Origin of the sequence: Micromonospora sp. GCM10011542 (genome assembly GCF_042650685.1) — a bacterium.
Lineage (GTDB): Bacteria > Actinomycetota > Actinomycetes > Mycobacteriales > Micromonosporaceae > Micromonospora.
The window spans coordinates 226,136-441,509 of record NZ_JBHSBO010000040.1 but is presented as its reverse complement, the minus strand read 5'-3'; the positions used below and the strand labels follow the sequence as shown (position 1 = coordinate 441,509).

180 protein-coding genes and 8 pseudogenes (1 of these 188 only partly in view) are annotated in these 215,374 nt (G+C 70.8%); 92 read left to right on the top strand and 96 right to left on the bottom strand.

Annotated elements, in window-relative coordinates; genetic code table 11:
* Both ACFOW4_RS15450 and ACFOW4_RS15445 read left to right on the top strand, forming a co-directional pair.
* Nucleotides 1–964 (top strand): hypothetical protein (locus tag ACFOW4_RS15450; RefSeq protein ID WP_377528156.1); only part of this gene is annotated, 964 nt, incomplete at its 5' end.
* Between the two features lie 21 nt (nt 965–985).
* Nucleotides 986–1,063, top strand: a pseudogene (locus ACFOW4_RS15445) (hypothetical protein); the annotation flags it as partial.
* A 209-nt stretch (nt 1,064–1,272) separates the two neighbouring features.
* Here the strand turns inward: ACFOW4_RS15445 and ACFOW4_RS15440 are convergent.
* Nucleotides 1,273–2,403 (bottom strand): AI-2E family transporter, encoded by a 1,131-nt coding sequence (locus ACFOW4_RS15440; protein WP_377528154.1) that lies wholly within the window; start codon nt 2,401–2,403, stop codon nt 1,273–1,275.
* Between the two features lie 60 nt (nt 2,404–2,463).
* Between ACFOW4_RS15440 and ACFOW4_RS15435 the strand changes: the two genes are divergently transcribed.
* A complete protein-coding gene (locus ACFOW4_RS15435) occupies nt 2,464–3,381 on the top strand; it encodes a helix-turn-helix domain-containing protein (protein WP_377528152.1) in 918 nt (305 codons plus the stop codon).
* On the top strand, nt 3,335–3,736 hold the full coding sequence (locus tag ACFOW4_RS15430) for a VOC family protein (protein WP_377528150.1): 402 nt from the start codon (nt 3,335–3,337) through the stop codon (nt 3,734–3,736). The genes ACFOW4_RS15435 and ACFOW4_RS15430 overlap by 47 nt, the downstream gene beginning before the upstream one ends.
* A gap of 85 nt (nt 3,737–3,821) precedes the next feature.
* Here the strand turns inward: ACFOW4_RS15430 and ACFOW4_RS15425 are convergent, their stop codons facing one another.
* The 4 genes from ACFOW4_RS15425 to ACFOW4_RS15410 are packed head-to-tail and all read right to left on the bottom strand — an operon-like array spanning nt 3,822 to nt 5,261.
* Nucleotides 3,822–3,977, bottom strand: coding sequence for a hypothetical protein (locus ACFOW4_RS15425; protein WP_377528148.1), 156 nt, complete (start codon nt 3,975–3,977; stop codon nt 3,822–3,824).
* A gap of 26 nt (nt 3,978–4,003) precedes the next feature.
* Complete coding sequence (locus ACFOW4_RS15420; protein WP_158851754.1) at nt 4,004–4,210, bottom strand: helix-turn-helix transcriptional regulator; 207 nt, start codon at nt 4,208–4,210, stop codon at nt 4,004–4,006.
* Nucleotides 4,210–4,689 (bottom strand): DUF2975 domain-containing protein, encoded by a 480-nt coding sequence (locus ACFOW4_RS15415; RefSeq protein ID WP_377528145.1) that lies wholly within the window; start codon nt 4,687–4,689, stop codon nt 4,210–4,212. Before ACFOW4_RS15415 ends, ACFOW4_RS15420 begins: the two co-directional genes overlap by 1 nt.
* Nucleotides 4,690–4,721: 32 nt before the next feature.
* The gene (locus tag ACFOW4_RS15410; protein WP_377528144.1) at nt 4,722–5,261 is read right to left on the bottom strand and encodes a hypothetical protein; all 540 of its coding nucleotides are present in this window, start codon (nt 5,259–5,261) and stop codon (nt 4,722–4,724) included.
* Between the two features lie 117 nt (nt 5,262–5,378).
* Between ACFOW4_RS15410 and ACFOW4_RS15405 the strand changes: the two genes are divergently transcribed.
* On the top strand, nt 5,379–6,167 hold the full coding sequence (locus ACFOW4_RS15405; RefSeq protein WP_377528142.1) for an enoyl-CoA hydratase/isomerase family protein: 789 nt from the start codon (nt 5,379–5,381) through the stop codon (nt 6,165–6,167).
* Here the strand turns inward: ACFOW4_RS15405 and ACFOW4_RS15400 are convergent.
* Together ACFOW4_RS15400 and ACFOW4_RS15395 are read right to left on the bottom strand one after the other, a co-directional pair.
* Complete coding sequence (locus ACFOW4_RS15400; RefSeq protein WP_377528140.1) at nt 6,154–6,549, bottom strand: hypothetical protein; 396 nt, start codon at nt 6,547–6,549, stop codon at nt 6,154–6,156. The genes ACFOW4_RS15405 and ACFOW4_RS15400 overlap by 14 nt on opposite strands.
* A 90-nt stretch (nt 6,550–6,639) precedes the next feature.
* Nucleotides 6,640–7,035, bottom strand: a complete 396-nt coding sequence (locus ACFOW4_RS15395; protein WP_377528138.1) for a DUF6069 family protein — start codon at nt 7,033–7,035, stop codon at nt 6,640–6,642.
* A 129-nt stretch (nt 7,036–7,164) separates the two neighbouring features.
* Between ACFOW4_RS15395 and ACFOW4_RS15390 the strand changes: the two genes are divergently transcribed.
* The 5 genes from ACFOW4_RS15390 to ACFOW4_RS15370 all read left to right on the top strand — a co-directional run bounded on the left by ACFOW4_RS15390 (nt 7,165) and on the right by ACFOW4_RS15370 (nt 13,130).
* Nucleotides 7,165–8,325: a sensor histidine kinase gene (locus ACFOW4_RS15390; RefSeq protein ID WP_377528136.1), complete on the top strand. Its 1,161-nt coding sequence runs from the start codon at nt 7,165–7,167 to the stop codon at nt 8,323–8,325.
* Nucleotides 8,313–8,975 (top strand): response regulator, encoded by a 663-nt coding sequence (locus ACFOW4_RS15385; protein ID WP_377528134.1) that lies wholly within the window; start codon nt 8,313–8,315, stop codon nt 8,973–8,975. The genes ACFOW4_RS15390 and ACFOW4_RS15385 overlap by 13 nt, the downstream gene beginning before the upstream one ends.
* A 14-nt stretch (nt 8,976–8,989) precedes the next feature.
* Nucleotides 8,990–9,874 (top strand): alpha/beta hydrolase, encoded by an 885-nt coding sequence (locus tag ACFOW4_RS15380; protein ID WP_377528132.1) that lies wholly within the window; start codon nt 8,990–8,992, stop codon nt 9,872–9,874.
* A gap of 114 nt (nt 9,875–9,988) precedes the next feature.
* Nucleotides 9,989–11,683, top strand: coding sequence for an ATP-binding cassette domain-containing protein (locus ACFOW4_RS15375; RefSeq protein WP_377528130.1), 1,695 nt, complete (start codon nt 9,989–9,991; stop codon nt 11,681–11,683).
* Entirely contained in the window at nt 11,673–13,130 is a 1,458-nt protein-coding gene (locus ACFOW4_RS15370; RefSeq protein ID WP_377528128.1) for an aminotransferase class V-fold PLP-dependent enzyme, read from the top strand. Before ACFOW4_RS15375 ends, ACFOW4_RS15370 begins: the two co-directional genes overlap by 11 nt.
* Before the next feature lie 52 nt (nt 13,131–13,182).
* Here ACFOW4_RS15370 and ACFOW4_RS15365 read toward each other — a convergent pair whose 3' ends face one another.
* A complete protein-coding gene (locus ACFOW4_RS15365) occupies nt 13,183–13,575 on the bottom strand; it encodes a hypothetical protein (protein ID WP_377528126.1) in 393 nt (130 codons plus the stop codon).
* A gap of 235 nt (nt 13,576–13,810) precedes the next feature.
* Here ACFOW4_RS15365 and lanKC point away from each other — a divergent pair, with 235 nt between their 5' ends.
* The 5 genes from lanKC (at nt 13,811) to ACFOW4_RS15340 (ending at nt 20,293) form a co-directional block, all read left to right on the top strand.
* Nucleotides 13,811–16,378, top strand: coding sequence for a class III lanthionine synthetase LanKC (gene lanKC / locus ACFOW4_RS15360; protein WP_377528124.1), 2,568 nt, complete (start codon nt 13,811–13,813; stop codon nt 16,376–16,378).
* Nucleotides 16,379–16,450: 72 nt separating this feature from the next.
* The gene (locus tag ACFOW4_RS15355) at nt 16,451–16,570 is read left to right on the top strand and encodes a SapB/AmfS family lanthipeptide (protein ID WP_088647629.1); all 120 of its coding nucleotides are present in this window, start codon (nt 16,451–16,453) and stop codon (nt 16,568–16,570) included.
* Nucleotides 16,571–16,645: 75 nt separating this feature from the next.
* Nucleotides 16,646–16,765, top strand: coding sequence for a SapB/AmfS family lanthipeptide (locus ACFOW4_RS15350; RefSeq protein ID WP_377528122.1), 120 nt, complete (start codon nt 16,646–16,648; stop codon nt 16,763–16,765).
* Between the two features lie 64 nt (nt 16,766–16,829).
* Nucleotides 16,830–18,497, top strand: a complete 1,668-nt coding sequence (locus ACFOW4_RS15345; protein ID WP_377528120.1) for an ABC transporter ATP-binding protein — start codon at nt 16,830–16,832, stop codon at nt 18,495–18,497.
* Complete coding sequence (locus ACFOW4_RS15340; RefSeq protein ID WP_377528118.1) at nt 18,494–20,293, top strand: ATP-binding cassette domain-containing protein; 1,800 nt, start codon at nt 18,494–18,496, stop codon at nt 20,291–20,293. Before ACFOW4_RS15345 ends, ACFOW4_RS15340 begins: the two co-directional genes overlap by 4 nt.
* Here ACFOW4_RS15340 and ACFOW4_RS15335 read toward each other — a convergent pair.
* The 3 genes from ACFOW4_RS15335 to ACFOW4_RS15325 form a co-directional block, all read right to left on the bottom strand.
* Nucleotides 20,223–20,828, bottom strand: a complete 606-nt coding sequence (locus ACFOW4_RS15335; protein WP_377528116.1) for a response regulator transcription factor — start codon at nt 20,826–20,828, stop codon at nt 20,223–20,225. The genes ACFOW4_RS15340 and ACFOW4_RS15335 overlap by 71 nt on opposite strands.
* 131 nt (nt 20,829–20,959) lie before the next feature.
* On the bottom strand, nt 20,960–21,640 hold the full coding sequence (locus ACFOW4_RS15330) for a LuxR C-terminal-related transcriptional regulator (RefSeq protein WP_377528114.1): 681 nt from the start codon (nt 21,638–21,640) through the stop codon (nt 20,960–20,962).
* Between the two features lie 147 nt (nt 21,641–21,787).
* Nucleotides 21,788–22,297, bottom strand: coding sequence for a GNAT family N-acetyltransferase (locus tag ACFOW4_RS15325; protein ID WP_377528112.1), 510 nt, complete (start codon nt 22,295–22,297; stop codon nt 21,788–21,790).
* Nucleotides 22,298–22,356: 59 nt separating this feature from the next.
* Here ACFOW4_RS15325 and ACFOW4_RS15320 point away from each other — a divergent pair, with 59 nt between their 5' ends.
* Genes ACFOW4_RS15320 through ACFOW4_RS15310 form a run of 3 tightly spaced genes read left to right on the top strand, consistent with a single transcriptional unit; the run spans nt 22,357 to nt 24,285 of the window.
* Nucleotides 22,357–23,040: a helix-turn-helix domain-containing protein gene (locus tag ACFOW4_RS15320; RefSeq protein WP_377528110.1), complete on the top strand. Its 684-nt coding sequence runs from the start codon at nt 22,357–22,359 to the stop codon at nt 23,038–23,040.
* A 56-nt stretch (nt 23,041–23,096) separates the two neighbouring features.
* Nucleotides 23,097–23,837 (top strand): aquaporin, encoded by a 741-nt coding sequence (locus ACFOW4_RS15315; protein WP_377528108.1) that lies wholly within the window; start codon nt 23,097–23,099, stop codon nt 23,835–23,837.
* A gap of 19 nt (nt 23,838–23,856) precedes the next feature.
* On the top strand, nt 23,857–24,285 hold the full coding sequence (locus tag ACFOW4_RS15310) for an arsenate reductase ArsC (protein ID WP_377528106.1): 429 nt from the start codon (nt 23,857–23,859) through the stop codon (nt 24,283–24,285).
* Here ACFOW4_RS15310 and ACFOW4_RS15305 read toward each other — a convergent pair.
* Nucleotides 24,264–25,163 (bottom strand): hypothetical protein, encoded by a 900-nt coding sequence (locus tag ACFOW4_RS15305; RefSeq protein WP_377528104.1) that lies wholly within the window; start codon nt 25,161–25,163, stop codon nt 24,264–24,266. The two genes, ACFOW4_RS15310 and ACFOW4_RS15305, sit on opposite strands and share 22 nt — an antisense overlap.
* A 339-nt stretch (nt 25,164–25,502) precedes the next feature.
* Between ACFOW4_RS15305 and ACFOW4_RS15300 the strand changes: the two genes are divergently transcribed.
* Complete coding sequence (locus ACFOW4_RS15300; protein ID WP_377528102.1) at nt 25,503–26,405, top strand: acetyltransferase; 903 nt, start codon at nt 25,503–25,505, stop codon at nt 26,403–26,405.
* Nucleotides 26,406–26,488: 83 nt separating this feature from the next.
* Nucleotides 26,489–27,466: an aldo/keto reductase gene (locus ACFOW4_RS15295; protein ID WP_377528100.1), complete on the top strand. Its 978-nt coding sequence runs from the start codon at nt 26,489–26,491 to the stop codon at nt 27,464–27,466.
* On the opposite strand, the gene ACFOW4_RS15290 is transcribed toward ACFOW4_RS15295, so the two are convergent.
* Complete coding sequence (locus ACFOW4_RS15290) at nt 27,405–28,187, bottom strand: YqjF family protein (protein WP_377528098.1); 783 nt, start codon at nt 28,185–28,187, stop codon at nt 27,405–27,407. The two genes, ACFOW4_RS15295 and ACFOW4_RS15290, sit on opposite strands and share 62 nt — an antisense overlap.
* Nucleotides 28,188–28,346: 159 nt before the next feature.
* Between ACFOW4_RS15290 and ACFOW4_RS15285 the strand changes: the two genes are divergently transcribed.
* Together ACFOW4_RS15285 and ACFOW4_RS15280 are read left to right on the top strand one after the other, a co-directional pair.
* The gene (locus ACFOW4_RS15285; protein WP_377528096.1) at nt 28,347–28,946 is read left to right on the top strand and encodes a redoxin domain-containing protein; all 600 of its coding nucleotides are present in this window, start codon (nt 28,347–28,349) and stop codon (nt 28,944–28,946) included.
* Nucleotides 28,947–28,948: 2 nt separating this feature from the next.
* A complete protein-coding gene (locus ACFOW4_RS15280; protein ID WP_377528094.1) occupies nt 28,949–29,854 on the top strand; it encodes a cytochrome c biogenesis CcdA family protein in 906 nt (301 codons plus the stop codon).
* Between the two features lie 15 nt (nt 29,855–29,869).
* On the opposite strand, the gene ACFOW4_RS15275 is transcribed toward ACFOW4_RS15280, so the two are convergent.
* From ACFOW4_RS15275 to ACFOW4_RS15265, 3 genes are read right to left on the bottom strand one after another with little or no spacing between them, the layout of a single operon-like run.
* A complete protein-coding gene (locus ACFOW4_RS15275; protein WP_377528092.1) occupies nt 29,870–30,835 on the bottom strand; it encodes an NAD(P)-dependent alcohol dehydrogenase in 966 nt (321 codons plus the stop codon).
* Entirely contained in the window at nt 30,832–31,056 is a 225-nt protein-coding gene (locus tag ACFOW4_RS15270) for a helix-turn-helix transcriptional regulator (RefSeq protein ID WP_377528090.1), read from the bottom strand. The genes ACFOW4_RS15275 and ACFOW4_RS15270 overlap by 4 nt, the downstream gene beginning before the upstream one ends.
* Nucleotides 31,050–31,478, bottom strand: coding sequence for a hypothetical protein (locus ACFOW4_RS15265; protein ID WP_377528088.1), 429 nt, complete (start codon nt 31,476–31,478; stop codon nt 31,050–31,052). Before ACFOW4_RS15265 ends, ACFOW4_RS15270 begins: the two co-directional genes overlap by 7 nt.
* Before the next feature lie 340 nt (nt 31,479–31,818).
* On the opposite strand from ACFOW4_RS15265, the gene ACFOW4_RS15260 reads away from it, so the two are divergent.
* Nucleotides 31,819–33,165, top strand: a complete 1,347-nt coding sequence (locus ACFOW4_RS15260; RefSeq protein ID WP_377528086.1) for an SWIM zinc finger family protein — start codon at nt 31,819–31,821, stop codon at nt 33,163–33,165.
* A complete protein-coding gene (locus tag ACFOW4_RS15255; protein WP_377528084.1) occupies nt 33,158–35,851 on the top strand; it encodes a DUF6493 family protein in 2,694 nt (897 codons plus the stop codon). Before ACFOW4_RS15260 ends, ACFOW4_RS15255 begins: the two co-directional genes overlap by 8 nt.
* A 197-nt stretch (nt 35,852–36,048) precedes the next feature.
* Here ACFOW4_RS15255 and ACFOW4_RS15250 read toward each other — a convergent pair.
* The 3 genes and pseudogenes from ACFOW4_RS15250 to ACFOW4_RS15240 form a co-directional block, all read right to left on the bottom strand.
* Nucleotides 36,049–36,900: pseudogene (locus ACFOW4_RS15250) on the bottom strand (aminoglycoside phosphotransferase family protein).
* Nucleotides 36,901–37,008: 108 nt separating this feature from the next.
* Nucleotides 37,009–38,208, bottom strand: a complete 1,200-nt coding sequence (locus ACFOW4_RS15245) for an MFS transporter (RefSeq protein ID WP_377528082.1) — start codon at nt 38,206–38,208, stop codon at nt 37,009–37,011.
* Nucleotides 38,209–38,241: 33 nt separating this feature from the next.
* The gene (locus tag ACFOW4_RS15240) at nt 38,242–39,030 is read right to left on the bottom strand and encodes an SDR family oxidoreductase (protein ID WP_377528080.1); all 789 of its coding nucleotides are present in this window, start codon (nt 39,028–39,030) and stop codon (nt 38,242–38,244) included.
* A 56-nt stretch (nt 39,031–39,086) separates the two neighbouring features.
* On the opposite strand from ACFOW4_RS15240, the gene ACFOW4_RS15235 reads away from it, so the two are divergent.
* Complete coding sequence (locus ACFOW4_RS15235) at nt 39,087–40,076, top strand: MarR family transcriptional regulator (RefSeq protein ID WP_377528078.1); 990 nt, start codon at nt 39,087–39,089, stop codon at nt 40,074–40,076.
* A 395-nt stretch (nt 40,077–40,471) separates the two neighbouring features.
* On the opposite strand, the gene ACFOW4_RS15230 is transcribed toward ACFOW4_RS15235, so the two are convergent.
* Entirely contained in the window at nt 40,472–41,539 is a 1,068-nt protein-coding gene (locus tag ACFOW4_RS15230; protein WP_377528076.1) for an NAD(P)/FAD-dependent oxidoreductase, read from the bottom strand.
* 110 nt (nt 41,540–41,649) lie between these two features.
* Nucleotides 41,650–42,285 (bottom strand): TetR/AcrR family transcriptional regulator, encoded by a 636-nt coding sequence (locus ACFOW4_RS15225; protein ID WP_377528074.1) that lies wholly within the window; start codon nt 42,283–42,285, stop codon nt 41,650–41,652.
* Nucleotides 42,286–42,433: 148 nt separating this feature from the next.
* Here ACFOW4_RS15225 and ACFOW4_RS15220 point away from each other — a divergent pair, with 148 nt between their 5' ends.
* Nucleotides 42,434–43,171, top strand: a complete 738-nt coding sequence (locus ACFOW4_RS15220) for an SDR family oxidoreductase (RefSeq protein WP_377528072.1) — start codon at nt 42,434–42,436, stop codon at nt 43,169–43,171.
* Nucleotides 43,172–43,255: 84 nt separating this feature from the next.
* Here ACFOW4_RS15220 and ACFOW4_RS15215 read toward each other — a convergent pair whose 3' ends face one another.
* Together ACFOW4_RS15215 and ACFOW4_RS15210 are read right to left on the bottom strand one after the other, a co-directional pair.
* Nucleotides 43,256–43,654, bottom strand: a complete 399-nt coding sequence (locus ACFOW4_RS15215; RefSeq protein WP_377528070.1) for a hypothetical protein — start codon at nt 43,652–43,654, stop codon at nt 43,256–43,258.
* A gap of 149 nt (nt 43,655–43,803) precedes the next feature.
* Nucleotides 43,804–44,511 (bottom strand): SDR family NAD(P)-dependent oxidoreductase, encoded by a 708-nt coding sequence (locus tag ACFOW4_RS15210; RefSeq protein WP_377528069.1) that lies wholly within the window; start codon nt 44,509–44,511, stop codon nt 43,804–43,806.
* A gap of 102 nt (nt 44,512–44,613) precedes the next feature.
* On the opposite strand from ACFOW4_RS15210, the gene ACFOW4_RS15205 reads away from it, so the two are divergent.
* A complete protein-coding gene (locus ACFOW4_RS15205) occupies nt 44,614–45,453 on the top strand; it encodes a helix-turn-helix transcriptional regulator (RefSeq protein WP_377528067.1) in 840 nt (279 codons plus the stop codon).
* A 34-nt stretch (nt 45,454–45,487) separates the two neighbouring features.
* Here ACFOW4_RS15205 and ACFOW4_RS15200 read toward each other — a convergent pair whose 3' ends face one another.
* The 10 genes from ACFOW4_RS15200 to ACFOW4_RS15155 form a co-directional block, all read right to left on the bottom strand.
* Nucleotides 45,488–45,952 (bottom strand): MaoC family dehydratase, encoded by a 465-nt coding sequence (locus ACFOW4_RS15200; protein ID WP_377528065.1) that lies wholly within the window; start codon nt 45,950–45,952, stop codon nt 45,488–45,490.
* A 15-nt stretch (nt 45,953–45,967) separates the two neighbouring features.
* Complete coding sequence (locus tag ACFOW4_RS15195; protein WP_377528063.1) at nt 45,968–47,116, bottom strand: acyl-CoA dehydrogenase family protein; 1,149 nt, start codon at nt 47,114–47,116, stop codon at nt 45,968–45,970.
* Between the two features lie 59 nt (nt 47,117–47,175).
* Complete coding sequence (locus ACFOW4_RS15190; RefSeq protein WP_377528061.1) at nt 47,176–49,962, bottom strand: LuxR C-terminal-related transcriptional regulator; 2,787 nt, start codon at nt 49,960–49,962, stop codon at nt 47,176–47,178.
* A gap of 48 nt (nt 49,963–50,010) precedes the next feature.
* Nucleotides 50,011–50,622 carry a TetR/AcrR family transcriptional regulator gene (locus tag ACFOW4_RS15185; RefSeq protein WP_377528059.1) on the bottom strand — a complete coding sequence of 204 codons (612 nt, stop codon included), beginning with the start codon at nt 50,620–50,622 and terminating at the stop codon, nt 50,011–50,013.
* A 416-nt stretch (nt 50,623–51,038) separates the two neighbouring features.
* Nucleotides 51,039–52,325, bottom strand: a complete 1,287-nt coding sequence (locus ACFOW4_RS15180; protein ID WP_377528057.1) for an ABC transporter substrate-binding protein — start codon at nt 52,323–52,325, stop codon at nt 51,039–51,041.
* Nucleotides 52,326–52,395: 70 nt separating this feature from the next.
* Complete coding sequence (locus ACFOW4_RS15175; RefSeq protein ID WP_377528055.1) at nt 52,396–53,508, bottom strand: branched-chain amino acid ABC transporter permease; 1,113 nt, start codon at nt 53,506–53,508, stop codon at nt 52,396–52,398.
* On the bottom strand, nt 53,505–54,383 hold the full coding sequence (locus ACFOW4_RS15170; protein WP_377528053.1) for a branched-chain amino acid ABC transporter permease: 879 nt from the start codon (nt 54,381–54,383) through the stop codon (nt 53,505–53,507). The genes ACFOW4_RS15175 and ACFOW4_RS15170 overlap by 4 nt, the downstream gene beginning before the upstream one ends.
* 27 nt (nt 54,384–54,410) lie before the next feature.
* On the bottom strand, nt 54,411–55,133 hold the full coding sequence (locus ACFOW4_RS15165; protein WP_377528051.1) for an ABC transporter ATP-binding protein: 723 nt from the start codon (nt 55,131–55,133) through the stop codon (nt 54,411–54,413).
* Nucleotides 55,130–55,915, bottom strand: coding sequence for an ABC transporter ATP-binding protein (locus ACFOW4_RS15160; protein ID WP_377528049.1), 786 nt, complete (start codon nt 55,913–55,915; stop codon nt 55,130–55,132). Before ACFOW4_RS15160 ends, ACFOW4_RS15165 begins: the two co-directional genes overlap by 4 nt.
* A 138-nt stretch (nt 55,916–56,053) precedes the next feature.
* Nucleotides 56,054–56,953 carry an alpha/beta hydrolase family protein gene (locus ACFOW4_RS15155; protein WP_377528047.1) on the bottom strand — a complete coding sequence of 300 codons (900 nt, stop codon included), beginning with the start codon at nt 56,951–56,953 and terminating at the stop codon, nt 56,054–56,056.
* A gap of 166 nt (nt 56,954–57,119) precedes the next feature.
* Between ACFOW4_RS15155 and ACFOW4_RS15150 the strand changes: the two genes are divergently transcribed.
* The 8 genes from ACFOW4_RS15150 to ACFOW4_RS15115 all read left to right on the top strand — a co-directional run bounded on the left by ACFOW4_RS15150 (nt 57,120) and on the right by ACFOW4_RS15115 (nt 65,173).
* Nucleotides 57,120–57,512 (top strand): hypothetical protein, encoded by a 393-nt coding sequence (locus ACFOW4_RS15150; RefSeq protein ID WP_377528045.1) that lies wholly within the window; start codon nt 57,120–57,122, stop codon nt 57,510–57,512.
* 1 nt (nt 57,513) lies between these two features.
* Nucleotides 57,514–59,946, top strand: a complete 2,433-nt coding sequence (locus ACFOW4_RS15145; RefSeq protein WP_377528043.1) for a DUF4132 domain-containing protein — start codon at nt 57,514–57,516, stop codon at nt 59,944–59,946.
* A gap of 117 nt (nt 59,947–60,063) precedes the next feature.
* The gene (locus ACFOW4_RS15140) at nt 60,064–60,993 is read left to right on the top strand and encodes a hypothetical protein (RefSeq protein ID WP_377528041.1); all 930 of its coding nucleotides are present in this window, start codon (nt 60,064–60,066) and stop codon (nt 60,991–60,993) included.
* Complete coding sequence (locus tag ACFOW4_RS15135) at nt 60,990–61,445, top strand: ABA4-like family protein (RefSeq protein ID WP_377528039.1); 456 nt, start codon at nt 60,990–60,992, stop codon at nt 61,443–61,445. The genes ACFOW4_RS15140 and ACFOW4_RS15135 overlap by 4 nt, the downstream gene beginning before the upstream one ends.
* A gap of 4 nt (nt 61,446–61,449) precedes the next feature.
* Nucleotides 61,450–62,706, top strand: coding sequence for a sensor histidine kinase (locus tag ACFOW4_RS15130; RefSeq protein ID WP_377528037.1), 1,257 nt, complete (start codon nt 61,450–61,452; stop codon nt 62,704–62,706).
* Nucleotides 62,703–63,329: a response regulator gene (locus ACFOW4_RS15125; protein WP_377528035.1), complete on the top strand. Its 627-nt coding sequence runs from the start codon at nt 62,703–62,705 to the stop codon at nt 63,327–63,329. The genes ACFOW4_RS15130 and ACFOW4_RS15125 overlap by 4 nt, the downstream gene beginning before the upstream one ends.
* Nucleotides 63,330–63,380: 51 nt before the next feature.
* The gene (locus tag ACFOW4_RS15120) at nt 63,381–64,616 is read left to right on the top strand and encodes an MFS transporter (RefSeq protein WP_377528033.1); all 1,236 of its coding nucleotides are present in this window, start codon (nt 63,381–63,383) and stop codon (nt 64,614–64,616) included.
* A 95-nt stretch (nt 64,617–64,711) separates the two neighbouring features.
* A complete protein-coding gene (locus ACFOW4_RS15115; protein WP_377528031.1) occupies nt 64,712–65,173 on the top strand; it encodes a DUF5709 domain-containing protein in 462 nt (153 codons plus the stop codon).
* 93 nt (nt 65,174–65,266) lie between these two features.
* Here ACFOW4_RS15115 and ACFOW4_RS15110 read toward each other — a convergent pair whose 3' ends face one another.
* Nucleotides 65,267–66,844: a DHA2 family efflux MFS transporter permease subunit gene (locus ACFOW4_RS15110; RefSeq protein ID WP_377528029.1), complete on the bottom strand. Its 1,578-nt coding sequence runs from the start codon at nt 66,842–66,844 to the stop codon at nt 65,267–65,269.
* Between the two features lie 416 nt (nt 66,845–67,260).
* Between ACFOW4_RS15110 and ACFOW4_RS15105 the strand changes: the two genes are divergently transcribed.
* From ACFOW4_RS15105 to ACFOW4_RS15090, 4 genes are all read left to right on the top strand, one after another.
* Nucleotides 67,261–69,702, top strand: a complete 2,442-nt coding sequence (locus ACFOW4_RS15105; protein WP_377528027.1) for a PEP/pyruvate-binding domain-containing protein — start codon at nt 67,261–67,263, stop codon at nt 69,700–69,702.
* The gene (locus ACFOW4_RS15100) at nt 69,699–70,340 is read left to right on the top strand and encodes a hypothetical protein (protein ID WP_377528025.1); all 642 of its coding nucleotides are present in this window, start codon (nt 69,699–69,701) and stop codon (nt 70,338–70,340) included. The genes ACFOW4_RS15105 and ACFOW4_RS15100 overlap by 4 nt, the downstream gene beginning before the upstream one ends.
* Before the next feature lie 13 nt (nt 70,341–70,353).
* Entirely contained in the window at nt 70,354–70,941 is a 588-nt protein-coding gene (locus ACFOW4_RS15095) for a TetR/AcrR family transcriptional regulator (protein WP_377528023.1), read from the top strand.
* Between the two features lie 141 nt (nt 70,942–71,082).
* A complete protein-coding gene (locus ACFOW4_RS15090) occupies nt 71,083–72,105 on the top strand; it encodes a DUF4331 family protein (RefSeq protein ID WP_377528021.1) in 1,023 nt (340 codons plus the stop codon).
* A 25-nt stretch (nt 72,106–72,130) separates the two neighbouring features.
* On the opposite strand, the gene ACFOW4_RS15085 is transcribed toward ACFOW4_RS15090, so the two are convergent.
* The 4 genes from ACFOW4_RS15085 to ACFOW4_RS15070 all read right to left on the bottom strand — a co-directional run bounded on the left by ACFOW4_RS15085 (nt 72,131) and on the right by ACFOW4_RS15070 (nt 76,966).
* A complete protein-coding gene (locus ACFOW4_RS15085) occupies nt 72,131–74,233 on the bottom strand; it encodes a heavy metal translocating P-type ATPase (RefSeq protein WP_377528188.1) in 2,103 nt (700 codons plus the stop codon).
* A gap of 261 nt (nt 74,234–74,494) precedes the next feature.
* Nucleotides 74,495–74,944 carry a hypothetical protein gene (locus tag ACFOW4_RS15080; protein WP_377528019.1) on the bottom strand — a complete coding sequence of 150 codons (450 nt, stop codon included), beginning with the start codon at nt 74,942–74,944 and terminating at the stop codon, nt 74,495–74,497.
* Between the two features lie 79 nt (nt 74,945–75,023).
* The gene (locus ACFOW4_RS15075) at nt 75,024–76,214 is read right to left on the bottom strand and encodes a D-alanyl-D-alanine carboxypeptidase family protein (RefSeq protein WP_377528186.1); all 1,191 of its coding nucleotides are present in this window, start codon (nt 76,212–76,214) and stop codon (nt 75,024–75,026) included.
* A gap of 98 nt (nt 76,215–76,312) precedes the next feature.
* Nucleotides 76,313–76,966 carry a TetR/AcrR family transcriptional regulator gene (locus ACFOW4_RS15070; protein ID WP_377528017.1) on the bottom strand — a complete coding sequence of 218 codons (654 nt, stop codon included), beginning with the start codon at nt 76,964–76,966 and terminating at the stop codon, nt 76,313–76,315.
* 87 nt (nt 76,967–77,053) lie between these two features.
* Here ACFOW4_RS15070 and ACFOW4_RS15065 point away from each other — a divergent pair, with 87 nt between their 5' ends.
* The gene (locus tag ACFOW4_RS15065) at nt 77,054–77,659 is read left to right on the top strand and encodes a hemerythrin domain-containing protein (protein ID WP_377528015.1); all 606 of its coding nucleotides are present in this window, start codon (nt 77,054–77,056) and stop codon (nt 77,657–77,659) included.
* 91 nt (nt 77,660–77,750) lie between these two features.
* On the opposite strand, the gene ACFOW4_RS15060 is transcribed toward ACFOW4_RS15065, so the two are convergent.
* The gene (locus tag ACFOW4_RS15060; RefSeq protein ID WP_377528013.1) at nt 77,751–78,770 is read right to left on the bottom strand and encodes an alpha/beta hydrolase; all 1,020 of its coding nucleotides are present in this window, start codon (nt 78,768–78,770) and stop codon (nt 77,751–77,753) included.
* A gap of 101 nt (nt 78,771–78,871) precedes the next feature.
* On the opposite strand from ACFOW4_RS15060, the gene ACFOW4_RS15055 reads away from it, so the two are divergent.
* Nucleotides 78,872–79,396, top strand: coding sequence for a GNAT family N-acetyltransferase (locus tag ACFOW4_RS15055; RefSeq protein ID WP_377528011.1), 525 nt, complete (start codon nt 78,872–78,874; stop codon nt 79,394–79,396).
* Between the two features lie 127 nt (nt 79,397–79,523).
* Nucleotides 79,524–79,958: a hypothetical protein gene (locus ACFOW4_RS15050; RefSeq protein ID WP_377528009.1), complete on the top strand. Its 435-nt coding sequence runs from the start codon at nt 79,524–79,526 to the stop codon at nt 79,956–79,958.
* Nucleotides 79,959–80,013: 55 nt separating this feature from the next.
* On the opposite strand, the gene ACFOW4_RS15045 is transcribed toward ACFOW4_RS15050, so the two are convergent.
* The 4 genes and pseudogenes from ACFOW4_RS15045 to ACFOW4_RS15030 all read right to left on the bottom strand — a co-directional run.
* Nucleotides 80,014–84,063, bottom strand: coding sequence for a ThuA domain-containing protein (locus tag ACFOW4_RS15045; protein ID WP_377528007.1), 4,050 nt, complete (start codon nt 84,061–84,063; stop codon nt 80,014–80,016).
* Nucleotides 84,064–84,310: 247 nt separating this feature from the next.
* Nucleotides 84,311–85,477: a multicopper oxidase domain-containing protein gene (locus ACFOW4_RS15040; protein WP_377528005.1), complete on the bottom strand. Its 1,167-nt coding sequence runs from the start codon at nt 85,475–85,477 to the stop codon at nt 84,311–84,313.
* Nucleotides 85,474–86,439: a sugar phosphate isomerase/epimerase family protein gene (locus ACFOW4_RS15035; RefSeq protein WP_377528003.1), complete on the bottom strand. Its 966-nt coding sequence runs from the start codon at nt 86,437–86,439 to the stop codon at nt 85,474–85,476. The genes ACFOW4_RS15040 and ACFOW4_RS15035 overlap by 4 nt, the downstream gene beginning before the upstream one ends.
* A 117-nt stretch (nt 86,440–86,556) precedes the next feature.
* Nucleotides 86,557–89,025, bottom strand: a pseudogene (locus tag ACFOW4_RS15030) (OmpL47-type beta-barrel domain-containing protein); the annotation flags it as partial.
* 722 nt (nt 89,026–89,747) lie between these two features.
* Between ACFOW4_RS15030 and ACFOW4_RS15025 the strand changes: the two are divergent.
* The gene (locus tag ACFOW4_RS15025; protein ID WP_377528184.1) at nt 89,748–90,575 is read left to right on the top strand and encodes a DUF72 domain-containing protein; all 828 of its coding nucleotides are present in this window, start codon (nt 89,748–89,750) and stop codon (nt 90,573–90,575) included.
* A gap of 15 nt (nt 90,576–90,590) precedes the next feature.
* Here ACFOW4_RS15025 and ACFOW4_RS15020 read toward each other — a convergent pair whose 3' ends face one another.
* The 3 genes from ACFOW4_RS15020 to ACFOW4_RS15010 form a co-directional block, all read right to left on the bottom strand.
* Nucleotides 90,591–91,523, bottom strand: a complete 933-nt coding sequence (locus ACFOW4_RS15020; protein WP_377528001.1) for a diacylglycerol/lipid kinase family protein — start codon at nt 91,521–91,523, stop codon at nt 90,591–90,593.
* A 90-nt stretch (nt 91,524–91,613) separates the two neighbouring features.
* Complete coding sequence (locus ACFOW4_RS15015; protein WP_377527999.1) at nt 91,614–92,891, bottom strand: SGNH/GDSL hydrolase family protein; 1,278 nt, start codon at nt 92,889–92,891, stop codon at nt 91,614–91,616.
* Between the two features lie 238 nt (nt 92,892–93,129).
* Nucleotides 93,130–93,924 (bottom strand): serine protease, encoded by a 795-nt coding sequence (locus tag ACFOW4_RS15010; RefSeq protein ID WP_377527997.1) that lies wholly within the window; start codon nt 93,922–93,924, stop codon nt 93,130–93,132.
* Between the two features lie 296 nt (nt 93,925–94,220).
* Between ACFOW4_RS15010 and ACFOW4_RS15005 the strand changes: the two genes are divergently transcribed.
* Nucleotides 94,221–95,399 (top strand): RNA ligase RtcB family protein, encoded by a 1,179-nt coding sequence (locus ACFOW4_RS15005; protein WP_377527995.1) that lies wholly within the window; start codon nt 94,221–94,223, stop codon nt 95,397–95,399.
* Nucleotides 95,396–96,019, top strand: a complete 624-nt coding sequence (prfH, locus tag ACFOW4_RS15000) for a peptide chain release factor H (RefSeq protein ID WP_377527993.1) — start codon at nt 95,396–95,398, stop codon at nt 96,017–96,019. The genes ACFOW4_RS15005 and prfH overlap by 4 nt, the downstream gene beginning before the upstream one ends.
* Nucleotides 96,020–96,053: 34 nt before the next feature.
* Here prfH and ACFOW4_RS14995 read toward each other — a convergent pair whose 3' ends face one another.
* Nucleotides 96,054–96,989, bottom strand: coding sequence for a rhomboid family intramembrane serine protease (locus tag ACFOW4_RS14995; RefSeq protein ID WP_377527992.1), 936 nt, complete (start codon nt 96,987–96,989; stop codon nt 96,054–96,056).
* Nucleotides 96,990–97,152: 163 nt separating this feature from the next.
* Here ACFOW4_RS14995 and sthA point away from each other — a divergent pair, with 163 nt between their 5' ends.
* Nucleotides 97,153–98,556: a Si-specific NAD(P)(+) transhydrogenase gene (gene sthA / locus ACFOW4_RS14990; RefSeq protein ID WP_377527990.1), complete on the top strand. Its 1,404-nt coding sequence runs from the start codon at nt 97,153–97,155 to the stop codon at nt 98,554–98,556.
* A gap of 200 nt (nt 98,557–98,756) precedes the next feature.
* Here the strand turns inward: sthA and ACFOW4_RS14985 are convergent, their stop codons facing one another.
* Both ACFOW4_RS14985 and ACFOW4_RS14980 read right to left on the bottom strand, forming a co-directional pair.
* A complete protein-coding gene (locus tag ACFOW4_RS14985; protein ID WP_377527988.1) occupies nt 98,757–102,059 on the bottom strand; it encodes a glycosyltransferase in 3,303 nt (1,100 codons plus the stop codon).
* Complete coding sequence (locus ACFOW4_RS14980) at nt 102,056–102,649, bottom strand: hypothetical protein (protein ID WP_377527986.1); 594 nt, start codon at nt 102,647–102,649, stop codon at nt 102,056–102,058. Before ACFOW4_RS14980 ends, ACFOW4_RS14985 begins: the two co-directional genes overlap by 4 nt.
* Before the next feature lie 268 nt (nt 102,650–102,917).
* On the opposite strand from ACFOW4_RS14980, the gene ACFOW4_RS14975 reads away from it, so the two are divergent.
* The 7 genes from ACFOW4_RS14975 to ACFOW4_RS14945 all read left to right on the top strand — a co-directional run bounded on the left by ACFOW4_RS14975 (nt 102,918) and on the right by ACFOW4_RS14945 (nt 110,046).
* Nucleotides 102,918–103,394 carry a heme-degrading domain-containing protein gene (locus ACFOW4_RS14975; protein ID WP_377527984.1) on the top strand — a complete coding sequence of 159 codons (477 nt, stop codon included), beginning with the start codon at nt 102,918–102,920 and terminating at the stop codon, nt 103,392–103,394.
* Nucleotides 103,395–103,532: 138 nt separating this feature from the next.
* Nucleotides 103,533–103,655, top strand: coding sequence for a ribosomal protein bL36 (locus ACFOW4_RS14970; RefSeq protein ID WP_377527982.1), 123 nt, complete (start codon nt 103,533–103,535; stop codon nt 103,653–103,655).
* A gap of 83 nt (nt 103,656–103,738) precedes the next feature.
* Nucleotides 103,739–104,179 carry a phage holin family protein gene (locus ACFOW4_RS14965; RefSeq protein WP_377527980.1) on the top strand — a complete coding sequence of 147 codons (441 nt, stop codon included), beginning with the start codon at nt 103,739–103,741 and terminating at the stop codon, nt 104,177–104,179.
* A 13-nt stretch (nt 104,180–104,192) separates the two neighbouring features.
* Complete coding sequence (locus ACFOW4_RS14960) at nt 104,193–105,080, top strand: redoxin domain-containing protein (RefSeq protein ID WP_377527978.1); 888 nt, start codon at nt 104,193–104,195, stop codon at nt 105,078–105,080.
* Nucleotides 105,081–105,177: 97 nt separating this feature from the next.
* On the top strand, nt 105,178–106,521 hold the full coding sequence (locus ACFOW4_RS14955) for a glycoside hydrolase family 18 protein (protein ID WP_377527976.1): 1,344 nt from the start codon (nt 105,178–105,180) through the stop codon (nt 106,519–106,521).
* Between the two features lie 59 nt (nt 106,522–106,580).
* Entirely contained in the window at nt 106,581–107,135 is a 555-nt protein-coding gene (locus ACFOW4_RS14950; RefSeq protein ID WP_377527974.1) for a DUF5872 domain-containing protein, read from the top strand.
* A 103-nt stretch (nt 107,136–107,238) separates the two neighbouring features.
* Nucleotides 107,239–110,046, top strand: coding sequence for a M14 family zinc carboxypeptidase (locus ACFOW4_RS14945; RefSeq protein WP_377527972.1), 2,808 nt, complete (start codon nt 107,239–107,241; stop codon nt 110,044–110,046).
* A 68-nt stretch (nt 110,047–110,114) separates the two neighbouring features.
* Here the strand turns inward: ACFOW4_RS14945 and ACFOW4_RS14940 are convergent, their stop codons facing one another.
* A complete protein-coding gene (locus ACFOW4_RS14940) occupies nt 110,115–111,644 on the bottom strand; it encodes an MFS transporter (protein WP_377527970.1) in 1,530 nt (509 codons plus the stop codon).
* A 32-nt stretch (nt 111,645–111,676) separates the two neighbouring features.
* Nucleotides 111,677–111,913 (bottom strand): annotated as a pseudogene (locus tag ACFOW4_RS14935) (YybH family protein); the annotation flags it as partial.
* Between ACFOW4_RS14935 and ACFOW4_RS14930 the strand changes: the two are divergent.
* Complete coding sequence (locus ACFOW4_RS14930) at nt 111,913–112,563, top strand: LysR substrate-binding domain-containing protein (RefSeq protein WP_377528182.1); 651 nt, start codon at nt 111,913–111,915, stop codon at nt 112,561–112,563. The pseudogene ACFOW4_RS14935 and the gene ACFOW4_RS14930 sit on opposite strands and share 1 nt — an antisense overlap.
* On the opposite strand, the gene ACFOW4_RS14925 is transcribed toward ACFOW4_RS14930, so the two are convergent.
* The gene (locus ACFOW4_RS14925) at nt 112,539–113,450 is read right to left on the bottom strand and encodes an AraC family transcriptional regulator (RefSeq protein WP_377527968.1); all 912 of its coding nucleotides are present in this window, start codon (nt 113,448–113,450) and stop codon (nt 112,539–112,541) included. The two genes, ACFOW4_RS14930 and ACFOW4_RS14925, sit on opposite strands and share 25 nt — an antisense overlap.
* 86 nt (nt 113,451–113,536) lie before the next feature.
* Between ACFOW4_RS14925 and ACFOW4_RS14920 the strand changes: the two genes are divergently transcribed.
* Entirely contained in the window at nt 113,537–114,505 is a 969-nt protein-coding gene (locus ACFOW4_RS14920; RefSeq protein WP_377527966.1) for an SDR family NAD(P)-dependent oxidoreductase, read from the top strand.
* A gap of 349 nt (nt 114,506–114,854) precedes the next feature.
* On the opposite strand, the gene ACFOW4_RS14915 is transcribed toward ACFOW4_RS14920, so the two are convergent.
* Nucleotides 114,855–115,541 (bottom strand): nitroreductase family protein, encoded by a 687-nt coding sequence (locus tag ACFOW4_RS14915; protein ID WP_377527964.1) that lies wholly within the window; start codon nt 115,539–115,541, stop codon nt 114,855–114,857.
* Complete coding sequence (locus tag ACFOW4_RS14910; RefSeq protein WP_377527962.1) at nt 115,538–115,873, bottom strand: ArsR/SmtB family transcription factor; 336 nt, start codon at nt 115,871–115,873, stop codon at nt 115,538–115,540. Before ACFOW4_RS14910 ends, ACFOW4_RS14915 begins: the two co-directional genes overlap by 4 nt.
* A 71-nt stretch (nt 115,874–115,944) precedes the next feature.
* Between ACFOW4_RS14910 and ACFOW4_RS14905 the strand changes: the two genes are divergently transcribed.
* On the top strand, nt 115,945–116,607 hold the full coding sequence (locus ACFOW4_RS14905) for a ThuA domain-containing protein (protein ID WP_377527960.1): 663 nt from the start codon (nt 115,945–115,947) through the stop codon (nt 116,605–116,607).
* Nucleotides 116,608–116,627: 20 nt separating this feature from the next.
* On the opposite strand, the gene ACFOW4_RS14900 is transcribed toward ACFOW4_RS14905, so the two are convergent.
* A complete protein-coding gene (locus ACFOW4_RS14900; RefSeq protein ID WP_377527958.1) occupies nt 116,628–117,374 on the bottom strand; it encodes a TetR/AcrR family transcriptional regulator C-terminal domain-containing protein in 747 nt (248 codons plus the stop codon).
* A 69-nt stretch (nt 117,375–117,443) separates the two neighbouring features.
* Here ACFOW4_RS14900 and ACFOW4_RS14895 point away from each other — a divergent pair, with 69 nt between their 5' ends.
* Both ACFOW4_RS14895 and ACFOW4_RS14890 read left to right on the top strand, forming a co-directional pair.
* On the top strand, nt 117,444–118,157 hold the full coding sequence (locus tag ACFOW4_RS14895) for a DUF4386 domain-containing protein (RefSeq protein ID WP_377527956.1): 714 nt from the start codon (nt 117,444–117,446) through the stop codon (nt 118,155–118,157).
* 186 nt (nt 118,158–118,343) lie between these two features.
* Complete coding sequence (locus tag ACFOW4_RS14890) at nt 118,344–118,766, top strand: nuclear transport factor 2 family protein (RefSeq protein WP_377527954.1); 423 nt, start codon at nt 118,344–118,346, stop codon at nt 118,764–118,766.
* A 23-nt stretch (nt 118,767–118,789) separates the two neighbouring features.
* On the opposite strand, the gene ACFOW4_RS14885 is transcribed toward ACFOW4_RS14890, so the two are convergent.
* Together ACFOW4_RS14885 and ACFOW4_RS14880 are read right to left on the bottom strand one after the other, a co-directional pair.
* On the bottom strand, nt 118,790–119,146 hold the full coding sequence (locus ACFOW4_RS14885) for a hypothetical protein (protein ID WP_377527952.1): 357 nt from the start codon (nt 119,144–119,146) through the stop codon (nt 118,790–118,792).
* Nucleotides 119,146–119,295 (bottom strand): hypothetical protein, encoded by a 150-nt coding sequence (locus tag ACFOW4_RS14880; RefSeq protein ID WP_377527950.1) that lies wholly within the window; start codon nt 119,293–119,295, stop codon nt 119,146–119,148. Before ACFOW4_RS14880 ends, ACFOW4_RS14885 begins: the two co-directional genes overlap by 1 nt.
* A gap of 184 nt (nt 119,296–119,479) precedes the next feature.
* Here ACFOW4_RS14880 and ACFOW4_RS14875 point away from each other — a divergent pair, with 184 nt between their 5' ends.
* Entirely contained in the window at nt 119,480–121,363 is a 1,884-nt protein-coding gene (locus ACFOW4_RS14875; protein ID WP_377527948.1) for a Xaa-Pro dipeptidyl-peptidase, read from the top strand.
* Between the two features lie 75 nt (nt 121,364–121,438).
* On the opposite strand, the gene ACFOW4_RS14870 is transcribed toward ACFOW4_RS14875, so the two are convergent.
* The 4 genes from ACFOW4_RS14870 to ACFOW4_RS14855 all read right to left on the bottom strand — a co-directional run bounded on the left by ACFOW4_RS14870 (nt 121,439) and on the right by ACFOW4_RS14855 (nt 125,432).
* The gene (locus ACFOW4_RS14870; protein WP_377527946.1) at nt 121,439–122,440 is read right to left on the bottom strand and encodes a DUF5937 family protein; all 1,002 of its coding nucleotides are present in this window, start codon (nt 122,438–122,440) and stop codon (nt 121,439–121,441) included.
* A complete protein-coding gene (locus ACFOW4_RS14865; RefSeq protein WP_377527944.1) occupies nt 122,440–122,964 on the bottom strand; it encodes a hypothetical protein in 525 nt (174 codons plus the stop codon). The genes ACFOW4_RS14870 and ACFOW4_RS14865 overlap by 1 nt, the downstream gene beginning before the upstream one ends.
* A gap of 127 nt (nt 122,965–123,091) precedes the next feature.
* Entirely contained in the window at nt 123,092–123,838 is a 747-nt protein-coding gene (locus ACFOW4_RS14860; protein ID WP_377527942.1) for a hypothetical protein, read from the bottom strand.
* A gap of 61 nt (nt 123,839–123,899) precedes the next feature.
* A complete protein-coding gene (locus tag ACFOW4_RS14855) occupies nt 123,900–125,432 on the bottom strand; it encodes an amino acid permease (RefSeq protein WP_377527940.1) in 1,533 nt (510 codons plus the stop codon).
* Nucleotides 125,433–125,736: 304 nt separating this feature from the next.
* Here ACFOW4_RS14855 and ACFOW4_RS14850 point away from each other — a divergent pair, with 304 nt between their 5' ends.
* Nucleotides 125,737–126,882, top strand: a complete 1,146-nt coding sequence (locus ACFOW4_RS14850) for a hypothetical protein (RefSeq protein ID WP_377527938.1) — start codon at nt 125,737–125,739, stop codon at nt 126,880–126,882.
* A 342-nt stretch (nt 126,883–127,224) separates the two neighbouring features.
* Here ACFOW4_RS14850 and ACFOW4_RS14845 read toward each other — a convergent pair whose 3' ends face one another.
* The 4 genes from ACFOW4_RS14845 to ACFOW4_RS14830 form a co-directional block, all read right to left on the bottom strand.
* A complete protein-coding gene (locus ACFOW4_RS14845; RefSeq protein WP_377527936.1) occupies nt 127,225–128,283 on the bottom strand; it encodes an IS110 family transposase in 1,059 nt (352 codons plus the stop codon).
* Between the two features lie 250 nt (nt 128,284–128,533).
* Nucleotides 128,534–131,122 carry a M14 family zinc carboxypeptidase gene (locus ACFOW4_RS14840; RefSeq protein ID WP_377527934.1) on the bottom strand — a complete coding sequence of 863 codons (2,589 nt, stop codon included), beginning with the start codon at nt 131,120–131,122 and terminating at the stop codon, nt 128,534–128,536.
* 189 nt (nt 131,123–131,311) lie between these two features.
* The gene (locus ACFOW4_RS14835; protein WP_377527932.1) at nt 131,312–132,949 is read right to left on the bottom strand and encodes an amidase; all 1,638 of its coding nucleotides are present in this window, start codon (nt 132,947–132,949) and stop codon (nt 131,312–131,314) included.
* A complete protein-coding gene (locus ACFOW4_RS14830; RefSeq protein WP_377527930.1) occupies nt 132,946–133,248 on the bottom strand; it encodes a hypothetical protein in 303 nt (100 codons plus the stop codon). The genes ACFOW4_RS14835 and ACFOW4_RS14830 overlap by 4 nt, the downstream gene beginning before the upstream one ends.
* Nucleotides 133,249–133,377: 129 nt before the next feature.
* Here ACFOW4_RS14830 and ACFOW4_RS14825 point away from each other — a divergent pair, with 129 nt between their 5' ends.
* Genes ACFOW4_RS14825 through ACFOW4_RS14815 form a run of 3 tightly spaced genes read left to right on the top strand, consistent with a single transcriptional unit; the run spans nt 133,378 to nt 135,362 of the window.
* Nucleotides 133,378–133,770 (top strand): hypothetical protein, encoded by a 393-nt coding sequence (locus tag ACFOW4_RS14825; RefSeq protein WP_377527928.1) that lies wholly within the window; start codon nt 133,378–133,380, stop codon nt 133,768–133,770.
* Nucleotides 133,767–134,285, top strand: coding sequence for a hypothetical protein (locus ACFOW4_RS14820; RefSeq protein WP_377527927.1), 519 nt, complete (start codon nt 133,767–133,769; stop codon nt 134,283–134,285). Before ACFOW4_RS14825 ends, ACFOW4_RS14820 begins: the two co-directional genes overlap by 4 nt.
* Before the next feature lie 60 nt (nt 134,286–134,345).
* Nucleotides 134,346–135,362, top strand: coding sequence for a LysR family transcriptional regulator (locus tag ACFOW4_RS14815; protein ID WP_377527925.1), 1,017 nt, complete (start codon nt 134,346–134,348; stop codon nt 135,360–135,362).
* A 47-nt stretch (nt 135,363–135,409) separates the two neighbouring features.
* Here ACFOW4_RS14815 and ACFOW4_RS14810 read toward each other — a convergent pair.
* The 7 genes and pseudogenes from ACFOW4_RS14810 to ACFOW4_RS14780 form a co-directional block, all read right to left on the bottom strand.
* A pseudogene (locus ACFOW4_RS14810) lies at nt 135,410–136,000 on the bottom strand (serine hydrolase); the annotation flags it as partial.
* A 38-nt stretch (nt 136,001–136,038) separates the two neighbouring features.
* Complete coding sequence (locus ACFOW4_RS14805; protein WP_377527924.1) at nt 136,039–137,658, bottom strand: amidohydrolase family protein; 1,620 nt, start codon at nt 137,656–137,658, stop codon at nt 136,039–136,041.
* Nucleotides 137,658–138,422 carry an amino acid ABC transporter ATP-binding protein gene (locus tag ACFOW4_RS14800; protein ID WP_377527922.1) on the bottom strand — a complete coding sequence of 255 codons (765 nt, stop codon included), beginning with the start codon at nt 138,420–138,422 and terminating at the stop codon, nt 137,658–137,660. Before ACFOW4_RS14800 ends, ACFOW4_RS14805 begins: the two co-directional genes overlap by 1 nt.
* A complete protein-coding gene (locus ACFOW4_RS14795) occupies nt 138,419–139,387 on the bottom strand; it encodes an amino acid ABC transporter permease (RefSeq protein WP_377527921.1) in 969 nt (322 codons plus the stop codon). Before ACFOW4_RS14795 ends, ACFOW4_RS14800 begins: the two co-directional genes overlap by 4 nt.
* The gene (locus tag ACFOW4_RS14790; protein WP_377527919.1) at nt 139,384–140,271 is read right to left on the bottom strand and encodes an ABC transporter substrate-binding protein; all 888 of its coding nucleotides are present in this window, start codon (nt 140,269–140,271) and stop codon (nt 139,384–139,386) included. The genes ACFOW4_RS14795 and ACFOW4_RS14790 overlap by 4 nt, the downstream gene beginning before the upstream one ends.
* Before the next feature lie 104 nt (nt 140,272–140,375).
* Entirely contained in the window at nt 140,376–143,288 is a 2,913-nt protein-coding gene (locus ACFOW4_RS14785) for a beta-L-arabinofuranosidase domain-containing protein (RefSeq protein ID WP_377527918.1), read from the bottom strand.
* 199 nt (nt 143,289–143,487) lie between these two features.
* Complete coding sequence (locus ACFOW4_RS14780) at nt 143,488–145,986, bottom strand: LamG-like jellyroll fold domain-containing protein (RefSeq protein ID WP_377527916.1); 2,499 nt, start codon at nt 145,984–145,986, stop codon at nt 143,488–143,490.
* 486 nt (nt 145,987–146,472) lie between these two features.
* Between ACFOW4_RS14780 and ACFOW4_RS14775 the strand changes: the two genes are divergently transcribed.
* The 3 genes from ACFOW4_RS14775 to ACFOW4_RS14765 all read left to right on the top strand — a co-directional run bounded on the left by ACFOW4_RS14775 (nt 146,473) and on the right by ACFOW4_RS14765 (nt 151,641).
* A complete protein-coding gene (locus ACFOW4_RS14775) occupies nt 146,473–149,013 on the top strand; it encodes an alpha-L-arabinofuranosidase C-terminal domain-containing protein (RefSeq protein ID WP_377527915.1) in 2,541 nt (846 codons plus the stop codon).
* 12 nt (nt 149,014–149,025) lie between these two features.
* Entirely contained in the window at nt 149,026–150,495 is a 1,470-nt protein-coding gene (locus tag ACFOW4_RS14770) for a family 43 glycosylhydrolase (protein WP_377527913.1), read from the top strand.
* Nucleotides 150,496–150,651: 156 nt separating this feature from the next.
* A complete protein-coding gene (locus tag ACFOW4_RS14765) occupies nt 150,652–151,641 on the top strand; it encodes a LacI family DNA-binding transcriptional regulator (protein WP_377527912.1) in 990 nt (329 codons plus the stop codon).
* 56 nt (nt 151,642–151,697) lie between these two features.
* Here ACFOW4_RS14765 and ACFOW4_RS14760 read toward each other — a convergent pair whose 3' ends face one another.
* Nucleotides 151,698–152,888 carry a cytochrome P450 gene (locus ACFOW4_RS14760; RefSeq protein ID WP_377527910.1) on the bottom strand — a complete coding sequence of 397 codons (1,191 nt, stop codon included), beginning with the start codon at nt 152,886–152,888 and terminating at the stop codon, nt 151,698–151,700.
* A 317-nt stretch (nt 152,889–153,205) separates the two neighbouring features.
* Between ACFOW4_RS14760 and ACFOW4_RS14755 the strand changes: the two genes are divergently transcribed.
* From ACFOW4_RS14755 to ACFOW4_RS14715, 9 genes are all read left to right on the top strand, one after another.
* The gene (locus ACFOW4_RS14755) at nt 153,206–156,304 is read left to right on the top strand and encodes a beta-L-arabinofuranosidase domain-containing protein (RefSeq protein ID WP_377527909.1); all 3,099 of its coding nucleotides are present in this window, start codon (nt 153,206–153,208) and stop codon (nt 156,302–156,304) included.
* Nucleotides 156,305–156,693: 389 nt separating this feature from the next.
* On the top strand, nt 156,694–158,391 hold the full coding sequence (araB, locus tag ACFOW4_RS14750; protein ID WP_377527907.1) for a ribulokinase: 1,698 nt from the start codon (nt 156,694–156,696) through the stop codon (nt 158,389–158,391).
* On the top strand, nt 158,388–159,086 hold the full coding sequence (locus ACFOW4_RS14745; RefSeq protein WP_377527906.1) for an L-ribulose-5-phosphate 4-epimerase: 699 nt from the start codon (nt 158,388–158,390) through the stop codon (nt 159,084–159,086). The genes araB and ACFOW4_RS14745 overlap by 4 nt, the downstream gene beginning before the upstream one ends.
* Before the next feature lie 149 nt (nt 159,087–159,235).
* Nucleotides 159,236–160,252: an ABC transporter substrate-binding protein gene (locus tag ACFOW4_RS14740; protein WP_377527905.1), complete on the top strand. Its 1,017-nt coding sequence runs from the start codon at nt 159,236–159,238 to the stop codon at nt 160,250–160,252.
* Between the two features lie 190 nt (nt 160,253–160,442).
* Nucleotides 160,443–161,987: a sugar ABC transporter ATP-binding protein gene (locus ACFOW4_RS14735; RefSeq protein ID WP_377527903.1), complete on the top strand. Its 1,545-nt coding sequence runs from the start codon at nt 160,443–160,445 to the stop codon at nt 161,985–161,987.
* Entirely contained in the window at nt 161,984–163,054 is a 1,071-nt protein-coding gene (locus ACFOW4_RS14730) for an ABC transporter permease (protein WP_377527902.1), read from the top strand. Before ACFOW4_RS14735 ends, ACFOW4_RS14730 begins: the two co-directional genes overlap by 4 nt.
* Nucleotides 163,051–164,046, top strand: coding sequence for a galactofuranose ABC transporter, permease protein YjfF (gene yjfF / locus ACFOW4_RS14725; RefSeq protein WP_377527900.1), 996 nt, complete (start codon nt 163,051–163,053; stop codon nt 164,044–164,046). The genes ACFOW4_RS14730 and yjfF overlap by 4 nt, the downstream gene beginning before the upstream one ends.
* A gap of 31 nt (nt 164,047–164,077) precedes the next feature.
* The gene (gene araA, locus ACFOW4_RS14720; protein ID WP_377527899.1) at nt 164,078–165,583 is read left to right on the top strand and encodes an L-arabinose isomerase; all 1,506 of its coding nucleotides are present in this window, start codon (nt 164,078–164,080) and stop codon (nt 165,581–165,583) included.
* Nucleotides 165,584–165,714: 131 nt separating this feature from the next.
* Nucleotides 165,715–166,740 (top strand): LacI family DNA-binding transcriptional regulator, encoded by a 1,026-nt coding sequence (locus ACFOW4_RS14715; protein ID WP_377527897.1) that lies wholly within the window; start codon nt 165,715–165,717, stop codon nt 166,738–166,740.
* A gap of 90 nt (nt 166,741–166,830) precedes the next feature.
* Here ACFOW4_RS14715 and mmsB read toward each other — a convergent pair whose 3' ends face one another.
* The 7 genes from mmsB to ACFOW4_RS14680 all read right to left on the bottom strand — a co-directional run bounded on the left by mmsB (nt 166,831) and on the right by ACFOW4_RS14680 (nt 176,536).
* Nucleotides 166,831–168,081, bottom strand: coding sequence for a multiple monosaccharide ABC transporter permease (gene mmsB / locus ACFOW4_RS14710; RefSeq protein WP_377527896.1), 1,251 nt, complete (start codon nt 168,079–168,081; stop codon nt 166,831–166,833).
* Complete coding sequence (mmsA, locus tag ACFOW4_RS14705; RefSeq protein WP_377528180.1) at nt 168,078–169,616, bottom strand: multiple monosaccharide ABC transporter ATP-binding protein; 1,539 nt, start codon at nt 169,614–169,616, stop codon at nt 168,078–168,080. Before mmsA ends, mmsB begins: the two co-directional genes overlap by 4 nt.
* A 79-nt stretch (nt 169,617–169,695) precedes the next feature.
* The gene (chvE, locus tag ACFOW4_RS14700) at nt 169,696–170,838 is read right to left on the bottom strand and encodes a multiple monosaccharide ABC transporter substrate-binding protein (RefSeq protein WP_377527894.1); all 1,143 of its coding nucleotides are present in this window, start codon (nt 170,836–170,838) and stop codon (nt 169,696–169,698) included.
* Nucleotides 170,839–171,179: 341 nt separating this feature from the next.
* The gene (gene nhaA, locus ACFOW4_RS14695; RefSeq protein WP_377527893.1) at nt 171,180–173,114 is read right to left on the bottom strand and encodes a Na+/H+ antiporter NhaA; all 1,935 of its coding nucleotides are present in this window, start codon (nt 173,112–173,114) and stop codon (nt 171,180–171,182) included.
* A 421-nt stretch (nt 173,115–173,535) separates the two neighbouring features.
* Complete coding sequence (locus ACFOW4_RS14690) at nt 173,536–173,970, bottom strand: PRC-barrel domain-containing protein (protein ID WP_377527891.1); 435 nt, start codon at nt 173,968–173,970, stop codon at nt 173,536–173,538.
* A gap of 47 nt (nt 173,971–174,017) precedes the next feature.
* Nucleotides 174,018–175,952, bottom strand: coding sequence for a beta-propeller domain-containing protein (locus ACFOW4_RS14685; protein WP_377527890.1), 1,935 nt, complete (start codon nt 175,950–175,952; stop codon nt 174,018–174,020).
* A 137-nt stretch (nt 175,953–176,089) separates the two neighbouring features.
* Nucleotides 176,090–176,536, bottom strand: a complete 447-nt coding sequence (locus ACFOW4_RS14680; RefSeq protein ID WP_377527889.1) for a VOC family protein — start codon at nt 176,534–176,536, stop codon at nt 176,090–176,092.
* A gap of 113 nt (nt 176,537–176,649) precedes the next feature.
* Here ACFOW4_RS14680 and ACFOW4_RS14675 point away from each other — a divergent pair, with 113 nt between their 5' ends.
* Nucleotides 176,650–177,084, top strand: coding sequence for a TIGR03668 family PPOX class F420-dependent oxidoreductase (locus ACFOW4_RS14675; RefSeq protein WP_377527887.1), 435 nt, complete (start codon nt 176,650–176,652; stop codon nt 177,082–177,084).
* Nucleotides 177,085–177,364: 280 nt separating this feature from the next.
* Here the strand turns inward: ACFOW4_RS14675 and ACFOW4_RS14670 are convergent.
* The 6 genes and pseudogenes from ACFOW4_RS14670 to ACFOW4_RS14645 all read right to left on the bottom strand — a co-directional run.
* Nucleotides 177,365–177,957: pseudogene (locus ACFOW4_RS14670) on the bottom strand (TIGR03619 family F420-dependent LLM class oxidoreductase); the annotation flags it as partial.
* Between the two features lie 94 nt (nt 177,958–178,051).
* Nucleotides 178,052–178,444 carry a DUF2267 domain-containing protein gene (locus tag ACFOW4_RS14665; protein ID WP_377527886.1) on the bottom strand — a complete coding sequence of 131 codons (393 nt, stop codon included), beginning with the start codon at nt 178,442–178,444 and terminating at the stop codon, nt 178,052–178,054.
* Nucleotides 178,445–178,526: 82 nt separating this feature from the next.
* Entirely contained in the window at nt 178,527–178,946 is a 420-nt protein-coding gene (locus tag ACFOW4_RS14660) for a DUF2267 domain-containing protein (protein WP_377527885.1), read from the bottom strand.
* 126 nt (nt 178,947–179,072) lie between these two features.
* Nucleotides 179,073–179,306 (bottom strand): hypothetical protein, encoded by a 234-nt coding sequence (locus ACFOW4_RS14655; RefSeq protein ID WP_377528178.1) that lies wholly within the window; start codon nt 179,304–179,306, stop codon nt 179,073–179,075.
* Nucleotides 179,291–179,587 carry a transposase gene (locus ACFOW4_RS14650; protein ID WP_377527883.1) on the bottom strand — a complete coding sequence of 99 codons (297 nt, stop codon included), beginning with the start codon at nt 179,585–179,587 and terminating at the stop codon, nt 179,291–179,293. The genes ACFOW4_RS14655 and ACFOW4_RS14650 overlap by 16 nt, the downstream gene beginning before the upstream one ends.
* Before the next feature lie 558 nt (nt 179,588–180,145).
* Nucleotides 180,146–180,354 (bottom strand): annotated as a pseudogene (locus tag ACFOW4_RS14645) (hypothetical protein); the annotation flags it as partial.
* 811 nt (nt 180,355–181,165) lie between these two features.
* Between ACFOW4_RS14645 and speD the strand changes: the two are divergent.
* From speD to ACFOW4_RS14630, 3 genes are read left to right on the top strand one after another with little or no spacing between them, the layout of a single operon-like run.
* On the top strand, nt 181,166–181,642 hold the full coding sequence (speD, locus tag ACFOW4_RS14640; RefSeq protein ID WP_377527882.1) for an S-adenosylmethionine decarboxylase: 477 nt from the start codon (nt 181,166–181,168) through the stop codon (nt 181,640–181,642).
* A 7-nt stretch (nt 181,643–181,649) separates the two neighbouring features.
* On the top strand, nt 181,650–182,372 hold the full coding sequence (locus ACFOW4_RS14635; RefSeq protein ID WP_377527880.1) for a bis-aminopropyl spermidine synthase family protein: 723 nt from the start codon (nt 181,650–181,652) through the stop codon (nt 182,370–182,372).
* 9 nt (nt 182,373–182,381) lie between these two features.
* Nucleotides 182,382–183,032 (top strand): hypothetical protein, encoded by a 651-nt coding sequence (locus ACFOW4_RS14630; protein WP_377527879.1) that lies wholly within the window; start codon nt 182,382–182,384, stop codon nt 183,030–183,032.
* Here the strand turns inward: ACFOW4_RS14630 and ACFOW4_RS14625 are convergent.
* The 4 genes and pseudogenes from ACFOW4_RS14625 to ACFOW4_RS14610 all read right to left on the bottom strand — a co-directional run bounded on the left by ACFOW4_RS14625 (nt 183,019) and on the right by ACFOW4_RS14610 (nt 185,650).
* Complete coding sequence (locus ACFOW4_RS14625) at nt 183,019–183,981, bottom strand: GNAT family N-acetyltransferase (protein WP_377527877.1); 963 nt, start codon at nt 183,979–183,981, stop codon at nt 183,019–183,021. The two genes, ACFOW4_RS14630 and ACFOW4_RS14625, sit on opposite strands and share 14 nt — an antisense overlap.
* A gap of 333 nt (nt 183,982–184,314) precedes the next feature.
* Nucleotides 184,315–184,576 (bottom strand): annotated as a pseudogene (locus tag ACFOW4_RS14620) (IS630 family transposase); the annotation flags it as partial.
* A 529-nt stretch (nt 184,577–185,105) separates the two neighbouring features.
* The gene (locus ACFOW4_RS14615; protein WP_377527876.1) at nt 185,106–185,357 is read right to left on the bottom strand and encodes a hypothetical protein; all 252 of its coding nucleotides are present in this window, start codon (nt 185,355–185,357) and stop codon (nt 185,106–185,108) included.
* Nucleotides 185,354–185,650: a DivIVA domain-containing protein gene (locus ACFOW4_RS14610; protein ID WP_377527874.1), complete on the bottom strand. Its 297-nt coding sequence runs from the start codon at nt 185,648–185,650 to the stop codon at nt 185,354–185,356. Before ACFOW4_RS14610 ends, ACFOW4_RS14615 begins: the two co-directional genes overlap by 4 nt.
* A 320-nt stretch (nt 185,651–185,970) precedes the next feature.
* On the opposite strand from ACFOW4_RS14610, the gene ACFOW4_RS14605 reads away from it, so the two are divergent.
* Both ACFOW4_RS14605 and ACFOW4_RS14600 read left to right on the top strand, forming a co-directional pair.
* Entirely contained in the window at nt 185,971–186,861 is an 891-nt protein-coding gene (locus ACFOW4_RS14605) for a helix-turn-helix domain-containing protein (protein WP_377527873.1), read from the top strand.
* Complete coding sequence (locus tag ACFOW4_RS14600; RefSeq protein ID WP_377527871.1) at nt 186,854–187,087, top strand: DUF397 domain-containing protein; 234 nt, start codon at nt 186,854–186,856, stop codon at nt 187,085–187,087. Before ACFOW4_RS14605 ends, ACFOW4_RS14600 begins: the two co-directional genes overlap by 8 nt.
* Before the next feature lies 1 nt (nt 187,088).
* Here the strand turns inward: ACFOW4_RS14600 and ACFOW4_RS14595 are convergent, their stop codons facing one another.
* From ACFOW4_RS14595 to ACFOW4_RS14585, 3 genes are read right to left on the bottom strand one after another with little or no spacing between them, the layout of a single operon-like run.
* Nucleotides 187,089–188,354, bottom strand: a complete 1,266-nt coding sequence (locus ACFOW4_RS14595) for a protein kinase (RefSeq protein ID WP_377527870.1) — start codon at nt 188,352–188,354, stop codon at nt 187,089–187,091.
* Between the two features lie 50 nt (nt 188,355–188,404).
* Nucleotides 188,405–190,588: a UvrD-helicase domain-containing protein gene (locus ACFOW4_RS14590; RefSeq protein ID WP_377527869.1), complete on the bottom strand. Its 2,184-nt coding sequence runs from the start codon at nt 190,586–190,588 to the stop codon at nt 188,405–188,407.
* Entirely contained in the window at nt 190,585–197,013 is a 6,429-nt protein-coding gene (locus ACFOW4_RS14585; protein ID WP_377527867.1) for a DEAD/DEAH box helicase, read from the bottom strand. The genes ACFOW4_RS14590 and ACFOW4_RS14585 overlap by 4 nt, the downstream gene beginning before the upstream one ends.
* A gap of 189 nt (nt 197,014–197,202) precedes the next feature.
* Between ACFOW4_RS14585 and ACFOW4_RS14580 the strand changes: the two genes are divergently transcribed.
* The 3 genes from ACFOW4_RS14580 to ACFOW4_RS14570 all read left to right on the top strand — a co-directional run bounded on the left by ACFOW4_RS14580 (nt 197,203) and on the right by ACFOW4_RS14570 (nt 200,863).
* Nucleotides 197,203–199,734, top strand: coding sequence for a DUF262 domain-containing protein (locus ACFOW4_RS14580; RefSeq protein WP_377527866.1), 2,532 nt, complete (start codon nt 197,203–197,205; stop codon nt 199,732–199,734).
* Between the two features lie 82 nt (nt 199,735–199,816).
* Entirely contained in the window at nt 199,817–200,548 is a 732-nt protein-coding gene (locus ACFOW4_RS14575) for a hypothetical protein (protein ID WP_377527864.1), read from the top strand.
* A 114-nt stretch (nt 200,549–200,662) separates the two neighbouring features.
* A complete protein-coding gene (locus ACFOW4_RS14570) occupies nt 200,663–200,863 on the top strand; it encodes a hypothetical protein (protein ID WP_377527863.1) in 201 nt (66 codons plus the stop codon).
* A gap of 122 nt (nt 200,864–200,985) precedes the next feature.
* On the opposite strand, the gene ACFOW4_RS14565 is transcribed toward ACFOW4_RS14570, so the two are convergent.
* A complete protein-coding gene (locus tag ACFOW4_RS14565; protein WP_377527861.1) occupies nt 200,986–201,369 on the bottom strand; it encodes a hypothetical protein in 384 nt (127 codons plus the stop codon).
* Between the two features lie 131 nt (nt 201,370–201,500).
* Between ACFOW4_RS14565 and ACFOW4_RS14560 the strand changes: the two genes are divergently transcribed.
* From ACFOW4_RS14560 to ACFOW4_RS14525, 8 genes are all read left to right on the top strand, one after another.
* Nucleotides 201,501–201,773 (top strand): hypothetical protein, encoded by a 273-nt coding sequence (locus ACFOW4_RS14560; protein WP_377527860.1) that lies wholly within the window; start codon nt 201,501–201,503, stop codon nt 201,771–201,773.
* Nucleotides 201,774–201,818: 45 nt separating this feature from the next.
* Nucleotides 201,819–202,820: a DUF6879 family protein gene (locus tag ACFOW4_RS14555; RefSeq protein WP_377528176.1), complete on the top strand. Its 1,002-nt coding sequence runs from the start codon at nt 201,819–201,821 to the stop codon at nt 202,818–202,820.
* Nucleotides 202,742–204,298 (top strand): tetratricopeptide repeat protein, encoded by a 1,557-nt coding sequence (locus tag ACFOW4_RS14550; RefSeq protein WP_377527859.1) that lies wholly within the window; start codon nt 202,742–202,744, stop codon nt 204,296–204,298. Before ACFOW4_RS14555 ends, ACFOW4_RS14550 begins: the two co-directional genes overlap by 79 nt.
* A gap of 170 nt (nt 204,299–204,468) precedes the next feature.
* Nucleotides 204,469–204,825 (top strand): hypothetical protein, encoded by a 357-nt coding sequence (locus ACFOW4_RS14545; RefSeq protein WP_377527857.1) that lies wholly within the window; start codon nt 204,469–204,471, stop codon nt 204,823–204,825.
* The gene (locus ACFOW4_RS14540; protein WP_377527856.1) at nt 204,822–205,814 is read left to right on the top strand and encodes a hypothetical protein; all 993 of its coding nucleotides are present in this window, start codon (nt 204,822–204,824) and stop codon (nt 205,812–205,814) included. Before ACFOW4_RS14545 ends, ACFOW4_RS14540 begins: the two co-directional genes overlap by 4 nt.
* 152 nt (nt 205,815–205,966) lie before the next feature.
* Complete coding sequence (locus ACFOW4_RS14535; RefSeq protein ID WP_377527854.1) at nt 205,967–206,275, top strand: hypothetical protein; 309 nt, start codon at nt 205,967–205,969, stop codon at nt 206,273–206,275.
* 216 nt (nt 206,276–206,491) lie between these two features.
* Nucleotides 206,492–207,373 (top strand): helix-turn-helix domain-containing protein, encoded by an 882-nt coding sequence (locus ACFOW4_RS14530; protein ID WP_377527853.1) that lies wholly within the window; start codon nt 206,492–206,494, stop codon nt 207,371–207,373.
* Nucleotides 207,366–207,563 (top strand): DUF397 domain-containing protein, encoded by a 198-nt coding sequence (locus tag ACFOW4_RS14525; RefSeq protein ID WP_377527852.1) that lies wholly within the window; start codon nt 207,366–207,368, stop codon nt 207,561–207,563. Before ACFOW4_RS14530 ends, ACFOW4_RS14525 begins: the two co-directional genes overlap by 8 nt.
* Nucleotides 207,564–207,988: 425 nt before the next feature.
* Here the strand turns inward: ACFOW4_RS14525 and ACFOW4_RS14520 are convergent, their stop codons facing one another.
* Nucleotides 207,989–212,881 (bottom strand): class I SAM-dependent DNA methyltransferase, encoded by a 4,893-nt coding sequence (locus ACFOW4_RS14520; protein WP_377527850.1) that lies wholly within the window; start codon nt 212,879–212,881, stop codon nt 207,989–207,991.
* Nucleotides 212,878–215,374 carry the 3' portion of a helicase-related protein gene (locus tag ACFOW4_RS14515; protein WP_377527849.1) on the bottom strand. The gene runs 305 nt beyond the window's last position, so only the last 2,497 of its 2,802 coding nucleotides appear in the window; its start codon lies off the right edge, out of view — the gene reads right to left on this strand; its stop codon occupies nt 212,878–212,880. Before ACFOW4_RS14515 ends, ACFOW4_RS14520 begins: the two co-directional genes overlap by 4 nt.

The window sequence follows — 215,374 nt, the reverse complement described above, 5'->3', positions numbered from 1 at the left end:
TGCCGGAAGCAACGACCGCGCAGACTCCAGCGCGGACGGCCCGCAGGAGGCCCCCGACGAGGACCGGGAGGACACCGACCGGCCGGAGGGTCCGGACAGTTCGGCGGCGGATGGTCCCGAGGTTCGGAACTCGCCTGTCGACGGGCCACAGGAGGCTCCGGACGAAGACGACACCGACACCGAAGCTGAGGACGCTGCCGCTGAATCCGAGGATTTCGAGCGGGAACTGGAGCTGAAGCCGGACGACCCGCGATACGACGGCGGGCCCTGGGAGCAGGGAAGCACTTCGGAGATCTCCGATGGTGCCGTCGGCAGCCCAGAGGCCAGCCGGCCGGAACCGGAGCCGGCGGACGCCGACGCGCACAGTGCCGACGCGGGCCCGGCGTCCGCCTTGGAGAGTCCGGCCCCGCACGACAGGGTCGGTTCGCAGGCTCCGGACGCCCTAGCCGCTGGGGAAGACGTGCGGTCCCCGACTTCGGACCTGCCGGACACCGAGCGCTCGGACGCCGACCGGCCGGAAATGTCACCTGGGTCCGCGGAGCGGGAGGATCGCGAGCAGGAGCGAGCCGCCGACTTGAACGGCACTCACGAAGATCCTGGTGCGGAGCGAGTCGAACGGCAGCAGGCCGAGGAGCAGTCCGAGGAGCCTGTTCCGCCGCGGGCCGAGCAGGAACGGATCGATCAGGAGCAGGCCGGGGAGCAGAAGCATCAGTCTGGCGAATCGGAACGGACCGAGGGCCAGAGCACCGACGAACAGGACGGACGGATTAGCGAGGCCGAGGAGGATGCCAGGGATGAGGTGAGGGCGAAGATCGCCCAGCAGACTCTGGAGACAATCGGCGTCGAGGGGACTGCCGCGGAGGCCTTATCCGAGGCTTACAAGAACCGAAATCTCATTCTGACCTCGCCGTGGGTCGCCTTGGCGTACGCAAAGGATGCCTGGAAGAACATCAAGGACCGATAATCCGGCCAGCTGAAGTGTCCGGTGGGCACCGACAGCGGCGTCTGGGCCGTGACCTGTTTCGTGGTGCGCAAGGGGTACCGGGGTCGTGGCCTCACCTATCCCCTGGCCCGGGCCGCCGCCCGCTTCGCGCGGGAGCGCGGGGCGCGGGCGGTCGAGGCGTACCCGATGATCGCCGATCCGGTCGAGCCGATCACCTGGGGTGAGGCCCACGTGGGGGTCCGTCAGGTCTTTGAGGACGCCGGGTTCGTGGAGGTCAGCCACCCCACGTGCGGCGGGTGGTCATGCGGATCGACTTTGCCGGCGACCCGTCAGCCTGACGCCGGCCGGGGGCGCTGCTCGTGCCCGTCCGAGGCGGGGATCGGCTTCTCCTCCTCGCCCACCGTCGGTTCCTGCTTCAGCCGGCCGCGTCGGGTGTCCCAGACGTCACGAACCAGGATCTGCACGATGCCGGCGATCGGGATGGCCAGCAGCGCGCCGAGGATGCCGGCCAACTCGACGGCGATGAGGATCGCGATGAGCACGGTCAGCGGGTTGAGCTTCACCGTGCGGGCGAAGATCACCGGCTGGAGCAGGTGGTTCTCCACCTGCTGGTAGACGACGAAGAAGACGATCACCACGATCCCGGCGGTGAGGGAGTGGATGAACGCGGCCAGCGACGCGACGACCGCTCCCAGGGTCGCGCCCACCAGCGGGATCAGGTCGGCGATGCCCACGAACAGTGCGATCAGGCCGGCGTACGGGACGCCGAGCAGGGCCAGCACCCCGTAGGTGAGGGCGCCGCAGATCACGCTGATCAGCAGGTTGCCGGTGATGTACCCGGTGACGGTCCTCGCGCAGTCGCGCCCCACCCGCCGGATGTGCTCGGCGCGGCGGTCGTCGACGAGCGCCAGCGCTCCATCGACGATCTTCGGGGCTTCCAGGACCATCAGGTACGAGAGCACGAAGATCGTCACGACGCCGGCGACGGTGGTGGCCGCCGTCCGCAGCAGAACCAGGCTCTGCCCGCCCAGCCCCGAGGCGTACTCGCGGATGCGGTCGGAGTTGTTCTGCGCGTACTTGAGCAGGTTGAACCGTTCGATGAGGTGGCCGACCGGACCGCGCCCGGCCCGGGCGTCCTCGATGATCTTCGGGAAGTCGTTGGCCACCTGCCCGCCCTCGCGGACCAGGGGGATGACGAAGAGGGCGACCAGGCCGGCCAGCAGACCGAACACCACGATGAAGACCAGCAGGGTCGCGAGCCACCGCCTACACCAGGTGACGTGCTGTTGGGTCCAGCTCACCGCCGGATGCAGGGCCACCGCGAAGAACACCGAGATCACGATCCAGGTCAGCACCTGACGCGTCTCGTACGCCAGGAACAGGAGCAGGAAGGTGGCCAGCACCAGCCCGATGACCACGAGGGTCCGACGCGCGACCGCCCCGGTATCCATACCGCTCATTCTGCCGCCTCTACCCGTGCCGTCCGGGCGAAAACCGGAGGCTCGGTTAGCGTGGTGGGCGTGGGCGCGGACGAGCAGACGCGGCACTGGGAGTTCGTGGCGGCACCGCCGCACAGCGCTCCCGGTGTGTCGTCGATGGTGGGCTATCGGGCGCTCGACGTCCCGGACGCCGTGCACCGAGGCCTGCCGTCGGCCCTGCTCACGTTCATCGTCAGCCTGGACGAGGGGGTCGAGGGCGCGACGAGTGTCGCGGAACTGGCCACGGCCCGTCCGGTCCCGGTGCTGCTCGGCGGGCTGCACCTGGAAGCCAGTCAGGTGCGGCAGCGGCGCGGGCAGGCCGGCGTGCAACTCGCCGTCCACCCGCTGGCCGCCCGGGCGCTGTTCGGGGTGCCCAGCGCCGAACTGAGCGTCACCGACTTCGACGCGACGACGGTGCTCGGCCGGCGGGCGGTCGACCTGCGCGACCGGGCGTGCGAGGCCCGCGGTTGGCGGGAGGCCTTCGCCCTGGTCGCCGGCGCCCTCGCGGACGCCCACCGGAGCCAACGCGACCCGACGGTACGCCCCGAGCTGGCGTACGCCTGGCACCTGCTGGAACGCGCCCGGGGGCGCGTCGGAGTGGGGACGGTCGCCGACCGGGTGGGGCTCAGCGCGCGTCACCTGACCACCCTGTTCCGGCGCGAGGTCGGTCACTCGCCGAAGACGGTGGCCAACCTGATGCGCTTCCAGCACGCCGTGACCCGGATCGGCGACTCGGTGCGCCGACACGGCCGGGTGGACCTGGCCGGCGTCGCGGCGGCGACCGGGTACTACGACCAGGCACACATGACGCGGGAGTTCGTCCGCTTCGCCGGCGTACCGCCGCGGCGGTGGCTCACCGAGGAGTTCCGAAATCTCCAAGACGGTGGCCACGCCGACTGGGCAGAGTGCGGGCATGACAACCACCAACCCGGCCTTGTGGCTGACCCTCCAGGCGAATGACGCCCCTGCCCTGATCGACTACTACGTGGAGACCTTCGGCTTCGTGGTGAGCGCCCGGCACGGCGACGGCGACACCGTCGACCACGCCCAGCTCAACTGGCCCGACGGCATCGGCGGCATCATGCTGGGCAGCCACCGGCCCGGCAACGCCTGGTCCCGGCAGCCGGGCACGGCGGGCGGCTACGTCGTCACCGCCGACCCGGACGCCCTGTACGAGCGCGTCCTCAAGCGCGACGCCGACGTGGTCCGTCCACTGTCCACGACGGACTACGGAGCGCGCGAGTTCATCGTCCGCGACCCGGAGGGCAACCTCTGGTCCTTCGGCGACTACCCCGGCGAGCCGGCACGGGCCTGAGGGGCGTCATGTCCGGTCGCCGGAGCGTGACCCGACTGGTCAGTTGGACGGCATCGCGTCGAGAACACTGGCCGCGCCGCGGTGGCTACCTGCTGCGTCGGGCGGCGCGGACGCCGTAGACCACCGCGGCGACGACGAGCACCACACCCAGAAGCTGCAGGCCCGGCGAGTCGTCGGCCCCCCCGTAGACGACACCGGCGACGCCGAGCGCGATGACCAGAAGTGCGACGAGGTACGTCATGGAATGTCCCTTCCATCCGGGGCGGTTCATTCGTCAACCCACTCGAGCAGGTCACCGGGCTGGCACTCGAGCACCCGGCACATGGCTTCCAGCGTGCTGAACCGGACGGCCTTGGCGCGGCCGTTCTTCAGCACCGCGACGTTCGCCGGGGTGAGCCCGATCCGTTCGGCGAACTCGCCGACACTCATCTTGCGCTTGGCCAACTCGACGTCGATGCGCACGACGATGGGCATCAGATCACCGCTTCCATGTCGCTGCGCAGCGTGGTGGCCTGCCGCAGCAGCGCGCGCATCACCACCATCAACAGCCCCAGTACGGTGACACCGGTCAGCATCAGGAACAGCAGCAGCGGCAGCCCGGGGTCGCCGGCGTTGAAGCCCACGTAGAGGAACACACCCACGAGCACGACCCAGGCGGCGCCGATGGCCCACACGATCGCGTCCACCCAGGGCAGGGAGGCCGTGCTGAAGATGCGGTCGTTCTTGACCAGGGTGAGCAGCTTCCAGGTCGACACAATCACCACCTGGACGCACAGCACCCAGAACACCGTCACGATGGTGGCCGGCCACCTGAGGTAGGCGAAGTCCGGGGACTCCTGCGCCATGTGCCGGAACTGCCCGGGCAGCGAGAAGGTCTGGAACATGACCAGGATCGCGAACAGCAGGACGAGAAAGACTCGGAGGGCGGCAACCGCCCGACGTTCTGTGAGCATGGTATCGACCTTCGCTCGTTACCTATCGAAAGTCAATAGGCGAGCCCTTCGCGTCGTCGACGTGCGTCGCGCAGGGCGACCGCGATGGCGGCGTACAGCGCGATGCCGGAGCCCACCCCGGCGACCACGCCGACCGCCGCCGCGGACCCGCCCAGCGCGTAGATCACGAAGCCGGCCAGCCCGAGCACGGTCATCGCCGCGCCCAGCCCGTGGAAGAGCGGCATGCGCCAGATCCAGGCGAGACCGAAGAAGTGCACACCGACCACCACAGCCACCCAGGCCACCGACACGGCCGAGCGGTGCAGCACGCCGTTGATCACGGCGAGCCCGCCGAAGAGCGCGACCGCCTCCAGGGCGACGATCGACCAGTAGCCGCGGTGGGTGAAGCCGGAGACCGGTGCCCGCGCCTCCGGCGGCGCCGTGCGAGCCGCCCGGACCAGCGCCACGACGAGCAGACCCGCGACGAGCAGACCCACCACGCGGACGACGAGGGGCCACGGGTCGGGCAGACCGCCGCTGTTGACCAGGATGAAGACCGTGCCGAAGCTGAGCGCGATCATCGAACCGATCACGAATCCGGGTGGTCCCTGTCTGTCTCGTGGCGCCATCATGGGCCGATCCTATTGGTGATCATCGGTCTCCGTGATCCGCCGCCGCCCGTCCGACGTCAGCCCGGCTAGGCTGCGCCGGTGACCGGACCATCGCCCCTGACCCGCCTGGAGGTCGAGCCCTCGGGGCTGGCCGTGCTGACCATCGACGCGGGGCCGCTCAACCTCTACACCCTCGCCCTGCACGAGCAGATCGACCGGTCCCTGGACGCGCTGCCGCGCGACACCCGCGCCCTGCTGCTCCGCTTCGACGGTCGGGTGGTCAGCGCCGGCGTGGACGTCGCCCTGTTCGACGCGCAGCAGTCGCCGGAGCAGGCGAAGGTGCTCTTCGACCGGATGCTGGCGCTACCGGAGCGGATCGCGGCGTACGAGTTCCCCACCGTCTTCGCCGCGCACGCGCTCTGCCTGACCTGGGCGTTCGAGGTAGCGGTGGCCTGCGACATCATCCTGGCGGCGCAGCGGGCGAGCTTCGGCCTGGTGGAGAAGGTGGTCGGGTTGACCCCGACCATGGGCGGCACGCAGCGGCTGGCCGCCCGCGCCGGGGTGGGCCGGGCCAAGGAGTTCGTGCTGACCGGCGAGCGCTACCCGGCCTCCACTCTGGAGCGGTGGAACGTGGTGAACCGCGTCCTGCCCGACGACGGCTTCGACGAGGCGGCGCGGGCCTTCACGGCGCAACTCGCCGCCGGCCCGACCCGCGCCCACGCCGCCACGAAGCGGGTGCTCGACCACTTCGCCGCCGGCGGCGTACCGGAGGCCGACCGGCACGTCACCACGATCGCCGCCGAGCTGTACCGCACCGAGGACCTGCGCAACGCGGTGCGGTCCTTCCTCGCCGACGGGCCGGGCCGGGCCACCTTCACCGGCCGTTGACCGCGCTCCTCACCCGCCGCCGAGGGCTGGCCCTCCGGTGCTCTCCCGGATCCTGAGTTCGAACGGCAGGTGCAGGTCGGCGGGGGCGCGAGGTGCTGGACGGGGTCACCGGCAGACCCATCAGGGCGGCTGCCTCCTCGTTGCCGCCGAGGGCGAACACCGCCTGCCCGTACCGGGTGCGTTGTAGCAGCACCGCTCCGGCGACGCAGAGCAGCACCGCGACGTACACCGGCCAGCCGAAGCCGAACAGGGTGCCCCGACCCACGTCGAGCAGGACGGAGTCGCGGGGCACCAGGTACGTCCGCGCGCCCTCGTCGGTCACCGCGAGCAGCTGGCCGCGGGCGCCGAGCAAGCTGGCCAGCGTGACGATGAACGGGGCCATATCTCTGGTACCGGGACCTGGTACGCGATTTCCGCGCCCGGGCCGCTGTTGCGGCCGGTGCCGCAGCGGGTCGGATCGGCCTGTGAGGCGTCACCGGTCCCGCCTAGCGGGTCGTCGGGGCAGTCCGAGGATGAGCACCGCGCCGACGCTGAGGTGCAGCAGCACGAGCGACACCTTGGCGCCGGCGCCTACGCCGCTGAGCGGCCCGAGCAGCAGCGACAGCAGCAGGACCGCGACCGCGATCGAGGTCCACCAGACGCGGGCCCGGGCGGTGGCGCGTTCGAGCACGGCGAGCAGGGCCCACCCGGCCAGCGCCGCGACCGCGGCGGCCACCACGACCGCGGTCACCGTGATCTGCCGGGTGGACGTCGAGGTACGGGCCGCGACGTCGATGCCGATCGCCGAGTGCAGGATCGCGAACTCCGCTGCCGCCACGAGGATCGCACCGGCCGCCACCGCGGCTCGGTGCGGGAGAAGGTTCGTCATGGCAGGAGTCTGCGGACGGGCGGGGGTCGGCGCGTCGGTCCGGACGCCGCGCCGGGTACGTCCGACGGCGGGGCCGGCCCCTACCAAAGGAGGTGGTCTGGCCCGTCGCGGGCCCAGTAGCCTGCGCGGGTGGACGCGGCAACCTGGGCTGGCGGCCCACTGCGGGTGCGGCGGTGGGCCCCGGTGGGCCTGTCGACCGTGGCGCTCGGCGTGCTCGTCGCCGTCGCGCTGTGGACGACGATCCGCTCCGGGCCGGCCGCGCTGGCCGGCGTCGACGCCGCGCTGGCGGTGGCCGCTCTCTCCCTCGTCCCGCTCGTCATCCGCCGTCCGCAGACCGGTGGCGTGCTGGCCGGTCTGCTGGTGGCACTGTCGTCGGTGGTCACCCCGGTGGCGAGCTTCGCGGTGCTGTTCACCGCGCGGCACCGACCGTTCCGGCAGGCCGCGACGGTGACCGTCGTCGGCGTCGCGGGCGAGGCGGTGCAGGGCGCCTGGCGGTCCACGCCCGGCCTGCCCTACGGGTGGCGGCTCGCGCTGATGACCGCCGCGTACGCGGCCCTGCTGGGTTGGGGCACCTGGGCACGAGCCCGGCACGCCCTGCTGGCGGCACTGCGGGACCGGGCGCAGCGGGCCGAGCGGGAGCAGGAACGCCGGGTCGTCGAGGCCCGGGCCGCCGAGCGCAACCGCATCGCCCGGGAGATGCACGACGTGCTGGCCCACCGGCTGTCCCTGCTCGCCACGGCCGCCGGCGCACTGGAGTACCGGCCGGACGCCCCGCCCGAGCGGCTCAGCGCCGCCGCCGGGGTGATCCGCTCCAGCGCGCACCACGCCCTCGACGAGCTGCGCGAGGTGATCACCCTGCTGCGCAGCGACGACACCGACGCGCTGGCCGACGATCCGCTCGGCCAGACCCTCGCCGACCTGCCCCGCCTGGTCGAGGAGGCCTGGGCCGCCGGGCAGCGCGTCGAGGTCGACGGCCCGCTCGACCCGTCGGTCGCGGTCCCACCGGCGCTGGGCCGCACCGCGTACCGGGTGGTGCAGGAGGCGTTGACCAACGCCCGCAAGCACGCGGCGGGCCAGCCGGTCGTGCTCACCCTCGGCGGCGCTCCCGGGGCCGAGCTGACCATCGCGGTGAGCAACCCGACCGCGCCGGACGCCGGTGCCGCCGCGACCGCCGGCAGTGGCCTGATCGGTCTGGCCGAACGGGCCGCCCTCGCCGGCGGGCACGTCGAGCACCACGTCGGCGCCGACGGCCGGTTCTGGCTGACCGCGCGGCTGCCGTGGCCGGCGTGACCGGCCCGATCCGGGTCGTCATCGTCGACGACGACCCGCTGGTCCGGGGCATGCTGACGATGATGCTCGACGGCGCCGACGGGATCGTCGTCGTGGGCGAGGCCGCCGACGGCGGCGCGGCGATCGCCGCGGTGGACCGGCACATGCCCGACGTGGTGCTGATGGACATCCGGATGCCCGGCGTCAACGGCATCACCGCCACCGAACGGCTGCGCCGCCGGCCCCGGCCACCCGAGATCATCGTGCTCACCACGTTCGACACCGACGAGCACGTGCTGCGGGCCCTGCGGGCCGGCGCCAGCGGCTTCCTGCTCAAGGACACCCCGCCGGAGCGGATCAGCCAGGCCGTCCGGGCCGTCGCGGCCGGCAACCCGATGCTGTCGCCGGGCGTCACGCGCCGCCTCATGCAGCGGGTCGCGTCCGGCGCCGAGTCGTACGAGCGGGCGCACACCCGGCTGGGCCTGCTCACGCCCCGGGAACGCGACGTCGTGCGGGCCATCGCGCAGGGACGCTCCAACGCCGAGATCGCCACCGAGCTGCTGATGAGCGTCACCACCGTGAAGGCCCACGTCTCGCACATCCTGACCAAGCTGGACCTCGACAACCGTACTCAGATCGCCCTGCTCGCCCACGACGGGCGGTTGCTCTGACCTATCCTCGGTCGGTGCCCGAGGACCGGATCGCCGATGAGCAGTTGGCCGAGCTGGTGCGCGCCGCGCGCGCCCAGCCACCGCGAGGCGTGACGGACGTCGCGACGATGCGGCAGGCGGCACGTGACCGGGCCGCCGCCCGCACCCCCGGGCCGGCGATGACCACCGTCGACCAGACGATCTCCGGCGTGCCGGTGCGGATCTACCAGCCGGGCGCCCGACCGGTCATCGTCCACCTGCACGGCGGCGGCTTCGTGCTGGGTGATCTCGACACCCACGACGCGCAGGTGCGGCGGCTGGCCGCGGCCACCGCGGCCAGCGTCGTCGCGGTGGACTACCGCCTGGCCCCGGAGCACCCGTGGCCGGCGGCGGTGGACGACGCGACCAGCGTGGTCAGGCAGGTCGCCGACGGTGGGGTGCCCGTCGCGGTGGCCGGTGACTCCGCGGGCGGCCTGATCGCCATCCTCACCGCGCTGCGCCTGCGCGCCGAGGTACCCCTGCTGGCGCAGTTGCTGATCTGCCCCAACGTCGATCCCGGGCTCGGCATGCCGAGCGTCGCCGAGGAGGGGCAGGGCTGGCTGCTCGACGCCGATCAGGTGCGCCGCTGGATCGCCATGTGGCTGCCCGACCCAGCCGTCCGGACCTCGGCGGCCGTCAGCCCGCTCCGCGCGGACCTGCGCGGTCTACCGCCGGCGGTCGTGGTGACGGCCGAACACGACCCGCTGCGGGACGAGGGCGACGCGTACGCGGCCCGACTGGCGGACGCCGGCGTACCGGTCGTCCACCGGTGCGAGCCCGGGCTGGTGCACGACTTCCCGACCCTGCGCGACGCGTCACCGGGCGCCGCGGCGGCGGAGGACCGGTTCCTCGCCGACGTGGCGAGGCTGCTGCGCGACTAGGGTCGGTGCCGACGTCCCCGGTCAGCCGTGGCGGGTCCGCGCCTGGCCGGTGTCGTATGGACGGTGCACGATGGTCGGGCGGACCAGCCATCGACCGGATCGGGCACCTGCGACATGACAACCGAGCAGACCACCTCTCCCCCACACGCCGGCGTCGGCATCGTGGCCGACGGTCTGGTCCAGACCGTCCGGGACGGCCGTCGGATCCTGGACGACATCTCGCTGGCCGTCGAGCCCGGTGAGGTGGTCGCCATCATCGGCGCCAGCGGCGCCGGCAAGACCACCCTGCTGGAGACCCTGGCCGGGGTACGGCGACCCGCGGCGGGCACGGTGCGCAACGACCGCACCGGCGGCGGCGTCCTCCCGGCGGGCGCGATCGGCTTCGTGCCGCAGGACGACATCATCCACCGCGAGCTGCCCCTGGCCCGGACGCTGCGGTACGCGGCCCGGCTGCGCCTGGCGTCGGGCACACCAGCGGCCGAGGTGACCCGGCGGGTCGGCGAGGTGCTGACCGAGCTGCGGCTGAGCGACCGGGCCGCCGTGCCGGTCGGCCGGCTCAGCGGCGGTGAACGCAAGCGCGCCAGCATCGCGGTGGAGCTGCTCACCCGGCCGGGTGTGTTCTTCCTGGACGAACCCACCTCCGGGCTGGACCCGGCGATCGCGGTGGAGCTGCTGCGGGCGCTGCGGATCCTCGCCGACGCGGGCACGACGGTGGTGCTCACCACGCACCAGATCACCGACGTGGACCTCTGCGACCGGGTGGTCGTGCTGACCCGGCAGGGCCGGCTGGCGTTCACCGGCACGCCGGCCGGCGCCCGCGAGTTCTTCGGCCTGCCGTCACTGGCCGAGGTGCACCTGCGCCTCGACGGGGAGGACGATCCGGCAGCCTGGCCGGACCGCTTCGCCGCGTACCGGGACGCCGACCCGCCGGCCGGCGTACCCGAGCCGGGGGGCGTCGCGCCGGAGCGCCGCCCCGTCGGTCGGCTGCGCCAGTGGGGCGTGCTCACCGCCCGGAACGCGGAGATCATCGCCCGCAACCGGCTGACCCTGGCCATCCTGCTCGGCTCGCCGCTGCTGGTGCTCGGCATGTTCGCGATGCTGTTCCGCCCGGGAGCGTTCGACCCAACCCGTCCGAGCCCCAACGTGACGGTGATGATCCTGTTCTGGATCGCCTTCGGTGGCTTCTTCTTCGGGCTCACCTACGGCCTGTTGCAGATCTGCACCGAGCTGCCGATCCTGCGCCGCGAGCGGCTGGCCGGTGTGCGCGTCCTGCTGTACCTGCTGGCGAAGGTCGCGGTGCTGCTGCCGCTGCTGGCCCTGGTGGACCTGGCGCTGCTCGGCGTGCTGCGCAGCATCGACCGGCTGCCGCCGGTCGGCGGCGCGGACTTCGCCGCCCTGTACGCCACACTGCTGCTGTCCTCGGTGGCCGCGCTCGCCCTCGGCCTGCTCTGCTCGGCGGCCGTCTCCGACCCGGCCCAGGCGACGCTTCTGCTGCCGATGCTCTGTTTCCCGCAGGTGCTCTTCGTGGGCGCGATCCTGCCGGTGCCGGCCATGGCCGCCGGCGGGCAGTGGCTCAGCTACGCGATGTCCAACCGCTGGGCGTTCGAGGCCCTGGGCCACACCGCCGGCGTGCAGCGGCTCTGGCGCGACGGCGGCTCCCCGCTGGGTCCGCCGCTGCTCGCCGCGTACGGCGACAGCTTCACCCGGCCGGTCTGGGTGAACTGGCTGATCCTCGGCGGTTTCGTGCTGCTCTTCCTCGGCGCGACCTGGGTGGTGCTGGTACGCGGGCAGGCCCGCCGTGCGGCGTGAGGCCGAGCGGACCGGGTCCCCGGCGGCGCTGCCCGGGTACGCCGCCACCGCCCGGATCGACGAGCTGCGGGCCACCCAGTACCGGCACCTCGACCGGCAGGGTCAGGTCTACCTCGACTACGCCGGAGCCGGGGTGGCCGCCGAGGCGCAGGTGAGCGCCCACCACGACCGACTGCTAGCCGGCCTCTACAGCAACCCGCACTCGGAGAACCCCACCTCGGTGGCGGCCGGTGCGCTGGTCGAGTCGGCCCGGCGCGCGGTGCTTGCCTTCTTCCGCGCCGACCCGACCGAGTACGCCGTCGTATTCACCCCGAACGCCAGCGGCGCCTGCCGGCTGGTCGGCGAGGCGTACGCCTTCGGCCGGGGATCCCCGTTCGTGCTGACCTGGGACAACCACAACTCGGTCAACGGCATCCGGGAGTACGCCCGCTCCGCCGGCGCGCCGGTGCACTACGTGCCGCTGACCGGGCCGGACCTGCGCGCGGCCGAGTCCGACGTGGTCACGGCGCTGACATCGGCCGGGAGTGGGCGGTGGCGCCGGGCGAGGGGCCGGGGGCTGTTCGCGTACCCGGCGCAGAGCAACTTCTCCGGCGTGCAGCACCCGCTGAGCTGGGTGGAGCTGGCCCACCGGCGCGGGTACGACGTGCTGCTCGACGCCGCCGCGTTCGCACCGACCAACCGGCTGGACCTGGGCGCGGTGCGGCCGGACTTCGTCTGCCTGAGCTGGTACAAGTTGTTCGGCTACCCCACCGGCGTGGGCGCGCTGCTGGCCCGTCGCGACGCGCTGGCCCGGTTGCGCCGGCCCTGGTTCGCCGGTGGCACGATCCGGGCGGTCAGTGTGCAGGGCGACTGGCACCGGCCGATGGACGACGAGTCGGCGTTCGAGGACGGCACCCTCAACTTCCTCAGCATCCCGGACGTCGAGTTCGGACTGCGCTGGCTCGACTCCATCGGCGTCGACCTCGTGCACACCCGGGTCGGTGTGCTCACCTCGTGGCTGCTGGACCGGCTCACTGGGCTGCGGCACCGCAGCGGCGTGCCGCTCGTCCAGGTGTACGGGCCGGCGACGGGCGAGGCCCGGGGCGGCACGATCACGTTCAACTTCCGCCACCCGGACGGCTCGCTGGTCGACGAGCGGCTGGTCGCGCTGGAGTCCGCAGCGGCCGGTATCTCGCTGCGTACCGGCTGCTTCTGCAACCCGGGCGCGGGCGAGGGCGCGTTCGGGATCAGCCGCAGCTCGCTGCGCCGCACGCTGCCCGCGCGCCTGCACACCATCGACGAGTACCTCGACGCGCTGCGGCTGCCGACCGGCGGGGCGGTACGCGTCTCGTTCGGCCTGGTCTCAAACGCGGGTGACGCGGAACGCTTCGTCGCCTTCGCCGAGTCGACCTACCTGGACCGGGATGCGGCAGCTGAGACGGCGTTGGCACCCCGGCTGCGCTGCTGAACGCACTCGCACCTGCTCGCATGAGCCGCCGCCGCCCACCGCCACCGGCGGCTCACGCGAGCCGTCGCCAGTCGGGGCCGGTGGGCCGACCGGTCGAGGTGAGGGCGGCGAGCATGACGTCCTCGACCTGCTGGGGCGTCAGTTGCTCTCTGTCGTCCGCGCCCGGCACGTAGGCACCCCAGGAGCGTCCCTCGTTGTCGGCCAGCACCACCCCCACCCCGTCGCGGTGATCACTGACTGCGGCGATGACACCCCACGGGCGGCGGATGTGCACCTGTTGCCGCAGATCCGGGTCGAGTTCGCGCAGCCACCGTCGGACGGTCTCCCGATCGTCGAGCGGCGCCGTCTCGGAGGTGACCCGGAACAGACCAGGGGTGCTCAACAGCTCCGCGACGTCCTGGTGCGCCGACTCCGGTCGGCCGGTCAGCTTCTGTAGCCAGCCCATCTCGCCTCCCCGGCTGATGCGGACGACACCATCGCAGCTCAGGGTGCCCCGCCCCGGGACCCCGCCAAACCTCGTATGCCACGCAGGTCAGCGGGTGTTCGGCGGCTCAAACTCCGCTGATGTCACGAATTGCCGGTGTGATTGTCACCGTGGCGTCATGACTCATCACACTATGAACACGGATCCTCCGCTCGCAGGATTGACGCCAACCAACCAGGTGGCGGAGGCGAGCAGGATGGATGATCGGTACGACTCGTACTGCGCGGTCGACCCGCTCTTCTACGACTCCCTGTCGACGGCGTCGACGGCGATCCGGTACGCGGCCGACCGACCGCTGCCGGACGGTTGGGAGTGCGAGGTCAAGGACGACTGGCTGGTGTACGGGCCGATCGGCGGCCGCCTCCCCCAGCAGGGCTGGAAGATCCACATCTCGGCCCGGCTCGACAACGCCGAGCGGGTACTCGCCCGGGTGCTGGACTACTGCCAGCCCCGCGGCATCCCGGTCAAGCACCTGCGCGGTCCGCGGCTGCTGCTCATGCGCAACAGCAAGTACGCGCGCCGCGGCAGCAGTGGCAAGTTCATCACCGTCTACCCGCGAGATGACGCGGAGCTGGAACTGACCGCCAAGGAGCTGGCCGATCTGCTCGACGGCGAGCCGGGGCCGTACGTCCTCAGCGACCTGCGCTACGGCGCCGGCCCGGTCTATCTGCGCTACGGCGGCTTCGCCGCCCGGTACTGCCTCTCCCCCGACGGCCAGGTCGTCCCGGCGATCGAGGACCAGCACGGCCGGCTCGTGCCGGACCGGCGGGACCCGGTGTTCCACGTGCCGGAGTGGGTGGCCCTGCCGGACTTCCTCGCCCCGCACCTGGCGGCCCGCAACGCCACCACCACCGGCGACCTGCCGTACCGGATCGAAAAGGTGATCCACTTCTCCAACGGCGGTGGGCTGTACGAGGCCCGGGACACCCGCACGGACCAGCGCGTGGTGTTGAAGGAGGCCCGCCCGCACGCCGGCCTGGACTCCACCGGCACCGACGCGGTGACCCGGCTGCACCGCGAGTCGGAGATGCTGACCCGGCTGGCGGACGTGCCGCACCTGGTGCGGGTGCACGACCGGTTCACCCTCGGCGAGCACGAGTTCCTGGCACTGTCCTACGTCGACGCCCAGCCGCTCAACCGGCTGGTCGTCGAGCGGCACCCGCTGGTGCACCCCGACGCCGACCGGGCCGAGTACACCCGCTGGGCGCTCGACGTGCAGCGGCAGGTCGCCGAGGCGGTCGCGGCGATCCACGCCCACGGCGTGGTCTACGGCGACCTGCACATGTTCAACATCCTGGTGGCCGACGACGGGACCGTCACCCTGGTCGACTTCGAGGTGGCCGCCCCGGTCGACGGGGCGACCCGGCCCGCCCTGCGCAACCAGGCGTTCGCCGCCCCGCGCGACCGCACCGGCACCGACGTCGACCGGTACGCGCTGGCCTGCCTGCGGATCGCGCTGTTCCTCCCGCTGACGGCCATGCTGCGCCTGGCCCCGGGCAAGGCGGCGCACCTGGCCGAGGTGGTGGCGGAGCACTTCCCGGTGCCCCGGGATCTGCTGGACGAGGCGGTCGCCGTTATCGACGGGCCCGCCGGGTCGGCGCGGACCGCTGACCGGCCCGGCTCGGACTGCACCCGGATCGACCCGGACGACTGGCCGGGGCTGCGCGACCGACTCGCCGGCGCGATCGTGGCCAGCGCCACCCCGCACCGCGACGACCGGCTCTTTCCCGGCGACATCCAGCAGTTCAGCGGCCCCGACGGCGGCCTCAACGTCGCCCACGGCGCGGCCGGGGTGCTCTGGGCGCTGCACGCCACCGGCGCGGCGGTCACCCCCGAGCACGAGCAGTGGCTGGTCGACCGGGTTCGGGAACCGGCCTCCGGCACCCGGCTCGGTTTCTACGACGGGCTGCACGGCATCGCGTACGTGCTGGACCGGCTGGGCCGACGCGACGAGGCGCTGCGGCTGCTCGACACCTGCCTCGCCGAGCCGTGGCAGTCCCTCGGCTCCGATTTGGTCAGCGGGCTGTCCGGGATCGCGCTGAACCTCGCCCACTTCGCCGACGCCACCGGGGACCGCCGCTATTCCGACGCCGCCCGCGAGGCGGCCGGCCTGGTCACCGCCCGGCTCGGCGAGGTGGAGTCGGTCCCGGAGATCAGCGGGGGCCGGCACCCGTGGGCGGGGCTGACCCGTGGCGGCGCCGGCGTCGCCCTGATGCTGCTGCGGATGTACGAGCGCGACGGCGACCCGGCGCTGCTCGACCACGCCGGCACCGCGCTGCGGCAGGACCTGCGCCGGTGCGTGCTGCGGGAGGAGGACCACCTGGAGGTCAACGAGGGGTGGCGGACGATGCCGTACCTCGCGCACGGCAGCGTGGGCATCGGGCTGGTGCTCGACCAGTACCTGGCGCACCGGCCCGACGAGGAACTGCACGACAGATCCCGGGCCATCCGCCGCTGCGCCGACTTCCCGTTCTACGCACAGTCCGGGCTGTTCGCCGGGCGCGCCGGGATCGTCGCCTACCTTGCCGAGCGGGGCGAGCTGGACGCGGCCCGCCACCAGGGCCGGCTGCTGAGCTGGCACGCGCTGCCCTACCGGGGGCTGCCCGCCTTCCCGGGCGAGCAGTTGCTGCGTCTGTCGATGGACCTCGCCACCGGAACGGCTGGGGTGCTGGTCGCCCTGGCGGCGAGCCGTCCGGAGCGCACCGTACGACTGCCGTTCCTCGCGCCGCTGACCGACGCGGCGCCCGCACCGGCCGGCGGTTGACCGGCCCACCAGCTCCCCGGGGGTCACTCCGGGGCCGACCAACCATCCGAGACACGGAGGAGGTGAATTCGAATGGCTCTGCTGGACCTCCAGGGAATGGAGCTGCCGGCCGCTGAGCGGACCGGCGGCGGCAGCCGCGCCAGCCTGCTGCTCTGCGGTGACAGCTCGCTGAGCGTCACCACCTGCAACTGAGCGCGACGGTCACCACTGCGGTGACCGCGGCCCACCGAACCAGGAACGAATCGACGACAGGAAAGAGGTAAGGACATGGCTCTTCTCGACCTGCAGGGGATGGAACTGCCCACCGCCGAGCGGACCGGCGGCGGCAGCCGCGCCAGCCTGCTGCTCTGCGGCGACAGCTCGCTGAGCGTCACCACCTGTAACTGACGCGAGTTCGCCTGGTCCCGGGCCGGTTTCCGCCGGCCCGGGGCCGCGCTCATGGGAGGCGTGGATGACGTCAGCGGACCGGCTCCTGGTACGGGCCGTGCGCGCCGCCGGGTGGTGGACGCCGGCGCTGCTGGTCGTCACGCTGCTCGGGGTGGCCGCCGAGCTGGCGTTGCCCGCCGTCCTCGGCCGCGCCGTCGACGCCGCCGTCGGCGCCGCACCGGCGTCCTCACCGTACGGTTGGCTTCCCGTCGTCGTCGGGCTCGTCGCGGTCATCGTGGTCACCGACGCGCTGCGCGACTACGGCACGGGCACCGCCGCGGCCCGCTCCACCGCCGCACTGCGACACCTGCTGGTGCGGCACATCTTCGCCCTGGATCCCCGGCGCGCGGCCCGGCATCCGGTCGGTGACCTGGTGGGCCGGTTGGTCGGGCAGGTCGCCGACGCGGGGCAGGCCGCTCCGACGGCCGTGCTGGCCGTCACCGCCACCGTGCCGCCGCTGGGCAGTCTGGTGGCGCTCACCCTGATCGACCCGTGGCTCGGTCTGACCTTCGTCGTGGGGCTGGTGGTGCTGGGCGTCCTGCTGCGGACCTTCGTCGCCGACGCCTCGGCGGCCGTCGCCGGCTACCAGCAGTCCCAGGGGAATCTCGCCGGGCGCCTGGTCGAGGCTCTGGCCGGGGCGCGGACTATCGCCGCCGCCGGCACGGCGGAGAAGGAGGTCGCCCGGATCCTGGAGCCGGTCGGGGCGCTGCGCCAGCACGGTGCGCGTACCTGGGCGGTGCTGGCCCGGGCGGCGGCCCGCGGCGCCGTGGTCAGCCCGCTGCTCCAGGTCGCCGTGGTCGCGGTCGGCGGGTTGGCGCTCGCCGCCGGCCGGCTCAGCCCCGGCGAACTGCTGGCCGCCGTGCAGTACGCGGCCCTCGGCGCGGGGCTGGGCGCCGTGGTGAGCACGCTCAACAAGCTGGTCCGGGCGCGGGCCGGCTGTCGGCGTGCCGTGGACGTGCTGGGCGAGCCGGTCCGCCGCTTCGGCACCCGGGTCCTGCCTCCCGGGCGGGGTGACCTGCGGCTGTGTGGGGTCACCGTCCGTGCCGACGACGGGCGGGTTCTGCTCGACCGGGTCGACCTGCACGTACCGGGCGGGGCGCTGGTCGCCGTGGTGGGCCCGTCCGGCTCTGGAAAGTCCCTGCTGGCGGCCGTCGCGGGCCGGCTGCGCGACCCGGACGAGGGCCAGGTACGCCTGGACGGCGTGCCGCTGCCGGAGCTCAGCCACACGGCGCTGCACACGGCGGTGGGCTACGGGTTCGAGCGGCCGGTGCTGGTCGGTGAGACCGTCCGCGAGGCCGTCGGGTACGGGATGGACCCGGTGCCGGTGGCCCGGGCGGCGGCCATCCACGACTTCGTTGAGCGGCTGCCCGCCCGCTACGACACGCCGCTGGCCGACGTGGCGATGTCGGGTGGGGAACGGCAACGCCTCGGGCTGGCCCGGGCGATGCGTGCCGACCGGCTGCTGATCCTCGACGACGCGCTGTCCAGCCTGGACACCGTCACCGCCTACCGGGTCGGCCGGGCGCTGACCGCGGCGGCGGACCGGCGTACCCGGCTGGTGGTGGGCTACCGGGTACCGACCGCCGCCGCCGCGGACCTGGTGGTGTGGCTCGACGGCGGGCGGGTGCGGGCCGTCGGCCCGCACCTGCTGCTCTGGGCCGACCCGGCCTACCGGGCGGTGTTCCGGTCGTGACCACGGTCGGCGCGGTGGTCCGGGCGGCGCTGCGCGGCCGGCGGGGGGCGCTGTGGCGGCTGGCCGGCTGGTCGGTGGCCGAGTCGCTGCCGGCGGCCGGCGCGGGCCTGCTGACCGCGTGGGCCGTCGACGACGGTTTCCTGGCCGGCCGGCCGCTGGTCGGCCTGCTCTGGCTGACGCTGCTGGCCGCCGCCGTGCTGGTGGGAGCGGTCGGCACCGCCCGCGCCTACGCGCTGCTCGGTGACGTGGTCGAGCCGTTCCGCGACGAGTTGCTGCACCGGGTGGTCGCCGCGGCGGTGGGACAGGCGACGGCCGCCGGAGGTCGCGGCGACGACGCCGTGGTGGCCCGGTTGACCCACCAGGTGGAGTTGGTCCGCGACACCTGGGCGGGGCTGCTCATGGTGGTCCGGGGCTTCGTGTTCGCTGCGGGCGCCGCGCTGCTCGGTCTGGTCTCGCTGGCCCCGCCGGTCGCCCTGGTGGTGGCCGTGCCGGTGCTCGCCGGGCTGGGCCTGTTCGTCCTGGCGCTTCCGGCGATGGTCGCGCGGCAGCGGCAGTACGTGCTCGCCGACGAACGACTGGGCCGGGTGGCGGTCACCGCCGTGTCCGGGCACCGCGACGTGGTCGCCAGCGGCGCCCGGGACCGGACGGCCGGCTGGGTGGGCGCGCACGTCGACACCCAGGCGCGGGTGGAACGCCGACTGGCCACCATGGCCGCCACGCGGGCGTTGACGCTGGCCGTCGGCGGCTGGCTGCCGGTGCTGGCGGTGTTGCTGTGCGCCCGCTGGCTGGTCGACCAGGGCGTCGGCCCGGGAGCGGTGTTGGGCGCGCTGATCTACGTGGTGCGCGGGGTGCAGCCCGCCCTGCACACCCTGGTGCAGGGGGTGGCCGCCGGTGGCCTCCGCTTCGCCGTCACCCTCGACCGGCTGCTGCGTACCAGTGCGGACTTCGACGCCACGCCGCCGCGTCCGGCCGCCCCGGTGAGCGCGCCGCGTCCAGCCGCCGCGGCGCCGGCGCTGCGCCTGCGCGGGGTCAGCTTCCGGTACGGGCCCCGCGCCGCACCGGTGCTCGACGGGTTCGACCTGGACGTGCCCGACGGGGACCACCTCGCGATCGTCGGCGCCAGCGGGATCGGCAAGTCCACCCTGGCCAACCTGGTCGCCGGGATCCTGCGCCCGCAGGCCGGGCAGGTACGCCTCGCGGGCCTGCCGGTGGCCGGTGCCAGCCCGGCCGAGCTGGCCCGTCGGCGGGTGCTGATCCCGCAGGAGGCGTACGTCTTCACGGCGTCGGTACGCGACAACCTGACGTACCTGCGCCCGGACGTGCCGCAGGCGGTCCTGGATCGGGCGGTGGCGCGGCTGGACCTCACCGGCCTGGTGGGCCGGCTCGGCGGCTACGACGCGATCCTGCGCCCGGCGGACCTCTCCGCCGGCGAGCGGCAACAGGTCGCCCTGCTGCGGGCCTGGTTGTCGCCGGCCCGGTTGGTGATCCTCGACGAGGCGACCTGCCACCTCGACCCGCCGACCGAGGCGCGTCTGGAGCTGGCCTTCGCCGAGCGGCCGGGCACCCTGGTGGTGATCGCGCACCGGGTCAGTTCCGCGTTGCGCGCGCGCCGGGTGCTGCTGCTGGACGGCGCCACGGCCACGGTAGACGATCACGACGGACTGCTGGCCCGATCCGCCACCTACCGCGAGCTTGTCGGATATTGGACAGACGGCCCAGATCAGGTCAGATCCAGCCCGACTCCCGGGCAATTCGGACAGCGTCCAGACGGGTACGCGCACCGGTCTTGGCCATGATGCGTGACAGGTGGTTGCGTACCGTCCCCGCCGAGAGGGCCAGCTTCCGCGCGATCTCCCGCACCGGGTGACCCTCGGCGACGATGTCCAGGACCTCCCGCTCGCGTGGGGTCAGCGGGTTGTCGTCGCCGGCGAGCGCGGCGACCACCAGATCGGGATCGAGGACCAGCCCTCCGGCCGCGAGGTCACGGACGCCGTCGGCGATCCGCTGGGGCGCCACGTCGCGGCTGAGCAGGCCGAGGCACCGGCCGTGTTCGGCGATGAGCGGGCGCACCCGGGCCGCCCGACGTGGCTCGACCAGCATGAGCAGGCGGCCCCCGTCGGGCTGCGCGGACGCCAGTGCGGCGGTCATCTGGCACAGGTCGTCGAACGGCACGATCCGCACGTCGAGCACGGCGACGTCCGGGCGTTCGGCCCGGAGGGCGGCGCAGAAGCCGTGCGGGCTGTCCGTCTCGCCCACCACGTCGATGCCCGCCTCCGCGGCGAGATAGTGGGCGAGTGCACCCCGGACCAACTCGCCCTGCAGAGCGAGCACCGTTCGCACCATGCCGATCCCCCCATCGTGGACCCCCGTCCGCTGACAATGCGTACGCGCGGAAATACACGCAGTTAGGGATCCTAGGACAGTGCGTCGGTTGGCAACACCCCCGACACATGCCGGCGGCGTCAGATCCAGCCGGCGTCCTGGGCGCGGCGGACCGCCTCCCACCGATTCCGCGCGCCGGTCTTGCGCAACAGTGTCGACATGTGGTTACGCACCGTTCCCGGGGCCAGGAAGAGCGCGGCGGCGATCTCCTTGGACCGCAGCCCCCGGGCCGCCGCCGCGGCGACCTCCCGTTCGCGTTCGGTCAGCGGGTTGACCGACGCCTCGATGGCGGCCAACGCGGTGAGCGGGTCGATTCTGCGCTGTCCCCGCGCGACCGCCCGCAACTCGCTGAGCAGGTCGGCGGGGGGCACGTCCTTGGCGATGACACCGCGCACCCGGGCGCCGAGCGCCCGGCGCAGCATCCGCGGGGTACGCCGGCCGGTCAGCAGGACGACGACGCAGTGCGGCACCACCCTGTGCAGGCGCCCGGTCAGCGCCGGCAGATCGTCGAGCACATCGAGATCGGCCAGGACCAGATCGACCGCGCGGTCACCGGCCAGGCCCGGTACGTCCCCGGCGGGGTCGGTCTCGGCCACCACCTCGAAGTCCGGCGCCGCGTCGAGCACCGACACGAGGACGCCGCGCAACAGGCCCGGTTCGCCGACGACGGCGACCCGCACCGCGGAGCGGCCCTCCGCGTCCGGCGGCGCCTCCGACCGACCCGGTTCCCGACCGGAAAGCGAGAGCGCACTGGTTGCCATGGCCCTCCTCGGGCGGACGCGACCGGGCTGCCGGACGGCCGCTGGCGCACACCCCCCGCGCCACGGCGTCCCGCCCGTGTGGACATCTGACCTGGGCGATCCTCGACCAGGATATGGCCTGCGCGGCCGACCCGCCCCTCGGCAGGGTCAGTCGATGACGGCGCTGCGGCGCTCCAGCAGGAGCACGTCCCGCCACCGACCGTGGTGGCGGCCGACGCGTTCGCGGGTGCCGATGACCCGGAAGCCGGCCCGCCGGTGCAGGGCCAGGCTGGCGGTGTTCTCCGGGAAGACGCCGGACTGGATCGTCCAGATCCCGGCCGCCTCGGTCGAGGCGATCAGCGCGTCCAGCAGCAGTCGCGCGACACCACGACCCCGGGCGGCGGGGTCGACGTAGACGGAGTGCTCCACCACGCCGGCGTACACCGCGCGGGCAGAGGTCGGTGACACGGCGACCCAGCCGAGGACGGTCCCGCCCCCGTCGACGGCGACGAAGCGGTGGTCGGCCAGCCTGGCGGCGTGAAACACCGGCCAGGTCGGCGCGATGGTCTCGAAGCTGGCGTCGCCCGCGTCGAGACCGGCCTGGTAGATGGCCAGCACCGCCTCGGCGTCGGAGGCCGTCATGGGTCGAACGCTGACATCGGACCGCACGCACTCCATCCTGACCTGTACCGGCGCCGCTTTGACAGGGCGGGTGCTACTCAGCAAGAATTGAGTCAATGAGCGCTGACCTTTCCCTGGTCGGGCGTGCGCGGATCCACGCCGCGCTCGGCGAGCCGGCACGCCTGGCGATCGTGGACGCGCTCAGCCTGGGCGACGCCTCCCCCGGCGAGATCGCCCGCACCCTCGACCTGCCGAGCAACCTGGTCGCCCACCACGTCAGGGTCCTCGCCGACGCGGGCCTCGTCGACCGTGCCCGCTCCGAGGGCGACCGGCGCCGCACCTACCTGCGGCTGCGGCCGGGAGCCCTGGCCACCCTGACCCGGCCCCCGCTGTCCGGCGTGGGCCGGGTGGTCTTCGTGTGCACCCACAACTCCGCCCGCTCCCAACTCGCCGCCGCCCTCTGGTCCGACCGCACACACACCGTCGCCGCCTCCGCCGGCACGACGCCGGCTCCCCGGGTGCACCCCCGCGCGGTGGCGGTGGCCGACCGCCACGGCCTGCGCCTGGACCCGACCGGCACCGCGCACGTCTCCGACGTGGTGCGCGCGGACGACCTGCTGATCGCCGTCTGCGACAACGCGCACGAACAGCTCACCGGGCCGGTCCGTCCCCGGCTGCACTGGTCGGTCCCCGACCCGGCCCGGGTCGACACCGACGACGCGTTCGAGGCCGCCTTCGCCGACCTGGCCGACCGCGTCGAACGGGTCGCCCCCGCCATCCGGCCCTCCACCACCCGATGAACCGCAGACCCGGCCAGCCCGTGGCCCGGCGTCACGCACCTGGGAGAGCACAGACCATGACGACCGCACCCTGGCGACGCCTGCTGGCCGAGTTCACCGGCACCGCCCTGCTGGTCGCCGTCGTCGTCGGCTCCGGCGTCATGGCGGCCACCCTCTCCCCCGACGACGTCGGCCTGCAGTTGCTGGAGAACTCGATCGCCACCGCGCTCGGCCTGGGCGCGCTCATTCTCATCTTCGGCCCGGTCTCGGGTGCCCACTTCAACCCCGTGGTGTCGGCCGCCGACTGGTTCCTCGGCCGCCGCGCCGGCACCGGCCTCACCGCCCGGGACCTCGCCGGCTACACGGTCGCCCAGATCCTCGGCGCGATCGGCGGGTCCATCCTGGCCAACCTCATGTTCGACCTGGCCGCCGTCGACCTGTCCGACAAGGACCGTTCGGCCGGGCACCTCTGGCTCGGCGAGGTGGTCGCCACCACCGGGCTGATACTGCTCGTCTTCGCGCTGGCCCGCTCCGGCCGCGCCCCGGTCGCGCCCGCCGCCGTCGGGGCGTACATCGGGGCCGCGTACTGGTTCACCTCGTCGACCTCGTTCGCCAACCCGGCGGTGACCATCGGGCGAGCGTTCACCGACACGTTCGCCGGCATCGCTCCCGCCTCGGTGCCCGGCTTCGTCCTCGCCCAACTCGTCGGCCTCGCCGTCGGCGTCGGCCTGCTGCTGGCCCTCTATCCCGACGCCGGCCAGGCCGCCGACCGGGTCGTCGTCCCCACCGACGACGCCGCGCTCGACCACCACGCATGAACCGCCAGAGAGGCCTCTGATGTCCGACAAGCCCAGCGTCCTGTTCGTCTGCGTACACAACGCCGGTCGCTCCCAGATGGCCGCCGGCTGGCTGCGCCACCTTGCCGGCGACACCGTCGAGGTACGCTCCGCCGGCTCCGCGCCCGCCGAGACCGTCAACCCGGCCGCGGTCGAGGCGATGCGGGAGGTCGGCATCGACCTCACCGACCAGACCCCGAAACTCCTCGAGTACGCCACCGCCGAATCCTCCGACGTCATCGTCACTATGGGCTGCGGCGACGCCTGCCCGGTCTTCCCCGGCAAGCGCTACGAGGACTGGAAGCTCGACGACCCGGCGGGCAGGGGCGTGGAAGCCGTACGACCGATCCGCGACGAGATCCGCGCGCGGGTCGAGACGCTGCTCGCCGAGCTGCGCCCGAGCACGGATCAGGAGCAGTCGAAGCGGTAGTCGAACGGCCGGTCGGGGCAGGACGCGCAGACGAACAGGTAGATGCCTCCGGCGTCGCCGAGCATCAGTCCAGCCGGGTTCTGGATCGCCCGCCACGGATGGTCGTCCGCGCTGTCGAAGCCCCAACCGGCCATCGCCGGCCTCTCCTCGAGCGGGATCCACCGCCGCTCGTCGCCACGGCTGAACTCGCACGTGGCCACGGTGAGCAGATGCTCCATCGGGGCACCGCACGTACACACCGGCCAGTCCGGCGACTGGGTCCAGCCGGGATAACCGCCGACCTTGATCCCCGAGGCGACGGCCAGATCGGTCTCGTACTCCCAGCCCGTGTCCGCCTCAAGCTGCTGCATGGTCCGCCGGATCTGGGACCGCACCTCGTCCGGCAGATCGTGGGTGGGGTACTCGGTCACCGGCTCCGGGTCGACGACGCACGGGTCCGGTACGTACTCCGGGTCCGCGTCCTGATGCGGGGCGGGCATCGTGGTCAGCAGGGCGCCGATGTCGGCGCGTCGACGCCACCGCAGCTCGGGTCGGGGTGCGCTCCACGGGTCGTGGTCGAACGGGCACCACAGCACCTGGAGCACGTCCGTGCCCTCGGGAAACGGAATGCCGGAAATGTCGTCGGCGAACAGCTGCGCGACCGGCACGAGCGGCACCTCAGCCGGGTCCGGAGCGTCGTCGAAGTGGTCGTAGGCACCGTCGCCGACGCAGATCGGCCACGGTTCGTCGGCCGGCCACAGCAGCGGCCCGCCCACGGAACTCTGCTCGGCCGTCGGCGAGCCCCGCCGCGGATGCAGGCGGATCGTGGTCCGCGCGAACGGAATCACCTGCGGGAAGATTCGCGGCATGTCAACCGGGCCGGGCGGCGTGGTGTGCACGGCCCGGAGCCTAGAGCCCCCCACCGTCACCCTGGACCGTCGCCCGCCGCAACAGCGCGTCGATCTCCGCGCGCAGCACCGGCCACTCCTCAGGGAGGGCGTAGGTCATCACGAAGGACGACCCGCTCCGCCCGCAGGCGCCGCCGACGGTCTGCGCATGGCCCGCTCAGCCCACCAGCGGTCACCGGCGTTGCGGTGGGCCAGCGCATGACGTAGGTTTTCGTGCACGCCGTCGAGCTGGAAGGAGGTCAGAACAATGTCCGATGTTCTGCGCCCCCTCCGCGCACCGGCGTCCACGCGGAGCTGATCCGGGGCGCACGCTTGCCGGAGGTTCAGCCCATGACCGACCTGGTCATCCGTCCGCTCGTCGCGGGCGAGGAAAATCTTTTCGACTCGATGCCCGACCCGCTGCCCCAACTGCGCCAGGTCGGCTACGCCGACGGGGTCGCCGGCGGCGGCTACCGTCCCGAGACCACCTGGGTCGCGCTGCGCGCCGGCCGGGTCGTCGGCCGGGCCGCCTGGCTCCGTCCGCCGGGCGCCGTCGGCGCCCCCTGGTTGGAACGCTTCGACCTGGCCGCCGAGCCGGAGGTGGGCGCCGCCCTGCTGCACGCCGCCTTCGAGGCGCTCGGCGGTCCCGGGTTGTACTACGCCGCGCTGCCGGCGCACTGGCGCCGCCGACCGGAGGTGCGGGCGGTGGTCGAGGCCCCGATGGCAGCCGCTCGGCTCGCCGGGCTGGTGGAACGCGGCGAGCGCGTCCGGTGCTCCTGGACGGGCACACCCCTGCCGGCGTTCTCCGGGCGGTACACGTTCCGCCCGGCCGCCGACGCTGCGGAGATCAACGCCCTGGTGGCGCGGGTGGCCGAGCCGGACGTGCTGACCGGTGTGGAGATCGCACGGGCGGTCGCCGGGGTGGACCTGGCGACCGACCCGCTGGCCTGGTTGACCGGCCCGGCCGAGAACTGGCGAGTCGCCCTGCACGACGGTGAGCCGGTCGGCCTGGCCGGCACGGCCGGCGACGCCTGCTACCCGCTGCTCGCGTACCTCGGCCTGCTCGACGAGGCCGTACGGGCCGAACTGCTGGCCGAGGCGGTCCGGGTGCTGGCCGACGGCGGCGCCCGGGAGGTCATCGCCGACGTGGACGCGCGCCGAGTGGCGGTGCTGGCGGAGCTGGAACGGACCGGGTTCCGGCAGCTGCGCACCCGGGTCGTCTTCGCCCCCGCCACCGGTACGCCCGTCGGGTAGCCGACTGCCGTGGGAGGCCCTGCCGGGAGGGGCGACGGTAGGGTCTCCCACGGCACCGAGGGGTGAGCCGTAGCGTGGGCGGCATGCGAACCACGACGCTGAGCAGCACGGGCCCCGAGGTCGGCGTGATCGGCCTGGGCTGCATGGGCATGAGCCACGGCTACGACATCACGGCCCCCCGGGACGACGACACGTCGATCTCCGTCATCCGGCAGTCGCTGGACCTGGGCGCGACGTTGATCGACACCTCGGACGTGTACGGGCCGTACACCAACGAGGAGCTGGTCGGCCGGGCGCTGGCCGGCGGGCACCGCGACCGGGCGGTGCTGGCGACCAAGGTCGGCCTGGTGGTCACCTCCCCGACCGGCGGTCCCGGCAACTCGCCGACCATCGCCAACAACGCCCGGCCGGAGCACATCCGCGCCGCGATCGACGACAGCCTGCGCCGGCTCGGCACCGACCACGTCGACCTCTACCAGTTGCACCGCGTCGACCCGGAGGTGCCGATCGAGGAGTCCTGGGGTGCGATGGCCGAGCTCGTGGCGGCCGGCAAGGTCCGGCAGCTCGGCCTGTCCGAGGTGAGCGTCGAGCAGATCCAGCGGGCCCAGGCGGTGCACCCGGTGGCCTCGGTGCAGTCCGAGTTGTCCCTGTGGACCCGTGACCCGCTGGCCGAGGTGCTGCCGTACTGCGCCGAGCAGGGCATCGCCTTCCTGCCGTTCTCCCCGCTGGGCCGCGGTTTCCTCGCCGGCCGGTTCAGCTCCTTCGACGACCTGCCCACCGATGACTTCCGTCGTGGTCTGCCCCGCTTCCAGCAGGACGCGCTGCGCGCCAACCTGGCCATCGTCGGCCGGGTACGCGAGATCGCCGACCGGGCCGGCGTCACCCCCGCGCAGGTCGCGCTGGCCTGGGTGGTCGCCCAGGGCCGGTACGTCATCCCCATCCCCGGCACCAAGACGCCCCGGTACCTGCTGGACAACGTCGCCGCCGGCGACATCCAGCTCAGCGCCGCGGACCTGGCCGACCTCGACGCCCTGCCGGCGCCCACGGGCGGTCGCTACTGACCGGCGGGCCGAACACGACCGGGACGCCGGGCGAGTACAGCACGCTCGCCGGCGCCCCGATCGGCGCCGGCAACCCGGCGGCGGCGACCAGTTCGTCGTCCAGGTGCAGCAGGTCGGCCCGGTGCAGCGGCCAGCGGGGGTGCCAGTTCGGCAGGTGCAGGGTGCGCCCGTACGCCCGGGTGTGCAGCCCCCACCGGGCGGTGACGAAGTGCTCCAGCGGCGTCGGCTCGGCGATCGGCGCACCCACCCGGACCACCATCCGGCTCGCCGTACCCGCCGGGCCGGGCCACCGGCGCCGGCACCGGTAGGTGAGGCGGTCACCGTCGCGCTCCATCCGCATCGTCGACCAGAGGTACGGCAGGCGCAGGGTCGCCCGGGCGACCAGCACCGCGACCAGCCGGGACGCGTCCAGCGAGCGGAACACCACGGCCCGCCGGCCGGTGGCGTCGACCGAGTAGAGCCGGACGTTGGTCTCCCAGAAGCTGCCGAAGTACGGCACCCCCGGCCCGCGGCCGAGGCCGAGCCCGACCATCCGGAACCCGATCAGGCCGACGTAGCTGACCCCGTCCAGGGTGTCCGGGCTGGTGCCGGTGGGCAGCAGCGGAGCGACGAGCTCCGGCGCGACCGGCCAGTGCAGGAAGGTGAGATCCCGCCAGCGCTGCCGCAGGACCGCTCGCGGGAACGCCTGCTCCGGCGCCGCGTCGACCGCCTCGATGTCCACGTCTTCATCCTGCCCCGGTCGGGGTGGGCGGCGCCCGGTCGGTGGCCAGGGAGCGGACCGTCGCGCGACGGGCCTGTAGCGGTGGCTGAGGCCCTGTCGGCTCCGCGCCGTAACAGGGTGGTAAGGACACGGACCCGGTGGCGCGCATAGCATCCGGTCATGTCCGATGCCCGTGCCACCACCGCCCGGATGACCGTCCTGCTCACCACGGCCGTCCTCGCGCTCACCGCGTGCGGCGGCGCCGAACAGCCGCCCGCCGCCTCCAGCGACGCGACCGCCGCGTCGACCGGATCGGCGCGGCCCAGCACCACGACCGCTGCGAGCCCCGAGGCGACCGGCGCGACGGCCACGGCGCTGCCGGAGACGATCTCGTTCAGCGCGCGGACGATCGACGGCGCGACCTTCGCGGGCAGCAGCCTCGCGGGTAAGCCGGCGGTGCTGTGGTTCTGGGCGGCCTGGTGCAGCCGATGCCGGGGGGTGGCCGACGAGGTGGCCGCCGTGCAGCGGGACAACGCCGGCCGGGTCAACCTGGTCGGTGTGGCCGGGCTCGGAAGTGGCGACGCGGCGATGCGGCGCTTTGCCCGCGACACCGGCATCGAGGGCTTCCCGAACCTGGCCGACGACGACGGTCAGGTGTGGCGCCGGTTCAAGGTCACTGCCCAGGAGCAGTACGTCCTGCTCGACTCCGCCGGCGCCGTCGTGTACTCCGGTCCGCTGCCGCAGGCCGAGCTGCGCAAGCGCATCGCCGGGCTGAAATGAGCGTGCCTGACGCACCGTACGGGCTGGCGCTGGGCGCCGGCCTGCTGGCCGCGGTGAACCCGTGCGGCTTCGCGCTGCTGCCCGCGTACCTGTCCATGCTGATCCTGGGTGACGACCCGGCAACCGACCGGGCGCCCTTCGCCCCGGTCGGCCGGGCGCTCGCGCTCACTGGCGCGATGACCGTCGGCTTCGTGGCGGTGTTCGGCACGTTCGGGCTGCTCGCCGCGCCGGCGGCGGACGCGGTGGCCCAGCGACTGCCGTGGGTGTCGATCCTGATCGGGCTCGCCCTGGTGGCTGCCGGCGGTTGGCTGCTGGCCGGGCGGCAACTGCCCGCCTTCACCCCGAAGATGGCCACCGGGCCGGCGGTCCGGCGGCGGTTCACGTCGATGGTGCTCTTCGGTGCGGCGTACGCCGTCGCCTCGCTCGGCTGCACCATCGGTCCCTTCCTGGCCGTCGTGGTCGCCGGCTTCCGAGCTGGGTCCGCCGTCTCCGGCGTCGGGCTGTTCCTGGCGTACGCGCTCGGCATGGGCCTGGCGGTCGGTGCGGCCGCGCTCGCCGTGGCGCTGGCCCGGGAGTCCCTGGTCCGCCGCACCCGCCGGGCCGCGCCGCTGCTCGGCCGCGTCGCCGGCCTGCTCCTGGTGCTGACCGGCGGATACGTGGCCTGGTACGGCTGGTACGAGGTCCGACTCTTCAGCGGCGGTGGGGGTGCGGACGACCCGGTCATCGACGCGGCGGGCGCCGTGCAGAGCGCGGTCAGCGGCTGGCTGGCCGACGTCGGGCCGTGGCGGATCGCCGCGGCGGTCGCCGCGCTGCTGATCCTGGCCGCCGCCGGACTGCTGCGCCGCCGTCGGGCACCCGGCGGACCCGCCCGGCCGCAGCGCACTCCCGAGCCCGACCGGTCATCGTGACGCCGCGCCGCCCGGTCACATGGTGAGCACCACCTTGCCGGTCGCGTGCCCGCCCGCGACGTGGCGGATCGCGTCGGACGCCTCGGCCAGGGCGAAGGTGCGGTCGAGCACCGGCCGCACCCGCCCGGCCTCGATCAGCTCGGCCAGCACCGCCAGGTTGGCGCTGCTCTCCTTCGACACCAACGGCACCAGCCGCGGGCCGACGAACGGCGAGAGCGCCAGCGCCCGCAGTTGCCGGTCGAAGCCCTGCAGCCACCTGCCGTCGCTCGCCTCCCCGCCGACCAGCACCAGCGTTCCGGTTGGGGTGAGTACCCGGCGCAGCCGGGACAGCGGGCGGTTGCCGGCGGTGTCGATCACCAGGTCGTACCGCTGGTCGGGCAGGTCGTCGCGGGTGTAGTCGACGACCTCGCCCGCGCCGAGCGAGCGGACCAGGTCGAGCTTGGCCGGGCCGCAGACACCGGTCACCCGCCCGCCGGCGGCGACGGCGAGTTGGACGGCGTACGAGCCGACGCCACCGCCCGCGCCGATCACGAGGACCCGCTGGCCGGCGCGGAGCCGGCCGGCGTCGCGGACGGCGGCGAGCGCGGTCTGCCCGGAGACGGGGACGGCCGCGGCCTGGACGAAGTCGAGGTTGGCGGGCTTGCGGGCCAGCCGGTCGGCGGGCGCGAGGGCGTACTCGGCGAAGCTGCCCGCGCCGGTGCCGTAGACCTCGTCACCGGGTGCGAAGGCGGTGACACCGGTTCCGACGGCGGTGACCACACCGGACAGGTCGAGGCCGGGAACGCGGTGGCGGGGGCGGCGCAGGCCGTAGCCCAGGCGCACCGCGTACGGCAGGCCGGTCATCAGGTGCCAGACGCCGGGGTCGACGCCGGCGGCGTGGACCCGGACGAGCACCTGCCCGGGGCCGGCGGTGGGCACGTCGACCTCGGCGAGACGGAGCACCTCCGCCGGGCCGTACCGGTCCTGCACGATCGCCTTCACGACTCCTCCTGGGGGTACTGGAACACCTCGGTGAGCGGGACGCCGAAGACGGCGGCGATCTGGAAGGCCATCTCCAGCGAGGGCGAGTAGCGGCCCTGCTCGATGGCGATGACGGTCTGCCGGGTGACGCCGACCCGGCGGGCCAGCTCGGCCTGGGTCATCTCGTCGCGGGCGAAGCGCAGTGCCCGGATCGAGTTGGTGATCCGGGTCGGCCTCACCACGACTGGAAGCCCCGCCGGTAGGCGACGACCTTCGCGGCCGAGCCGACCACCGCCGAGAGCACGAAGCAGAGGTACACGACGTTGGCGATCCAGAACTGGTCCCACCGGGCCAGCGCCATCGCCAGCGCGGCGACCCCGCCGACCACGACGAACGACTGGCCGATGTGGTCGCCGAGGCGGTGGATCTCCCGATCACGCTGGTCCTTCTCGTTCGCACCCTGGGGCGACACGATCGAGACCACGATGTGCAGCGCGATCGCCGCGACGATCGCCGCGCCGATGGTCGCCAGCAGCGGGCCCGCGTAGGAGACCTCCGCGAGCCGGTCCCCGTCCGCGCGCCCGAGCACCACCGTGACGTACGCGGCATAGCCCGCGACCGCCACCAGAGCCATGATCCAGGCGCGCTTCTCCTCGAAGGCCATCCGACCCCTCCTTTCAGAGTCAAGAATTCTTGACATCAACCAGTGTCAAGCACAGGCAACATAATGTCAAGAATTTTTTACCTATCGACCGGCTCCGGCCCGGCGGATCAAGCTCCCCCCACCCGCACCGGGCTCGACGACCGACGCCGCTGGATCGGTCACGTGGGACTGGAAGCCGAGGAAATGTCGTACGGGTCCCGTTAGCTGCCGAGCATGTCTCCGCCGTGGGTGGGGTCACCGCCAATCTGTTGTGGATGGACGCCGAGGACAGCGCGGCTCACGGGGCGCGTGGCACCATTCCGTGGCACCCGCGCAGCAGGATCTGAGGAAGGACCAGGCATTGAGTGCGAGCGCGTCCCTGGTGGACACGAGGATCTACCGGCAGGCGTCGCGTGTGGTCGGCGACACCGTGGCCCTTGCGACGTCGGCTCCGGACCGGGTTGACGAACAGGCCTTCTTCGCCGGTTTCGTGCGTACGCCTCGGGTGGTGGCCGGCGGGCTCCTGGCGCTGGCCGACATCGCGGCCGCCGACTTCCGGCCGGTGCGTAGTCCGGGAGGCCGCGATCCGGTGGTCACCGGCGACGGCGAACGGTTACGGCTCGAGGCGCTGTCGGCCTGCGGCGGCGTGTACGGGCGCCTGGACCTGGCCGCCGGCGAACTGGACGGCGCGCCGGTGGGTCAGGGGGTGACCAATGTGGACATCAACCCCGAGTTGTACTCCGCGCTGACCCGCGTCGGGGCCGGGGATCCGTTGCGCCTGGCGGTCGGCGAGGACGAACTCGCCGTGTCGACGCTCGACGGGCGCATCGTCGAGAAGCGGGTGCCCCTGCCGGATCGGTGGCTACGCGGGCTGGCCGAGGTGTCGGCGCACGCGCTGCCGATGGACCCGCGGTTGGAGCTTCGTCCGGGACGCGCAGTCGCGCTGCTGGCCGAGGTGTCGGCGCGCACCGGCCGGCGGACGCGGTGGTTGATGCCGGCCGCGACCGGGTGGCGCTCCACGAGCCGACCGGATCGCGGCGCGATCTGCGTGGCGGACGGATACCGACTGTCGGTGCTACGTCCGCTGCTTCCCCTCGCGCGCACCGTCACCCTCTACGCGCCGCCCGTCAGCGGCGCGCCGGCCCAGGTGAGCGGCTGGGTGCTCGACTTCGGCACGGCCCGGTTCACGCTGCTGCTGTCGACCGCCGTGAACCACGGCTTCGCCGGGGACGGTCAACTGCTGGCGGACCTCGGAGCCGGGTCCGCCGACACCGACGCCGATGCGTTGAGCGCGCTGCTGGTCACCGAGCCGGTCGTCGACCGGTCGTCGGTCGCCGAGCGGATGGGCTGGGACGGTACGCGGGCCACATCCGCCCTCGCCGCGCTCGCTACGGCGGGCCAGGTGGGCTACGACATCGCGGCGGCGTCGTCGTTCCACCGTCCGCTGCCCTACCGGGCCGATCTCGTGGCCGCGCTGCATCCACGGCTGGCGGCGGCGCGGGCGCTGGGGGCGGCGGGCGGGGTGGTGCCGACCGCCGCAGGCGTGGAAATCACCTCCGGCGGTTCGACCTATCTCGTGCATCGACGCGGCGCCGGGTACGCCTGCACCTGCGCCTGGTGGGCGGAGCATCAGGGCTTGCGCGGGCCGTGCAAGCACGTTGTGGCAGCGATGTTCAGCGAGGAGAACGGGGTGACGCGCGGTGAGTGACGTATGGCGCGAGGTGTGCGCGCGGATCGACGAGGCCGACTTCGACGGGCTCGCGGAGAAGCTCGCGGGTCTGGACGCCGGCGGGCGGGCCGCCCTGCTGCCGGCGCTGGAGGCGCACACGCCGACCCATGCCGAGCCGAAGCCGGTCGTGCTCCCCCCGCCCGAGCCCGAGCCGGAGCCGGAGCTGCCCACGTCGGGCACCTTCGGTTTCATGTTCATGGCCGCTCCTGGGGAGGAGATTCCCCGCGACCTCGCCGGGATCCGGGCGCTCATGGCCCGCCAGCGGTCCCAGAAGCAGGAAGGCCAGCGCGGCTTCGAGAAGCGGCGACTGGAGCGGCGGGCCATGCAAGAGGCCAGAGAGCTGAACGAGCGCCGCCACGCGGTCCTCGCCATGGCCGTGCTTGCGTGCACTCCCACCATCGCTGATGCGGTGAAGCGGTTGTACCGACCGTGGTCCGCGGGCCCGTCGCTACGGGTGTCACCCGAGATGGTGCCCGGCCTGATCGGGGCGCGCGGCGCCGATTGGGCTGCCAGCCTGTCCCGGCACCTGCTGCGCCGGTCCGGCTCGCGTATCCGGGGGGCCGCCCACTGGCCGTTCATCGAGGCACTCATGCGGGCCGTGGATGCCGGGCCACCGGACACGCCCGCGGCCGTGGCGCAGTACGTGGCGATGTGGCGCGGCAACTCCTCCCTGGCCGCTCTCCTGGCCGCCGACCCTTGGCTCGACCACGTGGTGCCGTACCTCTTCGACGACGACCGGGTGGCCGCCGCCTTCGTGACCGGCGTCGCCGGCCGGGTCTGGCCGCCTGCCCTGCTCGAGCTGGCCGCCAGCGGCCGGATCGACCGACGGACGCTCCTCGCGGGGTGCCTGCGTCGGTTGCGGGCCGGCGGGCGGAAGGGGCTGCTCCAGCCGTACCTCGACCTGCTCAGGCAACTGGCACCGACCCTCGACGAGTTGGCCGGGCACCGGCAGGAGCTGATCGGCCTGCTGACCGCACCGATGTCGACGGTCGCGAACTTCGCGTACACCGCGCTGCGCGATCTGCACCGGGCGTCCGCGCTGCATCCGGCCATCCTCCTGGAGATCACCCAGAGCATGCTGTCCCGCCCGGAGAAGACGCTGGTGAGGGCACATCTGACGTGGCTACGGACGCTTCCGCCCGAGCAGATGCTGGACGGGCTGGTGGTCGGACTGTTCCATCCGGTGCCCGAACTCGCTGAACGCACCCTCGACCTGATCGAGAGAGGGCTGCCGGCGCTGTCGGAGGACTCCCGGAAGCGGCTGCGGGACGAGCTGCCGGCGCTTGACGGCGCGGTCGCGCACCGGCTGGCCGGGCTGCTCGGCGCCGCGCCACCCGCTCCCGTTGCCGTTCCCGCGCGCGTCGCGGAGCCGCCGGCGGAGATGCCACCGCCGCTGGATCTCGGCGCGCTTGCCGGCGAGTTGACGATCGTGTTCCGCAAGGGCAACGACGACCCCGTCCGGCACGAGCTGCTGCTCGACGGGCTGGTCCGGGCGGCGCGGGGCGACCGCGTCGCTGCCGATCGGGTGCTGAAGCCGATGATCCCGCAGTGGTCCGGACCGTGGCCGGCCGTGGTCGCCGCCGCCACCGGCAGCTACGTGTCGGATGAGACGCCGTACCGGGTGGCGGAGTCGCATCCGGTGACGCGCTTCCTGGAACGCCGGGTCACCGAACTCGCCGCACGGCTACTCAAGGAGCCGCCACCGGCGCTGCTGGCCACGCCGGCCACCGTCGCCGGGCACGTCGATCCCGCCCGAGTGCTGGACCTGCTGCGGAAGGCCGAACACGACCGCTGGGAGCCGGGCCACGCCGACCTGACACAGGCCATCCTGCGGCTGCCGCGCGAGGTAGACGAGGTCGTCCAGGCCGGCGCGAGGCGTCTGGCCTCCCCCGCCGGGCGCCGGTTCGCCGCGGCGCTGGCCACCCGGGTCGAGCCGCGCACCAGGGTGGAGGAGGTCGGCCACCAGCCACACCGGTTCGGCCGGCGAATCACGCTGGTGGACGCGGCCGGCCTGCCGGCCGAACTCGCCGACCCGCTCGGCGCGATCCAACGGATCAACTACATCCAATGGACCGCGGACATGGCGCTGTGGCCGATGATCGCGCCGTCGCACCGGGAGGTCATGGCCGCGCACCTCCAGCCGTTCGTGGCCGCGACGGTGGAGCGGGGCAACATCACCACTGGGTTCCTCACCGGTCTCGCGATCGCGGACGGCCCGCCCGGCCCGGCGATGTGGTCGACCATGGCGTACGCGCTCGCCAACCATCGGCAACCCGTACGACTGGCGGCCGGGGATGCGCTCATCGCCCTCGCCGCCCGGCCGGACTGGGACAGCGCCGGCATCGGGGCGGACATCGGTGCCCTCGCCGCCGCCGGTCGGATCGTGCTGCAGCGGGTCGTCCAGCCGCTGACCGAGGTGCTCAGGGCCGGCGCCCGCGAGGCGGTCTGGCAGGTGACGTCGGCGGCACTGCCCGTGCTGCTGCCCGCCGGAGCCCGGCCGGGCCTGGCCGACCTGGTCACCCTCGCTGCCGACGCCGCACCCGGCGACCGCCCGGTCGACCTGCCGGACCTGGCCGCGCTCGCCACCGATCCCCGGCGAAACCGCCTCACCGAGGCCGCCCGCCGGCTCGCTGCCCGCACCGCCAGCGCCAGATCCGTGCCGTGAGATCCGGGCCAGGCGTAGTTTCCAGCCCGTGTCCGACAGATACGACAAACTGGCAGTCCGCTTCCAAGCCGTCCTGACCATCACCATCATCACCGAGTGGCTCTGAGCGGCTTACGAAACACGCCTAGTTGCGGCTATCCGGCGCGGGCCGACGCGGCGGTATTGCTGGGCGCGACGACTCGTTCGGGCGTGCCAGCTCAGGCTGATGGTGGGTCGGCAATGATGCGCGCGAGAGTGCGTCGGCCCATCCGACTCATGGCGGCGTTGGTCTGGTGGTAGTACCAAACCACCCCCATTGCCTGCTGGAAGGCCCACGCTCTGCCGCGCTCCCATTCGAGATCGTCGCAGCCGAGTTGCTGCCGGAATGCCTGACGTGGCTCGCGTTCCAGCAGGTGCCAGGCACTCACGAGGTCAAGGGCAGGGTCGGTAGGCCCCAGTCCGCCCACGTCGAGAACCCCGGCCAGCCGCCCGTCGGAGACGAGGACGTTTCCCGGAATGAGATCACCATGGTTCATCCTGTCCGGGGCCTCGCCCCGCGGCAGTTCCCTCATGACCTCCCAGATCCGGCGGAGCAGCGGGACGTCCAGCAGCGTCTCGCTGTGTCCGAAGCAGGTTTCCATCTACCCGTCGTGCGCTGGTAGCTCGCCACCGCGACCCTGGCCTGTAAACGTGCGTCCCCGTGTGTCGATGGCTCGCACGCCACTGACGAATTCGGCGAGATCGTGCGCGAACGCGACCGAGTCGCGTGGGTCCTTATCGGTGGCTACGACACCGGGTACCCACGTCTGTACCGACCATGGAAGCGGGTAGCCGGCGCCGGGTTCACCGATGGCGACCGGCTCGGGGGTGGGGAATCGCGTACGACCCATCAGTTCTCGGGCCGCTTCCGCTTCGCGTTCCAGCCAGCCCTGCGCCGCGTCGACCTTACGCGGCTGAAGGGGGAACCGGGCCGTGAACCGCTCCCCGATACGGAAGATGGCATTGACCGTTCCCTGCGAAGCGACGCGCCTGAGAGGCAGGCTCCGCCACTCGGGGAACTGCGCGTCCACCAGCTCGCGCACCGCGGTGAGTGAGACTGTGAGCTGGCCATCGTGCATCGGCACATCCGGCGATAGGGGTGGGTGGTGGGTAGAGGCTGGCACGACAATCATCCTTAGTCAGGTGTTCTGGGCGGCGGCTGTGGCTCGAGGGTGGCCGGTGGCAGGGCTTGACGCCAGGTGGCGGGCAAGAGCGATCGCGGCGAGGAGCGCCAGGAGCGCGCAGACCCCCAGCCACCCGAAGTGGGCGTAGGCGCGGGCTCCGAGCCAGGAGCCGAGGCTGCCGCCGAGGTAGGCGCAGGTCATGTAGGCGGTGTTGAGTCTGCTCCGGGCTTCGGGCCGCAGGGCGTAGATGCGTACCTGGTTGGCGACCATGCCGGACTGCATCCCGACGTCGAGCAGCAATGTGCCGAGCGCCAGTGCCGCGAGGCCCCTCGCCCCGCCGAGACTGGCGAACGCGAGGACGGCGGCCGAGGCGATGATCCCGAGCAAGCAGGCCAGATTCACCGCGTCGCTGCCCCGACGGTCCACCTGCCGTCCGGCGACCGGGGTGCACAGCATTGTCGCCGCGTTGACCAGTGCGAGCGTTCCGACCGCCGGTGCGCCCAAGTCGTATGTGGGGCCGGTTAGCAGCAGTGCGACGGCGGTCCAGACCGCGGAGAAACCGGCGAAGACCGTCGCCTGGTAGAAGCAGGAGCGGCGCAGGTCGGCCTCGGTGCGCAGCAGGCGCAGCGACTCGGCCAGCAGCGCCGGGTACCGGTGTCCGGACGACGGCCGTGTCGTCGGCAGTACGCGGGCCATGACCACGGCGATGAGCAGCACGGCTACTGCGGCCGTCAGGTAGGGGGCCCGCCATCCGAGCCAGTCGCCGATGGTGCCTGCGACGGTGCGGGACAGCAGCATGCCAGCGATGGAGCCGCTCAGCAGGGTGCCGCTGACGACGCCGCGCTGGTCGTCGGCGACGAGGCCGGCTGCCATGGGGCCGATGATCGGCGCGACCACGGTCGTGACCCCGACGAGGGCACTCGCCGCGACGAGCGGCGGCAGCGCGGGTGCGGCGCTTGCGGCGAGCAGCCCCAGCCCGGTGAGGCCGAGCAGGGTGACGATCAGCGGGCGGTGCGGGAGCCGATCGCCGAGCGGCACCAGCAGGAAGATCCCGGCGGCATAGCCGAACTGCACCGCGGTCACCATCACGGCGGCCGAGTCTCCGCTGACATGCAGGCTGGCGGCGACCAGCGGGCTGATCGTCTGGGGGAAGTAGATGTTCCCGACGGCGACCCCGCAGGTGAGGGCGAGGAGCACCAGCAGCCTGCGACTCACGACCCAACCGCCGGTCCGAAAGCGTTGATCACGTCAGTCCACCGGCCCGCCGGCGACGTAGATGACCTGGCCGGAGACGTACCCGGCTTCGGGGCTGACCAGGTACGACGCGGTGTGCGCGATGTCCTCGGGCTGGCCGACCCGGCGCACCGGGATGGTCTGCGCCACGATTCGCTGGTGCTCCTCGAAGCTGCGGCCCCGCCGCTGGGCCCCGACCCTGGTCATGTCGCTGACCACGAAGCCCGGCCCGATGGCATTCGCGGTCACGCCGTGCTGCCCGAGCCGCAGCGCGAGCGATTTGGTGAAGCCGATCAGACCGGCCTTCGCGGCGGCGTAGTCGACGCGGCCGGAATCGCCGAGCGCGGAGATGCTCGACATGTTGACGATCCGTCCCCAGCCGGCCGCCATCATGTAAGGGGTCACGGCCCGGGTCAGGAAGAACGCCCCACGCAGGCTGACACCAACGACCGCGTCCCACTGCTGCGTGCTGGTCTCCTCGACGCCGGCGTTGGGGCCGCCGATGCCAGCGTTGTTGATCAGCACCGTCGGCGATCCCAACTCGGCGGCGATCCGAGCGACAACGGCGGTCACGGCCGACTCGTCGTTGACGTCGGCGGCGAACGCCGCCGCTGTTCCGCCGTCGCGGGTGATGGCATCCGCGGTGCCGGCGCAGTCTTCCTCGACCAGGTCGACCACGGCGACCGCGAGGCCATCACGCGCCAAACGCCTGGCCACCCCGGCGCCGATGCCGCGTGCCGCGCCCGTGACGATCGCCGTGCGCTGCCGATTGGCCTGGTCTGTCATGTTGATCTGGTGTGTCATGCCTGGAAGTCCACGGCACGGGTCGGTGGTCACCAAACGATGTAGCTTATGACTTAATGATCAGCTTCCTGCTCAGCGTCGAGGACCTCGCGGATACCCGCTTCGCGATCTCACCGATCTACCAGACCGTGCTCAGCCTGCGGGTATTGCGCGAGCCCGGCTTGTACGCGCTGCACCTGCCGTGGCGCAGGTCGGTTCTCGGCAGACTCGATGCGCCCGGTGCCGACCTGCTGATGTCCCTGGTCGGGCCAGACCGCGCCGTTGCGGATTTCCTGACGCCCCGGCCGACGGAGTTCGCCGTGACCTTCGAAGAAGAGTTGGCCGCAGTACGCCGGACGCCTCCGGATGTCGTTCGCCGCGACGTGTTGGCCGTGTACGTACGTGGCCGGCTTCCGGACATCTTGCAGGAGATCACCGCGGACGACGATGCTCCTGCCCTCGCACTCCGCGATGCCATCTGCGACCACCTGCAGCGTTACTGGGAGATCGCGATCAAGCCGACCTGGCCGCAGATGCGACTCGTCCTGGAAGCAGACATGACCTACCGCGCCCGACAACTGGCCGTTGGGGGCGCGCGCCTGCTCTTCGCCGACATGCACCCGAATCTGCGCTGGCAGGACGGCGTCCTGCACATCGACAAGATGATCGGCAGGCACCACGTCGCGGCAGCCGGCCGAGGACTGCTGCTGGTGCCGTCCGTGTTCTCCTACAAGCCCGCCCCGCCAGTCAGCCCGCAGGAACCGCCAGTGCTGGCATACCCCTGCCGTGGAGTAGCAACGCTCTGGGCGCCGACACCGACCGCCGACGCGACCGCCGTCACATCGCTCCTCGGCGCGCCCAGAGCGCGACTGCTCCACCTCCTTGCCGAACCGCTACCGACCGTGGAGATCGCCCGCCGGCTCACAGTCACACCCAGCGCCGTGTCACAGCATCTACAGGTCCTCCACGCGACAGGCCTGATCACTCGCGCCCGCGACGGACGGCACGTGCTGTACCGGCGCAGCCCTCTTGGCGACCAGGTGGTCGGCCAGTCGGCGGAGCAGTGATCCCAGTGGACCAAGGCGCTGCCTTCGGTGATCATGCCCACCAGTCACGTCAGACCACTCGCCTACGTACCACGGAAACCGCTACAACAGGCCCCTGAGCTGCGGGAGCCCGGTTCGGGTTCTGCCACTTTGAGTCCACCGTGCCGCGGCTGCAGGGCAACTGCCGGAGCCGACCGGAAAGGGAGCGCGCTCGGGAAGCTGATCATCCGGCAGACTGCCGCACGGGAGCTCTACGAACTCATCGCGCGAACCCCGAACCCCAAAGCCGAGCCTGCCATCGGCTGCTTGACATCCATAGGGGCATCAAACTCGCCGTCCGCCACCACGCCACCGTGCACATCGCCACGACCAACGAATTGGCTCCGACCCCGACTTATGAAACAGGGCCCAGTCCCTCAGTCTGTGGCGTCGTCGCGGAAGCGAGCAGGCCGCACGCCGCGCAGCTGGGCCACCTCCACGCCGTCGACGACCTCGGCGGCGACACACCGGCCAACGGTCGGCGCCAACGTCACCCCCGAGTGCGTCACCGCCACGTAGGCCCCGTCGACGCCGGGCAGCGGCCCGATGATCGGTAGGCCGTCGGCAGGCATCGGGCGTACGCCGAGGCGTACGTCGAGCAGACGCGCGTCCTCCGCGCCCGCGAAGGTGGCGGCGAGGCGGCGCAGCGTCTCCCGGCCGGTGCCGGTCAGGTCCTCCTGGCCAATCTCACCGGTGTAGCCGACGGCGGCCAGCAGGTGGCCCGGGGTGGTCTCCCGCACCTCGATCTGTGGGCTGGCCACCAGTGTCCGGACCAACCCCGGTGCGGCGGTGAAGCGCAGCAGCAGCGCCGGGGAGGCCGCGACGGGCAGGTCGAATCCCAGCGGCCCGCAGAGCATCGGCGTGTCCACCCCGGCGGCCACCACGACGGTGCGAGCGGTGATGAAGCCACTCGACGTCTCGACCCCCACGACCCGGCCGTCTCGCACCCGCAACGCGGTGACGGCGGTCCCGACCGCCAGTTGGGCACCATGGGCACGCGCCGCGCGGACCAGTGCCTCGGTGACCGCGACCGGGTCGACCGCCCCGTCGCTCTCCTTGTACAGGGCTCTGACCGGTGGAACCAGCAGGTTCGGCTCCAACCGGCGTACGTGCGCCGCGTCGACCAGGTGCTCGTCCTGCCCGAGGCACCGACTGTCGGTCGGCCCCTCCTCGTCCCAGGTCAGCGAGCCGGTCCACCGCACCCGCACGCCCGGCACGTCGCGCTCCAGCCGCCGGTAGTCGGCCAACACGCTGCGGCGAAGCGGCGTGCTGCCGTCCGGTGCGTCCACGCCGCTCGGGCCGCCGATCCAGGCGAACGAGTCGCCGGTGACGCCGGAGGCGGGGACGGACCTGTCCACCAGGGCGACCGCCGCTCCGGCCCGGGCCACCTCGTACGCGATCGCGGCACCGACGATCCCGGCACCCACCACCACGACGTCGACCACCCGCGCCCCTCCCTGCCGAGCCCCGGTCGGCTCGGCTCGAGCGTGCCGCACGCCCGCTCACGAGAGCAACGCAGTTGGCAGCGGCGGTACGCACGCCTGCACCGCCCGAATCAATCCCTGACGGGCGGTGGCAACAGTCCGTGCAGTACCAGGGCCGACAACGCGTCGGCCGTGCGGTTACGGTCGGCCGACGCGGTCGGTGCGGCGGCGGGGTCGAGCCGGTCGGCGACCGGGTTCTGCGTCAGGGCCAGCGCCGGGCCGACGATCGCGAAGTAGAGGACGTGCGGGGCTACGGGCGGGATGCGCCCCGCCTCGACGAGAGCCGTGACCGTCGGTGTGATGCTGTCCCAGAACGGCTGGATGAAGCGCTGGTGCAGGTAGTCCAGGCGGTCGGAGTCGCGAGTGGACTCGTCGGCGATCAGTCGGCTCAGTTGCGAGGCGTTCGCCGCCATGCGGTAGAGCTGGCCGACCGCGCTTCTCAGCCGTTCGTCGTCGTCGCGGTACCGGCCCAGCAGCGCTTCGCGCTCGGCTTGGATGTCGGAGAGCGCGAAGTCCACCACTGCGCGCCAGAAGCTCGCCTTCGACCCGTACCGGTCATTGATGAAGTTGTGGCTGACGCCGAGCCGGCGTGCCAGCTCCCGCACGGTGGTCGTGTCGTAGCCGAGCTCCGCGAACGTGTCGAGTCCCCGGCGGAGGACCTCGTGCTCGTCAAGCTGGACGGGGGCGTTCTTCCGTCGGGTCTTCATCCGACTCCTTCCGACCGGTTCGTGCCCCCGGATCCGGGCATACGTGGTGCGACAGATCACTTCTGACGCTTGTCAGATGTAGCGTAGCCTGGCGCTTGTCAGAACCTACTCCGGAGAGATCCCGAGTGCAGGACGAGAGGTCGTTCAAATGGCACTGCAAGGTAAGGTCGCGCTGGTAACGGGAGCATCGCAGGGCATCGGCAGGAAGATCGCCGAACGCCTCGCCGGCGACGGAGCCAGCGTGGTCGTCAACTACTACCCGTCGTCACGTCAGGACGCCGAGGACGTCGTACGCGGCATCCAGGCGGCTGGCGGCATCGCGATCGCCGCGCCGGCCGACATCGCCGACGCCGCGCAGCTACGCGGGCTGTTCGACGTCGCCGAGAAGGAATTCGGCCACCTCGACATCGTGGTGCTCAACGCCGCCAACACGGCCCACGGCACGATCGTCGACACGACAGACGATCAGTTCGACGCCATCTTCGCCACGAACGTGCGCGCGGGGTTCATCGCGCTGCGCGAGGCCGCGATCCGGCTCCCCGAAGGCGGACGGATCGTCGCCATCTCGGCCGGGCTGACCCTGATGCCGCGTCCAGGAACCGGCATCTACGCGGCGAGCAAGGCCGCCGTCGACCACCTGGTCCGGGTGCTGGCCAACGAGGTGGGTGCCCGCGGCATCACGGTCAACAGCGTGCGGCCCGGGGCGGTCCTGACCCCGGCGCTGCTCAGCGCCGGACAGGCCGTCATCGACGCTGAGGTCGCGAAGACACCGCTCGGCCGGGTCGGTGAGCCGGAGGATATCGCCGACATCGTCCGCTTCCTGGTCTCCGAGCAGGCCCGCTGGATCACCGGCCAGACGATCGGAGCCGGCGGGGGCATGTTCTGACCCGCTGCCCAGGGCGGGTCGGTGGTGGTGGCCCCGACCGACCCGCGAGGCGAGGTGGGTATCGGGCGTTGTCCGGCTGGCGCGCTAGCGGGCCTGGACCGCCGGCGCCGGGTGGCGCTTCATCTCCTCCATGAAGGGAAACGCGGCGGTGAGGTCGGCGAGCGTCACCCCGGTGCGCCAGGCCGCGGCCACCCGCGCCACCTGGACGAGGTCCGTGGTGTCACCACGGGCCTGCGCCTCACCGGAGACCCGCACGTCGATCATGAAGTACCGGGCCTGGGCGCCCAGCCCAACGCAGACGACGCCGTGCTCGGAACTCGCCTCGGCGCAGGTGAATCGGCTACGCCCCTGCTCGGGCGCGGTCACCTGACCGATGTCGAGCCCCTGCCGGGCGGCGGTCTCGACGAGCGCGGGAGCCAGACCCCCCCGCTCGACCAGGTCCGGGTAGAGGCGCACACCCAGCGCCGCGGACACGTCGCTCATGACTGACTCCCACTTCCTCGTGACAGAGACCAGCAGCGCGCGCAGGTTACGGGAATGTTTCCAGCGAGCCAGGTCATCCTGTCCCCCCTGGACGCCTCAGGGCAATAGGAACAGTCGATTCGACCTCCATCGGAGTACGGGCGCTCCTCCTACCAGGGCAGCCGACCCTCGGCGTCGAAGTAGCCGCCGGTCGGGCCGTCCGGGCCCACCTGCGCCATGCGGACGATGATCTCGGCGCCCTGCTCGACGGTCTGGACGCCCGTGCGCAGGTTGAGGTCCGTGGCCGTGAAGCCGGGCTCGACCGCGTTGATGCGCATGTTCGGGAAGGCCTTCGCAAACTGCACGGTCACCATGTTGACGGCGGCCTTCGACGCCGGGTAGGCGACGCCCGGGTACATGTAGGTCGGGGTTCCCGGATCGGTGACCCGGGACATCGAGGCCAGGCCACTGCTGAGGTTCACGATGACCGGGGCCGCGGAGCGCTGGAGCAGCGGCAGGAACGCGTGGGTCACCCGCACCACGCCGAAGACGTTCGTCTCGAACGTCTCCCGCATCATGTCGGCGGTCACCTCCGCCGGACCGTACACACCGCCGTCCGGCTTCCGCTCCTCGACGCCGGCGTTGTTGATCAGCACATCCAGCCCCCCGTCGGCCTCGATGGTCTTCGCCGCGGCCGCGACCGACGCGTCGTCGGTGACGTCGATGAGGATCATCCGCGCGCTCAACTCCTCGGCGGCGCGCCGTCCGCGATCGGCGTCGCGACTGCCGATGTACACGGTGTGACCTGCTGCGATGAGTCGGCGGGCCGTCTCGAAACCGAGCCCCTTGTTGGCTCCGGTGATCAATGTTGTCGTCATGAATCCAGGCTATGAACCGTCGGTACGCGTAGGCATCGTTCCTGTTTTCCTGGGACTGCCGATACCAGCCATGTTCGCGTCGGGCGGGGCAGACTGGTGGGCATGGCGACGACGGAATTCGGACACACGGTGCGTCGCTGGCGCGAGCAGCTCGCGCCGGACACCGTCGGGTTGCCCGCCGGCGGACGCCGGCGCGCGATCGGGTTACGCCGCGAGGAGCTGGCCCTGCTGGCCGGGATCTCCGTCGACTACCTCACCCGCCTGGAGCAGGGCCGCGCGTCCAACCCGTCGACGCAGGTGGTCGAAGCCCTGACCCGGGCACTGCGACTGCCGGCAGTCGAGCGCGCACACCTGTTCCGGCTGGCCGGGCTGGCGCCACCGGGTCCGGAAGCGGTGCCCGCGTACATCAGCCCGAGCGTGCAGCGGCTGCTGGACCGGCTGAGCGGGACGGCGGTGGCGGTCTACGACGCGTCGTGGACGCTGCTGGTGGCCAATCCGTCGTACGGGGCGTTGATGGGCGACCCGTCGGAGTGGCGGGGCCACCAGCGCAACGGCGTCTGGCGACACTTTCTCGGGCCGGGCGGCCGGGTGCGGCACACGCCGGAGTCGCGGCGCGGGTTCGAGGCGGCACTCGTCGCCGACCTCCGCGTGGCCGCCGGCCGCTACCCGGCCGACCAGCGGCTGCGGCGGCTGATCGCCGACCTGCGCGCGAACAGTGGCCGGTTCGCCGAGCTGTGGGAGTCCGGCGCCGTCGGCCGGCACGAGGCGGCGCGGAAGACCGTCGACCACCCGCAGGTCGGCCCGCTGACGCTGGACTGCGACGTGCTCACCGTCGCGGGCAGCGATCTCCGCATCATGATCTACACGGCGGAGCCCGGTACCGAGGACGCCGACCGCCTCGCGCTGCTCACCGTGCTCGGCACCCAGGTCCTCGCCGGCTGACGAACCCCGGGCCGCGTCGCGGTTGCCGTGATGGTCAGCGGCCCGTACCCCGGTAGAGCCGGCTGACCGTCTCGGCGACACAGACAGGCTTGCCGCCCCGGTCGCTCTCCACGGTCACCGCCGCGACCATCTGCACCCCGCCGTCGATCGGGGACACCTCGGCGATGGTGGCGGTGGCCCGCACCGCGGCGCCGACCCGGACCGGGGCGGGGAACCGCACCCGGTTCAGCCCGTAGTTGACGCCCATCGCCACCCCGTCCACCCGGTAAAGACCGCCGGCCAGCGCCGGCACCATCGACAGGGTCAGGTAGCCGTGCGCGATGGTGCCCCCGAACGGTCCGGCCGCGGCCCGTTCCGGGTCGACATGGATCCACTGGTGGTCGTCCGTGGCGTCGGCGAAGAGATCGACCCGGCTCTGCTCGATGCGCAGCCAGGGGCCGGGGCCGATGGACGCGCCGACCGCGGCGGCGAGCTCGTCTATCGAGGTGAAGACTCTCATGCGGGGTGTCCTCTGCTAGAAGGCGTTGACGCCGGTGAGCGCGCGTCCGATGAGGAGTTGCTGGATCTGGCTGGTGCCCTCGTAGAGGGTGGCGACCCGGGCGTCGCGCAGGTACTTGCCGACCGGGTACTCGTCGATGTAGCCGTAGCCGCCGAAGACCTGGACGGCGTTGTTCGCCGCGCGGACGGCGGCCTCGCTGGCGAAGAGCTTGGCCATCGACGCCTCGGTGGCGAACGACTCACCGCGGTCGATCAGGTCGGCCACCTGCCACACCAGCAGCCGGGCCGCGGCGGTGTCCACCGCGATGCCGGCGAGCAACTGCTGGACGAGCTGGTGGCCGGCGATCGGCTTGCCGAACTGGGTCCGCTGCCCGGCGTAGCCGACGGCGGCGTCCAGGCAGCCCTGGGCGATGCCGACGCAACCCGCGGCGACCGACATCCGGCCCTTGGCCAGGGTGCCGAGCGCCAGGCGGAACCCCCCGCCCTCCGGGCCGAGGCGTGCCGTGTCCGGCACCCGTACGTCGTCGAAGCGCAGCTCTCCGGTGGCCTGCCCGCGCAGGCCGAGCTTGCCGTGGATCTCCCGCCGGACCAGCCCGGGGCTGCCGGTCGGTACCAGGAACGCGGTGACGCCCCGGTGCCCGGGGCCGCCGGTGCGGGCGAAGACCAGCGCGACGTCGGCGGTGGTGCCATTCGTGATGAACGTCTTGGTGCCGGTGAGCAGCCAGTCCGTGCCGTCGCGGATCGCACGGGTGGTCAGCGCGGCGGCGTCGGAGCCGCTGTCCGGCTCGGTGAGCGCGAAGCAGCCGAGGGCGGCGCCGGAGCAGAGCCGAGGCAGCCACTCGGCGCAGTGTGCGGCCGACCCGTGCGCGGCAATCGACTTCGCGACCAGGCCGAGCGAGACCGAGACGATGCCGCGGACGGCCGAGTCTCCCCGGCCGAGTTCCTCCAGCACCAGGCAGTACGCGAGGTGATCGCCGCCGGATCCGCCGTCGGACTCGGGGATGGTCAGCCCGAGGAAGCCCAGGTCGCCGAGCGCGCCGACGATGGCCGGGTCGACCGACTCGCGCCGGTCCCAGGCCGCCGCGTGGGGTACAAGCTCCCGGTCGACGAACTCGGCAGCCAGCTGGCGGACCGCCGTCTGCTCGGCGGAGAGGGTGAACTCCATGACGCCCTAAACTAGCGGTGATAGTTTTCGTCGTCCAGAGCGGACGGACCGATCGGCGGTCACCGGTCGGACGCCAGCCCGGCGTGCCGCTCGGCGGCGAACGCGCGGGCCAGCTCGGTACGGGACCGGATGCCGAGCCGGTGGAAGACGTTGCGCAGGTGGTGGTCGACCGTCCGGGTGGAGAGGAACATCCGGGCAGCGATCTCCCGATTGGTGGCGCCCTCCGCGACCAGCTCGGCGACCCGCAGTTGCTGGCCGGTGAGCAGCCGCACCGCCGGCAGGTCCGGCGGACCGACCGACTCGCCCGCGGCGCGCAGCTCCGCCGTAGCCTGCTCGGCCCAGCACCTCGCCCCGAGCAGGGTGAACGTCTCGCGGGCCCGGTGCAGGTGCCCACGGGCGTCGCGCGGGTGCCGGCTACGGCGCAGCTCCTGACCGAAGAGCAGCTCGGTACGTGCCCGCTCGAACGTGCCGGCCTCCGTCGGGTGCAGCCGCAACGCGGCCAGAAATCCGCGTTCGGCCTCGGCGCTGCCCCGCGGCGCCAGCAGCGCGTGACACCGGGCGGAGAGGGCCCGCCGGGACGGGCTCGACGTGCTGCTGGCCCACCGGTCGAACACGGCGAGCGCGGCGAGCGCCGCCGGCCGGTGCGGCAGGTGGGCGGCCGCCTCCACCAGGTACGGGGTGGCCATGACCTGCACGAGGACCTGTCCCCGGCCGGTGCGGGGCCGGGCCAGCGACGCCAGCCGGGCCGCCGCTTCGGGGTGCCGGCCCTCGACCAGGTCGAGCACGGCGAGGGCCCACCCGGCGAGCGCGTGCGGCCGGCTGCCCGGCGTCGCTTGCTCGCCGATCTCCCGGATCCGGCGCAGGCTGGTGTCCCGGTCGGCCCGAATGGCGGCGAGCACGGCGAGCATGCCCAGGTGGACGTGGGCGCAGTTGACCTGGCCGGTGTCCCGGGCGACCCGCAGCCCGGCGCGGGAGGTCTCCGCGGCGGCCTCGTGCCGGCCCAACCAGTACTCGGCGACCGCCCGCAGCTCCAGCGCCCGCGACAGCATGGACAGCTCACCCCGGGCCCGGGCCAACGCGACGGCACGCTCGGCGAGCCGGTGCGCCGCGCCGTCCACTGCCACCAGCAGGCCGGCGGCGGTCGCGCAGGTGAGCGCCGTCGGGGTCAGCGCCGGCCCGGTCAACCGGCCACCCAGCACGACGGCCCGGCGCAGGGCGGGACCGGCTCGCTCGTGGTCGCCCCGCAGGGTCGCCGCCACCCCGGCCACCAGGGCGGTCATCAGCTCGGTGGCGGGCGGGTCCGTGGAACGCCGCAGTTCCCGCGCCCGCCGCGCCACCTCGGCGTACCGGTACTGGTCCCCGGAGAAGCAGACCGCCTCGCCGGCCCGCACCAGCGCGGTCAGGGCGAGCGTGCGATCGGTGCCGGCCAGCGCTTCGCCGGCGGCCAGCAGAGTGGTCGAGGCACCCTCGGCGGCACCGCACCGCAGCTCCAGCTCACCGCGCAGCAGGTCGGCGTGCCCGGTCACGGTCGGGTCGGCGGGTACGGCGCGGAGGCGGTCCAGCAGCAGCCGGGCCTGGTCCGGCTGTCCCGCCGCCCAGGCGTACCGGGCGGCGGTCAGCAGGCGGGCGGCGGCGCGGCCCGGCTGGTCGGTGAGTTCGGCGGCCCGACGCAGCGCCGCCGAGGCGGCGGCCCAGCCGCCCTCCCCATCGACCGCCGCCTGTTCCAGCTCGGCGGCCAGGGCCGGGTCGGTGCCCGCCGCCGCGGCGGCGAGGTGCATCGCGCGGCCGAGCCGGTGCCCGGTGCCGTCGAGCACACCGGCGAGCAGCCGGTGCGCCGTGCGGCGCTCCGCCAGCGGTGCGCTGGCCGCGACCATCGCGCGAGCCAACGGCTGCGGGAACGTGACGCCGCCCGGCTCGACGCGGACCAGGCCGGCGACCTCGGCCGGGGCGAGCGCCTCGATCGAGGTGCCGGCGGCCCGCGCCGCCCGGCTCAGGGTCGCGGGCTCCCCGGCCTCGTCGAGCGCGGCGAGCAGCAGCACCCGTCGGGTGTCCCCCGGCAACCGGTCCAGGCGAGCCCGGTACGCGCGGCTGAGCGCACCGTCGGCCGGTGGCGCGGCGGGCAGCGCCTCCTCCCCCCGCGACTGCCCGGGGCTGAGCGCCTCGGCCAGATCCACCAGGGCCTGCGGGTTGCCGCCGGCGGCCACGGCGAGTGCCGCCGCGACCGGCTCGGCCGGCCGCTCGGGCAGCCGGTCGGTGAGCACGGCGCGGCTCGCCCGGTCGTCCAACGGTTGGAGCCGGTACGCGGGGATCCCGTCGACCGTGCTGGTAACGCCCGCGGTGAGCAGGACGGCGATCGGCAGGTGCCGCAGTCGTCGGGCCACGAAGGCCAGCGCCTCGGCGGTGGGGCGGTCACCCCGGTCGACGTCGTCCATGGTGCACAGCAGCGGACGGTCCCGGGCCGCGGCGGCGAGCAGCCCGAGCACGGCCATCGACAGCGCCAGCCTGCGGTCGGCGGGGCAGCCCTCTCCGTCGAGGGCGCGCCGCAGCAGGCGCAGTTGCCGGTCCGGGAGGGCGGCCGCCCGGTCGAGCACCGGGTCGAGCAGGCGCTGCATCCCCGCGTACGGCAGCGCGGCCTCCTCGGCCAGCCCGGTGCCGGCGAGGGTGGTGCAGCCCTGGGCGTACCGGTGGGCGTAGCCGAGCAGCGCCGTCCGGCCCGATCCGGGCTCCCCCTGCAGGAGCAGCGCGCCCCCACCGCCGGCCACGCCGTCGAGCAGGTCGCGGATCGCCCGGCACTCGTCGTCCCGGCCGTGCAGCACGGTTATTTGCACTCCCGATGCAGCAACCATGCATTCAGTGTCACCTATCGGTAACCAGTTGGAAAGAGTCGCGGGACGTTAGCGGGCCGTGACCTCGGCGAGCAGGGCGCCCACCGTCCGGGTCATCACCCCTCGGGCCGAGTCCACGCCCAGCCCAAGGCCGTCGCGCAGCATCGACCAGGCCGGCCACATGCTGGCCGCGATCAACGCGTTGAGCAGCTGCTCCCGCCCCCGACCGGCCTGCGCCAGCTCGGCTGCGAAGAGTTGCTCGACCTCACCGCGAACCCGGTCGATGTGCTTGAGCCGGTTGCGGTGCAGTTGGTCGGAGACCGGCTCGCGCATCTGCGCGGCCCGCGCAGACGGCGCGACGAGCTGGAGCAGCCGGGCCCGCTGCCGGCAGTACGCGTCGACCCGCTTGGCCAGCGGCAGCGCGGGCGAGATCGGCCGGTAGGCGGCGTCCTGCTGGCGGAGCACCTCCGCGCCACTGGCCTCGAAGAGCGTCTCCATGTCCCGGAAATTGGTCCAGAGCGTCCGCAGCGAGATGCCGGCGCGCTCGGCGATGCGTTCCCCGGTCGGCCGCAGGTCACCCTCGGAGATGAGCGCGAGGTGCGCCTCGACGATGGCCGCCCGGGTGCGCTCGGCGCGGGCGGTCCGCCCGTCGACCCGGTCCGCTGAATCCACCCCGTTCATCGGCCTCCGCCCCTTCATCGCCACGACGCCCCCCGGCGCGCCGACGAGTCTAGACAGGTCGTTCGGGCGGCCCGACCCGTCCACACGCCCTCGGCCACCGGCCGCCGGCAGGGGCGACCCACCCGCGCACCGTCGGGCGCCGGCCGATGGGCGCTGGTCCGACCGATCCCCCGCTCGACACCGGCGACGACGGCGGGTCCATCCGCAGGCCGACCTGAATTTGCATCCACGATGCAAATATTAGGAGCAGCGATCGATTCCGGTCAACGTCGATGATGATCCACTCGGTTCGAGCGGATCGGGGGCCATCACCCCGACCGACTCGATCGAGCGGAACAGCGCGCAGGTTCGACCGGGCGCGGTCGCGGCGGTATGCCAGGCGACCACGCCCGGTCGGCGACCGGATGCGGCGGCGGTCAGGAGACGGTCGGCACCCCGTTGGCCGGCGGCGGCGCCGGCACGGCCGGGTACTCGTTGACCGGGCCACCCTCCTCGTCGGTCTCGTACGTCGGCCCGAAGTAGCTCTGCACTCCCCCGCTCACCCGGCTCAACCGCTGCCCGCCGTAACCTGAGTGGTCGTCGGCGGAGAAGCGCAGCGGCGCCAGCCCGGGGCCCTGGAAGCCGCCCTTCTCCACGGCCTTGAGCACCGACTCCCGGGTGAGGTCCTTGCCGGCGGCGAGGAGCGTCTGCACGAAGAGGTAGCCGACCGACATGCCGTAGACGACGTTGCCGTCGAACGGCGCGTCCCCGTTGTGCGACTTGTTGATCCTCGTGAAGAGCTGGATCCACGGGTTCGCCGTGTCGTTCTGCATCGGCAGGTAGTTGGTGCCGATCATGCCCTCCAGCAACGGCGCGGCGGTGCCGAGCTGCTTGGCCAGGGTCGGGTGGTCGGCACCGACGTTGGTGACCAGCCACTGTGGCTTGAAGCCCAGCCGGGCGGCGGTGCCGATGGAGAGCGCCGTGAAGCCGGGCACGGTGGCGAGGACGACGACCTGGCAGCCGCCTGCCTTGAACGCGCCGATCTGCGGGGCCACGTTGGTGTTGCTGGTGACGTAGGTCTGCTTGACCGCCACCGCGGTGGCACCGAGCACCCGCTCCACGCCGGCCAGGCTGTCCCGGCCGAAGTCGTCGTCCTGGCCCAGGAAGCAGAGCTTGCGGCCGGACAGGCTCGTCTTCACGTAGTTCGCCAGGATCTTGCCCTCGACGGTGTAGTCGGGGTTGAAGCCGAACGTGCCGGGATACTTCTGCGGCTGGTCCCAGCTCCGGCTGCCGGAGGCGACGAAGAGGTCGGGCACGCGGTTGCTCTTGAGGAAGTCGAGCACGCCGGTGTGCGTCGGTGTGCCGAGCCCGTTGAGGATGGCGAAGACCTTGTCCTGCAGGACGAGCTGCCGGACCACCTGCTGGGTGTTGGCCGGGTTGTAGCCGTCGTCCATGATCTTGTAGGTGATCTTCCGGCCATGCACGCCGCCGTTGGCGTTGACGTAGTCGAAGTACGCCTTCGTCGCCGGGGCGATCTTGGAGTAGCCGGCGGAGGCCGGCCCGGTGAGCGGCATGTGGGTACCGACCACGATCTCGGTGTCGGTGACGCCGGGCACCGATGCGCGCCCGGGACCGGACCCCTCGTCGCCGCCGCAACCGGCGGCGGAGATCAGCAGGGCCATCGTGCTGGCGATCACGAGACCGCGTCGTGCCATACGGTGCATGAAATCGGCCTTTCCTCGCTCGGATGTGGTGGTGAGGTGGGGCGCCCGGCCGGGGCCGGACCAGGACAGCTCAGGACCGTCGGCTCCTCCATCGGGTCAGCAGGGCCCGGCCGAGACGGGACAGCAGACCCTGCACGCCGCCGGGCGCGGCGATCATGACGACGATCAGGGTGATCCCGAAGATCGCCAGCGGGAGGTTGCCCTCCAGCCGCTGCGCCACGGCCGGCGAGAGGGTGACCAGTTCGGTCACGGAGTGGGTGAGGTCGGGCAGGGCCACCAGCAGAATGGCCCCCCACACCGCCCCGGCGAGCCGACCGAGGCCACCGATGACCACGGCCATCAGCAGGAAGAGCGACAGGGTCAGCGAGAACGCCCCGGGCGAGACGCTCTGCGCGAGCACCGCGAGCAGGGCGCCGCCGAGCCCGGCGGTGGCCGCGCTGACCACGAAGGCGAGGACCTGGGTACGGGCCACGTGGATGCCGGCGAGCCGCGCGGCCACCTCGTCGTCGCGCACGGCACGGAAGGTACGCCCGTACCGGCTGCGGACCAGGTTGGCCAGGAGCAGCAGGGCGAGCAGGGTGGCCGCGCCGGTGAGCCAGAGCTGCCAGCGCTCGTAGGGGAAGTACGGGCCGAGCGCCAGCGGTGGCGGCTCGACCGGCACGGACAGCCCCTGCTCGCCGTTGAAGACCCCGTCGAAGGTGACGGTCAGCGCCGGCACCACGACGGCGACGGCGAGGGTCACCCCGGCCAGGTACGGGCCGCGCAGCCTCGCCGCGGCCACGCCGATCACTGCGCCGAGGGCGACCGTGGTGAGGATCGCCACGCCGAGTGAGATCGGCAGCAGCCACTGACCGGTCATCCCCCGGTCGGCGAACGCGCTCTGGCAGAAGGCGACGGTGTACGCGCCGGTCGCCATCAACGCGCCGTGCCCGAGCGAGAGCTGGCCGTTGAGGCCGGTGAGGACGGTCAGCCCGGCGGTCGCGCACAGGTACGCCGCCACGGTGGCGAGCTGGAAGTTGCGGAACGGCTCGACGGTGTAGCTCGCTCCCACCAGCAGCAGCCCGGCGATGACCACGACGGCGAGATGACGCAGCAGGGTGGAGCCGCCCCGCCGCTCGGCCGGGCGGTCGTCGACGGCGGCCGGCCGGCGCTCCGGCGGCGCCGCCGCGCGGGTGGCGCTCACACCCGCCTCGCCGCGACCGGGGCGAACAGCCCGCCGGGGCGTACCAGCAGCACGGCCAGCAGCAGGACCAGCACCGCGAGCGGGGTGAGGTCGCTGCCGGCGTAGCCGCTGACGTAGGAGAGCAGCAGTCCCACCACCAACCCGCCGACCACCGCCCCTGGTGGGCTGTCCAACCCGCCGACCACGGCCGCGGTGAACGCCGAGACGAAGACCAGGTCCATCGCGTGCGGGTGCAGGCCCAGCTCGGTGGGGATGACCAGCATGGCGGCCAACGCGCCGACGCCGGACGCGAGCGCCCAGCCGAGGGTCAGCATCCCGCCGACGTTGACCCCGAGCAGGCGCGACACCTCCGGGGCGAAGGCCGCCGCGCGCATCCGCAGGCCGACCGCGGTCCGGGCGAAGATCCACGCGAGCCCGCAGACCACCACCGCGACCGTCGCGACGACGAACAGGTCGTACGGCGAGAGGACGGCGACCCCGCCCACGGTGAGGGCGGACCGGCTGAACGGCGCCTCGGCGGGCCGGAACTCGTTGCCGTACACCATGCCCAGCACGGCCTGGATGAGCAGCACCAGCCCGAGCGCGACGATCACCGGGTTGAGCGGCGACGCGTGGTCGACGAAGCGCATCACGGCGCGGTCCACCAGCGCGCCGAGGAGCAGCCCGACGGCGAGCGCGGCCAGGAAGCCCAGCCAGTAGGAGCCGGTCGCGGCCGACACCCCGTAGGCGAGGTACGCGGCGGCGACGGCCATCGCGCCCTGGGCGAAGTTGACCACCCGCGCGGCCCGCCAGATGAGCACCAGGGCCAGGGCGAACGCGGCGTAGACCGCGCCGCGGGACAGGCCGTCGACGGTGAGGAAGACGAAGCGGTCCAACAGTGCTCCCTCCGGGGGACGAGCAGGTCAGAAACCGAGGTACGCGTGCCGCAGTTCGACGTCGTCACGCAGCCGGGCGGCCGGGGCGGCGGTGACCACCCGCCCGAGGGACATCACCACGCCCTGGTCGGCGACGGAGAGGGCGCTGCGCACGTTCTGCTCGACCAGCAGCACGGTCAGGCCGGTACCGTCGCGCAGCCGGCGCAGCAGGGCCATGATCTGGGCGACCACCCGCGGCGCCAGGCCGAGCGACGGCTCGTCGAGCAGCAGCAGGCGGGGCCGGCCGACCAGCGCCCGGCCCAGCGCGAGCATCTGCCGCTCGCCGCCGGAGAGCTGGTGGCCGAGGTTGCGGCGGCGCCGGGCCAGCGGCTCGAAGAGCTGATAGACCTCGTCCAGGGCGCGCCCGGCGTCGGCCCGGTCCCGTCGCCACAGCCCGCCGAGCCGGAGGTTCTCGTCGACGGTCAGCTCGCCGATCACCCCCCGCCCCTCCGGGACGTGCGCCATGCCACGCCGGACGAGCTGCTCCACCGGTGTGCCGCCCAGGTCCTCCCCGGCGAGCAGGATCCGGCCGGACACCGGACGGAGCATGCCGGAGAGCGCACGCAGCAGGGTGGTCTTGCCGGCGCCGTTCGCCCCCACCACCGCCGCGATGGTGCCGGTGGGGATGGAGAGGTCGACCGCGTGCAGCACGGGCGCGGCCCCGTAGCCCGCCACCAGCCCACGCACCACGAGCAGGTCGTCCGCGCTCACGGGGCTGCCTCCTCGACGGCGGCTCCCAGGTAGGCGTCGGTGACCGCGGGGTCGTCGCGGATCTCGTCCGGCGTGCCGGCGGCGATCACCCGGCCGAAGTCGAGCACCACGAGCTCGTCGCAGACGGCCATCACCAGGTCCATGTGGTGCTCGACCAGCAGCACCGCGCAGGGGTCCGGGTCGCGGCGGGGCAACTGCCGGATCAGCTCCGCGAGCTCGGCGATGTCCTCGGCTCCCAGGCCGCCGGCGGGTTCGTCGAGCAGCAGCAGCCGGGGCCGGGCGGCCAGCGCGCGGGCCAGGGCGACCCGCTGGCGTACGGCGAAGGGCAGCGTGCCCGGCGCGGCGTCGGCGTGCCCGGCGATCCCCAGGTCGTCGAGGATGTCCAGGGCGTGCCGGCGCAGCCGCCGCTCGTCCCGGTCGCTGCGTGGCAGCCCGAGCAGCGCAGGAACGAAGCCGGCCCGCGCGGTGTGCGAGGCGCCGGTCATCACGTTCTCCAGCACGGTGAGCCCGGCGAACAGCCCGGTCCCCTGCAGGGTCCGGGCGATGCCGAGCCGGGTCAGTCGGTGCGGCCGTGGTCGCAGGTCGCGGCCGTCGAGGGTGAGCGAACCGGTCTGCGGCGTGACGAAGCCGCAGATCACGTTGAACAGCGTGGTCTTGCCGGCGCCGTTGGGCCCGATGACGCCCACCACCCGGTGGGGCGGCACGCGCAGCGAGACGTCGTCGAGGGCGGTGAGGCCTCCGAAGCGCACTCCGATGTGGTGCAGTGCAAGCCCGTCCTCCATCACCCATCCCTCGCTCGTGGCGGGTGTTATTTACACCCGCAGTGTACTTTTCTCGATCACCGCGTCAAGACCTTCGATGCCTCACGCCCGCAGGCGAACGGGGCGGCCGCCACCGGCGGCCGCCCCCCGGTTCGCAGGTCAGGAACTGGGACAGGTGTTGCGGTACTCCTCGATCGACAGACCGCTCGGCCCCGGGCAGAGGAACTGCTCGTAGCGGGTGTCGTTGTCGACGAACCGCTTGAGCCAGGCCACCATCTGCCGGGCGGTCGGCGTGTTCACCGACTGCGGGAAGAAGTGGCTGGCGCCGTTGAGTTCCAGGTACGCCTTCTCCGAGCTGGCCGGGATGCTGCTGTAGAAGGGTTCCGAGTGCGACGAGACCGGCGCGACGGTGTCGCTCTCGCCACCGATGATCAGCGTCGGCACCTGGACGCCGGACCAGGTCTTGTCCAGGTTCCACGGCGCGAGCGGCACGGCCGCCTGGAGGGACGGGCGGGAGACGGCGGCTTCCAGGGTGCCGCCACCACCCATCGAGTGGCCGGCCACCGCGAGCCGGGTTCCGTCGATCCGGCCGCGCACCGAGCTGCGCTGGACCAGGTAGTCGAGCGCGGCGAGCAGCTGCCGACCCCGGCTGTCCGGCTGGTCGTACCGGCTGTTGGTCTCGATGCCGATCACCACGAACCCGTGCGAGGCGATCCGCGGGCCGAGCCAGCTGAGGCTGGACCAGGAGGCGGTGTAGCCGGGTGAGATGGCGATGGCGCCGAAGGTGCCCTCGCTGGTGCTGGTCGGGTAGTAGATGACTCCGCCGCCGAAGCCGGTGACACTCAGCGAGGAGACGCCCTGGGAGGCGGTGGCGAACGGACCGCGGCTGGCCTCCAGGATCGCGACGGTCGGGGCGGGACCGCGCTCGTACGGGTTCTCCGCGGCGTGCGCGGCGCCGGTGGGGCCGGCCAGGACGCCGCCGGCGACCAGGGTGGCGGCCAGCGCCAGCCGGACGCGGGCGGCCACGGAACGGGGACGGGTGGTGGTTGGTGGGGACACGTCGGGCACTCCCTAGGGTCGAGCGGTATCGACGTTCGTCAGTTTTCGACGTTTCCGCCGGCCTGCGCATCGGTGAAATCACCAGTCCCGCCGACTCCCGCTCCGGGCCGATCCGTCAGACGGGCGTGCCATGATGCCGCTCCCCTCGACGAAGGAGCTTGGCGACATGGCCACGGTGATGGTTCGGGACGAGACAGCGACCGGGCGGGCCATCGCCCAGTGGCCCCTGGCGGGCCTGCCGGAGCGCATCTCGGCACGGGAACTGGTGCGGCTGCGGGTACGCGAGGAGGTCGCGCGCTTCAACGCCGAGCAGGCCGAGCACTTCCGGGGCCTGGTGCAGCCGACCGGCACCGAGGCGACGCTGAACGGCTACCGGGTCACCCGCGGCCGGCGGCTGGACTGGGAGCGCCAGGCCGAGGCCGCGTGCGACGCCTTCGCCCGCAACGGTTTCGTGCTGCTGGTCGGGGACCGCCAGATCGAGGACCTGGACGAGGAGATCGATCTGCGCAGCGATGCGGACATCGCGTTCGTCCGGCTCGTCGCGCTGGTGGGTGGCTGACATGGGTGACTGGGTGGATCTGCTTCCCGGTCTGACCGAGGCGGAGAGCCGGCAGGTGGAGGACGGCCTGCCGGAGGCCGACGCGCGGGTCCGGGCCGTGCTCCGCATGGCACCTGGGTACTACTGGTCCGCCTCGGTGACCACCGGGCGGGAGTGGACGGTCGTCGGTTCCTGGCCGGTGGAGGACCGGCGCCGCGGCGCGCTGGCCATGCACCGGGAAGCGGCGACCCGTTCGATCCCCACCGCGTTGAACGACGTGGTGCGGAGCCTGGCGGAGGGAGAGCTTCCGTGGACCCGGGCCGACCTCGTGTGGTGTCTGGAGGTGGCCGGGCGCGGATGCGAGTACACCGACGGCGCTCACCTCGAGCTGCCGGCCGTGATCGCCGCGCGCCTGGCCCCCGCCGAGCTGCACGACCTGGTACCGGCCCTCACCGCCCTGCTCAGCGAGCTGACCGATGACGCCTTCCTGGCCGCGACGGCTCGACGACGCGCCGTCACGCTGATCGGGCAGGCGGTGGACCGCGCCACCGGTCGCCGCTTCCCGTCCTGGTTGCTGCACGACGGAGACGGGTTCGGGCCGCTGGTCCGCACCGAACTGGGTGCGCTCCTCGCCGGCCCGGGTGCACCGGAGTTGCTGACGTTCTGCGCCTCACTGGACAAGCCGGCAGCACCGGCGAAGTGGCTGCGTGGCCTCGACGAACGCCTCCTGGCCACCCCGGGCGGCGCCGAGGTCGTACGCGGGGTCCTGGAGGCGTTCGTCGCCCACCGGCAATCCGTGCACGACGACTCGGACCGCCTCCTGCGCGGGCTGGTGTGGGCACTGTCGCGGCAGCCCGACGACGGGGCCACCGATCTGCTGGCCCGGGTCACCGCGGCCGCGGCGGCGGCGCCACGACGTGCCGCCGGGTACCCCCACGCCCAGCGGACGGCGGTCGCCGCCGTGCAGTTGCTGGCGGCACGGGGAGGTGACGTGCCGGTCCAGGCCCTGGCGAGGCTGGCAGTCACGGTGCGCAACAAGGCGGTGCAGAGCCGGGTCCGGGCCGCGCTGATCCGGCTCGGGGCACTGCGCGGGTGGTCGCTCGCCGAGGTGCTGGAACTCGCCGTCGACGACCACGGGCTCGACCGCGACGGGCGGCTGCGCACACGGGTCGGGCCGTACGACGCGACAGTCGAGGTGGTGGGCGAGAAGGCGCGGCTGACCTTCGCCCGCGACGGTGCCCCGCTCAAGGGCGTGCCGGCCCTCGTTCGGCAGGCGCACGACGACGAGCTCAGACAGCTGCGTGATCTGGTCAAGCGTGTCGGCGCGACCCTGGTCTCCGAGCGCCAGCGGGTGGAGGGGCTGTTGTCCGAGGAGCGCACCTGGGCGTACCCGGACTGGGTCTCCCGATTCCTGGACCACCCGGTCACCGGCACCTACGGGCGGCGGCTGGTGTGGGAGACCAGCGCCGACGGGCGCCGCTGGACGACGGGTCTGCCACGGCACGACAGCGACGGGTGGACGATCGCCGGCCTCGACGGCGGCACCATCACCGGTAACCGGGTCCGGTTGTGGCACCCCGTCCGGGCCGGCGTGGACGAGGTGCTCGCGTGGCGGACGCACGTGCTCGCCACGGGCCTCGCGCAACCGTTCAAACAGGCGTTCCGGGAGGTCTACCTGCTCACACCGGCCGAGGAGGAGACGCGGACCTACTCCAACCGGTTCGCCGCGCACATCCTGCGCTACCGGCAGGCGAACGCGCTGATGCGCGTACGGGGCTGGCAGGCCGGCTACCTCGGCACCTGGGACGGCGGATACGACAGCGAGGCCACCAAGCTGCTCGGCGGCGGCGACTGGCGGGCGTCCTTCCACCACCAGCTGGTCGAGACCGAGGACGGTCGGGACCACGAGGTGCGGTACTGCTCGACCGACCAGGTGCGCTTCGCCCGACGCGACGGCGCCACCTGGCAGCCCACCCCGGTCGTCGACGTGCCACCGCTGGTGTTCACCGAGGCGATGCGCGACGTGGACCTCTTCGTCGGCGTCACGTCGATCGCCACCGACCCGCAGTGGGCCGATCGCGGCGAGGACCGGTTCCACGCCTACTGGCACCGCACGGCCATCGGTGCGCTGACCCCCTCGGCGGAGGTACGCCGGGACGCGCTGGCCCGGCTGCTGCCACGGATGAGGATCGCCGACCGGGTGGAACTCTCGGACCGGTTCCTGCGCGTGCGCGGCACCATCGGCAGCTACCGGATCCACCTCGGCTCCGCCAACGTGATGACGGAGCCCGACGACGCCTACCTGTGCATCGTCCCCGCGCGCGACCACGCCGGTCGGATCCACCTGCCGTTCGAGGACGACCCGGTGCTGTCCCTGATCCTGTCCAAGGCGGTCATGCTCGCCGCCGACGACACGATCACCGACGACACGGTGCTGCGCCAGCTCGCCCGCTGAGCGGGCGTCGGCAGTCGTTCCTCCTCCCTGGGGAGGAGGAACGACTCCGACCGCCGGTCGGAACCGGGGCCGGCGGTCGGGCGCGGGCAGCGGATACGCTCGCCAGCATCTACAGGCATGACTACCGCACTGCGCCGGGCGGCACACTGGCACCGCCCACTGATGCTCTTCGTATCCGCGATGGCGGTGCTCGCCGTCATCTCCGCGGTCGGCGTCCTCGTCGACCCGCGCGTCCTCACCGGCGCGCCGATCTGGCTGAAGCCGTTCAAGTTCTCGGTGTCCTTCGTGCTGTACGGGATCACCCTCGCCTGGATGCTCTCCCTGCTGCCCCGGCGGAGCCGGACCGCCGAGTGGGCGGGCACGGTCATCGTCGCGACGTCGCTGATCGAGATGGTGGTGATCGTCGGGCAGGTCCTGCGCGGCACGACCAGTCACTTCAACGGCACCACCCCGCTGGACAGCGCCCTGTTCACGGTGATGGGCGCGTCGATCGCCGTGCTGTTCGTCGCACACTTCGTCATCGGGATCGTGGTGTTGCGGCGCCGGATCGCCGACCGCGCCGCCGCGTACGCGGTGGGGCTGGGAATCGGCCTTTCCCTGCTCGGCATGCTGGCGGCGGTGCCGATGGTGCTGCCCGCCCAGGAGCCGGGGATCGAGGGCATCAGTGGGGCGCACAGCGTGGGCGTGGCGGACGGCGGGCCCGGGCTGCCGCTGTTCGGCTGGAGCACCACCGGCGGCGACCTGCGGATCGGGCACTTCGTGGGCCTGCACGCCCTGCAGGCGTTGCCGATGCTCGCGATCCTGCTGAGCCGGTTCCTCGGCACGCGGCTGGACGAGCGCACCCGCGTACGGCTGCTGGTGATCGCGGGCGCGGCCTACGGCGTACTCACGATGCTGTTGACCTGGCAGGCCCTGCGCGGACAGCCGCTGCTGCGGCCGGACGCGCTGACGCTGGCCGCCGTGGCGGCGCTGGTGCTGGCGACCGTGACCGCCGTCGGCGTGGTCGTGGCGCGCCGTCGCGGCGCGGAACTGGCTTTGGCGGCATGACCGCGACGCTGTTCTCCCTGACCTTCGCGGTGGCGGCGCCGTTCTGGGCGCTGATGATCCTGCTACCGCGCTGGTCCTGGACCAGGCGGATCATCTCCTCGCCGCTGATCGTGCTGCCGGTCGTGGTCAGCTACGCGCTGCTGGTGGTCCCGGCGTTCGGGGAGGTGCTGCCGGCGGTCCTGTCGCCGACCCTGGGCGGCGTACGCGACCTGCTCGGCACGTCCGACGGCGCGGCGGCGGCCTGGGCGCACATGATCGCGTTCGACCTGTTCGTCGGCCGGTGGGCCTGGCTCGACAGCCGGGAGCGGGGCGTACCGGCACTGGTCATGGCTCCGGTGCTGGTGCTGACGATCCTGCTCGGACCGCTCGGCCTGGCCGCCTACCTCGGGGTCCGGGCCGGTTGGCGCCCGGCGGCGGCCGGTCCTGCTCGCCAGCCGCAGCGCCTAGGCTGATCCGGTGGGGTGGCTGGGACGACTCTTCGACGGGCGGGACAGGCTCGCGCGGATGCTGCTGCTCGACCTCAGCGGCCTCGGCTACCTGCTCTTCGGCACCCAGGCCGGGCGCGCGCCGACGACCACGCAGTGGCTCCTCGCGGTGGTCGCGTTCGCCGTCGCGCTGGTGCTCCACCGCCGGCCGTTGGTCAACTTCGCGGTGCAGGTGACACTGCTGGCGGTCGCGATCCAGATCATCGACGACACGACGATCAACCAGGTGGGTGCCGGCTGGGCGCTGCTCGAGGTGGCCATGTGGGCGCCGCAGCCACGCCTCATCTGGCTGGCCGCCGCGCTGCTGGGCACGGTTTCGCTGACCGACTCGATCGGCGATCCGTGGCGCCGGGTCCTCTCCGGCGTCTTCGGGCTGACCGTGCAGGTCGGCGTGCCGCTCCTGCTGGGTCTGGTCATCCGGACCACCCGGGAACTCGGCCGGCAGGCCGAGCAGCGGGCGCTGGCCGAGCAGCGCCGGCGCGAGTCGGAGAGCCGGGCCGCGCGCGCCGACGAGCGCAGCGCCATCGCCCGCGAACTGCACGACGTGGTCGCGCACCACGTGGCGTCGATGGTGCTGCGGGTCGGCGTGGCACGGCACGTGCTCCCGAACCTGGACCCGCGGGTCGGCGAAGTGTTCGACGACGTGCACGGCACCGGAACGGCGGCCCTGGCCGACCTGCGCCACCTGGTCGCGGTCCTGCGCGACCCCGACGGGGTACGCGCCGACGCGGCGCTGACCGCGATCGAGCCCTCGGCGCTGCCGGCGGCACTCGCCGCGGCGGTCGACCGAGCCCGTCAGGCCGGTGTCACGGTGGAGGCCGACATCGACCCGGCGGTCGGCACGCTCGATGCGGTACGGGGGCTGGCGGTGCTGCGGCTGACCCAGGAGGCGCTGACCAACGTGGCGAAGCACGCGGGCGCGTCGGCACTGGCCCGCCTCGCGGTCTCCGTGGTCGACGGGGTCGTCCACTGGGAGGTCTCGGACAACGGGCGCGGTCAGGTTCCGGCCGCCATGCCGCCCGGGGGTGGCCACGGCATCACCGGCATGCGGGAACGCGTCGAGGTCCTCGGCGGTCACCTGGAGGCCGGCCCGACCGACACGGGTTGGCGGGTCCGTACCGTCCTTCCGGCCTCCCCGCCGACGGCCTCCCCCGCCGCGCCCGCCGTCCGGCCCGCACCCCACGACCACGCGGCCCCCGCCGCACCACACCCGACGGAGGTGGCGTGATCCGCGTCCTGCTGGTCGACGACCAGCACCTCATCCGCGCGGGCCTGCGCATGCTCTGCGACGCCCAGCCCGACATCGAGGTCGTCGGCGAGGCCGACAACGGCCGCGATGCGATCTCCCTCGCCGCGCGGCTCGTTCCCGACGTCGTGGTCATGGACCTGCGCATGCCGGGCGTCGACGGGATCACGGCGACCAGCCGGATCCTCGCCGACCGCCCCGCCACCCGCGTCCTGGTGCTGACCACGTTCGGCGACGACGACCACCTCTACCCGGCTCTGACCGCCGGCGCCTGCGGGTTCCTGCTCAAGGACGCGCCCCCCGCCGACCTGCTGGACGGCGTCCGCCGGGCCGCGGCGGGCGACAGCCCGTTCAGCCAGGAGGTGCTCCAGCGCCTGGTGAAGCGCGCGGTGCACGCCCGAGCCGAGACGCCACGGCCGGCCCAGGGCCTGACCGCACGCGAACAGGACGTGCTCAACCTGGTCGCCGAGGGCCTGTCCAACACCGAGATCGCCGACCGGCTGCACATCGGCGTCACCACGGTGAAGACCCACATCACCAGCCTGATGACCAAGACCAACAGCCCCAACCGGGTACGACTGGCCCTGTTCGCCCACGGCACCTGAGCGCTGGGCTGCGCGGTCCCCTCGACTATGGTGACGGCCGGGGGGTGGGAGATGGCGCCGGAGGTGTCCCCGCGCAGGGCCGGCGGGGCGCTCGTCGTGCTGTCGCTGGCCGCGTTCGCGTTCATCACGACCGAGCTGTTGCCGATCGGCCTGCTCACCCACATCGCACCCGAACTCGACCGGTCCCGCTCACAGGTGGGCCTCCTGGTCAGCGGGTACGCCATCGTGGTGCTGCTGACGTCCGTACCGCTGACCCGGCTGACCCACCGGATCCCCCGCCGCCACCTGCTCGGCGTCACCCTGGTCCTCTTCGCCGGCGCGAACGCCGTCGCCGCGCTCGCCCCGACATACGCGGTGCTGGCCGGCGCCCGCGTCGTGACCGCTCTCACCCAGGCCATGTTCTGGTCCGTCGCCTCGGCGACCGTGACCGGCCCCTTCCCGGTCGCCGTGCGCGGCCGGGTGGTCGCGGTGTTCTCGACCGGGGCGGCGCTCGCCCCGGTGCTCGGCGTTCCGCTGGGCACCTGGCTCGGGCAGCAGGCGGGCTGGCGTACGGCGTTCGCGGTGCTGGCCGGTGTCGGTCTGGCGATCGCGGTGGCGGTGGTCGTCCTCATACCGTCCTACCCGCCGGCCGCCGGGGGCGCCGCGCGGGGCACCGCACCCGACGCGCGGCGCTTCGCGGCGCTACTGGTCGCGACCGGCCTCACCGTCGCCGGCTTCCTGACCCTGCAGACCTACGTCACGCCGTTCCTGCTCGACGTGAGCGGCTTCGACGACGCCGCGCTGGCGCCGCTGCTGTTCGTCTCCGGCGCGGCCGGCATCGTCGGCACGATCACCGTGGCCCGCACCCTGGACGCCCGCCCGGTCGTCTCGCTGCTGGCGCCGCTGAGTGTCGGCGCGGCCTCGCTGCTCGGCCTGTACGCGCTCGGCACGCTCGGGCCCGCCACGGTCGTCCTCCTCGCGTGCGTGGGACTCGCCTATGCGGCCTTCGCCACCGCCGTGCAGAGTCGGATGCTGCAACTGGCTCCCGGCAGCACCGACATCGCCTCGGCCGGCGTCAGCACCGCCTTCAACGCCGGCATCGCCGCCGGTTCGCTGCTCGGCGGCGTGCTCCTGCCCGGCCCCGGGCCACGGCTGCTCGCGCTGATCGGCGGGCTGCTGACCCTGGCCGCGCTCGCGGTCCTCGCCGTCGACGCCCGCCGGCGCGCGGCCCCGCCGGTCGCCGCGATGCCGGGGGCACGCCCGGTGTCGGGCCTCGACGGCGAGGAGCGGGCTGCGAGGGCCCGGTGACCGACCGCACGCAGCCGCGGACCTCGTTTTAGATCCACATCACGCCTCCTAGGATGGCCCCGATCGCTGCACCGTCCGACGAAGGGGAGACCGCCGTGAGCCAGACCGAGAGGTTGGATTCGGCCGAGGAGTGGAACGTGGCCGAGGACGATGGAGTCCTGGACGCCTCGGACACCCTCGACGACGACCGCGTGGGTGACCCGCTCGACACCGGCATCATCGCCGAGGACCACTGGTCCGGCGCCAACCGGTTCGGCACGACGCCGGCCGAGGAGCGGGCGGGCGAGTCGTTGGAGCAGTTGCTCGCCGAGGAGGAACCGGACATCGACCCGTACGCCGAGAGTGTCGACGACGAGGACGAGCTGACCCGGCGGGGCTACGAGCGCGAGGCGCGCGCGGGCCGCCTGGTGGCCGACGACGAGGGCCTCGGCGAGGACCGGGAGGCCGAATCGGTGGCCTGGGATGTCGGGATCGACGCCGGCGCCGCCAGCGCCGAGGAAGCCGCGGTGCACCTCGTCGACGACCCGGACGGGCCCGGGGACGGTCCGCTGCGCTGACGCCCGCTTCGAGGGCTGGGCCGGACCTGTCCGGCCGGGCCACGCCGCCGCGCCCAGCACCACGGGTGGGCGCTGAGCGCGGCGGCGGGTGGCTCAGTGGATGATGACCGGCGCCTTCGCCTGGTCGGCCTGGTCGTCGAGCCGCTGGGCCGGCTGACGCCGACGCGGCAGCAGGGCGGCCGGGATGAACGTGGCCAGGACCAGCGCGAACGCGACCCAGAACGTGGTGGCGAACGAGTTGGCGGCGAAGGCGAGCCCCCGCTCGATGAGCGACGGGTCGGGAACCTGCTGGGCCAGCTGCGGCTGCTGCTGGGCGGCGATGGCCAGGCCGGCCTCGGTGACCGGCTCGCCGCTCGGGTCGGTGAGGCCGGGAATCGGCCGGGAGCCGTTCAGCTCGTTGGTGAGGATGACCGACATCACCGCGGCGCCGATCGACCCGCCGATCTGCTGGAGGATGTTGACCAGGGTGGAGCCGCGCGCCACCTCCTGGGCCTGCAACGTCCGCAGAGCCGAGGTCATGATCGGCATCATCGTGCCGCCCATGCCCAGGCCCATCACGAACAACGACCCGCACAGCAGCAGGTACGAGGTCTGCGAGTCGACCTGGGTGAAGCTGAAGAACCCCAGGACGATGAGCGCCAGCGCGAACGGGACCGTACGCCCGATCGGCACCCGGTCGGCCAGCGTGCCGGCGATCGGCATCGTGATCATCGCGCCGATGCCCTGCGGCGCCATCAGCAGGCCGGCGGTCAGCGTCGACTCACCGCGCACCTGCAGGAAGTAGCTCGGGAACAGCAGGCCGGCGCCCATGAACGCGATGATGAACACGAACAGCGTCACCGAGGCGATGGTCAGGTTGCGGTTGGCGAACAGCCGCAGGTCGAGCAGCGGGTGGCGGGGCTTGAAGGAGTAGAGCACGAACGCCACCACCAGCGTGGCGCCGACCAGCATGGGCGCCCACACCTCGGTGTCGGCGAACGTGCCCGCCTCCGGCAGCGAGGAGACGCCGTAGAGGAAGAGCGCGAGCCCCGGCGAGAGCATGAGCATGCCGAGGAAGTCGAACGACTCCGACGGCTCGGGCGCGTCCTTCGGCAGCGCCATCTGCGCGTAGATCAGCGCGACGACACCGATCGGCAGGTTGATCAGGAAGATCCAGTGCCAGCTCGCGGTGTCGATCAGCCAACCACCGAGGATCGGCCCGCCGATCGGCCCGAGGAGCATGGGGATGCCGAGGACGGCCATCAGTCGGCCGATCCGGTGCGGCCCGGCCGCCCGGGTCATGATGGTCATGCCGAGCGGCATGAGCATGCCACCGCCGAGGCCCTGCAGGACGCGGTAGCCGATCAGCTCGCCGATCGAGTCGGCGGTGGCGCAGAGCCCGGACCCGATCGTGAACAGGGCCAGCGCCACCATGTAGAGGCGCTTGGTGCCGAACCGGTCGGCGGCCCACCCGCTGAGCGGGATCACCGTGGCCAGCGCCAGGGTGTAGCCGGTCATCGTCCACGCGACGCGCGCGTAGGAGGCGTCGAACTCGCTCTGGAACTTGGGCAGCGCCACGCTGACCACCGTCACGTCGAGGATCGACATGATCGCACCGAGGACGACGACGCCCGCCACCTTGAGAACCGCGGCGTCGAGCCGGTCCGGTGTCGTGGCAGATTGCTGGGTCACAAACTCTCCTGAAATCGTTGAGCCGGCGAAGGAGGCGGTGGCGGCGGTGCCGCGCCCTCCGGACGCGGGACGCGACGCATGGTGGCGACGACGCGCGCAGGCAGACTAACCGGAGGCTCCGACGCTTCGCCGCCGGTTTAGGGGCCACCGGCGAGGCGGGGCCGATCGGCCGTACGACGGGAACCGGACGTCGGAACGTCGATCGCCCGACACCGGCCGGCCGGCTGCCCTCGTTCGTCCTCCCCGGCACCGCCTGCTCGATCGCCTGACACCGCTGGTCACGGTGCCGGAGGCCCGGGACCGGCCAGCGACCGAGCCCCCGGGCAGCGGTCGCCCGCTTATGACATTGCAGTTGCATTGCCAAACCCGGTACAGTGGGATGCAATGCAGCCGTATTGCAAAAGGGGAGGCGCAGCATGCACGTGATCGCGTTGTCGGAGCTGACCGCCGACATGGTCGACCTGGTGGGCGGTAAGGCGGCCGGGCTGGGTGAGCTGATCCGGCGGGGCGAGCGGGTGCCCGAGGGGTTCTGCGTCACCACCGAGGCGTACCGGCTCGGCGTCCTGCCGCACGCCGAGATCGTCGACGCGTACCAGCGGCTCGGTGCGGGGCCGGTGGCGGTGCGCTCCAGCGCGACCGCCGAGGACCTGCCGGACGCGAGCTTCGCCGGACAGCAGGACAGCGTCCTCGACGTCACCGGTGCCGCCGAGCTGCTCGCCGCGATCGAGAAGTGCTGGGCCTCGCTGCACAGCGCCCGCGCGGTCGCGTACCGCGACGCACACCAGATCGACCACGAGACGGTACGGATGGCCGTCGTCGTGCAACGGATGATCGCCCCCCGGGCGGCCGGGGTGTTGTTCACCGCGAACCCGCTCACCGGCAGCCGGGCCGAGATGCTGGTCGACGCCGCGCCGGGCCTCGGCACGACGGTGGTGGACGGCGCGGCGGCCGTGGACCACTACGTCCTCGGCGACGCGGCGCCGGAGAGCGCCGGTTGCCTGACGCCGGCACAACTGGCCCAGCTACGGGCCACGGGTGAGCGGCTCCAGGACCACTTCGGCTGCCCGCAGGACGTGGAATGGGCGATCGACGCGGACGGCGTGCTGTGGTTGCTGCAGTCGCGCCCCATCACCACCCTGTTCCCCCTGCCGCCGGACACCGGGAAGCCCCTCCCCCGCATCTACCTGGAGTTCGGCCACGTCCAGGGCATGCTGCGGCCGGTCACCCCGATGGGCATGTCCACGCTGCGCACACAGGTCGCCGCGATGCTGGCGGCGCTCGGCATCCGCGCCGAGATCGTCGACATCGGCGGGCGCCTCTACGGTGACCTGACCGACCTGGCGCGGAACAGAGCCACCCGCAAGCGCCTGGTCAAGCTCCTGGCGGTCGACTTCGGCCCCCGGGCGCAGGCGGTGATGCGGCACATCCTCGCCGATCCGCGGTTCGCTCCGACGAAGGGCAGCACCGGGCGCGGGGCCGCCGCGGGGGCCGAGTCCCTGCGGACCGCCGCACGCGCGGTGGTGGGCATCCTGCGCGCGCTGGCGCGTCCCGACGCGGCCCGGACGCGGATGTTCGAGGCGATCGAGCAGCTCAGGCGCCGGTCGGTCGCCCCAGCCGACCTGGGCACGGCCGCCGAGCGGCTGAGCTTCGTACGGGCGCAGGACTCGGAAGACAGCGCCGACGACATCATCTGGCCCATCGTGGCCGGCATGCTCGCCGCCGCGCTGCCGGCCCAACTGCTCAAGGGCGTCGCCGACCCGCACGAGATCCACACCGTGCTGGGCGGGATGCCGCACAACGTCACCATCGAGATGGACCTGGCGCTCTGGCGGCTCGCCCAGGGCGCGGCGGACCACCGCCCATTGCTGCTCGAGACCCCACCCGACGAGTTGGCCGCGCGGTATCTGCGGGGCACGCTGCCCGACCTCGGGCTGGCGGAGTTCCTGAGCGACTACGGCCACCGTGGCGTCGCCGAGGTCGACCTCGGTGTGCCGCGCTGGGACGAGGATCCGGCACCGATCTTCGCGGTGATCGCCAACTACCTGCGGGTCACCGATCCCGAGCAGGCGCCCGACCGGCGCTTCCACCGGGCCGCGGCGGCGGCCGAAGCCGCGCTCGGGGAGCTGGTGGCGCGGGCCCGCCGTCGACGGCCGGTGCGCGGCAGGCTCGCCGGGTTCCTGCTGCGCCGGGCCCGGTCCCTCGCCGGTCTGCGCGAGGCGGGTAAGTTCGCCGGCCTCTACCCGCTGCGGGAGACGCGCCGGCAACTGTTGTTCATCGGCGCCGACCTGACCGGCGCCGGGCTGCTGGAGCAGCCCGACGACATCATGTTCCTGACCCTCGACGAGGTGCACGATGCCGTGCACCGCAGCGTCGACCACCGCGAGACGGTCGCCGCCCGCCGGGCGGTGCACCGCCGGGAGCTGCGCCGCGCGACCGTACCGGTGGCACTGCTGTCCGACGGCACCGACGTCGAGACCGTACTGCCGGTGGCGCCGGCCGGCGACGGCACGCTCACCGGCGTGGGTGCGTCGGCGGGCCGGGTGACCGGCCCCGCCCGGGTCGTCCACGACCCGGCCACGGCCCACATCGAGCCGGGCGAGATCCTCGTCGCCGCGACCACCGACCCCGGGTGGACTCCGCTGTTCCTCACCGCCGCCGCGCTGGTCACCGAGACCGGTGCGGTCATGGCCCACGGCCCCACCGTGGCCCGCGAGTACGGCATCCCCGCTGTCATCTGTGTGCCCGACGCGACCCGCAGGATCTGCACCGGGCAGCTCGTCACCGTCGACGGCGCCGCCGGAACCGTCACCGTGTCACCCCCGGCCGCCGCCGACCCGACCGCCGGGGGGCGACCATGACCGACACGAAGACCCCGACCGCGGCGAAGGCCCGCCCGCTGCTGCGCCGGGCCGCCGCGACCGAGAGCGCGATGTGGCGCAGCCTGTACGTGTGGGCGCGGCGCCGGCCCCTGCCGTTGGCCCCGGGCGACGACCCGTTCAGCTACCTCGGCGTGGTCAAGCCGATCCTCGGCATCTTCATCGGCCTGTCGGCCGTCGAGATCCCGATCTTCGACCTCATCGTCACCAACGTGGTGCCGTGGCGGCCGGCCCGCTGGATCGTGCTCGTCCTCGGCATCTGGGGTTTGCTGTGGATGGTCGGCCTCCTCGCGAGCATGAAGGTGCACCCGCACGTCGTGGGTGACACGGGCATCCGGGTGCGGCTGAGCGCGGGCATCGACCTTCGGGTGCCCTGGCAGGACATCGAGGCGATATCCAAGCGGCATCGTTCGCTGCCCTCCAGCAGGTCCGTGCAGATCGAGGAGGAGGGCGAGCGTCGGGTGCTGCACGTCGTGGTGGGCAGCCAGACGAGCGTCGACGTCCGGCTGCGCCGGCCGACGATCTTCGACCTGCCGCAGGGCCCGACCGAGCCGATCGACGAGCTGCGACTGTACGCCGACGACCCGGACGGCTTCCTCCGCAGCGCTCGCGGCGCGTGAAACGATCGACGCCGTGCCCAAGAAGGTCGATCACCAGGAGCGACGCGAGCTCATCGCCGACGCGTTGATGCGGGTTGCCGCGGCTCAGGGCCTGGAAGCCGTCAGCCTCCGCCATGTCGCCGCCGCCGCCGGCGTCTCGGCCGGGATGGTGCAGCACTACTTCCGCACCAAGGACGAGATGATGGCGTTCGCGCTCAGCGTGGTGCGGGAACGCAGCCAGATCCGGGTCACCGACGCGATGGCTCGGCTGGGCGACGCTCCACCTCCACGGCTGCTGCTGCGCACGATGATCGCGGCGCTGCTGCCGCTCGACCAGCGGTCCCGCGACGACGGGCGGGTGGCGCTGGCGTTCCTCGCCTACACCGCCGTACGACCGGAGGCCGCCGCCGGTCTGCACGAGGAGACCGCGCAGCTCACCCGATTCATCGCCAGTGTCCTTCCGGTTCGCGACGCCGACGCCGCCGCGGCCGGGCTGTTGGCGCTCATGGAGGGGTTGGGCGTCTACCTGCTCGGCGGGCAGTACACCGCCGAGCAGGCCCTGAGCGCGCTGGACGCCCACCTCGACCTGCTCTTCAGCTCGACGGCCGCATCTTCTGGTTGACCCGGGTGCGGCGGCGGGATCCGCCGCCGCACCCCACCTGACGTCAAAGGCCGGGGGAATTCAGCCGATGACGCGAGCAGCCGGCCCGCGACCGCTATGTTCTGAAAAGTCCATAACGTCCGCACGACCGGAAGTGAGCAGATGTCGCATCATCTCGACACCCCACTCGCCGCACAGAGCGGCCAGCTCTTCACCGACGATCTGTTCGTCTTCGACGGCGAACGCGGAACCGTGTTCGTCATGGACGTCAACAGCTCGGTGACGAAGGCCGACATCAAGCGCGGCTTCCACGCCGAGGCACGGTACGAGTTCAAGATTCACTTCAACGGCGCGGATCTCGAGGAGTTGACCTACCGGGTGGCTTTCGGGGAGCCGGACGGCGCCGGAAAGCAGACGCTGACCCTGCACGCGCTCACCGGCGCGGACGCGCGCGACGACGGCGCGACCGGCACACTTCTCGCCCAGGGACAGACCGGCGAGGTGGTGAGCGGCGACAACCTGCGGATCTGGGCCGGCCGGATCACCGACCCGTTCTACATCGACCTCGACCAGCTGGCGATCGTGAACGCCGCCGTCATGAACGGCGCGAAGGTGGACCGGTCGGCGTGGCGGCCCGAGAACGCGAAGAACAGCTTCGCCGGCACGACGGTCGAGTCGATCGTCCTGGAGATCGCCAAGGACGAGCCGCTGCTGCCCGACGGCACGGAGATCGGTGTCTGGTGCGGCACCAAACTGGCGACCGACGCCGGGGGCTGGCGGCCGATCAACCGCGCCGGCCACCCCATGATGTGGCCGATCTTCTGGCCCACCGACACCGACTTCACCAACCCGGCCAACGTCCGGCACCCCAGTAACGACCTGAAGGAGGACGGCCAGGAGATCGCCTCGGCGGTCGCCGGGGTCGTGGCGGCGAACGGCACCGCACCCGATCCGCAGGCGTACGGCTGGAGCGTGGCCCGGCAGGTCTATCCCGACGTGCTGTCGTACCGGATCGGGACACCGGCGAACTACGGCTTCGCGGTCCGCAACGGGCGCACCATGTTCGACAACGCGCCGGAGGTGATGTTCGCCCTGGTGCTGAACACCGCCATGACCTCGGGCCTCACCCCGGACGTTACCAAGGACGCCCGCTCCAGCACCTTCCCGTACGTCGTGCCGGCCTGACCGCTGCCGCCACCGACCCGCACCATCAGTCGTTCGCGGGCCGCAGTCGCACGCGTCGCAGGAGCTGGGCGTTGAGCGCGACCACGATGGTGGAGGCCGACATGAGCACCGCTGCGACCGCCGGGCTGAGCGCCACCCCGGCCCAGGCGAGCACGCCGGCGGCGAGCGGCAGGGCGACCACGTTGTAGCCGGCGGCCCAGGCCAGGTTCTGGATCATCTTGCGGTAGGAGGCGCGGGACAGCCGGATCACACCGGTGACCCCGCGCGGGTCGGAGGAGGCGAGCACGACCCCGGCGGACTCGATGGCGACGTCGGTGCCGGCGCCGATGGCGATGCCGACGTCGGCGCGGGCCAGGGCGGGAGCGTCGTTCACGCCGTCGCCGACCATCGCCACCCGCAGGCCCCTGCGTTGCAGCTCACCGACCGCCTCGTCCTTGTCGGCGGGCAGGACCTCGGCGAACACCTCGTCCTCGCCGGGTCGGAACCCGAGATCGGCGGCGACCGCCTCGGCCACCGGCCGCGCGTCACCGGTGATCATCACGATCTTGCGGATGCCCTGCTGGCGCAGCTCGGCGATGGCCTGCCGAGCCTCGGGGCGGACCTGGTCCTCCAGGGCCAGGGCGCCGAGGACCGTGGCCTGGTCGCCGCGCAGGCGCAGCAGGTGCAGCACGGCCGCGCCACGGCGCGACCACTGCTCCTGCCGGCCGGCCAGGTCGGTCGGAGCGTCCACGTGCCACTCGCGCAGCAGCGCCGGCCCCCCGACGGCGTACTCGACGCCGTCGATGTCGGCCCGGACCCCTCGGCCGGTCAGGGAGCGGAAGCCGGTGGCGCGGCGGGCGGCGCCGTGCTGGGCCGCGGTGGCGACGATGGCGCGGGCCAGCGGGTGTTCGCTGTCGGCCTCGACCGCCGCCGCCAGGGCGAGGACCTCGTCATCGCTGACGCCACCGCTGCCGGCGACGCCGGCGACGACGTGCTCACCGCGGGTCAGGGTGCCGGTCTTGTCGAACAGCACCGCGTCGACGGTGCGCATCCGCTCCAACGCGAGGCGGTCCTTGACCAGGATGCCGCCCTTGGCGGCGACCGCGGTGGACAGCGCGATCACCAGCGGGATGGCCAGGCCGAGCGCATGGGGGCAGGCGATCACCAGCACGGTGACGGTGCGTACCACCGCCTCGTCGAGGTTGCCGATCAGCGTCCAGGTCAGCACCGTCGCCACGGCGGTGGCGGTGGCGATGTAGAACAGCCAGGCCGCGAACCGGTCGGCGAGGACCTGCGCCCGACCGCTGGAGCGCTGGGCCTGCGCGACCAGGCGTTGGATGCCGGCCAGTGCGGTGTCCTCGCCGACGGCCTCGATCCGGACCCGGATCGCCGCGTCGGTGGCGACCGTGCCGGCCACCACCCGGTCACCGGTCGAGCGGGACACCGGCCGCGACTCACCGGTGATCATCGACTCGTCCATCTCGGCGCCGCCGTCGCCGATCCGCCCGTCGGCGGGCACCCGACCGCCCGGGCGCACGAGGACCAGGTCGCCGACGCGCAGGTCGGCCACCGCCACCCGCTGCGGCCGGCCGTCCGGGTCGAGCCGCTCGGCGTCGTCGGGCAGCAGCGCCGCGAGCGCCGACAACGCGCCCTGCGCCTGCCCGATGGCCTTCATCTCCTGCCAGTGCCCGAGGAGCATGATGGTGACCAGGGCGGCCAGTTCCCACCAGAAGTCGAGGTCGAACGCGCCCACCGCGGTGGCCAGCGACGCCACGTAGGCGACCGTGATGGCCATCGCGATGAGCAGCATCATCCCCGGGGCCCGGTCGCGGATCTCGCGCAGCGCGCCCTGCAGGAACGGCCAGCCGCCGTAGGCGAACACCACCGTGCCCAGCACCGGGCCCACCCAGTCGATGCCAGGGAAGTCGAGCCGGTAGCCGAACCAGTCCATCACCATGTGACTGGTCGCGACGATCGGCACGGTCAACGCCAGGCTCAGCCAGAACTTGCGGCGGAACATCTCCGGGTCGTGCCCGGCGTGCTTGTCATGCCCCCCGTGCGGGTCGTGCCCGGCGTGCTGACCGTGGCCGGCCCGGCCGTCGTCGCGCGACTGCTGGTCCGCGGGGGCGCCGGTGTGCACCCCGGCCATCTGATGGTGCTGGTGTTCGTGCGACATCGTCATCGCCTCCTCACCGTCAACATACCCCCGGGGGGTATATCCCGTCCAGGCTCGTCGATGTCCCGTGGATCACTCGGAACGCCGATCCGCGCCGGCGGGCGGAATGCTCGCGGCCGCCGGCTCAGGGCGCGCGCAGGATCAGCGGCGGCCGACCGCTGCCACCGCCAACGCTAGCTATCACCGTGCGTCTCGTCCGCCGAACCCCGATCTGCCGGGCGGCGCCCCACACGGTCACTGGCAGGGGTGCCACTCCCCGCTCTCCTTGACCAGGGTGAAGGTGTTGGTGAACGTCGCGCCGGTCTCCTGGACCATCCGAACGGTGACCGTCGCGCTCACCCTGCCGTTGGTGTTGGAGACGTAAACCCCGTCGATCTTGTAGCTCGTCATCTTCAACTGCGCCGACTGGATCCGGGTGAACTCCTCCTGCGAGGTGGCGTTGCGCACCCTGCCACACAGTTGGCCGTAGGCGCCCTGGTAGTCGCCGGCGAGCACGTCGTCGAGGTACGCCGCGGTCGCGTCGCGGGCCGGCCCGGCATTGTTGGTGTAGGTGCGATAGAGCCAGAACCCGCCGCAGGCACCACCCAGACAGCACACCGCCAGCACCGCGGCGACGACGATCAGGACCGTGCGGGTTGTCCGGTGGGGCTTGGGCGCGGGCACCAGCATCGGCTCGTACGTCATGGCCGCGATGGTAGGCCCGGCCGACCACAACACTTCCCACCGTGGAACGAGAACCGGCACCCGCGGTGCGCCACCTCGTTCAGCGATGGGCCTTCAGGCGGCTCCAGGTGCTCGGCGGCGCCAGCGCACCGCTGCGCAGCGCCGTCTCGACCGGAGGGCGGTCGCCGGCGACCGCGGTGAGCCGACCGTGTTCGGCGCCCGCCGCGAGTCGCGCTGGCACGGGCGGGATGTCGGCGGTGAGCCGGACGACCATCCCCGGCCACCCGATCACGTCGAGTTGGCCGTCGGCGCTGATCGTCGTACCGGTGCCGATCGGACCGCGCACCGCCGCCACGGCCTGCCCGGCCCGTACGACCGTTTGCACGTCGAGCGCGGCGGTGGCCGCCCGGACCAGCGAGCGACTCGCCTTGAACACCGCCGTCAACTGCTCGGGGGTGTGCGCCCCGGGCTGGCCGAGCACCGCGCCGACGATGGTGAGCCGCACCGAGCCGACCCGCACCACCGCGGCCCAGACCAGGCAGCCGCCGGCCTCGTCCGTGGAGCCGGTCTTGACCCCGACGACGCCGTCCTTGCCGACCAGCGTGTTGTAGTTCTTCACCGTTCCGGCCACCGGAAGCGTCGCCTCCCGCTGTGCCACGATCTCCGCGAACGCGGGCAACGCCATCGCCTTGCGCGCCAGGATCACCTGGTCGACCGCCGTGCTGACGGTGTCCGGATCGAGGCCGGACGGATCGGTGTAGCGGGTCTTCGACATGCCCAGCGCGGCGGCCGTGGCGTTCATCTTCGCGACGAACGCGTCGACGCTGCCCGCGTCCCAGGCGGCGAGAATCCTCGCCATGTTGTTCGCCGACGGCAGCAACACGGCCTGCAACGCCTGTCGCTCGGTGAAGACCGCGCCGGCGGTGACGCGCACCAGAGACTCACCGCGCGCCTGTTCCTGCGGGTACGCGGCAGCCTGTCGGGCGCTGACGGTCAGCGTCGGGCCTTGCTCACCGACCTTGAGGGGGTGGTCGGTCAACACCACGTACGCGGTCATCACCTTCGTGACGCTCGCGATCGGCACCGCGGCGGTGCCGCCGGAGGTGCCCAGGGTGCCCAACCCGTCGACCGTGACGGCCGCCTGGCCGGATCGGGGCCACGGCAGCGCCGGCGGTTCACCGGGGATGGTCATGGAGGCGGGCAGCACGGGCGCGACGGTCGGCAGCGGCAGCGGGTGCCGCAGGGGCGCCACGACGAGCAGCACGGCGCCGAGCAGCAGGACCGCCACCATCGCGCTCACCAGCGACCGCAGACGGCGGGGCCGCCGTCTGGCCGGCGCCGGCTGGCCGCTCCCGGTCGTCATCGCGTTGCTGGACCGATACACCTGACTCATTGGCCCCCCATCGTTGGCGTACGTGATTCGCCGCTCTCCGGGAGCAGCGCGGCGGTGGCGGAGGCGGTGAGCCAGTCCCGGGCCCGCTCCAGCGTCCAGCCCCGGTCCCGTACGAGCGCGGTCCACGCTGTCTCGCCCAGATAGAACCAGAGCAGGTCGAGTGCGTCCTCGCGGCTCAGGCCCGGACGCAGCGCCCCGAGCGCGGCGAGCCGGTCGGCCACGACACCCAGGGACTGCTGGTAGGCGAGCACGATCCGGTCGTAGACCGCCGCGGCGGCCGGCTCGGACCGGCTCTGCGGAAACAGGTCGGAGATGACGTCCCAGTGCCGTTCGTGGGTCAGCCGCACCCCCTCACCCAGCAGGGACATGATCTCGACGGCGTCCTCGCGCGTCGTGACGGCGGCCAGCGTCTCGCCGACGGCCGGGTCGTGCACCACCGGCTCGAGCAACGCCGCCAGGATGTCCGCCTTCCCCCCGGTGCTGGTGTAGACGGTCGGTACGGCGACACCGGCGCACCGGGCGATCTGCGGCACGGTGGTCGCCGCGTACCCGTTGCTCATGAAGAGCGCGCGACCCGCCGCGAGGATCGCGGACCTGGTCGCCGCCGCCGCGTCAGCCCGGCGCGGCGAGTGATACCTGCTGGCTCCCACGAGGCGGAATGCTATCGAGCGTGTGATCCGTTGCACCAACGGCGCTCATATTGGCTATAGGTCCCTATAGCCAATAGGGTTTTCCCCATGTCAGAAACCAAGGCCGTCGTGGAGACCCGGGTCGTCCACGACGTGCACCGGATGGCCACCACCCTGCTCGCCGACGCCGCCGGGCGTGCCTCGGCGGACCTCTCCGCCGTGGACGAGCTACGGACCTTCCTGGTCAAGAACCTTCATCACCACCACGAGACCGAGGACCACATCCTGTGGCCGCTCATCGAGCAGGCCGCGCCGGGCGTCTCCACGCCACTGGCCGAGCTCAGCGAGGAGCACGAGACGCTCGATCGCGTGCTCGACGAGCTCGAGGCGGCGCCCCTCGACGGTGCCGAGCTGGCGACGGCGGCCCAGGCCCTCCGGGACATCGTCCACCGCCACCTCGAGCACGAGGAGCCGATCCTGTTCCCGGCCCTGCGCGCGCACGTCACCGAGCAGGCCTGGGACGAGTTCTCCGCACAGGTCATGGCGACCGCCCCGCCCGAGGCCGCGCACCTCGCGATCGGCTTCTTCGACCGGGTCGCCACCCCCGCCGAGGTGGAGATGCTCCTGGCCGGGCTGCCCGAGCCGGTGCGGGGCCTCGTCCCGATGATGCGCAAGCAGGCCGAGGAGGCCTTCGCGGCGCTCGGCGCCGCCTGACCGACGGACGAGAACAGGGGTGGGGCTCAGCTCCGCCCCGCCGCCGGGGCCGCCGGCCCGGGGAGCGCGGCATGCCCCGCCACCACCGACCTCACCGCGTACCCGGTAGGAATGGGGCGGGAGGTCCGGAGAGTGCCTCCACGTCCCCTTCGTAGAGTGCGACGTATCGCCGGTGGAACTCGGATCCGCCGCCGCCCAGCGAGGCGGTGGCGAGGATGTCGTGGCGGACGCCCGACGACTCCGGCAGTGTCCAGGAACCCAGGGGGATCCCGTTCGCCGCGGCGATCCGCCGGGGCAGGGCCATCGCCTGCGTGCGGTCCACCACCCCGTCGAGCGGGCTGATCGCGACCGCCGCCGTGCGCAGGCCGGTGCGGCGCGGTGGGTCCGGGAGGTTACGCACGATCCTCAGGTACTGGCTGACCGCGGCGAACGAGTAGCCGCGAGAGTTGATCCGGTCCGGGAGGACGCCGCGTCCGTACAGCGCGATGAGCGGCCTGACGGCGAACGCCGGCGCCTGACTCGGGTCCGGGCCGAAGAATGGTGACAGCAGGAGCAGGCGCCGCACCACGTCGCCACGGAACTGGGCCAGCCAGGTGGCCAGCACCGCTCCGCCGGAGATCCCGACGACCCCCACCTCGTCTCCCAGCCCCGCCGCGACGTTCACCGCCTCGGCGGCGTACGCGGTCAACTCACCGGCCTCGACCCCGTGGTGGGCCCGCCGGTCGACCATGCCGTGACGGGGCGCCCGCGGGATCCAGACGTTGTAGCCGCGGCTGAAGAACTCCCGGGCCAGCCGGTCGTACTGGTCCGGGCCGAGGGTGTAGCCGTGCAACAGCAGGACGACCCGGCCGGTACGGGTGCCGTGGCTCAGCAGGCGACTCCGGCATTCCGGCCGTACCTGTGGATCCGCCGCCTCGGCGGCGATGACGGCTTCGGCGGCCCGGGTGGCGGCGGTGAAGTCCAGTGATCGGGCCGGCGCGTCGCGCAACGCACGGTGGCGCAACGGCCACAGGAGGAGCACGGCGGCGGCCGTCCCGAGCAGCGTCAGCAGGCCGACGAGAACGACGAGGCAGTAACCGAGGACAGAGTGGGGCGCACCGAACAGTTCCACGGGTCATTGCAACGGCCGGGCTCGTGATCTATTCACCGGGCGGGCGCACATGTCCGCTGTGTCACACCACCGGCGGTGGCCCGGACGGCTATCGTCGCCGGGTGCCGGAACTCGTCGCGCCCACCACCGGTCTGCACGCCGCCTGGCTCGAGGCACATCGCGAATGGGGTCCCGGCCCGCACGAGGACGGTTTCGGGCTGCGGCCAGCCGACGAGGTGGACACCCCGGCCGGGTTCGCGGCCTGGGTGGCCCGGCTGGCCGACGAGTCGGATCCGGCACAGCCGCTGGACGCGGGTCTGGTGCGCTGCACGTACCGGTGGATCGTGGAGGGCGACCGGGTGGTCGGTGGAATCGCCCTGCGACACGAACTGGACGACTTCCTCCTGCGCGTCGCCGGTCACATCGGCTACGGCATCCGGCCCTCCGCGCGCGGACGCGGACTGGCCACCTGGGCACTGGGCCGCATGCTCGGGGAGGCGAAAGGCGTCGGCCTGGACCGGGTGCTGATCACCTGCGCGGTCGACAACGTCGCCTCGGCGAAGACCATCGAGCACCACGGCGGCGTCCTCGAGGACGTCCGGGACACCGAACTCGGTCTGGTCCGGCGGTACTGGGTGCAGGTCTAGCCCCGTTCGCCGTTTGCCGGGCGGAGGCGGGGGAAGACCCGGCCGACCGGGCCGGGCGGGCCCGTACCCGCCATGCCCGTGGCCCGGCGATGCTGACGATGCCGGGCAGACCCGAGGAGGAGCGAGGATGACCGCAGGCAGGAATGCCGTCCCGGCGGGCAGCCGACCGCCCGGGGCCCGCAAGTCCACCGGGGCGAAGAAGGCTCCGATGCCCCGGAAGGCGGCGGCGAAGAAGGTCGCCGCCGCCACGAAGCGGGCCACCGGCGCGAGTGTGGCCAAGAGTCCCGGCGAGAAACCCACGGCGACCACGGCCCGCGTCGCGCGGAAGAAGGACACCTCCGCCACCACGGCCACGCCCACCCGCAGGCCGACGGCGAAGGCGGTCGCCGCGAAGAACGCCCCGCCGAAGAAGGCACCCGCGACGAAGGCCGCGGCGAAGAAGGCACCCGCGAAGAAGACCACGCCGAGCCGGGCCCGAGTCACGTCCGGCACCAAGGTGCCGGGCAAGAAGGCGACCACCATGGAGTCGTTCGACAACCGACGTACGGCGCGCAAGGCCTGAACAGACGGCAGTGCCGGGTACGGAGGGTCTCCCCCGTACCCGGCACCGCCTCCGCCTACAGCTCGCGGACCCTGACGTCGCGGATCTCGATCAGGTCGTTGGTGCCGTGGTTCTGCAACCCGATGAACCCGCTGAGGAACTGTCGCAGGTCCGTGGGCGGGTCACCGGCCCGGGACGACGCCTTGCCCGGGGTGTTGTCGAACTCGTTGATCACCACACCGTTCCGGGTGATCGTGTAGTGCTGGCCGACCACCCGGATCTCGTAGTCGTTCCAGGTGCCCTTCGGGGTCACCCCGGCCTGGTCGAGCCCGACCGGGTCGAAGTTGTAGATCGACCCGGTCTTCTGCGGCTCACCGGTGGGCCCGTCGTAGATCTGGATTTCGTGACCGCAGTAGATCGCGACCCAGGCCTGCGAGCTCTGCGCCGACCCGACCGTCCCGCAACTGCCCGCGGGCCGCTCGGCCAGCGGCGTCCGCGGGTCCGGGAACCGGACGAAGGCGCCACTGTTGGCGAAGGTGCCCTCGGGCGAGACGTCCCGGAACTTCATCCGCAGGGAGAAGTCCGCGAACTCGTCCTTGGCGTACCAGAGCATGCCCAGCCCACCGGAGCTGCGCAGTGACCCGTCCGGCCGCAGCGCGAACGATCCGCCCGGTGCCTGCCGCCAGTCGGCGAGCGCAGCCGCCGTCCCGTCGAAGATGGGCTGGTAGCCGCCGACCTTGCCGATCGCCGACTGCGCCGCCGCCCTGCTCAGCGTCTGCGCCTCGCGGTTGTCGACGACGCCGTCGGCCCGCAGGTCGTTGACCACGTCGCTGACGTGGCTGACGAACTGGCCGTGGTTGGACCACATGCGCTCGTCGTCGATCAGGTCGTTGATGGTGCAGCCACCGCCGGCCTGGCGGTTGGCCACGCCGGTGTCGGTGTCGAGCATCCGCACCGTCTTGCGGCCGTCGGGCGCAGCGCACCCGACGACGACCTGGACGGTGCCGGTGGCGACCTCACCGTTGGCGTAGGTGACCTTCACCGTGGCCTGGTAGGTGCCGTAGTCGGCGTAGGTGTGGGTGGGATTCGCCTCGTGTGACGGCGCGCTGCCGTCACCGAAGTTCCACTCCCACTTCACGCCGCCGGTCCGGGCGCTGGAGAAGGCGATCGTCTTCGGGTTGCTCTGCGCCACCGCCCGCGCCGTGGCGTCGTTCGGGTTCGGCGTCGCCGGGCCGCCCTGGTAGGCGATCCGGATCAGCTTCTGGTTGGGGTGCAGGCTGAAGAAGCCGCCGGCGTAGTCGAGCATGTACAGGGCGCCGTCGGGGCCGAACTTGGCGTCCATCCAGGACTGGAGCTGGGTGCCGCCGCTGCCCGAGCGGATGATGCTGCGCAGGTCCTCGGCGAAGGCCGGTGGTCCGTGGCTGTCGACCTTGGTCGGGTCGACGGTGACCGCGATCCGGTTGTTGGCGTTCGACTGGTCACCGATGAACCACTTGTTGTCCCAGTACGCCGGCCAGGCCACGCCGCTGGCGGTGTCGACGTTCTCCCGCTGGTAGGTCGGGCCGTCCATGATGGCCTGCCCGCCGCCCTTGAGGTACGGCTCGGTGAACTTCTCGTCACCGGGCTTGTACGTCGGCAGGCCGCTGCCGTCGTTGCGCTTCGGGAAGACCGGGCCACCGCCCTGCGGCGAGTACCAGATCATGTTGTCCCGCACCGGCGGGAGGTTGACCAGACCGGTGTTGCGCGGCGAGGTGTTCTTCAGGTTGTCGCAGTCGTACCAGCCGGTCAGCACGGTCGCGTCGGTGTTGCTGCGGTCGCGGTAGGGCTGCCGGTTGCCCATGCAGTACGGCCAGCCCTGGTTGCCGGCGGACTTGATGATCGTCGCCGTCTCGTACTTGGCCGGGCCGAGCTCCGGGTCCGGGCCACCGGCGTCCGGCCCGACCCACGCGGCGGTGAGCCAGTCGTTGACCGGGTCCCAGGCGATTCGCGCGATGTTGCGCACGCCCATCACGTAGATCTCCGGGCGGGTCTTGCCGCCGCCCTCCTCCTTGCCGGTGAACAGGTTGCCGGTGGGCACGGTGTACGTGCCGTCGGGCTCCGGGTGGATGCGCAGGATCTTGCCGTTCAGGTCGTTGGTGTTACCGGCGGTACGCCGGGCGTCCTGGAACGAGGTGCCCTTGTAGTCCTGCGTCCAGTTGTTGCCGGCGTAGCCGTTCGAGCCGCCGGAGGAGTTGCTGTCACCGGAACCGATGTAGAGGTTGCCGGATTCGTCGAAGGTCATCCCGCCGCCCGCGTGGCAGCAGCTGTGGATCTGCGTGTCCCAGTGCAGCAGGTCCTTGCGGGTGCCCTGGTCGAGGGACTGCTTCGCCGCGTCGTAGGTGAACCGGGAGACGGTCCGTTGGCCGATCCGCCGGTCCCGGTCGATCGACTCGTGCGGCATCCAGTAGACGTAGACCCAGCCGTTCTGGGCGAACTTCGGGTCCAGCGTGATGCCGACCAGACCCTCCTCGTTCTTGACCAGCTCGCTGCCGCTGCCCCGGTTGCCCATCACCGGAAGGGTGGTGAGCAGCTTGGCCTGCTTGGTCTTCGGGTCCCACTGGTGGATCGTGCCGCAGCCGAGGCCGACCTTGGGGTCGTCCCAGCTGGCGATCGGCCCGGACGGGCAGGCCGCCTTGCCGATGTAGAACACCTTGCCGTCCGGTGCGACGGTCAGGCCGTGCGGCTCGCCGATCTGGTCGAGCTGCCCCGGCTGGTTGGTGGTGGTGAGCCGCTCGATGCGGTAGTTGGACGCGATGGTCGCCTGGCAGTCGCCGCGCACCATGCCGGTGGTCCACTGGATGGCGCCGACCAGGTGGCTCTGGAACTTCGTGTCGCTGGTCCAGCTCGCCTCGGTGCGGCCCATCCCGGTGTAGAAGGACCGGCCACCGTCGTAGTCCTGGCACCAGGAGATCGGGTGGAACGAGCCGTTGCCGCTCAGCCCGGGGTTGTAGGTGCCCTCCTCGACCTGGGCGAGGGTGTGCACCCGGCCGGTCGGGCTCGGGTCCCAGTTGATCCACTGGTCGGAGCGGGTCGCGGTCAGCGGCTGCCCCTTGTTCGCCGGGTGCTGGCGGTCGGTGAAGTCCACCACGGCCTGCTGCACGGTGGTGTCCGGCGCCGGACCCGCGTCCGGGCCGATCAGCCACAGCTCGGCGAGCTGGATCAGCGGCTCACCGCCGTTGGCCGTGATGTTCAGCCGGTAGTGCTGGTACGCCGTGGTGTTGGTGAAGCTGTACTGCTTGGTCTGGAACCGCTGCGGGAAGCTCTCCCCGCTGCGGGTGTCCAGGTCGGTCCAGGTGGTGCCGTCCGAGGAGCCCTGCAGGGTCCAGTTCTTCGGGTCCCGACCGGGGAAGTCGTTGGCCGAGGTCAGCGCGTAGCGGCTCACCACGACCGGCTTGGACAGCTTCGCCGCGAGCCAGCCGGTGGGGTTGAAGGTGAGCCACTTGGTGCCGGTCGACCCGTCGATCGCCTTCGCTGCGGTCTCGTTCGGCGCGTTCTCGGCGCTCGCCGTGGCGGAGACGGGCTTCTCGGCGTTCGGCAGGCTGGCGGCCGGCCGGGTGCCGATGAGGCCGGTGAACCAGGCCGAACTGGGCTGCGCGCGGGCGGCGTCGTGCACGCCGACGAATCCACCGCCACCCTTGACGTACGCCTGGAACGCCGCCTCCTGGGCGTCGTTGAGCGTCACCCCGTTGGCGGAGAGGAACACCACGCCCCGGTAGCGGGCCAGGTTGCCGAAGGTGAAGACACCCGGGTCGCTGGAGTCGTCGACGGAGAACCCGTGCTCCGCTCCGAGGCCCCGGATCGCGGTGACGGCCCGGTTGACCGGGTCGTCCTGCTGGGCCACCGGACCGTGGAACACCAGGACCTTGACCGCCGCGGCGGCCTCGGCGGCGGCGGCCCGGACCGGGGTCGGGCTCGCGGCCTGAGCGGGCAGGCCCAGCACGCCGAGGGCCAGCGCGGCGCTCGACGCGAGGGCACCGGCGCGGCGCAGGCCCCGCCGTCGGGCCGGTGGTGGTGCGGTGGCCGTCGAGTCGGACCTCTGCCGTCGTCCGACCCAGCGGGATAACCGGAAATGGCGTCCTTGAGCCATCTCGACTCCTCTTCAGGTGGGGATGTGGCGGACATGTGCTGCCGAGCGTCGTGCCGGGATCGACCGGACACCGGTGCGTGGGATCACCGGCGGCGCCCGGGCGGGCTGGGGTGGGTGCGGGACGTTGCGGTGGACTGGTGGATGGCTGGGGAACCCGCCGTGGGTGCGGGGTCCCGCCGGTGGCTGCTGGTCCGCCGACTGACCAACAGCCACCGGCCGGAGTGACCGGCGCGGTGGGCGCCGGGGCTCAGTTGTGCTGGTGCTGGCCGGTGGTGGCACCGGCGCCGGCGGCGGTCGCCGGGTGGGAGTGGTCGTGGCCCGGAGGCATCGCCCCGGACTCGTCCAGGACGTGCAGCATCGTCGACATGCCGCCGTCGGAGTGGAACTGCATGTGGCAGTGCAGCATCCAGTGCCCGGGGCCGACGGAGTCGCCCGCCGCCACCTGGAACCCGAACGAGTCGCCCGGCCCGAGCGGCTTGTTGTCGATGATCGGGACGCCGTCGGCGAACGGTTCCCCGTTGCTCACCGTGCCGGTCCGGGTGTCCGCCCAGGAGTGCCCGTGCAGGTGGAAGGTGTGCATGTCGTTGCCGATGCCGACGACGATGAACTCCACCTTTTCCCCCTTGCGGGCGACCAGGCAGGTCGGGCCGGGCTGCGGGTTCTGCGCGTCGCAGGTGTCGGTGGCCGCGCCGCGGCGCAGGTTGATGCTCTGCCGGTCACCGAAGACGACGGTGTAGGTGCGGTCGGGCTTCGGGTCGCCGGGGCGGCGTACCACCAGACCGCCGAAGAGTCCCGCGCCGAGGCCCTGGGTGCCGTGCGGGCCGCCCACCACGTGGTCGTGGTACCACCAGTAGCCGGCCGTGCCCGGCGAACCGGTCTTCTTGTTCCGGGGTTGGGCGTACCAGGTGTAGGTGCGCGACTCGCCGGGCGGGACGAAGGAGCCGCTCTGCACGGTGCCGTCGGAGAGCTGGGTGTACTTGACCCCGTGCACGTGCAGCGACACGCCCAGCGGATGCGCCGGGTTGGTGCGCAGCTGCTCCAACGTCGCGGCGGGCACCAGGTTGTGCAGGGTGATGGCGACGCACTCCCCCTCCATCATCTCCATGGTGGGCCCCGGGTAGGAGGCGGTCTGCGGGCTGGTGCCGTAGCCGAGTCGGATCTGGGTGCCGTCCTTCGGCAGCTCCACCGCGTAGAGCTGCATGGTGCGGTCCGGCTTGACGCAGCCCTCCGGTCGCTCGGCGAAGATCGCCCCGGACCGCGCGATCGCCAGGCCCCCGGCGCCGACCAGGGTCAGCAGCACGGTCGCCGCCACCACCAGCAGACGGGTGCTCGACCTGCGGCGGCGAGGCTCGCCCGAGGTCTCCATCCCGTCCTCGGGCGGCGGGGCGTCCTCGGTGAGTCGCCAGGCCGTCACCGCTCACCCCGCAGGTCGACCATCCGCTGGTAGCTGCGCTCGGCGGCGCCCAGCGAGCCGGGCGGGTTCGGCTGCGCGTTCGGCCCGCTGTCCTGCTCCCACAGGTACGTGAACCGTCCGCCCCCGTCGAGCTCGGTGAAGAAGTCCGCGAACGGGATCACCCCGGCGCCGAACTCCACGTCCAGGTACGAGTTGCCCTGCTGCGGGTCCGGCAGCGGGACGCCGTCCTTGACGTGGAACAGCGGGTAGCGGTGCGGATGGGCGTTGACGTAGTCCACGGGACGGAAGCCCGGGTACTTCCGTGCCCCGCCGTACGCCCACAGGATGTCCATCTCCAGGAACACGTACCGGGGGTCGGTCAGCTCCAGGAACAGGTCGTAGAGCCGCACGTCGGGCCGGTCGGTCGCGAAGCTGAACTCGATGGTGTGGTTGTGCTGGTAGAGCTTGATCCCGCGGGCCGCGGCGGCGGCGCCCCACGCGTTGAACTCCGCCGCGGCGGCCTGGTAGCCGGCGATGGTGCGGTTGCCGGTCGGCGCGGACGCCGTACCGACCGCGGTCATGCCCAGCGTCTCGGCGGCATCCAGCTCCCACTCCAGGTTGGTGCGGAAGTCGCCCAGCCCCCGGTGGCTGCCGGCCGCCTTGAGCCCGTTGTCGTCGAGCAGCTGCCGGATCTGCGCCGGGGTGATCGGGCCGACGTTGCCCTGGGTGTAGCCGGCGAACTCCACCTCGCGGTAGCCGATCCGGGACAGTTCCTCGAAGACCGCCGCGAAGCCGAGCTGGGCGATCTTGTCGCGGACGCTGTAGAGCTGGATGCCCAGGTGTCCCTGCGGGATCAGGCGGCCGTTCGACTCGCCGGCCGCGACGGCCGGCAGCGCGCCGGCGAGGCTCGCCGCGCCGACCGCGACGGTGGATCCGGCGAGGCCGCGCAGCAGCGCACGGCGGTCGATCCTGTTCTTGGCCATGGTGGTGTGGTCCTCTCGGTCGATCGGTCAGCAGCAGGTGGTGGAGGCGGACGGCGTCCCGTCCGGGCAGCACGACGTCGGTGCCGCGCTCGGCACGGTGCGGGAGGCCGCCGTGGCGCCGGCCTTGTCGGTGGGCTTGCCGACGCCGGAGCGACCGGCGGCGCTGACCAGGCGGCCGTGCTCCTTGTGGTCGATCACACCGAGGTGGTGCAGGTGCTCGGCGACATCGGTGACGTGCTTGACGAACTGGCCGTGGTTCGGCCAGGCCCGCTCGTCCTGGATGGCGTCGTTGATCGTGCAGGCGTCCGCGACCACCCGGTTGGGTACGCCGCTGTCCACCGTGCCGAGCCAGACCGTCGGCCGGGTGTCCGGCACCGGGCACGCGGCGGGCCCGCTGGCGACCACGGTGAAGGTCACCGACGCGGCGGCCGAGGTGTTGCCGGCCTTGTCGGTGGCGCGGTAGCTGAGCGTGTGCGCGCCCGGCCGGTCGACGGTGACCGGGGCCGAGTATCGGGCGTACGTGCCGCCGTCGAGGGCGTACTCGATCCGGTCGACGCCCGAGCCCGCGTCGGCCGCGGCGAGGGTGACGGTGGCGCTGCCACGGTAGGCGCCGGAGTCGTCCTGCTGGCCGGAGAGCGTGGCGGTGGCGGTGGGCGGGGTGGTGTCCGCAGCCGGCGGGTCGACCACCGTGAACGACACCGACTGCGCGGCGGAGGTGTTGCCCGCCTTGTCGGTGGCCCGGTAGCTGAGCGTGTGGGCGCCGACCTGGTTCACGGTGACCGGGGCCGGGTAGCCGGCGTACGGCTGCCCGTCGAGGGAGTACTCGATCCGGTCCACGCCGCTGCCCGCGTCGGTGGCCGAGATGGTGACCGTCGCGGATCCGACGTACGCCCCGGCGTCGTTGCGCTGGCCGGTCACCGCGGCGGTCGCGGTGGGGGGCGTGGTGTCCTGGGCCGGCGGCTCCACCACGGTGAAGGACACCGACTGCGCGGCGGAGGTGTTGCCCGCCTTGTCGGTGGCCCGGTAGCTCACCGTGTGCTGGCCCGGCTGGTTGACGCTCACCGGCGCCGAGTACGCGGCGTAGGCGCCGCCGTCCAGGGCGTACTCGATCCGGTCGACGCCCGACTCCGTGTCGGTGGCCGACAGGGTCACCGTCGCCGAGCCCACGTACGCGCCGGCGTCGTTGCGCTGGCCGGTCACGCCGGCCGAGGCGATGGGCGCCGTGGTGTCCGGTGTGGGCGTCCGCACCACGGTGAAGGACACCGACTGAGCGGCCGAGGTGTTGCCCGCCTTGTCGGTGGCCCGGTAGCTGACCGTGTGCTGGCCCGGCTGGCTCACCGTGACCGGCGCCGAGTAGCCGGCGTACGGCTGCCCGTCGAGGGAGTACTCGATTCGGTCCACGCCCGACTCCGTGTCGGTGGCCGACAGGGTCAGCGTGGCCGCACCCAGGTACGCCCCGCTGCCGTCGCGGTCGCCGGTGAGCGCGGCCGAGGCGGTGGGTGCGGTGGTGTCCGGTTTCGGGGGCTCGACCACCGTGAACGACGCCGACTGCGCGGCCGAGGTGTTCCCCGCCTTGTCGGTGGCCCGGTAGCTGACCGTGTGCTGGCCCGGCTGGCTCACCGTGACCGGCGCCGCGTAGGTCGCGTACGCGCCGCCGTCGAGGGAGTACTCGACCCGGGCGACACCGGACTCGGTGTCGGCGGCGGTGAGGGTGACGGTGGCGGTGCCGACGTACGCGCCGGTGCCGTCGCGCTGGCCGGTGACGGCGGCCGTCACGGCGGGCGGGGTGGTGTCGGGCTTCGGGGGCTCGACCACCGTGAACGACACCGACTGCGGGGTCGAGGTGTTGCCCGCCTGGTCGGTGGCGCGGTAGGTCAGCGTGTGCGAGCCGGGCTGGTTCACGGTCACCGGCGCCGAGTAGGTGCCGTAGGTCCCGCCGTCCAGGGAGTACTCGACGCGGCCCACGCCGGTCCCGCTGTCGGTCGCCGACAGCGTCACCGTGGCCGCGCCGAGGTAGGCGCCGGCGCCGTCGCGCTCGCCGGTGACCGCTGCCGTCACGGTCGGCGGGGTGGTGTCCGAGTTGCCACCGGTGACGACCAGCAGCCCGGTCATTCCGCCGTGGCCGGGGATCGCGCAGAAGTAGCGGTAGGTGCCCGGGGAGAGGACGACGTCGACCGTCCACCGGCCGCCGTTGGCGTCCGTCGGGTCGGCCAGGATGTTCACGTCGACGTCGCTGTTGTACGCCGGGTTGCCGGTGTCGAAGGTCAGGGTGTGCTGCATGCCGGTGGTGTTTCCGGTCGCGGCGCTGTTCTCGAAGACGAGCGTCGTCGGCCCGGCGACCGCGGTGGTCGGGGCGGAGCGGTACGCGAGGAAGTTGTCACCGGCGGTCCAGGTGAGCACCTGGGCCTGGAGCTGGCGCGACGGCGCGGCGGCGGCGGTCGACGGTTGCTGCTCGACCGGGCGCGCGCTCGCCGGTGCCGCCACCAGCCCGGCGGTCACCCACACCAGGGCGGCCGTGGCGACGGCCGCGATCGATCTCCGGAGCCGACCGGCCGGAAGCCGGCCGGGAGGTGCGTATCCGTTCATTCAGTGCCTCTCTCCCACGTTCAAGGCGCGCATCGGCAGGACAGGCGTCCCGTCGATGCCAAATCACCTCATGTCGCGACATGTCGCCCGAGCGACGGACCGCGTGGCTCCTCCTGGCCGCACGGGATCCCCGGCCGGGGCGGATGCCACGGCCGTCCGGTGTGAATGGACTCCGTCCTGGTCGCGGGCGAGCCGGATCGCACGCGTCGTCGGACGGCGTTCAGCGTGGAGCTGATGGGGTGAGGGTTACGCCTCGGAGCTGGGGAGGCGTCATCGGACGGAGGGACGGGCTTCGGTCGAACCCACAGCAGTTGCGGGCCACGGATCGCGGGACGTACCGCGGACCCGGGGTGCCATCCCTGGTCGGGTCGGTGGCCGCCGGACGTGTTGCGCCGCCTGGAGCCATCGATCGAGGTGAACCGTGGGGGCGGTCAACCTCGTTGGAACGTATTGATGAGTACGGACACTACTAAGTTGGTTCAGGCCTGTCCAGAGCTTTCGTCGCCCCCAGCGCTACTTTTCTCCGAATCGACGAAAGTCCGTAGCGTCGTCGGCGACGAGAGCGTTACACCAGGTCAGACATCCATGTCGAGCGATACGACGACCGGCTCCGACACCACCGGCGCGGCGCGGGCTGGGTACCGTAGCGCCGGCGCGGGCCCCCTCGCGCCGGAACTGTCGGACGGTGGGAGGGTCGGATGCGCCTGCACGTGGGCTGCGCCATGTGGACGCACCGGTCCTGGCAGGGGCGCTTCCTGGCGCACCCGCTACCGGCCCACGAGCGGCTGCGCGCCTACGCCGGCTGGTGCACCGCGGTCGAGGGAAACACCACCTTCTACGCCACCCCCGCGCGGGAGACGGTGGCGTCGTGGGCGCGGCAGACCGACCCCGACTTCCGGTTCGTGCTCAAGCTGCCGAAGGTCGTCACCCACGAACGGCGGCTCACCGACGCCGACGAGGAACTCCGGGTCTTTCTGGACGCGGTCGAACCCCTCGGCCCACGAGCCCACGCCCTCTGGATCCAGCTGCCGGGCTCGTTCGGCCCCGCCGACGTACCCACTCTGGCGCGGTTCCTCCGCGGGTTGCCCACCGAGCACCGGTACGCCGTGGAGGTCCGCCACCCGGCGTTCTTCGACGATCCCCGGGCGGTGCGGACGCTGGAGGACACGCTGGGCGCGGTCGGCGCCGAGTGGGTCCCCTTCGACACCACCGCGTTTTTCCGGACCCCGCCGACCAGCGACGCGGAACGCGAGGCATGGACGAAGAAGCCGCGTACGCCGCTGCGCAGCCGCGCGCTGACCGACCGGCCGATCGTCCGGTACCTGGGCCGCGACGACCCCGCACGGACGGTCGAGGGCTGGCAGCCCTGGCTCGACGTCATGACCGGTTGGCTGCGCGAGGGCCGCTCACCGACCATGTTCCTGCACACCCCGGACAACGCCGACGCGCCCGAGCTGGCCCGCCGGTTCCACGACGAGGTACGGGCACGCCTGCCCGAGGTCGAGCCGTTGCCCGAGCCGGCGCCGGTCGGGCCGTCGACGCTCTTCTGACCGTGTCGGCGCGGGTCAGGCGGAGGGCTCGGGGCAGCAGACGGTGAGTGCCCCGGGCACCGAGCGCACCTTGAGCTTCCGGACCGCGGCACGCGCCCCGCCGTCGAGCTCGTACGTCCGCGGGGCGGCGAAGCGGACCGTGACCCGGCGGCCCCGGGTGATCCGGACGAACGGCGAATCCGTCGACCGGCCGGCCGCCATCCGGCCGAGGGTCCGGGCCCAGTCGATCGCCCCGCTCGCGGTCGACACGCCCACCTCCAGGTAGCCGTCGTCGGGTCGGGCGTCGTCGAAGGCGGGGATGCCGCCGGTGATCGTGCCGACGTTGCCGAAGAGCACGCAGCTCGCCTCGCCGTCGAACCAGGTGGTGCCGTCCACCCGGATCCGGGTGTCCACCAGCTCGCCCCGGACGTGCCGCAGCCCCGTCCAGACGTACGCCAGCCGGCCGAGCCGGCCCTTGAGGTCCCGGTCCGCCTCACGGATCAGGTCACCGTCGAACCCGGCCCCCGCCATCACCGCGAAGTGCTCGCCGTTGAGCCGGCCCAGGTCCAGCCGGCGTCGCCGGCCGTGCAGACCGATCCGCACCGCCTCCGCCAAGTCCTCCGGGATGCCGAGGTTGGCGGCGAAGAGGTTCGCGGTGCCGGCGGGCAGGATGGCCATCGGCGTCTCCGAGCCGGCCAGGGTGTCCGCGCAGCGCTGCACCATGCCGTCCCCACCCCACACGAAGACCAGCTCGGCGCCCTTCTTCAGCGCCTTACGGACCTTCTTCGGCGCCTTGCGGCTCTTCGGCACCTCGTACCAGAGCAGGTCGTCGACGCCGGCGCCGACGAGCGTCGCCCGCAGTTCGTCGAGGCCGCCACCGAGGCTCTTGCGGCGGTGGGCGACCACCGCGACCGTGCCCACCCGGGCGGCGGTCACGGGCGTGGTGGGTGCGACGGTACTCGTGCTCATGGCCGCCGGTGTTACCCAGCCGGCCGCTCCGGTACGCCTCGCGGGTCGTGGGCGACCGACGTCGGCCGCCCACGACCCGGGGACGTCAGGTCAGCGGATGGTCGCGGCGACGGCAGCCGCGGCCCTCGCCGCTCCGGCGTCGTTGAGGTGCAGGTGGTCGCCGTGGTCGTAGGCCGGGTTCAGGGCGTCCGGATCGGTCGGGTCGGCGAGGACCCGGTCGAGGTCGACCACGGCGTCGTACTCGCCGCCGGTGCGGATCCAGTGGTTCAGCTCGTCCCGGACCGCCTCCTTCTCCGGGCTGTCGTACCCCTGCGCGTTCTTGATCGGCGGCAGGGTCGCGCCGATCACGGTGATCCCACGAACCCGCGCCGCGCGGATCAGCGCACGGTGGCCGGCGATCAGGTCGGTGGCGGTCACGACCGGAGAGGCTCCGCAGCCGAAGTCGGGGTAGCCGCCCGCGCCGATGTCGTTGACACCGAGCAGGACGACCGCCGCCCGCACGCCGGGCTGTCCGAGCACGTCCCGGTGGAACCGACCGACCCCGCGCTCGCCGTAACAGGGCGAGTCGGCGAGCAGCTTGTTGCCGCTAATCCCGGCGTTCACCACCGCGAGCGGACGACGGGTGGCCACCAGCCGTTCGGCCAACTCGTCGGGGTACCGGTTGTCGGCGCCCGGGGTCGAGCCGTAGCCGTCGGTCTGCGAGTCGCCGAAGGTGACCACCGTGCCCCGGGTGTGCGGGGAGCCGGCGACGTCCACGCCGGCAAGGTGGTACCAGGACTGGCTGGTCTCGCCGGCGAAGGCCGCACCGCGGTGGTCGAAGCGGCGGTCACCGTGGGCCCGGTAGGTGGTGGTGAGACCACTCTGGTGGAACGTCGCCGGGCCGCTGGCCCCCGCGAAGTACAGGGTGACGGTCAGCGCGTCGAGGGCTCGGACGGGCAGGGGCAACGGGTCGGACGTCGTCTCCGTTCCGGGCGGCAGCGTGGTCGACAGCCGGCGGTCGAAGGTGAGCGCCCGCAGGCTGCCCGGCCGCACCGCGGCGCCAGCGTCGGAGCGACCGATGGTGGCGCCGGTCAGCCGCAGCGGTTGCGTGCCGTACCGGTTCGACAGCCGGATCCGGAGCACGGAACCGGCGCCGCTGACCCGCACCACCTGCCGTACCGACTGGTTGGTGAAGCCGTCCATGGACCAGTTCGGGCCATCCCAGGCGTTCCCTGGCACCGGATCGTGGTGAGCCACGGCCCACGCCGACGACCAGCCGCCTGTCGTGGCGGGGTGCACGGGCCGGGCGGCCGTCGCCGCGCTGGCCGGAATGCTCGGCACCAGCACGGCGAGGGCGACGAGAGGTGCGAGGAGACGACGTGCCGACATGGCCGGGGTCCTTTCGTCGAGGGGACCGGCTGTTCCGCTGACGGGTGCCGGATGACCGGCAGTTCCCCGGCAGTCGGTCCGGTGTCACCCACTCTGCGGTCCAGGCCTTCCGGTTTTCTTACGGTCACCTGACGCCGTCGTCGGCCGGGACGCCGCTCCTCTGTCGCGTCGGCCGGCGGGTCGGTCGAGGACGGGGTGATCGGGCGGCCCGGCCGGGCCGCCCGATCGGGCGTCACGGTCAGCCGCCGAGGCTTGCGGCGGCCGAGGCGATCGCCGAGGCGAAGTAGCTCACCTGGGTGTAGACGCCCGGGTAGTTGGGCCGGGCGCATCCGTTGCCCCAACTGACGATGCCGACCTGGACCCAGGCGTTGCTCGCGTCGCGGCGGAACATCGGGCCGCCGGAGTCACCCTGGCAGGTGTCCACACCGCCGCTGGCGTAGCCGGCGCAGATCTCCTCCGCGGCGATGATCTTGCCACCGTAGTTGGAGTTGCAGGTGGAGTCGCTGACGAACGGGACGGTCGCCTTGAGCAGGTACCGCTGCTGTGCGCCGCCCTCGCGCGCGGCGCCCCAGCCGGCGACGGTGAAGGTGCCGTTGTCGTACGCGGTCGTGTTGGCGACGCTCAGCGTGCTCAGCCCGGTGACGGGGGTGGCCAGCCGGATCAGCGCCCAGTCCTTGCCGTTGCCGTTGTAGCCGGGGGCCCGGTAGACGTAGTTCGACCGGACGGTGATCCGGCTGGGCGACTGGAGGTCGACCACGCCGAGCGTCGCGGTGATGCTGGTGTTTGTGCCGGTGCGTCCCACGCAGTGCGCCGCGGTGAGCACCAGCCGGGGGCTGTACAGGGCACCACCGCAGCCCATGGAGAGCCGCACCATGAAGGGAAATTCACCCTCCGCGGCACGGGTGCCACCCACGACGTACGGCGTGGCCGGATCGTCGGCCGCGGCGGCCGGCGCCGCGAGAGTGAGGCTGCCCGCGGTCATCGCGGCCAACGTGGCGGCCAACAGGCCGGTGAGGGTGCGCCAGCGAACCATGCGTTCCTCCGCATCAGAACGGCACGCCTCGTGAGCGCACCTGATTCATGGATGCGGCCATCATATTGATGCGGATAGATTAATGGGTCATCTCCTCCAGGTCGTATCCCGGCGCTATGGCCATCCCTGTTCGCGGCGACCGTACGGCCGAAACTCGCTTGCCGCGCACCGTGGGCTCCGGGAAGGTGGTGCGCATGACGTTCTGACGGCAGCACCTTCGATGCCCCACGACCGCACGCCGCCCACGCGTGCCGCCCTGCCGTCCGTCAATCCCGTTCAGCGAGAAGAGAGCCCCCTTGTCTCCGCAACACTCCGGTCCGGAGGCGGTGCTGCCGCACACCCCGGCCACCGTCACCGTGTTCGCCTCCCCCGCCAGCTGGATCGAGTCCGACGCCGTCGCGCAGTGCCACCAGGTGGCCGCTCTCGACGGCATGATCCACGTCGCCGGCATGCCGGACCTGCACCCCGGCAAGGGTGCCCCCATCGGCGCCGCCATGGCCTCGACCGTGCTGTACCCCTTCCTGGTCGGCTCCGACATCGGTTGCGGCATCGCCGTCTTTCCCATCGCGCTCAAGCGGGCCGTGCCGGAGAAGCTCGCCGCCCGGTTCCCCGACCTCGACCGCGCGCTGGACCGCGAGCGCGACGCCGACGACCGGGCCTGGTCCGTCCTGGACGGCGACATCCCCGCCGGCCACACCGACGGCTTGGGGACGGTCGGCCGGGGCAACCACTTCGTCGAGCTGGCCCGGGTGGAGACCGTCGTCGAGCCGGACCGGGCGGGCCGTCTCGGGCTCGCCGCCGGCGACCTCGTCCTCGTCGTCCACAGCGGCTCACGTGGGCTGGGCGAGCGGATCCTGCGGGCGCACACCGAGGTGCACGGCGCGGGCCCAGCCCCCGATCCGGCCGCCTACCTGGCGATGCACGACGCCGCCGTACGGTGGGGATCGCTCAACCGGCGGCTGATGGCCGCGCGGGTCGCGCACGCCCTGGGCGCCGAGCCCACCGAGCCGATCGTCGACCAGTGCCACAACCTGGTCGAGGTCCGCGACGGGGTCTACCTGCACCGCAAGGGGGCGGCGCCGGGTGACGGCCGCGACGTGCTGATCGCCGGCACCCGAGGCACCCCTTCCTACCTGGTCGCCGCGCACGCCGGGCCGGACGCGAACCATTCCGTGGCGCACGGCGCGGGTCGCAAGATGTCGCGCGCCGACGCGCTGCGCCGGGGCCGGGCCAAGCACACCGTCGCGGAGCTGCGGCGCACGCCGGTGGGGTCGCTGGTGGTCTGCGGCGACCGGCAGCTCCTCTTCGAGGAGGCGCCCACGGCCTACAAGCGCATCGAGCAGGTGATCGCCGACCTCGTCGACCACGACCTGGCCACGCCGGTGGCCACCACGGTCCCGCTGGTCACCTACAAGACGCCCGACGTCGGGTCCCCGCCGCAGCGGGAGCAGCGCCGTAGGCGAGGCCGGCCGTGACCGCCCACCTGCTGCTGTCGGCCGGGCGGGGCCCGCAGGAGTGCGCCTGGGCGCTGGCCCGGCTCCTGCACCGCCTGGAAGCCGACGCCGCCCGTCAGGGTCTGACGGTCCACCGGATCCAGACCGTTCCGGGTGACCGACCCGGCACGTACCGATCGGTCCTGGTCCGGATCGCCGGCGCCGACGCCGGGCCGTTCGCCGACTCGTGGACCGGAACCCTCTGTTGGCAGGCGCCCAGCCCGTACCGGGCCACCGCCCGCAGGAACTGGTACGTCCTCGCCCACCCGTGCCAGCTCGACACCCACCGCACGCCCTTTCGGGAAGCGGACGTCGACGTCGTCGCCTGCCGTACCGGCGGGCCGGGAGGCCAGCATCGGAACAAGGCCAGCACGGCGGTACGGGCGACCCACCGCCCCTCCGGGATCGTCGTCGTGGTCGACACCGAGCGTCAGCTCAGCCTCAACCGTCGTATCGCCCTGCGGCTGCTCCGAGAGCGCCTCGCGCAGGGCGACGAGGCGGCACGGCGTGCGGACACCACCGCCCGCTGGCGCGTCCACGACGAACTCGTCCGCGGCAACCCCACCCGCACGGAACGTCCGGCAAGCCCGTCGGTCCACTGACCGGGCCCGCCGGCGGGCGGGGCCCCAGGGTCGCTCAGGCCGCCGCGCCCAGGTGCAGCGCCCTCAGCACGACCAGCGCCACGAGCACGGCCGCGAGCCCCACCGCCACGGCCGCCTGCACGCCGCCGCGGTGCCGCTGCGGGGCGTACGCCATTCCCACCGCTGCCACACCGCCGGCCAGCAGCCCGCCGAGGTGGCCCTGCCACGCCGTGAACCCGGCGGAGAGGACCATCCAGACGGTCAACCAGATGATCATCCGGTTCCGGTCGAGCGGTTCGTAGCGCAGACGACGGCTGACCACGTAGTAGCAGGCCGCCAGACCGTAGATCGCCCCCGACGCGCCGACCGCGCTGCCGTGCGGAGAGATCAGGAAGAACAGCACCGAGCCGCCGAGCGCCGCGAGCAGGTAGACGGCGAGGAAGCGCAGCACGCCCAGCCGCTCCTCCAGGATCCGCCCGAGCAGCCAGAGCCAGTACATGTTGAACAGGATGTGCGTGATCCCGAAGATGCCCTGGGTCGGTTCGAGGTGCAGGAAGGTCGAGGTGAGGAGCCGGTACCACTCGCCGTGGGCAATTCCGACGAGCTGGTAGCCGTCGTAGCTGCCGCCGTCGTCCACGAAGTACCGGCCGCTGTCGTCGACCAGCCCGGTGCCCAGGTTGGCAAAGCGGTCGACGACCGACGGCCAGACCAACTCGGCCAGGTAGACCAGGACGTTGAGCCCGATCAGAGCGTACGTGGCCACCGGCCGACCCATCGATCGCCCGCCGAAGACCGTGCGGGACTGCCGCACCGTGCGGTTCTCCGAGCGGATGCACTCGGGGCAGCGGAAGCCGACGGGCGCCTCCCGCATGCAGTCGGGGCAGATGAAGCGCTCACACCGGTTGCACCGCACGTACGTCTCGCGACGGGGGTGCCGGAAGCAGGTCGCATTCGCCTCGGACGGCGGCTGCTCGGTGTCCAACGTGTCCATTCAGTCCGGTCCTGGAGTCGATGCGTGGGCTGGCCGACGGCAGCGGCCGGACGGATCGCCCCGGCCGCGTTCGCCGCGCCATGGTAGCGGTCCGGCGAGATCGGCGAGGTCCACCGGGCAGCGCACCTGGCGCGGCCGGCGACATCTTGCGACGCTGACGCTTGTGTATGACTACGACCTGTTGGTGCTGGGCTCCGGGCCCAGTGGTCAGAAGGCCGCGATCGCCGCCGCCAAGCTCGGCAGGCGGGTCGGCATCGTGGACCGCCGCGACATGATCGGTGGGGTGTGCATCAACACCGGCACCGTTCCCTCCAAGACGCTGCGTGAGGCCGTGCTCTACCTGACCGGCCTGAACCAGCGGGATCTGTACGGCAGCAGCTACCGGGTCAAGGAGGAGATCACGGTCAGCGACCTGGCCGCCCGGACCCAGCACGTGATCAGCCGGCAGACCGACGTCATCCGCAACCAGTTGGCCCGCAACCGGGTCGCGATGATCACGGGCACCGGACGGTTCGCCGACGCGCACTCGGTCTGGGTCGACGGCGGCTCCGGGCGCGAGTCCAAGGTCACCTTCGACCGGATCATCATCGCCGCCGGTACGCGCCCGGCCCGCCCGGAGAGCGTCGACTTCGACGACCGGACGATCGTGGACTCGGACGGCGTCATCAACCTGCAGGCGGTGCCCCGCAGCATGGTCGTGGTGGGTGCGGGTGTGATCGGCATGGAGTACGCCTCCATGTTCGCCGCGCTGGGCACCAAGGTGACGGTGGTCGAACGCCGCGACCGGATGCTCGAGTTCTGCGACGAGGAGGTCGTCGAGTCGCTCAAGTACCACCTGCGCGACCTGTCCGTGGCGTTCCGCTTCGGCGAGGAGGTCGCCGCGGTGGAGAAGCACCAGACGGCGGCGCTGTGCATCCTGAAGAGCGGAAAGAAGATCGTCGCGGACACGGTGATGTACTCGGCCGGCCGTCAGGGCCAGACCGACGATCTGGCGCTGGAGGCGGCCGGGCTGGCGGCGGACCGGCGCGGCCGGATCGCGGTCGACGCGAACTACCGCACCGCGGTGGACAACATCTACGCCGTCGGTGACGTGATCGGCTTCCCGGCGCTGGCGTCCACGTCGATGGAGCAGGGCCGGCTGGCCGCGCAGCACGCCTGCGGTGAGCCGGTACGCGCGATGCACGGGTTGCAGCCGATCGGCATCTACACGATCCCGGAGATCAGCTTCGTCGGGAAGACCGAGGAGGAACTGACCGACAGCTCGACGCCGTTCGAGGTGGGCGTCGCGCGCTACCGCGAGCTGGCCCGCGGCCAGATCGTGGGCGACTCGTACGGCATGTTGAAGCTGCTCGTCTCGCCGGACGACGGTCGACTGCTCGGCGTGCACGTGTTCGGCACCGGTGCCACCGAGATCGTGCACATCGGGCAGGCGGTGATGGGCTGCGGCGGCACGGTCGACTACCTGGTCGACACGGTGTTCAACTACCCGACGCTGGCCGAGGCGTACAAGGTGGCCGCCCTGGACGCGTCCAACAAGATTCGCAACATCACCCGGATCGACGGTTGATCGATCGAGGTGGCCGGCACGGGCCCGTAGGAGGTGAGGCCCGTGCCGGCCGCGGTGACCACCCAAATCACCGTCCGCCACTGGTACGGCTCGGACCGGGGTCTCCGGCCGGCCGCGCCGGTGTCGTTTCGCTCCGGGCGACGTCCGCGTCGTGATGGAGGGCGCCCGGGAAGACTCTGGGGTCGCGAGCCGCGACGACGTCAGCGCACGGCCGCCGCCTCATCCTGCCGCTCGTCCGCGCCGATCGGCCCGCCGGCCCGCGTCTGGTCGCGACCGGCCGTGCGCGCCGGGCGGGATCGGGGCACAAGGTGAGGTGCCCGGCCGGCGCTGAGGTCCTCGATCCACCCGAGGGCCAGCACCATCGCACTGAGGATCACCAGGGCCATGACCAGGTATCCGAGCTGGCCCAGCCGCCAGAACCCGGTCAGATCGCCGACGGCGTAGCAGACCGCGATGGCGGCGTTGTGCCACAGATAGATGGTCAGGGCGCGACTGTTCAACGTCGTGACCAGCCAGTCGAGTGACCGGATCCGGGCCAGCCACGTCATCGACGGGGCCATCCGCAGCAGCAGCAGGACGAACCCGAGTGACCAGAACGCCTGCGCAACCGGGATGTCGTTGAGGTCCAGCCCCGCCTCCGGGTGGGTGGCGACCCAACCGAGGGCGATCGCCAGGCACACGGCGGCGAGGGCGAGCAGGGACGGAAGCGGAAATCGACGCAGCCGGCCGTCACGGTGCGCGAAGCCCACCAGCCAGCAGGCGCTGAACGTGGCCAGGTCGGTCACCACCGATTCCACCGGCTCGCTCAGCAACGGTGCGGTGGTCTGCAACAGGACCACGCCGGCCAGCGGGGCGAGCACGGACCACACCGGCCAGCGCCGGTACAGCGCCAGCATCGCGGGTGAGAGCAGCACGAGCCACAGGTACGCCACGAGATACCACAGCACGCCCGTGACGTCCGCCGCCCACTCGCTGCCCGGTGGCTGCACCAGCGGCACCAGCCAGTTCAGCAGCATCTGCCAGGCGGGGCGACCCTGCCAGCCGTGCCAGACCATCAGGGGCAGGAGCACGAGGCCCAGGGCCCACAGCGCCGGGAGCAGGCGTCGGACCCGGCTGCCGACCGCGCGCCCGGGTGCGCGGTCGAGTGAGCTGGCCATCAGGGAGCCGCCGAGGGCGAACATCACGCCTATGGCGGGGAAGGCGAAGCTCAGCCACGCCGCACCGAACAAGTGGTAGGCGACGACGCGGCCCAGCGCCAGCGCCCGCAGCGTGTCGAACCAGCGGTCGCGCCCACCGTGCCCGCCCGCGGGGACGCCAGCGGTGCGGGGCTCGGCGACGCGCTCGTCGTGCGCCACGTCGCCGGCCCGCTTCAGTTTCCGCCAGCCCAGCCGGGTGCCGGTCAGTGCGGTCACCACGGACCGGGCGAGGACCAGGTACATCAGCTGGCGGTAGGCGAACTGCTGGATCGGCAGGGCCACCAGCGGGCGCAGTGGTTCCCGGTCCAGCCGGAAGGCCACCGCGGCGGTCACCGTCTGCACGGCGAGCATCACGACCCATGCCAGCGCGGTCGCCTTCGTGTCCAGGAAGAAGAGGCCATAGATCGCCAGCAGATCCAGCACCGGGCCGAGCAGGGGCAGCAGCACGCCGAAGAGGGCGAGCATGGGCAGGCCGAAGCGACCGAACCGGCCCGAGGCGCCGCGGTCGAACACCGCGCCCCGGTGCTTCCACATCGCCTGCATGGTGCCGTAGCTCCACCGGTAGCGCTGCCGCCACAGGTCACGGACCGAGGCGGGCGCCTCGGTCCAGGCGCGGGCGCGGTCCTGGTACACCACGCGCCAGCCGGCGCGGAGCACCGCCATCGTGACGTCGGTGTCCTCGGCCAGGGTGTCACCGCTCATCCCGCCCGCCTCGACCAGGGCGCGGCGCCGGAAGGCGCCGATGGCGCCCGGAACGGTGGGGATGCAGCCCAGCCTCTCGTAGAACCGGCGGTCCAGGTTGAAGCCGATGACGTACTCGATGTGCTGCCACTGGCCGAGCAGCCGCCGCCGGTTGGCGACCTTCACGTTGCCGGCCACCGCGCCGATCCGCGGGTCGGTGAACGGCTCGACCAACCGCCGGATGGCGTCGGGTTCGAAGACGGTGTCCCCGTCGACGGTCACGATGAGGTCGTGCGAGGCGTACAGGAGGCCGGTGTTGAGTGCGCTCGCCTTGCCGCCGTTGGGTTTGCGGATGACTCGGACGCCGTCGAGGCCCAGCGAGTCGACGAGGTCGGCCGTGCCGTCGGTCGAACCGTCGTCGACCACGATCACCTCGATGTCCCGGTGGTCGTTGGCCACCAGCGAACGGACCGTGGCGACGATGCCGGCCCGTTCGTTGTACGCGGGCACGACCACCGACACCGGTGCGCTCGTCACTCCCCAGGGCCAGCGGTGTACCCGCCTGCGTCGAGCCAGCCGGCTGGCGAGCAACAGCAGCAGCAGCGTCCGGGCCATGACGAGGATGCCGACCACCACGAAGAGCAGGAAGAGGCCGCGCATGATCAGATCCGCCAGTTGGATCGACCACGCCACGGGTGCCGCCCGCCAACGTTCCGCGGTGGAGGCGCGGACGTTGCCGACGATGGCGGCCGAGCCCGGCCGCGCCCGGTTGATCCCGCCGCTGACCGTGGTGAAGGTGTAGCCGCGAGCCTGCATCAGTGGGATGTACCGGTCCAGCGCCGCGATGGTCTGCGACCGGTCCCCGCCGGCGTCGTGCAGCAGCACCACGGCTCCCGCGTCCTCCGCCGGGGTCATGTTGCGCACGATCGCGTCCACGCCGGGTCGGGCCCAGTCGTCGCTGCCGAGATCGTTCACCACGGTCAGGTAGCCGCGCCGGGCGGCCTGCCGGATCACCGGCCAGTTCCCGTCGTCGATGGCGCCCGGCACCGACGAGTAGGGAAGGCGGAGAAGGCTCGTCCGGACGCCGGCCGCGTCCACGATCGCCATCTGGGTCTGCGCGTACTCCATCCGTTGCCGCCACGCCGGCAGCATGCTCACGTCCGGGTGGGTGAAGGTGTGCACACCGATCTCGTGTCCTTCCGCGGCGATTCCTCGGGCCAGGTCCCGGTGGCGGGCCACCTGTGAACCGATCACGAAGAACGTGGCCGGCGCCCGGTGCCGGCGCAGGACGTCGAGCACCCTGGGCGTCCAGACCGGGTCCGGCCCGTCGTCGAAGGTGAGGGCGATGGTTTTCGGGGGCAGCCGGTAGGACCGGGGTTGGTCGCCCCGGACGTCGAGCACCGGCCCACCGTCGACCACGGCGGTCGGCACGGTGCGCTGGTCCTCGGCCTCGCGTACGTGGTCGGGACTGAACCGGGAGTTCGCGTACGCCTCGACCAGCAGCACACAGACGACCACCACCGCGAGGGAGGCGCCGACGAGTCGACCGGTCCGCGGGCCAAGGCTGCCCGACGGGCGGTCACGGGTGTGGTTCTCGGCGGGACGGTGGCGGTTCCGCAGGATCATCCGGCCGCTCCCGGTGTGGGATCGGCGGTGGCCGGTGGCGTCACGGTCGGCGAGGCGGTGGGCGGCGGGGTCGGGATCTCGGGCACCTCGGCCGGCGGCACCGGTCGGGGCGGCAAGACCGGCGGCGACCAGTCGCCCGGAGGAACCTTGGGCGAAGGGCTGGGCGCTGGAGCGAGCGGGCGGATCGTCGGCGTGACCGTCTTCCGTGGCTGGGTCGTCGCCTTCGGCTCGGGAACCGCCGGCTCACGTACCGGGACCACCGGGTCCTCCGGATCCGGGACCTCCTGCCGCGCTGGACCGTCGAGGGGGGACGGTGCCGGGGTGGGCCGGTCGCCGGCCTCGCGGGGGGCGCCTCCGGCGGAGAGCGGACCGGGCTGAGCCGGCGTTGAAGGGCCCGGAAGCAGGGCGCTCGCGGCCAGGGGCAGGTAGCTCAGCGAGGCCGCCGCGACCAGTACGCCCGCGCGTTGAATTCGGCGGCGTCGGGTGCCGGTGACGTCGACGAACACCGGCTGGGCGGGGCGGGGCGGGGCGGTTGCCAGTGGTAGCTGCGGACGGCCGGGCACGCGATCGGGGGGCAGGTGAACAGGCACCGGTCGAGGTTATGAGCAAGTTTGTTGGCAAATGTCTTGATCTGCGAGTCAGGAGGTGCACAGTTCTTCCACCATTCGCATATCCGGATTCGATGTCCGGTACGGCACAGAAGTGATGGACGTGCCGCCAGCGCCCGAACGGGACGAAGAGGCAGAAGTGTCCTGAGGACGGGAGAGGCCGGCAGGCCCAGATCGCACCTCGGACGAGTCAGAAACCGTCGGGTTTGCGAGAATCAACGGCACACACACGACCGACGAGAAGGTGCGTATGCCATCTGCACAGGACCCGTGGCCGACGCTGGACGAGCTGCTGCGGGAGGAGGGCGAGCTGGAGCTTGCCGGCCTGTCGGAGTCGGACGCGTACGAGTTGGGGATGCGGGCCGTCGCCGCCGCGCGGGAGCAGCGCCTGCCGATCGCGGTGGGCGTGTGGCGGGCCGGGCGCCAGTTGTTCCACTGCGGCCTGCCGGGCTCGACGCAGGACAACGACGCGTGGCTGCGGCGTAAGGGGCGAGTGGTGATGCGGTTCGAACACTCGTCGCTGTACATGGCACGGCTCTGCCAGGACAAGCAGGTGACGCTGACCCAGCGGTACGCCCTGCCAGCCTCGCGGTACGCCGCCGCCGGCGGCGCGGTGCCACTGCGCGTGCGCGGCACCGGGGTGGTGGGGTGGTTCGGCGTCTCCGGGCTGCCGCAGCTGGAGGACCACCGGTTCGTCGTCGATGTGCTGCGCACGATGCCGCGGTAGTCACGCGCTCCGGAGCGGCCGGCGTGCAGCGGGCCCACGGTTGGGGGCGGTCCCCCCGGGTAACCGTGGCGGGGCGCGCGGAGGAGGTGGGTCGCGCGTCGCCGGATCCGTGTCCCTCCTACCGATGGGTGGCTGCTCATGAAGGTCAGGAACTCGCTGCGAGGGTTGAAGCAGAAGGTGAACTCCATCGTGGTGCGCCGTAGGGGAAAGACCTACGTGATCAACAAGTCCGACCCGCGGCAGAAGGCCCGCCAGGGCTGACGCGCGCCCGACGCCTCCCGGCTGGCAGGTATGCCCGCGGCCCTGCCGGGTAGGCGGGCCCGGACGACGAGCAGGGAGGCCCGATGAGCGACGCCGCCGCGAACCAGCCCGCAGGCCGACCGCCCCGGCCGGCGGACCGCCTGGCCGAGGACGTCGCGGACGTGGTCCGCGAGGAGGTGCGGGCGGTACGCGCCCAACTGGCCGATGCCGCCCGCCCGGCCGGCATCGGCTTCGTACTGCTCGCCGCGGCCGGTGGGTGCCTGGTGCTCAGCGCCGGCGCGGCGTCGACCACCGTGTTGCGCATGCTGGAGTCGTTCCTGCCCCGGCGGCTCGCCTCGGCCGGTCTCACCGCCGGCTACCTGGCGGCGGCCGTCTTCATGGGTGCGTCGGGCCTGGAACGGTTGCGCGCGGCGGGGGGCAGTTCGGCTCGACTCGCCGACGACGTCCGCGACGCCGTGTCGGCGACCGCCGCGCGGGTGGTTCCCGCTGGCTCCGCCGCCGCCCGGGACGCGCTGGAGCGGTGAGGGCGACGAAGGGATGACCGTGCGGATCCCTCAGTTCACCGTCGAACGGTGGGTCAACTCGCCGCCGCTGACCCCCGACGCGTTGCGCGGTCGGGTGGTCCTGGTCGACATCTGGGAGTACACCTGCATCAACTGGATCCGCACGTCGCCGTACGTCAAGGCCTGGCACCGCGACTACGCGGACCTGGGGCTGACCGTCATCGGTGTGCACGCGCCCGAGTTCGAGTTCGGCAAGCGGGCCGAGAACATCGACCGGGGCATCCGCGACCACCAGCTCACCTACCCGATCGCGCTCGACAACGACTTCACGTTCTGGAGAGCCCTCGGCAACATCGCGTGGCCGGCGCGGTATCTCTTCGACGCGGACGGGAGACTCGTCGAGCGGTGGATCGGTGAGGGCGACTACGACCGTACGGAGGCGGAGATCCGGCGGCTTCTTGTGGCCGGAACGGCCGGGGCGGACCTGCCGCCGGCCACGCCCGAGGCGGCGAAGTTCGTGGCCACCCCTCAGCCCTCCTACGCCGACGTGACGGAGGAGACCTACCTCGGCGCCGACCGGGGCATTCCGGGCTCGTTCCAGGTGACCGGCGACTGGCACAGCGGCGGCGACTACGTCGAACTTCTCAGCGGCCCCGGCGAGATCGCTCTTCCCTTCAACGCCGGCGAGGTGAATCTCGTCGTGCACCCCGGGCCGTCCGGGGACGCCGCGCTGACGGTGCGACTGGACGGGCGACCGGTCGGCGACGAGCGCGGCGCGGACGTGGGCCCGGACGCGGTGGCGCGCATCGACGGGGCCGGGATGATCCGGCTCGTCGCCGGCGCGTCCCGCGACGATCACCTGCTCACCCTGACCGCCGATCAGCCCGGCTTTCGCGCGTACGCCTTCACCTTCGGCCCCTGAGAACCCGTCCGCTCTTGACCCGAGCGGATGTCCGGCTTAACTTCATCGATCAGGAAGGTGTCTTTACTGATTCTTTCGAGCTGCCGTGGGAGTGCCGATGCGACCAAGCCGTCACCGCCGCCTGACCACCCTGGTCGCACTGCTGACCGTGTTGGTCACCGCCACCCCGCCGGCCGCCGCCAGCGCGGACGACACCCGGACCCAGCGTGCCGGCTACCACCGGGTCGGTTACTTCACCCAGTGGGGCATCTACGGCCGGGGCTTCACGGTCAAGAAGCTCGACACCTCCGGGGCGGCGAGCCGCCTCACCCACGTCAACTACGCCTTCGGCAACGTCAGCGAGGACGGGCGCTGCTATGTCGACGGTGGGCCGGGTGAGGGTGACGCCTGGGCCGACTACCAGCGCCCGGTCCCGGCCGAGGAGAGCGTCGACGGCGTCGCCGACGCCCCGGGCTCGGCGCTCAACGGCAACTTCGGCCAGCTCGCGAAGCTCAAGGCCAAGCACCCCGACCTGAAGGTGCTGATCTCGCTGGGCGGCTGGAGCTGGTCGACGTACTTCTCCAACGCCGCCCGCACCGACGCCTCCCGCAAGGCGTTCGTCGCCTCCTGCATCGACCTCTACCTCAAGGGCAACCTGCCGGGCGGCAACGGCGGCGCGGGCGGCCCGGGTGCCGCCGCGGGCGTCTTCGACGGCATCGACCTGGACTGGGAGTGGCCGAACTGGGCGGGCGAGCCGGGCAACGTCGTCCGCCCGGAGGACCGGGAGAACTTCACCAAGCTGCTCGCGGAGTTCCGCCGGCAACTCGACGCGTACGGCCGGACGACGCGCCAGCACTACGCGCTGACCGCCTTCCTGCCGGCCAACCCGGCCGCCATGGACGCCGGCTACGAGGGCCGCCGGATCTTCCGGTACCTGGACTTCGCCACCGTGCAGGGGTACGACTTCCACGGCGGCTGGGACCCGGTCACCAACCAGCAGTCGGCTCTGCGCGTCCCGGCGGGCGCACCGGACAACCCGGACTTCTCCGTCGAGGTGGCCATCGACGGCTGGCTCACCCGCGGCGCCCCGCGCGACAAGCTCGTCCTCGGCATCCCGTACTACGGCCGGGGCTGGACCGGCGTCACCGGCGGAGGTAACGGGCTCTTCCAGCCGGCCGCCGGGCCCGCGCCGGCCACCTTCGAGCCTGGGTACGAGGACTACAGGCAGCTCAAGACCCTGACCGACAAGGGCTTCACCGTGCACCGCGACCTGCGGGCCGGGCACGCCTGGTTGTTCGACGGCACGACGTTCTGGACGTACGACGATCCGGCGGTCGTGCTGCAGAAGACGCTCTACATCCGTCGCGCCGGTCTGGCCGGGGCCATGGTCTGGTCGCTGGACGGCGACGACGACAATGCCACGTTGACCAAAACGATCGACCTCGGACTGACGACCTGGTAGCCGTACCCGCGGGCCACCGGGGCAGGCATATGCCCCGGTGGCCCGGGTACCTCCCGGGCATGGCGCGCTACACGAAGCCCGAGCTGCGCGAACAGCTCAAGAAGGAGATCCAGGCCTCCGACAAGGGCGGCCGGCCGGGGCAGTGGTCGGCGCGCAAGTCGCAGCTGCTCACCCAGCAGTACAAGAAGCGCGGCGGTGGCTTCGAGGGCCCGAAGGACGAGCGGCAGAAGTCCCTGCAACGGTGGGGCAGCGAGGAATGGCAGAGCAGGGAGGGCGACACCCGGGCACGCCACGACGGCGAGACCGAGCGGTACCTGCCGAAGCGGGCCTGGGACCAGCTCTCCCCGGAGGAGCAGCGCGCGACGGACGCGAAGAAGCGGCGGGAGTCCCGCTCCGGCCGGCAGTTCGTAGCCAACACCCGACCGGCCAAACGGGCGCGCCGCAACGTCACGTCCGGCGGCGCCGCGGTGACGGAGATGACGGTCGCCGAGGCCAGCAAGGTCGTGCGCGACCTCGACAATCGGCAGCTCAAGGCGGCGCTGAAACGCGAGCGCGAGGGCCGGGCCCGCAAGACGCTCCTCCAGCGCCTGGAGTCGGAACTCAACCGGCGCTGAGCCGCGCCGGCACAGTCAGGAAAGTCGATGAAGCCTTGACCGCGATGTCGGCGGTTCATAGGCTCCGGCCACTGCGTGCTTTTCCCGAGAAGGGAAACATGACATGGCCCGATCGACGCATCCGTTCTCCACGACTCCCCCGAGGCGGTTGGCGAGCGCCGCCACGATCGCACTGCTGCTCGGCATGACCCCACTGCTCGGCGGCACGCCGGCCGCCGCCGCCCCGCATCCCTCCCCCTGCACCGACGACCCGGGCGCCCACCTGAGCACGGTGCCCAGCCCGGAGGCCGTACTGGGCTTCCCGCTCGGCGTCGGCCAGGAGCGCGTCGTCACCAACGAGGAGGTCCGGACCTACCTGGGCGCGGTCGACGGCGCCTCCGACCGGGTCGTCACCGGCGTCCTGGCGACCAGCGTGCTCGGCCAGCCGCTGCCGTACGCGGTGGTGTCCAACGAACGCAACGTCCGCCCGGCAGCGCTGCGCAGGATCGCCGACGACGTCCGGGACCTGCGGGACCCGCGCCGCACCAGCGGCAGGGAGGCCGCCCGGACCGCGAAGGACAGCCCGGCCATCGTCTGGGTCACCGCCAACGTGCACGGCGGGGAGAAGAGCGGCACCGACGCCGCGCTGAAGACGCTGTACGAGTTGGCGGCGGGCCTGTCCTGCGCGGTGGCGGAACGCAACGACAATCTGGTCACCATCATCGTCCCGACCCAGAACCCGGACGGCCGCGACGCCAACCGGAGGCAGAACGAGTTCGGCTTCGACATGAACCGGGACTGGTTCGCCCGCACCCAGCAGGAGACTGACGGCAAGCTGGAGCTCATGCGGCGGTACCCGCCGCAGGTCTTCATCGACGCCCACGAGATGGGTGGCCGGCAGTACTTCTTCCCGCCCAACGCCGACCCGATCCACCACGAGATCGCCGGCGAGGCGGTGGACTGGATCAACCGGATCGGCGACGCCAACAAGGCCGGGTTCGGCTACAACGGCGCCTGCGGCGGCGAGGTCACCACCGAGTGCTACTTCAACTACTCCACCTACGACCTCTTCTTCATGGGCTACGGCGACACGGTGCCGACCGCCGGCTTCGGCGCGGCCGGCATGACCTTCGAGAAGGGCAGCTCGTCGGCGGTGGCCGACCGGGTCCAGCAGCAGTTCAACACCCAGTGGTCCACCCTCGGCTGGGCCGCCGCCAACAAACGCGAGGTGCTGCGCGACTACTTCGACATCTGGACCGACGCGCTCGCCCAGGGCAGGGCCGGCATGCTGGAGCCGAACGAGGTGGTCCAACCCACCAACGAGGTCCAGTTCCCGGTGCCGGACATCCGGATCCGCTCGTACTTCCTGCTGCCCGACCGGCAGCTCGCCGACGTACGCCAGTTGGTCGAGCGGCTGCGCCGGATGGACGTCGAGGTGTACGAGGTGCGGCAGCCCACCCGGCTGCCGACCGCCCACGTCTTCGGTGGGCGCACGGCCCGCGACGTCACGGTGCCGAAGGGCGCCTACTGGATCCCGATGGACCAGCCGCAGAAGCACTGGATCCAGGCGATCATGGGCGAGGACCCGTACACCCCGTTCCCCTACTTCTACGACGTGTCGTCCTGGAGCAACCCGTTGCTGATGGGCGTGTCGACGGTCTACACCGGAGACGACGTCCGGCCGCGGGCGGAGCTGGTTCGCAGGATCTCCGGCGGTCACAGCGGGCTGGCGTGGCCCTGGGGCTCGTACGCGTACCCGTTGGACTCGGCGGCCGCCGCGGAGTTCACCTTCACCCTGCTCGCCCGGGGCGTACCGCTCGTGCGTGACCTGGACACCGGCGCGGTCGCCCTGCCGGCGACCAGGCTGACCCGGGAGGTCGACGACCTGGCCGAGCGGTTCGGGGTGACCCTGACCGCGGGCGGCCGGGCCGCCGGCACCCGGCTGCGACTGCCCGACGTGGGGCTGTTCCAGGGCACCGGCATCTCCACCACGTCCGGCTCGCACGGCGAGGCCCGCTACGTGCTCGGCAAGCGGTGGGGGCTGAACCTGACGCCGGTCACCACAGCCGACATCAACGACAACACCGAGGCGTTCACCGGACGCACGGTGCTGCTGGTGCCGGACGGCAGCAGCCCGACCGGCGGTCTGACCGCCGCCGGGCAGGCCAACCTGCGCACCTGGATCGCCCAGGGCCACACCTACGTGGGGCTGCGCAACGAGGGCACGCGAGTGGCCCGCGCCGCCGGGCTCACGTCCACCACCGAGAAGCCGAAGCCGACCGGCTACCAGGTCATCGGCTCGCACCTGCGGGTCGACGTCGACCAGGACAGCCCGGTCGCGCTGGGGCGGCCGGCGGAGGACTTCCAGTTCAACAACAGCGACCCGATCCTGAACCCGAGCAGCACCGGTACGAACGTGCTCACCTACCCGGCCGGTGACACCTTCTGGGCCAACGGCTACACCGTCGGCGTCGACACCCTGAAGGGGACGGCGGCGTTGGTGGAGGAGCCGACCGACGCCGGGCGGGCGGTGCTGTTCGCGTTCAACCCGCTCTTCCGGGCGTACAACGAGAACGGCCTGCACCTGGTGGCCAACGCGTTGCTCCACCCCGGCGGGCCAACCGTGGCGGACCCCCGACGCTCGACGGGAATCAACCCGGCGCGCGCGAGCGCCGCCGCGGCGCCCGTGCCGACGGAACTGGGCGGTGAGTGGCGGCCGATCAGCATCGAGGTGGCGGTGGCCGACCTGCCGCGTACCCGGGCGGTCGTCGAGCGGTTCACTGCCGACGCGCGGGTGTCCGTGGCGGGCGGCTCGGCCTACCTGGTGATCCCCAACCCGGACGGTCGCCAGGCCGACGAGCATCCGTTCCTGGGCGACCTGGTCCGCGCCCTGCGGGACACCCGGGTGCCGCTGCGGTCCGTGGTGGGCTGAGGCAGCCGGTGTAAGGAGGGGCTCCTTGTTAACGCCTGGCGTTAACAAGGAGCCCCTCCTTACACCGGTCAGCGACCGGCTCCCTCGGCGACGGCCGGGCGCTCGGCCGGGGCGGCAGCACGTCGCCGGGCCGGTCGCATGAGGACGGCCACGACCAGGCCGGCGAGGACGCCGACGGCTCCGGCCACGGCGAAGGTCGCCTGGACGCCGCTCACCCCCGCGGCGTGTGCCGCGTTGTCGAGCAGTTGCCGCCCGGCCGTCGGGGTGGCACGCAACAGGGCGGGCGTCTGCCCGCCGGCGATGGCGTGCGCGACCTGCGCCGCGTCCGGGATGCCACGTGCGGCCAGGCTGCTCTGCGCCCGGGCGGTGAAGACGCTGCCCAGTGCGGCGATGCCGAAGGCGAAACCGAGTTGGCGGGTCGTGTTGACCGCTCCGGCGGCCATGCCTCCGCGCTCGGGGGGCACCAGCGACATCGACACCAAGCCGAGGATGGGCGTCGCCAGACCGACGCCGACGCCGATCAGGGCCAGCCCCGGCAGCAGCGCCGGCCAACCGGCCGAGCCGTGCACGAGCGCCGCCGTGAGCAGGCTGCCGAGGCCGACGAGGAGCAGCCCGGCGCCGATCACCAGGTCGGGACGGCGGCCGTGCAGCACCCGCCCCAGCGCCGCCGAGACGCCGAACGCGGTGACGGACATCGGCAGGCCGGTGAGCCCCGCCGCGAGCGGACTCATCCCCAGCACGGACTGCAACCAGATCGAGGTGTAGGTGAACGTGGTGAAGGCGGCGAACGTCAGCAGCAGCCCGGCGAGCAGCACCGCGACGAACGAGCGGTTACGCAGGAGGGCGAGGTCGAGCATGGCGTGCCGGGTGCGCGCCTCGATCGCCACGAACCCGGCCAGCAGGACCGCCGCCAGGACGAGCAGCCACCAGACGGCGGCGCTGGACCAGCCGTCCTCGTTCGCGCGGATGAGCGCGTACGTCGTGCAGGCCGCCGCGGCGGTGAAGCTCGCCATGCCGGCGACGTCGATCCTGCCCCGGACGCGCGCCTGCGCGTCGGTGAGCGTGGTGACGCACAGCAGGATGGCGACGGCGCTGACCGGCAGGTTGACGAGGAAGATCCAGCGCCAGGACGCGCCCTCGGTGAGCAGCCCGCCGAGGATCGGCCCGACCGCCGCGGAGGCGCCGGCCACCGCGCCCCAGATGCCGTACGCGCTCCCCCGGTCCCGTCCGGTGTAGGCGCTGTTGAGCAGGGCGAAGGTGGTGGCGAACATCGCCGCCGCGCCCACACCCTGAGCCGCTCGCGCGGCGATCAGCACGCCGGCGTTCGGTGCGAGGCCACACATCAGCGACGAGGCGGCGAAGAGGGCGAGGCCGACGACGTAGGCACGGCGGTGCCCCACCCGGTCGGCGATCGAGCCGGCGCCGAGCACCAGCGCGCCCAGCGCGAGGGCGTAGGCGTCGATGACCCACTGCAACGCCCGGAAGGAGGCGCCCAGGTCGTCGACCAGGTCGGGCAGGGCGACGGTCACGATCGTCACGTCGACGAGGAGCATGAACGTACCCAGGCAGACCGTCAGCAGCGGCAGCCACTTGCGCATTCTGATACCTGTCTTCTTCCGTTGCGGGTGCGTCAGCGGGTCGGCGGGGTGAACTCGGGCTGGTCCAGCAGACGCAACCAGCTTCCGTCCGGCTGGCGTCGGACAACCTGTGCGCGGGCGCCGGATCCGTCGCTCGGCGGAGTGGAGGTGAGCGCGATGTCGCCGCTGATCAAGGTCGGCAGCGGTTGTTCCGGCTCGATGCGGGGGCGGTGGGCCAGCACCCTGCTCCACATGGCGTGGATCGCCTCCCGACCCACCGTCTGGCTGCCTGATCCGCGGGCGGCTCACCGTCGGAATGGTCGTCGGCTGCACCGTCACGCCCCTGTTCGACGCCCTCGCCGCGTTCCACCGGTCTCATCCCGGGGTGGAGATCTCGCTGCTGGAGGACAACTCCGACCGTCTGATCGAGGGGGTGGGCGACGGCACGATCGACCTGGCCCTGGTGGGGACCGCCAGCGCCGCCCCCCAGGGTCTGGACACGCTGACGATCATCAGCGAGCGGTTGGTGGTGGCGGTCCCCGCCGGCCACCCGCTGGCCGAGCGGGAGCGGCTACGCCTGCGCGATCTGGCCGCGTACCCGATCGTGTGCATGCCGCCGGGCACCGGCCTGCGCACGGTGTTCGACCAGGCCTGCGCGGCACAGCAGCTCCAGCCCGTGATCGCGTTGCAGGCCACCGCCGCGGACGCCATCGCCGACCTCGCCGCCCGTGGGCTGGCCGTCGGGATTCTGAGCGCCTCGATGGCCGCGCGCTACCGCGACCGGCTCATCGCCCGCACCGTCGAGGACCTGGCAGCACCCGCGCTGCTCGCCCTGATCTGCAAGAACCCGCGGAGCCCGGCGGTCCGCGAGCTGCTGGTCCACAGCCGGCAGGCGTTCACCGCTCCAGACGGCCGTCAGGCGGCAGCCCGGTTGCGGTAGGCGCGGGGGGAGAGCCCGGTGGTGCGTTTGAAGGCGACGCTGAACGCGCTTTCCGAGCCGTACCCGACAACGCGGGCGATGGTGGCCACGGTGTCGCTGCCCCGCCGGATCCGGTCGGCGGCCAGCTCGATGCGCCATTCGGTGAGGTACTCCAGCGGCCCCTTGCCGACCACGTCCTTGAACCGGGCCGCGAACGTCGACCGGGAGACGGCGGCGGCCCGGGCCAGTTCGGCCACCGTCCACGGGTACGCCGGACGGGCGTGCATGGCGCGCAGGGCGGCGGCGACCGTCGGGTCGGTCAGCCCGGCCAGCCAGCCCGAGATGCGGCCCGGGTCGTGGGCGAGGTGCAGCCGCAGGATCCGGATCAGCATGACCACGGCGAGGTGCTCGGCGACGAGGGTGGCCGCCATCGGCTGACGTCGCAGCTCGGCGTCGATCTCGGCGACCGCCCAGCGCACGGTGGCCGCCTCCGGCGTCGCGGCGGGGACGTGCAGGACCGGTGGCAGGTTGTCGAGCAGCAGCTCGCGGGCCCGCCCGGTGAAGGAGAATGCTCCGCCGATGAGGTACACCTCGTCGCCCTCGCCGGCGCGGGCGATCCCGTCGACGGCCGCGGCGAAGAGGGGGTGCGCCGGTTCGGTCGGCAGGTCCAGGTCGCTGGCGAGAGTGAACGCCAACGGCCGGGTCAGCAGGAAGCAGTCGCCATCGGCGAGGTGGATAGGATCGGTGACGCCGTCCACCCGCAGCCAGCACCGGCCCCGGCTGACCACGTTGAACTTGACCCCGGCCGGAGGGGGAAACCGGACCGCCCACCGTCCGCCCGCGGCCATCCCGGACGACAGGCGACCGGTCGCCGCGAGCAACGACAGCACGTCCTCCAACGGGTCCATCCGAACCCTCCTCCTGGACGTACGCTAAAGAGTGACGGATCCTAGAGTATAGGCAGTCCAGGTCGGTCGCTCGTAGCGTTGGCGTCATGACAAGCACTGCTCGCCTGAGCACCCGGTTCACCGCCCGGGCCACCGCCGCCGAGGTCCTCGACGGCGTCGACCTCACCGGCCGACGGATGATCGTCACCGGCGGCGCCTCCGGCATCGGCCTGGAAGCGACGCGGGCCCTCGCACGCGCCGGCGCGGAGGTCACCGTGGCCACCCGCGACCCCGGTCGGGCCGACGGCCTGGTCGCGGAGTTCGCCGGATCGGGTCCCGGCACCGTCCGGGCCGCCGCGCTCGACCTGGCCGACCTCACCTCGGTCGACGCCTTCGTCGCCGGCTGGGAAGGCCCGCTGCACGCGCTGGTGGCCAACGCCGGGATCATGGCGATCTCCGACCGGCAGCTCACCCGAGAGGGCTGGGAACTCCAGCTCGCCACCAACTACCTGGGCCACTTCGCCCTCGCCCTGGGCCTGCACGACAACCTCCGGGCCGCCGGCTCAGCCCGGGTGGTGGTCGTCAGCTCCGGCGCCCAGTTGCGCGCCGGCGTCGACCTCGACGACCCGCAGTTCGACAGGCGTCCGTACGACCCGTGGACCGCCTACAGCCAGTCCAAGACCGCGGGCGCGCTGCTCGCCGTCGGCATCGCCCGAAGCTGGGCCGCCGACGGGATCACCGCCAACGCGCTCAGCCCGGGGATCATCAACACCAACCTGCAACGCCACCTCTCCGACGAGGCGCTGCGCGGCTTCGGAGTGCTGGACGAGGCGGGCAACCGCATCGACCTGCCGAACTACAAGACCCCGGAGCAGGGCGCGAGCACCACCGTGCTGCTGGCCGCCTCGCCGCTGCTCGAGGGCGTCACCGGCCGGTACTTCGACGAGGACAACCAGGAGGCCGAGGTGGTGCCGGGCGGTCCCGAGCCCATGGCCGGGGTGGCCGAGCATGCGATCGACCCGATCGCCGCCGAGCGGCTCTGGGCGTACGCCGAAGGGGTTCTCGCCTCCCGCTGACCAGCCGACGGTCGGCGATCGCGCAGGTGGTCTCGGACCACCTGCGCGATCGCCGTCGTCCGGCGTGCCGGTGCGCCGCGTCCAGCGGTGCGGCGCACGGAGCCGGGTGCCCGGAGGCGCGGGACGGGTCAGAAGCCGAGAAGTAACAACACGCCGGCCGCGACCAGGCCGATCTCGACGAGAGTGACGAACAGCCGATCGCGAAAATGACCGCCGCCCCGTCCAACGCCCGGACTCCGCCCCCGCCGGGATAGATCTTCGTCACGTCGGAAAGCCTGATCGAGGCGAGCTTTCCGGAACCACGGCGACCCATGATCTCTGCGGTGGGGGAAACCCTGCCGACGGCTCCCTACCAGCGGTTCCAGTGGGCGAATGCCTCGGCCTCGGCGCGGGGACCGGGCTTGAAGTCGGTGCCCAGGGTGTAGGCAACAGGTGTGAGCGCCACCTGTACGACAGTGTCGAACGGGACGCCGAGGAGGTCGGCCATCTCCCGCTCGTAGCTGAGATGGCTGGTGGTCCAGGCGGTGCCGAGCCCGCGTTCGCGTGCGGCCAACATGAAGCTCCAGAACGCCGGTATGACCGAGCCCCAGGCACCGGCCTGCCCACGAACACTGTCGAGTTCGGCGCGTGACTCGACGCGCAGGCACGGGATGAGCAGCAGCGGCACTTCATGCAGGTGTTCGGCGAGGTGTTGCAAGCTGCCCGCGATGCGGCCCCACTCGTTCGAGGCGAAGCTCATCCGGCTGAAGGCCGGGCCGGCGGTCCCGGACCCGGGCGGCGGAGCCATCAGGCCGCGCCGCCACAGCTGCGCGACGGCCGCCCTCATCCGCGGCTCTTCGACGAAAATGAAGTCCCAGCGCTGCCTGTTGCGGCCGCTCGGCGCCTGCGCGGCGATACGGAGGCAATCCTCGATCACCTCGCGTGGCACCGGGCGCCGAAGGTCCAGGCGCTTCCGCACCGCGCGGGTGGTGGTCAGCACCTCGTCGGCGGAGAGCCCGAGCGTGCCCGACTGATCCTGCTGTCCGAAGTCGGTCATGCCAGCGCCTCCAGGCTCTGCGGGATGCCGAGGTTGGCGGTGACCGCGGGAAGCAGCCCGGGGAACCGGTCATTGATCTCGTCGGCCCGCAGTTCGTGACGGCGGAAACTCCCGTTCGGCGTCACGCGGAGGATGCCGGCCTCACGTAGGACCTTCAAATGGTGCGACAGCGTCGACATGCTCACCTCGGACAGCGCCTCGAACTTCCCGCACACCACCCCGCCGGACTGTGTCAGCTGTCGCACGACGCTCAACCGCACCGGATCGGCGAGCGCGCCGAGCAGCGTGGCCAGGTCAACCGACGCCAGGTCGGGATGATGCAGGGCTCTCATGGCGGCGATGCTAGCCTTCATTTCGTGATTTCGCCAATCATCGAAATCTTGGCCCCGAACGGAGCAGCATGATGCGCGTCGACACCGTCATCCTCAGCGGGGAAGGCCCGCACGCCGACCCCTGGCACCCACTGGCCGCGACCAGCGCGAAGATCGCCGAACTGCTCGGCGGCCCGGGTTCCGTGACGACCGTAGCCTCCATCGACCAGCTCGGGACGGCCCTCGCCGACGCCGACCTGCTGGTCGTCAACGCCAGCGCCAACCGCACGACGTCGATCCCCCAGGACGACGCCTTCGCACGCACCCTCGACGCCTTCCTCGGCCGCGGCGGCAGCCTACTGGCCACCCACAGCGCCACGATCGCCTTCCCGGGCCTGCCGACCTGGCGATCCACGCTCGGCGCCACCTGGCACCACGACCGGACGTTCCACCCGCCGATCGGCCAGACCCTCGTCCGGCGCACCGCTGTGGACCACCCGATCACCCGGGGGCTCGGCGACTTCGAGGTCTACGACGAGCGCTACACCAACCTGGATCTGGTCGATGGCAGTGGCATCCAGCCCCTCTACGTGCACGAGGAGGGCGGCGAGACCCACCCGCTCGTCTGGGCACGCACCGTCGGGAGCAGCCGGATCGTCTACGACGCTCTCGGTCACGACGTCAGGTCCTACGAGTCCCCGGGACACGTCGAGCTGTTCGGGCGCATCGTGTCGTGGCTGCGGCATCGGGCCTGACGCCGGAGTCCAAGAAGGCGCTAACCGGCGGCAGGTGTTCCGCGCTCAGCGTTGGCGGAGCTCCAGTTCCGCTGGTGAAGGCGCTCAAAACCGTCCAGGAGGACGTCCAGGGCGAACTCGAACTCGAACTGGTCGTCACAGCCTCGTCCGACCGCCGACGTCTCATCGTGGGACGCGGCCGTGGCGATCTCGACGATGTGCGGGTACTGCGTGGCCACCTGGCGGAACATGGCCGCCCGCTCGTCCGGGTCTGCCGGTGGTGGCGGCGTGGGGAAGACCTCCTGGGTCAACCCCCACATCCGGCTGCCGAGTGCGTGCATCACGTGGTGGGTGAGGTCGACCGAGAGGCCGCCGGCCCGGAACATGCCGATGAGCGAGTTCATGTAGTCCAGCACGACCGGTGTGGCCTGCGTACGCGTCTCGATCACGTGGGAGGCCCAGCGGTGGCGCAACAGCGCCTGGCGGGCCGACAGGATCCGCTGCCGCACCGCGTCCTTCCAGCCGGCGTCGACCGTCGGAGGGTCGATCTCACCGACGATCACCTCGACCATGCCGTCGAGGAGTTCCTCCTTGTTGGCGACGTGCTTGTAGAGCGCCATGGGCACGACGCCGAGGGCCTGCGCCAGGTTGCGCATGCTCAGGTGCTCGATGCCGGCATCGTCGGCGAGCGCTACCGCGGCCCGCAGCACCCGGTCCCGGTTCAGCGGCGCACGGCGGGAGCTCTCGTCGCGCCCGCTGGTGGTGACGCCGACGTCGCCGCTTGACATGTGTACAACGTACACCTACGGTTTGAGGCCTTAGAGGTGTACGCCGTACACCTCTGTTCGGAGGCTCGCATGACTTCAGCCCGCAGGACCGCCATGGTCGCCGGCGTCCTCTTCCTCGTCACCCACGTCACCTCGGTGGTGGCCCTCGCCCTCTACAAGTCGGCCCTCCACGACACCTCCCGGATCTCCGGCTCCGACACGCCGCTGCTCGTCGGCGCCTTCCTGGAGGTGCTGCTGGTGCTCGCCATCATCGGGACCGGCGTCGCGCTCTTCCCCGTCGTCAAGCGGCAGAACGAAGGCCTCGCGCTCGGCTACGTGGGGCTGCGCACCCTCGAGGCCGGCGTCATCGCCGCCGGCATCGTCCCGCTCCTGGTCATCGTGACGCTGCGGCAGAACCCGACCGAGGCGGCCAGCGCCGACGCCGGCGTCGTGGGTAGCGCCCTGGTCGCGTTCCACGACTGGACGTTCCTGATCGGACCGAGCTTCGTCTGCGGGACGAACACGGTGCTGCTCGCGTACCTGCTGTACGCCTCCGGCCTCGTACCACGGTTCATCGCCGCGCTGGGGCTGGTCGGCGGCCCGCTGGTCTTCGCCTCCGGCGCCGCGCAGATGTTCGGCCTCTACGAGCAGATCTCGCTCTGGGCGGCCCTCTGCGCCATACCGGTGTTCACGTGGGAGATCTGCCTCGCCGTCCACCTGGTCGTGCGGGGTTTCCGGTCTCCGGCGGCGGCAGCGCTCGACCCCGCGCCAGTCGGCGCCGAAGCCCCTCCCGTAGCCGCCTAGCCGGCCGCGATCTCCGTGCCGGTCGTGGGCCAGCGGTCCACGACCGGTCGGTACAGAAGTTTGGTCATCGCCTCCTGACCTGCTACGTTCAGTTTTGTACCAAACGGTACAGCCGTGCCGAGGGGCGGCGGGATGGTCAGCTGGGACCCCGGCCCCTCAGCTCGTCGGAAGCAATCGGAGGTAGTCATGTCGCGCGACATCGCGCAGGAGGAGTCGGTCCGGGAGACGGTCCAGACCTTCTTCCAGTTGCTCGGCACCGGCGACGCGGACCGGGTCGCCGACGTGTTCGCCGAAGAGATTGACTGGTACGTCCCCGGTGACGAGAGCCTGCCGTGGGTGGGGCGCCGGACACGTCGCGAGCAGGTCCCCGGGTACTTCAACCTCCTGTGGCCCGCCCTGGTCGCCGGCGAGAGCGTCGTCGAGTTCCACAAGCTCCTCGTCGACGGCGCCGACGCGGTCTGGCTCGGCCGTTTCACCCATACGGTGCAGGCCAACAAGCGCACCTTCACCACCCCGGTGGCCTTCCACTTCACCATCGAGAACGGCAAGATCGTGCGCCTGCACCTGTACGAGGACACCCACGCCGTCTCGCAGGCCGTCGCTGCCTGACCAGCCCGGCTCAGCCCGTCGGGTCAGATCTCGAACCCGACGTGCATGAGCGCCTGGGCCCGGTCGATGGCCTCGATCTCGGTGATCCCGGCGGTGTTGGCGTACAGCTGCGCCAGCGCGGTGATCAGGGCCGCCGCCCCCAGGTTCAGCGCGTGGTACTGCTCGATGAACGCGGCGATCAGCTGCTCGGAACTGCGGGTCCGGACATGGCCGACCGGGACGGGAGCCCGGTCGGCCTCGTCGCACAGGTGGCCGTGCACCATCGACCACATGTCGCTGCGTTCGCCGGTGGCCGCACCCGTGATGATCTGCCGGGCGATGTCGGCGAGCTGGTTGCCGGCCGCCATCACCCGCGCGTCCTCGGGGTCGATGCTCGGCACTACCGACCCGCCTCGGCGTGGACGTCGAGCCGGCACCACGCGGCATTCCGGCCCGAGGTCGTCGGCTCGCCGACGAGGTCGAGGTGATGGTCGTGCGGCGGGGGCACCGCGACGCGGGTCGTCACGTCGGTGCGCAGGAGGTGGGTCATGCTGATGTCAACGAGTCTCCCGCGCCGTAGGTCCTGTTCCCGGGGTTCCACCCCGGGAGCATCCTGGCGGCCGCGCGGCTGGTGATCGACGGGAACGCCGACCGGCCCTAGCATGTGGTCAATGGATCTACGAGATCCGTCCCTGGTCGACTCCGGCCATCAGCCCGACCGAAGGGAGACGCGCATGCGTCGACCCACCCATCTGGCACTACTCAGCGTCGGCGTGTCCGGCGCACTGGTCCTCACTGCAACCCCGACACCAGCCGCGGCCGAGCCCGCGACCACCGCGTCACCGGGCATCGTGGTCAGTGACGGCATGACCCAACCGGTGTTCTCGCTCGCCGACGCGATCGAGGAGCGGGTGTACGTACAGACCCCGGTGGACACCGACCACGACGGCCGCCCCGACCGGGTGGCGATCGACATCTCCCGGCCCCGGGAAACCGCCACGCAGGGCTTCAAGGTGCCGGTCATCTTCGAGCACAGCCCGTACCGCAAGGGCACCTGGGGCGACGTGCCGTACCCGAGCGTGCTGGTCGACGAGCTGCCGCAGAACGGCGCGACCAGCCGCTCCGGCCTGCGCGCGACTGACGCCGAGGCCCAGCGTGCGCTGGCGAAGGCCAACCTGCCCGGCTCGCTGGACGACTACTACGTGCCGCGGGGGTACGCGGTGGTGCTGGGCCAGAGTGTCGGCACCGGCGACTCGGACGGCTGCCCGACCAGCGGCGACCAGGCCGAGACGCTCGGCACGAAGGCGGTCATCGACTGGCTGAACGGGCGCGCGCCTGGCTACGACGCGAGCGGCGCACCGGTCACCGCCGGCTGGACCACCGGCGCGGTCGGCATGACCGGCGCCTCCTACAACGGAACCCTGCCCAACCAGGTGGCCACCACCGGCGTCGAGGGCCTGAAGACCATCGTGCCGGTCGCCGCGATCAGCAGCTGGTACGACTACTACCGGGCCAACGGTCTGGTCGTGGCTCCCGGGACGTACCAGGGCGAGGACACCGACATCCTGGCCCAGTTCACCGCCGGGCAGGCGCGCGCCGAGGGCCAGTGCGCCGACGAGATCGCCAAGATCACCGCCGAGCAGGACCGGGTCACCGGCGACTACTCGACGTTCTGGCGGGACCGCGACTACCTCGACGCGCGGAACGTCGAGGCGAGCGTCTTCGTCGTCCACGGCCTCAACGACTGGAACGTGAAGACCGAGCACTTCGCCGGCTGGTGGGACGAGCTCGCCAAGCGCGACGTACCCCGCAAGATCTGGTTGCACCAGGGCGGGCACGGCGGCCCGGGCAGCGCCGCGTCGGTGACCCTGCCCGACGGTCGCACGTGGACCTACAAGCAGACCGAGAACCGCTGGTTCGACTTCTGGCTGTGGAACGTGCCCAACGGGATCATGGACGAGCCGACCGCGGTGCTCCAGCGCGAGGACCGGGTCTACACCACGTACGCCAACTGGCCCGACCCGGCCGCCCGTGAGGTCGGGGTGCATCTGGCCGCGACCGACGCCACCAACCCCGGCACCCTCACCTCCGGTAAGGCGCCGAAGGGCAAGGTCGAGCAGAGCTTCGTGGACGAGGGACGGACCATCCACCCGGACGCCCTGGTCGCCAACCCGGACACGGCCAGCCCGAACCGGCTCGCCTACCGCTCCCCCACGCTGACCCAGGACGTCCGCATCTCCGGCCGTCCGGAGATGCGCCTGCGGATGGCGATCGACAACAAGCCGGACGCGAACCTGACCGCGTACCTGGTCGACTACGGCCCGGCCGGCTCGACGGCCGCGCCGAAGGTGGTGACCCGGGGCTGGATGGACCCGCAGAACCGCAAGGACGCGTCCCGCACCCAGCCGGTGAAGCAGGGCAAGCTGTACGACTACCGGTGGACCCTGGAGCCGAAGGACTACATCTTCCCGGCGGGCCACCGCATCGGCGTGGTCGTGTTCTCCAGCGACCAGGAGTACACGCTGCTGCCGCTGGGCGGCACCGAGTTGCGCGTCGCGCCCAACGACAGCGAGCTTCGCCTGCCGGTGGTCGGCGGACGGGCCGTACTCGGGTTCTGATCGAGGTGGGGGCAGCCCGACAGGTCGGGCTGCCCCCGCGAACCGGCGGGACTGGCACGATGCACGTTGGTGGATCTAGGCCGGGCCGGGCTCGGCGACCTCATCGCCGTACCCGGAGGCCGCGACGATGGTGGCCGCCGCCGAGGTGCGTTGGTAGAGCACCCGCCGCCCATGACGCCAGCAGGTGACCAGGCCACTACGGCGCAGGATCGCCAGGTGGGAGCTCACGGTCGGTGCGCTCAGGTGAAGCGAGCGAGCCAGGTCCGTCGTCGAACGCGGCAGCCTCAGGCTGACCAGGATCTCGGCGCGGCTCCTGCCGAGCAGCGCGGCGAGCGGGTCCTCCTCGTCGGCACCGACGCTGTCCTGCCACAGGTCGCCGATGCCACGCGCACCGTAGGTGAGACTCGGCTGGCCGGCCAGGCCCAGCTCGACCCAGAGGTGCGGCCACACGAACACGCAGGGCACCAGCGTCAGACCGCCACCATCGACGTCGCCCTCGGTGAGGCTCGCGACCCGGATGGCGTGTTCGGTCATCTTGATCGAGGGATGCAGATCGAGCATCAGCTCCGCGATGCCTCCCCTGGCGAGCCTTCTGGTTCGGTAGGCGACGTCGGCGTCCAGGACCGCGCGCAACTGGGGCCAGTAGGGCGCGATGGCGACGTGCCAGTACTGCTCGAGCGCGTCGGCGACCATCCGTGGAGCGTCCGCGCCCCGGTCGACGAGCCGACGCGCGGCAGGCGACATGCCCACCGCGCGCCACGCTTGCGCCAGCTCGTTGACGAAGTGCTCCAGCGGCCAGTCGGCGACGAGTTGGAGCTGTTGCTCGATGGTCGTCGCCGTGTCGGTCGCCCCCACGAACAGGAACTCCGCGATATGCCCGCCGGGCGGGACGACCGCCCGGAGCAATTCGCCGTCCACCCGGGGCAGGTCCGACCGAACCCGCTCGTACCAGCCGCGGTGCAGTGGATGGACGTTGCCCGAATTGACGATGTAGAGGCTTTTCGCGGTCTCCGCCAGCGGCGAATACGCGAACCGCATCCGCGCCAGTACGGCAGAGCTGAGCCGTAGCTGGATCATCAGGTCAGAGTCTGGCACATGTTTTCGATCGTGCCATTCTGCACGGTGAACTCCCGCGATCCGTCCGGGTGAACGGTGTAGAGGACGGACCCGGACAGGAGGTACACGCCGGCCGGGTACGAGGGGTTGCCGCTACGGATTACGGCGAGCCCATTGCCGTTGAACTGCCAGTCGCTGCCGCCGCCCTCATGGAAGGTGGCGCGCAACGTTCCGGAGGCGTTGCGCTGGACCGACTCCCCGCTGCCGACGTTCGTGAAGAGGACCCCCAGCGCACCCTGGAACTCCTGCACCCGGGGCGTTCCATCGGGGAACGTGGCGACGACGCGGGTGAGCTCGTGGTCGTACGCGATGTCGCCGTTGAGTTCGAACGAGCAACTCACTCCGGCGGCGAGGTTGAACGGCGGCGTCTGGTACGGCACCCACCCCGAGCTCCCACCGGGGTCGGCCCCGGCGGCCGTCGTTTGAGTGGCCGCCACCACCAGTGCCGCGCTCAGCGCGGCCAGTGCCTTGACGAACGTACGCATCGCTGCTCCTAGGTCCAGGGGTGATCCTCACGGGCGGCCCCATGATGTGCAGGGTCACGGCGTGGCGACCACGATTAGACCTACGTCGAATGGACGCGCGGCGCGACGCTCGACGGATCTCGTTGCGCTACGCCCACTCGCCCTCGAACAGCGGCGTGACCGGGCGCTCCCGCCGCCCGATCCGCAGATCCCCGAGCATGGTGCTGCGCTCCGCCCGGTCGACCTCGGCGTCCAGGTCGATCTGCAACTCCTCGGAGGCGTCGTGCGCCGCGCCGATGAGGACGAGTTCGGTGCCGGCATGGTCGAGGAAGCTTGGCGGGTCGAGCGGGGCGAAGCGACGGCCGTGGAACGTGTCCTGCAACGCGGCGGGCAGCGTGACCTTCTGCGATCCCCGCAGGCCGACCCCGGGCGGCGACGGTGCCCGCGGATTCTTCACCGTGACGATGTAGCTCGCCTCCGACTCGATGCTGAGATCGTGCTGCGCCGGGCCGGGACGCAGGGGAAGTTCGAGTTGGTACGCGAGGTGGGTGTGGTCGTCGTGCCGGGCGATCACGTACGCGCCCTCCGCCGCCGGCCGCGACGGCGGCTGCTCCCGCCGGTCGCGGGTCTTCGTCCGGTACGTGCGCGCCCGCAGCGCCTCGTGCAACTGCTCGGGCCGCTCCACCACCTCGTCGACGAACGCCCAGAACCGGTCGTGCTCGTCGATATCGGGCAGGCGCTTGCGCCCGACCACAAGAAGCCGCAGGTGTCGCCCCTGCCACGGGTGCATCACCACCAGCAGCCGCTGCACCTCGTCCAGGGAGTCGACGTGCTCCTCCTCCACCCTGGGTCGGTAGAGGAAGTAGATGTCGCCGTCCTCGAGCAGTTCGGCCATCCGCGCCGGGTACCCGAAACGGCCAGCGGCCAACGCGAGAGCAAGCCTCGGGCCTGGACGATCAGCCGGGCGGGGGCGACGAGGACCCGAAACCGGTGTCGAGGTCCGGCTGGCCCGGCATCGGCGGGCGGTCCTGCCCGTCATGGGCGAGGCGACTGCGACGACGGCCGTAGAGGAAGTAGACGACGAATCCCAGCGCCATCCAGGCGAAGAACCGCAGCCAGGTCTCGACGGTGAGGAACAGCATCAGCACGACGCAGGCGACGATCGCGAGAACCGGAATCACCGGTCCCCAGGGAACGCGGAAACCGCGAGGCAGGTCCGGCCGGGTACGGCGCAACAGGATGACCGCCGCCGCGACGAGGACGAACGCGAACAGGGTGCCGATGTTGACCAGAGCCGCGAGCTCCGCCAGCGGAATGAACCCGGCGAGCACGGCCACCACCACGCCCACGATGATGGTGATCCGGTGCGGGGTGCCGAAGCGCGGATGCACCCGCCCCAACCAGCGCGGCAGCAACCCGTCACGACTCATCGCGAACGCGACCCGGCTCTGCCCCAGCATCAGGATCATCACCACTGTGGTCAGCCCGGCGAGAGCGCCGACAGTGATCAGGTCGGCGATGAACGGCTGCCCGACGGCCTGGAACGCCGCGGCCAGCGGTGCCTCCGTGTCCAGCTCGGCGTAGTTCTGCATCCCCACCACCACCAGCGAGACCGCGACGTAGAGCGTGGTGCAGACAGCCAGCGAACCGAGGATCCCGCGCGGCACGTCGCGGCGCGGCACCCGGGTCTCCTCGGCCGCGGTGGCCACGATGTCGAAGCCGATGAACGCGAAGAACACCAGCGCACCCGCTGCGAAGATGCCGCTGATCCCGAAGTTGGCGGGGGCCTGCCCGAAGACGGCCTCCAGCAGGGTCGCGTCGGCGCCGGATCCGCCCGACGCCGGCTCGGCCGGTGGGACGAACGGCGTGTAGTTGTCGCGCTTGACGAAGAACAGCCCGGCCACGATCACGAAGAGGACCACCGCCACCTTGATGGTGACCACCACGGCGTTCAGCCGCGACGAGATCTTGATGCCGGCGACCAGGACCGCGGTGAGGATCAACACGATCAACGCGGCGGGCAGGTTGAACGCGCCGCCCTCGCCCCCGGTGATGGCGGGCGGCAGCGTCACCCCTAGCGTATCGAGGAGCAGCGCGAAGTACTGCGACCAGCCCACGGCCACCACCGCGGCGGCGAGGACGAACTCCAGGATGAGGTCCCAGCCGATGATCCACGCGATCAGCTCGCCGAGCGCCGCGTACGAGTAGGTGTAGGCGCTGCCGGCGACCGGCACGGTGGATGCGAACTCCGCGTAGCACAGCGCCGCCAGCGCGCACGCGACACCGGCCACGACGAAGGACAGCGCGACCGCCGGCCCGGCAGTCTGGTTCGCGGCCACCCCGGTCAGCACGAAGATGCCCGTACCGATGATGACCCCGATGCCGAACACGGTGAGATCCAGGCCGGAGAGATCCTTGCGAAGCCGGTGCTCCGGCTGCTCCGTGTCGCGTATCGACTGCTCGACCGACTTTCTGCGCAAGAGGTTCACAACGCAGCCACCTCACCATGTCCCCGACCTGATGTTGCCCTGGCTCACGAATGACCCGAATCAGGACGAACAAACCTGGCGCGTCGCGTCTTCCTGTACAGGGCCGGGCGGGAAGAACCCGGTGACACGGCTCGACCCGGCACACTGCGGCAAGGCGACGCTGGCGTCCCTGAGCGTTCGGATCATGCTCGGAGAGAGTTTGCCTAGTGCCGTTTGACACTGGCGTTGCAAAAATGGCACAACCTGCATGGCCACCCGGCGAGACGTGAAGCAGCATGTAGGCAGGCTTGATGGGGTGGTTCACGTGGTCAGCACCGGTAAAAACATTCGGAATTTTCGCCGGTTCCCAGCAGAAGCCCAGCGATCGGCGGATGCGGCAGCCGAGGAGCGTGATCAGCGGCTCCGGGCGATCACCAAAAAGCGCAGCAGCAAAGCTGCCAAACTGTCGGCCAATGCAGACCATCGGCTGCGGCGCCTGCTAGGTGACGACAACTGGGCGGACCTGAGGAACCTGATGCGGCAGGAACGGCTGACTCTTCGTGACCTGCTTCAGCCACCCCAAGGGTTGACGTCGAGCTACGGCAAACTGAACAAAGCCAGGAAACAGCGGGCCGAGGCATTCCTGCGGAGCCGAGACATCAGGCGCGACGCGATCGCCGAGATAGCGAAGGACTACCACGATGGGCTAGCCGAGGTCTTCATGACCCACGACAAGATCAGCCCCGGCTTCCATCTCTCGAACAACCTCGACAAATGGTTGCGCCTGTCTCCATTCCACGATCGTGCGCTGCCCTGGGGCATCTTCGAACCCGACGACAGCCAGGGCCCGCACAGGTGGGAAGTCTTCCGGCCGCCGTTCTTCGGGTTCAACTTCGGCTTCCTCCCGGTGCACAACGACAACTTCGTCGTTGATCGGATCCACACCCTGAACCCGTCGGTCGGAGACGTGGGAATCTCCATCACGATGGACAACAGCGACGCCGGCAGCTTCGACTACGCCTCCGGAGACGCATTCAGCGCGATAGCATTCGCCTTCGTACCGCCAACGACAGGTCTGATCGAGGTCCTCATCGACGCACAATGCGTCGAGGCTACCCACCGCCTCGAAACCGAGGACGAATGGGGATGGTCGAACTCTCACACCGGCCAGAGCAACTCCCTGATGCTCGACGTCCTGCACCCCAACGTGTCCGAGCCGTCATATGCCGAGATGTCGGTATTCAACGAGCGGACCGACGACGACGAGAGTTTCCTGCAGGAGAAACTGACTCGTGGCGCGCACTACTTTGCGCAGTTGTTCAGCGCAGGACCGGTGCCGGCGGGCCAGCCCGTCATTGTCTGCGCCGGGACGCGCTCGTTCGACATCAGCGGCACCAACGACGTGTCCATTCACAGCACGTCCGACTTTCGATGGTTCATCAGCTCGGTCGAGGTCCGAGTCTCGCCGTAGGTCCCTTCGGACGCCGATCCGCCACCGATCCGCCTCGGGTGGCGGCTCTGTGATGGCCTTCCTCGGCATCCCGTGGGCCGGTAATCCGGACGTCCCGCAGGAGGTCCGGAGGAGTGCTACCTGAAGCTGGGCTTCCGGGCGACCGGCGAGCAGAGTGGTAGCCAAAACCTCGAATAACTCGAGGCCACGCCGCACAGGTTAAAGATCAAGCTAGTCCGGGCGAGCAGCCCGGCCTCCTGCTTGGCGCCGACGGCCGACACACCTGAGGTGCCGGCCCTCGAACCGGGGTGGTGGCCGGGCGCAGGAGCGCGCCCGGCCACCACGACCGACGTCAGGACGCTCCTATGCCGCGTCAAGTGGTTGGGGTGGGGTTTCGAGGCGTCGGTAGATTTCGCGGGCGACGTAGCGTTTGAGGCAGCGTTTGATCTCGCGGTCGGTTTTGCCTTGGGCGCGGCGGCGTTCGGCGTAGGCGCGGGTGTCCTCGTCGCGTTGTAGGCGGGTCAGGACGATGGTGTGCAGGGCGCGGTTGAGTTGACGGTCGCCGGATCGGTTGAGTCGGTAGCGGACGGTTTTGCCGGAGGACGCGGGAATCGGGGCGGCGCCGGCGAGCATGGCGAACGCGGCGTCGTTGCGGCAGCGTCCGGGGTGGGACCAGGCGGTGAGCACGGTGGCGGCGACGATCGGTCCGACGCCGGTGAGGTCGAGCAGGTCAGGTCGCCAGGAGCGGACGATCGCGCGGATCGCTTTTTCGTGTTCGGCGGCTTCTGCTTCGAGGAAGCGGACGCGGCGAGCGAGGTCGCGCCACACGGCCAGGCTGGTGGACACTTCGATGCCGGCGCTGGTGGTGGGGCGTAGTCGGGTGGCGGTGGTGAGCATGGCCCGGGTGCTCTGGCCGCGGAAGCGGGCCCGCACCACCTCGGGAGCGGTGATCACCAGAGCATGCAGCTGCCGCTGGGTGGTGGCGCTGGCTTCCACGGCTGCCCGGCGGGCGGTCAGCCGTGCCTGCAGTGCGGCCCGTTCGGGGCCGGTCTTGGGCTGGGCCAGGCGGGTGCGGGCCAGGGCGTCGCGGGCGGCGCGTTCGGCGTCGATCGGATCGGACTTCGCCCCCGCGCGGCGGGTCGGGCGCAGTGGCCGGTCCAGCTCGACGACCAGCTCCCCGGCGTCGGCCAGGTGTCGGGCTAGACCAGCGCCGTAGCCGCCGGAGCCCTCCAGCGCCCAGGCCCGCAGCCCCGAATGCTGCTCGGCCAGGGCCACCAGCTCGGCGTAGCCGTCTGGGTCGGTGCTCACCGTGGCTCTGGCGAGGACCCCACCGGTGCGGGTATCGAGCAGCGCGGCGGTGTGGGTGTCTTTGTGGGTGTCGACCCCGATGACGACCTCGACCAGTTCTGTCAGCATGGACATGCGTTCTCTCCTCACCGTGGGGACGCAACGCTCCGGTCCGGTGCGGAGATGGCAGGACTGTGATGAGACACGCCAGCCACTAACTGGCGGTCAAGCTCCTGATCAGGCCAACGTCTCCCGCCGGGCCGGCGCCGGCAGCAGCAGGTGGACAAGTCCGGTCGAAGGCACGAAACCAGTCAGAGCAAGAGTCACACCCACCGCTGCCAGCTATCAGCTCACCACTGCCGAGCCGACCCCGCCATGCTCACAGTCAGCGCTGACCGCCCAGGTACATCGCGTTGAACAGCATCCGATAGGTGCCGTGCGACTGGGCCCGGTGCTGCGGCTTGAAGCCGATCATCACCACCTGCCCGTCGCCCACCTTCGCGGTCACCACGGCCGCCTTGCCGCCGATGACGTCCTCACCGAGGAGGAAGCCGCTCTTCAGCAGGTTGGTCTTCGGCCAGGTGGCCCCCACCGTGACACCCTCGGCGCCGTCCTCGACCTCGAACGCCGGCCCGTCGGCGACGAACGCCGACGTGGTCGCGCCGAACCCGGCGCCGACCGGATCACCGGCGTCGACGTTGAGGTTGAGCACCGAACCCGGGATGTTGTACTTAATTTCCTCCACCCCTTCGGTGACGTCCTTGACCGGCACGTCGAACGCCTTGATCGGCAGCTGGGCAGCCCGGTTCAGGGTCACCACCGTGCCGCCCGCCTCGACGAACGCCTTCAGGTTGGCCACACCGGCGTCCGTCATTCCGCCGGTGTACTGCGGCGGCAGCGAGCCGGCCGCCCGGCCGTTGCGCATCGAGTTGTACGTGGCGTCGGGCAGCACGATCGTGTCGAACCTCGCCCGCAGGTCACCGGCCCGGACCAACGCGTTGGTCAGCTTCTCGTACCGGAAGCCGAACTGGTCCAGGATCAGCCGGGTCCAACCCTCGTCGTAGTTGTTGAAGCCGTCGTACAGGCCGATTCGGGGCGCGACCAGTTGCCGCACCTTCGCCGGCTTCGCGTCCACCGCGGCGATGCTGAGCCCGAACCGGGTGGCCAGCGCCGTCACCCGCGCGTCGGTGCCCGGACGCGGCGTGACCAGGAACGTCCCGGCCGGGAGCTTGCCGCTGCGGGTGGTCACCTGAGCGCTGCTGTACTGGACCTTCTCCCCCGCCGCGAGCAGGGCGTTCACGGCGGCCGAGCTGTCGTTGACCCGGGGGTCGAGGGCGTACGCGTACGTCGGCGCGCCCGCCACCGTGCCGTTCGGCACCATCGGCCGGTCGACTTGGACGGTGTTGGCCTGCACGGCCTGGTTGAGCTTGTCGACGGTGACGCCCATCTGGAACGACAGCGTGTATCCGGTGATGTCGTACGGCGGCTCGAGCGGGCCGCCGGGGTAGAGCCGCCGGTCCGGGTAGACCTGCGGGTTGAGCAGGTCCAGCACCGCCGCCCGGTAGGGCTGCGCCTCACGGACGAGGTAGCTGCCCGCCGGGTACGCGCGCTTGCCCACCGTGAACGGTTTCACCGCCCGCTCGACCCGGATGTTGTTCCAGCGCAGCTTGTCCACGAGCTTGGTGGCGGTCGGGAAGTCCGCCTGGTCCGCGGGGATCACGTAGGTGGTCGAGGCGCCGTTGCGTGCCCCGTCCTGGGCCATCTGCGCCGCGCCGTAGAGCAGGGCCTCCCGGTCGTCGCTGGCCACGCGCAGCATCGCCCACGAGGCGGTCTTGATGTAGTCGCAGCTCTGCGACAGGTGCCACTCGCCGCCCTTCCACGGGCTGGGGTAGAAGACCGACGGCTGGCTGGTGGAGGTGCCGTCCGCGAAGGTCTTCGGGAAGGTCGCGGGGTCGTAGACCTTCGGCGTCGCCGAGGCGTGCGCGGTCTCGGTGAGGATGCCGATCTGGTTGTGGTAGTACGGCGCGGTCCGGGCGCCGCCGTTCCACCAGATGTCGTACGACTGGCGGGCCAGCGCTCCGCCCTTGCCCTCGCGATCCAGCCGCTGTCCCATCGCGTCACCGACGATGTTGACGCCCCGCACCACCTGGGGGTGGATGTTCGGGTTCAGCGGGTCCTCATAGGGCGGAATGCTGATCCGGGCGGGAAAGACCGCGGTCTGGTGCACGTTGTGCATCACCTGCGGGATCCACTCGTGGAACAGCTGCCGCCCGACGTTCTGCGTCTCCTGCAGGTTGAACATGTACCAGTCACGGTTGTTGTCGTGCCCCGCGTACTTCTGGTACAGCTCCGGATAGCCGGCATCCTGGTAGGGCCCACCCAGGTTCTGCCGGTACCACTCGGCGACCTTCGTGCCCCCGTCCGGGTTGACGTTCGGCACCAACAGGGTGACGACATTGTCCCGGATCGCCCGCGCCTCGGGCGTCTCGCTGGTCAACAGGTCGTAGGCGAACTGCGGGGCGGTCTGGTGCCCAGCGACCTCGGTCGAGTGGATGCCGAAATCGACCCAGGCGACGGCCTTGCCGTTCTTCGCCAGGGCACGCGCCTCGGACTCGGAAAGCGAGTCGCCCTGGGAGAGCTTCACCGAGGTTTCCCGGTAGCGCCGGAGGTTCGCCTCCTTGAGGTTCTTCTCGGAGGAGACGATCGCCATCAGCTGTGGCCGCCCCTCGCTGGTCTTGCCGATCTCAACCAGCTTCATCCGGTCGCTGGCCCGGTCGAGCGCCCGGTAGTAGTCGGCGATTTGCTCGTAGGTGGCGAGCTTGTAGTCGGCACACGGCGTCCAGCCAATTACCGACTCAGGCTTCGGTACGCGGTTCGAGGCGGTAGCGTTGGTCGCCGACGTCAACACCGGCGTACCGGCGAGAGCCAGCGCGCACACGACCGGCACCACGGTCCGAGACAGTCTTAGTTTCACCTGATACCCCTTCGCAGTAACGGCGGAAAAGGGTCCGGCAGGGGCGGCCGCGCCAACTCGGATGGCTTGATTCAACAGGCTGCAATCGATATCTGGAGCCCCCCGGGTGGCAATTGAGCAAATCTTGAGGCGGGCACCGGCGTCGATGAGATGCCGAAGGGCGGGCATCGACCGCCCGCCCTTCGCACGTCACTGACTGAGCTCGGCGACCTCCTCGGCGGTCAGGCGGAGCGCTCCGGCGGGAGCCGCACCCCGCGCGGCGGCGGTGGGCGGGTCGGCGGGCCGCCGCAGATGCCAGTCCGTCACCGCCTGGTACGCGGCCACCACCGACAACAGCCGGTCCTCGGCGTACGGCAGGCCGCCCAGGATGGTGCCGATCGGCAGCCCGGCAGCGGTGGACCCGATCGGGAAGGCGATCTCCGGCAGGCCCAGGATGTCGAAGGGCACCGGGTCGGTCTGCACCACCACGTCGCAGGCGTCGAAGAGGTCGTGAAGCACCCGATCCATCAGCAGCAGCCGGGCCCGCTGGCTGGTGATGAACTCGTTGCCCCCCATCAGCGCTCCCTGCAGCCAACTGGTCACCGACACCCCGAAACCGCGCAGGTCCGTACGCAGGTACGGCATGAACGGCTCGCTGCGCTCGGGTAGCCGGGCGTTGTTGAAGGTATTGCCGGTCAGCACGCTCCACTCTTCCGGCAGCGGCACGTCCACCAGCGTGACGCCGGGGATCTCGGCGAGCTGTGCCAGGTACGCCGCCCGGGCCAGCGCGGTGGGCGAGGTCCCGCTGACGAAGCCCGGCAGCACACCGATCCGGGTCTCCCAGCGCAGCCTGACGCGCTTTCCCTGGTACACCGGGCTCGCCGCGTCGATGAGGTTAGGTACGTCGGGCAGGCCCTGGCTGCGCGGGTCCGCGGGGTCCTCGCCGGCCATCGCGGTCAGCATGATCGCGGCGTCCTTGGCGTCCCGCGCCAAGGGGCCGGGGTGGTCGCGGGTGTAGGTGAGCGGGATGATGCCGGCCGCCGAGACCCGGCCCATGGTCGGCTTGAGGCCGGTCAGGTTCTGCGCGTTGGACGGGCCGGTGATCGAGCCGCCGGTCTGCGTGCCGATGCCGGAGGTGGCCATCCGACCGGCCACCGCGGTGGCCGTGCCGGTGGACGACCCGCCCGGGTCGGTGCCGCGGTTGGTCGGCGCCCAGGCGTTCACCGTGGTGATCACACCGGCCGGCGTGGTGGCGCGGGTGGTCGCCAACGGACCCATCTGGGTCTTGCCGAGCACGATCGCGCCGCTGGCCTTCAGCCGGGTCACCGCGGTCGCGTCGTACGGCGGAACGAAGTCGCGGAACAGGAAAGAGTTCGCGGTGGTGCGGACCCCCTCGGTGTAGTAGTTGTCCTTGACTGCCAACGGGATGCCGTGCAGCACGCCGCGCCGATGCCCGTGTGCGGCGTCGCGCGCCGCCGCACCGGCTGCGTCTGCGAGCACCAGGTTGAACGCCTGGTAGGTGCCGTCGTGCCGGGAGATGCGGCCCAGGAGCGCCTCGACCAACTGGAGCGGGCTGAGCTTGCCGGCGCGGATGAGCCAGGCCGCCTCGGCGATGGTGAGTTCGGTCGGGTCGGCACGCGCCTCCGGCCGGGGCTCGACGTAGGCGTTGGGCTGGTCCAGCGCCCGCATCCTGGTGCCCAACCCGGTGTTGCTGGACCGGGTGCCGACCGCCAGCGCCACCTCGGGCAGGGCGACGGTGGCGCCCACTGCGGAGGCGGTGGCGAGCGCGGCGGCGCGGGCCAGGAACGCCCGGCGGTCGACCGTGCGATCGAGTGGTTCGGCCGTCATGACTTCCGCCATTCGGTGCTGTTCGCAGGGTAGAGGACCGGCACGTGCTGCTGTGACAGCGCGATCGCGACATCGGGATCGGTGCCACTCGGAGCGGGCAACTGGTAGGCGGCGAGCGTCGCCACGGTGCCCCGCACGAAGGAGCGCAGCGAGGCGAGCACCGAGTCCCGGCCGGGCGAGCCGGTCTCCGGGTCAGGGGCGGTGCCGGGCGGAAGTTGGTCGAGGTCGATGCCAAGTGCGGCGAGGCGGGCGCGGATCAAAACGTTGAGTTCCGCATCCGTCGGCGGTGTAGGTGCCATGACGCTCCCAGGTCCGGCGACAAGCGTGTCGCGTGTTCCGGTCAAGTGACCTGAACGTAGGCCGGTCGCGATCTCTGGCAGTGCGCCCCGGCAACAAGTTGAGGAAGACTTGAGTTTGCCGATGCCCCGATGGTTGGCATCCGGGCGGTTTGCGGCTGCACTACGGGCCGGCCGGGCGACGAGACAGCACCGACGGCGGACTCGCTGCCCACGCCGTGCGGCGCGACGCTGCGGGCGGACTTCGTCTGCAACATCCCGCGCAGCGCCTCCGCCGCCGATCCGGCACACGTGTCGCTCTACAACCACGGCCTGCTGGACAGCCCGACCGAGATCAACGCCGGCAACGTCAAGGCCATGTCGGCCACGTACGACTTCACCTTCTGCGCGACCAGTTGGATCGGCATGGCCGCCGCCAACGTCCCTTACGTGGCCGGCGCCTTCGCTGACCTCAGTGCCTTCCCTGCGGGCGGACCGGCTGCAGCAGAGCTTCCTGAACTTCCTCTTCCTGGGCCCGGGCGATGATCCATCCGGGCGGGTTCGCCGCCGACCCGGCGTTCCAGGACGCCGACGGGCGATCGCTGATCGACGTGGCCGGCGGGCTGCACTACGACGGCAACAGCCAGGGTGGCATCAACGGCGGCGCGCTCACCGCCATCGCCCAGGACTGGACCCGGTCGGTGCTCGGCGTGCCGGCTATGAACTACTCCACGCCGCTGCAGGGAAGCGTGGACTTCGCCCCCTTCCAATTGATCATGAACGAGTACCACCCGGACGAAGTCGACCAGCAGCTGAACTTCGCACTGCTGCAGACGCTCTGGGACCGGTCCGAGACCAACGGGTACGCCCGGCACATGACCGACAACCCGTTGCCGGGCACCCCGGCACATCAGGTGCTGATGCACGTGGCCTTCGGACGCACTCAAACAGCGAGCGGGCGGTGCCGGCCAGCACCCGGTGATCGTGCGTATTCTCAACAGGCCGCCGGGACGATGACCTTGGCCGCCTCCGATCCCTGTGCCTCGCCTCGGCAGCTGTGACGGGCGGTCCGGCGGCGGGGCCGTTCGCGCCCCTGGGAGCAGGGGGAAGGCGGTCCACGCATGTTCAACACGGCGCGCCTGCAGGTCGTGCTGGAGATCGCCCGACACGGGACCATCGTTGCCGCAGCCGAGCAGCTCCGGCTCAGCCCGTCCGCCGTCTCCCACCAGCTCGCCACGCTGGAGCAGGAGGCCGGGGTGGCGCTGGTGGACCGGGGGCCCCGCAGCCTGCGGCTCACCGTGGCAGGCCAGCGCCTGGCCGACTACGCGCAGCAGATCATCGATCTGATGTCGGTCGCACGCGACGAGTTGTCCGCCCACGGGGAGGGCCGGCGGGGACTGCTGCGGATCGGTTTCTTCGCCACGGCGGGCACGGAGCTGCTGCCGCGCGCTCTGTCCAGCTTCACCGCCAACCACCCTCAGGTCGAATTGGCGTTGATCCTGGGCCAGCCATCCGACCTGCTTCCCCGGCTCAACCAGGGCGAGCTCGACCTCGTGATGGTGTTCGCGCATCCGCTGAGCCCCACCCCGGAGGTTCCCTTCGCGAAGGTCTCCCCGCTGATGGTTGATCCACAACTGGTGGTGCTGCCGGCCGGCCACCCGCTCGCCGGGCGGCGGCTGCGGCTCACCGACCTGGCTGACGAGCCGTGGATCACCACGCTCGGTGTGCAGGGCGAGGTCTCGGTGCTGGAGTTGGCGGCGCGCGCCGAGGGGTTCCAGCCCCGGATCCGCTGCCGCAGCGACCACTACGAGGTGGTGCTGGGCCTGGTTCGGGCCGGCGTCGGCGTCGCGTTGGTGCCGTCGTTGGGTCTGCGCGACCCCGGCGAGGTGGCGGTCCAGCCGCTCGCCCACGCCAACCTGCATCGGGAGATCGGGGTGGCGTTGCGCCCCGGCAACCCGAACCCGGTGGTCGGCAGCTTCGTGGACCGGCTGACCGACGCCGCGGCGGCGCTCAGTCAGGAGCTGGTGCAGCGGTGGCCGCGTGTGCCGGCGAGCCGGTCGACGACCGTGCCCCACCGCCGCAGCTCCGCCACGGTGGCCCGCTCCGCACCGGACGGGAACGCCGCGATCACGGCGTAGACGACGGTGTGCCGGCCGACGACGATGCCGGCGTCGACGCGTACGCCGGTGTCGGTGCCGGTCTTGTTCATGACCTGGACGCCGGCGGTCGACCAGGGGTCGTGGCGGATGGCGTCGGCGACGAGCGTGCGGTCGCTGTTCCGGGCGAGCCACCCGCGCAGGAGTCCGGACGCCCGCTGGTCCTGCCAGGTTCCGGTCGCCACGCCGGCGAGGAAGACGCAGAGGTCGTGGGCGGTGCCGGTCGCGAACGTCGGGGGTACGTCCGGGCCGCGGGCGGCCCGGATCCGGTCGTGCACCATGGTGTCTCGAAGGCCGCTGCGCCGGGCCAACTCCTGAACGGCGTCGAGCGTCACCAGCCGCAGCAAGGCGTTCGTGGCCGCGTTGTCGCTCACTGCGGCGACCGCGGTGGCGAGGTCGGCGACGGTCCACCGTCGCGGCGAAAGCAGGCCGAGCAGGCCGGTTCCGCCTAGTGCCCGGTCGTCGTCGAGCAGGTCGACCGGCTGGTCGGGGGCGAGGGACCCGTCGGCGAGGCGGCGGGCCACTTCGCCGAGCAGCAGCAGCTTGCCGACGCTGGCGAGCGGCAGGACGAGGTCCGGGTCGTGCGCGAGGATCTGACCGTTGTGCAGCCGTCGCACCATCGCACCGATCCGCGTCGGGGCGGCCGGGCCGTCGGCGGTCACGTCTGCCCCGGCGTGGCAAGCTCGCGGTCCGGTACGGCCAGCACCCGACCCGGTCGGGCGTCGGTGACCCGGTCACCGTCCATGACGACCCGGCCATCGACCACGACGTAGCGGACGCCACGCGGCGGCGCGAGCGGGTCGTCGTAGGTCGCGCCGTCGGCTGCCTCTGCGGGGTCGAGGACCACGAGGTCGGCCGCGTACCCGTCGGCAAGCAGACCGCGCCCGGCCAGGCCGAAGCGGCGGGCGGGCATCCCGGTCATCTTGTGCACGGCCTCGGCCAGGTTCAGCAGGCCCACGTCACGGACGTAGTGGCCGAGCACCCGGGCGAAGCTGCCCGCCCAGCGCGGGTGGGGCCGCCCCGGCTTGGGCACGCCGTCGGAGCAGAGCATCGCCAGCGGACTGGCGAGTACCCGCCGCACGTCGTCCTCCCGCATCGAGTGACTGAGGATGGTCACGTTGCCGCCCTCGGCTGCGAGCAGGTCGCAGACGCAGTCGACGGGGTCTACGCCGCGGGCGGCGGCGAGGTCGGCGATGGTGTGCCCCTCGGCGTCCGGGCTGGTCGGCGCGGACGCAACCCGGATCAGGTCCCAGCCGCCGTTGCCGACGGTGTTCTCCCAGCCGGGCAGCCCGGCGGCCAGGTCGGCGCGGATGCGGTCCCGGACCGTCGCCTCTCGGACGGCGATGAGCATCGCCGGCACGCCGTCGGCGATGACCCAGGGCGGGAGCAGGGCGTGCAGGGCGGTGCTGCCGGCGGTGTACGGGTAGACGTCGCAGAGGACGTCCAGCCCTTCGGCCCGTGCCCGCTCGAGTCGGGCCAGGGTACGCACCGTAGCGCCCCAGGAGCGTCGCCCGGCCGTCTTGTGGTGCGAGACCTGCAACGCCGCCCCGGCCGCGGTGGCGATCTCGATCGCCTCCTCCAGCGCCGACTCGACCTGCGACATCTCGTCGCGCAGGTGTGTCACGTACGGCTTGCCGTGCGCGGCGGCGACCCGGGCGAGCGCGATGACCTCGTCGGTGCCGGCGTTGACCCCGGGCGAGTAGATCAGGCCGGTGGAAAGTCCGGCCGCGCCGGCGGTGAGCGCCTCGTCGAGCAGCGCGCACATGAGCCGGAGCTCGTCGGCGCTGGCCCGCCGCTGCGCGAAGCCAACGACCGCGGCGCGGAGCGTGCCGTGGCCCACTAGGGCGGCGAGGTGGTTGCGCCGGGCCGCGCCCTGCGCGGCGGCGAACTCCGCGAAGGACGCGTACGTCGCCGCGGGCGGGCCGAACGTCGCCGCGACCAGGTCCCGCACCATCTCGGCGCGCCCCGCCGGGACCGGGAAGGGACTGATCCCGCAGTTGCCGCAGATCTCGGTAGTGACGCCCTGGCGCAGCGGAGCGAAGCGCAGCGTCTCTCGCTGCTCGTCGTCGCCGGCGAGCAGGTCGGAGTGGGTGTGCACGTCGATGAAGCCCGGGGTAACGACCAGGCCGCCGGCGTTCAGGACCGTGGCGGCGGCGCTGCGGCTGCCTGGTGGCAGCAGCAGCAACCGGCCGTCCCGCACCCCGACGTCGGCGCTGCGGGCGGGCGAGCCGCTGCCGTCGATGACCTCCCCGCCGGTGACCAGCAGGTCGAGCTCCATCACAGCACCTTGGACAGGAACGCGCGGGTCCGTTCGTGCGCCGGCGCGGCGAGAACCTCCCGCGGCGGGCCCTCCTCGATGATCAGGCCGTCGTCCATGAAGACCAGGTGGTCGCCGACCTCGCGGGCGAACCCCATCTCGTGGGTCACCACGATCATCGTCATGCCGCTCGCCGCCAGGTTTTTCATCACCTCCAACACCTCGCCGACCAGTTCGGGATCGAGCGCCGAGGTCGGCTCGTCGAAGAGCATCAGCTTCGGCGACATCGCCAGGGACCGCGCGATGGCCACTCGCTGCTGCTGCCCGCCGGAGAGCTGCGCCGGGTAGTGGTGCGCCCGGTCGGCGAGCCCGACCCGGTCGAGCAGGTCACCGGCGCGCTTGCGCGCATCGGCCACCCGGACGCCCTTCACGGCGACCAGGCCCTCCATCACGTTCTCCAGCGCGGTGCGGTGTGGGAAGAGGTGGAACCGCTGGAAGACCATGCCGATCGACTCGCGCTGCCGGCGCAGCCGGGCATCCGGCAGCGGTCGCAGCCGCCCGCCGCGCTCCTCGTACCCGATCAGCTCGCCGTCGACGTAGATCCGGCCCGCCTGTGGCTCCTCGAGGTGGTTGAGGCACCGCAGCAGGGTGGACTTGCCGGACCCGGAGGGGCCGACCACGCAGACCACCTGGCCGCGCTCGATGACCAGGTCGATGCCCCGCAGCACCTCGAGGCGGCCAAAGCTCTTGCGTACCTGCCGGCACCGCACCATCGGCTCGGTCATCGCGCGCTCCCGGTGAACCGCAGGTTGCGGCCGATGCGTCCGCGCAGCGTGCCGGGGACGGTGGTCCCGAAGCCCCGGCTGAACCGGCGTTCCAGGAAGTACTGGCCGACGCTGGCGACGGTGGTGAGGACCAGGTACCAGATGGACGCGACGATGAGCAGGGCGATCACCTCGAAGTTGGTTAGGTAGAGCCGCTGGGCGACGGTGAGCAGGTCGGCACCGGCGATCACCGAGACCAGCGAGGTGGTCTTGAGCATCGAGATGAACTGGTTGCCGGTGGGCGGGACGATGATCCGCATCGCCTGTGGCAGCACCACTCGCCACATGATCTTCGCGCGGGACATGCCGAGGGCCGCTGCGGCCTCCTGCTGGCCGGGATCGACGGCGCGGAGTCCCGCACGGACGATCTCGCTCATGTAGGCGCCCTCGTTGATGCTGAGCCCGAGCAGCGCCGCGACGAAGCCCGTGACGAGGGCGTTCGTCTCCCAGGTCACCAGCTTCGGGCCGCCGAAGGGCACGCCGATACCGATCTCCGGGAAGATCAGCGCGATGTTGAACCAGAAGATCAGCTGGACCAAAAGTGGCGTGCCCCGGAAGAACCAGACGTAGGCCGTAGCGCCGGTGCGCAGGATCCGGCTGTCGGAGATCTGCATCAGGGCCATCACCACGCCGAGAACCACGCCGATCAGCATCGACGCAACCGTGAGTTGGATGGTGACCCACAGCCCTTCCAGGATGACCCGGTCGAACTGGTAGTCGACGACGATGTCCCAGTGCAGGTTGGGGTTGACGGCGATGGACCACCCCAGCCAGGCCAGGACGAGTGCGACCACCCCGGCGGCCAGCCACCGCCCCGGTCGGACGGGGTGGCTTATCTGGTTGGCCTGCGGGGTGTCCGGCCCCGCGGGCACCGGGTCCGCGGCGCGTACCCGCTCGTCGGCCGTACGGTCCACGGGCGTGCTCACTTCTGGTTGTTGACGGTGGCCGCCTGGACGGCGCTGCCGGTCACGCCCCACTTCTCCAGAATCTTCGTGTACTCGCCGCTGCCGATCAGCTCCTGGAGCGCCCGCTGCACCGCGTCACGCAACCGGCTGTCCTTCTTGTCGACCGCGATGCCCCATGGGCCGGCCTCGTACTGCGCCTCCAGCACCTCGTACTTGCCGCTCTCCTGGGCGAGCAGCTTGGCGACCGGGTAGTCGACGATGGTGGCGACGGCCCGGCCGGCATCGATCTGGAGCAGGCCGGTGGGGGCGTCCTCGCTCTGCGAGATCGTCATCTTCTTCGCGCACTTGGTGTTCTGACCCTCGCCGATGGCGAGGTTGGAGCTGCCCTTGGCCAGGACGACGGCGCGGCCGCACAGGTCGGCGAGATCCTTGACGCCGGCGGGGTTGCCCTTGGCCACCATGATCGAGCCACCGGCCTGAAAGTAATCGACGAAGTCGACCGCCTTGCGCCGCTCCTCGGTGTCGCTCATCGAGGACATGGCCAGGTCCCAGCGGTCGGCCTGCAGGCCGGGGATGAGACCGGGGAAGCTCGCGTTGGTCATCTCCAGCTTCAGGCCGAGCCGCCCGGCGATGGCGGCGGCCAGTTCCGGGTCGACGCCAATCAGATCCTGGGTGCCCGCCTTGTACATCTCCATCGGTGGGTAGCCCTCCGCGGTGGCGACCCGGAGGACACCCTTCCCCTTGATATCGGCGGGCACGAGGTCGGCGGCCTTCGCGTCGGCGGCGACGGAGGCGGCCCCGCCGGACTGCGGCGTCTGCCCGCTCGTCGAGCGGCCACAACCCGTTGCCGCGATCGAGATGGTGACGAGACCGATGACGACGTGGAGCGCACGCTTCCTGAGCACGGCAAACCTCCTGGCTGGGCGACTGGCGGGACCCTATCCGGGATCAGCCAGCGTGAACAGCCTGAGTGCTGTGCATGGTATGCATCTAAAAAGTCGACGCTAGCTCAGACCTCCAGGTCCCCCTTCGCCCGAGCCGCAGCGGCGACAATGGCCTCACACTGATCTGGGGTGTAACGGCCGGCCGCCTGCCACCGGCCTGAGGCCTCCACCACCCGGCGGACGAACTGGCCGTGGTTGGCGAACGGCGCCGCCTCCCAGACCCGGTCCAGGAAGGTCTCCCCGTCCTCGTCGCGGATGCTGTCGTTCGGGACGCCCGTTCTGATCGACCCGAATACGACCTCCGGCTCGATCCGCTTCACATAGGGGTGGTAGGGGTTGAACTCCCCGGGGACCGGGTCGGAGATGTAGTACGGGGCCAGGGTGTACCCGTGCGTCGTGAAGTGCATGGGAACGTCGGTCGGCTCGATGGCGGCGGCGAGGTCGCCGTTCAGCTTGAGGTCCTTGAAGAAGGTGAATTCCCGGTAGCTCGGCGTGCCATCGCGGACGACCATGAGGGTCGGCCCGTAAAGGATGGACTGGATCGCCTTGTCGTTGAGCGCCTTCTCGGCCCGGAAGCTGAAGGGCATCGAGATGTCGATGGTGTCGCCTTCGGTCCATTGCCGGTCCAGCGTCAGGTAGGTGCCGGGCGCCGCGGCCAGATCCTGGCGGGTCCCGTTCACCGACACCGTGTAGCCCGTCCGTGCCCAGGAAGGCACCCGGAGCCGGACCTTCAGCCGACCCTGGCCCTTGTCGAACCTCAGCCTGCTGGTGCCCTGCGTCGGATAGGCGGTCTCCTGGGTGAGAACGAATCCCCGGTCGGGCCAGGTGAGCGTGGACGCGATGAAGAGGTTGACGTAGAGCGTGGATTCGTCGGCGGACCGGAAGTAGATTGTCTCCTGGTACTTTGTGTGGCTCTCCAGACCGGTTCCGTTGCAGCAGCTGCCGTTTCCGCCGTACCTGCTGTATTCGATGACGTTGCCGATCTTCCGCGATCTGCCCGGCCACATGTTCTGGTGGTAGGTCACCTCGGTGCTGGTGACGCTGTCCACGTCCCGCCGGGAACTCAGTATCTGGTTGTGGAGAGCCTTCTCGTAGTAGTCCATGTACGCCGGATCCTGGTCGTGGAAGAACAGATTCCGGGTGAGGCGGAGCATGTTGTACGCGCAGCACGTCTCGGCGTGCCTCGGGTCCGAGGACGAGGTGAATCCCGAGGTGATGACACCGCGCTGGCGGAAGTGTTCGCTCTGGCCCGCGCCGCCGTTGCTGAAGATGCGGTGCGGAACGACCATCGACCAGAAGTTCCTGGCCGCGGAGTGATAGTCCGCGTCGCCGGCTTGCTCGAAGATCCGCAGGTATCCGATGTTGGGAGCCATGTACTGGTTGGCGTGCCGTCCGCTCAGTTCGTCGCGTCCCGCGATCGAGGCGTCGAACAGGGTGGTGAAAGTGAACGCCTTCGCCGTAGCGAGGTACCGGGCCTTTCGCTCCTGGTCGGGCGCGAGCGCTGAGAGTTCCGCCAGCACCTCGTTCATGGACCCGGCCTCGCCCGCGCTGTAGATGTTCCACATGGCGTCGAGGTCGGCCCGGCTGATCGGACTCAGTCGCCGGTGGGCCCAGTCGCTCATCCGGAAGGCGATGTCGAGCGCCTCCTCGTTGCCGGTCAACTCGTAGGCGTTCAGAAGTCCCCGCATGATCTTGTGGCAGGTGTACCACACGGCCCAGACCGCGTTCGGGCCGCTGTTAGATTGGAACGTGGGCGGTTCGAGCCGAATGAACTGGCCCTCCGGGAACGCGGCGAGGAAGCCGGGGTGACCCGTGCCGATGATCCTGGCGTCACGACGGTTGACCGAATGGTCGACGGCGGTTTCGCCGTCGTCCTCGAAGCGGTAGCACGCCAGCAGGTCGGCCGGAGTCGGCGACGGGCCGTCCGAGCTGAGCGCCTGGACCTCGGCCGGGTCGAGCGCCCGGGCGTAAATCCGGAAGTCGTCCACGACGGCGTTCAGGAAGGGATCGTTCGTGTTCTGGGATCGTCCGATCCAGTTGTGGACGAACTGTCCGAGCGCGGCGGGGGTCAAAGTGATCGCGCCGTTGCCGGCCTCGACCCCGTTGACGTAGAGCCGGCCGACGCCCGTTGCCGAAAGCGTCACCGCGAGGTGTGCCCACTCGCCGACGGGCACCTCGGTGCTGCTGGTGATCCGCTGCTCGTTGCCGCTGCCGAGGTTGGTGATGGCGAAACGCGGGCCGGCGCCGTCCTTCGCGGTCAGGGAAAGGTAGGAGCTGGATCGCGTGCCGAAGTGGAAAATCCTGGCGCCGGTCTGAGCTGCCGCCAGGTTCACGGAAACGGCGATGGTGAGCTCGGTGACGCCGTCGAGAATGCCTGGTGGCAGCAGGACGTACTGGTTCGGGTGCGGGTCGCCGAGCCGCAGCGCCCTGCCGGACCGGCCCGGCACCCGACCCAGTTCGCGCCCGTCCAGTGCCCGCTGGCACTTGCCTAACTCTTCGACGAGGTAGTCGAGCTTGTCGACGAAAATCTCCTCGCCCGTGGCCGCGTAGGCCTGGGCGAGCATCGTCAGGTAATGCCCGGTGAAATGCCCACGCAGCAGGTGCCGGGGAGTGTCCCAACCGCCCGGCCAGGTCCCGGGAGCGGGCAGGCCGGCGTTGACGCGGAAAAGATGCAGCATCCGGTCGGGGCCGTCGAGGAGCCCTCCCGTGCCGGGGTAGTTCCGGGCGTAGTTCAGCATCCGGTCGCGCTTCTGCCGGAAAATGCCATCGTGCAGTGTCACCTGGTTGAGGGCGAACGGCTTGACCGACCAGTTCGGGCCAACCCAGCCGGGCCGGGGGGCGGTGCCGGGCGTGGCCAGGCCCGCAGTGGCACGGGCCCCTTGAGCGGCTGTGGCGGGGAGGACGGATGCCACAGCTGGGACCGAGGCGGCCAACGCGCCCAGGCGCAGGACTGTTCGGCGGGGAAACTGCTTGCTCATCTGACGCTCCTACGCTTTCGGATCTGACAGGGGCGGCCCCGATCCTGGCGACCGCGCGAACGCCCATCGGTGCCCTCGCTCCTGGTGCCGGGCAAGCCGGCACGATCGGCGCGGACCGCTGGCCGGTGACCGGCTTGGTGCGCGCCGTCGGAAGAGGGGTGGTTGGCGGTGGGGCCGGGTGGCCCCACCGCCGTAACGGTTACGTGCCCGAGGAGTACAGCTGGGAGATCTCCGCCGGCGACAGCGCCCGGTCCCAGACGTGCACCTGATCGACGCCGCCCGGCCAGAAGTCGACCTTGCCGCTGCCAAAGCGGGCCCGGCCGACCGTGAACGGGCCGGTGGACGCGTCGTTGAGGCACTGCTGGAACGAACTCTGTCGCACGCCGTCGACGTACAGCGAGTGCTCGCCCGCGGCGGCGTCACGCACGCCGACCACGTGGTACCACCGGCCGACCTCGGGCGTGAACGTGGACAGCGCCCGACCACCGCTCGTGCTGAACGAGAACTTGTTCGTGTCCCCGGTCTTCTGCAGGAAGAAGGTGGACGTGGTGGGGCCGTCCTGGCCGACCGCGGTCAGCCACCCGTTCAGCCGGTCGAGCTTCACCCAGGCGGAGACGGTGAAGTTGCCCGAGGTGTCGACGATGGGCCCGGCCGACTCGGCGTGGGCGCCGGTGCCGTTGAACTGCAGGCCCGCGCCGGTCTTGCCGGTCGACCACGCGGCGCCCTGCTGCAGGGTCAGGTGCTTGTCGCCCACCGCGTCGCGGGCGACCGATCCGCTGCCCTCGTCCAGGGGCCAGTAGTCCAGCCCGGTGAGGCCCGCAGTACCCGGCGGATACTGCGGCGGAGGGCTGGTCCCGTCAGCACTGCGGATGATTTCCTGGTTGACGGCCCGCACCTGGTCGAAGTCCATCTTCTGGACCTGCCGGTCGTAGGTGTAGAAGCCGTTGACCTCGTGCTCGACGTCGGTGATCTGCGTGTAGATGCCTCCGGATAGCCCGCACCGGTTGGCGGCGCGCAGCAGGTCATGCTGGTTCTCCACGTAGCGGCGGGTGAGGGTCGCGGAATCCGGGGTCATCTCGTATGCGCTGCCGTCGCCGAACCACATGTGGCCGGGCACCTCGAGGCCGAAGCCGCCGTGTTCACCGTCGATCGCGACGCGCCGCGCGTCCGGCGTCGGGCTGGCTGGCCCCACGTACTGGTGGTGGTCGATGACATCACCCTGTCCGGAGTCGCCGAGGGACAGGCAACAGTTGACGCCGGAGTGGGCGATGACCAGGCGGCTCGGGTCCCAGGCCTTCACCTCGTTCGCGATGCGGCCGGTAGCAGCCTGGCTCCACTCGCCCCAGCCCTCGTTGAACGGTACCCAGCCGATGATCGACGTCCAGTTGTCGTGCTGGTCGACCATCGCCCGCAGTTCTTTCTCGAACTGCTCCTGCGCGGCCGGTGGCGGGGTGTTGTCGGCGCGCGACTTGGCGAAGTCGACTCGCATGGACGGCATGTCCTGCCAGACCATCAGGCCCAGCCGATCCGCCCAGTAGTACCAGCGGTCGGGTTCGACCTTGATGTGCTTGCGGATCGTGTTGAAGCCCAGCCGCTTGTGTTCTGCGATGTCGAACCTGAGGGCCGCATCAGTCGGCGCGGTGTTGATGCCGTCCGGCCAGAATCCCTGGTCGAGCGTGGACATCAGGAAGGTCGGCTCACCGTTGAGCGTGATTCGCGGTCTGCCGTCGGCACCCTTCGCGGTGCCGATCTCTCGCATGCCGAAGTACGACTGTACGGTGTCGACAGGCTTACGGCCGTCGAGCAACCGCACCTTGAGCCCGTAGAGGAACGGCGAGTCCGGTGACCACAGCTTCGCATGCCGCACCGGCACGGTGAGCGTGCTGCCCGCGGCTCCTGTCACGCGTGCGACGAGCTTCTCGCCGTCGTAGACGGTCGCCTCGGCGGTCAGGCCAGCTCCGCCACTGATCCTGGGCGTCAGACTCAGGGTGCTGGCGTCGATGTCCGGCGTCATGTCCAGGGCCTCGACGCGGGCGACGGAGACCGGTTCCATCCACACTGTGCGCCAGATGCCCGAGCTGCCGGTGTAGAAGATCCCGCGGTCGGGGACGTTGCGCTGCTTGCCGACCGGCTGCCACGTTCTGTCGGTCAGATCCGTGACTCCGACAACGATCTCCTGGGCAGCAGCGGCGGTCAACGCATCGGTCACGTCGACACTGAACGCGTCGTAGCCACCACGGTGACTGGCGACCTGGTGGCCGTTCACCCACACCGTCGCGTCGTAGTCAACGGCGCCGAAGTTGATGATCAGCCGCTGCCCGTGAGAGCCGGCACCGACACGCCAACTTTCCGGCACGGTGAAGGTCCGTCGATACCACATGTTGTCTTCGTGGCGTTGGATGCCGGACAGGGCGGACTCGATCGGATACGGCACGAGCACCCGCTCGGCCAGGTTGCGACCGATCGGTGGAGCCTCGCCCTCAACGGCGCCCGCGAACTCCCACACCCCGTTGAGGTTCTGCCACTGCTTGCGGGTCAACTGTGGGCGCGGGTACTCCGGCAACGCGTTGGTGGGCGACACCTCGTCCGTCCAGGGAGTGGACAGCGGCGCAGTCCCCTTGGTCCAGCCCGTGTCGGTCGCTTTCTCGGGTGCCGCGACGGCGGGCCCCGCGGCCAGCAGTGTCGTCGCGGCCAGCATGACGGCGGCTGTCCGACCCGTAGCTCCACGAGCCCTGGATCTCTCGGATAACCGGGAAAAACTGATCATGTAGTTGAGCCCCTTCATGAGGTGCGAACGCCCCGTGACTGTCGGTGCCGCCACCGGCAGGAGTGGTCACCGCCTGCCGCGAGTCCGGCGACGAGCACGACGCTCACGACAACCGGACTCATTCGCTCCACACTGGACTTCTTCCGCTCAGCAGCAGCACCACAAGGCAAGAATGCATTGTGCGCGTTAACATCAACGCTGGTCAACCCCAATCGCCGGTCCGGCGTGCGCCCTGTTTCTTTGGCCGCGAAGTATTGACACCGTCCTCTGCGCTGGTATGTTAACGCTCACTTCAGCGCCGTCGACGCACTTCTATGACCGCGATCGCTCTCGTGGGCGCGTCCGACCCGGACGGACAACGGCTGCCTGTTCCGGCGCCGGCCGCGCTCAGAGAAGACGCCAGGAAGGCCATCATCTATGCGCACCCACCGCCTCGTCGCTGGCCTGGTCACCGGACTCATCGGGGCAGTGCCCGCCGGCTCCCCCGCCCTCGGTGCCGACACGCCCGCGACGCTCAACTACTCGATCAACGTCGACGCCAACGGTGCCGGCCCCGCCATCGACCCCGCCATGTACGGCGTCTTCTTCGAGGACATCAACCGGGCCGCCGACGGCGGGCTCTACGCCGAGCTGGTCCAGAACCGCTCCTTCGAGTACCTTCCGGTCGACAACCGCTCGTACACCGGCCTCACGTCGTGGAGCGCGGTCTCGTCCTCCGGCGGCAGCGGCACCATCGCCGCCGCCGACGACGACGGCCGCCTCAACGAGCGCAACCGGACCTACCTCACGGTGACGCTGAGCAACGCGGGTGCAGGCACCTACGGCGTGCTGAACTCCGGCTACAACACCGGCATCGCGGTCGAGGCCGGCAAGAGCTACGACTTCTCGGTCTGGGCCCGCACCGACGCCGCGGGCGGAACCCCGCTGACCGTTTCGGTCCGCAACCAGGCCGGCACGGCCACCTACGCGGCGCCGGTCCGGCTTTCGGTTCAGGACGACACGTGGCGCCGGTACACCGGCACGTTCGTGGCCACCGGCACGACCGACGCGGCCCGCCTCGCGGTGGAGGCCGCGGGCACCGGCACCCTGCGCCTGGACATGGTCTCGCTCTTCCCCCGCGACACCTTCAAGGGCCGCCCCAACGGCCTCCGCAGGGACCTCGCCGAGAAGGTCGCCGCCCTTCGGCCGGGATTCCTGCGTTTTCCCGGTGGGTGCATCGTCAACACCGGCAGCATGTACGGATACGACGCGGCCAGCGGCTACCAGCGCGCCCGCGCCTACCAGTGGAAGGACACGATCGGGCCGGTCGAGAAGCGCGCCACCAACGCGAACTTCTGGGGCTACAACCAGTCCTACGGCCTCGGCTACTACGAGTACTTCCAGTTCGCCGAGGACATCGGCGCCAAGCCAGTGCCGGTGGTGCCGGCGCTCGTCACCGGCTGCGGGCAGAACCGGGCCGTCGACGACGAGGCGCTGCTGCAGCGGCACATCCGCGACACCCTCGACCTCATCGAGTTCGCCAACGGCCCGACCACCTCGACCTGGGGTGCCGAGCGCGCGGCGATGGGCCACCCGACACCCTTCGGTCTCGACCGGCTCGAGGTCGGCAACGAGGAGAACCTGCCCGACGCCTTCATGGCCCGCTTCGTGAAGTTCCGCGACGCCATCGCGGCCGCGTACCCGGACATCACCGTCATCAGCAACTCCGGGCCGGACGACACGGGCACGACGTTCGACCGGGCCTGGGAGCTCAACCGCGCCAACGACGTGGACATGGTCGACGAGCACTACTACAACAGCCCCAGCTGGTTCCTGCAGAACAACAAGCGCTACGACAGCTACGACCGCGCCGGCGCGAAGGTGTGGCTGGGCGAGTACGCGTCGCAGGACAACAAGCTGTCCAACGCCCTTGCCGAGGGCGCGTACATGACCGGCCTGGAACGCAACGCCGACGTGGTGACGATGGCGTCCTACGCTCCCCTGCTCGCCAACATCGACTACGTCCAGTGGCGACCGGACCTGATCTGGTTCGACAACGACCAGTCGTGGGGCTCGGCCAACTACGAGGTCCAGAAGCTGTTCATGACCAACCTCGGTGACCAGGTCGTGCCGAGCAGCTTCACGGGGGCCGTCAGGACCCCGCAGCCCGTCACCGGCGCGATCGGGCTCTCCACCTGGCGAACCGCCGCCAGGTACGACGACGTCACGGTCACGGCGGCCGACGGCACCCAGCTGTTCCACGACGACTTCTCCACCGGCGCCGATCGGTGGACGCCGCTCACCGGCCGCGGGGCATGGTCGGTGGTGGACGGCGCCTACGTGCAGTCCGACACCACGGCCGAGGACACGATGGTCGAGGCGGGTGACGAGAACTGGCGCGACTACGACCTCAGCGTCAAGGCGACGAAACTCTCCGGCGCCGAAGGATTCCTCGTCGGCTTCGGAGTCAAGGACACCGGCAACTACTACTGGTGGAACCTCGGCGGCTGGAACAACACGCAGGGCGCGGTGGAGAAGGCCGTCGACGGCGGCAAGACCACCCTGATCGCCAGGCCCAACTCCATCGAGACCGGCCGCACCTACGACATCACGGTCCAGATCCGCGGCACCAAGGTCACCCTGCTGCTCGACGGGCAGGCGTGGGGCAGCTTCGACGACAACGCCGTCACCGAGCCCTTCGCCCAGGTCGTCACCCGCGACGCCGCCGCCGGTCAACTCATCGTCAAGGTGGTCAACGCCCAGAGCGCTCCGGCCCGCACCACTATCAACCTCGGTGCCGGCGTCCGGGTCGCGAACAAAGCGCAGATGACCGTCATCAGCGGTGACCCGGAGCAACTCAACACCCGCACGGCACAGCCGATCAAACCGGTGACCAGCACGATCAAGGGCGTCGCACCCACCTTCACCCGGACGTTCGAGCCCAACTCGGTCACCTTCATCCGAATCCAGACCAGGTAGGAGCCACCCGAGATGAGCATTCACCTCACCCGACGCACCCTCCTGCGCGGCGGCCTGGGGGTGGCGGCGACCGGGCTGGTCCTGCCCGCCACCGCCCAGGGCGCGCAGGCGGCGCCCGCACCCGTCGCGACGGACGCCGAGATCTACGGCGCCCCGACCACCAACCCGCTGGTGTGGCAGCGGGCCGACCCGTTCGTCACGCCGCGCACCGACGGCCTGTACTACTTCACCGCGTCAGTGCCGGAGTACGACCGGCTCATCGTGCGTGCCGCGCCGACCATCGAGGGCCTGGGCGGTGCCGCGGAGGCGGTGGTGTGGCGCCGTCCGGCCAGTGGAAGGATGGGCGGCCACATCTGGGCGCCCGAGCTGCACCGCATCGACGGCCGCTGGTACATCTACTTCGCGGCCGGCGACTCCGACAACGTCTTTCGGATCCGGATGTACGTCATGGAGTCCGTCGCCGCCGACCCGCGTGAGGAGAGCGGCTGGTCTGCGCCGCGTCAGATCGTCACTCCGTGGGACAGCTTCGCGCTCGACTCCACGACCTTCGCCCACGATGGGCAGCGCTACCTCGTCTGGGCACAGAGCGAGCCGGAGATCAGCACCAACAGCAACCTCTACATCGCCCGGATGACCTCGCCGTTCGCCATCGCTGGCAACCCGGCGCGGATCGCGACGCCGACCAGATCGTGGGAGGTCCAGGGCTTCCGGGTCAACGAGGGGCCGGCGGTGATCAAACGGAACGGCCGGATCTTCATGACCTTCTCGGCCAGCGCCACCGACGCCCGCTACTGCATGGGCCTGCTCACCGCGGACGCGCGAGCCGACCTGCTCGACCCGGCCACCTGGAGCAAGAGCCCGGACCCGGTGTTCACCACGAACGAGCAGACCCGCCAGTACGGCCCGGGGCACAACAGCTTCACCGTGGCCGAGGACGGCGAGACCGACGTGATGATCTACCACGCGCGTGACTACCGGGACATCGTGGGCGACCCGCTCTACGACCCCAACCGGCACGCCCGCGCCCAGCGCCTCTACTGGCACGAGGACGGCACGCCCCTCTTCGGTGTCCCGGTCGGCAAGGGCGGGCCGATCCTTCGGCTGTCGCCGGCGGACGCCCCCTCCACGTTCGTGCGCCACTACGCGTACCTGCTGCGGGTCGATTCGAAGGTGCGCGAGCTCGCCGACTCCCAGTTCCGGTTCGTGCCGGGGCTCGCGGGAGACGGAACCGTCTCGATCCAGTCGGTGAACTTCCCGGACCGCTTCTGGCGCCTGGACGGCACGACCATCCGGATCGACCCGGTGCAGGACGGGGGCGGCTACGCCGCGCAGGCCAGTTTCCGGCGCCTGCCGGGCCTGGCGAACAGCAACGGCGTCTCCCTGGAGCTTGCCGGCCGTCCCGGCCTCTACGTCTGCCACGACAGGGGCACCCTGACGGTTGGCAGGCGCTCCGGATCGAGGTCGACGTTCTGGCTCAGCTGACGGATCTGCGGCACTCGGCTACGCCGGAGTATGGGAGGAACACCAGCGGCGTTACAGTGATCGAGGACATCAAGCAGAAGGTAGGAGCAGGTGCCACTGGGAGGCTCAGCGAGTCAGGCGGGAACCGGCAGCGTAGGCCGCCCGCGCGCGACGATCATGCGGGACGTCGCACGGCTCGCCGGGGTTTCCCACCAGACCGTCTCCCGGGTGCTCAACAATCACCCGAACGTGCGGCAGGAGACCCGGGAGCGCGTCGTGCAGGCGATGGAGGCGCTCAATTACCGCCGTAACCTCGCCGCTCGCACGCTGGTCACGCGGCGCTCGGGGACGCTCGGCATCATCGGGTTCGAAAGCACCCTTTTCGGTCCCGCCTCGATGCTGTACGCCATCGAGGACGCCGCGCGGGACGCCGGATACTTCGTCAGCGTGGCCACCGTTCGCCAGCTCGACCGGCAGTCGGTCCTCGACGCGGTCGACCGGCTCACGCAGCAGTCGGTCGAAGGCATCATCGCGATCTCGCCCAAGCCGGCCGTCACCAACGCGCTGGCCCAGGTCGCGTCGCTTCTCGCCTGCGTGGACGTGGGCGGCGGCGCCGGTGACGACAGCGTCCCGACGGTGCGGGTCGACAACCGGGCCGGCGCGGCCCTCGCCACCCGCCATCTCCTGCAGCTTGGTCATGCCACCGTGCACCATGTCGCGGGCCCGGCGGACTGGCCCGAGGCGATGGAGCGGGTCGACGGCTGGCGCGACACCCTGTACGAGGCCGGTGCGGTCGTACCGCCGATCCGACCGCAGGCATGGAGCGCCAGATCCGGCTACGAGCAGGGCCAGAGGCTGGCCGCCGACCCGGCCGTCACCGCGATCTTCTGTGCCAATGACCGGATTGCGCTGGGCGTGCTGCGAGCGCTGCACGAGGCCGGCCGGCGGGTGCCCGACGACGTCAGTGTCGTCGGGTTCGACGGCATGCCCGACGCCGAGTTCTTCCTCCCCCCGCTGACCACCGTCCGTCAGGACTTCGCCGAGCTCGGCCGGCTGAGCATCGACGTGCTGCTTCGCCGGATCGACTCGGCCGGGCACCCCGCCGAGCACCTGCTGCTGGAACCGGAACTGATTCTCCGGGAGAGCTCCGGCAGCCCGAGGGGTTGACCGGGCGTCGCGGGCGGAGACGACACCGCGAGCCGGGTCGTGGTGGCCACCGGACCTCAAACGCGCAGCGGCAGCCCGTTCTGGTGCAGACGGAAGGCGTCGAGGTCGCCGGGGTCGACCGCGAGACGCAGGTCGGGAAGCCCGGATGCGATCCGTTCGAGCATGATCCGGCTCTCGAGCCGGGCCAGGTGGGCGCCGAGGCAGAAGTGGATCCCGTGCCCGAAGGCGATGTGCCGGCGGACGTCGGTGCGGTGGATGTCGAACACGTGCGGTCGGTCGAAGACCGCCGGGTCGCGGTTGGCGCCCCACAACGACAACCCCACGCGATCGAGCGCTGGGATGAGCCCGCCGGCCAGCTCGATGTCCCGAAGGGCGAACCGCGGTGGCACGATCTCGACCGGCCCCCGGAACCGGAGTGTCTCCTCGACCACCGCCGCCGCTAGCGAGGGGTCCTCCCGCAGCGCCTGCCACTGCTCCGGATAAGTGAGCAGGAGGCGGATGCCGTTGACGATCAGGTCGACGGTCGTCTCCTGGCCCGCGATGAGCAGCAGTTGCACGAGGGCGACCAGTTCGTCGCGGTCGAGCCGGTCGCCCTGGTCCTGCAGGGTCACCAGCTCGGACATCAGGTCATCCGCCGGGTCCGCCCGGCGCCGGGCCGCGAGCTCGTCGAGGTACGCGCCGAACTCGACGACAGCCGCCGGGCCGTCCGGGCTGGCCGAGACGATCGCGGCGGACCAGGTCCGGAACCTCGGACGGTCCGGCTGCGGGATGCCGACCAACTCGGCGATGACGTTGACCGGCACCGGGTCGGCGAGATGGGTCACCGCGTCGATCCGCCCCCGCCGGCGCGCGTCCGTGACCAGCCGATCGGCCAGGTCGGCGATCCACGGCTCCAACCGGGCCGCCGCCCGCGCCGTGAAGCCGCCGCTGACGAGCCCGCGCAGCCGGGTGTGGTCGGGTGGGTCGAGGCTGATGAGCTGCCGGCTCTCGATCCTCGCCACCTCGTCCAGGTGGTGGCGGGCCGGCTGGTGCGTGCCGGGGCGGTGTCGGTGGATCTCGTGCCCGATCGCCGGGTGGCGCAGCCCCGCCAGCACGTCGGCGTGTCCGGCCACCACCCACAGCCGGTTGCCCGCCGGATCGATCTGGAGCACCGGCCACCCACTGTTTCGAACCCGGTCGTAGAAGTCGTGCGGGTCACGGCGGACCGCCGGGTCCCACAACTCTGACGCGCCGAACGGGGCGATCACGCTGCCTCCTCGCTGAGGACGTCCATCCTGTTCGGGCCGTCGCTGGCCTGCCCTGGCAGTCCGTGCCCCCGATCCGGTGCGGTGTGGACAGCCCGCAGGACCCGCCGACCGACAGATTGAGCGTTAACATAGAAGTGTTTCCTGGGCGTGTCAAAGGTCGGTCCTACTCGTACGTAAGGATTGACGGGGCCTGTAGTTAACGTTCACACTCCCTGGCACCGGGTGATCCCGGCTACCGGCGGCGGACCCGCCCCGGGCTCGCTGTCGACAGAGCCGGCGGGTCTGCCTCATACGCGCAGGTGGAAGGACGATCCTCAGTGGCCCAACGCGACAAGCCCTCGGTCAATCGACGTCAACTGCTCCAGGCATCAGCGGTCGGTGTGGCTGCGGCGGCCGGCACCGGCATACTCCCGGCGACAGCCGCCCACGCGGCGACCGAGACCACGACGGCGACCGGCCCGACGCCGCTCAGCCCGACCCCGCCGGAGCCCGGCCCCGGCGGCACCGCCCCGGTGCGGCCGTTCCAGCTGCGCGACGTGACGCTGGGCGACGGCCTGCTCCAGCAGAAGCGTGACCGCACGAAGGACTACCTCCGACAGTTCGACGAGCGCCGCTTCCTCGTGCTGTTCAACAACCAGGCCGGCCGGCCGAACCCGCCGGGCGTCGCGGTCCCCGGAGGGTGGGAGGACGGCGGGCTGCTCAGCGGCCACTGGGCCGGGCACTTCATGACGGCCCTGGCGCAGGGTTACGCCGACAAGGGCGAGCCGATCTTCAAGACCAAGCTCGACTGGATGGTCGACGAACTCGCCGCGTGCCAGGCCGCCATCACCGCCCGGATGGACGCCGGCGGCCCGGGCGGCGAGGATCCGCAGGAACCGCAGATCGGCCGCGTGCCGGGCCGGTTCGGCAACGCGCTGCGCCTGAACGGCCCCAGCAGGGCGCAGCACGTGACCCTTCCGCAGGAGGCGATCAGTCAGCTCACCGACTTCACCATCGCCACCTGGGTGAACCTCGCGTCCGCCCAGAACTGGAGCCGGCTGTTCGACTTCGGTCAGAACACCACGGTCAACATGTTCCTGACCCCGCGCGCCGGCGTTGCCGGCAACGCCCCCAGGTTCGCCATCACCGTCGGCGGTTCCGGCGGGGAGCAGCAGATCAACGGCAACGCGGCGCTGCCGACGAACCAGTGGGTGCACCTGGCCGTCACGCTGTCGCAGAACACCGGAACGCTCTACGTGAACGGCCAGGTGGCCGGCACGAACGCCAACATGACCCTCAACCCGTCCAACCTGGGAAATCCCGGCAACCGGTGGCTCGGGCGCTCGCAGTACGGCGATCCGTTCCTGGACGCGACCGTCGACGAGTTCCACGTCTTCGACCGGGCTCTCAGCCAGCAGCAGATCCAGTCGCTGCTGGACTCACCGGCCGGTTCCACCGGCGGCGGGACGATCGCCTGGTACCGGTTCGACGAGGACGGTGGCACGACCATCAGGGACTCCTCGCCCAACCGGCGGGACGGCGGCATCGTGGCGAGCCAGAGCGGCGGGGAGGGCCTGTGGGTCCCGACCCACCCCGGCTACCTGGGCGCCATCCCCGAGGACGCGGTGCTTCGGCTCGGTCCGCCGCGCTGGGCCGTCTACGGCGGCAACGCGAGCACCAACACCTGGGCGCCCTGGTACACGCAACACAAGATCATGCGCGGCCTGCTCGACGCGTACTACCACACCGACAACCAGAAGGCGCTCGACGTGGTCGTCAAGATGGCCAAGTGGGCGCATCTCGCGCTGACCGTCGGCGACAAGAACCATCCCGCCTACCCGGGCCCCATCACTCGGGACAACCTGAACTACATGTGGGACCTCTACATCGGGGGCGAGTTCGGCGGCGCGAACGAGGTGTTCCCCGAGATCTACGCGCTCACCAAGGACGCGCAGCACCTGGAGACCGCGAAGTGCTTCGACAACCGGGAGTCACTGTTCGGCGCCTGCGTCGAGAACCGCGACATCCTCGTCGTGACACCCCAGAACCGTCCCGGACGTCGCCGTCCGGAGCGACTGCACGCCAACACGCACGTCCCACAGTTCATCGGATACCTGCGCGTCTACGAGCACAGCGGTGACCAGGAGTACTTCCAGGCCGCGAAGAACTTCTTCGGCATGGTCGTCCCGCACCGCATGCTCGCCAACGGCGGGACGAGCGGCAACTACCCCGGCTCCAACAACAACATCGAGCTGTTCCAGAACCGGGACAACATCGCGAACGCCATCGCCCAGGGCGGCGCCGAGACCTGCACCACGTACAACCTGATCAAGCTGGCCCGTAACCTGTTCCTGCACGAGCACGACCCGGCGTACATGGACTACTACGAGCGCGGCCTGCTCAACCAGATCACCGGTTCCCGGGCCGACACCACGAGCGTCAGCAACCCGCAGGTCACCTACTTCCAGCCGTTGACCCCGGGAGCCAACCGCAGCTACGGCAACACCGGAACGTGCTGCGGCGGGACCGGTCTGGAGAACCACACCAAGTACCAGGAGACGGTCTACCTCAAGTCCGCCGACGGCGGCACGCTGTGGGTCAACCTGTTCGTACCGTCGAAGCTGACCTGGGCCGAGAAGGGCTTCACCATCACCCAGGAGACGGCCTACCCCCGCGCCGACCGCACCAGGCTGGTGGTGAACGGCCGCGGCCAGCTCGACATCAAGCTGCGGGTACCCGGCTGGGTCCAGAAGGGCTTCTTCGTCTCGATCAACGGTGCCGCCGCGGACGTCGACGCCAAGCCGGGAACCTATCTGACGTTGAGCCGGACGTGGAGTCCGGGCGACACCATCGACATCCGGATGCCGTTCAGCATCCGGATCGAGCGGGCGCTGGATCGCCCCGACACGCAGGCGATCTTCTGGGGCCCCATCCTCCTGCAGATCCTGGGCAACCCCGGGAACGGCAGCTACCGGGAACTGTCGCTCTACCGCCACCTCAAGCGCGACGGCGACTACGCCCGTTCGGCGATCACCCACGCCGGCACCACCGCGGCCGGTGACATGCTGTTCACCACCCACGGCTTCACCCTGCGGCCGTACTACATCAGCGATACCCAGCCCGTGTCGTCGTACTTCCGTCGGGTCGAGCCGACGATCGTGTTCGGGTCCATCGACACCGGCGTGCCGAACCACAAGCGGAACGACGGGTTGCCGCGCTACGACGTTCCGGTCACCGGAGTCCCCTCACCCGGCAACGACGGCCCCACCTTCCTCGACCTGGTGTGGGACGAGGCGCCCTTCGCCAGCCACGGCGACTTCGTGTCGGCCGTCGCCCGCACCGCCGAGGCGTTCCTCGGCGCGGGAGTATTCACCGAAGCGGAGAAGGACCGCGTCGTCTCCAGCGCCGCCCGCGCGGACCGTGAACTAACCCCGTAGGCACTGCTGCTGGGCGGTAGCCGGCTCCGCGGCGTGCCCGGCAAGCTTGTGACCGCCCGTGCAGGCGGCGGCCCGGTCGGCCTCGTCGACCGGGCCGCCGCCTGTCGCGGCGCCGCAGCCGAGAGCGGTAACCACCGCAACTATCGCCGACGGTGCTGACACACACGGCCGATGGACCGCCCACCGGCCGCGTCCGTCCGTGACTAGCGATAACATCCGGCGCTCTCGATGGCGGGCCGCACCCTCAACAACCCGGTGCCGCCGGCTTATCCGTGCCAGTAGCGCGTTGACCAGCGACGACAGCAACGTTGCGCGAGTGTTGCCAACAGAGCCTTGACGGCAGCGATGTGAGCGCTAACACTAAGCCCAGCAGCCGAGCGGAGGATCACATGAGCGTTTCGACGGAGCCGCACGACCGGTTCGTCATCGGCGTCGACTTCGGAACGTTGTCCGGGCGCGCCCTGGTCGTTCGCGTCGGCGACGGTGCCGAGGTCGGCACCGCGGTACACGCCTACCGGAGCGGCGTCATGGACTCGGTCCTGGCCGCTGACGGGCGGGCGCTGCCGGCCGACTGGGCCCTGCAGGACCCGGACGACTACCGCGACGTGCTACGGCACGCCGTGCCCGGCGCGCTCGCCGCGAGCGGTGTCGCCGCGGACCAGGTGATCGGGATCGGGATCGACTTCACCGCCTGCACGGTGCTGCCCACCCTGGCCGACGGAACCCCGCTGTGCGAGCTGCCCGAGCTGCGAACCCGTCCACACGCCTACGTGAAGCTGTGGAAGCACCACGCCGCCCAGCCGCAGGCCGACCGCATCAACGCCCTGGCGCACCAGCGCGGTGAGCCGTGGATTGGTCGCTACGGCGGCAAGGTCTCCGCCGAGTGGCAGTACGCCAAGGCGTTGCAGTTGCTCGAGGAGGACCCCGAGGTCTACACCCGGGCGGAGCGGTGGATCGAGGCCGCCGATTGGATCGTCTGGCAGTTGTGCGGCGCCGAGACCCGCAACGTGTGCACGGCCGGATACAAGGGCCTGCGCCAGGACGGTCGCTACCCGTCGCGGGACTACCTTGCCGCGCTGCACCCGGGCTTCGCCGACTTCGTACAGAAGATCGACGGCCCGCTGGCGGCGTTGGGCGCTCGCGCCGGCGGGCTGACCGCACAGGCCGCGGCATGGACGGGCCTGCCCGAGGGCATTGCCGTGGCGGTCGGCAACGTGGACGCCCACGTCACCGCCGCGGCCGCGCAGGCCCTCGAGCCGGGCCGGCTCGTCGCCATCATGGGCACCTCCACCTGCCACGTTGTCAACGGCACGGAGGTGGCCGAGGTCGCCGGCATGTGCGGCGTGGTCGACGGCGGTATCAGCGCCGGCTTCTGGGGATACGAGGCCGGCCAGAGCGGCGTGGGTGACATCTTCGGCTGGTACGTCGAGCACTCCGCACCGGACGGGTACGCCTCGCACGAGCTGCTGACCGAGCAGGCCGCCGCCCAACCGGTGGGTGCGCACGGGCTGATGGCGCTGGACTGGTGGAACGGCAACCGGTCGCTGCTGGTCAACCATGATCTGAGCGGGGTGATCGTCGGGCTGACCCTGGCCACCCGGCCGCCGGACGTCTACCGCGCCCTGCTGGAGTCCACCGCGTACGGCACCCGCATGATCATCGAGGCGTTCGCCGCGGCGGGCGTGCCGGTGGACGAGTTGATCGTCGCGGGTGGACTGACCGGCAATCCCCTGCTGATGCAGATCTACGCCGACGTCACCAACCGGCCGCTGGGCATCATCGGCTCGGCCCAGGGCCCGGCGCTGGGCTCGGCGATCCACGCGGCGGTCGCGGCGGGGGCCCATCCCGACGTCGCGGCGGCGTCGGCGGTGATGGGCCGGGTCGACCGTGACGCGTACCTCCCCGATCCCGGGCGGGTACGCGCCTACGACGCGCTGTACGCCGAGTACCGGCGGCTGCACGACCACTTCGGCCGGGGCGGGGACGACGTGCTGCTCCGCCTGCGCGACATCCGTAACGCCGCCCGGTCGGTGGCCCTCCCCACGCAGTCGGGCGAGGCCGCGCTCCGCCTGGAGGTGATGGCATGAGCGAGCAGCTCATTGTGAGCGGCGAGGTGGCGCGGCTGCGCGAGTCGGTGGCCGCCCTGCACGCCGAGTTGGTCCGGTACAACCTGGTGGCCTGGACCGCCGGTAACGTCTCGGCCCGGGTGCCGGGTCGGGACCTGATGGTCATCAAGCCGAGCGGGGTCTCCTACGACGACCTACGGCCGGACAACATGGTCGTCTGCGATCTCGACGGCGCCGTGGTGGAGGGAGACCTGTCACCGTCGAGCGACACCGCCGCCCACGCCTACGTCTACCGGGCGATGCCGCACGTCGGCGGTGTCGTGCACACCCACAGCGGCTACGCGACCGCCTGGGCCGCGCGGGGCGAGGCGATCCCTTGCTACCTCACGGCACAGGCCGACGAGTTCGGCGGGGAGATCCCGATCGGCCCGTTCGCCCTCATCGGCGGCGACGACATCGGCAAGGGCATCGTCGCCACCCTGTCCGGGCACCGGTCGCCGGCGGTGTTGATGCGCAACCACGGCGTCTTCACCATCGGCTCGAATGCCAAGGCGGCGGTCAAGGCCGCGGTCATGTGCGAGGACGTGGCCCGTACCGCGCATCTGGCCAGGGCGCTCGGTCAACCGCTGCCGATCGCCACCGAGGACATCGATTCGCTCTACGAGCGCTACCAGAACGTCTACGGGCAGAGCAGCATCCCGTCAGCCCGCCGGTAGCGCGGGCCGTACCCGGACGGCCGCGCTGCCCCCGGGCCGGCCGATCGCAACGCAGGCGTCGTCCAGCGCACCGGCGGTCTGACCGTCGAGCGCGCTGGCCGGACACGCACCGCCAGAATTCCCCACCTCATCCCAGAAGGAGTCCTCACATGAGGAATACCGGCAGTACCGTCAGCCGCCGTGCGTTCGGCGCCATCCTGGCGGCCGGGCTGCTCGCCACCGGCCTGGCCGGCTGCGCCAACAGCGACACCGGCAGCGGTGGCGACGCTGGTGACGCCGGCGGCAACGGCAAGATCGTACTCGGGTTCTCGCAGGTCGGCGCGGAGAGCGGCTGGCGTACCGCGAACACCACCTCGATCAAGGAGGCCGCCACGGCGGCCGGCATCGAGTTGAAGTTCGACGATGCCCAGCAGAAGCAGGAAAACCAGATCAAGGCGATCCGCAACTTCATCCAGCAGAAGGTCGACGTCATCGCCTTCTCGCCGGTGGTGGAGTCGGGTTGGGACACCGTGCTCAAGGAGGCCAAGGACGCAAAGATCCCGGTGATCCTGACCGACCGGGCGGTCGACTCGGCCGACAAGTCGCTCTACAAGACCTTCCTGGGCTCGGACTTCGTGAAGGAGGGGCGGCTCTCCGGGGAGTGGCTGATCGAGCAGACCAAGTCCGCGACCGGCCCGGTGAATATCGTCGAGCTGCAGGGCACCACCGGCTCGGCGCCGGCCAACGACCGCAAGAAGGGCTTCGCGGAGGCGATCGCCGCCAACCCCAACCTGAAGATCATCGCGTCCCAGAGCGGTGACTTCACCCGGGCCGGCGGCAAGGCCGTCATGGAGCAGTTCCTCAAGGCCAACCCGAAGATCGACGTGCTCTTCGCGCACAACGACGACATGGGCCTGGGAGCGCTGGAGGCGATCACGGCAGCCGGCAAGGTGCCGGGCAAGGACATCAAGATCATCACGGTCGACGCGGTCAAGGACGGCATGCAAGCCCTGGCCGACGGCAAGTTCAACTTCATCGCCGAGTGCAGCCCGCTGCTCGGGCCCCAGCTCATGGACCTGGCGAAGAAGGTGAAGGCCGGCGAGCAGATCCCCACGCGGATCGAGACCGAGGAAACCACCTTCACCCAGGAACAGGCGAAGGAAGCCCTGCCGAACCGCAAGTACTGACGAGCCTCGTTCGCGGGGCACCCATGGTGCCCGCGCCGCGAACTCTCGCCGGCACGACGAACGGGCCGGCGGTGTCGAACACACCGCCGGCCCGGACCACTCTCGCGCGCCGTGAGTCGACGGGGCCGGGACCGCGGTGGACGGTCACAGCGGCCGCGCACCTGAGGACAATCACGAAAGGTCTGGTGGGATGTCGGAGAGCCATCCGGTCCTGACGATGACCGCGATCAGCAAGCTCTTCCCGGGGGTCCGCGCCCTCGAGGGTGTCGATTTCCGGCTGTTCCCCGGCGAGGTGCACGCCCTCATGGGCGAGAACGGCGCCGGCAAGTCCACCCTGATCAAGGTGTTGACCGGGGTGTACGGCAGCGATGCGGGAACCATCACGCTCGACGGCAGCGCGGTCTCCTTCTCCGGTCCGATGCAGGCCACCGCGGCCGGCGTGAGCACCGTGTACCAGGAGGTCAACCTCTGCCCGAACCTGTCGGTGGCGGAGAACATCTTCATCGGTCGTCAGCCGCGCCGGTTCGGCACGGTGGGTTGGCGCGAGATGCGTCGCCGCGCCGCGGCCCTGCTGGCCCGCCTCGACCTGGACATCGACGTCGGCGAGCCGCTCGGCAGCTATTCCCTGGCCGTGCAGCAGATGGTGGCGATCGCCCGCGCCGTCGACGTACAGGCCCGGGTGCTGATTCTCGACGAGCCCACGTCCAGCCTGGACGCCGACGAGGTCGCCCAGCTCATGCGCATCATGCGCCAGCTGCGCGACGAGGGCATCGCGATCCTGTTCGTCACGCACTTCCTCGACCAGGTGTACGAGATCGCCGACCGGATCACGGTGCTGCGGAACGGCCGTCTCGTCGGTGAGTACCCCACCGCGGAGCTACCGCAGTTCGCGCTGGTGGAGAAGATGATCGGCCGGGAGCTTGACACGCTGGAGCGACTCGACGAGCAGGCCGGGCGTGACCTGGCCGCCGTCGAGAGGGGCACTCCGGTCGTCGAGGCGACCGAACTCGGGCGGACCGGCTCGGTGGCGCCGTTCAGCCTCACCATCCACCGCGGTGAGGTGGTCGGTATGGCCGGGCTGCTGGGATCGGGGCGGACCGAGGTCGCCCGGTTGTTCTTCGGCGCCGATCGGGCCGACCGGGGTCGGCTCGCCGTGGACGGGCGCCCCGTCAGCATCCGGGGACCGGGCGCCGCCATCGAACGCAACATCGCGTTCTGCTCGGAGAACCGACGCACCGAGGGCCTGGTGGGCGAGTTGTCGGTGCGGGAGAACATCATCCTGGCGCTGCAGGCGGCCCGCGGCTGGTTGCGGCCGGTCCCCCGACGCCGGCAGGACGAGTTGGTCCGGCGCTACATCGAGACGCTGAGCATCCGCCCGGCCGACCCGGAGATGCCGGTGCGCAACCTCTCCGGAGGCAACCAGCAGAAGGTCGTCCTCGCCCGATGGCTGATCACGGAGCCGCGGCTGCTGATCCTCGACGAGCCGACGCGCGGCATCGACATCGGCGCGAAGACCGAGATCCAACGCCTGGTGGTGCAGCTCTCCGACGGCGGCATGGCGGTGCTGTTCATCTCCGCGGAGTTGGAGGAGGTGCTACGGCTCAGCCACAAGGTCGCCGTGATGCGGGACCGGCGGATGGTCACCGAATTGGCCAACGACGACAGCCTGGACGCCGAACGCGTCATGCGGGTCATCGCCAGCGGAGCGGAACAGAAAGGGCGGGACGAGGCATGAGCATCTGGCGAACACGCGCCTCCGCCGTAGCCGGTCACCGGCTGTTCTGGCCGGTCGTGGTGCTGGTGGTGCTGCTGGCGGCGAACGCGGCCTACCGACCGAGCTTCCTGGCCGTCGAGGTCAAGAACGGACACCTGTACGGCAGCCTGATCGACATCGTCCGGCTCAGTGCCCCGCTCATCCTGGTCGCACTCGGCATGACACTGGTGATCGCCACCGGCGGGATCGACCTGTCCGTCGGGTCCGTGGTCGCGGTCAGCGGCGCGGTGGCCTGCCTCTACATCAGTAAACAGTCGGACCAGAACAGCCTGGGCGGCGTGCTGACCGCCCTGGCCCTCGCCCTCGGGATCGCGCTGCTCCTCGGCACCTGGAACGGGGTGCTGGTCGCCGTGATCGGGATCCAACCGATCATCGCCACCCTGATCCTGATGGTCGCCGGACGGGGCCTGGCGCAACTGATCACCTCTGGTCAGATCATCACCATCAACAGTGATCCCTACCGGATGATCGGGGTCGGCCATGTGCTGACCCTGCCGTTCGCGATCATCATCGCCCTGGCCGTGACGCTGCTGGTGGCGGTGCTGACCCGCCGCACCGCGCTCGGCATGATCATCGAGGCGGTCGGCGGCAACGCCGAGGCCAGTCGGCTGGCGGGCATCCGCGCGCGGCGGATCACGATCCTCGTATACGTCGTGAGCGCCGCCTGCGCCGCCGTGGCCGGGTTCATGATGACCGCGAACGTCTCCAGCGCCGACGGCAACGCGGCCGGTCTGTGGGTCGAACTCGACGCGATCCTCGCCGTGGTCATCGGTGGTACCTCGCTGGTCGGCGGCCGCTTCTACCTCAGCGGCACCATCCTCGGCGCGTTGATCATCCAAACCCTCACCACGTCGGTGTACGCCATGAACATCGACCCGCAGACCGCCCTGCTGTTCAAGGCGATGGTGGTGATCGCGGTCTGCCTCATCCAGGCGCCGGCGTTCCGGGCCCGGCTGCGTCGCCGGCGAGCCACCGGGACCGCACCGGCGGCTCCGGCCGGCGAGAAGAAGGAGCAGGTGGCGGCATGAGCACGACACAACTGACCGCGCGGCTGGGCCGAACGACCCGGTGGCGGCTACCGCGGCGGCAGGTGCCCGTGCTGGTCAGCCTCGGTCTGCTGCTGGTCATGTACGGCATCGGTGTCTCGCAGTACAGCGCCTTCTCCAGCGTCCAGGTCATCTTCAACGTGTTCATCGACAACGGGTTCCTGCTCGTCGTCGCCGTCGGCATGACCTTCGTGATCCTCACCGGCGGCATCGACCTGTCCGTCGGCTCGGTGGTGGCGATGACCGCGATGGTGTCGGCCGCGCTGCTGCGCAACGGTCTGCCACCCGCGCTGGTCCTGCTGATCGCGCTGCTGATCGGCCCGACGCTCGGGTTCCTGATGGGCTGCGTCATCCACTTCTTCGACATCCAACCCTTCATCGTCACCCTCGCCGGCATGTTCTTCGCCCGCGGCATGTGCACCTGGATCAGCTCGGTGTCCATTCCCATCACCGACGGCTTCTGGACCGGCGTCGCGCAGGAGCGCATCAGGATCGGCGACAGCTTCTTGACCGTCAGCGTCCTGATCACGGTCGCGATGGTGGTGGTGGCCGCGTTCACGCTGGCGTACACGCGGCTGGGCCGCAACGTGTATGCGATCGGCGGAAACCCGCAGTCGGCGCTGTTGATGGGCCTGCCGGTCGGCCGCACCCGGATCGCCGTCTACACGATCAGCGGGCTCTGCTCGGCGGTCGGGGGCCTGCTGCTGTCCTTCTACACCCTGTCGGGGGCGCCGCTGATCGCCGTCGGCATGGAGCTGGACGCGATCGCCGCGGTGGTCATCGGCGGCACCCTGCTCACCGGCGGCGCCGGCTACGTGCTGGGCACGGTGCTGGGTGTGCTGGTGCTCGGCGTGATCCAGACGCTGATCACCTTCGACGGCACCCTCAACTCCTGGTGGACGAAGATCGTGATCGGCGGCCTGCTGTTCGCGTTCATCGTGCTCCAACGGCTCATCGGCATTCGCAAGAAGTAGTTCTCCACCCCGATCGTCGGAAGGCACCCCCATGACTCGCCCATCCCCGGCCCCAGAGATCTGGTTCCTCACCGGCAGCCAGGGCCTCTACGGCCCGGAGACCCTGCGTCAGGTGGCCACCCAGTCGCAGCAGATCGCCGCACGGCTCGACGCCGATCCGGCCATCCCCGCCCGGGTGGTCTGGAAGCCCGTGCTCACCTCCAGCGCGGACATCCTGGCCGTCTGCCGCGACGCCGCCGTCCAGGGAGCCGTCGGGGTCATCGCCTGGATGCACACCTTCTCGCCGGCGAAGATGTGGATCTCCGGTCTGGACGCGTTGCGCACTCCCCTGCTGCACCTGCACACCCAGGCGAACGTGGCGCTGCCGTGGTCCGAGATCGACATGGACTTCATGAACCTCAACCAGGCCGCCCACGGCGACCGGGAGTTCGGGTATGTACAGACCCGGCTCGGGGTCGCCCGCAAGACGGTCGCCGGCCACGTCAGCAACCCGCAGGTCGTCGACCGGATCGCGGCCTGGACCCGGGCCGCGATCGGATACGCCGCGACACGGTCGCTGCGGTTGGCCCGCTTCGGCGACAACATGCGCGACGTGGCCGTGACCGAGGGCGACAAGGTTGAGGCGGAGCTGAAATTCGGCGTCTCCGTCAACACGTACGGGGTGAACGACCTGGTGAAGGTCGTGGACGCGGTCCCCGACACGCGGATCGACGAGCTGGTCAAAGAGTACGACGACAGCTACCGGCTGGAGCCCGTGCTGCGGCCGGGCGGCGAGCGGCACGACTCGCTCCGCTACGCCGCCCGCATCGAGGCCGGGTTGCGGGACTTCCTCACCGCCGGTGGGTTCGGCGCCTTCACCACCAACTTCGAGGATCTGGGCGGGCTGCGGCAACTCCCCGGCCTGGCCGTGCAGCGGCTGATGGCCGACGGTTACGGCTTCGGTGGCGAGGGCGACTGGAAGACCTCGGTGCTCGTGCACACGCTCAAGGCCATGTCGGTCGGGAGCAGCGGCGGCACCTCGTTCATGGAGGACTACACCTACGACCTCACACCGGGTCAGGAAGTCGTGCTCGGCGCGCACATGCTCGAGGTGTGCCCGAGCATCGCCGCCGCGACGCCCAGCGTCGAGATCCACCCGCTGGGCATCGGTGGGCGCGAGGACCCGGTGCGGATGGTGTTCGACGCCCAGCCCGGTCCGGGCGTGGTCCTGGGGCTGGCGGACATGGGTGAGCGGTTCCGGCTGGTCGCCAACGAGATCGACGTGGTCGCACCGCCGCAGCCGCTGCCGAAGCTGCCCGTCGCCCGGGCGGTGTGGCGCCCCCGCCCGAGCCTCGCCACCTCCGCCGAGGCCTGGCTCACCGCGGGCGCACCACACCACACGGTTCTGTCGCAGGCCGTCGGGATCGAGGAACTGCACGACCTCGCCGAGATGAACGCCACCGAGCTCGTCGTCATCGACGCGGAAACCACCACCCGACGTCTGGCTGACGAGATTCGCTGGAATCAGGCCTATTTCCGTCTGGCCAGGGGTTTTTGACGCCGCATTTCGCGCACGCTGCGTGATCGTCGGTGCGCTTCCATAGCGGGAGCGCACCGACGACAGCGCCCTCGCAAGGGTCCGCTTGCGGCCCGGGCTGCGGCATTACGATGACTATGAGGGGGATTGTCATGCGCCAGCCGCCGGCCGCTCGCGCCGCGGTGATGAGCGACGTCGCACGGCTCGCCGGTGTCTCGCACCAGACCGTGTCGCGGGTGCTCAACAACCATCCGAGCGTCCGCCAGGAGACCCGCGACCGGGTGCTGCGCGCCGTGCACCAGCTCAACTACCGACCCAACGCCCTGGCCCGCGGGTTGGCGGCGCGGCGGTCGCGCGTCATCGGAGTGGTCAGCTTCGACACCATCCTCTACGGTCCGGCCGCCACCCTGCTCGGCATCGAGCGAGCCGCGCGGGCGGCGGGCTACGGGATCAGCATCGTCACCCTGGAACGGCTGGACCGGTCCGGTCTGACCTCCGCGATCAACGCCCTGACCGATCAGTCGGTGGCCGGGGTCGTGCTGATCGCGCCGATGATCAGCGCCGCGGTCGCCGTGCACGGCCTGCCCACCGGTGTGCCCGCGGTGGTGGTCGAACCCGACGGGCACGGTGGCCTGCCCAGCGTCGCCGTCGATCAGGTGACCGGCGCCCGCCTGGCCGTCGAGCACCTGCTCACGCTCGGGCACGAAACGGTGGTGCACATCGCGGGTCCCCGGGACTGGCTGGAGGCCCGCGACCGCGTCGACGGATGGCGGTTGGCCCTGGAGGCGGCCGACCGTCCGGTTCCGCCGGTCATCGTCGGCGACTGGAGCCCGCGGGCGGGTTACGAGATCGGGCAGTCCCTCACCGACCGGCGCGACGTCACCGCGGTGTTCTGCGCGAACGACCACCAGGCGCTCGGCCTGCTTCGCGCCCTTCACCAGCAGGGCGTGCGGGTGCCGGAGGACGTCAGCGTGGTCGGCTTCGACGACATCCCCGAGGCCGAATACTTCTCCCCACCGCTGACCACCATCCGCCAGGACTTCGACGAGGTCGGCCGTCGGTGCGTCGCGGCCCTGCTGGAGCTGCTGGACGCCGGTCCGCCGGCCGAGCGGGGGCACCCGTCCCCGGTCGCACCGACGCTCGTGGTCCGCTCCAGCAGCGGCAGCCGGCCGTCCTGAGCGCGCGGCCCCGGGCCCGACCCGACGGCATGGACCCCCGTCACCGACCGCGGGGGCCGGTGACGGGGGCCGATTGCGTACCGGTGGTCGTCAGCGCGACGTGCCGGCGCGCCGCTTGTTGTAGACGTCGAACGCCACGGCGATGAGCAGGACGAGCCCCTTCACCACCGACTGCGTCGACTGGTCGACACCCATCAACTGCATCCCGTTGCTCATCACCGCCATGATGAGACCGCCAACCATGGCACCCACGACCGTGCCGACACCACCGGTGACCGCCGCGCCCCCGATGAACGCCGCGGCGATCGCGTCGAGCTCGAACATGTTGCCGGCCGCGGGCTGTGCTCCATTGGACCGCGAGGAGTAGATGACCCCGGCCACGGCCGCCAGGAAGCCCATGTTCACGAACATCCAGAAATTGATGCTGCGGACCTTGACCCCGGACAGGGTCGCCGCGGAGAGGTTGCCGCCGATCGCGTAGACCCGACGGCCGAAGACCGTGCGCCGGGTCAGCAGGCCGTAGACGAGCACCAGGACGGCGAGGATGATCAGCACGATCGGCAGCCCTCGTGCGTGTGCCAGCTGCCAGGCGAAGTACATGATGACGGCGCCGACCAGCACCACGCGCGCGACGAAGAGCGGGAACGACTCGACGGGCTGCTGGTAGCGGATGCGCGCCACCCGGGTCCGGAAGACGCTGACCGCGTAGCCCGCCACCGCCACGGCTCCGATGAGCAGGGTGAAGGCGTCGAAGCCCTGCCCGCCGAGAAGTCCGTTGAGGAACCCGGCCGCGACGCGCTGGTACTCGGCCGGGAACGGCGACAGCGAGATGTTGTCGAGGACCCGGAGGGTCAGCCCGCGGAACAGGAGCATGCCGGCCAGGGTCACGATGAACGCCGGAATTCCCGCGTACGCGACCCAGAAGCCGTGCCAGGCGCCGACCGCGATCCCGACGGCCAGTGCCGCCAGGACGCCCACCCACCACGGGTATCCCTGCCGGATGACGAGCACGGCGGAGACCGCGCCGGTCAGGGCGACCACCGATCCCACCGACAGGTCGATGTGACCGCCGATGATCACGATGACCATGCCGATCGCGAGGACCAGGATGTAGGAGTACTGCAGGACGATGTTCGTGATGTTGCCGGGGCTGAGCGAGACTCCGTCGGTGAGGACCGCGAAGAGGGCGACGATCACGACGAGGGCGATGTAGATCCCGCTCTGGCGCAGGTTGCCCAGGATCAGCGTGCGCGGGTCGCTGGTCCCGGTGTGCAGGGCGATGGCGGGTGCGTCGTCGCGCGGCGTGCGCTGCGGGGTCGCGGACGGCTTGGTGGTGGTCATCCGACGACCTCCCGGTGCTTCGTCATGAGTTCCATCAGGTTCTCCTGGGTGGCCTCGCCGACCGGCACCTCGCCGGTGATCCGGCCGGCCGCGAGGGTGTAGATGCGGTCGCACATTCCGAGCAGCTCGGGCAGCTCGGAGGAGATGAGGACGACGGCCTTCCCCTCGGCGACGAGCTGGTTGATGATCGTGTAGATCTCGAATTTGGCCCCGACGTCGATGCCCCGCGTCGGCTCGTCGAGGATCAGCACGTCCGGGTCGGTGAACAGCCACTTCGACAGGACGACCTTCTGCTGGTTGCCGCCGGAGAGCTTGCCGACGACGGCCATGACGCTCGGCGCTTTGATGTTCATGTCGCGCCGGCCCTCCTCGGCGACCTTGATCTCCTCGTTGCCGTTCACCCAGCCGAGGCGGGCGAGCTTGCCGAGCGCGGCAGCCGAGATGTTGCGGCGCACGTCGTCGATGAGGTTGAGTCCGAAGCGCTTGCGGTCCTCGGTGGCGTACGCGATCCCGTTCTCGATCGCCTCCGCGACGGTGCGGGCCCGGACCTGCCTGCCGCGTACGAACAGCCGGCCGGTGATGTCGCGGCCGTACGAGCGGCCGAACACGCTCATTGCCAGCTCGGTGCGCCCGGCTCCCATGAGCCCGGCGATGCCGACGACCTCGCCGGCGCGCGCGGTGAGGGTGGCCTTGTCGACCACCAGGCGGTCCTGGGTCGGGTGCCGGACGGTCCAGTCCTCGATGCGGAGCACCTCCTCCCCGGGCGACGACTCGCGGGCGGGGTAGAAGGTGGCCAGGTCGCGGCCGACCATGCCGCGGATGATCCGCTCCTGGGTCGCGTCGCCGGAGCTCATGTCGAGCGTCTCGACCGTACGCCCGTCGCGGATGACGGTGGTGGAGTCGGCGATCGCGGTGATCTCGTTGAGCTTGTGGGAGATCATGATGCAGGTGACGCCCTCGCTGCGAAGGCGCCGCATCAGGTCCAGCAGGTGCGCCGAGTCGATGGCGTTGAGGGCGGCGGTCGGCTCGTCCAGGATGAGCAGCCGCACCTTCTTCGACAGCGCCTTGGCGATCTCCACCAGCTGCTGTTTGCCGACTCCGAGTTGGCTGATCGGGGTGACGGGGTTCTCGGGCAGCCCGACGGAGGCCAGCAGCTCCGCGGCGTCGGCGTTGGTCCGGTTCCAGTCGATCAGGCCACTGGCCCCGCGACGCTCGTTGCCGAGGAAGATGTTCTCGGCGATCGACAGGTACGGCACCAGGGCGAGTTCCTGGTGGATGATGACGATGCCGTGGGCCTCACTGTCGCGGATGCCGCGGAAGTGCACCGGAGCGCCGTCGAAGACGATCTCCCCGTCGTAGGAGCCGGCGGGGTGGACGCCGGAGAGCACCTTCATCAGGGTGGACTTGCCCGCGCCGTTCTCGCCACAGATGGCATGGATCTCGCCGCGCCGCACGGCGAGCGAGACGTCCTGAAGGGCCTTCACTCCGGGGAAGGTCTTCGTGATGTGACGCATCTCGAGGATGTTGTCGTCCATGGTCACCGTCCTGGTCGTACCCGTCGTCGGTCGTCGCGTCGGGCCCGGTGCGGCGTCCGCACCGGGCCCGACGGACGCGTCAGCCCTTGGCCTGGCCGCTCTTGACCTCATCGGCCGTCCAGTACCCGGAGTCGATGAGCACCGGCTTGATGTCGTCCTTGTACACGGTCTGGACCGGCAGGAGGTACGAGGGGACGACCTTGACCCCGTTGTCGTAGGTCTTGGTGTCGTTGGCCTGCGGGTCCTTGTCCTGCAGGAACGCCTCACCCGCGATCACGGCCTGCTCGGCCAGCAGACGGGTGTCCTTGAAGATCGTGGAGCTCTGGACGCCGTCGTTGATGAGCTTGACCGAGGCGATCTCGGCGTCCTGCCCGGTCACCACCGGCATCTTGTTCGCCGAGGCGCCGTAACCGGCGTTCTGCAGCGCGGTGATGATCCCGCGGGACAGCCCGTCGTACGGCGACAGGACACCCTGGACCTTCGAGCCGTCGTTGTAGCTCGAGGTCAGCAGGTCCTCCATCCGCTTCTGGGCGGTCTCCTGCTGCCACCGCAGGATCGCGACCTGCTCGATCGCGGTCTGGCCCGACTTCACGCGCAGGGACTTGTTGTCGATGAACGGCTTGAGCGTGTCCATGGCGCCGTCGAAGAAGAAGTGGGCGTTGTTGTCATCCAGCGAACCGGCGAACAGCTCGATGTTGAACGGCCCGGCCGCGCTGCCCTTCGAGCCGTCCTTGTTCTGCAGGCCGAGACCGACCAGCAGCGCGGTGGCCTGGGCGACGCCGACCTTGTAGTTGTCGAAGCTGACGTAGAAGTCGACGTTCTTGCTGTCGCGGATCAGCCGGTCGTACGCGATGACCGGGATCTTCGCGTCCGCCGCCGCCTGCAGCTGGCCGCTCAGAGCGGTGCCGTCGATCGCCGCGATGATCAGCACGTCAGCGCCCTGCGTGATCATCTGGTCGACCTGCTGGGACTGGGTGGGAATGTCGTCCCCGGCGTACTGGAGGTCGACCTTGTAGCCCTTCGCCTCCAGCTTCTCCTTCACCGAGTTGCCGTCGGCGATCCACCGCTCGGAGGTCTGGGTCGGCATGGAGACGCCGATGGTCAGGTCGGCGGGCTTGTCCCCGCCGCCGCCGTCGCCGCTGCCGGCCCCTTCGCCGCTGCAGGCCGCCAGGCTGAGCGCCAGCACCGCGCCACCGAGCGCGACCAGGAATCTTCTGCTCACAGCTCTCTCTCCTCTCAGGAATTTTCGCGTCTGCTGGGACGCACAGGTAACACTGCCCGGTAGTGTTAGCGCTCACATTGGCACCGTCAACACCTCTTCCAAAATCCCCGCGTCACGTTCTCGTAACGGGGCCCGGAGCTGCGGAAAGGGCGGTCAGCGGACGTCCATGTTCGAGCCGGTACACCGTTGGCGGCCCACGTCGACCGCGTGTCCGCGTGACGACAACGCGCGCGCTGGTGGACGCAGCGCGACGCCCGCTCGACCCATGGCGAACGTGGCGGCATCGGGTGCGGCCGGATCGCCGGTCGTCACGGGGGTGGCGCCATTGTGGTGCTCGGCGTTCAGCTCGCTGGTCCGCCCTCGTGGCGGTGCCCGGGATCCCGACGGTACTCGGGGCGAAGCTTTGCGCTGGCGAACGCCGCCTTCACCGCTGCGGAGAGCGCGTCGATGTCGTACGCGCCGTGGTGGCGCCGGCCGTTGATGAAGAAGGTCGGGGTTCCGGTGACTCCGCTGAGGTCGGCGGAGTCGACGTCCTCGGCGACCCGGTCGACGCCCTTGAGCTTGACCAGGTGCTCCCGGAATCGGTCGAGGTCCAGGCCGATCTGTTCGGCGTAGCCGAGCAGATCGCTGGGATTGAGGGCGTCCTGGTGCGCGAGAAGCAGGTCGTGCATCTCCCAGAACGCGCCCTGCTCGCCCGCCGCCTCGGCGGCCTCGGCGGCGAGTTGGGCATGCGGGTGGACGTCGGTCAGCGGCAGGTGCCGCCAGACATACCGGACGTTGGCGAAGTCGGCCAGCAGTTCCCGGACCACCGGTTCGGCCTGCCCGCAGTACGGGCATTCGAAGTCGCCGTACTCCACGACCGTCACCGGCGCTTCGCTCGACCCGCGCAGGTGGTCGCGCTCCGGATCGACCGGAGGCATCAGGTCCACGATGCCCTCGGCGACGCCCAGCAGCGCGCGGGCACGACGCGCCGGCGGGAGCCGGGCAGCGAAGCGGAACACCAACCAGGTGACGAGGGACGCACCAATCGTCGCGACGAGGATGCCCAGCTTCGCCTCCTCAAGGGCCGGACCGTGCAGCGCGTGGGTGGCGATCAGCAGGGCGACGGTGAACCCGATGCCGGAGACCGTGCCGACCCCGGCGACGGCGAACCAGCCGACGGGTGGCCGGAACCGGTTGCGGCTGAGTCGCGCCACCAGCCACGAGGTGACCACGATCCCGGCCGGCTTGCCGAAAACGTACGCCGCCACGACGCCGAGCGTGACCGGCGAGGTCACGGCCCTGGCCAGCAGCTCGCCGTCGATCACGATCCCGACGTTCGCCAACGCGAAGAGCGGCACGACCACGTAGCTCGCCCACGGATGGTAGAGGTTCTGCAACCGCTCGTTGGGCGACAGCGCCGCGGCGAGCCCAGCCTGGACTGCACGGGCGAGCTGCGGAGTCGGCTGTTCCCGGAAGAGGCGGAAGCGGTCACTCGCCAGCTGCAGTTCCGTCCGGCCGGGGGCGTAGGCGTAGGTGAGCAGCCCCATCACCAGGCCCACCACGACCGGGTCGACACCGGACTCCGAGACCGCGAGCCAGGCCGCCACCCCCAGCAGCGCGTAGACCGGCCCGAACCGCACGCCGCATGCCCGGGTGAGCAGGACGACGCCGAAGATTCCCGCCGCGGCAAACAGCGCCGTCGGCGAAGGATGTTCCGGGTAGGCGATCGCCAGCACCGCGATCGCGACCAGGTCGTCGATGACGGAGACCGTCAGCAGGAAACCCCGCAACCGATCCGAGAAGCGCGGCCCGAAGACGGCCAACGCGCCGAGCGCGAGCGCGGTGTCCGTGGCCATTACCGCGCCCCAGCCCGTGGCGGTGGCGCGCCCGGCGTTGAACGCGAGATAGATCACGATCGGCAGGAACATACCGCCGAGCCCGGCCAGCAGCGGCAACGCCAGCCGACGCCGCTCCCGTAGCTCCCCGATGTCGAATTCGCGGCGCAGCTCCAGCCCGGCGACCAGGAAGAAGAACGTCATGAGACCGCTGTTGACCCAGGTACGCAGGTCGTGTGACACGCGCCAGTCGCCGAGCTGGATGGAGAACGAAGCACTCCAGAGCGACTCGTACGACGACACGTGCAGGTTGGCCCACAAGAGCGCCAGCACCGCAGCTATCAGCACCACCCGTGCACCGCCGGTCTCGGTGCGCAGGAACGAGCGCAGCGGAGCGTTGATCCGGCCGACCCAGGCGGTCCGGGTGGACCATCCCCCGTGCGGGTTCTCACGCGTCACGGGGACAATCCTCCTCGACCTGATCGCCACCTGGTTCGGATTCGGGCACAGGCAACCGGCCGATACGGGACCGGACGATCTCTGCCTAGCCAGAGCAACAGGAGCCTCACCGCCACGGCGGGTACGGCCAAGGCGGGGCCGGTCGTTGTCGACGGTGGCGGGCCAGTACGGCGGCGACCAGCAGCAGCCCGGCAAGCTGGTCGAGCGGGGATCATCCCAGCGGCCAGAGGTCCCGTCGTCGATGGGTGTGGTGGCAGACCGAATGGCGTAGGAGGCCCGGCGGATCTGCCTAGTCGACGTTGTCCGCACCAGGCGCGGTGCGGAGGTAGAGGAAGTCCGTCACGCCGATCATCCCAACGAGCCGTCGCGCCTGCCTCGACGGGCCGATCATGCGTTCACCTGGTTGACCTGCCCGCCAGGTTCAGCGGGTTCGACTCAGCCACTCCCAGGCGCGGCGGAGGCCTACCTGCACCGGGTCGTCACCCGCGGCCTCGGCCTTCCTGGCCGGCGTGTCCTCGCCCGGCTCGTGCATTTCGGCACCGGACACCGACAGCACGACCCCCCGCTCGTACAGGTCGGCGATCTGCTCCCGGTGGGCGAAGCGGTGGGACCCGTCCGGCTTCGGCGGCGCAACGATCACGCCATGGAGGATGTCGGCCCGTTCGTCGGCGAGCACGTGCTCGACCACGCCGACGGGTGCCGAGTCGACGTCGTAGACCCGGGTGCCGACGGTGAGCGCGAGATACGAGACCTTCGCCCCGAGATCCTCCACGACGCTCACGTTACCCGCCGCCTGATCACCATGGGCCCATTCATTCGTGGTCGGTGCAGACGCCAGGCGGTGCGCGGCGGGCAACCGCCGCGCCCACCTTAGGGCGGGTCACCCCGGACACCACATGCCGGTCACGCCGTACGCACCCAGCCGAGGGTCTCCATGGTGGAGAGGCTGGTCGCCTTGAGCCCAGCGTCGGAGACGGTCCAAAGCACTCCGTCGACCACCAGAGACCGGCGGATCGGAGTCAGATCCTCGGGACGCCCCGTGCCCCGCGTGTGGTCCACCGTGCCGACCTCGGTGAACCCGCCGTCGCCGACCCGCAGAGCCAGCGCCACGTTGCTCGGCAGGCCCGGGCCGGGTTTGCTCACGGCGTCGGCGCCGTGGACAGTCAGTGGGACCACGACCAGGCGTTCGGCCGGCCAGTAGAGGAACGCATGCGGGTCGAACTCCGCCTCGGAGTGCCCCTGCTTGACGTGATACTGGGCGATCCGGGTCGGCTTGGCCGGATCGGAGACGTCGAAGAGCGAAAGCTGGGTGCCCTGGACACGGCCCTGGTCGGACGCCTCCTGCCCGACACCGAGCAGCCGTCCTTCGCCGGCCGGGTGCAGGTACGCCGAATACCCGTTGATCTTCAGTTCGCCGGTCACCTTCGGCGCCCCCGGATCACGCAGGTCGACGGTGTAGAGCGGGTCGGTCTGCCGGAACGTGACGACGTACCCGCTGCCGGCGACGAACCGTACCGCGAATATCCGTTCCCCCTTGCCCAGCCCGGTGACCTTGCCGACCTGAGTGAGCGCCGTGCCGTCGGCGCGCAGGACGTACACGCTGGACGTCGAGTTCGGCTTGTCGCCCCAGGTACGGCCACTGGTGGTGGCCACTCTCAGGTGCCCGTCCCACTCGGACATGGCGTACTGGTTGATGAGCCAGCCCGGTACGGACGCGGCGGCGACGTAGCGCGGGGCACCCGCGCCCGAGATGTCGAACTGGTAGATCTCGGTGGCTTCGTCCCTGGGATCGGGTGCGATGTTCCGCCTGGTCAGCATCGGCAGCACCCGCCAGCGCTGGTCGTTGGCGACGTACAGCCGGGGTCCGTTGCTGTAGACGGTGTCGCCGTCGGCGATCACGGTGACCGGGTCGCCGGCGCCGAGCGTGGCCACGCCGAGGTCGAAGCTGAGCACGGTCACCAGCGACGTGCCGGAGTAGGTGGCCGGCCGGCTCACCCGTTCGCAGCCGACCCGTCCCGCGCTGGTTCGCCCGCCGGCGGTGACCTCGTACCGGGGCAGCCAGTCGTCGGCGGTGGCGTTGTCGATGATCTCGCGGTTGGCGGTGGTGCGCTGCTCGTCGGTGGCCCGTTCCCGGTGCGGGAAGTTCAGTCGGGGCGCGGAGCGGACCACGACCCGGACGGTGGTGCCCACCTGGCGGGCGTCCACCAGATCGCCGTCGATCCGGTATTCGCCGATGACCCTCGGCGCGCCGGTCAGGTCGACCATGATCAGCTGGGGCCCGACGATGCCGTTCGGCATCGGAGACTCGACCGGCGCGCCTCGCTCGGGGACGGCTGGTTTCGCCCACCCGTCGCGGCGCAGCACCAACGCCCGGTCACCGTGCAGCAGCAGCGCGTCTTCGCCCCCGCCGAACCGATCGGCACCCGGTGCCAGGTCCAGCTCTCCGGTCAGCCGGCGGGTGGCCGGGTCGACCACGTACAGCTTGCCGCGGCTCACCGTGACGATCCGCTTGCCGTCGGTCTTGACCAGGTCCGGTTCATCGGCCCCGACCTCGTGCGTATTGGTGCCCGAGTAGCCCTTCGCCATCGCATCCGCCGGCCCCGCCGCGGCGGGCGCCACAGCCCGTTCGGCGCGGCCGAAGGTACGGATGTCCCCGTTCGGCCCGAACCCCCAGGGCCCGACGTACGCCTTGGCGGCCGTCTTCAACTGCCTTAGCGCCTCCTGACAGGAGTCGAACGCGACGAGCCGGATCCCGCCGGCCGGCACTCCCCGGTCACGCGGCGGCGCGGGGACCGGGTCCGCCGTACAGCCGGTGACCAGCGCCAGACCGGCGACCATGGCCAATCCGATGACGCGAGCTGGAGTCATGACTCGGGGGACGCCGGTGGCGGCCGTTGGATTCATGCCCCCTACGACGTGGCTACCCCGGGCTGCGTTCCCATCACGTCAGATGCCGCGCTGGGGGTGTTGGTCGCTCAGGTGGAGGCGCGGCCCATCTCGGCGAGGATGCCCGTGCCCTGGCCGAGCTCAATCAGGTAGCCGTCCGGATCACGCAGGTAGCACCGGATCTCGATGCCGTGGTCCTTCGGCTCGGTCAGGAACTCCCCGCCCCGTGACCGCCACAGCTCGTAGACCGCCCGGACGTCGGTGACCCGGACGTTCATCGCGCTGCTCAGCGTCCGCGAATCAGCCGGCGCCTGGGCCTGCACATCCGGCTTGTCGTCGGTCGGACCACCCTCGTCGTTGATCACGATGTAGCTGTTGTGGAACCGCAGGATCGCCGGCAGGCGTTCCCGTATCACCTGCGCTCCCAGCACACGCTGGTAGAACTCCCGTGAACGGTCCACGTCCCGCACGATCAGCAGGTGCGTCAGCACCAGCCCAGCCTCCGGCTGGAAGTAGTCGGGCGCCTCGCTGGCCATCACGCCTCCCCCGGGGTCCGGTCGGCACGGCCTACCCACGTACGGCTCCGGCACACCCACCGGCCCGCTGCAACCCGTCACCATGACGGGTGTCGGCTGTTACCGTCGGGCCCGTGCCCGCCGACGACATCTGGCATCGGGTCCGGTCGGCCCGGGTGGCCCGGCTGAGCACCGTCGGAGCGGATGGGCGTCCACACCTGGTGCCCGTGTGCTTCGTACTGCTCGACGATGTCGTCTACCACGCGGTCGACGAGAAGCCCAAGCGCCACCGGCGGCTGCGCCGGCTGGAGAACATCCGGGCGACGGGGCATGCCTGCCTGCTGGTCGACGAGTACGACGAGGACTGGTCGCGGCTGTGGTGGGTCCGGCTGGACGGGTGCGGCCGGCTGGTGGAGGACCGCGCGGAGGAGGCCGCGGCCTGCGCGGCGCTGGCCGGCAAGTACCCGCAGTACGTCCAGCGGCCACCGGCCGGGCCGGTGATCGCGATAGCGGTGACCGGCTGGTCGGCGTGGTCCGCGGCGGACGCGGCAGCCGACCAGGCCGGGTGAGTGTCGGTTCGGAGGGTCAGCGGGTCGGAGCGAGGGCGTCGAGCACCTCGTCGGCCCGGCTCAGCGACGCCTGCGCGTCGGCGCGGGGTGAGCCGATCTCCGGATCGAAGTTGAGGTCGACGAACACTTCGGTAATGCCGGCCTCAGCCAGCCTCCCGAGATCCGACCGGATCTGCTCGAGTGTGCCGGTGAGAGGCTCGCGCTCGGGCGGGCCCGCCGGGCGTACGCGGACCGCGCCGCGGCAGACGAATCGCAGTGAGCCGGGATCGCGGCCGGCCTCCGCAGCGGCGGCCTTGACGGTCGCGACCGCCTCGCCGATGCCCGTCAGGTCCGCCTGGCTGCCACTGACCCAGCCGTCGGCGAGCCGGCCGGCCCGGCGCAGCGCGGCGGGCGCCTGGCCGCCGAGCAGGATCGGCGGGTGTGGCCGCTGCACGGGTTTCGGCTCCAGGCGCGTCGGCGGGACCTGGTAGAACTCGCCGCGATGCTCGGCGACGCCGTCCTGCCAAAGGCGCGGAGAACGGCGAGGAACTCCTCGGCCCGCTGGCCCCGCCGATGCTTGCTCGCACCCGTCGCCTCATACTCCTCATCCGCCCAGCCGAGGCCGAGCCCCACGTCCAGTCGTCCGCCAGCGAGGATGTCGAGAGTCGCGGTCTGCTTGGCCAGCAGCACCGGAGAGACGAACGGCATGTTGAGCACCGCCACGCCGAGCCGGACCCGCGTGGTGTGGGCCGCCAGGAACGCCAGCGTGATCAGCGGGTCCTGGACGCTGTGGTAGGTCTCGCTCCAGCCGAGGTCGGCGGGGACCAGGAGCCGCTGGAACGTCCAGAGCGAGTGGTATCCGAGCTGCTCGGCGCGGCGGGCGACGTGGACCATGCTCTCCGGTGTGGCCCACGAGCCGGAGACGGGCGGGGCGAATCCAACCTCCACCCGCGCACCGTACCCGGATCGGGCCAGGACGTGGCTCGGTTCAGGGCCCGACGCCGCGGGCCACCGGATGAAGCAGCCGCCGGATGTCCTTCGGCAGCTCGGATTCCAGGCTCTCGACGTCTTCGGGGCTCACCGCCTCGCGCAGGGTCGTCAGTACGGCGCGGGCGCACTCAGTGGGCCGTTCCTCATCCGTTCCCGCGCGGACCCCTACCTCGTGGAGGAACTTCACGAGGTCGAGCCGTTCGGCGAAGTCCACTTCCTTGTGCAGGTACCCACGCAACTCCTCGGGGAGCTGAGTGGCCAGGTACCGCGCCTCGCCGCCACTGACCCCTTCCGACAATGTCGTCAGCGTGGCTCCGACGATCTTCGCCGCCTCCGCCGCCGGCATGCCCGCCCGCTTCCCCACCGCTTCGAGAAACTCGGCGTAGTTCACGAGTTCTCCTCCCCGGTCCAGTCGCCAGCGGCGTACCCGGGTGGCGACGCGGGCACACCTGCTCCTGTCTCAACTGTGCGAGCTACGAGCCGGGGCGCTGCCCGCCACCGGGACCCACCGGTTCGAGCACCTGCCGGAACTCCTTCGGAAGCTGGGCCACCGCGTCCTCGAACTGGTCACGGGTAACAGCCTCCCGTAGCGTGCTGAGCACCGCGCCGACCCCGGCACCAGCGAGCGCACGGTCGACGTCCTGGCGGTCCCCTACCCGCCGCACAAACTCTTCGAGCCCGAACGACGTGGCATGTTCGTCCCTTCTGTGCGGTGGCGGCTTGCGCAAGTGATCGTCAAGCCCATCCGGGAGCTGATAGGCGAGGTTCTCCGCTTGGCCGGCGCTGATCCGATCGGCCAATGTCTGCAACGTGGCGCGGGTGAGTATCGCCGCCTGATCCTCCGGCACCTTGGCCCGCGTGGCCACTGCGTTGATGAAATCCTGGTATTCCACCTGATTCTCCTCACCGGCCCGATGGATGCCGAGCGAACTGGTACCTCGACAGCCTCCGGGGACAAGGGGTGACCCTGCCTCATCCCCATCGGGCGAGTTGCCGGAAAAGGCATCACAGGGCCGGGGTTAGCGGCGCAGGCGGCGGGCGCAGGGGCCGTCGTGGTCGGCGCGAAGCAGGCAGCGCCGGCCGCCGGGCATCAGCAGGTCGCAGAAGACCCGGTGGCGGAGGTACTGCTGATCCTCCTCGGACACCGTGGTCTCCCCGGGGTCGGTCGTCGGCAGCACGGACATCCAGCGGCCGATAACCCGGGCCAGGCGTTGTGCGGCGGGCAGGTCGGCGGCGGTCACGGGCAGGTGGATGACGTACCGCTGGCTTCACGGCCTTTTTTCAAGACCTCCTTCTCCAGCTCCAACTGGGCGACCTGACGCCGCGACCGCAGCAGCTCAGCCCGCTCATCAGCGGCCAGGTCACTGCGCCGGCCGCCATCGCGTTCCTGCCGCAGCTGCGCGACCCAGTTACGCAGGGTCTCGTGGTTGACGCCCAACTCCCGGCAGACCTCGCGGATCGTGCGACCGGAGTCGAGCACCAACGCCGCAGCCTGGCGGGGGAACTCCTCGGGGTACTTGCTCTGTCGAGCCACAGCGGTTTCCTCCTCCTCGGCAGGATGCCGAGTCAGGAGGTGTCCGGGTCTCAGGGGGTCACTTCAGATCCGGATCGCGGTCTCGAAAGTATGGTCCTCGTGCGCCCGCATCGACAGGTTCGCGGAACCGTGAAGGCCGTCCGCCCAACCACGAAAACCTTCGCGTGCAGAGTCTCGTGGACATAGAAATGGACGTCCTGCCCGAACCATCCACGCAGAAGCCTGGCCGACATCGCACCGTTTCGGCTGTTGTTGACGGCAAGCGCCCAACGAGGCGAGCACCAGGTCGAAGAAGCTGCACCATAGCCTCATGATCTGACAGCGCAAACCCTTGTCAGGAAACGCGATCAAGCCCGTGAACTGCGAGGACTGGTTCGGTCGCTCGGCTGACAGGGCCTGACAGGGCCCTGTCAGGCCCTGTCAGACTACGAAGAGCCGTCGTCGTCGAATCCGGGGTTGTCGGCCGCCACCGGCTGACCGTGGTCGGTGGCCGGGTCGGAGATTCCCACGCGGTTGGTGGCGCCGACCGGCAGCCACACCGCTTCGGCCGGGTTGGTCTCGTGGAGGCAGATGGGCCGCGGCGGGCGCGAAGTAGGTGTCGAAGACGTCGTCGCGGTCGTACTGATTGCCGACGTAGACCAGCGGGGTGGGGCGGGGCAGGGCCGCCAGCGCGGGGGGTCAGCGGCGTCGATGGCCGCGTCGGCGACCGGGAACAGCAGCGGCACGGCGCCGGCAGTCGGGCAGAGGGCTGGTTCGCAGACGGTGACGGCACGGGCTGGAGGTGAGCGGCGCGAACCGCTGGGATAGTTCCCGCATTCTGGCTTGGTAGCGGCGGTGGACGGCGGTGAAGCTGCGGGCACGCGGGAAGGCCCGGGTACGGCTGGCTGGCTGTCTTAGGTGGGCTGGCAACTGGCCCAGCGCGGACAGGTAGCGACGCCCGTCGAAGTTGTACGCCACCGTGGTCACGTCCTGTGGCGACAGGCCAGCCTTGTCGAGCAGCCAGGCGACGGCATGCGCCGGGTAGGCCTTGCTGCGCTTGACGCCGTCGAGCCGTTCCTCCTCGACGAAGCCGGCCAGATGGCCATCGACCAGCAGGGGTCTGCTGCACCGGAAGGTGACGGCAGAGATGGCTCGCCTCGCGGGCGGGTCGAAGGAAGCCGTCGCGCCCGGGCCTAGCTCCGGACCAGTTCCGCGATGGCGTCGTACGTGTCGCTCGTGACCGCGAAGCGCTAGTGACGGCGGAGCGCGGAAGCGGATCAGGTGGCGGAGCAGGTGTGCCAGGTCCTGCGCCGGGCCACGTCTGCCTCGCCGACACGCTGGCACCCGGCTGCGGCCGGCTACTTCTGGCAGCGCGGAGCGCCCGGACCGGCGAGTCCAATGAGGGGGTGCTCCAGAACTGCCCTCTTGGGCTGAGCCACCGAAATCTGCCCGACCTGCCGAAAGAATGGGCCGATCATCGGCAGTTCACTGGCCCAAGGCCGCCGCGGCCCGTCAACTGACCTGTTTCATTGCCTTGGGGAGGCGTGCCACACTGGCGATGCTGCTTCGGAAGGTCGCGCAGATCAGGGAGGATCGCCAGTGACGCCGAGAGCCCGCAGGCCCGAGTCGGCCGAACCGCGACCCCAGGCCCACCTCGCACCTCGGCGTAGCCTTCCCCACGGCAAGCGGATCTTCGACCTCAATCTCTCGGATCGGGTCGAAGGGGTGTGGGACGAGAACATCCCGCTCGTGCAGCAGACGATCATCGAGGGAGTCGGAATCAGCGCCGACACCCTCAGCGACAAGGGAGTCCTCGAGAAGTTGTGTGACGAGCTGTGCCGGACGTTCCAGCTGACGCTCGTCGAATCACACTTTCACACGTTCGACCCTGGGATCTCCGGCGTGTACATCCTCGGGGAAAGCCACCTGGCTTTCCATTCCTGGCCGGAGAAGGGCTACATCAACATCGACATCGTCACCTGCCACAAGCGCGGAGTGGATCCGGTGCGGCTTTCTGACCTTTTCGTCGAGTTGTTCAAGCCCACCAGTCTCCGCTGTCACAAGATCTACTTCTGAGCGCCACATGCCGGGCGAGCGCAGGTTTAGCGCGGAGACCGACGCGGTGCGATATGCGACTCCCGCAAGGCTCGCCGATCACATCGCGCCTCGTCGGCCGGAGAACGATCCGTCGCTCGAACAGTTCCTGATGCAGTCTGGGAGCCTCGCCTATCAGAGTGCGACCGTCGGCAGGATCTTCGAGGGGAGGAGTGTCCTCTTCCTCGGCGACGACGACCACGTCTCGGTCATCGCCGCAGCCTTCTACGACCTGACGGTGATCGTCTATGAGGTCGACCCGCGAGTCGCCGACAGCCTGCGCGGTTGGGCGAGCAGGTTGAGCCTGCGGAACTACCGGGTGGTCGTCTCGGACATCCGGTCGATCGAGCGAGAGGCCGGCCAGCCGGCCGGGGCATTTTACATCAACCCCCCGTTCTCCTCCAAGAACGGTGGGCACGGGCTGAGGTACTGGGTGAGCAAGGCCCTCCAGTTGTGCACGCCTACCTGTGAGGGCATCGTCGTCATGCCCGCTAACGAAGACCTTGACTGGGTCAACCACAACTGGGTGTCGGTGCAGAGGTTCCTGTCCGACAACGGATGCCGGATCCTGTCTGTCGGCGAAGACCAGCTGCAGACCTACGACGGCACCAACGACGAGGGAATGCGGTCGCAGAACCTGCACGTACGACGGATCGATCCGAGCCGTGTTCGCGAGGAGCCGATGCGAGGCGGGGAGAACCTTTACAGATAGGAACAGGGCGTGGTGATGCAACGTTTCCGCCGATTGCTGCCGAGAAGAACAACGCGCCGTACTCTTCTGCTGGCGGTCTACGTGCTGCTATCAGCGACTGTCTTCGCTGCCGCCGTTGTCGGCCTGACGCTCGCCTTCCACCGCAAGGGAACCTCGACCTTGGAGCAGCTGAACTGGGCCTCGCAGTCGATAGTCGGTATCGTCGCACTCGCAAGCATCGTGTTCGTCGGTATCCAGATCTCGGATGTCCGGCGATCGTTGGGAAGCAGTGCTTTCGAGGCTACGGCCTCGCGAATCCTGGAGATCACCCGACTCTCACTCCAGTTCAAGGACGAGTACGCCGAGCTTCATCGTGACGGAGAACCGTCACTGGGTTCCAAGCTCCTAGCCGAGGCGTATCTCGACATCCTGGACACCGAGCTTGTCCGACGGCGGGCTCTCCCTGATGCGTGGGCAGACGAATTGCCGTCGCTGAACGACTGGATCAAGGATCTCTTCGTCGAGCTGCCCGGGCTCAGGTTCGTGCTGTCGCACAGGCGGAGCTGGTATTCCGGCGAGCTCTTTGCGATGATGCCTGGCGCACCGCCGGCGGAGGAGGAGAACACCCCTGTGACCGACGAGGTGGCTTCTCCCTTGGGTCACCCGCTCACGTCAGGTTAGAGATCGGTTGTGCCCGCCACGTGGTCCACAGGGGTCGATAACCCATTCGGCTCCAGAAGGGGGCGGCCAGGGGGTTGGCCACCGCGTAGTGCAGCAAGGTGGCCCCTATGTCCTCCCGGTCGAGGTGGGCGTGTGCCGCGCGCGCCAGCGTCGTTCCGATGCCACCGCCCCGCTCTTTCGACACGACGCCCATCGACCCCAGGTAGACCGGCCGGTGGGCGTCGACGTAGGACTCGACCCACCCGCTCGCGTGCCGGCTCGATGCCTTGACGAATCCAACCGCCTCTCCGCCGCGCTCGGCCAGCCATATCCAGGCGCTGCCGGTTTCCAGGACCCTCGCGATCTCCTCTCTGAGGAGCGCCGCCGTGCGAGGCCGGAGGACTACTGATCCGAACGACGCGTCGTATGTCATCAGTTCGGTCCACATGTCTGCGACTCGTTGACCGTCCCGCTGCTCAGCTCTTCTGATCGAGACGTCGCATTCGGTGAGTGACTCGCACTGCGTGGAGCGCCCCTTCGGGCGGACGGCCAGAACAGTGTAGGGATGGAAGCCGTGGGCGGCCAGGACCGGTGCGCAGGCGTCGTCCCTGCTGGGCCAGGTCAAGGTGACGCAGGAATCGGTCGAGAAGTGCCGCTCGTCGCGGCCGGCTGTCAGCTTCAACTCCCGGAGTATCGCATCCAGGGCGGTTGGCGCATCGGCGGGTGCGACAAGGGCGCGCACCTTCAGCTGTTCGAGGGGACCCCAGGTCGCGTCCAGAGAGCCGACGTCTCGACTTGTCTCTCGTACGTCTGCCAGACCGGTCAGCTTGCCGTGCCTGTCGCTGACGGTAATCGTCGTGGTTTCCACGCTGAATTCGGGACGCTTAGGCAACAGCGGGTCGAGGTTTCTCCAACGAGTGACGGCCACGTCACGAAGGCCGTCCGCTCGTGCTCTCCAAGCCGGATCCACGCCTGTCAGGATACGGCCACTTCTTGACTGGGCAGGACCCCCGTTCGGCGTGTTCGTCGGTGGTCGGAGCGCCCGCATCGCGAATCGATCTCTGTGGACCACCGCGGCGGGGAGCCGGGGAGGGGCGGGAACCTGCGGGCCGGCCGAACGGGACACCGGCTCGCTCGCACCGTTACGATCCGCAACGGAGGAAGCACAGGTCGAGCGCGAGGGCTTTCTCGATAGAGCGGCCACAGTGTCGCGGATTCGGCGGGCGCGGCGCCCAGGGTTACACCCTGGCTTCATCGGCCGGGACGTCTCGGGCCACTGCCCTAACCGAGCGACGTTGACGGATCAGGCTGCGTGGGTGGTGGGTTGGCCCCAGCGTTGCTGTCGTTCGCTGCGGATGCGGGCGCGTTCTCGGCGTTGGGCGGCCAGGACGTCGGGGTGGCGGGCGTTGGCGTTGCGGCCAGCGCAGTTAGGCCTGCAGTTTCCGGGTCAGCGCGGGGTGGTTCGGGTGGTTCGAGCCGGCGATGACGAAGGTGCGCAGCGGCCCGATCTGGGCCTCGATCGGGTTGGCCCAGGAGGCGGTCACGGCCGGTGATGTGGGGTAGATGGCCAGCAGGCCATTGGAGCGCGATTGGTGCATAGCTGGCTTCACCCCTGGGGAGAGAATCCCGTAGGGAGTCTGGATAGGTTGATCTTGCTGTCTGGTCGGAGGCGGGCCGGGTTTGGCCAGGTCAGGGGCCTGACAGGGCGGCGGCAGAGGACTCGCATCGGATCTCGTGTCGCAGACACCCCCAAGCGAGCCCTCAATGCCGTACCCGAACGCGGCCCGGAACGAGCCGTCTTAATCAGCGTTCGCGGCTCATGAGATCGAGACGTTCGTCCGGGCGATGCCCGGATGCCACGGGCACCTCCGTGGCTCATGCTCGCAGGCGGTGCTTGTTCAGACTCGGAAGGCCGCCGGACACGGTTTGCCCGCTGCCGTCCGGGTCGCTTCGGCCCGGCTTCTGCAGGGCCCCTGGAACCCGCCGTCCGGCGAGGTCTTCCGACCACCTCCCGTGCTGCGCCCGTTAGCGGCCGCACGATCATCATCGGAGCCGGCACAACGGCCAGTTGGCGTTGCAGATCGTCGGGTTGTGTCAGCGGCGCAGCCGGCGGGAGCACTCGCCGCCGTGGCCGTCGCGGAGCACGCAGCGCCGCCCACCGGGCAACCGCACGTCGCAGAAGACCCGGTGGCGAAGGAACTGCTGGTCCTCCTCGGAGACCGTGGTCTCCCCCGGATCGGTCATTGGCAGCACGGACATCCAGCGGCCGACGACGCGGGCCAAGCGTTTTGCGGCTGGCAGATCGGTGGCGACCACGGGCAGGTGGATGACGTACCGCTGGCTCATCGGGCCCGGCCCTGGTCGGCCCCGGCGTGGTCGGACTGCCAGGTGCGCAGCGCGAGCTTGATTCGCGCGGTCTCCCGGCGGCTCTCGGCGAGTCCGTCGTGCAGCGCGGCCATGGCGACGGCGACCCGGTCGAGGAAGGCGTACACGTCGTCGGGGTTCAGGCCGCGGCGTCCGAACCGGGTCGGTGGGAAGCGGCGCTCACGCACCTGCCATGGCAGCAGGCTGAGGTACGCGGCGGAGCGGTAGGTCGTTCCACCTCTTGCCTGGTCCGGTCGGTGGCTACTGGCGTTCATGCCGTGCCTGCCTTTCTGTCGCGGATGGACGGGCCCAACCGCCCTTCCGGCGCGGACGAAGAGACCCCTACCCGGCACTGCAGCTGCACTCAGCAGTGCGGCACCAGGGCTGGTCAGCGCGGGTGTGTTCGGGGAGGCACGGCGAGCGTTCGGGGACCGACCAACTGCCGTGCTGTGGTCAGCGTGCGCCAGTCGGCATTCGAAATGCAACGTTCCAGGACGCAATTTCGCCAGTGTGCATTGACTTTCTTTCCTGAAACCCGTAGGAGTTGCAGGAACAGGTCAAGCAGTGTTGCGCGACGGAACCAGGGAGTGTGCGGATGGCCGACGACATCGGGTCGACCGTGCCGCGCCGGCAACTCGGCCGACTACTGCGGCAGTTCCGCAACGAGGCCGGGGTGACGCTCGACGCCGCCGCCGAGGCCCTCGAATACAGCCGGCAGAAGATCTGGCGCCTCGAATGCGGCCAAGGCTCGGTCCGGGTGCTCGACGTCAAGGCGATGTGCGAGCTGTACGGGGTGTCGCCGGAGATGACCGAGGCCATGCGCGGGCTGGCCGCAGAGACGAAGTCAAAGGGCTGGTGGCACGCGTACGGAGACGCGGTGCCGAGCTGGTTCGAGCTCTACGTGGGGCTGGAATCCGCCGCAGCACACCTTCGGCAGTACGAGGAGACGCTGATCCCCGGACTGCTCCAGACTCGCCAGTACGCGCTCGGGCTCGCCCGACTCGACCGTCCCGCAGTGAGCGAGGACGAGCGCGAGCGGGCGGTCGAGGTGCGCCTGCAACGCCAACGGCTGCTCACTCGACGGCTCCCCCAGCCACCGCAGGTCCATGCGATCCTGTCGGAGGCGGTACTCCGCCGCAGCGTCGGTGGCCGAGGTGTGATGCTCGGGCAACTCGGTCGACTACTGGAGGCTGCGGAGCTGCCCAACGTCACCGTGCGGGTGCTGCCCTTCGCCGCCGGTCCCCACTCCGGCGCGGTCGCCGGCTCGTTCGTGATCCTCGACTTCCCCGCGACAAAGGGCGGCCGGGCGGCACCCGAGCCATCGATTGCCTACAGCGAATCCCTGACCGGGGCGCTGTACCTCGACAAAGCCGACGAGCTGGCCGCGTACCGGGGCGCCTGGAAGAGCCTGGATGCGCTCGCGCTCGATGAGGCACAATCGACCGACATGATCAAGACGATCATAGGGGAGCTGCGGCATGACTGACCCGACCGACGCCGTCTGGCGCAAGAGCACCCGCAGCGGCGGCAACGGCGGCAACTGCGTTGAGGTCGCCACCAACATCGCCAACATTGTCGCCGTCCGTGACTCCAAGGACGCCACAGGACCGCTACTCACCTTCAACGCGCAGGCATGGACCGAATTTCTCAGGGCTGCCAAGCGCGAGGGACGCGTCATGCAGCCTTCAACGGTTGGTCCCAGGTTCGGATGAGCTAGCGGATCGAGTTCGGCTCGGTGGCGTCAGCCGACTCGCCCATCTCAAGCTGGCAGACCGTCGCCTGGTGGCGGCACTCGTCGGCGAGATCCTGCTGCCCTTCGGACTGCTCCAGGTCTCGGGCCAACGCATCGAAGGCATGACGGGCCTGCCCAAAATCACCTGCGAGCATCAGAAGGTTCGCGAGATCCACTCGTAGCGCCACGACCTCGGTGGCGAGAAGTTCACCGCCCTGCGGCACCGAGCGCAGGGCCCGCTCCAACACCTCGGCTGCCTGCACGAAACGCTCATTCTCAGCGAGCTCCCTTGCCTGCGCCCGCAACTCCGCCAGCCCCTGCCGGGGCCTCTGCGGCGGCACGGACACGGGAGCGGGGAACCGAGCAGCACCGGCGAGCTTCTTGCTAGTTCGAGCGCCCACCACCCCGCCGCCGTCCAGGAATGGCTCAAGCAGGTGACGAACCTCGGCAGCCGACGCTGGCCTTTCCGCTGGATCCTTGGCCAGCAGACAGTACAGAAGGTGCCCCAGGTCGTCGGGCACGTCCGATCGATACTCAGTGATGATGGGAATCGGCGAATATAGGTGACGGCGCATCATGTCCGGGGCGTTCGCCGCCTCATAGGGAGGGTTCCCACCAAGCATCTCGAAAAGAATGCAACCCAAGGCGTAAAGATCGGCAGCAGGCCCGACAAGGCCGCCCTGGGCCTGCTCGGGTGCGATGTAGGTGGGGGTGCCGAGCGTGCGGCCGGTCGCGGTGAGGCGTGACGCTTCGGCCCCGCCGAGCAACGCGGCTACGCCGAAGTCGAGCACTTTGACCACCCCCGAGGGGGTGATCATGAGGTTCTGGGGCTTCAGGTCACGGTGTACGAGGGAGGCGGCGTGGGCGGCCACGAGCACAGAACAGACCTGCGCGGCGATGGAAGCCGCCTCGGCGACAGGCAGTTGTTCCTGCTCGGCGATGTGGTCGGCGAGGACAATTCCCGGCACGAGCTGCATGACGAGGAAGAGATCTTCACCGTGTACGCCCAGGTCGTATACGGCCGGCACGCCGGGATGGTCGAGCCTGCCGGTGGCTCTCGCCTCCCGCCTGAACCGCTTGCCCGCCGTCTCACGCTCGTCCTCCGGCACCTCCAACTGCCGGAGGAATTTGATCGCCACCGGCCGGTCGAGACGCTCGTCGAAGCCGGCCCAGACCTGTCCCATTCCTCCGCGACCGACCGGATACGTCAACTCGTACCGGTCACCGATGCGATCCCCCGCCTGCACCTACAGCCTCCCCGCATCGCACGTTGGCCCCGGCTGAGCAGGGGCCGGCATCAGGTTAGCTGTCGCTGTACGAGCCGCCCGGTCAGGAACGGGCTGGGCGTGCCGTGCCAGAACACCGCGAGCTCGTCGCGCGAACGGGTGGCGGCGACGAAGAGCAGCGAACGGTCGCGCTGGCGTTCGCGCTGGTAGCGCTTCGGGTCAGCGTCCCGGTACCTGCTGATCATCTGCCGAGGCACAAGGCCGTCGCTGACCCCAGCGATGATCATGCGCTGGTACTCAAGGCCCTTGAACCGGTGCATCGTGCCGATGTGCACGCCGTCAGGTCGCTTCGGGCCATCGGGGCCGATCTCCACCACCTCCAGGCCGTCGGCCTGCAGCCGGTTCATGACGTCCGCCGCCAGGTCCTTCGTCGGCACGCAGATGGCAACAGAGCCGTCCGCCGGATTGCCCCAACTGCGCAACTGCTCGACGATCAGGTCCCGTTCCTGCGTCCAGGTAGCGGCACCGCGGAAGACCGGGCGGCCGCCACGCAGCAGCGACCGGTAGCCGGCCAGGTTCTCCTCACCGCCGTCGAGGTCGTCGTACACCTCCCCGGTCATGATCTGGAGAGCATCGGCGAGGATCTGCCGGGTGGTGCGGTAGCTCAGGGTGAGCCGGGACGACCGACCGCGGATGTTGACGCCGAGGCTGCTCAACGTCACGTGGTTGTCGTAGATGCGCTGGTGGGTGTCGCCGGTGAGGAACATGTCGTCCGGGCCGGGCGCGACCATGGCGCGCAGCATCTTCCAGTGCGCGGCGCTGAGGTCCTGCGCCTCGTCGACCACCACGTGCCGGTAGCGCGGCCGGTAGAACCCGCCGGACGACTCACCGGCGATGCCGGTGTTCTGGCCTGTGCGGTCCATCTCGAGGCGGGCAGCACGTTGTGCCACCTGACGCCACGTCCAGACACCGCGGTTCTCCAGCCAGGTGGTGAAGCGTTCGGTCAGCTGCCAGATCTGGTCCCGCTCGATCCGGTTGAGACTGCGGCCACGGTTGGGGCGGCGAGCCTTGAAGTAGTCCGTCCGTGAGTTGAGCACCTGGCCGAGGATCACCTGGGTCCACTCGGCGGCAAGGAACTCCGCTTCCCAGGCGGTCTCGCCGGTCTCGATGAGGAACTCGTTCCACAATTCGGGGACACGGTTGTCATCCACGACGCGTCGACTGCCGCCCGACTTCGCCTCGGCCACCACCCGGCTGGCCAGCCGGTCGATATTCACGATATCGACGCGGGCCACCAGGTCCTGCCCACCCAATGCCATCAGCCGGGTGCGCAGATCAGCCGCGAGGTTCCGGTTGAAGGTGGTGAGCAGGATCGGCTTGTCCGCTCCGGCCGGCAGTTGGCGGGCGAGGTGCGCCACCCGGTGCAGGGCAACGATCGTCTTGCCGGTACCCGGCCCGCCACCGACCCGCGCCGGACCGCTGTACCTGCGCTCGACCAGCTTCCGCTGAGTGGGATGCAGGAAGATCTGCCACCGCTCGAAAGCCTCGCCGAGCATCGCCTGCAGCGCCTCGTCGTCGGAGGTCACCTGAGTGGCGGGGCGTTCCACCGCCGCCTCGAAGTCCTCGGGGTCGACCGGCTCGTCGGCGCGGACCGGGTCGGTGACCTGTTGGAGCACGTCGTCGTAGGGGGTGCCGTCGAAGAGTGCGAAGAGCACGTCGGTGGTGAGCTGCGGTGCCCGGTCGAGCAGTTCCAGCAGCTGCGCCTCGGTGGTCAGTTCCCGGATCTGCGGCAGCAGCGGCTCGGAGACGCCGAGCTCCAGGAGCTGTGCGTCGGTGTACGCGTCGAAGAGCGGCTTCTGAGTGGGCTCCGGCTCGGCGTCGGGCGGAACCACCCGGCCGATGATGCTGTCGCCGACCGGCGCCATGTCAATGACCTCGATGCCGCCGGTAACCCGGTTGATGCGGTACGCGTACCGGGTGAGGTCGTCGTACACCTCACCGCGGTGCTTGACCGCGACGAGCAGGTAGTCGCGCTCGGCGATGTGCAGCAGCAGCGCGCGGTAGTCCTTGTTGACCCGGGCGGACATCAGCCGGGAGTCGCTGTTGAGCGCCTTCAGGTTGAGCCCCGGATTCTCCGGGTTGTGCCGGAACTTGTGCATGAACTCGTAGACCGCTCCGATGTCGGCGCGGGTGAGCTTCATGACCTCCTTGTCGGCGCGGTCCAGCATCCGCAGGGTTGTTGCTCCGGTGCTCATCGACGTTCTCCCCCGCTCGTCGCCTTGATCTCTGCCGCCAACTCGTCAACCGACCATTCCCGAGCGGTACGGGCGTGCCAGCCCGCGTCCGCGTACGCCCGGTCGCGATCTTCCGTTTCCGGGTCGTCGGACGGACCGGTGAGCACAATGGCAATCCGCCGGTCGGGCCAGGCAAGCTCAGCCTGCCAGCCCTGGTCGCCCAGCTCGTAGCCGACGACGGGTGCGGGCAGACCCTGCCGGGCCAACTGCTGGACGAGCTGTTCCAGGGTGTTCTCGTCGGGGTCCAGGTAGCGCAGAATGTGCCGCCACGGCGACTCCTTGGCGAGCGTCTCGGACTCCGCGGCCGTGGCCTGCGCCGCGACGCCAAGCCATGTTGCCGTCTCCTCGTCGAGCGGCAGTGCGCGTTGAGCCAACACGAGCCCGGTGCCCTCGGTGACGGCCATCGAGGCCGGCTCGAAGGCGTCGAGGTTGGAGACGGCGAGCTGACCTGCGTCGCCGCCGCCATTGCCGAGGAACTGGATGAGGTTGCCCCACGCCAGCCAGGCAGCCCAGCGTTCCTTGTGCCCCGCCCCGGCCACGGCAGCCGGCAGGTCGTCGAGAACGGTAAGCGCCGACCACGTCGGCAGGGGCTTGCCGCGCCCGTCGACGACGAGGACCACCGGGCAGTCCGCGTTGTCCCGGGCGCGCGCGATCATGATGTGGCGTGCGGTCGGCCCCGGAAGGGGCTCCCCGCGCAAAGCGGCCAACAGCCGCTCTGCCACGCCGTCGGAGTCGGTGGCAGTGTTGTCTCGGGCCTGCTTGAGCATGCCCGCCAGGGTCGCTTCCGCCCGACGCTGCCATCGAGTGAGATCGGGATCGGCGAGGAAGCGCATCAGTTGCTCGATCGGATTGACCCAGATGGTCTCCTCGAGCTCGTCCGGGTCGACGCCGGGAAGGAACTGCCGGTATCTCTCCCGGGCCGCCTGCTTGCTGACGCCGCCGTACGGGGTCCACCGCCCCTGCCCGTCGGTGCCGCCCCACGTCTTGACGTCGTCCCAGGTGGCGGCGAAGACCAGATAACCGTGCGCGCGCAGCCGAGACCGTTTCTCCGCGTCGTCGGCGAGACGGTTGTACTGGGACGAGGCGTGGTACTTGAACCCGTCGAGGTAGACAGCCACCTCGGGGGACGGGGCATCCAGGCGTTTGAAGTGGACGTCGGGCCGAGTGCCTCGAACGGTGTTCTGCAGCTTCATCTGCCAGTGGGTGACGCTCTGGCCGTTGTCCCGAACGAACCGCAGGTCGGCGATGCGGGCACCGTCATGATCGGTGCGCCGGTCGATTCGCAGGCCCGAGTCGGGTGTCTCGCCAAGCGTCAGCAGCTTGGTGAGGAAGCGCATCTCCAGCTCGCTTTCCACCTGGTGGATCAGCGAGATTTCATCCGTACGGGTGCCCTCCTCGACGTCCCAGCTGTCGAGGAGCTTGTCCAGCATCCCCAGCGCCTCGTCGCGGCTCATCAGGGCGAAGTGCTCGTTGCGCGCATGACGCAGGAGACAGCGGTGACACACCGCCCTGCCTTCGTGTCGACAGACGCAGTCGGCGATCCGCTGCCGTGCCAGTTCCAGGATCGCGCGGAACTCCTCCGGCTTGGCGAGGCGGTGCAGATAGCCAGTGCCCTGCGGCTGAGTGTCGTAGACGACCACGAAGTTGCGCGTCCCGTCGCTCTGCCCGTCCGGCATGGTGGCCGACACGGCCTGAAGGTGCGCGGGGTCGCCGCCGTACTGGGCGGCGATACCGAGGCGGATAGCGGCGGCGAACGACGCGACGCGCTCCTGCACCACGGCGGTCGCGGCGGGGATCAGGATGCGCAGCGCCTCGGTTTCCAGCTCGTGGGCGAGGATCAGGTCGACATGGGCGTCCGGTGCAGCCGGCGAGCGCCGGTAGGGACACCAGGGCCGGTGGTGCTCGGCCCCCTTCACGACGGTCGACCCGGAGGTCTCTGCGGCGAGTTGCTGGCTCATCGCGGGGACGCCGTCGACCGTGGTTCCCCCGCAGGAGGTGCAGGTGTGGAACCGGTTGATGCGCACCTCTTCGCCGGCGAAGAGTTCAGCCGCCCGGTCGTAGCGCTGGGCACCGAGGTTGAAGTGACGGATCATCGCGTGCCGGCTGTAGTCGACACCGAAGGTGTCATGAGCATGCCGCCAGGACGAATCGACCTTCGCCGGGTCAACGTCAACGGCAACGGTGGTGGCGTAGAAGCGCCGGTCCCGGTCGTCGCTGTCGTCGCGGATACGGGCGTCGTCGCGCTTGTCGCGGCTGAGCACTCGCGTCGGTTGAAGCACCTGGAACAGCCGCCCGTGATCGGCGATGCCCGGGTCCGCGCAGCGCGGGCAGGCGCTGGTGTCCTCCTTGGCCAGGTGGGTACGGACGTAGCCGCACTGCGCGCAGACGCGCCACTGCTCGTACGCCGGACGGTCCGCCCGGCCGACGTCGAGCCCCGAGATCTCGTGTTTGTAGCCCCGCACGTAGTAGCTGTTGCCTGGGGCGATCTCGACCAGTGCCTGGCGGGCGGGGCGCGCGTACTCGCGGAGCTCGCTGTGGAACCGCCGGTCGCCGTCGGTCTTGTCCTCCCAGGTCAGGGTGGCTTCCAGGTCGGTCCGGCTGTCGATGAGCGCGTAGTTCGGCAGCAGACCGAACTCGACCATCGTGCCGTGGGCAGCCGCCGCGCTGACCTCCCGCAGCCGGCGACGGACCGCACCCTCCTCCGCCTTCAACATCTTGATCTCGCGGGCGTGGTCCGGGTCGCTGGGCACCAGCGTGCCCCGGGCGGTGGCAAGCTCCTGCATCCGACGACGCAGGTCGGCCAGCCGAGACTCCCAGATTTCGTCGGCTTCCTTGACCCGGTGGACGATGCCGTCCACCGCGAACTCACGTAGCTGATCGGCGGCGACCCGCAGGACCTTGTCGCCGAAGAGGGTCAGGAACTCCTCCGCCAGCCGGCCACCGTCGCGACGACCAGCCTCGGCGAGGCCGGTCAGCCAACCGGTCGGACCGAACAGCACGTGCGCCCGCCGTGGCATCGGCAGCACTCCGGCCAGGCGGCCGCGGGCGGCCAGGTCGATCAGGTGGGCGAGGTACTGACGGCGCAGGATCTCCACGGCGGAGAGGAAACAGCCGGGCGGGACGATCTGGCCGGCGATCATGTCGCGCGGGTCGGTGAGGTAGTAGCGATCCCGCTCGGTCCGCCCGACCAGGGTCAGCACCAGCGCGTTGCCGCTCTTGCGGCCGGCGCGGCCCGCCCGCTGGACGTAGTTTGCCGGGCCGTGCGGGAGCGACGCCAGCACCACCGCGGAGAGGGCACCGATGTCGATGCCCATCTCCAGGGTGGGCGTGCAGGAGAGCACGTTCGGGTCGGTGTAGCGCTCGCCGTCGCGGAACTGCTTCTCCACGGTCTCCCGTTGGGCGCGGGTGAGCATGCCGGTGTGTTCGCCGGTGACGACGCGGAACACCGGGCTGTCCAGGTAGAGCCGCCGGTAGTAGTCGTCGGGCGCGGTGTCGTCGTGGGCGGCCTGGAGCTGACCGCGGCAGCGATACTGGCGGCAGGGCTGCCCGATCCAGTCGGCTACCCGATCGGGGTGCTCCGTCTGCTGCCAGTGGCAGGTGTCGCAGCCGACCCCGGCCGTCACAACGGACGCGTCATCGAGACGGGTCACCCGCAGGTGGCCGGGCATCAGCCCATACACCGTGTTGCCGTCCTCGGTGTCGCCGACGGCGACCACGTCGGCGGCGGCGAGGGCCGGCAGCAGCCGGGTAAGGAAGCTGGCCGCCTCGCCGTGGTCGAGGCCGAGGCAGCGCGACGTCCAGTCCTGGTACCAGTTGCCGCGCGCGGTGATGACGTCGAACTCCGAGCGGGACTTCGGTGTCGCGAGCAGGAACGCCGGCGCGGACAGACCCTTCGGGAACGCGGGCATGCCGGCGGGCCGGCCGCCCCAGATCTGCCACCGGGTGCCGCCGCGCTTGAGGTACGGCACCAGCCACTCGTGGTAAACGGCACCGCGGGTACGCAGTCGTTCCAGCAGACCGCGGAGGAAGGCGAGGTAGCGGGCGTCGTCCGGCGGCGTTGCGGCGATGTGACCGGGGCCGGTGAGGTGGACGTCCCGGCAGATCGTGGCGGCTCGCGCCGGGTCGTCGAGGGCAACCTCGACGGCGACGCTGCGGGTCAACTCCAGGGTGCGGCCCTGGCGGGAGCGCAGACCGGTCTCCATTACGGTGGCGAAGACGAGCCGTTCGCTGATCAGCTCCCAGGTCTCCCGGCTGCCGTTGTGCTCACCGGCGAGCAGGCTGTCGACACCGGGCTGGTCGTGCAGGTCCGGCGGCACGACGGTGGAGAGGATCTCCGGCTGCGCTGCCGCCTCGATCATCTTGGCGAAGAGGTCGTCGAGCCCGATCGACTCCCCGGCCTTCAGCCGGCTGGCGAGCAGGGAGCGCAGGGAGAACGAGTAGGACCGGTTGGCGACGAAACCGGCGCGGTGCGCGGCGTCCTGGACGGAGTCGTTGAAGAGCAGCGTCTTCTTCTCGGCCTCGTCGAGCTCCCCGCCGGTGAAGAGTTGCGTGATCGCCACCGAGGCGAGGGTGGCCAGGCCGGCGCCGAGGAAGCGGATACCGTGGTCCAACTCGCAGGACGGGCAGCGGTCCTTCTCGGCACCGTCGATGTCCAGTACGTCGCCGAGCACGACGATCGCGTCGTCGGTGCGCTCCCGGTCGCGTTGTTCGTCGAAGGGGCGCACCCGACGGCCGTACTCCAAAACCAGCAGGCCACGGGTGCGCTGGCGTACCTCGTCCTCGGTCGCGGCAATCAACGCGCGGACCCGGCGCTTGTCGCGACCGACGCTGGCTCGGTAGATCTTGTCGGGGTCGGTTTCCAGCTCCTGCGGATCCTTCTCCGGCGACAACGCCATCCAGCCGGAGCGGCCGCAGTGCCGGCAGTAGATGGCCGGCAACCGGGGGTAACGGTTGTCGGCCACGACCACGTCGGTGCCGGTGGCGTACGGGTCCAGTTCACGCGGCGCTTCGCCGTACCAGCCGAAAGCGGCCTGGTGGGAGGTGCCGCGCAGCAGGCGGGAGACGGCGCGTACCCACAGGTGGGTTTCGATGTTCAGCAGTGGGCGGCCGGGAGCTTCCGGGTTCTGCGCGACGGAGAGCAGGCCGACGAACCGGGCGAGGGCCTTCGCCGTGATCTCGGGTGGGGTCTTCATCACGCTGCCCCAGCCGGTGGCGTTCTTGCGGGGCAGCACGTCGATGATCTCGTCGAAGGTGCACGGCCTGGCCTGGAGCGAGTCGAGCACCGCCTTCGTCAACGGATGCTGACGCAGCAGGTCACCGAGGCGCGTCGGATCGTCGAGGCAGCGCTCGCCGACGACCAGCTCGGCGACCTTGGCCATCATCGCCTCGGTGTTGCGATCGTCGACGGCCGCGAGCTGCTCCGGGGTAGGTAGCGGCAGGCTGAAGTCCTGGCGGGCGATGAACTCCCCGGCCTCGTACCGGTCCTCCCCCACCAGCGACCCGGGGTCGAAGGGGATGCCGAAGACCTGCTCGGCGACCTCACGGATCGCGGTACGACCGTCGCGGCCGCCGCCCTCACCGAGCGTGGCAGAGGTGGCCACCGGGCAGATCGGCCCGAGGGGCCGCTCCGGCTCGTCGAGGTCGAGCGCGGCGGCGAGCCGGCGCAGCAGCATCGCCACGTCAGTGCCCTGCGCGCCGTCGTAGGTGTGGAACTCGTCCAGCACCACGTACGCCGGCTCGGCGCCCTCCCAGAGCGGCAGGTCGTCGGCGCGCTGGAGCAGCAGGTCCAGCATCTTGTAGTTGGTGATCAGGATGTCCGGTGGCGTACGGCGCATCTCCGACCGCTTGGTGAACACGTGCGGGTACTCGATGGCCGCGACGTCGCCGATGTAGAGACCGGCCGTGACCTGGCTGAGCGCCGGGTCGGTGAGCAGCTCGTTGATGCGCTGCGTCTGGTCCGTCGCGAGGGCGTTCATCGGGTAGAGCAGGATCGCCTTGACCCCGGCCTTCCCCTGCTGCTTCTGCCGCCGGCAGTGGTCGAGCACCGGGATCAGGAACGACTCCGTCTTGCCCGAGCCGGTGCCGGTGGTGATCAGCGTGGGCTCGGCCGACTTGCCCTTCGTCGACAGGCGGGCGAACGCGTTCGCCTGGTGCAGGTAGGGGGTGAAGTCGGCCGGCGCCCAGTCCAGGTGCGCCCGCCAGTCGCCCTCCGCCGGGCGGAAGGGCGTGCGAATCCGCAGGTAAGGACCGCGGTAGATGCCCTGCTCCGGGTGGGAGAGGAAACCCTCCAGGCCTTGGCGCACGCCGTCCTCGGTCAAGCCGAAGGTGGTGGTCAGGTACTGGGTGAGGGTCCGACGCAGGGTGTCGGCGGCGATCGTCGGTCTCATGAGCGGATCACTGCCGCATGCTACTTCACCCCTTACTGGCTCTGAGCTGCCCGACAGCCTGGAGCACGCGTGAGTCAGATTCGCGACACCGCGCTCTGTCGATCATCACCTACGCTGCGACGACCCGAGACGAACTACCGGTGTGCTCCTCTTGATCACTAGCCGGAACAAATGAGGTGACAGCGCCCGATGGTCGCAGCGTCAGAGACCACCCTGCAAGGTCTGCTCGAAGGTACGAAGCAGTACCAGGTGCCTCTCTACCAGCGAACGTACTCCTGGCAGGACCATCACCTGGAACGCCTGTGGGAGGACATCGTCCGGCTCGCCGAGGACCGGGCCGAGAACTCGAAGACGACGCACTTCATCGGATCGCTAGTGCTGGCGCCCAGCCCCGACAACGGTCCCGCCGGCGTCGGGGAGTTCCTGGTGGTGGACGGCCAGCAGCGATTGACGACGCTCTCCATCCTGCTCTGCGCAATCCGCGATCACCGGGTGGCCAGCGAAGGCAACGAGCACCATGACCGGCTCACCGACCAGTATCTGATCAACAAATACACGCCTACACGGCGGCTGAAGCTCGTCCCCACCCAGGCCGACCTCGACGCGTACCTGGCTTGTGTGGACTCCTCCGCACACGCCGGCGCGGGAGCGGTCGGCGCGGCGTATCAGTTCTTCCGTGACCGGCTGAACGAGCCGAAGGGCTCGGCGCCTGTGCAGCGTCTGGAAGAAGCCGTGATCTTCGGGTTGGCGCTGGTCTCGGTCGTCGCTCACGCGAGCGACAACGTGTACCGGATCTTCGAGTCGCTGAACAACACGGGCCTCAAGCTCACTCAGGCAGACCTGCTGCGCAACTATCTGTTCATGCGCCTACCCGACCGCAGCAAGGCGGTCTACGACGCGCACTGGCTGCCGTTGCAGAACCGGCTCAGTTCAGCCGAGATGGAAACCCTGTTCTGGCTGGACCTGGTACACCACGACCCGCGTATCACGCAGAGCGACACGTACGCGCGACAGCAGGCGCGCCTCGATCGGTTGGGCACGGAGGACGAGATCGAGGCCGAGGTTCGCCGGTTCGCTCGCCTCGGTGCCCTCCTCGAAACAATCTTGCACCCAGAAAAGGAGGCTGACCCTGAGGTCCGGCTGCGCCTGGAGCGGTTGCACGCCTGGGGCACCACCACGGTCTACCCGGTCCTGCTGCACCTGCTGGACCGGCGCGACCTGGGCACGGCGAACAGTGTTCAGGTGGCGTCCGCGATGCGTTACGTGGAGAGCTTCCTCGTTCGGCGGCTGCTGATCGGCCGCGCCACCGCGAACATCAACCGCAACCTGTTGTCCATCGTCACCGAGATGGACAAGAACCTGCCGGTCGACCAAGCGGTACACGCCTACCTGTCGGCGGGGCGCAAGTACTACGCGACGGACGCCGACGTTCGCCACGCGGTCCGGTCGCTGCCGTTCTACACCAACGGGCGGGCGTCGCAGCGGACCCTGGTGCTGCGCTGGCTTGAGGAGTCGTACGGCAGCAAGGAGCCGGTCACGCTGACGAAGTTGACCATCGAACACGTGCTGCCACAGAGCACCAGCCCGGAGTGGCAGCGCATGCTCGCTGCGGACCTCGAACCGCACGAGAATGTCACTGAGGTGCACGACGCCCTGAAGCACACCCTCGGCAACCTGACCCTGACCGGGTACAACGTCGAACTGGGCAACAGCCCGTTCGCGGTCAAGCGGGTCCATCTCGCCAAGAGCGGTCTGCGTCTCACGCGGGACATCGTCGCCTGCGAACGCTGGGGACGTCCGCAGATCCACGCGCGCGCCGACGCTCTCGCCGAGCGCATCATCGACTACTGGCCCGGCCCTACTGGCCAGGCGGTCGATCAGTCCGAGGTGCGCTGGGACCTCATGGAGAAGGCACTTGCTGCGCTGCCCGCCGGCTCCTGGACCACCTACGGCGACCTCGCCGCCCTGATCGGCACCGCACCCCAACCGGTCGGCAACCGGCTGCGCACCGTGCCGGTGCAGAACGCCCATCGGGTGTTGCAGGTTGAGGGAACGATGGCTCCTGGTTTCCGATGGCCGGACGGGCGGACGGAAGACCCGGTCGCGGTGCTGACGGCCGAAGGGGTCTCGTTCGACCAGCACGGCCGGGCTGACCAGGCCCAGCGCATCGACCTTGACGAGTTGGCACAGTTGACCGGGCTCGCGCCTGACGAGATGCCCCGGCGGCTGCCCCGACCTCGCCCTGGAGAGGGACAGTCGCGTGCCGACCGGTTCGCCGAGCAGCTTGCGGTGCTGCAGCAGAACAAGGACGTCGCCGAGGCCACGCTCCTGCTGCTCGACCGATGGACCGAGCTGGGTGGGACCCTCCTTTACGGTGGCGGAGCGGAGACATCCTGCTTCCTCATGGCTCGTGAGCGCGGCCACCGCGACGGTGATATTTGGCCGTTGACCCTCTACCCGAGCGGAAAGGTGGAGGTCGTCTTTCAGCACCTGGCCAACCGTTTTCCGTTCGATGACGTCACGCTGCGGGAGCAGTTCCGGCAACGGCTCAATCAACTCTCCGGCGTCAACATCGCCGCCGCGAAGGTCACGCTGCGGCCTGGCTTCCCGCTGACCGTCCTTGCTGGCGAAAGGGCCGCCGAGGGCCTGATGGAACACCTTCAGTGGTTCTACGAGCAGGCCCATATGTCCGAGGAGACGGGCGAGCCCCTCACGGTGTAGCGGCGGCGAGTCCAGCTGTTGCGGCCAGGACTGTCCTTCGCCGAGGAGATGTCGGCACATGATGACGCGAGGAGTTCAACGCATGGCAACAGGTGCCCACGACGGACCGGTTTCGAAAGAAGCCGTACGTGGACAGCGGGTCCTCGACCTGGTGGACAAGGCAATCGCCGTCCAGAGCCCCCTGGTGCGCAAGAACATCGCCCGGGCTCGCCAGCGGAACCCGGACGCTACCCCTGCACAGGTAATCCGCAATCTGGAGCGGATGTACATCAGCGCTTTGACCGGGACGGGTGCTGCGGTTGGAGGAGCTGCAGCGGCACCCGGCGTCGGCACAGGCGTCGCGCTGGCACTGTCGGCCGGCGAGGCTCTCTCCTCCCTTGAGCTGAGCGCTCTCTTCGCGCTCTCGGTCGCCGATGTCCACGGAGTCCCCATCGACGAGATCGAGCGCCGCCGGACGATCGTCATGGGAATCATGCTCGGCGGCTCCGGCTCCGCCACCATCACCAAGGTGGCCGAGCGGACAGGGCAGCACTGGGGACGGCAGGTCGTCGCCAAGGTGCCGGCCGAGACGTTGCGTCAGATCAACAAGGTCTTGGGGAAACACTTCGTCACGAAGTACGGGGCCAAGCAGGGCATCATCGTTCTCGGCCGGGTGGCACCGTTCGGTATCGGCGCGGTGATCGGTGGCGGCGCCAACGCCACGCTCGCCACTCTGGCTGTTCGTGCCGCTCGTCGCGCATTCGGCCCACCCCCTACGTCCTGGCCATGGCTGATGCACAGCACCCCGCCATCGTCCGAGAACTCGCCTGGCTGACCTCTCGGCACACCGCCAACTCGGCGACGACGGACAGCTCGCCCTGTTGCTGGACGCGACCACACACGCCTCGTCAATCGCCCTAACGACATCCTCGAGATCCGCAATCGGGTCATGCACTTCAGCAAGGACGCCGTCAGAGACGGAGATGTCGACATGATCCAGAATTTTCCTGAGGACGATCCGCAGGGACAACGGGTCATGACACACGATTTCCAGCTCAACGGACGGCGGTACCGCATCGACGCCGATACGGTCCGGAAACGGGCGACCGTGAAGCAGGTACAAGCGGCTCTGCGGCTGCCGCGACCCTAACGACCGGTTCAGAATCGGCCAGCGCCGCTATCTTTCCCGGTCGCACGGGATCCTCAGCCGGATACTTGTTTCGCTTGCGGGGTGGTGCCGTCGCTTCTGGGTATGTGCCGATGCTCCTGAAGTCAGTGTCGGGCGGGACCATCGCCGAGGTGGATTCCGCCGTGGACGTCTCGCGCCTGCACGACTGGCCCGTGCACGTCACCTGAGACTGAGTTCGCCACGCCGCCGGCACCTTCGGCAACGATTGCCTCGACCCGCGACCACCGGGCACGCAGCTGGGCGTCGAAGGCCGCGTCGCGGCGGGATTCGCGGTCCAGCAGCTCGGCGAGTCGACCCACAGCCTCCGGCGACGGCTGCTGCAAGGCGCCCTCGATGACCGCGTTCGACTCCGGCTCGTGCTCAAATCGGGTTCGCAGGAAACTGATCAGGGAGGACACCGCCGCCCGCCCGCTCTGCGCCAGCTCGGTGGTGGCCCACGCGACCAACGTCGTCGCCGCGGTGACCATGATCGGGTCTGTCATCGTCTGCCTCCGGCCATCGCGCCCGGCATCGCGGAGACCAAGCACGGGCGGCAGCTATCAAATCGGATCGATGTTACCGTGGGTGTCCACACGGATACCCGAGTTCGGAGGTCGGCATGAGCAGGCAGCGTTGGGAAGCAGACCCGGCCGCCGAACTCACCCGTCGCTGGGGTAAATCCTCACACGAACTGGGCAACACCTCCGGCGACGGCAGCTGTCCTGACGTCTGGGAGCTGAGCAACGGTGACATCGCGGTGATTGGGCAGGACCTCACCGACAGCTACCGGGATAGGCTTCCGGCAGGAGTCTCGGTGGACCCCGGTGAGCGGCTTATCATCATTCCCCGATCGACCATGATCGCGGCGAAGGTGGACATTCCTGATGCATGACCTGTTCGGCGGCGATGCCGGCGAGAGTCTGAGCCTGGCGGACTACTGGGCGGACTTCGAGGATCGGTTCTGGCAGACCACCGATCCGGGTTTTGGAAGTTGGAGCGGCAGCAGACCTTCAAGGAGCCCGGCGACGCGGGGTGGCAGGCGTTCGCCGACGGACGTTGGGAGGATTCGCTACGGATCCTCGACGGTCGCCGCCCGGAGTTCGAGGGCTACTACCGGCGGATCGCCGACAATGGGTTCGCCACCCGCCGGGTACAGCAGCTTCCCGGTGACGTACGAGGTTTCGTCAACCGGGTCGAGGAGCTACGGGCACTCAACCGACTGCTGACCGACGGGCACCGAAGCGCCGACGTGACCTTGTCGGTGATCACCGGGACGGCCGGCGTCGGCAAGACCTCACTCGCGCTGCGCTGGGCGCACAGCGTCCGCAACCGGTTCCCCGACGGGCAGCTCTACGCCAACCTGCGCGGCTACGATCCGGGCCCGCCGGCCCAACCAGAGCAGATCCTCGACCGCTTCCTGCGTGCCCTGGGCGTACCACCTGCGGCCGTGCCGGCCGACCTGGACGACCGGGCGGCGCTTTATCGCTCCCGACTGGCCGGGCGGCGCGTACTGGTGGTGTTGGACAACGCCGCCACCGCGCGGCAGGTGCGCCCGCTGCTGCCTGGCACGGACCGCTGCCTGGTCGTGGTCACCAGTCGGAACATGCTCTCCAGGCTGGCCACTCGCGACGGCGGCCGACGGTTGACCCTGCGCATGCTGAGCGAACAGGACGCGGTCACCCTGCTGCGCGACATCACCTCCGCCTACCGCAGCGGCGACGACCCCGATGAGCTGACCGAGTTGGCCCGACTGTGCGCCCGGTTACCGCTGGCGCTGCGCTTCGCCGCCGAGCGGGCGGCGAGCCGACCGTTCATGCCGCTCGGCCAGCTCATCCAGGATCTGCGCGACGAGTCGGCCCTGTGGGACCGCTCACCGCGGAGGAGGACGAGGAGTCCGACGCAGTACGCGCGGTCTTCGCCTGGTCCTACCGGGCCCTGAACCCGACGTCCGCCCGGCTGTTCCGGCTGCTCGGGCTGCACCCCGGCCCGGACCTCACCGCCCCGGCCGCCGCCGCGCTGACCGGCGGGCCGGTGTCTCGGGTACGGCAGCCGCTGGATGCCCTGGTCAGCGCGCACCTGCTGGAGCAGAGCGCGCCGGGGCGCTACCAACTCCACGACCTGCTGCTTGCCTACGCGGTTGACCAGGTTCGGCACCTGGAGAGCATCGCGGACCGGCAGGCGGCACTGCGTCGTGTCCTGGACTGGTATCTGCACTCCGCCGATGCCGCCTTGGCGCGTACGTTGCCCTTCTACCGGGCCGTACCGTTGGCTCCGCCGGCCGACGTGACGCCGCTCGCCTTCGCGACCAGCGGCGAGGCGGACGCCTGGTTCGACGCCGAGCGGGACAACCTGGTGGCGGCCACCCGGGTGGCGGCAGAGGCCGGCCAACCGGAGAAAGCCTGGCAGTTGGCGGCGCTGCTGCGCAGCGTCTTCATGCATCAGAACGCCTTCGAGAGCTGGTTCGCCACGGCCCGGATCGGGCTGGCGGCGGCTCGCACGCTCGGCGACCGGCGCGGCGAGGCCGAGGCGCTGGAGTGCCTCGGCAAGGCCCACTTCCAGGCCCGCCAGCTCCCCGAGGCCGCGGAACACCACCGGGCCGCGTTGGCCATCCGGCGGGAGATCGGCGACGAGTACGGCACGGCGGTGTCGATCAACGCTCTCGGGCTGCTGGGCCTGCGCCACCGTCGCCTCACCGAATCACTCACCCACTTCAGCGAGAGCTTGGCGATCTTCAAGCGGCTCGGCAACCAGCGGTGGCAGGCGCTGCTGCTCAGCAACCTCGCCGAGACCCGCTACGAGTTGGGTGAGCTGACCGAGGCCGCCGAACTGCTGGAACGGGCACTCGTGGTGCAGCGGAAGATCGACGACCGAGGGCAGGAGGGCAATTGCCTCTTCTTCCTGAGCATGACACTGCGGGAGCTTGGCCGCATCGAGGAAGCACTTGCCGCGATCGAGTCGGCGCTCGCCATCGCCGAGGGCGCCAGCCAGCTGTGGCTGGGGCACTGGCTGGGGCACTGGCTGGTGGAGTACGCGCGGGTGCTACGCGCCTCCGGTCGGCCGGCCGAGGCGTTGGAGGCGGTGCACTGGGCCGCGACGATTCAACGTCGGCTCGGTGACCGCAGCCGGGGGGTGATGGCTCTCGACGGTGCCGGTGAGGCGTACCGGGAGCTTGGGCAAGCGAACGAGGCGATCGCCTTCCACCTACGGGCGGCGGCGGCACACCGGCAACTCGGCGACGATTGGCAACTCGCGCTGACGCTGGACCATCTGGCCACCGCGCTGGCGGCGGCGGGTCGCGCCGAGGAGGCCGGACAGCATCGACGGGAGGCCCACTCCCTGCTGGACGGGTTCGGCGACGCGCGTGCTGCCGCAATCCGGGAGCGCATCGCGGCATCGTTGCCGAGCGGCACCGACTGAGAACGAAGGCCCCTCGCATTGACACTCTGAGATTATTCGATCACGCTGGGTGCCTGGCTCATGCAGTGCGGCAGCACCGGGGGTGGGCGTGGAGATTGTTTCCCTCGTACGGTCTCTGAGCTACCAGTCGCTACTGGCGCCTCAATTCCTCCGATCAGCTCGTCGACGACGTGCTCCGGTACGCCGAGACCCACGCCAAGACACGCGAGGCCTACTGGCACCACAAGACGTTGACCCCGGTGGACGTCGGCAGGGGCGGGATGCGCACGACCCCCGCGCAGGTGCTGCACGAGCTGGGGGTGGCCACCACCCTGCTGACCGCGTCCCCGCTCTCGCAGGTGGCACGCCACTGGGCCGCCGTCCGCTACTGCGCCACCCTGACCAGGATCAGCGGTGGGCGTCTCGCGCTGACGCCGGATGCCAACGAGGTCGTCTACCACCACAAGGTGACCCAGTCCGAGCAGTTGGGCATCGGCCTGGCCCTCGTCGTCGCCAAGCATGTGCTCCGCCGCCAGTATCGGGGTTGACGTTCCACGCGGTCGACGCCGAGGTGGCGTTGAAGGCCGGCTTCGTGGACGGCATCGGCGCGGTGGAGTCGGTCTCCCGCACCAAGAAGCGACCGGACTACATCCTGCTCGGCCACCACGCCACGAAGACCCGCAGGCGGATGAAGATCGTGATCCTGGAGTGCAAGGGCACCCACCAGCCGCCGAGCTTCATCCACGGGCAGCTCGCCCGAGCCGCCGTACAGGTGGAGGCGCTGTCGGTGGGCGGTAACCACCCGCCGTCGCTGATGGTCGCCTCGCACCTCACCCAGGCCGGGATAACCGCGTACGTGCTCGATCCGCCCGGGGATGACGAGTTGTGGTCCGGTGATGACGAGGAGCTGGACGGCCTGCTGAGCACCAGCCCCGAGGACCAGTTCTGGCGACCGCGCACGGTCACCCCTGACGAAGCCGAAGCGAGACAGGCCCCTGCCGGCGTACCGTCCCCGGCCGACGAGACCGTCACCGAACCGGACCTGGCCGAGGAGTTGCCGCCGGGCGCACCCCAGGTCTTCGACATACCCGAGCAACAGCGTGGTTGGTTCACCCAGATCCTGACCCGCGCCGTGGCGGCCACGGCCCTGCTCTTCGCTGGGAACAGCGCGGCCGCCAGCGGCTACGCGACGCCCCGCCAGCGCGGAACGGAGGATCCAGCATCCCAACCGGGGCTGTTCAACCTGGACCCGGCGTGGGCGACGAGCAGCGTGGCGACGTTCGAGCTACCCAACGGGATCCTCGCGGAGGGCACCCGCCACCGCGCACCCCTGGGCCGGGGCCGGGTCCTGGAGGTGTTCCGAGGCGTGGAGAGCCACCTCTACCGTGAGCTGGCCGAGGGCCGGATCGGCGCCTACCTGAGGGATGCGCCGACCTTTTTCGGCAGGCAAGCGACGTTGCCGGGCGACGGCAGCGTGTACTCGTTCGGCCGGGATGGCACCGTCCTGGTCGTCCGGGTCCTCGACGGCGGAGAGTAAGCGATCTTCCGACGCTCAACGTGCCGCCGATCTCCAGGCACCACGAGTGCCGTCCCGGTTGGCAGAATTCGGCGAATGAGCGTTCCGATGGCTGGCCCCCGCGGCCTCGCCGGCCTGACCGACACGCCGGCCGTTCGACGGGTGGTGGACAGGTGATCCGACCGACATCGCCCTCGGCTCCGACCGCTCTGATGCGGTGGAAACTCGCCACGCCGCTGATCGGGCTGAGCCTACTGATGGCCGTTCCGGCGGTGTTCGGCACGGTGACCTGGTGGTCCTTCTACGGCGTCGGATACCGGGTGCTGAGCGTGGTGATCTGCCTCGTCCTCACCGCACAACTTGCGGTGGCCGTCTCCATCGGCGTCCGGCCGAGCAGGGACGTGCCCTGGCTGAAAGTGGGGCTGGTCATCCTCGGCATCCTGCTCACCTGCGGCCTGGCCCGAATCCGCCACGAACCCTAAACCTCGCTCCGCACCATTCCACCCCCGACAGTACGCCGATTAACCGCGCATGGGAATTGCGCGTTCATGGCCCATGTCGGGGGTGTCTTGTATGGTCAGAGGCGTAATCGATCTGCGTGGCAGCACCGTATCGAATTGATTCTCGATAGCAACGACCGTGCGTTTCACCGATGGCGTCCGGATGTAACAAAACGCAACGTGGAGAGGCGGGAGCCGATGGCCGACGACATGGGATCGACAGTGCCGCGACGGCAGCTCGGGCGGGCGCTGCGAGAGCTGCGCACCGAGGCGCGGATGACGCTGGACGGCGCGGCCGAGGCGATGCAGTGCAGCCGGCAGAAGATGTGGCGCATCGAGACCGGCCTCGGCCCGGTCCGCGCCCTCGACGTCAAGGCCATGTGCGAGCTGTACGGGGCGACGCCTGAGCTGGCCGGCGCCCTCACCGCCTTGGCCGCCGAGACCAAGGCCAAGGGCTGGTGGCACTCGTACGGCGACGCCGTCCCCGACTGGTTCGAGCTGTACGTCGGCCTGGAATCCGCCGCGTCCCGGCTGCGGGAGCACGACGACACCCTGGTCCCTGGGCTGCTCCAAACTCCGGGCTACACGCGCGGCGTCTACCAGAACCGCCCCAACATGCCGGCTGACGAGTTGGAAGAGGTCTTGGAAGTCCGCCGACGCCGACAGGAGATCCTTGTTCGCCGCCTCCCGAAGGCACCCAAGCTGGAATGGGTCCTATCGGAGGCCGTTTTGCTGCGACGCGTCGGCGGACCGGCGGTCATGGCCGAGCAACTGGACTGCCTTCTTGATCGGGCCGAGCTACCCAACGTGTCGATCCGTGTGCTGCCGCTGTCGGCTGGTGCCCACTATGGCGCACTGGCGGGAGCCTTCGTCATGCTCGACTTCCCACTCGTCAACCGGGTCGTCCCTGATCAGTCTGTGGTCTACAGCGAGTCGGTGACCGGGGCGCTCTACCTCGACAGGCCCGACGAGTTCGCGGTCTACGAGAAGGTCTGGGCGAGCCTCCTCGACCTCGCGCTTGATGAGGAACAATCAAGGAGGATGATCGGCAAGATCAAGGAAGAGGTCCACCATGGCTGACGACCTGCTCGGTGCCCAGTGGCGGAAGAGCACCCGTAGCGGCGACAACAACGGCAACTGCGTGGAGGTCGCCGACAACCTGCCCGGCCTCGTAGCCATACGTGACAGCAAGGACCCGGCCGGACCAGCCCTCACCTTCTCCTCCGCTGCCTGGACCAGCTTCGTCCGGGCCACCAAGTCCGGGCACTGAGCCGCACATCAGACGGGAGCGCAGCCGGCGGACGCGCCGGACGCCCTCCCGTCGCGCAGGAGTCCGCGTCCCCAATCGCGGGTGGGGCCGCGTCCTCGAACAAGGACCACCGGTCCCGCCATGCCTCCACGTTCGCGGGGTAGAGCGCGGCGTGTCGGCTGTTCGGGTTGCGCGGGCGAACGCCGCCGACGCTCGCCATGAACTCGTCATGTCGCTCGCGCACTCCGATCATCCAGCCGCATCTTGCGCGGCGACCTGCACAGCAGCACTCCTACCGTTGATCTTCACGAAGGTCTGCGCACCGTGCAGGCTGGCCGATGGCCGTGCAATAGAGCCTCAGCCACGGCAAGGCGCCGCCCAGCCTGGTGCTTCTGGTGGTTACTCGGAGCCATCTGCTCTCCTTCAGGCGGAAGAGGGGTAACGCGCTACGACGGCTGCCAGCCCCCGTCGATCGCATCACGAAGCCGCTTGCTGAATACGGCATGCGCCTGCCGGTACTCGTTCTCCCGATCCGCCTTGTAGAACGGGGAGATGTAACCGTCGGGTGCCGGAACCTCTGCTGGGTTGCCCAAGTGCTTCATCAGCTCACTATAGTGCGTATTCGATTGCCCCCAACCCCAAATATTGTAGTTCTTAGAGATACGTCGCCCCCGACCGTCAAACCACATCTCACTCTCATAGTCCGACAACTGCGGGAATCGAGCCAGATACATCGAAACCAGGGAGTCTGCACTCAGCCCCAGCCATACAGCTACGATCGCATCGATTTCAAGCAGAGCAGCTCGGCGATCAGCCTCCACCCGCAGAGGGGTATGCGCATCCCAAACCTGTGAGATGTCTCCCAGCGCCGCCAGAACAGGCTGCGACGTCGCCCAACATTCGCTACGCCATGACGAAAAAAACGCTTCCTTCCAGATTTCGCTGTACGCATTAGTCAAGGCATTCAGACGCAGAACACGAAGCGCCAGCGGCGCAGCAAGCGGGTGTTCCTCAACAGGCGCGGGAAGACGACGAACATCGGATTCCTTTACGTGCTCCCGACCCGCTAGACGAATTGCATAATCTAGAGGAAGCGCGCTCCAGAACCCTACGGCGAGGACAGTCAGGAGAGCAGACGAGAGGATCGTAGACCTGACAGATGATAGATGGGCAGGACCTGGAGGTAGCAGAGCAGCAATCAGGCTACGTTCCGATGAAGCTGGCGCCATCTCTCGCCAAGCAAGTCTGAAGTAAGACGCGGACGGACGACCTGCCCAACGAACTTGCAAATCATCCATTTTGTCCGGCTCAACCAAATAACGAAAAGCACTCACAGCAACTGCATTTGCAGGCAGTTCACGCAGGTCCAACACCTTGTCCACGTTAGACGTTTTTGGCGGCTCCTTAGCAAATGGCGTGGAGATCCCAAATTGGGCGCCACGGAGCAGGACTTTACGCCACGAGTCTGGGCGAGTGACCGACTCCTCAAGGTACCCATCACGCACCAGCCCCTTATCGATAAGGCCGAGATTGATGCGCTCGAATTTTTCGGTCTTAGGCCGAAACCTCGACAGCGTCTCAATCGCCGCTTGCTCTGACACATTGAGCGGGTAAAGTAGGCGTGCATGCTCGACCGGCGAACTGACCTCGTTAGAGAACTCCTGCCAAACTCGAAGGATGTCCTCGTTCACGGTGACAATTCGACTGCGATGGGGGCGCACATCCCACTTTCCACCCACTTTAATCCTCGGCATTTCGCCGTTACCGTCATGCACCAATGAGGCTGACAGGGTGTCTGCGTCGAACAGCCAGCTTAGGTGCAAGAAGTTGACCCGACAAGGGGGACCATAGACATTGAGCGAAAACTGCTTATTCCAATTCACTTCAGGGAACAGCAGCCGCCGGTTATGGAAGTGAGCATGGAGCCGCAAATGACGGTAAGCAGTCGCCCGAAATTCCGCTTCTCGGATTCCCGCCATGTGTGTATCGTAATGAATTAGACCTGACATGCCCGATCGCGCGGCGTTCGCCCACACCTTAATCATGAAGCAGCGGTAAAGATTGGGCTGAGTGCCACCGAGCTCTGGGTAATTGGTTCGCGAGCCCAAATAGTTCCCGATGGCATTCGTTATCAGGAATTCGTGCACGTACGATGCCCACTCATGCGCGACAACCTGCGACTTCCTCTCAGCCCACAGGTCAACCGTCCCCTGTAGGGCAAACCACGGATCGTAGTCTGCAAGCACGGCTGTCTCGTTCCACTCGGGCCTGACCCACGGCGGATTCCCGACTTGGAGGTCAAAGCCGCCCTTCGCGAAGGCTTGGGCGAAGGTCAACTCCCAATGGAAAAAGCCTTGCTGCTCGGCGATCTGGTCGGCGACGAGGAGCCAGGGGAACCGGTCGGAGAGGGTCCAAGGCGAGTCGACGCCGATGACGCCGTCGAGCTTCCGCTCGAACTCGCTGATCTCGCTCAGGCTCGTGAGCGTCCGGCCGTAGAAACGTTCGGTATTCTCGTCCGCGTCGCTGCGGCCAATCAGCGCCTCGGCGAAGGTCAGCCAGTCATCCAGGCTGGACAGTGGCACCTGCTGACGAAGTTGCTCTGCCACGGTCATCCGCCGGGTACCCCCGGTCGGCTTGGTCGCCAGCTTCATCTGCTGCGGTTGCACGTCCCCGAAGAAGTCCGCAACCTCGTAGACGGCCGGTTCCTCGTACGCCGGCTCGTCCTTGATGTGCGAGACTTGGACGGGCGCGGCCGGGTACGCCGGGTCGGAGCCGTCGAGCAGCCCGACCTTGTCCAGCGGCCAGAACCACAGCGCGCACCAGACGTCCATCAGGGTCTTGAGCCGCCAGTACGGGGTGCCCGGCGCGGTCAGGTCGGCGAGGATCTCCTCGCGGGGCACCGCCTCCGTGACCTCAGGCAGGTCGTCAGCGCCCCACACCTTGATGTCCCGGCGAATCTCCCGCTCCGAGATGTCGAGCCGCTGCTGCACCAGCCCCCACAGGAACTCGACCCGTCGCGCCAGCGCCTGCAAGCGCTGTACCTGCGAGTTCTTCCCCTTGGCCGACGGCGTGCGCTTCATCGCCGTACGCCAGGCTTTCAGCCGCGCGGTCTCGGCCGGCGCCAACTCGCGGGCCTCCTTCTCGCCCGCGACCGCGCCCCAGCCGTCGGCGGGGAGCAGGAAGTGGTGGATGGTGCCCTCGTCGATCGGCCCGTCCCGGAAGGGCTGCTCCTTCGGCGCGGTGGTGAGCCACGACTTGTCGGCGAGCTGCTTCGGGCCGTAGGTCTTGCGGCCGGCGCCGATGAGGGAGTTGCCGCGTTGCAGGTGCAGGCCGAACCAGGGTGCCTGGAGGCCCGCGTGCATGACGTTGAGCCAGAGCGACACCTCGGCCAGCTCGACGGCGGTGCGGTTGAGGTCGACGCCGTAGCTGTTGTGCAGGGCGATGTAGGCCTTCACCCGCTGGAGTTCGAGGTGGTAGTCCTCCGGGTCGAGGGTGACCTCGAGTTCCTTCTGGCGGCGGCGCAGGTATTCGGCGGCGACCTGGTTGATCGCCTCATTGAGGAAGGCGCCGGAGCCGAGCGCCGGCTCGCAGATGGTCCAGTCCAGCAGCTCACGGGCCGGGGTGACCGTGTCGTCCTGGTCGAGCCGGTACTTGAGGGCGAGCTGGACGGTGACCTCGGTCAGCGACTGCGGGGTGTAGTAGGAGGCGCTGGTCTGCCGGTCCCGGCCGGCGAGCCGGTAGACGAACTGGCCAGGCTCGTAGCAGACCCGGCTGCGGACGCCGGTGTATGCGTTCTCCTTGTAGACGAAGACGGTGTCGTCGTACTCGTCGGTCTTGGAGGCCGGGATCATCCACGAGCCGTCCTTCGGGTCGCCGTTCTTGGCGACCTCGTAGAGCTGCTCGGTGGCGACGAAACCGGTGTACGACATCAGGCCCTCGTACACGGCACCGAGCTGGTTGATGCCGAGCTGGGCGTAGGAGATGAAGCCGCCGCGGCGCTTCTTGCCGCCCTTGGTGAGCATCAGCCGGCGCAGCACCTCGTAGAGGACCTTGTTGCGCAGCCGCGTGTCGATCTTCGGGCCGTCCGGGTCATCCGGGTCGCTGCCGGGTACGGCGATCAGCCGGCCGATGAGCTTGGTCTTCTCCGGCAGGAACAGGTCGGAGCGCATCGGCTCGAAGCGCAGCCCCTCCCCCTCGCTGGCCTTGTCGTCGACCTCGGCGCCGCCGCGCGGCCGGTGCCCCTCGTTGACCATGCGGAACAGCAGGTCGAGCGATTCGTACAGGTGGTAGCGGTCTTCGGCGGAGGGTGCCATCCGGCGGGAGACCAGGTCGCCGAGGCGGGCGAGGCTGTAGCCCTCGACGTACTGGGGGTCGTTGACCGGCAGCACGCCCAGTTCGGGGCGAGCCTCGGCGTAGAGCAGAAAGAGGATTCGATAGAGGTAGCGCAGTGACTCCCGGCCCAACTCCTTGGCCAGCTCGTCGAGGTCCATCACCTGCTGCGGTTGGTAGCCGGCCCGCCGGATCTGGTCGAGGACCTCGTTGGCGATGAGTTCGACGGAGACCTTCAGGCCTTCGCGGAGTTCGCTGGAGACGCCCACGGCGTGCTGGCGGGAGCCGGCGACCAGGTCGGCGAGGGGCTCGGTGCCGCCCTCGGCGGGTGGGCGCAGCGAGTCGGCGCCGAAGAGCGCGGCGACGACGTCGAGTTCCTTGTCGTCGTTGCGGGCGTAGGCGGTGTCGAGGCTGACGGCCAGGTAGCGGCCCTCACCCCAGACGGTGCGGTCGGCGAGGGTGATTACGCCGCCGCTGAGGATCAGCACGTAGCGGGGCTTGGGGCTGTCGGCGGCGAAGAGCAGGGAGGCGAGCTTGGCGCCCGTCTCGATGGTCTCGGTGCTCGACAGGGTCAGCGGGTCGAGCAGGCGGCCGGCGTCGTCCGGGTCCTGCGCTGCCTCGGTGTCGACCGCCCAGCCGCAGTCCAGCGCGACGATGCCGTGTGCGGTGGTCAGCTCGGCGTGGGCGACGTGGACCTCGTACTCCTGGCCGTTGCGCTCAACGGTGATGGTCTGCGGCTGCGGGTCGAAGCCGAGCGCACGCAGCACGTCCTGGTGCTGCTTGCGCAGCCGCTCCGGGTCGAAGAAGTCGACGTCGGTCAGCTCGGTCTTCGCGTCGAAGTACTGCCGGCGCATGCCGCGAAGCCCGGTTCGTGGCGTCTGATCGCCGTTCTTCTCCGCTGCGGTCCAGCGCTTGAACAGGTCGCTGCCCTTGAGGGTGGTGGGCAGGACCTCGGCGAGATAGTGCGCGGAGAGGTACTCGCCGCGGTTGGTCAGCGACTCGAAACTCATGCGGCACTCTCCGAGGACGGTACGAGGACGGCCAGCACCCGCAGCAGCGGGTCGCCGGCGGTTTCCAAACGGTCGAGCAGGTCGTGCTGCTCCTGAACGGTGGCGTCGACGCGTTGCCGCCGCTTCTCCCGGTGCACGCCGGGCAGCTCATCGATGAGGCTGGCCTGCTGGAAGGTCCTCAGCTGCTGGCGGTGCTTCCGCAACGGCTCGGCGTTGGCCTCGGCCCACTCGTCACGCTTGCCCTCCAGATACTGCCGGGCAACCTGGACGGCCGCCGGCAGCAGATCCTTGAGCGGGTCGACCGCGATGACCTCCGCGCGGTTGACCATCGCCGGCCCGACGTTGGCCTCGCGCAGGACCTCGTCCATCGGCCGGATGGTCGGCGACCCGGGCAGGTCGGAGACGGCCATCCACTGGACAACCGTGGGTTGGCCGAGGCGGTTGGCGTAGACGCCCTGGATCAGGAACGTCGGTGCGGTGACGTCCGCGGTGAGCACGGGGGCCTGTTGGCGGCCGAGCCGGATCAGGACCTTGTCGACCAGCCAGTCGACCATCGGGTGCACGTCGCTGAGAAAGGCGATCTCCGGCCACATCGGGGTCTTGCTCTGCCGGGCCTGGTCGAGCTTGCGCTGCGCCAGGGCGCGGTCGAAGGTGACCTTCAGCCGAAGGTCCTCGCCCTCGCGGTGGGCGCGCAGGTAGGAGCGGGGCAGGTCGGTGAGCCGGTGCACCAGGTCGTCGGGGGCGAGGAAGGTCAGCAGCTCGTCCTCGCGGCGCAGGTCGATGTGGTCCTCGGGCCGGTCCTCGTAGATCTCGTCGAGGGCGGCGTCGACGAAGTCCTGGGTGGAGTCGAAGAGCTTCGGCACCCGGGCCTGGGGCACGTCCGCCGCCACGGACGCGGTGCCGACGTCGCCGAAGAGGTCGGCCATCACGTCGACCTCGGCGTGGACGACTTCGTAGGACTCGTCCACGGTCTTGCCACTAAACAGGTCGCGGACCAGCCGGTCCTCCTCAGCCTTGTCGTCGTAGAGGCCGGTGGCGGCTCCGACGCTGCCGAGGCTGCGGTGAGCGTTCTCCTCCCGCCTCAGCAGCTTCTCGGAGACTGTTCGGTCGTCCTTCGCATCTTCGCGGCTAGTCGTGAGGATGAGCGCCCTGAACTGCGGCTGGTGCTTCTGCCCGTAGCGGTCGATGCGGCCGTTGCGCTGCTCGATCCGGATAAGGCTCCACGGGATGTCGTAGTGAATCAGGTGGTGGCACTGCTGGTGCAGGTTGACACCCTCGGAGGTGACGTCGCTGGTGAAGAGCAGCCGCACCTCGCTGCCGGCAAGCTCGAACTCCTGCAGGATCTTCTGCTCGTCCTGGTCGGCGATGCCACCGTGCAGCACCCGGACGACGTTCGGCTTGAGGCCGAGCAGGCCAGGCACCACCTGGGCAAGCCACTTGATGGTCGGTGGCCGCTCGGAGAAGACCACGGCCCGGGTGTCGCTGTTCTTGCCGACGCCGATCTTCCGCAGCTCGTCGACCAGGCCCTGGAGCTTGCTGGAGTCCCGGTCGGTCATCGCGGAGGTCAGCTCCGCGAGCCGGTCCAGGGCCGCCCTCTCGGTGCCGGTGGCCTTCTTGCGCCGGTTGGTCACCGTCTCGTGCAGCGCGCGGTGCGAGGACAGGAACGACTTCAAAAGGGTGTACGGGAAGAGCCGGTGCTGCCCGGTGATGGCCTCGTCGGTCCACTTGCCGGCCAACCACACGTCGGTCAGCTCGTCGAAGATCTGCTCCTCGATCGGCGTCGCCGCGCAGTGCAACGCCTTGGACGGGCCGCGGTCGGCCCACCGGTCGCCGATCTGGTCGCGTACCTCCGGGCTGATCTTCGTGCGGCGCAGGTAGAGGTGCGCGATGTCGCTGGCCTGGTAGTTCTTCTCGTTGGCGATGGCTGCCGGGTCGAGCAGCGAGATCAGCTGCGCGAACGACTCCTTGTCGCCGTTGTGCGGGGTGGCGCTGGCCAGCAGCAGCGCGTCGGTCTTCGCGGCGAGCCGGCGGGCCAGTTCGTTGCGCTGGGTGCCCTTGTTGATGAGGTTGTGCGACTCGTCGATGACGACGGCGTCCCAGGTCGTGGCGTCCAGGTGGTGGCCGAACTGGCCGGCGTCCTTGAGCGTGTCCACCGAGATGATGGCCCGTTTGAAGTAGGTGAACGGGTTCCGCCCGGCGGGGATCTCCTGCTGGATGCGCTGAATGCCCGTCGAGTCGAGCCGGACCAGGGGGATCGCGAAGCGGGTCCAGAGTTCCCGCTGGAACTGTTCCAGCACCTGCTGGGGCGAGACCACCAGGATGCGGTCACCTCGGCCCCGGCGGATCAGCTCGGCGAGGATCAGCCCGATCTCCAGGGTCTTGCCCAGGCCGACGACGTCGGCGAGCAGGATCCGCGGCCGCAGACCGGACAACGCCAGCTCGACGGGTCGCTGCTGGTAGGTCAGCGGGTCGAGCAGGAACCGGTCGGCGAGG

Excerpts from the sequence above, each read along its gene's own strand:
- ACFOW4_RS15440 (WP_377528154.1), bottom strand. The coding sequence starts at position 2,403 with ATGAGCGGTATGGATACCGGGGCGGTCGCGCGTCGGACCCTCGTGGTC.
- ACFOW4_RS15430 (WP_377528150.1), top strand. The coding sequence starts at position 3,335 with ATGACAACCACCAACCCGGCCTTGTGGCTGACCCTCCAGGCGAATGAC.
- ACFOW4_RS15425 (WP_377528148.1), bottom strand. The coding sequence starts at position 3,977 with ATGACGTACCTCGTCGCACTTCTGGTCATCGCGCTCGGCGTCGCCGGT.
- ACFOW4_RS15420 (WP_158851754.1), bottom strand. The coding sequence starts at position 4,210 with ATGCCCATCGTCGTGCGCATCGACGTCGAGTTGGCCAAGCGCAAGATG.
- ACFOW4_RS15415 (WP_377528145.1), bottom strand. The coding sequence starts at position 4,689 with ATGCTCACAGAACGTCGGGCGGTTGCCGCCCTCCGAGTCTTTCTCGTC.
- ACFOW4_RS15400 (WP_377528140.1), bottom strand. The coding sequence starts at position 6,549 with ATGGCCCCGTTCATCGTCACGCTGGCCAGCTTGCTCGGCGCCCGCGGC.
- ACFOW4_RS15395 (WP_377528138.1), bottom strand. The coding sequence starts at position 7,035 with ATGACGAACCTTCTCCCGCACCGAGCCGCGGTGGCGGCCGGTGCGATC.
- ACFOW4_RS15375 (WP_377528130.1), top strand. The coding sequence starts at position 9,989 with ATGACAACCGAGCAGACCACCTCTCCCCCACACGCCGGCGTCGGCATC.
- ACFOW4_RS15365 (WP_377528126.1), bottom strand. The coding sequence starts at position 13,575 with ATGGGCTGGCTACAGAAGCTGACCGGCCGACCGGAGTCGGCGCACCAG.
- lanKC (WP_377528124.1), top strand. The coding sequence starts at position 13,811 with ATGGATGATCGGTACGACTCGTACTGCGCGGTCGACCCGCTCTTCTAC.
- ACFOW4_RS15355 (WP_088647629.1), top strand. The coding sequence starts at position 16,451 with ATGGCTCTGCTGGACCTCCAGGGAATGGAGCTGCCGGCCGCTGAGCGG.
- ACFOW4_RS15350 (WP_377528122.1), top strand. The coding sequence starts at position 16,646 with ATGGCTCTTCTCGACCTGCAGGGGATGGAACTGCCCACCGCCGAGCGG.
- ACFOW4_RS15345 (WP_377528120.1), top strand. The coding sequence starts at position 16,830 with ATGACGTCAGCGGACCGGCTCCTGGTACGGGCCGTGCGCGCCGCCGGG.
- ACFOW4_RS15330 (WP_377528114.1), bottom strand. The coding sequence starts at position 21,640 with ATGGCAACCAGTGCGCTCTCGCTTTCCGGTCGGGAACCGGGTCGGTCG.
- ACFOW4_RS15325 (WP_377528112.1), bottom strand. The coding sequence starts at position 22,297 with ATGGAGTGCGTGCGGTCCGATGTCAGCGTTCGACCCATGACGGCCTCC.
- ACFOW4_RS15320 (WP_377528110.1), top strand. The coding sequence starts at position 22,357 with ATGAGCGCTGACCTTTCCCTGGTCGGGCGTGCGCGGATCCACGCCGCG.
- ACFOW4_RS15315 (WP_377528108.1), top strand. The coding sequence starts at position 23,097 with ATGACGACCGCACCCTGGCGACGCCTGCTGGCCGAGTTCACCGGCACC.
- ACFOW4_RS15310 (WP_377528106.1), top strand. The coding sequence starts at position 23,857 with ATGTCCGACAAGCCCAGCGTCCTGTTCGTCTGCGTACACAACGCCGGT.
- ACFOW4_RS15300 (WP_377528102.1), top strand. The coding sequence starts at position 25,503 with ATGACCGACCTGGTCATCCGTCCGCTCGTCGCGGGCGAGGAAAATCTT.
- ACFOW4_RS15295 (WP_377528100.1), top strand. The coding sequence starts at position 26,489 with ATGCGAACCACGACGCTGAGCAGCACGGGCCCCGAGGTCGGCGTGATC.
- ACFOW4_RS15285 (WP_377528096.1), top strand. The coding sequence starts at position 28,347 with ATGTCCGATGCCCGTGCCACCACCGCCCGGATGACCGTCCTGCTCACC.
- ACFOW4_RS15265 (WP_377528088.1), bottom strand. The coding sequence starts at position 31,478 with ATGGCCTTCGAGGAGAAGCGCGCCTGGATCATGGCTCTGGTGGCGGTC.
- ACFOW4_RS15240 (WP_377528080.1), bottom strand. The coding sequence starts at position 39,030 with ATGACACACCAGATCAACATGACAGACCAGGCCAATCGGCAGCGCACG.
- ACFOW4_RS15235 (WP_377528078.1), top strand. The coding sequence starts at position 39,087 with ATGATCAGCTTCCTGCTCAGCGTCGAGGACCTCGCGGATACCCGCTTC.
- ACFOW4_RS15225 (WP_377528074.1), bottom strand. The coding sequence starts at position 42,285 with ATGAAGACCCGACGGAAGAACGCCCCCGTCCAGCTTGACGAGCACGAG.
- ACFOW4_RS15220 (WP_377528072.1), top strand. The coding sequence starts at position 42,434 with ATGGCACTGCAAGGTAAGGTCGCGCTGGTAACGGGAGCATCGCAGGGC.
- ACFOW4_RS15215 (WP_377528070.1), bottom strand. The coding sequence starts at position 43,654 with ATGAGCGACGTGTCCGCGGCGCTGGGTGTGCGCCTCTACCCGGACCTG.
- ACFOW4_RS15210 (WP_377528069.1), bottom strand. The coding sequence starts at position 44,511 with ATGACGACAACATTGATCACCGGAGCCAACAAGGGGCTCGGTTTCGAG.
- ACFOW4_RS15205 (WP_377528067.1), top strand. The coding sequence starts at position 44,614 with ATGGCGACGACGGAATTCGGACACACGGTGCGTCGCTGGCGCGAGCAG.
- ACFOW4_RS15200 (WP_377528065.1), bottom strand. The coding sequence starts at position 45,952 with ATGAGAGTCTTCACCTCGATAGACGAGCTCGCCGCCGCGGTCGGCGCG.
- ACFOW4_RS15195 (WP_377528063.1), bottom strand. The coding sequence starts at position 47,116 with ATGGAGTTCACCCTCTCCGCCGAGCAGACGGCGGTCCGCCAGCTGGCT.
- ACFOW4_RS15190 (WP_377528061.1), bottom strand. The coding sequence starts at position 49,962 with ATGGTTGCTGCATCGGGAGTGCAAATAACCGTGCTGCACGGCCGGGAC.
- ACFOW4_RS15185 (WP_377528059.1), bottom strand. The coding sequence starts at position 50,622 with ATGAACGGGGTGGATTCAGCGGACCGGGTCGACGGGCGGACCGCCCGC.
- ACFOW4_RS15180 (WP_377528057.1), bottom strand. The coding sequence starts at position 52,325 with ATGCACCGTATGGCACGACGCGGTCTCGTGATCGCCAGCACGATGGCC.
- ACFOW4_RS15160 (WP_377528049.1), bottom strand. The coding sequence starts at position 55,915 with ATGGAGGACGGGCTTGCACTGCACCACATCGGAGTGCGCTTCGGAGGC.
- ACFOW4_RS15150 (WP_377528045.1), top strand. The coding sequence starts at position 57,120 with ATGGCCACGGTGATGGTTCGGGACGAGACAGCGACCGGGCGGGCCATC.
- ACFOW4_RS15145 (WP_377528043.1), top strand. The coding sequence starts at position 57,514 with ATGGGTGACTGGGTGGATCTGCTTCCCGGTCTGACCGAGGCGGAGAGC.
- ACFOW4_RS15140 (WP_377528041.1), top strand. The coding sequence starts at position 60,064 with ATGACTACCGCACTGCGCCGGGCGGCACACTGGCACCGCCCACTGATG.
- ACFOW4_RS15135 (WP_377528039.1), top strand. The coding sequence starts at position 60,990 with ATGACCGCGACGCTGTTCTCCCTGACCTTCGCGGTGGCGGCGCCGTTC.
- ACFOW4_RS15120 (WP_377528033.1), top strand. The coding sequence starts at position 63,381 with ATGGCGCCGGAGGTGTCCCCGCGCAGGGCCGGCGGGGCGCTCGTCGTG.
- ACFOW4_RS15105 (WP_377528027.1), top strand. The coding sequence starts at position 67,261 with ATGCACGTGATCGCGTTGTCGGAGCTGACCGCCGACATGGTCGACCTG.
- ACFOW4_RS15100 (WP_377528025.1), top strand. The coding sequence starts at position 69,699 with ATGACCGACACGAAGACCCCGACCGCGGCGAAGGCCCGCCCGCTGCTG.
- ACFOW4_RS15090 (WP_377528021.1), top strand. The coding sequence starts at position 71,083 with ATGTCGCATCATCTCGACACCCCACTCGCCGCACAGAGCGGCCAGCTC.
- ACFOW4_RS15085 (WP_377528188.1), bottom strand. The coding sequence starts at position 74,233 with ATGGCCGGGGTGCACACCGGCGCCCCCGCGGACCAGCAGTCGCGCGAC.
- ACFOW4_RS15080 (WP_377528019.1), bottom strand. The coding sequence starts at position 74,944 with ATGACGTACGAGCCGATGCTGGTGCCCGCGCCCAAGCCCCACCGGACA.
- ACFOW4_RS15075 (WP_377528186.1), bottom strand. The coding sequence starts at position 76,214 with ATGGTGGCGGTCCTGCTGCTCGGCGCCGTGCTGCTCGTCGTGGCGCCC.
- ACFOW4_RS15065 (WP_377528015.1), top strand. The coding sequence starts at position 77,054 with ATGTCAGAAACCAAGGCCGTCGTGGAGACCCGGGTCGTCCACGACGTG.
- ACFOW4_RS15050 (WP_377528009.1), top strand. The coding sequence starts at position 79,524 with ATGACCGCAGGCAGGAATGCCGTCCCGGCGGGCAGCCGACCGCCCGGG.
- ACFOW4_RS15045 (WP_377528007.1), bottom strand. The coding sequence starts at position 84,063 with ATGGCTCAAGGACGCCATTTCCGGTTATCCCGCTGGGTCGGACGACGG.
- ACFOW4_RS15035 (WP_377528003.1), bottom strand. The coding sequence starts at position 86,439 with ATGGCCAAGAACAGGATCGACCGCCGTGCGCTGCTGCGCGGCCTCGCC.
- ACFOW4_RS15025 (WP_377528184.1), top strand. The coding sequence starts at position 89,748 with ATGTGGACGCACCGGTCCTGGCAGGGGCGCTTCCTGGCGCACCCGCTA.
- ACFOW4_RS15020 (WP_377528001.1), bottom strand. The coding sequence starts at position 91,523 with ATGAGCACGAGTACCGTCGCACCCACCACGCCCGTGACCGCCGCCCGG.
- ACFOW4_RS15015 (WP_377527999.1), bottom strand. The coding sequence starts at position 92,891 with ATGTCGGCACGTCGTCTCCTCGCACCTCTCGTCGCCCTCGCCGTGCTG.
- ACFOW4_RS15010 (WP_377527997.1), bottom strand. The coding sequence starts at position 93,924 with ATGGTTCGCTGGCGCACCCTCACCGGCCTGTTGGCCGCCACGTTGGCC.
- ACFOW4_RS14995 (WP_377527992.1), bottom strand. The coding sequence starts at position 96,989 with ATGGACACGTTGGACACCGAGCAGCCGCCGTCCGAGGCGAATGCGACC.
- ACFOW4_RS14985 (WP_377527988.1), bottom strand. The coding sequence starts at position 102,059 with ATGATCCTGCGGAACCGCCACCGTCCCGCCGAGAACCACACCCGTGAC.
- ACFOW4_RS14975 (WP_377527984.1), top strand. The coding sequence starts at position 102,918 with ATGCCATCTGCACAGGACCCGTGGCCGACGCTGGACGAGCTGCTGCGG.
- ACFOW4_RS14970 (WP_377527982.1), top strand. The coding sequence starts at position 103,533 with ATGAAGGTCAGGAACTCGCTGCGAGGGTTGAAGCAGAAGGTGAACTCC.
- ACFOW4_RS14965 (WP_377527980.1), top strand. The coding sequence starts at position 103,739 with ATGAGCGACGCCGCCGCGAACCAGCCCGCAGGCCGACCGCCCCGGCCG.
- ACFOW4_RS14960 (WP_377527978.1), top strand. The coding sequence starts at position 104,193 with ATGACCGTGCGGATCCCTCAGTTCACCGTCGAACGGTGGGTCAACTCG.
- ACFOW4_RS14955 (WP_377527976.1), top strand. The coding sequence starts at position 105,178 with ATGCGACCAAGCCGTCACCGCCGCCTGACCACCCTGGTCGCACTGCTG.
- ACFOW4_RS14950 (WP_377527974.1), top strand. The coding sequence starts at position 106,581 with ATGGCGCGCTACACGAAGCCCGAGCTGCGCGAACAGCTCAAGAAGGAG.
- ACFOW4_RS14945 (WP_377527972.1), top strand. The coding sequence starts at position 107,239 with ATGGCCCGATCGACGCATCCGTTCTCCACGACTCCCCCGAGGCGGTTG.
- ACFOW4_RS14940 (WP_377527970.1), bottom strand. The coding sequence starts at position 111,644 with ATGCGCAAGTGGCTGCCGCTGCTGACGGTCTGCCTGGGTACGTTCATG.
- ACFOW4_RS14925 (WP_377527968.1), bottom strand. The coding sequence starts at position 113,450 with ATGGACCCGTTGGAGGACGTGCTGTCGTTGCTCGCGGCGACCGGTCGC.
- ACFOW4_RS14920 (WP_377527966.1), top strand. The coding sequence starts at position 113,537 with ATGACAAGCACTGCTCGCCTGAGCACCCGGTTCACCGCCCGGGCCACC.
- ACFOW4_RS14915 (WP_377527964.1), bottom strand. The coding sequence starts at position 115,541 with ATGACCGACTTCGGACAGCAGGATCAGTCGGGCACGCTCGGGCTCTCC.
- ACFOW4_RS14910 (WP_377527962.1), bottom strand. The coding sequence starts at position 115,873 with ATGAGAGCCCTGCATCATCCCGACCTGGCGTCGGTTGACCTGGCCACG.
- ACFOW4_RS14905 (WP_377527960.1), top strand. The coding sequence starts at position 115,945 with ATGCGCGTCGACACCGTCATCCTCAGCGGGGAAGGCCCGCACGCCGAC.
- ACFOW4_RS14900 (WP_377527958.1), bottom strand. The coding sequence starts at position 117,374 with ATGTCAAGCGGCGACGTCGGCGTCACCACCAGCGGGCGCGACGAGAGC.
- ACFOW4_RS14895 (WP_377527956.1), top strand. The coding sequence starts at position 117,444 with ATGACTTCAGCCCGCAGGACCGCCATGGTCGCCGGCGTCCTCTTCCTC.
- ACFOW4_RS14890 (WP_377527954.1), top strand. The coding sequence starts at position 118,344 with ATGTCGCGCGACATCGCGCAGGAGGAGTCGGTCCGGGAGACGGTCCAG.
- ACFOW4_RS14880 (WP_377527950.1), bottom strand. The coding sequence starts at position 119,295 with ATGACCCACCTCCTGCGCACCGACGTGACGACCCGCGTCGCGGTGCCC.
- ACFOW4_RS14875 (WP_377527948.1), top strand. The coding sequence starts at position 119,480 with ATGCGTCGACCCACCCATCTGGCACTACTCAGCGTCGGCGTGTCCGGC.
- ACFOW4_RS14870 (WP_377527946.1), bottom strand. The coding sequence starts at position 122,440 with ATGATCCAGCTACGGCTCAGCTCTGCCGTACTGGCGCGGATGCGGTTC.
- ACFOW4_RS14865 (WP_377527944.1), bottom strand. The coding sequence starts at position 122,964 with ATGCGTACGTTCGTCAAGGCACTGGCCGCGCTGAGCGCGGCACTGGTG.
- ACFOW4_RS14860 (WP_377527942.1), bottom strand. The coding sequence starts at position 123,838 with ATGGCCGAACTGCTCGAGGACGGCGACATCTACTTCCTCTACCGACCC.
- ACFOW4_RS14845 (WP_377527936.1), bottom strand. The coding sequence starts at position 128,283 with ATGTCCATGCTGACAGAACTGGTCGAGGTCGTCATCGGGGTCGACACC.
- ACFOW4_RS14835 (WP_377527932.1), bottom strand. The coding sequence starts at position 132,949 with ATGACGGCCGAACCACTCGATCGCACGGTCGACCGCCGGGCGTTCCTG.
- ACFOW4_RS14830 (WP_377527930.1), bottom strand. The coding sequence starts at position 133,248 with ATGGCACCTACACCGCCGACGGATGCGGAACTCAACGTTTTGATCCGC.
- ACFOW4_RS14825 (WP_377527928.1), top strand. The coding sequence starts at position 133,378 with ATGGTTGGCATCCGGGCGGTTTGCGGCTGCACTACGGGCCGGCCGGGC.
- ACFOW4_RS14820 (WP_377527927.1), top strand. The coding sequence starts at position 133,767 with ATGATCCATCCGGGCGGGTTCGCCGCCGACCCGGCGTTCCAGGACGCC.
- ACFOW4_RS14815 (WP_377527925.1), top strand. The coding sequence starts at position 134,346 with ATGTTCAACACGGCGCGCCTGCAGGTCGTGCTGGAGATCGCCCGACAC.
- ACFOW4_RS14805 (WP_377527924.1), bottom strand. The coding sequence starts at position 137,658 with ATGGAGCTCGACCTGCTGGTCACCGGCGGGGAGGTCATCGACGGCAGC.
- ACFOW4_RS14800 (WP_377527922.1), bottom strand. The coding sequence starts at position 138,422 with ATGACCGAGCCGATGGTGCGGTGCCGGCAGGTACGCAAGAGCTTTGGC.
- ACFOW4_RS14785 (WP_377527918.1), bottom strand. The coding sequence starts at position 143,288 with ATGAGCAAGCAGTTTCCCCGCCGAACAGTCCTGCGCCTGGGCGCGTTG.
- ACFOW4_RS14780 (WP_377527916.1), bottom strand. The coding sequence starts at position 145,986 with ATGCTGGCCGCGACGACACTGCTGGCCGCGGGGCCCGCCGTCGCGGCA.
- ACFOW4_RS14775 (WP_377527915.1), top strand. The coding sequence starts at position 146,473 with ATGCGCACCCACCGCCTCGTCGCTGGCCTGGTCACCGGACTCATCGGG.
- ACFOW4_RS14770 (WP_377527913.1), top strand. The coding sequence starts at position 149,026 with ATGAGCATTCACCTCACCCGACGCACCCTCCTGCGCGGCGGCCTGGGG.
- ACFOW4_RS14765 (WP_377527912.1), top strand. The coding sequence starts at position 150,652 with ATGCGGGACGTCGCACGGCTCGCCGGGGTTTCCCACCAGACCGTCTCC.
- araB (WP_377527907.1), top strand. The coding sequence starts at position 156,694 with ATGAGCGTTTCGACGGAGCCGCACGACCGGTTCGTCATCGGCGTCGAC.
- ACFOW4_RS14745 (WP_377527906.1), top strand. The coding sequence starts at position 158,388 with ATGAGCGAGCAGCTCATTGTGAGCGGCGAGGTGGCGCGGCTGCGCGAG.
- ACFOW4_RS14740 (WP_377527905.1), top strand. The coding sequence starts at position 159,236 with ATGAGGAATACCGGCAGTACCGTCAGCCGCCGTGCGTTCGGCGCCATC.
- ACFOW4_RS14735 (WP_377527903.1), top strand. The coding sequence starts at position 160,443 with ATGTCGGAGAGCCATCCGGTCCTGACGATGACCGCGATCAGCAAGCTC.
- ACFOW4_RS14730 (WP_377527902.1), top strand. The coding sequence starts at position 161,984 with ATGAGCATCTGGCGAACACGCGCCTCCGCCGTAGCCGGTCACCGGCTG.
- yjfF (WP_377527900.1), top strand. The coding sequence starts at position 163,051 with ATGAGCACGACACAACTGACCGCGCGGCTGGGCCGAACGACCCGGTGG.
- araA (WP_377527899.1), top strand. The coding sequence starts at position 164,078 with ATGACTCGCCCATCCCCGGCCCCAGAGATCTGGTTCCTCACCGGCAGC.
- ACFOW4_RS14715 (WP_377527897.1), top strand. The coding sequence starts at position 165,715 with ATGCGCCAGCCGCCGGCCGCTCGCGCCGCGGTGATGAGCGACGTCGCA.
- mmsB (WP_377527896.1), bottom strand. The coding sequence starts at position 168,081 with ATGACCACCACCAAGCCGTCCGCGACCCCGCAGCGCACGCCGCGCGAC.
- mmsA (WP_377528180.1), bottom strand. The coding sequence starts at position 169,616 with ATGGACGACAACATCCTCGAGATGCGTCACATCACGAAGACCTTCCCC.
- ACFOW4_RS14685 (WP_377527890.1), bottom strand. The coding sequence starts at position 175,952 with ATGGTCGCCGGTCTGGCGCTGGTCACCGGCTGTACGGCGGACCCGGTC.
- ACFOW4_RS14680 (WP_377527889.1), bottom strand. The coding sequence starts at position 176,536 with ATGGCCAGCGAGGCGCCCGACTACTTCCAGCCGGAGGCTGGGCTGGTG.
- ACFOW4_RS14635 (WP_377527880.1), top strand. The coding sequence starts at position 181,650 with ATGCCGGGCGAGCGCAGGTTTAGCGCGGAGACCGACGCGGTGCGATAT.
- ACFOW4_RS14615 (WP_377527876.1), bottom strand. The coding sequence starts at position 185,357 with ATGAGCCAGCGGTACGTCATCCACCTGCCCGTGGTCGCCACCGATCTG.
- ACFOW4_RS14610 (WP_377527874.1), bottom strand. The coding sequence starts at position 185,650 with ATGAACGCCAGTAGCCACCGACCGGACCAGGCAAGAGGTGGAACGACC.
- ACFOW4_RS14605 (WP_377527873.1), top strand. The coding sequence starts at position 185,971 with ATGGCCGACGACATCGGGTCGACCGTGCCGCGCCGGCAACTCGGCCGA.
- ACFOW4_RS14600 (WP_377527871.1), top strand. The coding sequence starts at position 186,854 with ATGACTGACCCGACCGACGCCGTCTGGCGCAAGAGCACCCGCAGCGGC.
- ACFOW4_RS14590 (WP_377527869.1), bottom strand. The coding sequence starts at position 190,588 with ATGAGCACCGGAGCAACAACCCTGCGGATGCTGGACCGCGCCGACAAG.
- ACFOW4_RS14585 (WP_377527867.1), bottom strand. The coding sequence starts at position 197,013 with ATGAGACCGACGATCGCCGCCGACACCCTGCGTCGGACCCTCACCCAG.
- ACFOW4_RS14580 (WP_377527866.1), top strand. The coding sequence starts at position 197,203 with ATGGTCGCAGCGTCAGAGACCACCCTGCAAGGTCTGCTCGAAGGTACG.
- ACFOW4_RS14575 (WP_377527864.1), top strand. The coding sequence starts at position 199,817 with ATGGCAACAGGTGCCCACGACGGACCGGTTTCGAAAGAAGCCGTACGT.
- ACFOW4_RS14570 (WP_377527863.1), top strand. The coding sequence starts at position 200,663 with ATGCACTTCAGCAAGGACGCCGTCAGAGACGGAGATGTCGACATGATC.
- ACFOW4_RS14565 (WP_377527861.1), bottom strand. The coding sequence starts at position 201,369 with ATGGTCACCGCGGCGACGACGTTGGTCGCGTGGGCCACCACCGAGCTG.
- ACFOW4_RS14560 (WP_377527860.1), top strand. The coding sequence starts at position 201,501 with ATGAGCAGGCAGCGTTGGGAAGCAGACCCGGCCGCCGAACTCACCCGT.
- ACFOW4_RS14530 (WP_377527853.1), top strand. The coding sequence starts at position 206,492 with ATGGCCGACGACATGGGATCGACAGTGCCGCGACGGCAGCTCGGGCGG.
- ACFOW4_RS14525 (WP_377527852.1), top strand. The coding sequence starts at position 207,366 with ATGGCTGACGACCTGCTCGGTGCCCAGTGGCGGAAGAGCACCCGTAGC.
- ACFOW4_RS14520 (WP_377527850.1), bottom strand. The coding sequence starts at position 212,881 with ATGAGTTTCGAGTCGCTGACCAACCGCGGCGAGTACCTCTCCGCGCAC.